This is a genomic window from Pseudomonas sp. LPB4.O, from assembly GCF_038383825.1.
GTDB classification, from domain to species: Bacteria; Pseudomonadota; Gammaproteobacteria; order Pseudomonadales; family Pseudomonadaceae; genus Aquipseudomonas; species Aquipseudomonas putida.
On record NZ_CP151298.1, the window covers coordinates 3,877,729 to 4,094,530 of the forward strand.

A 216,802-nucleotide genomic window follows, 5' to 3' on the forward strand; every position below is an offset into this window, starting at 1 on the left:
GCGCTAGGCGATCTTTTGGGGCCGGCCGTGGAGCGCATGGCCGATGTAATCGGCGTGCCCTGCGCCATGGCCGCGCAATCCGTTCTAGCCACGGCAGCTTTGGCGAGCCAGGCGCATGCCAATGTTCACCTGGACGGCCGAATCTATCCGTTGTCGCTGTACTTGCTGACAGTGGCTTGCTCGGGTGATCGCAAAAGCGCCGTGGACCATGTTGCGCTGCAGGCCGTCCGCGACTGGGAGAGACAGCAGTGGATCGCCTATGGCGAACAGCTCAAGGCGCACCGAGCTGCAATGAGCCTCACCGCGAAGTCACCGACCTCGAAAAAGTCAGCACACCTAGCGCTGGACGCCCAACCTGAACCTGTCCAACCAAGACTGCTCACTGCTGAGCCGACCATTGAGGGCCTGGTCAAAAGCCTGTGTCACGGCTTGCCCAGCATGGGGTTGTTCAGCGATGAAGGCGGCCAGTTTTTGGGCGGCAGCACCATGAGCAAGGACAACATGATCAAGGCGATCACTCACTTGTCGACGCTGTGGGACGGCAGCCCGATTGATCGGTCGCGCGCGATGACTGGAGAAAGTCTGCGTGCCTATGATCGGCGCCTCTGCATGCACTTGATGCTTCAACCCCGCCTAGCAGACCGCTTGCTGCAGGACGCTGATATCAAAGACCAGGGCATCCTGGGACGCTGCCTGATCAGTTGGCCAGAGCGTCTGGTTGGACAACGGCTGTACAAAGCCATCGACCTGACCCGTGATCCAAAGGTGCACCTGTATCAGCAGCGCATTGCCGCGCTCATGCAGAAGCCTTGGTCACGCCATAAAGACGGCGGCCTCAGCCCTGTAACCCTTGAGTTAAGCCCCCGCGCCCGTGAAGCATGGATTGCCATTCACGACACCATTGAATGCGAGTCCGGGGAATTCGGCGAGCTGGTCAACGTGCAAGCTGCTGCGGGCAAAGCCGCCGCGAACGTTCTACGCATGGCTGGCGTGATGGCGGTGGTTGAGGAGTGCGCTGTCTTGGAAGACATGCACATTCAACGCGCCTCTACGCTGATGGATTACTACCTGGCCGAGAACCAACGACTGACTGAACAGGAGCCTCTGAATAAGCTTCGCGCAGAGGCCGACTGCCTGCTGCGCTGGTTGATAAAGAAGAACTGGCCACCGTTTCGCCTCCGCGACATCACACGTAACGGCCCTCGCTTTGCCCGTAAAAGCACGCGGCACACCTTCGAGTTATTGCTGCAACTGGTTGCCTATAACTGGCTGAACAATGTTGGGGACATATTCGAGGTGCGCCATGTTCCGCCTCAATGAGGCCGTGCGCCGCTATCGAGCGCAGCATCGCTCGCCGACCGAGTTACGGAGTGTCGCCGCCACCGTCACCACTTTGTCGCCACCTGCCAAGCGAGATGCGGCGGGGGTTGTCGCCAGTGTCGCCGCTGTCGCCAGTACAACATCTGAGCCCATCGACCTCGCTCAGCTCATCGAGCAGTTGCAAGAGGAAGGGGCTCTTCTGAAACACAGTGAAAATGCCCTCTTCATCCGCCCAGCACACTGGGGGCAATTGAAGAGTATCGGCCACCACTGGAAAGCCCTGCTACTGCACCTACAAACCAACGCTCAAGGTGAAGACAATGGCCCTGGTCGGTCGACGTGACGGTCGCAACTATGGTTATGGCCGACAACTGAGCTACGCCGGTCGGCAGGCTCTGGAAGATCTGTTTGCCGGCGGCCACTTCGCCACGGTCAAAGCGCATGGCGATCGTTGGCAAGCTTTCGCACGCTGGTGCCGGTCAGAAGACGGGCCTGGCTACAATGATGCGCGTCAGATCGATCGGCAGACGCTAAATGACTACGCCGCTGATCTTCGCCAACAGATCCATCAAGGCAATCTTTGCATCGCCACAGCGCAAAATCGCCTGAGCAGCGTCAACCGAACCCTCGCTGCACTGCGCGGTGATCAGGATGTGAGAATCATCAGCCCAAGCCAGGCGTTGGGACAGCACCGCTCCAACGTGCGCACTCGAGCACCAGATGGCCAAGACCCTCAACAAGTACAGCGAGTGCTTCAAACACTTTTTGAGCAGAAATACGAGCGAGTAGCGGCCATTGTCATGCTGGCCCGCACAACGGGAATGCGTTTGCGTGAAGCGATCCTGGCGGATCTGCCACGCCTACAACGCGAAGCAGTGCACCTTGGCCACATCAATATTCAGGACGGTACCAAAGGCGGCCGCTTAGGGGCATCTGCGCCACGTTGGATCATTGCCACTGAACAAGTTAACGCGGCGCTCCAGCTGGCGCGCGATACTTCGCCGCCCCATAGCAGAAACTTGCTGGCCCGCGACGAAAGCTACGCCTCATTCCTACAACAGACCGTGCTCCCCGCCCGCGAAGCGCTGCATGAGCTCGGGCTGAAGGGGCTCCATGAAATGCGAGCAGCTTACGCCTGCGAGCGTTATGAGCAACTCACGGGCCACGCCGCACCCGTCAATGGTGGTCACTGTTATTACATTGACCACGGCCTCGATCAACAGGCGCGACAACAGATCAGCCTTGAGCTCGGACATAACCGGATTGATGTGGTCTCAGCCTACATTGGAGGTCGAGCGTGACCAAGCCCTTTGATATGGCGCTGTTCCTGAACGGCGTACTAATTGGCTCGAAAGCCACTCAGCAACGCCACCTTAGGCAAGCACGATGCATGCAAGTTGCCATCCAACAGCGATGGCAACGAGACAACCCCTGGACCTGGCGGCACAAGCATGTACGCTGGTTCTTCACCGAGTACCTAAAAAGCCATTCGGATGCCAGCTGCTACTACTATCGCCTCACAGCCTCATTGATCCTTAAACGAATGGGCACCGTCTGGATGCTCGGAGCCAAAGCCGTCAGTCGACAGTATTGAGGTGCGGCAGCTAAGCATGCGAACAGTTTGTAAAGGTTCTGCAGGCCTTGGATAGAAATTTATTCCACAGCCGCTTCACTCCGCGGCATCCTCGACCCTTATGAACGTTGCGCTAAACTCCTTGCATTGGCGATGTTGCTGTAGGCGATTCGCAAAGCTAAACGCGTCGTTCAGCTCGAAGCGCTGGAAGATGTCCAACCCCCGCCCGAGAACGATTTTCCAGCCCTTATCAGTGGTTATGTCACGATCGTGTTTAGTCCCTGTCGTGTCATACGCCCAAGTGAGTTGAATGCCCACCCCGGCACAAGCATCCACAATTTTCTGCAGGCTTTCGGTCTGGCGATCACCGTTGAACTCATCTTCAACGGTGACTACATGTACCGCCACCTCCTCACCGGAAGTTAGCTGCTTACTGATCGTTTCCATCAGCTCCATAAGGTTACGCAATTGATGGAACATCCGTAGGTACGGATCTATAACGATGATCCGCTTGGCCCCTTTTAAGTACGGTCCAAACAACTTATCGAAGGTGACGCCGCGCTGGTTCTCCTGGATTACCAGATGCTGAGGTTTTAGCTCAGGCTTTTTACTCATCGAGACAGCAGAATTAACAGGCTGAGAACAGGCCGCATCGTTATCCGCATCCGTGGAAGCGGCGTTAGCCAAATCGAATAGATCTAACTCCGAAACTTCACTCGCCACTCGTCGATGGTACTGGTTCGGGTACTCGCTCTCCTCCAAGGTGGAGATCAGCCTCTCTACGCCATCCGTCCCTTTATAGGTAAAACGCACAGCTGGGTAGGTTGCGTCGATACGCAGCAGCTGGTCTTTGACCCGTTTGCGCCCTTCGATGGCACAGCGCAACACATCTTCGACCTCCGACTCGGTCGCCTCACCATGAGGAAAGAGGATTTTCATCAAGCCGGAGAAGGTCTTGTTGATACCATCACGATCTCGTGTGGAGATATCATCTGACAACGTAAACAGACCTTTGTAGCGATCTGAGAAATCATGGCTGCGCAGTGAGCGGAGAATCTCGGCCAAGTAGTCCACTACGAAGCCGTAGCCCGTGGAGAACATTTCTCCACGGATCACATCCACTTCCCATCCAGGTATGTAGCTGTGCAAGCGGTCGAGGAAAGCCGAGTCGTGGAACTTCTCCGGCAGCGGGTCGAAAAGATCGCTGTGCTTGAGCATGTATGGCACTGTGTGATCGGTGTTGCCGACAAATACCATGCTGGCCTCGGCCCCAAGGGTTTCCACCCCCCGCGAGAACGACTTGTTGGCCATGTAGTTCTTCATGATGTCGACCAGCGCCTTGTCCACACGCTTCTGCTTGCCAGCAAATTCGTCGAAGGCCACCACATCCCAGTAGCCCACCAGGCCTAGCTTGCCCGTGCCGTTGTGGACGAACAGCTTAGGCACCGTCACCTCGCCACCAGAGATCAGAATGCCATGAGGTGAGAACTCAGAGTAGACATGTGACTTGCCGGTGCCCTTCGGCCCCAGCTCGATCAGGTTGTAGTTGCGCTCACAGAACGGAATCAGACGGATCAGTTGCAACAGCTTGTTGCGCTTGCCGAACATTTGAGGGTTGAAGCCGACGCTCTGGATCAGCAGGTTGATCCATTCATCAGTGGTGAACTGCTTGCGGGCGTCCAGGTAACCCTCGAAATCGAATCGGGAGATCTGAATCGGCTTGAGCGAGGCTAAAACCCAGGGCGAGGCCGACTTATCCTCGGTGTACTCGTACTCCAGATCAGCGATACACCACACGCCTCCGACCAAAAGCTTTTGATGCGCCTTCACCGTGCTGGAGTCGATCAGCACCTTTTTTATTCCAAGGTTGGCAAACTCAGCCTCGTAGACATCGTCCTTGTCGTTTAGGGAAACACTGATCCGGTCGATGACTTTGTGGCGGCCTTTTTCCTTGATGATCGAACGCACCAGCCCCGCTTCATTGCGATGCACATAGTGCTTGCGCAGGATTTCTTTGACCGTCTCGATACCTGTTTGAATCGTCGACTCATCATTCGTCGCGCAGTATTGGCCTAGCAGGTACTCCAGCACGTAGGACGGCACGATTGCGTTGCCCTTAACAGCTTTGACCAAATCCTTGCGAACTACGAGGCCCGCGAAATGATGGTTGATCTTGTCATCAAGCTGACTCATGACGGCTCCCGCTTAAAAGTCGAATTCACTGGTGAACGAGCGACGAATCGTATACCGAATGGCCTTATACTGGGTGAAATGCGAGGTACCTTCCACCTGCTCTTCAAGCCGTAGCTCAACCTGCTGGTTGTTTGACTCATCAGCTTTCCGGCTCAGGATGAAGCGAACCGACAGCTCACGCTCGCGCGGGTTTTCGGACGCGAAATCGAACATCAATTCATGAGAGTCGGAGATCAACTCACTGTCGAGGGTGAACAAGCCTGCACGCAACCGACGAGCTTGTTTCTTCTCGGTGACCGCCTCGGACTGATACAACACAACAGCCAATTGGCCAGTCGTGATGCTCCTGCCCCCACCTCCGATGAACTCGACTTCCACACTTCCAACATCGCTTTGGCGCTTTTTGTTGATGCGCACAACTGGGATCACCACCTCTTGCAGCGTGGCCCCGCCATGCACGAAACGGCTGCCAGAGCCTTTGAGACGCAAGCGATTGATCGACTTAGGAATCTGTACATCCAACGATCCTTGAAGTCCCAGCTGTTCAGGAGTGAAGGTCCGGAAACCTGCTTGACTACGCAGACCGCGCCCCAGGACGAAACGCCGATCGCGATAGAGCACCTCATCACCGTCCGGCACGTTGCTGAGAAAATCACTCTCATCCAACGGTCGGTGCTGATAGATGAAGCCATGATCTGCAGTAACCAATAGGTTGCTAGCATTGGCGTTGGTCAGTTTCTTAACCAGGCGGACAAGCTCAGACAGTGTCTCTTCTGCCGCAGCAAATACCCGCTCCTCGGTATCTCGTGTATCGCCAGTTTTGTCGATCAGGTTATGGTAAACGTAAACCACATCGTGATCCCGCAGCAGTGCCCGCGAATCTGCCTGGTTCATAGCCAGTAGATCCTTGGCCAATACAACAGCAGAACTCGACACCGCAGCAGCAAGTATCTTGCCCCGATTTGTCGAGCCCTGTGCACTTTGACCATCCACCAACGCATCACCACTATCATTATCAGCTAGCTGCAGTGCCTGGTTAGGTAGCAGTGCAGCCATACCCAGTTGGGTGTAGCTCGGCAACATGGAAAGCGCCGGCTCCAGTTCGGCCTCAAAGCGATCTTCACGGCGAATAAGGCTATGCAGCTCTTCACCCACCTCATACCGGAAAGCATCCGAGATCAGCACGCAGACCTTGGTCTTGCGCTCCAGGAAGGGCTTTACGCAGCGGCTGAAGAAATTCCGTTGCAGCATGATCGGAGCTGCCGTCCAGCTCGGAGCAGAGTCCACAAATTTCTGCCAACGATCATTAAGACGCACCAGATAGTTGTTGGTGTACTGGTTTTCGATCTGGGCGCTGAGTTCCTCCAGCAAGGAGGCCTGGCCAGACTTGCGTGCGTGATGGACGAATTTGCGATACAGCTGATCCAGCCGATACCAGCTCTTCGTATACTTCTCTACGCCATCGGCCAAGGAGGTCATTTCCAGCTTTGCTGCATCCTGCGTTTGCAGGAACTGCGCAGCATGATCCAGCGCCAGATAGACGTCCTCGAAATAGCTGAACCAATGGCTCTGGCGTCGCTGACGAACAGATTGCTCCACATCGGCAGCGGTCGCCGTCCGGGCTACGGTCGCACGAACCAGTTCACTAAGGATCTTGCGGTCGATCAACTCGAAGTAGTCGAGCTCCAGGAGGATCCGATAATCGAGCTTATGCAGCTTTTCACCGACCTGTAGCACCTCCGCACACTGCGCCGATAGGAGCTCAAAACTGCTTTGATGCGAACGACTGTCCTTCCAGCGTCGGAGAAAAACCAGCGACTCAGCAGACAAGCGCGACTTGTACTCAGGATCAGTGCCCATCATGAAGCAGGCCTTGAACAGCTCGATCACGAAATCATGCAGCCCCGGCTGCTCCGACACGTAGCCGTAAGCACGCTTCATCTGCTCCCAGAGGAAGCTACCCAGGCCGCTTGATTCAATAAGCTTGATGCACGTACTTTCAGCATTCGCAAGCTCAGCCAGCAGCTCCTCAACAATCACATCCAGTCTCGGCTCACCCTTTGCGCCAGCACAGACAGCGAGCATTTTGAAACGCAGCATGCTCTGCGAATCGCTCGGCTGCAGCAGCTTATGCAACTGCTCGCGCCGCTTGGCCGCAGTGAAGAAGGCTGCATGCTCTTCCAGCACCGGATAGCAGTCTGGCCCTAACTCCAGTTCGGCCAGCCAAAGGGCAAGTTGATCCGTTCGGAAAGTGTTGCCGCTGGCAAGCTGCACATCAAGTAACCAGTTATCCAGATAGGCCGGTTCAGCACCTTCGCGATAAAGCAGAAACTTCTGCTCGGGCTGCTCACGCAAGATGCGGTACTTTACACCGAACTCGTTGTTGGCCAGCTCGATTTTCTCGACACCCGGCAGTTCCAGCGATGCGAAATTCGCACGGAACTCCAGGCGGTTGTCGTACCAAAAGACAATACGCTGCTTCTCAAATAGGTTCGTCAGCGCCTGGTTAATCTTGGCATTACTCATGAACGGATCAATCCTCACCCTTGGCGTCTAACCCGACGATCTTCTTCATGGCTGCGCCTAGCCTGAGGTAGTTCTCCTTGACGCCCTTATCCAGATCCAGATCAACCTGTTCGGTGGCCAGCGGATAGAGCGTGTCGCGCTCATAGTCGTCCAGCTCCAGCAGCTGCTTCTTGACGACTTCAGCCTCCTTGATAGCTTTGGTCTTTTCACTCGGGCTCGCAGAGGTGCTTATGGCCACCTGCTGCAAATAGTCCAGACGCGAAGCGAGCTTCTTGCGGAAATCGCGCAGGTAACTAAGCACCACACTGACTGTGTCCGAGCGATAGCGGTGCAGATATACCAATGCGCTGAAGGCTCCCTTGGGGCTAGAGAACAGCCAATAAATCGGGCGCTTCTTGTAGCGCTTCACGTGGTCGGCGTAGAACTCACCCAGAAAGTAATCACGCAAGCTGTAGTTGCGCTTGCCCTTGACGTTGAGCGCTTGCTCGATGAAAGCCAGGTTGTCCTCGTAGTGCGCGTCGCCAAACGCCACGCGCAGGAACTGGCGAAAACGCAGGGTGATGTCGTCCGGGAACCAGTCGCCGTCGAGTAGCGGGATCACGTTGTCGTCATCGGCCGGGAACGTAGGCTGCAGTACTTGCGCCAGATAGTCCGCCAGAGTCTCAGCTTGGTTAGCCAGTATCAGTCCTGGCTTGTCCAGACTGTAGCGGCCGAACATGCAGCCAACGGCGTAAGACACCAGCTCGCGCATGGTGTCAGCCAGCAGCATGACTTCTAACTCCTCCTCGCTCTTCTCACCGCCGTAGCGGTAGTGCGGATTACAGGTGAGCGTGATCTCACTAAGATCAACCTCCTCATCAAGTTCATCCTGCAGACCGTAGGCGTCGATAAAGATACGGTTGTTCTCCTGCTCCAGTCTCTGCATCTCTAGCGTCATCTCGCGCCAGTAGGCACGAAGCTTCTGGTAGCTAGCCTTGAGCGTGGGCTGGCGGTGGTCGGGGTGCAGAAGAGCGAGGCCGGTGAAGTCCCATGAGACTTCGTAAGAATCCCAATCTCGGCGCGAAAGATCCGTTATCGATTCGATGGTCTTGGTGACATCAACTGACGCATTGGGAAGTGGGATTTTCCCAATATCACCAGGGTTAGCGTTCAGAGTTGGGTTAATTGCCTTGCCCAAAACTACGTGCGCCTTCGAATTCAAAAGTCCAGCATATAGGGTTGACTCCCCGTTGCAGAACATTGCGTTCGACGCGGAACTAAAGAGGAATCCTTTGGGCAGCACTCTTATAGAAAATGCACCGCTGGTGATTGACGTCCAAGAAAGGCCAGGCTTGAAGATAAAGTCTAGGTTTAAGTTGACCGCACGAATGCGTCCACTCTCGTGCTGCTCGGTCTGTAAACGATGGCCATCATTTTCCCAATTTACAACATCATCAAAATTTCCATACCACTTTCTGTATTCACCTCCATTGGCATACGGAAACCACCGAAGGCACGACTTAGCAGCTTCAGCCCTTGATTGACTGAATCCAATGCTCTGTAAAGAGACCTCATGCCAGGAGCGAACAAAAACTGCGTTGAGCCCAGTTGCCATTCCCTTACGTGTGGTGCATGCGTTAGAAATTAGGTGACCTTTTTCAAACGATCCGATAACGGCATCCGACAGCCAATAGGCAACAGGGCTTCCTGGAATCTTCTTGAAGTCCGCTGCCGAAGCCCGAAAAAAATACTTCTCCATGCCTTGCTCGTGGCTGTTGTTAGGGCTTTCACTCATTCTTTCTCTCCCGCCTGCAATACCTTACGGCCAAAGTCAATCTCAAATTTATCCGGTAGCGGCTTGAACGGTAGGCCGAAGTCTTGAAGGGTTGTCACTGCACCACTCCTTCCTGGACCGCTACTTCAGCAGGTGCCTCGCGACGCAGTGGCCACTCAGGAAAGTGCTGGTTCCAAGACTCCACGGACAGCACTAAGCAATCTGCTATATGCCTGCGCTTCCATGCTTCGAAAGACTCCTCACGGATGTCAGCCAGCAATCGGCCCTTAAATGGGCCAAGTAGCCCTTTCTGAACATCCGCCGCGAACGCGTCCAACCCGAGCAGCACCACATACTTGAATGGCTTGTGGTCTCGCTCCATCAGGTGCAAATAGAGGTAGGAGTCGCGCGCCTTGGGCGTCAGCTCCTGAGTCAGAACCGAGTTGTCAGACAGGCGCTTTAGGTAGGCGTTGCGATCATTCTCCTTACTCCGAGAGTGCGATGGGTCTTTGATCTCGACGAGCAAGATGTCCTTGTCACGTTCAATGACCAAATCGACGAACTTCATACGCACGGGCAGCTTGACGCCCTGCTTGTCCAGCTCACTCCAGCTCAAGTCATCGGGAAAGTTGAAAAGCAGCTCCGCTGTCTCCTCTGCACGGTAAGTCTGCATCAGTCGCCTCCCAATGCGCGCTTGACGTCTTCGTCGTACAGCTCTGCAAAGGTATTGCTGATGGCGCTGCGGCCAACGATGCTGTAGTCCGACTGACTTTCGTGCTGAACCTTCTCTTCGCCCTCGGTGCGATACAGGCGATGGAAAACGACATGGTCTCCCTTGCCCTTGTCCATCAGCAGGTCGAACCACTTGAGCAACACGTAGTCGTGCGTGGCGAGGATGACCTGCTGGCCGTTGCGGGCCAGCTCCAGCAGGGCCAGCACAAGATCCTTCATCAGCTTGGGGTTGAGGTTGGATTCGGGCTCGTCCCACAGCAGCGGACCGGAGGTGCCGGGATTGAGACTGCCGTTGCTAAGCAGGCGCTGAAGAATGCCGATCTTGCGGAAACCCTCGGCCGTCATTCCGCTGGACAGGCGATGTTTGCTGCCGGGCACGAACTTCCATTCCGTGCTGTCCTGGTAAATCTGCGCTTGCTGGACCTTGCTGCGTGTGGCGGCGTCCTTCTCTTCGTAGCGGCCCAGCTCGAACACGAAACGACCGTTTTCCAGCAGGTACTGACCACCGATCAAGTTGACCAGCCGGGGCACGATGCTGGCGAACTTCGGGTCGAGTTGAACCTTGGCGTTCAGGTCGTTTGCGCCTTCCTTGACTAACTGGCTGGCCAGGTCCAGGTAGCCGTCGTCAAAGATGCGCTCGATGGTGAGCAGGTCGGGCTGCTCAGCCGTTAGACCACGCACCAACGACAGCACCTCCTTGGTCGGGATGAAGATGGCAGGGGCGGCTTCGCACATGACGCCGTCGCTGACCTTGACCACCTCAGCACTACCGTTGAACTTGGCGCTGATGGACTGGCCGGAAGCAAGTGTCACGCTCAAAAGTGCATGGCCGCGTATGCCAGCACGGCGCAACTCGCCCACCTGCCCGCTGAGCGGGTGGTACAGCCGGCACAGCTTGCGAGCCAATTGCACATCGGACTGCTCAGCTCTAGCCTCTGGCGCACTTAGCGCCAGCACGGCCTTGAGCAGTTGGGTCTTACCTGTGCCGTTCTCGCCAATGACGATATTGATGCCCGGCGAGAAGGCAATGGCCAGCTCGGTGAAGGCGGTGAAGTTCTTGAGCTGCAGGTGGGTGATCATACTTATTTACCCACCGAGCGAGCTGCTTGAATGATCTCTAAGGCTCGAGGCCCTTGCTGGTCTGCTCCCCGGAAATCCGAAAGGCGCACATAGCCGCCACGAAAGTCAGGCTTGTGGGCGTTTTCAACCGTGAACGTACAAATGGGGACGGTCGCGCCATCAAAGCCAGAGTATTCGAGCTGGATGAGGGATGTGATCGTTTTTTGATCAACCAAGATTGTGCGCAGCTTTTCGTAGCTGGAGATGAACATCCACACAAATGGTGTCATGAAGCCAAGCTGCCCCCTCGGGAGCGCGAGTTCGAGATTTCGCACCACAAACGCTGAAAACAAGTCGGTCTTTACCGGCTCGTAGTTTTCCTTCAGCCATGCGCTAAGCCTGGGGTTCATGCCCTTTCCACCCATGTACGGCGGGTTGGCAACCACCACCGCATAGCGCTGGCTCAGCGCCTCGGCCATACGCAACACGCTGAGCACGCGCTCGTGAGTCTCGGCCAGGAAGAGGTTGCCGGCCATTTCTTTAGTTTCTAGCGTGGCTAGCACATCGGCCACGTTGCCGACCTTGGGCACAATCAGCGAGCCAAAGTTGTCGGCTTCGCTGAACTGCTGCAGCGTTTCGCGCAGGCCGTGGATGAACAGGTCGCGGCCCACATGACTCATGTACTCGTCCAGCTCTTCGCGGCTGAATTCCACCTTCTCCAGCACGGTGATGTTGGGCTTGACGCTTTTGTTGAAGAAGCGGCGCTGGCGGGCGCGGGCCTTCATGGTCAGCGCGAAGGCGGCCAGCTCGCCGGCACGCTCGTCGAGCTCGATGCCGTAAAGGTTGTGCGTAAGAATCTTCTCGGGGATATCGGCAGCATCGTAGCCTTCTTCTTCGTAGATGGCGTAGAGCAGATCGAAGGCGTAGGTCAGCATGTGGCCCGAGCCGCAAGCGGGGTCGCAAACCTTGATGTCTTCTGGGCCCTCGATCTTAAGGAAGTCAGTTTCCGGCTTCTCGGGCGGAATGTAGTAGGCCATCTGCTCAGCCAGCCTGGAGCCGGGTCGGTTGAGCAGCCACAGCCGGCCCAGGGAGTTGTCCACCAGGTAGCGCACGATCCAGTGCGGGGTGAATAGCTGGGTGGCTGCGGGGATGTTGTCTGGCGTGATCTTCTGGTTCTTCTTCATCCCCTCGAAGACAGCGTCCTTCTTCTCGGAGATATAGAACTGGTACAGCCAGCCGATGACTTCCACGTCTTCGCAAGCGTCCGGCGTCATGGCCTCGCGGGTGTAAGCCAGGATGGAGTTGCCCGAGAGCAGGTCGTCGGGCATCAGCAACTCGGTGTAATCGTCGATACGCTCGAACAGAAAGGGCATCGACTGGTGCCACGCGTTGCATGCAGCAACTATCAGCAGACGGTAGGCTTCGCCCTGAGCGTCGCTACTGGGTGCGCGCCCCGCCAGAAGATCCAGGATCTTCTGACGAACTTGGCTCGGCACCATCTCTTCATCGACGTGCCCCATCTTGGCTTCGGCCAGTATCTCGGGTTGGAACTGCCCCTCAACCGGAGACACAACGCCGATTCGGGTGTAGCGGTTGACGTCCATGAAGCGCAGCGCACAAAAGCGGTTGAACCAGATGTAGGCAACCCGCTCTTCCACATGCTCGCGACCGGAGCTGCTGATCAGTTTTTCCAATTCAGCCACGACCAGGGCTCGCTCGCGACGTGCAGCACTTTGCAGCGCCAGTACCACATCCAACTTGCCGCTCACCTGATCGAGCAAGATGCGGCGTGCATACTGGGCAAATTTCTTGAGTTTGCTGGTATCCATCTATCTCCCTACCGGCCGCTCAATCGAGCAGCCATCGACTTGGCCTCTCATCGTGCGGGCCAGTTGTATTTATTCAGTTTCAGATCTGCACTCGGTTGCCCGCTAGGATTTCCTTCAGCCAGGCTTCACGTTGCTTCTGCAGGTAATCATCCAACTCGGCTTCACTGGTCAACCAGGGCTTTGCGTAGCCGACTTTGATGTGACGGGACTGAACGATGCGCGGCTCTGCCACTTCCAGCGCCGGCTGTTTAGGCATGTCAGTACCTGGAGCGTCAGTCCTTCCGGTGCGGCTAGATGGCGCAGGCGGCTCAGGGGGCATCGGCTTCGGACGCGCCAGCTGATCAAGTTTGAGCAACAGCTGAGGGTATTGCTCGTCTTCGAAACGATTGCGCTGGTCACGAATGACCGCAATGAGCCTCTGCCCTTTCAGCTGCTGCTTAGCCTGTGCAAAGGGGGCTGAGAGCTGCTGTTTCTGCCCCACGTCGAGAGCCGCGTATCCATCGGCACCCTGCAGGCGCTGCTCCAATTGTTCAAGCAATTGCTCACTGGCTTTTTGTTCGCTGGCCAGTTGGTTGGCAATGGCGAGCTGAAGCGCCTCCAACTGCTGCCGAGCTTGTTGAAGGCGATTGCCTTGCCAGGGCTTTGCATCAGCGAGCACGGCTCGAATGGCATCAACTTCGGCCGAGCCGACGTAGGCAAAATTCTCTTGCTGCTCCTGCACCAGCAGACGAGCCTGATCGTAGATCTCTTTCTGCGGGCTTTTCATAAAGCGCTGCACAGGGTCGATGACCTGTTCCTTGGCATCGAGCAGTGCATCTTCTGCGCGGGAGAGATCCGTCAGGAACCAGGCAGGGCTCTTGGCGGCTATTTCCTTGAGAGTCGCCAGCACAGCGTCCAAGGCACTGAGAAAGGGATACTGCACCTTCTGACCGTGCAACTCAGCCAGATCGATTTCCAGCTCCTTGATCGCGTCTATGGTTTCACGTGCTAAAGCGCGAGCTTCATTGCTGCCGGCCGGCTGGTCAAAGAAGTCCGCGAAGAAATCCTTCAGCACGCGCACCTGGGAAGCGCTGAACTCAATCTGCGGTTCCAATATTAACGTGGCATGGGCATTGGTATTGCGCAGGCTGCGCTCCAGCAGATCCCCTTCTAAGGGATTGCTGTCCTGACGCACCTCGACCTTTCCTCGCGCGCAAAGCAAAGCAAGGTTGCAGAGAATTGCGGCGTAGTACCAGCCGTAACTCTTGCGCTCAAAGCGCTCCAGCAAGCTTTTGACTGTAGTGCGAACACCACTGCGGGCGTTGGTCTGGATAAAAGCCAATAGCTCCTGTTCGGGCTCACTAAGGCTGGTCGCATCGTTGCCAAGCAGCCCTTCCTGCCCCTGGCGCAGGTACTTGCCAGTATCAGCCTCGCTGAACGGTACATCCCGCAACATGCGCAGGTTCGGATAGGTGGTTTCGATGAGCTGGTAAAAGCCTTTCAGAATTCGTGTCTGACCATCAGTACTGGGGGCTTCGATATCAGCAGCATTGATGATCAGCTGGGCACCTGCCAGCAAGTGCTTGGCACGCTCCTGGATGTCTGCAAGGCGCTCGGTGTTCTGGAAGCTCTTGGAGTCGAGGATGCGCTTGACCGCATCCTGCTGAGTACTGCTGTTCTGACGAGTGTACGTCTCAGTGCGCTTATACATGGTCAGGTCTTGCATGAAGCGCGCATCGGCTGGCAGCACTACACGCAGCTCGTCACGCCCCATGCTTTGCATACGCTGCACGGTGAGATTGTCGAAGTTGTCGCTGAGCGGCGTTACTACATGGATAGTGAGCTCATGCTCTCGGCTGAGTGCCCGATCATCCATCTTGCGGGTGTAGGAGTAGTCCTGGCCGTTGTCGTAGCGGATCTTTCGCTGTTTGATTACTCCATCAAACAGCAGAACTTCAAGCTCCTTGAGAATGTCCGCAGACTCCACCTCAGTATTTTTAATCTCCTCCTCAATATCCTTCTCTTCGTCGGTAAGGTACTCGTAGAGATCGCCATTGCGCTGGATGTAGGTCTGCTGCTCAAGCAGGTTGAGTGCAGCTTCCAGCTTCTTACGCTGGGCGGGTACATCCTCGCCAAAACGCTCCAGCATCAATACACTGAGGTTACGCAGGGTGGCTTTGAACTCCTTGACGTATTTGACCAGAAACAGAGCCTTCAGAACGCGAACAGCATACTCGTCACCCAAGTGGTGCTCGGCGGTGTTGATCGCACTCTGGATAGCGCTTTTCAGCGCGCCACGAATGCCTTCAAACATTCGATCAAAGGTGGCCAGCTGCCCAACCGGCTGGTTATCAATGGCGATGGCCACCTCGCGAAAGACACCGAGCATGGAGCGCTCACCCACCGAGTTTGCCTTACCTTCAAAACCGTTGTGCTGAGAAATGCCACGGATGGCCGACTGGAACAACGGAAACTGGTACGGCACAAACGGGTAGCAGTAGGTGAAATGCTGCAAATCTCGGTAGTTCTGATAATGCTGGCCACCATCAGCGAACTCAAACAAGGTCTTAAAGTTGTTGAACTGCTGGTCATAGACGGTTTTCAGTAGGTCTGCACCGCGGTCGTTCTTTGTCAGCAGACGCTTCTGGATCACCTCGGCCACGTCAGCGCTGGTGAGCTTGAGGCGGTTGGCAAAGCGAGCCTGGATCCTGGTGAAGTCGTTGCTCTGCTGCTTGCTCATGTCACCGAGCACGGAGTTCATATCCTCCTGAGCGGTAACAATGATCCACGCCCTACCCTGGCACTTAGTCGCCAGGCTTTCAGCGACTGTCTGCAGGTTGGTCATCAGCTTGGTGTTTTCGGCAATGTATTGGCCTACCTCATCGACGAAGAAATTCAGGCGGAAATTGGTCGGTTGCTTATCTAGCCACGCTTTGACCTGGTTACCGAAGTCTTCAATGGAGACGCTGTACTGGGTGCGGTACTTGTCGAGAATTCCCTTGGCCAGCGTCGGGTCTTCACCGGTGATCTGTGCATAAGCCTTCGCAATGTTGCCGGACTCCAGCAGGGACTGCTCGCGACCACGATCCCAGGGCTTTTTGGCGATGATCTGATAGGCGGCTTTGAAAGCATCGAACTGCTCGCGACTGTCGAGATCTCGTTCGAACTGGGCAATGTAACCCTGCTTGCCGAAGTAGCCACACATCTCGTTGAAGACCTTGACGAAAACCGACAGCAAGGCATCGATCTGCGTCTTACTGATGATGTCGGCCTTCTGGTCGATGTTGAACAGGATGCTCTTCGATGGTATGGCAACGGCCTTCTTGAGCTGGCTTCGCAGTAGCTCATCGTCCTCATGGATCTTGGGCAGGAAAATATCCAAGGCAGAGGCGCCATCGATTCGTCGGTTTTCCAACAGTAGCGCCAACATCTTCAACAAGTGCGATTTACCCGACCCGAAGAAGCCAGATACCCACACACCGTTGGCACCGTGGTAGTCGGTGTAAGCATCAAGGAAGTGCTCCAGGCGCTTGGCGACCTCGTCAGTCAGCACATACTCGCTCAGCTCGTTGTACAGGCTGGCGTCATCATCAGCCTTGATCACCCCTTCGATAGGACGGCTGACGGGATTTAGGAAAATGCCGTTGAGTTCCATCTACTGCTTCCTCAGGCCTGAGTCTCGAAAATGTTGAATGCGCGGTAGTATTTGTCGTCATGCAGCAAGCCAAATAGCTCCAGCGAGGCCCCCTGCTCCAGCGAATACCGATACTCGCCGGGAAAGAACATCACCGTAGGCTTGCACTTGGCAGTGCTTTGCAGGTTGTTCAACACATTGTGTGAACGGATGTAGGGGAACACCTCACCAATCCCAGAGAGGAATAAAACGTCGTACTCTGCCGCCGCTAGTCGCTCACCAATAGCGGGGATCAGATACTCCTCAACTCCCAGCACGTTCTGCAGAGTCTCCAGCAGCAGTTCTTTCTCTACCTCCTGCTCAACGGCGAGAAGGTCATCCCAGAGGTTGCCCTCCTCACTACTGCCCTCCCGAGCCTTGAGCAACTCAATAGACAAGTCATACAGGTTGATCTCCAGAACCTGTATGCCTCGTCCCTGGAGACAGGGAATGCTCATGTTCGCCAGCCGTGTTACCAGCTGCCGGCGTACACGTTCCATCTCCACAGCTTCAGCAGCTTTGAATTCGCAGATGTAAAAGGGCAGATCGTTGTTCAGCCCTCTCATCTCTATAAAGCGCTGGCTGCTGATAACGCCAAGCAGATGCTCGAAGCGTGTGGCCAGCGGCTGCTGACTGATTTTCCGGCTCATTGAAGCCACCTCTGAATTTCGCTATCCGTGGCAGGAAAAACCAACAGATGCTCACGCCCCTGCTTGGCTATCAGCCGGGCTAGATACGGACTAAGCCGCGCAGACTGGATCTGGCCTTGCTCGGAGAGCAGACCAGCTTCGCGCAGCATCTGAAATACACCATGGCGCAGACGCTTTTGGGTGGAGACTGCAATCTCGTCCAGCTCCTTATGCCAAAGTGCCTTAGCGTTGTAGAAAGCCTCGTAGTCAGCAGCCATGATCTGGTGGCGTCGGTTGAGGTGGTATTCGTGTAGTACCTCAATGGCGAAATCGCGAATGAAGCCATAACGGCGACAGACCGCCGACCAGAGCAAGTAACTGCGCTCACGCCGGCTACCTTCGACCAGAACCTCCAGCTCTTCGACATCGAGCAGTACGAGTCGCCCGAACAACTCGATGCTAATGCGCTTGGCTGCACTGGCTGTACGCGCCTGCAGGAGGTTGGCACTACGCACCTCAGCACGAGTCTGCGACCAGTCGCGCAGCGATAGGTAACGCTCAGCAACCAGTGGGGCTTCCTGTAGAAATAGGCCACCTGTTGTAAACGACAGACGGTAGCGTTCGGTGCTCATGCTGGCTCTCGTGCCACATCGTCGTTCGCCCCACCCCCTTTCACCCAAGCGTCTACATCGCACCTTTGGAATTTCCACAAACGACCCACCTTGTGGGCAGGCATGCTGCGCTTGGAAATCCATGAGTAAACGGTGTCTTTGCTGACACCCAGGTGTTCTGCAATCTCATCGACGCTCAGCCAACGGTCAGTCATCGAATTCGCCCAGAAAAAAACAGCGATCTTAACCGATTTAAACTGGTTAAGCAGGCATAAGCATGAGCGAAAAGCCAAGATTCAGCACGCGACCATTAGATCGCCGACGCATCCTTCAACCTATCGACAAACCACGACCAAGCCGCTGCCCACCAGGATTGAGAAACTCGCTGCGAGTGAGACCAGGAAATCTGCACGCATGATGCAAGCTGCCTTGCGAGCGATATCGAATGGCCACACCCTAAAGTAAAATGGCTGACGAAATCCATGTTGGCTGTTCCTACAGGTAAACAGATAGGACAGGTTAAAGCGCTAGGCTCAGCCTGGTCTCACCAATTACTCCCAGCAGCCCAGATACCCGTAAAGTTTTCAGACACACGCTTCTACTTTAGGACTGTTTTCGACCTCAGCCGTCAGCAGGCGTCGAAGGACATCAATACCTACATCACCGAACAGCCGCCTGCGTGTGCGCTTGCTCGACGAATCGCTGAATTCGCGCGAGTAGGACGAAGACTGGAATATCAAGGTGCCGGTCATCTTCGCACCTGATGGACGGTTGATAGAGGCGCAGAAGGCAATCATAGAAACCGACTTCGGACTGGTGGTGAGCAACCTCCAGGAACTGCAGCCGTGGTTGATAAGGTACTGACACTTAGATCTCAGCAGCGTCAACCGAGATAAACTGCGTGACTGCGCCAACCTGCTCGACAAGCTGGTTCCGGTCGTTATTCTGCTGGTGCTGGATAACCCGGACGCAATGTGGGGTGATACCTGTTATCCCATAGCCGTTTATCTCAGTGAGCGCGCTTGAACCTAGGTCGTCCGATAGCGGGCGACCGAACCGGCCATAGGTAGGCCAGGAATACTCCTCGCAGTATTCCAATCGGTATTCCAGCTTGAAATGCAAACCTGAGTTTTCTAGATTAATCAATATGTTACTTACCTAGTTCAAATCCCCCCGGCTCATGGCAGCGGACCCTGAGCCACTGACGCATTCGGTCAAGTACCTCACTGGGGACGACAAGCGCTAATCCCGAAAGAGAATACCGAATGCGTATAGAGCACGCTTGACAGGCAAACTGGCTGCAAGGCTTGCAGTGCGCTTTTTTACTGAACAAACAAAAAAGCCACCCGAAGGTGGCTTAATCGTTTAAATAATGGTCGGGACGGAGTGATTCGAACACTCGACCCCTTGCACCCCATGCAAGTGCGCTACCGGGCTGCGCTACGCCCCGACTGGGCTTGAAGCATGTCCTCAATGTTGCTGAGGACGTTGAAGAATGTACCCTAACCCTCTGATAAATGAAAGCTTTTTCTCAAAAAAATTTCCACTCATCAGAAAAGCCCAGCTCACTTCTTCAAAACCACCAACACATCCTCCAATTCAACAATCATCTGCCGAATCAGCTGCTTGTACTGGCTGGATTCATCCTTAGCCTCATCACTGGAGAGCCGTAACCGCGCCCCGCCAATGGTGAACCCCTGGTCATAAAGCAGCGCACGAATCTGGCGGATCATCAGCACGTCCTGCCGCTGGTAATACCGCCGGTTCCCCCGCCGCTTCACAGGGTTAAGCTGGTCGAACTCCTGCTCCCAATACCGCAGCACGTGCGGTTTTACCGCACAAAGCTCACTCACTTCACCAATGGTGAAGTAGCGTTTGCCCGGTATGGGGGGCAGTTCGTCGTTATGGCTTGGTTCCAGCATAGGCCTCAACCCGGGCCTTCAACTTCTGCCCTGGACGAAAGGTGACGACGCGCCGTGCGGTGATCGGGATCTCTTCCCCTGTCTTGGGGTTGCGGCCCGGCCGCTGGCGTTTGTCGCGAAGGTCGAAGTTGCCGAAACCGGACAGCTTCACCTGCTCGTTCTCTTCAAGTGCGTGCCGAATTTCTTCGAAAAACAGCTCGACCAGCTCCTTGGCCTCACGCTTGTTAAGCCCTAGCTCCTCGTACAGCCTTTCGGCCATCTCAGCTTTCGTCAGAGCACCCATGCCGTTATTTCCTTAACGTGGTGTTCAACCTTTGTTCAAGCGAGGTGAGGATGTTTTGCAGGGTAGTGTTCACCTCATCGTCGTTAAGAGTGCGCGATGGATGCTGCCAGGTCAAGCCAACGGCAAGGCTTTTTCTATCAGGATCAATGCCTTTACCTTGGTAGACATCAAACAGCCTGAGGTCTGTGAGCCATTCGCCTGCATTGTCACGAATTAATTCAAGCACCGCGCTAGAAGCTACATCACGTCCTGCAATCAAAGCCAGGTCACGACGGGTTTCCGGGAATTTGGACAGCTCGCTGAATTTCGGCAGGCGGCCTTCGACCACGTCGCCCAGCACCAGCTCGAACAGGAACACCGGGCGGTCCAGGCCCAGGGCTTTGGCCAGCTCTGGGTGGATGGCGCCAAGGTAGCCAACCAGTTTGCCGTCGCGCTCGATGGCGGCGGTTTGGCCTGGGTGCAGGGCTGGGTGTTTGCCGGCGCTGAAGGTGAAATCGCTCAGGGCGCCGGAGTAGCCCAGCAAGGCTTCGACGTCGGCTTTGACGTCGAAGAAATCGACGCCGTCGCGGCCGTTGGCCCAGCCTTCTGGCAGGCGGCTACCGGTGATGACGCCGGCGATCATAGGCTGTTGCTGCAGGTCACCCAGTTGGCCAACGAAGCGCAGGCCGCTTTCGAACAGGCGCACGCGGTCTTGCTGGCGGTTCAGGTTGTGCTGCAGTGCCTTGACCAGGCCCGGCCACAGGGACGCACGCATGGCGGCCATGTCGCTGGAGATGGGGTTGGCCAGCAGCAGCGGCTCTACGCCCGGGCTGAACAATTCGAACAGTTTCGGGTCGATGAAGCTGTAGGTGATGGCTTCCTGGTAGCCGCGGGCAACCAGCAGGCGGCGCAGGGTTGGCAGGTCACCGCGGGTTTCCGGCTTGCCCTGTGGGGCCAGGCGGGCTTGCGGGTAGCGAACCGGCAGGTTGTTGTAGCCGTACAGGCGGGCCAGCTCTTCGATCAGGTCCACTTCCAGGCTGATGTCGAAGCGGTGGCTTGGGACGTTGACGGTCCACTGCGCTACACCTTCAGAGCCGCCACTCTTGGTGGTGGTCAGCTCCAGGGCGTTGAGCAGTTGCTCGACCTGGGCTGGGTCCATTTCCATGCCGAGCATCTGGGTGATGCGTTCAGCGCGCAGGGTGACCGGGGCCACTTGCGGCAGGTGCTGTTCGCTGACAGCTTCGACCACCGGGCCGGCTTCGCCGCCGACGATGTCCAGCAGCAGCTGGGTGGCGCGCTCGATGGCTTCGCGGGCCAGCTGCGAGTCGACGCCGCGCTCGTAGCGGTGCGAGGCATCGGTGTGCAAGCCGTAGGAGCGGGCTTTACCGGCGACGGAAATCGGCTCGAAGAAGGCGCTTTCCAGGAACAGGTCGCGGGTTTTTTCGGTGTTCACACCGCTGTGCTCGCCACCCATGACGCCGGCGATGGCCAGGGCGCGGGTGTGGTCGGCGATGACCAGGGTGTCGGCACGCAGGGCAACTTCCTGGCCGTCGAGCAAGACGAGCTTTTCGCCCTCTTCGGCCATGCGTACGCGGATGCCGCCATTGATTTCTGCCAGGTCAAAGGCGTGCATCGGCTGGCCGAGTTCGAGCATCACGTAGTTGGTGATGTCGACGGCGGCGTCGATGCTGCGCACGTCGCTGCGGCGCAGGCGTTCGACCATCCACAGTGGGGTCGGCTTGCTGAGGTCGACGTTACGGATAACGCGGCCCAGGTAGCGTGGGCAGGCCGCCGGGGCGCTGACTTCGACCGGGCGCACTTCGTCGTGGGCAGGCGCTACGGCAGGCACCACCGGGCGGGTGACCGGGGTGTCGTACAGCGCGCTGACGTCACGGGCCAGGCCGGCGATGGACAGGCAGTCACCACGGTTCGGCGTCAGGCCGATTTCGATGCTGGCGTCGTCCAGGCTCAGGTAGGTGCGAATGTTTTCGCCAACTGGGGCGTCAGCCGCCAGTTCCAGCAGGCCGTCGTTCTCTTCGCTGATTTCCAGCTCGGCCGCCGAGCACAGCATGCCGAAGGACTCGACGCCGCGCAGCTTGGCCTTTTTGATCTTGAAGTCGCCAGACAGCTCGGCACCGATCATGGCGAACGGGATCTTGATGCCTGGGCGGGCGTTAGGCGCGCCGCACACGACCTGGAAGGTTTCCTGGCCGTTGGTCACCTGGCACACGCGCAGCTTGTCGGCGTCCGGGTGCTGTTCGGTGGCGAGGATTTCGCCTACGACAATGCCGCTGAACTGGCCGGCAGCGGGGGTAACGCTGTCGACTTCGAGGCCGGCCATGGACAGGCGGGCGACCAGTTCGTCACGGGAGACTTGCGGGTTTACCCAACCGCGCAGCCACTGTTCACTGAATTTCATGCTGTTCTCCTAGAATGTGCGTCGATTGGGCCTAGCGGAATTGGGCAAGGAACCGCAGGTCGTTGTCGAAGAACAGACGCAAATCGTTGACGCCATAGCGCAGCATGGCCAGGCGCTCGGCGCCCATGCCGAAGGCGAAGCCCTGGAACTCTTCAGGGTCGATGCCGGACATGCGCAGCACGCTCGGGTGCACCATGCCGCAGCCCATCACTTCCAGCCAGCCGGTTTGCTTGCACACGCGGCAGCCGTTGCCGGAACACATCACGCACTGGATGTCGACTTCGGCGGACGGCTCGGTGAAGGGGAAGAACGATGGGCGGAAACGCACCGCCAGTTCTTTTTCGAAGAACACCCGCAGGAATTCTTCGATGGTGCCCTTGAGGTCGGCGAAGTTGATATCGCGATCGATCAGCAGGCCTTCGACCTGGTGGAACATCGGCGAGTGGGTGATATCCGAGTCGCAGCGGTATACGCGGCCCGGGCACACAATGCGGATGGGCGGCTGGGTGGACTCCATGGTCCGCACCTGCACCGGCGAGGTGTGGGTACGCAGCAGCATGTTGGCATTGAAGTAGAAGGTGTCGTGCATCGCCCGGGCCGGGTGGTGGCCGGGGATGTTGAGCGCTTCGAAGTTGTGGTAGTCGTCTTCGACCTCTGGGCCTTCGGCAATGCCGTAGCCGATGTGGGTGAAGAACTGCTCGATGCGCTCGAGTGTACGGGTGATCGGGTGCAAGCCACCGGTGGCCTGGCCGCGGCCTGGCAGGGTGACATCAATGCATTCGGCAGCCAGGCGAGCGCTGAGCTCGGCTTCTTCAAAGGCGGCCTTGCGGGCATTGAGCACAACGGTGACGCGCTCTTTGGCGTCGTTGATCAGCGCGCCGACTTTCGGCCGCTCTTCGGCTGGCAGGTTGCCCAGGGTCTTCATCACCTGGGTCAGCTCGCCCTTCTTGCCGAGATAATTAACCCGGATCTGTTCCAGGGCATTGATGTCTTCAGCGCGCTCCACGGCCTCTAGGGCTTGGGAGACCAGCGCATCCAGGTTTTCCATGTACAGACTCCAGATACGAAAATAGGGGAAGAGCTTTGAAGGCTCTTCCCCTATCGATGACGTTCAATGCCCGACGGCGCTAGCGCCGCCGGGTGATTGTCGCGGGTACTTAAGCCAGAACGGCTTTAGCTTTCTCGACAATCGCAGCAAACGCCGCTTTTTCGTTCACTGCCAGATCGGCCAGAACCTTACGGTCGATTTCGATCGAAGCCTTTTTCAGGCCAGCAATCAGACGGCTGTAGGACAGACCGTTGTTGCGGGCACCGGCGTTGATACGAGCGATCCACAGTGCGCGGAACTGACGCTTCTTCTGGCGACGGTCGCGGTAGGCGTATTGGCCTGCCTTGATGACCGCTTGCTTGGCTACGCGGAATACGCGCGAGCGTGCACCGTAGTAACCTTTAGCCAGTTTCAGAATTTTCTTGTGACGCTTACGAGCGATGACGCCACGCTTAACACGAGCCATGAGTAACTTCCTCTATCTTAACCAGAATTAACGAACGCGCAGCATGCGCTCGACTTTTGCCACGTCAGACGGGTGCAGCAAGCTGGCACCGCGCAGTTGACGCTTACGCTTGGTCGACATTTTGGTCAGGATGTGGCTCTTGAAAGCGTGCTTGTGCTTGAAGCCCGAAGCTGTCTTCAGGAAGCGCTTCGCAGCACCGCTCTTGGTTTTCATTTTTGGCATGTTGAACTCCGCATTCGAAAAAAATTACACAATAATCATCAGGCCTGCCGTGCCCGGGAGATTACTTCTTCTTTTTGGGGGCGATGACCATCATAAGCTGGCGTCCTTCCATCTTCGGATGCTGCTCAACGGTGCCGTATTCAAGCAGGTCAGCTTCAACCCGCTTCAACAGCTCCATGCCCAGCTCCTGGTGGGCCATCTCACGACCACGGAATCTCAGAGAGATCTTGGCCTTGTCCCCATCGGTAAGGAAACGTACCAGGTTGCGTAGTTTTACCTGGTAATCCCCATCCTCCGTCCCTGGACGAAACTTGATTTCTTTGATCTGGATCTGCTTCTGGTTTTTCTTGGCTTCGTTGGCCTGCTTCTTCTTCTCGAAGAGGTGCTTGCCGTAGTCCATGACCTTGCAGACCGGTGGTACCGCGTCTGCAGAGATTTCTACCAGATCCAGCTTCGCTTCATCAGCGATACGCAGCGCTTCATCAATCGAGACGATGCCAACCTGCTCGCCGTCTGCGCCAATTAACCGAACCTCGCGGGCCGAGATATTCTCGTTGATCGGGGCCTTCGGTACAGCACGCTTATCGTTTCTCATTTCACGCTTAATAGTCATTACTCCGATTCTTGGCGACCACGCCGGGAAACCGCTTGTGTCAGAAGCTCAGCGAATTGGGCGACGGGCATGGAGCCCAGGTCTGCGCCTTCGCGAGTACGCACTGCAACGGTCTGCGTTTCGACTTCGCGATCCCCTATAACCAAAAGGTACGGGACCTTGAGCAAAGTATGCTCGCGGATTTTAAAGCCGATCTTCTCATTTCTCAAGTCCGACTTGGCACGGAAACCGCTACCGTTCAGAGATTTCTCAACCTCGAGGGCGAAATCGGCCTGTTTGTCGGTGATATTCATGATCACCGCCTGGGTCGGCGCCAGCCACGCCGGGAACACGCCAGCGTAGTGCTCGATCAGCATGCCGATGAAGCGCTCGAACGAACCGAGGATGGCGCGGTGCAGCATGACCGGGCGAATACGGCTGTTGTCTTCGGCGATGTAGCTGGCGTCCAGACGCTCTGGCAGGTTCGGGTCGTACTGCAGGGTACCACACTGCCAGTTACGGCCGAGGCAGTCGCGCAGGGTAAACTCGATTTTCGGGCCGTAGAAGGCGCCCTCGCCTGGCTGGTATTCCCACTCAAGACCCGATTCGTTCAGGGCGTCGGCCAGTGCGCTTTCGGCACGGTCCCACAGCTCTTCGGAACCAACACGCTTGGCCGGACGAGTGGACAGCTTCATGGCGATGTCGCTGAAGCCGAAGTCCTTGTACACGTCCAGGGTCAGCTTGATGAAGTCGGCGGCTTCTTTCTTCACCTGTTCTTCGGTGCAGAAGATGTGCGCGTCATCCTGTACGAAGCCACGCACACGCATGATGCCGTGCAGGGCGCCGGACGGCTCGTTACGGTGGCAGGCACCGAACTCGGCCAGGCGCAGCGGCAGGTCGCGGTAGCTTTTCAGGCCCTGGTTGAACACCTGCACGTGGCACGGGCAGTTCATCGGTTTTACCGCGTAGTCACGGCTTTCCGACGAAGTGGTGAACATGTTCTCGGCGTAGTTGGACCAGTGGCCGGAACGCTCCCAGAGAATGCGGTCGACAACCTGCGGGGTCTTGATTTCCAGGTAGCCGTTGGCGCGTTGAACCTGACGCATGTACTGCTCGAGCACCTGGTACACGGTCCAGCCGTTGGCGTGCCAGAACACCATGCCCGGGGCTTCTTCCTGCAGGTGGAACAGGTCGAGCTGCTTGCCGATCTTGCGGTGGTCGCGCTTTTCGGCTTCTTCGATGCGCTGAACGTAGGCAGCCAGCTGCTTCTTGTCGGCCCAGGCAGTGCCGTACACGCGCTGCAGCTGCTCGTTCTTGGCATCACCGCGCCAGTAGGCACCGGACAGCTTGGTCAGCTTGAATGCCTTGAGGAAGCGGGTGTTCGGCACGTGCGGGCCGCGGCACATGTCGACGTATTCTTCGTGGTAGTACAGGCCCATGGCCTGCTCATCCGGCATGTCTTCGACCAGGCGCAGCTTGTAGTCTTCGCCACGGGCCTTGAACACGTCGATGACTTCGGCGCGCGGGGTCACTTTCTTGACCACGTCGTAGTCTTTCTCGATCAGCTCCATCATGCGCTTTTCGATGGCGGCCATGTCTTCAGGGGTGAAGGGGCGCTCGTAGGCGATGTCGTAATAGAAGCCTTCGTCGATAACCGGGCCGATCACCATCTTGGCGGTCGGGTACAGCTGCTTCACGGCGTGGCCGACCAGGTGGGCGCACGAGTGACGGATGATCTCCAGTCCCTCTTCATCTTTAGGGGTGATGATCTGCAGGGTGGCGTCGTGACTGATCAGGTCGCAAGCATCGACCAGTTTGCCGTCGACCTTGCCGGCGACGGTGGCCTTGGCCAGGCCGGCGCCGATGGAAGCGGCAACGTCGGCTACGGATACGGCGTGATCAAACGAACGTTGACTGCCATCGGGAAGAGTAATAGTGGGCATGGCGCCTCCTCTCCTAGTGGTGACCCCTACCAAAGGTCACGTGGGTTGGGATGAGCCAGTACAAGATCCGGCCTGCCTTCCTTCATAAGGAAGCCTGCCTCACAGTGGCAGAAGCCTTTCGGCTTGCAAGGGACGAACCAGAGTGACTGGAAAGAAAAAAGATAGCTGCAGCCGGCACAGGCGCGACCACAAGCCGAGCATGCTAGCACGCGGGTTGTACCCCAGGCAGAAATATTTGGAAATTGAACCGCAGCGGTGAACTAACGCGGAAAAATACCGCTCAGACTTTGGGAAGCAACCTACTCTTGATGAGACCTTAACCCAAGGAGTAACTGGTTATGCGAGTTCCGTCTCTTCTGGCCCTGGCGGCCGCTGGCGCCCTGCTGCTGCCCGTGGCTGCGAACGCCGGCAACTTCCCAGCCGGGAAGGAGGCCGCCTACACCGCCCAGTGCACGCAAGTGGCCGGCAGCCAGGGCGTTGACGCTGCCACCGCGAAAAAACACTGCGATTGCGGCGCACAAGCGATCAAAAAGAATTTCACCGACGCCGAGATTGCCGACCTGGACAGCAAGGATGGCGTTGACGCCAAGCTGATGCAGAAGGCCCAGACCGTGGTGCAACAGGCCTGTGCACCGAAGCGCTGAAACCTTAAAGGCGGTGGTGGCTGACCATTATTTTGCGCTGGATCAACATCCGGTGAAGGTAAAAGGCGCTACTTCCGCAGAATTAGACTATGATGTCATCTGTGCCAGACAGCTCAGGCGTCTAGGCACTTCGAAAAATTTCAAGTTTCTGGAGATTCATCCCATGTCCAATCGCCAAACCGGCACCGTCAAATGGTTCAATGATGAGAAAGGCTTCGGCTTCATCACCCCACAAGGCGGCGGCGACGACCTGTTCGTTCACTTCAAGGCCATCGAATCCGACGGCTTCAAGAGCCTGAAAGAAGGTCAGCAAGTTTCCTTCGTCGCCGAGCGCGGTCAGAAGGGCATGCAGGCTGCTCAGGTTCGTCCGGAGTAATTCGGAAGCTGTGAAAAAACCCGCCCTTGTGGCGGGTTTTTTTATGGGCGCTTACCAGGCGGTATACGCTGCTCTTTGCGGCCCTTTCGCGGCACGAGGCCGCTCCTACAGGGACCGCATGGGCCTTTGGAGCTGCATCAACCGCAGTTGACGCGGGTTACCTTGCCTTGCTCGTCCACGTTCAGGTTCAGGCGGTCGGAGCGGTATTCCAGGGTTACTACATCGTGCGGTTTGAGGATGCGTGCTGTCTGCGAGCCACTGGCCTTGCGCGCCTGCTCCAGCAGCTCGGCGCTGCCTGGTTTGCCAATGGCAAAATCGGCGCCGCTGGCTTCGCAGCGGCCATCGTTGCCAGCCGATGCGGCCGGCGCATCGCCACCAGCGTTGCCACCTGTGCTGCAACCAGCCAGGACAGCAGCCACCGCCAGGGTTGCCAGGTAAGCACGGGTACGGAACATGAAGCCTCCTAAATGGGTCCGGGAACTGTCTATTCCGACAGCTCCGCTCAGTGTTCGTTGCAAAACCGGTCAAGTCTGCCTGAACTCTAGCACCGAGGCGAAAAGCAATCGTGACCGGATTTTGCACAACCCCCTGCGTTTGCCATATGCTTAGCGCGCACGGTCACTGGCGCAAAGCCATGATTTGCTGCAAGAAGTGGAGCGCATCCCGCCTCCATCGAGCACCAGGGTCAGGTGTTCCCCCTTCGTTCCGGGCCCCCAGCGAGAGCTTTTCATGAGTACCCACAGCATCGATGCCGACATCAAGGTCAAATGGGCCGAGGGCCAGAGCGCGTACAGCCCTGGCACACCGGAAGAATTGCTGTTGATCGCCATCGACCTGTTGGTACGGGACAACGGCGCCGAGGCGGCACGCAGCTTCATCGACCAGGTGTTCGAGCGCTACGCGCCGCACGCGGCTATTCCAATCGCGCCAGACGTGCGCTGAGCAGGTCGAACAGCCCCTGGGCATCGCCCTGCTCTACCCACAGCACATTCGCCGGCTGCTTGAGTACGCCGTACCAGTCGGCAATGGTCTGGCCGAAGGTCGGGCCTTCGCGGCTGTCGATGCTCATATGGATGCGTCGGCCGCTGAACAGCTCGGGCTTCAACAGGTAGGCAATGACGCTGGCGTCATGCACCGGGCCGCCGGGCATGCCGTACAGGTCCATGTCGTGGGTGATGTAGGCATTGAGGATATCGACCACGCGCTTGCTGGCCTGATTGTTCACGGCTGCCAATTGTTTCAGGCGGGCGTCGCTGGTCAGCAGCTTGTGGGTGACGTCCAGCGGCAGGTAGATGAGTGGTACACCGCTGGCCAGCACCACTTCGGCGGCATGCGGGTCTGCGTAGAGGTTGAATTCCGCTGCCGGGGTGATGTTGCCGCCATTGAAGTGGGCGCCGCCCATCACCACCACCTCCTTGATGCCCTGGGCGATGTCCGGGCGCTGGATCAACGCCAGGGCCAGGTTGGTTTGCGGGCCAAGCATGGCGACGGTGATGCTGTGCGGTTTGGCTGCGCCGAGGGTATCGACCAGGTATTGCACGGCATTACCCTGGGCCAGGGCCGCTTTCGGCTCGTGCACCTGCACACCGGTAAGGCCTTCTTCGCCATGAACGTCGGCGGCGTAGATCGGCGCGCGCACCAGTGGGCGGCCGGCGCCGGCGTACACCGGGATGTCTTCGCGCCCCGCCCATTCGCGGGCCAGGCGGGCGTTGCGCGAGGTTTTATCCAGGCGCACGTTGCCGGCCACGGTGGTGATGGCACGGATATTGAGCTCGTCAGGCGAGGCCATGGCCAGGAACAGCGCGACCACGTCGTCGGCGCCGGGGTCGGTGTCTATGATCAAGTCGATGGGGGCCGCCTGGAGGGTGGTGGCTGTGGCCATGAAAGCGATTCCTTGTAGCAGGGGTTTGAGCATAGGGCACTCCTTGTTGCCAGAACACAGGACACAAACACACCGCAGCCCCCTGTAGGAGCGGCCTTGTGCCGCGATGGGGCGCGAAGCGGCCCCGGAAAGTTTTGCTGCGAAGCTGAAAATCTGGGGCCGCTTCGCGCCCCATCGCGACGCAAGGCCGCTCCTACAAAAAGCGCGGTGGCTGTCAGAAAGTCACGCCGGAGATGAGGGCGATGTTGCTGTAAGGCTGGCATTCACCGGTACGCACCACCGCGCGAGCACTGCGCGACAGCACCTTGAAATCTTCATGGCTCAGCCATTCGCGCTTGCCCAGCTTGCCCTTGAGTCGCTCGATCTCGACCAGCGCAGGCGGCACTACTTTCTGCATTTCTTCAGCCAGCACATGGCGTTCTACCTGCAACTCGCTCAGCACTACCCGCAACACGCTGGCGAAATCCGGCAGACCGGGGGTAATGGCCAGGTCGATCAGCTCCACGCCCGGCGGCACCGGCAGCCCGGCATCGCCGATCACCAGGATATCGCCATGCCCCATGCCGGCAATGACCCGCGACAAGGCAACGTTCAGCAAGGGGGTTTTCTTCATGGTGTCAGCTCCGCCAAGTAGGGAATGGACGGCTGGGCACCGGCACGGGTAACCGACAAGGCGGCGGCACGCTGGCCAAAGGCAATGGCCTCGCCCTCCTCCAACCCCCGTACCAGGCCGGCAGCAAAGCCACCAATGAAGGTATCGCCAGCAGCGGTGGTGTCCAGCGGTTGCACCACAAGCGCCGGATAGTGCTGATGGCCCTGCGCAGTAATCAGCAAGGCCCCTTGGGCCCCCAGGGTGATGATCACTTTACCCGCCCCCAGCTGTAGCAAGCGCTCGCCAGCACGCCGGGCACTGTCTTGGTCGGTGACTGCCACCCCGGTCAGGGCTTCGGCCTCGCTTTCGTTAGGCGTGAGGTAATCGATGCGCGCAAACCAGTCCGCCGGCAAGGGGCCGGTGGCCGGCGCCGGGTTCAGGATCACCTGTTTGCCCAGTTCATGCGCCCTCGTCAGGGTCCAGGCCACGGTATCGGCCGGCACTTCCAGCTGGCAAATGACCACCTCGGCAGCCTGTAACAAGGCATCGAAGCGCTGTACCGACTGCGGCGTCAGCAGGCCGTTGCCGCCAGGAATGATGACGATGCAGTTCTGGCTGGCAGCATCCACGGTAATCAGTGCCACACCGCTGGACACCCCTGGGCAGGTGCTGACGCCCTGGCAATCGATGCCCTCGACATACAGGGCCCGATGCAGTTGCCGGCCATAGTCATCGTCACCCACATTGCCGATCATTGCCACGCTGCCGCCGAGCCGCGCCACCGCCACCGCCTGGTTGGCGCCTTTGCCGCCCGGTACGGTGAAAAAGCTTTCGCCGGGGAGTGTTTCGCCGGCCCGGGGCAGGCGCTGGGCGCGGGCCACCAGGTCCATATTGAGGCTGCCGACCACCACAACCTTGGCATTCATGACGTTTCCTTAGCGTTAGCGGTAATCGTTGAACAAGTCCGGGCGCGGCCCGGTGGACTCACGCAGCACGATGCGCGGGGCAACAATGCGTTGCTCCGCCGCGCCTTGCCGGGGTGTTCCTATACGTGTCAGCAACAGTGAGGCGGCGCTCTCGCCCAGCTCGCGAATCGACTGGCCCACGGTGGTCAACGGCGGATACACGTAGCGGCTCAGCTCGATGTCGTCGAAGCCGATCACCGACAGCTCGCCGGGCACGCTGATATTGCGTTCGGCCGCAGCACGCAGCACGCCGAAACCGATCATGTCGTTGCCGGCAAAAATCGCCGTGGGCCGCTTGCCCTCCAGCACCTGCGCTGCTGCGGCATGCCCACCCGGGCTGGTGAAGTCGCAGTGCAGCACACGGCTGCCCAGCACCGGCACGCCGACCTCGGCCATGGCACGGCGGAAGCCGTTCAGGCGCAGCTGGGTAACCCCGGTTTCGGCGGGGCCACCAATATAGGCGACATCGCGGTGCCCAAGCTCCAGCAGATGCTGGGTGGCCAGGTAGGCGCCTTGCTCGTGGTCGATGCGCACCAGGTCGGCATCGACGCCTTCCAGTTCACGGTCGACGATAACCATCGGCGTGCGTACGCAGGCCAGGCTTTGCAGCAGGTCGCTGTCCTGGCCCACCGAGGCCACCACCAGGCCATCGATACGCTTTTCCAGCAGCACGCGCAGGTAACTGCGCTGCTTCTGTGGGTTGTCATCGGAGTTGCACAAAATCACACAGTAGCCGTTGCGCTCACAGGCGTCTTCAATGCCCCGCGCCAGCTCGGCGAAGTACGGGTTGACGCTGTTGGGCACCAGCAGGCCGATGGTGGCCGTGCTGCGCGCCTTGAGTGAGCGCGCCACCGCGCTGGGCACGTAGTCCAGCTCGATAATGGCGGCTTCAACCTTCTGCCGCACATGTTCGCTCACCGGTCGGGTCTTGTTCAGTACATGGGACACGGTCGTGTAGGAAATGCCCGCCAGTGCCGCGACGTCTTTGATGGTTGCCATATTGTCAGTTCCGCCGGGCTGCACGCCGGCTGCGGTAAGTGTCGAGCACCACGGCGATGACGATCACCGCCCCGGTGATGATGCGTTTGGTCGGCTCACTGGCGCCAATCTGAGCCAGCCCGGCGGCCAGTACGGAGATGATCAATACGCCAAAGAAGGTGCTGATGACCGAGCCACGCCCACCCATCAGGCTGGTACCGCCGATCACCACGGCGGCGATCACCTGCAGCTCCAGGCCGGAGCCGGCATTGGGGTCGGCCGCCTCCAGGCGCGATATCTGGAACAGCGCAGCCAAGCCTGCGAGCAGCCCCATCAGGGCAAATACCAGCACTTTGTACGGGCGCGGGTCGATACCTGCCAGGCGCACGGCCTCTTCGTTGGTACCAATGCCGATCAGGTAGCGGCCGAACACCGTGCGGGTCAGCACCAGATGGGCCAGTACGATCACCAGCAAGGCAATGATGAACGCTGGCGAAATACCAAAGGCAACCGGGTTGGAAAACCACGCATAGGCATCGCCGATATAGGCGGTGCGCGAGTCGGTGAACTGGTAGGCCAGGCCGCGGGCCATTTCCAGCACGCCAAGCGAGACGATGAACGACGGAATACGCCAGGCCACCGTAACGCCGCCGGTAATGCTGCCGGCCAGTGCGGCCACGGCCATGCCCAGCAGCGCCGACGGCAGCGCGTCCCAGCCCCAGCCGAGGATGGCCACACTCACGGCAGAAGCCGCCAGGGCCAGCACCGAGCCCACCGACAGGTCGATGCCGCCGATGATCAGGACAAAGGTCATGCCCACCGCCAGCACCATCAGGTCGGGGATCTGGTTGGCCAAGGTACTGAAGGTGTTGTAGGACCAGAAGTGGCTGCTGAGGAACGAGAACAACACAATCATCGCCAGCAAGGCGCCAGCCAGGCCCAGGTAGGTGCCCAGGCCAAAGTAGGTGCCACTGCGGCGCACAGGGGCGGCGCGTTGGCTATCGAGCGGGGTGGTTTTCATGCGTCCATCCTGGGGGCTGCATCGTGCAGCAGTGCGTCACGTTTCTGATAACCGGCAAAGGCTGCGGCCAGCAGCTGGTCCTGGCTCCAATGATCACGCTCGAAGGTGTCGATCAGGCGACCGGCCGACAGCACGGCGATGCGGTCGCAGATCAGCATCAGCTCGCGCAGGTCGCTGGACACCACCACCAGCGCCTTGCCCTGGCGCGCCAGTTCGGCCAGCAGGCCATAGATGTCGAACTTGGCACCCACGTCGATGCCTCGGGTGGGCTCGTCGAACAGCAGCACTTGGCAGTCGCGCTCCAGCCAGCGGCCAATCACCACCTTCTGCTGGTTGCCGCCAGACAGCTCGCCCACAACCTGGTGGGCGCCGGCACTGCGAATGCGCATGGCCTGGATCTGGCGCTCGGCCAAGGCCTGCTCTGCCTGGCCGTCAAGCACGCCAGCGCGTGACACCGCGCCCAGGTTGCCCAAGGCGATGTTGGCGCTGATCGACTGCGTCAGCAGCAGGCCCTCGCCTTTGCGGTCTTCGGTAATCAGCGCGATACCCGCCTTTACGGCCGCCTTGGGCGAGTCGATGGTGACGGTTTGTAGGGGTTGGCCGAGCGCGATGCTGCCACTGTCGGCACGGTCGGCGCCGTAGATCAGCCGCAACAGCTCGGTACGGCCGGCACCAATCAGGCCGGAAATGCCGAAGATCTCCCCTGCCCTGACCTCAAACGACACCTCGCGCACCTTGTCAGCACGGCTGAGCTTGTCGACCTTGAGCAACGGCGCGCCGATCTGCCGGCGGCCCAGGTCGATATGTTCGCCCAGCTCGCGGCCGACCATCAGGTTGACCAGTTCGGCACTGCTGTAGCGCTGGATTGGCTCGTCGCACACCAGCTTGCCGTCGCGCAGCACGACGATGCGCTGTGCAACACGCTGCAGTTCTTCCAGGCGGTGGGAAATGTAGACGATGGCCACGCCACGCTGGCGCAGGCGCTCGATCTGGGTGAACAGCAGCTCCACCTCGCGCGCGGTGAGCATCGCGGTGGGCTCATCGAAGATCAGCACATGGCAGTCGCCGATCAGGTTGCGGGCAATCTCGACCATCTGCTGATGGCCAATGCCCAGTTCGCCCACCGGGGTATCCGGGTCGATGGCATCGAGCCCGACCTGCGCCATGGCGGCGGTGGCCAGCTGGCGCAGGCGCTTGTGGCTGATCCAGCCGAAACGGCTGGGCAGGTTGTCGAGAAACAGGTTTTCCGCCACGGTCAGCGTCGGCAGCAGGTTCAGCTCCTGCATCACCATGCGCACCCCAAGGCGCTCGGCCTCGCTGCGGCTGCCGGGCGCGTAGGCTTGGCCGCGGTAGGTCATGTGCCCGGTGGTGGGCACCTCCAGGCCGCTGATGAGCTTGGACAACGTACTCTTGCCCGCGCCGTTCTCGCCGGTCAGGGCCAGCACTTCGCCGGCCCGCAGGTTCAGGCTGACCTCGCCGAGCACGGGCTGGGCGTAGGTCTTGCCCAGGCCGCTGGCGGCGAGCACCACTTCGTTGGCCGATGCAGGCATGGCCGTTTCTCCTGGCAGCGTCAGGGCTTCTTGGTGATGAGTTCGACCGGGGTCTGGATGACGTTGTCGGCATCCACATCAGGTTTCTCGCCCTTGACCATTTTCAGCGCAGCCTGGATGCCGTACACCGCCTGCTGGCTGGCGGCCTGATCGAGGGTGGCAAGCACGCGACCATCGGCAAGCATCGGCTTGATGGCGTTGATGTTGTCATAGCCCACCACTTGCACCTGGCCGGTCTTGCCGGCGGCGCGCACGGCAGATACGGCGCCCAGCGCCATGCTGTCGTTGCCGGCCAGCAAGGCTTTCAGCTCGGGGTATTCGTTGAGCATGGCGGCGGCGACGGCGTTGCCTTTGTCGATTTCCCAATTGCCGCTTTGTACCGAGACGATTTTCATCTGCGCGGCATCCATGGCGTCCTTGAAGCCGGCGGTGCGCTGCTGGGCGTTGGTGGTGGTCGGCACCCCTTCGATGATGCCCACCTGGTCGCCGGCCTTGAGCTTCTCGTTGGCCAGGTAGTCACCGACCAGGCGCGCGCCTTTGCGGTTGTCAGGGCCAACGAACGGCACGCTGATGTTTTTGCTCTTCAGCAGATCAGGGTCCAGGCGGTTGTCGATGTTGATCACCACCACGCCCTGGTCCATGGCCTTCTTCACCACCGACACCAGCGCCTTGGAATCAGCCGGGGCAATCACCAGCGCCTTGGCGCCGGCATTGATCATCTGCTCGACGATGCGAATCTGTTCGCCAGTGTCGGTCTCGTTCTTGATGCCGTTGGCGACCAGGTTGAATTCGTTGGCGTGGGTTTTCTGGTAGTCCTTGGCGCCGTCTTCCATGGTGCGGAAGAATTCGTTGGCCAGTGACTTCATCACCAGGGCGACCTTGGGCTTGTCTTCTGCGTGGGCGGCAGACAATGGCAGGGCGAGGGAAAGGGAGGAAACGACAGCGAGGGCCAGCAGACGACCGGGGAACGGCAGTTTCATGGACGATGACTCCGAATCTTGTGTTTTTTATCGGATCGCAAACGTTTGCGTTGACTAACTATGGAAACAGGACTGCTGTTTGTCAAATCCGTTTGGCTGTCGGAGGCCAAGCACTGCTGTGGCCGATTATGCAGATTTTTCCGGAAAACCGAACACCTTTTCCTATGCTTGTTCGGAATTGCGAATGGAACACTGCCCCTTGTAGGAGCGGCCTTGTGCCGTGAAGGGTCGCAAAGCGGCCCGGGCGATGCGTGCTGTAACGCCGAAATCCGGGGCCGCTGCGCGCCCCTTTCGCGACACTAGGCCGCTCCCACAAAAAGCCGTCCACGCAAGCTGGTATGAAACATGCCTGTAGCCCTGCGCGACTCAATAACTATCTCACTAGGAAGAGAGAGAACAATAACGATGAATGCCGCACTTAAAACCTTCGCCCCCAGCGCACTCGCCCTGCTGCTGATCCTGCCAACCACCGCCTCTGCCAAAGAAGCCGAAAACCAGCAGAAGCTGGCCAACGTGGTCATCCTCGCCACTGGCGGTACCATTGCCGGCGCCGGTGCCAGCGCGGCCAACAGCGCCACCTACCAGGCTGCCAAGCTGGGCATCGACAAGCTGATTGCCGGCGTGCCGGAACTGGCCGACATAGCCAACGTACGCGGCGAGCAAGTGATGCAGATCGCCTCTGAAAGCATCACCAACGAGGACTTGCTCAAGCTCGGCAAGCGGGTTGCCGAACTGGCCGAGAGCAAGGACGTCGACGGCATCGTCATTACCCACGGCACCGACACCCTCGAAGAAACCGCCTACTTCCTCAACCTGGTGGAAAAGACCGACAAGCCAATCGTGGTGGTCGGCTCGATGCGCCCGGGCACCGCCATGTCTGCCGACGGCATGCTCAACCTGTACAACGCCGTGGCCGTGGCCGGCGACAAGCAGTCGCGCGGCAAGGGCGTACTGGTGACCATGAACGACGAGATCCAGTCGGGCCGTGACGTGAGCAAGTCGGTCAACATCAAGACCGAAGCCTTCAAAAGCGCCTGGGGCCCGATGGGCATGGTGGTGGAAGGCAAATCCTACTGGTTCCGCCTGCCGGCCAAGCGCCACACGGTCAATTCCGAGTTCGACATCAAGCAGATCAGCAGCCTGCCACAGGTGGACATTGCCTATGGCTATGGCAACGTGACCGACACCGCCTACAAGGCACTGGCGCAGAACGGTGCCAAGGCGCTGATCCACGCCGGTACCGGTAACGGTTCGGTGTCGTCGCGGGTGGTGCCGGCGTTGCAGGAACTGCGCAAGAACGGCGTGCAGATCATCCGCTCGTCGCACGTCAACCAGGGTGGTTTCGTGCTGCGCAACGCCGAACAGCCGGATGACAAGAACGACTGGGTCGTGGCCCACGACCTGAACCCGCAGAAGGCGCGGATTCTGGCGATGGTCGCCATGACCAAGACCCAGGACAGCAAAGAGCTGCAGCGAATTTTCTGGGAGTACTGAGTACCTCGCAGCCATCCCCTGTAGGAGCGGCCTTGCGCCGCGAATGGGCTGCGTAGCGGCCCCAGGATTTGAGCTTCGCCGCAGAAATCGCCGGGGCTGCTGCGCAGCCCTTTCGCGGCACAAGGCCGCTCCTGCAAGACCAGAAGAACGTTATGGCGCGATGCGCTTCAGGTCATTCAACAACCCCATCAGCTGCTGTAGCTTCTCCTCACCAAACTGCGCCTGAATCTTCTGGTAGTTGGCCTCCATGCCTTCCTTCATCGAGGCAAAGCACGCCTCCCCGCCTTCGGTCAGGCTGACGAACACCCGTCGCTGGTCCTGCACGGCCTTCTGCCGCCGCACCAGCCCGTCTCGCTCCAGGCGCCCCAGTACCCCGGTCATGCTCGGCTTGAGGATGCAGGCCAGCTCCGCCAACTGGTAATTCTCCAGCTCGCCGTGCTGCTTGAGGATGCGGATTACCCGCCATTGCTGCTCGGTCAGGTCGTGCTGGTTCAACAGCGGCCTGAAAAATGCCATCGCGGCTTCTCGGGCCTGCAACAGGCTTAGCGTGAGCGAAGGTTGCGTCTTGGTCATGGTCAAACCTGTGGCTTTTTCTCAATTCACGAATTTAAGGGCATGCACGATGGAAAGTGCAATCTGTTCCACGGAAAACCCATTCAAGCCCGGCGCGCGGGCTGCGACCATCCGCTGTAAACAACAACAGCACCCGGGTGAGCCGCCATGGCCATTTCACTGCAATTCTGCCTGCCGCTGGCGGTACTCCCCGGGTGTGAGCTTGGCGTAGCGGTTGAAGAAGCGGCTGAAATAGGCCGGGTCCTTGAAGCCGAGCTGGTAACAGATTTCGTTGGCCGTGCTGCCGGAAAACAACAGCAAACGCTTGGCCTCCTGCATCAGCCGTTCCAGCACCAGGCGCTTGGATGGCAAGTCGGCGATGCGCCGGCACACATCGTTCAGCCGTGCCTCGGTCACGCCAATCTGCTGCGCGTAGCGGGCCAGCGGCCAATGCTCAAGGTAATGCGCTTCGATCAGGGCATTGAAACGGTGGAAGATCTTCAGGTCTTCATGCCGCGCCGGGGTCGATTCCAGCGAGTTGGGGCACAGCCGCAGCAGGCTGATCATGATCAGGCGGGTCAGCGACTGCAACGCCGCCTCGCGACCCGGTTGCTGCGTGGCAAACTCGTCACTCAACGCGTCCAGCCAGCCTTGCAGGCGCTGCGCCTCGGCCTTGTATTCAGCCGGCAGGTTGCCCAGCGCCACACAGGCTGGCTGCACCTGCACGCCCGCCGGCAGCAGGCTGGCATCGGCTTCGATCAATTGCCACACCAGTTGCTGGCGCACCGTCAGCACATGCCCGTCGCTGTCAGCTTCGGTGACGAACGCGTGCGCCACCGTGGGTGGCGTGAGGAAGAACATCGGCCCGGCCTCGATGTACTGCTGGTCATCCAGATACACCCGGACTGTGCCCGACTTCACGTAATGCACCTGGAAAAACCGGTCATGCCGGTGCACCGGCATGTTGCGCCCGAAAAAGCCCGCCAGGTTGCCCAGCCGGTCGTAATGCACCTCGCTGTCGCTGTAGCGCTGGTCGTAGACCTGGCCAATATTGATGTTCGGTATCGGATGCCGGTCGCTCATGGCTGCTTGCTCGCAAATCGCTTGACCCTGTTGACGATGGCCCATGGTGCCTTGCCTTGCCTTGCCGGCAGGCGCCACTGGCCACCCCTTGACCATCGTTAACATATTAACTATAACATTAACACATTAACGAAATCCGCAGGACGGCCACCGCCCTGCACTGCCAGGAGAAGAGCATGAGCCATGCCCTGCATGACGTTGCCAGCGGCACCCTGTTCGGCGTCGCGCTGAACTACCAGGGTTTGCTGCAGCAGCACCAAGCGGCGTTCGTGGAAGCACCGTACAAGCAACTGCCGGTCAAGCCGGTGTTGTTCGTCAAGACCCCGAACACCCGCAACCAGCATGAAGGCCAGGTGGTATTCCCGGCCGGCGTGCAGCGCGTGCAACCCGGCCCGGCGCTGGGAGTGGTGATTGGCAAGGACGCCAGCCGCGTCAGCGTGGCCGATGCCTTGGAGCATGTGGCGGGCTACACCATCGTCAACGAAGTGAGCCTGCCCGAAGACAGCTACTACCGCCCGGCAGTCAAGGCCAAGTGCCGTGATGGTTTTTGCCCGGTCGGCCCTGAACTGGTACCCGCCAGCCAAGTGGCCAACCCCGATGCCCTGGGCCTGCGCCTGTATGTGAACGGCGAACTGCGCCAGCACAACAACACCGCCAACTGCGTACGCACGGTGGCGCAGCTGATTGCCGAAATCAGCGAGTTCATGACCCTGCACGCCGGCGACATCCTGATCACCGGAACCCCCGAGGGCCGCGTCGATGTACAGCCAGGTGACCGCGTCGACATCGAGATCGACGGCCTGGGCAAGCTGACCAACCACATCGTCGCCGAGTGAGGAATTACCTGTGAAACACGCCCGTATCCAGTTCGACGGCCAGGCCCACGATGTCACGGTCGAAGACGATCACCTGCGCCTTGCCGACGGCCGCCTGGTCCATCAGGACCAGGTCACCTGGCTGCCACCCGCCACCGGCAGCATGTTCGCCCTGGGCCTGAACTACGCCGACCACGCCAAGGAGCTGGCCTTCGCGCCGCCCACCGAACCACTGGCCTTCATCAAGTCGCCGGGCACCTACACCGGCCACAACCAGGTCACCTGGCGCCCGGACAATGTCGAATACATGCACTACGAGTGCGAGCTGGTGGCGGTGATCGGCAAAGCGGCGAAAAACGTCAAGCGCGAGGACGCCCTGGCCTACGTTGCCGGCTACACCGTGTGTAACGACTACGCCATCCGCGACTACCTGGAAAACTACTACCGCCCCAACCTGCGGGTGAAAAACCGCGACGCCACCACCCCGGTCGGCCCATGGATCGTCGATGCGGCCGATGTGCCGGACGTCAGCAACCTGAAGCTGCGCACCTGGATCAACGGTGAGCTGAAGCAGGAAGGCACCACGGCGGACATGATCTTCGACATCCCGCACCTCATCGAATATTTCTCCAGCTTCATGACCCTGCAACCGGGCGACATGATCGCCACCGGTACGCCAGAAGGCCTGGCCGATGTGGTGCCGGGCGATGAAGTGGTGGTGGAAGTGGAAGGCGTCGGTCGCCTGGTCAACCGTATCGTCAGCGAAGCTGACTTCTTCAAGAACAACAAGGCATGAGCAGCATGATCAAGCACTGGATCAACGGCCGTGAGGTCGAGAGCAAAGACACCCTCATCAACTACAACCCGGCCACCGGCGACGCCATCTGTGAAGTCGCCAGCGGTGGCGCCGAGGAAGTGGCCCAGGCGGTGGCTGCGGCCAAGGAAGCCTTCCCCAAGTGGGCCAACACCCCGGCCAAGGAACGTGCCCGGCTGATGCGCAAGCTGGGTGAGCTGATCGAGCAGAACGTGCCGAAACTGGCCGAGCTGGAAACCCTCGACACCGGCCTGCCGATCCACCAGACCAAGAACGTGCTGATCCCGCGTGCCTCGCACAACTTCGACTTCTTCGCCGAAGTGTGCACGCGCATGGATGGCCACACCTACCCGGTCGACGACCAGATGCTCAACTACACCCTGTACCAGCCGGTGGGTGTGTGCGGCCTGGTAAGCCCATGGAACGTGCCGTTCATGACCGCCACCTGGAAGACCGCGCCATGCCTGGCGCTGGGCAACACCGCCGTGCTGAAGATGAGCGAACTGTCGCCGCTGACCGCCAACGAACTGGGCCGCCTGGCGGTTGAAGCTGGCATCCCCAACGGCGTGCTGAACGTGATCCAGGGTTACGGCGCTACTGCCGGCGATGCACTGGTCCGCCACCCCGATGTGCGCGCCATTTCCTTCACCGGCGGTACCGCCACCGGCAAGAAGATCATGCAGACGGCCGGCCTTAAAAAGTACTCGATGGAACTGGGCGGCAAGTCGCCGGTGCTGATCTTCGAGGACGCCGACCTGGAACGTGCGCTGGACGCCGCGCTGTTCACCATCTTCTCGCTGAACGGCGAACGCTGCACCGCCGGCAGCCGCATCTTCATCCAGGAAAGCGTGTACCCGCAGTTTGTCGCCGAGTTTGCGGCGCGCGCCAAGCGCCTGATCGTAGGTGACCCGACCGACCCGAAAACCCAGGTCGGTTCGATGATCACCCAGCAGCACTATGACAAGGTCACCGGGTACATCCGCATTGGCATCGAAGAAGGTGCACGCCTGGTCGCCGGGGGCCTGGAGCGCCCGGCCAACCTGCCTGCGCACCTGGCCAAAGGGCAGTTCATCCAGCCCACCGTGTTCGCCGACGTGAACAACAAGATGCGCATTGCCCAGGAAGAAATCTTCGGCCCGGTGGTGTGCCTGATCCCGTTCAAGGACGAAGCCGAGGCGCTGCAACTGGCCAACGACACCGAGTACGGCCTGGCCTCGTACATCTGGACCCAGGACATCGGCAAAGCCCATCGCCTGGCCCGCGGCATCGAGGCCGGTATGGTGTTCATCAACAGCCAGAACGTACGCGACCTGCGCCAGCCGTTCGGCGGCGTGAAAGGTTCGGGTACCGGGCGTGAAGGTGGGCAGTACAGCTTCGAGGTCTTTGCAGAGATCAAGAACGTGTGTATTTCCATGGGTAACCACCACATTCCTCGCTGGGGCATTTAACCCTCTGTGCGGTTTACACCGTCCCTGTAGGAGCGGCCTTGTGCCGCGATGGGGCGCGCAGCGGCCCCTGGATTTCAGCCTCGCCGCAGATATCGCCGGGGCCGCTGTGCGCCCCATCGCGGCACAAGGCCGCTCCTACAAGGGACCGGGTCAGCCCCAAAACAACAACAGCGTCTTATCGGAGACCCCCATGGGCAAACTCGCTCTCACTGCCAAGATTACCCATGTACCGTCCATGTACATGTCCGAACTGCCAGGCCCGCGCCAGGGCTTTCGCCAGGCGGCCATCGACGGGCATCACGAAATCAGCCGCCGTTGCCGTGAGCTGGGCGTGGACACCATCGTCGTGTTCGACACGCACTGGCTGGTCAACGCCAACTACCACGTGCTGTGCGGGCCGCATTTCGAGGGCGTGTACACCAGCAACGAGCTGCCGCACTTCATCAGCAACATGCCCTACGCATTCCCCGGTAACCCCGAGCTGGGCAAGCTGCTGGCCGAAGAGTGCAACCGCTTCAACGTCGAAACCATGGCCCACCACGCCACAACCCTCGCCCCGGAATACGGCACCCTGGTGCCCATGCGCTACATGAACCAGGACCAGCACTTCAAGGTGGTCTCGGTCTCGGCACTGTGCACCTCGCACTACCTGGCCGACAGTGCCCGCCTGGGCTGGGCCATGCGCAAGGCAGTAGAAGACCACTACGACGGCACCGTGGCGTTCCTGGCCAGCGGCTCGCTGTCGCACCGCTTCGCGCAGAACGGCCAGGCGCCGGACTTTGCCACCAAGGTGTGGAGCCCGTTCCTCGAAACCCTCGACCACCGTGTGGTGCAAATGTGGCAGGACGGCGAGTGGGAAGCGTTCTGCGGGATGCTGCCGGAGTACGCCGCCAAAGGCCACGGTGAAGGCTTCATGCACGACACGGCAATGCTGCTGGGTGCGCTGGGCTGGTCCGATTACGACGGCAAGGCCGAAGTGGTCACGCCCTACTTCGGCTCTTCCGGCACCGGCCAGATCAACGCGATCTTCCCGGTCACCCCGCAGGACGGTGGTGCCATCCCCGCTGCCCAGGCCGCCAACCCGGCCGCCGTGGTGCCCACCAGCCGCCTGTAACCCACCCGTTCGCGGCTGGTCGCCCTGGCGGGTGGCCAGCCGCCCCTCACCGAGGAGGCCCCCATGCCACACCTGGTTCTGCTTTACACCCCCGACCTGGAAACCGACGCCGACATCCCCGGCCTGTGCCGCGCCCTGGCCGACACCATGCTCGAACAGCGCGATGCCGAAGGCAAAGCCGTGTTCCCCACTGGCGGTACCCGCGTGCTGGCCTACCCCGCCGCCCATTGCGCGGTGGCCGATGGCAAAGGCGAATACGGCTTCTTGTACGCCAACCTGCGCATGGCTAGCGGCCGTAGCGCCGAGGTGCACAAAACAGTGGGCGACAGCTTGCTGGCAGTGTTGAAAGCGCGCCTGGACCCACTGCTGCAACAGCGCCCGATCGGCATCACCGTGCAGATCGACCACAGCACCGCCCAGGTCTACGACGCCAAGCACAGCACCTTGCACCCACTGTTCAACCGCTAGCGCGCCGGCTCAAACCACGCCCTCCCCGACTCATTACAGAACAAGTACAAAAACATGAGCACACTCGAACAAGCCTCGCCGCGCGAGGCAAACGCTGAACGGGCCGACAGTACCCATCGGGCAGTCACCTGGCGGCTGATGCCGCTGCTGCTGGTGTGCTACCTGTTCGCCCACCTGGACCGCATCAACATCGGCTTCGCCAAGATGCAGATGAGCCAGGACCTGCACTTGTCCGACACGGTCTATGGCCTGGGTGCCGGGCTGTTCTTCATTGCCTATGCGCTGTTCGGCGTCCCCAGCAACCTGATGCTCGACCGCGTTGGCCCACGCCGCTGGATCGCCTGCCTGATGGTGGTGTGGGGGCTGTTGTCGACCAGCATGCTGCTGATCGAAAGCAGCAGCGCGTTCTACCTGTTGCGCTTTGCCCTGGGCGCGGCCGAGGCCGGGTTCTTCCCGGGCATTCTGGTTTACCTCAACCGCTGGTACCCGGCCGGGCGCCGCGCCCAGGTCACCGCGCTGTTCGCCATTGCCGTGCCGTTGGCGGGAGTGGTCGGCGGGCCAGTGTCCGGGGCCATCCTGGCCTTCATGCACGACACGGGCGGGCTGCGTGGCTGGCAGTGGATGTTCCTGCTCGAAGGGGCGCCGGTGGTGTTGCTGGGCCTGGTGGTACTGGCCGTTTTGCCGGAGCACTTCGAGCGGGTGAGCTGGCTGAATGAGCAGCAGAAAGCCACGCTGCGCGCGCAATTCGGTGAGGAAGAACAGCGCAAGTCCGTAACCTCGTTCGGCGCCATTTTCGCCAGCCGTGCGCTGTGGCTGCTGGTGGCGGTTTATTGCGCGGTGATGCTGGCGGTGAACACCCTGGCGTTCTGGATGCCCAGCCTGATTCACAGTGCCGGTGTGGCCAGCGACGCCAGTGTCGGCCTGCTCAGCGCTGTGCCGTACGTGGCCGGCTGCGTGTTCATGCTGGCGTGCGGGCGCTCCAGCGACCGCCAACGCGAACGCCGCTGGCACCTGTGCGTACCGCTGCTGATGGCTGCCATCGGCATCGCCATTGCGGCCATTGCCCCCGAGCAGGCGCTGCCGGTAATGGCCGGCCTGGTGCTGGCCGGCATGGGCGCCAGCGCTGCGCTGCCGATGTTCTGGCAACTGCCGCCGGCGTTCCTCAACGCACGTACCCAGGCCGCCGGCATTGCCCTGATCAGCTCGCTGGGCAGCATCGCCTCGTTCTTCACGCCCTACTTCATCGGCTGGGTGCGCGACACCACCCATAGCGCCAGCCTGGCCCTGTACGTACTCGCCGTCTTCATCGCCCTGGGCGGCCTGCTGGTGCTGCGCACCCAGGCTGCCATCGTCAACCCTTGAATCAAGAGACCGCCCCCATGCTAGACAACGCTTTCATCCAGCACGCCGCCGACCGCCTCGACCAGGCCGAACGCTCCCGCGAGCAAGTGCGCCAGTTCTCGCTGGAGCAACCGGCAATCACCATCGAAGACGCCTACGCCATTCAGCGCGCCTGGGTGGCAAAAAAGATCGCCGCCGGGCGCAAGCTGGTGGGCCACAAGATCGGCCTGACCTCGCGCGCCATGCAGGTGTCGTCGAACATCACCGAGCCCGACTACGGCGCCTTGCTCGACGACATGCTGTTCGACGAAGGCAGCGACATCCCCTTCGAGCGCTTCATCGTGCCGCGGGTTGAAGTGGAGTTGGCGTTCATCCTCGGCAAGCCGCTGAAGGGCCCGAACATCACCGTGTTTGATGTGCTGGACGCCACCGAGTGGGTGATCCCGGCGCTGGAAATCATTGACGCGCGCATCCAGCAGGTGGACCCGCAAACCCAGGCCACCCGCAAGGTGTTCGACACCATCTCCGACAACGCCGCCAATGCCGGCGTGGTGATGGGCGGGCGGGCCGTGCGCCCCACCGAAATCGACCTGCGCAAGGTGCCGGCGGTGCTCTACCGCAATGGCGTGATCGAGGAATCCGGGGTCAGCGCCGCCGTGCTCAACCACCCGGCCAAAGGCGTTGCCTGGCTGGCCAACAAACTGGCGCCGTACGACGTCACCTTGCAGCCCGGCCAGATCATCCTTGGGGGTTCGTTCACCCGCCCGGTCGCCGCTCGCCCAGGTGACACCTTCCACGTCGACTACGACATGCTCGGCTCCATCGCCTGCCGCTTCGTTTAAGGACCTGCCCATGGACATGCCCATCAACCACTTCAAGCAACGCCTGCACAGCGGTGAACCGCAAATCGGCCTGTGGCTCGGCCTGGCCGATGCCTACTGCGCCGAGTTGGCGGCCAATGCCGGTTTCGACTGGCTGCTGATCGACGGCGAGCACGCGCCCAACGACCTGCGCGGCATGCTCGCCCAGTTGCAGGCGGTGGCACCCTACCCCAGCCAGGCGGTGATCCGCCCGGTGATCGGCGATACCGCGCTGATCAAGCAGGTGCTGGATATCGGCGCACAAACCTTGCTGGTGCCGATGGTGGAAACTGCCGAACAGGCGCGGCAACTGGTCAAGGCCATGCATTACCCGCCCAAGGGCATTCGCGGGGTGGGCAGCGCGCTGGCGCGGGCTTCGCGCTGGAATACCCTCCCCGGTTACCTGGACCACGCCGATGAGCAAATGTGCCTGCTGGTGCAGATCGAGAACAAGGAAGGCCTGGCCAACCTGGACGAGATCGTTGCGGTGGAAGGTGTGGATGGCGTGTTCATCGGGCCTGCGGACCTGAGTGCGGCCATGGGGCATCGCGGCAACCCCGGGCACCCGGAGGTGCAGGCGGCGATTGAAGACGCGATCGTGCGCATTGGCAAGGCGGGCAAAGCCGCCGGCATTCTCAGCGCGGACGAGAAACTGGCGCGGCGCTACATCGAGTTGGGTGCGGCGTTTGTGGCGGTGGGTGTGGATACCACGGTGCTGATGCGCGGGCTGCGCGAGCTGGCGGGGAAGTTCAAGGATACAGTGGTAGTCCCCAGTACCGGGGGTGGTGTCTACTGAGGCTTCTGGTTGGATGGCACCGGCTTTGCCGGTGCCATCCAAAGCAATGTTCAGATGTTGATAAGGGCCTTGAGCACGGTCTTGAAAGTCTCCAGCTGCTGTTCACTGAACTGCCCGAACACCTTGTCCTGCTGTTGCCGGGCAATGGTCCACAACGCCTCGGTCTCGTCCACGCCCTTCACCGATAGTCGCACTCGCCCTTCGTCATCGGCAATCAGCCCTTTGCGCTTGAGGTTGGCAACCGCTTCCTCGATCTCCCGAGCCGGCATCGCCACTTCGCGTTGCAGCTCGTTCAGGCTCAGGCCCGCATCGTTCTCCAGCACCATCAGCATGCGTGCCTCGCTGGTGCGCAGGCCGGTACACAGCTGGCGTGGCTGGTAGTCAGCCTGGTAGGCACGCAGCGCCTGGGTCATCAGGTAGTACAGGTTGTGCTGTAGGCGGCCCTGGAAGTGGCTGCTCGGTGCCTGCCCCTCTGCGCCTTGGGTCATGCGGGTATGCGGCAGCACCATTGAATAGGCGCCCTGGTGGTACAGCAGCGGCGAGCGGCCAAAGTCATCAAAGGCCACTACCTTGCCCACCAGGATCCAGTGATCGCCACCGTCCAGCTGCTGGTACTTTTCACACTCAAAGCGTGCCGCGCAATCGGCGAACAACGGCGCGCCGCCAGTGCCGGTCTCGTAGTCGATACCGGCAAAGCGATCTTCCTTCGGGCGGGCAAAGTTGTTGGACAGCTCGATCTGGTCCGCAGCCAGAATGTTCACGGCAAAGTGCGAGGCCTCTTCGAACACTTCATGGCTGGTGGAGCGCTTGTCGATGCTCCACAGGATCAGCGCCGGGTCCAGCGACACCGAGTTGAAGCTATTGGCGGTAACGCCGACCTTGCGCCCACTGGGACCGGCGGCAGTCACCACGGTCACGCCGGTGGCGAAGTTGCCCAGGGCGCGGCGGAAGGCACGTGAATCGAAGGTTTCGTTGGACATGCAAGACTCCCGGGCAGGCCTGCCAGCCTGCCCTGTTTGTTGTTGTGTTTGGAGGGGATGGGTGAAAACAGGTGGCGGCTCAGACCATCGCCGGGTCAGGCTCCAGGCCCATCAGCTCGCGGCCGAGGATTTGCGCACACACGTCGTAATCGGTGTAGGCATGGGCGCCGGTCATGTGCGAATCGCGGAACAGCCGCTGCAGTTCGTTGCTCTCGAACCAGGCGCCACCACCGGCCGCTTCCATCAGGCGGTCGACGGCCTGGATGCACATCTTCACGGCGTAGCCCTGGTTGGTACGCCAGAACGCCAGCGTGCCACGCGACGGGTATTGGTGGCGGGCGCTGTGCTCGGCAATCTCGTCCCAGCTCTTTTCCAGCAATGCCCGAGCAGCGGCCACCTGATGGGTCGACTCGGCCAGGCGCATCAGCGCCGGGGTGGCGGCGCCCACGGCAGCACCGGTGTAGGCACGCACCCGGTTACGGGTTTTCTCGCGGAACACCTCCAGCATGCGCTCGGCAACGCCCAGGCTGACCGTGGAGAAGCCGCTGGCAAAATACGGGCGATACGGGGCGTAGAAAATCTTGCTGTCGGGGTACAAACCAAAGCCCGCCGACTTGCCCTCCATCATGTCCTTGGCCTTCTGGATGCGGTGCTCGGGCACGAAGGCATCACGCACGATCAGGGTCTTGCTGCCGCTGCCGCGCATGCCCACGGCATACCAGTCATCACGGATTTCATAGTCGCTGCGTGGCAGGATGGCGAAGCAATAGTCCTGAGTGCCTTCGGCATTCTTGCGGCGGAAACCGAGAATCGCCCATTCGGCGTGGTCGCAACCGGAACTCCAGCCCATTTCGCCGCTGAACGACACGCCACCCTCAACCTCTTCGGTGCGGCCGAACGGCGCGATACTGCTGCTGGCGGTAGCATCCGGGTCGCTACCCCACACCTCCTGCTGTAGCTTGGGCGAGAACATTGCCATCTGGTGGCTGTGGGTGCACAACAGGCTCATGGCCCATGCTGTGCTGGCGCAGGCCCCCGCCAGCAAGGCGATGCACTGGGCGAACTCCGGCAGGGTGATTTCCATGCCGCCGAAGTGTTTGGGCAAGAAAGCGCGGTGCATGCCGATACTTTTCAGCAAGGCGATATTCTCTGCCGGCACACTGCGGTCCTGCTCTGCACGCATGGCATTGGCGGCAATGGTCGGCAGGACGGACTTCAGGTCTTCCAGCAGGGGGTTTGGCTTTTTCATGAGCGGTCTCTTTCTTATTGGATTCGAAGACGCGATCAGTATGTGAGCGGCGATTGGGTGGCGAAATGCACGTTACGAGGGGAACATTGCACTTTCCATGGCGCCCGGAAATTGCCTTGCGACAAGCATTGACCCGTGCATTTTCGATCACCACAATCCCACCCTCAAGACGCGCGCGGCCCGCCGCGCCCCTGACGGAGTGATGCTGTTGAAAGACCTTTCACCTTCTGCGGTGCGTGTGTGCGATGCCGCCGTCGGCCACTTCGCCGAGTACGGTTATGACGCCTCTTCGCTGAACGAAATCGCCCAGTTGGCGGGCATGCGCAAGGCATCGCTGTATGCGCACTTCGCCAACAAGGACGCCTTGTTCGTGGAGGTGTTCCAGCGTGCGCTGGTGCAGGAAACGGCCTTTGTCGAGCACGGCTTTGCGCAGGAAGCCCGCGACGGCCTGGCGGCGGGGCACTGGCTGGCCCTGCACCTGGCCGAACGTTATCGCGACTCGGCCGAACTGCGGTTCGTGTTGCGCACGGCGTTCCTGCCCCCGGCGGGCATCAAGCCGATTGTCACTTCGGGCTTTGAACAATACCTGGACGGCATACGCGAAGGGTTCAGCGTGGCCCTGCAAGCTCGCCACGGCTGGGCGCATGAGCAGCACAGCCGCCTGGCGCTGTATGCCGATGCCTACCTGGGCATCATCGACAGCCTGTATGTAGAGCTGATGTACGCAGGCCCCGACGCCTATGAGCGGCGCGCGGCAGCACTGCTAAAAGTGCTGGAAGACTCGCTGTCACTCAACCGCTGACGCCTGGCGCGTCAGGGTTTGATCTTCTTCATTTCATCCAGCAGCTGCATCAGCTGCTGCAGCTTGTCCTCGCCAAACTGGGCGAGGATCTTGTCGTAGTTGTGCGTCATCTCCTCGCTCATCGCCAGAAACGCTTGTTGGCCAGCCTCCGTCAGGCTGATGAACACCCGCCGCTGGTCTTCCGGCGACTTGCGCCGCGCCACGATGCCGTCACGCTCCAGGCGCTTGAGCACCCCGCTCATGCTGGGCTTGAGGATACAGGCCAGCTCCGCCAACTGATGGCTTTCCAGCTCGCCTTGCTGGCGCAGGATACGGATTACCCGCCATTGCTGCTCGGTCAGGTCATGGGCATTCAGCGCCGGGCGGAAGAACGCCATGGTGGCTTCGCGCGCCTGCAGCAAGGTCAGGGTCAGGGAGGGTCTTGGTGTGGTCATGCGGGCTCAAGGAGGCTGGAAATAGCAAACCGGCGAGTATGCCAGTGCACAATCATTAATACATTAATAGAATGATTTCTACCCATTTCCAGTCAGCAGGCGGCGTCATGATCACCCTCGAGAGCCCCACCTACTACTCGGCGACCAAGAAGTACAACCTGAGCTTCCCAACCCTGGAGCGCGACATCGAGGCCGATGTCGTGGTGATCGGTGGCGGTTTCTCCGGCATTAACACCGCCCTGGAGCTGGCGGAACAAGGCGTGACCAATATCGTCGTGCTCGAGGCCCGTTACCTGGGCTACGGCGGCAGCGGGCGCAACGGCGGGCAGATCATGGCGGGCATCGGCCACGACCTGGAGAAGATCCGCAGCAGCGTCGGCGATCAGGGCGTGAGGGATATTTTCGAAATCAGCGAACTGGGCGCCGGCATCATCAAGGACCGCATCGTCCGCTACGCCATCGACGCCGACTTCTGCCACGGCTATGGCTACATGGGCTTCAACCGCCGCCAGGAACAGACCCTGCGCAAATGGGAGAAGGCCTTCAAGGCGATCAATACACGCGACGAGATCCGTTTTCTCGGTGGCAGCGAAGTGCGCCAGATCATCGGCAGCAATGCCTACAGCAGCGCCCTGCTGCACATGGGCGGTGGCCATGTGCATTCCCTGAACCTACTGCTGGGCGAAGCGCAGGCACTGGTTGGCCACGGTGCGCGCATCTTCGAACACAGCCCGGCGCTGGAGGTGACCTACGGCGAGCGCATCACGGTACGCACCGGCCGCGGCTCGGTACGCGCCAGCAAGCTGCTGTGGGCATGCGACAGCTTCCTCAACAAGCTGGAGCCGCAGCTGCACGCACGCACTATAAACACCTATGCCTTCCAGATGATGACCGAGCCATTGCCGGATGAGCTGATCGAGCGCATCAGCCCGATACGCGGGGCCTACAGCGACATCCGCCCGGTGATCGACTACTACCGGGTCACCCGCGAGAACCGCCTGCTGTTTGGCGCCGCCACGCCCTTCGTCGAGCACTTCCCGCTGGACCTGAAGGCGTGGAACCGCGCCCTGATGCTGAAGATTTTCCCCTACCTGAAAGACGTGCGCATCGACCTGGCCTGGGGCGGCCCGATGGCCACCAGTGCCAACCTGTTTCCGCAGATAGGCACCCTCGACAACCGCCCCAACGCTTTCTATGTGCAGGGCTACTCCGGATTTGGCGTCACGCCCAGCCACATCATTTGCAAGATACTCGCCGAGGGTATGCAGGAGGGATCGAAGCGCTATGACCTGGTCAGCTCGGTCAAGCATGCGCGCATCTTCGGCAAGGACCATTTCCGCCCGCTGCTGCTCACTGCCGGCAAGACCGTGCACCAGCTGTCGGGCTACTTCAACGGCCGTCGCTGAGACCAGAGCCCCTCACACTCACGCCATCGCCTGCGCCCGGTAATCCTTGGGCGAGCGTTCGAACTGTTTCTTGAACGAGCGGCTGAAATGCGCCGAGTCGGTGAACCCCCACTTGTAGGCGATCGAGGTAATCGACTCGCTCCTGAAGAACGGGTTGGCCAGGTCATCCGCACTGCGCTTCAGGCGCGCCCGCTGAATGTAGCGGCACACACTGTCGCCCTCCTCCTCGAACAGCCGGTACAGGTGACGCACAGAAATGTTCAGGCGCCCGGCCAGGTTGGACGGGGTCAGCCCAGGCTGTGACAGCGACTCGTCGATCACCTGCTGCACGTAGCCGCGCAGGTTGGCACCGCTCAAGGCCCCAAGGTTGCCCAGCGCTTCGCCATGGCGCTCGAAGCCCGGCTCCAGCAGGGCAATGAAGGCGGTCTGCAGCGCGTCGCCCTGGGCACCATCACCGCTTACATTGCCGTCCTTGCACAGTTGGTCCATCAGCACATGCAGCATGCGCCCGCAGGCGTTGCTTGAGGAGATCTTGCCAAACATCGGGCCGCTGCCTTGCACGTACTTGCGTACCTGATCACGCGACAGGGCCAGCGAGACATGTTCGATCAACCCACTGGGGGTGATTTCGCAGCGCCCGACCGAATCCATCAGCAGCAGCTCACCCGGCGCCAGGCTGACCTGCATGCCACCCTGGGACACGGTGGAATGCCCAGCACGCTGGCTGACCAGGAAACAATGCTGGTCATCGTCAAGGGTCGGGTTTTCGCCCAGCCGGCGGATGTTGCCGGCATTGGTGCGCAGGTTGGCCAGCGGCAAGCCGGCACGGGAAAAGGTAGAAACCTCGCCGATGAACAGCGAGTGATTGGACGCAAGTTCCGTCTCGAAACGGCCACAGATCTGTTGCATGGCCGTGGTCCAGCGTTCCAGCCCCTGACGGTTGGATTGTTGAGTATGCATGGCTGCCCTCGACGCAGGATTTGTTGTTATGCGCACATTGTTAACATGTTATCTATGTGCGCACAACTGTCATCATTCGTCGCTAGATACAGCAAGGCGTATGCCAGTTTGCGTCAAAGGTTGGGCAGCAAAGTGTTGAACTGGGCCAGGCTGGCCATCAGGTGCGCCCGCTGTTGCGGGCTGATGGGGATGTAGCGGCGAAACGCCGGCATGCGGTTGACCACTTCGCTACCGCCCATGTGCTCCAGCGTCAGCAACCATTGGCCGTCGCGCCAGGCCAAGGTCAGGCGCTTGAAATCCAGCGGCATCAGCGCCGCCACCAGTGCGGCCTGCTGCAGCAACAGGTCGCGCAGTCGGGCAAAGCGCGCCCGGTCGCCCTTGCGGTACACACAGGCCAGGCCGGTACGGCGTAGCGCACCGGTATGGCGCAGCTCCAAGCTGACCTCGCCCCCTTGCGGAGCAGGCAACTGCAGCTGGAACTCACAGGTGACGATGTGCATCAGCAGGTGGGCCTCGACGCGTTCGTGCACCTTGGCCTGCCAGCCCTGGGCCGGGTCGTGGATCACCCCGGCAGCCACCAGGTTCTGCTGCCCCAGGTTGCGCGCCAGGCATGCCAGTGTGGCACCTGGGCGATAGCCGGAAGGCGCCCGAGACGTCAGCAAGCGTTCACGCAAATTTCTGATCATGCAGCACATGCTCCACGGCGTGGCCAGGCTCGGCAGCAAACTCTTTCTCGAGCACATCCTCGACCCGCGCCGGCTTGAACGGGTTGACCTTCTGCACGCACAGCGTCCAGAACAATGCATAGGCCGCAGTGGCGCCAAGCATGATGGCGAACGGCACATAGACATCGGCAGGGTTCATGCCCGGCGGTGTGATGAACGCCATGCCGATGAGGATACCGCTGCTGGAGAAGATCTGCGGCAACGGGAACAGCGGCGAGCGGTAGGCACGCGGCAGGTCTGGGCGGCGTATGCGCAAAATCACCACCGACAGGGTCACCAGCAGGTAGGCGGTGCTCCAGGCGCACACGGCGGCCAGCACCAGGTGCAGGATGTTGTCCGGGTTGCCGCCCAGGTACCAGGCATGCAGGCAAGGGATCAACGCCACCACCAGGATGCACAGCAGCGGCGTCTTGAAGCGCGGGTGCAGGTAGGTGAACACCTTGGGCAACGCGCCGTCGACCGCCATGCCGTAAAGAATGCGTGGCACACCGGCCATCAGCGTGTTGATGGTGGCCGCGCCGGCGAACAGAAAGCCGATACCCAGCCACACTGGGCCGATATCACCCATCACCTGCTCGGCGAAGCGCGGGATGGCCATGGGCGTGTCCAGCAGGTGCACGCCACTGGCGGCATCCAGCACCACGTTTTCCACCTGGCGCTTCATCGCCGCTCCGTAGATGAACATGCAGCTGGCCACGCCAAACAGGCCCAGCGCCATGGCCCGCGGCAGCACCCAGGCCGAGCGACGCAGTTCGGGGGCAAGCGGCGTGACGAACTCGCAGCCAACGAACATGAACATGGCCATGCCGACCAGCGAGAGGATGGTCATCAGGTCGGTGCCCACCAGCGACACGCCGAACGGGCCGTCCAGTTCCACTGCGGGAGCGGCGATCAGGCCGAGCACGCCGAACACCATCAAGGTGGTCCACATGCCGAAGGTGAGGATCACCTCCGCGCGGCTGAAGGCGCTGACGCCAAAGGCATTGAGCACCGCAAACGCCACCACGAAGCACACCCCCAGCAGCCACGAACCGCCGGCGGATTCCGCCAGGGTATTGAGGTGCTCGAAGTTCACCAGCGCCATCACCCCCGACAGGATGGTTTCGGCGGTACCGGCGAACACATGCACGATCAGGTAGGCCGATAGCGTGCCGGTAATGGCGAAGAAGCGGCCCATGCCACAGTTGATGTAGTCGTATACCGAGCCCGTGGTCGGCAGGATCGACGCAGCCTCGGCAAAGGTGGTGGACTGCGCCAGCATCATCAGTGCGGCGATGACCATGGCCACGGCGAAGGCGCTGCCGCCGATGCCAAAGCCCATGGTCGCGGTGAGGATCACCGGGCTGGCCATGATCAGCCCGACGGTGCTGGCCAGTGCGGTGGGGAAACCGACCGTGCCGCGGTTGAGGTGCTCGGTGAGCTTGTTATTGAGTGACATCGTATGCCCCGGCTTGTTTTTGTGGCGTTGAACGAGTGATTACTGTGCGCTGCCGGCGGCATGGCGTCTTGCCGATGGCTGCCGCCGGGCTTGTTGCTGCCTGCCAGCAATCAGCTCCAGAGCCTGGCGCCGCTCCTACAAAGGATCGCGCAAGGCTGACTCATCGCTTGGCAGCCACAGTCATGCACCTGTCACGCAGGCACAAGCACCGCTCTGCCCCGCTCACTAAGCTGCAAACTTTGGCCACCTGCCCCGGAGTCTGCATGAGCGACATCACCCTCCTACCTGCCGTCACGGCCTTCCTGGCCCGCGAGCATGGCGTGTTCATCCACGGCCAGCACCTCGCCAGCCAGTCGTCGTCGAACATTGCCGTGGTCAACCCGGCCAACGGCCAGACCATCGCCCACATCGCCGACGCCAACCAGGCCGATGTCGACCATGCCGTCAGCTCCTCGCGCCAAGGCTTTACCGCCTGGTCGCACACCAGCCCCGCCGCCCGCGCCGCAGTGCTGTTCAAGCTGGCCGACCTGCTGGAAGCCAACCGCGAAGAACTGGCGCAGCTGGAAACCTTGCAATCCGGCAAGCTCATCGGCATTTCCCGTGCCTTCGAAGTAGAGCAGGCCGCGCACTTCCTGCGCTACTACGCCGGCTGGGCGACCAAGATCACCGGCCAGACCATCACCCCGTCGCTGCCCTCGTTCGCCGGTGAGCGCTACAGCGCCTTCACCCTGCGCGAGCCGATTGGCGTGGTGGTGGGCATCGTGCCGTGGAACTTCGCCACCATGATCGCCATCTGGAAGCTGGCCTCGGCCCTGACAACCGGCTGCAGCATTATCCTCAAACCCAGCGAATTCACACCGCTGACGCTGCTGCGCATTGCCGAACTGGCCACCGAAGCAGGCCTGCCGGCCGGTGCACTGAACGTGCTGACCGGTGGTGGCCTGGTGGGCAAGGCACTGATCGAGCACGCAGGTACCGACAAGGTCTCGTTCACCGGTTCCGTGCCCACTGGCATCGCCGTAGGCCAGGCTGCCATGGGCGCCAAGCTGACTCGCGCGACACTGGAACTGGGCGGCAAGAACGCGGTGGCCTTCCTGCCCGACGTGGCCGTGGACAAAGCGGTCGATGGCATCATCGAGGCTGGCTTCCTGCACTCGGGGCAGATCTGCGCCGCTGGCGAGCGCTTCTACGTGCACCGCTCGCGCATCGACCCGCTACTGGACGCCTTGTCCCAGCGCCTGGGCCAACTGAAAATCGGCTCGCCACTGGACGAGGCCACCCAGTTCGGCCCCGTGGCCAACAAGCCGCACCAGCAGAAGCTGGCCGAACTGTTCGCCATCGCCCGCGCCGAAGGCAGCCAGATCATTCACGGCGGCACCTTGGGCGACGGCCCCGGCTGTTTCGTCGAACCCACGGTAATCCTCGCCCGGTCGGCCAGCGACACCCTGCTCACCCAGGAAACCTTCGGCCCGGTGGCGACCTTCCTGCCTTATGACGACGAAGACGAACTGCTGCACCTGATGAACGCTTCGCCCTACGGCCTCAGCGCCAGCCTGTGGACCAACGACCTGGGCAAGGCCATGCGCATGATCCCACAAATCCAGGCCGGCACCCTGTGGGTCAACATGCACACCCTGCTCGACCCGGCTGTACCGTTTGGGGGCATCAAAGCTTCCGGCATTGGCCGCGAGTTCGGCTCGGCCTTCATCGATGACTTCACCGAGCTCAAGTCGGTGATGATCCGCTACTGACCGCGCCTGTGGCCAAGGCGTGCAAGCGCCTTGGCAGCCACGAACAAGACCCCGCCCCACCGCACACGCCCTAATAGGCCATCGCCGCCAACCGCGATGGCCCCTCGCCAGAACCGAGGGTGCCCCCGAACAACAAAGGCCCCTGTGAAGGTCGCCGAGAACAAACGAGGGATGTGTAATGGTCAAACCGCAAACGCTGTCCACCCTGGCCCTGGCAACCTTGCTGGCCAGCCAGGCCGCGCCGGCCGTTGAGCTGTACGCCGACGATGACAGCCACCTGAACGCCGACATGCTGGCGGTATGGGGCATGTTCAACAGCCGAAAGAACTACGACGGCACCACAGGTGGTTCGACCTGGCGTGAAGGCTTTATCAAATATGGCCTCAGCGGTGACCAGGGCCTGGCCGGCAACGGCACGCTGTACGGCAGCCTGAACTGGGTGAGCTCGGCCACCTGGGGCGATGGCGATGCGGCCGGCAACACCGATGGCTCCGAACGCACCACCAAGATCGAAGACGCCTTCCTCGGCTGGCGCTCGGCCGACCTGTTCCCGGTGCTGGGCAAGGATGGGGTGGACGTTTCCGCCGGCCGCCAGACCATTCGCCTGGGCAGTGGTTTTTTGATCAACGACGACGGCCCGAACCTGGGCAACGGCGTCGCCGACGGTGCGCTGGACCGCGGCGGGGCCTACTACCTGGCCGCCCGCCACGCCTTCGACCGCACCGCAATGCTGCGCCTGGGGGGCAGCGATGGCCTGCATGGCAGCCTGCTGTGGCTGAAATCCGACAACCGCGCCCAGGCCGAAACCGAACTGGCCGCCGGCACGCTGGACTACACCCACGCCTTGGGCACCCTGGGACTGACCTGGGTTCACGGCATCGACGTCACCGACCAATGGGCCAGCGACTTCCAGAAAGCCCGCGAAGGCATGGACGTGTACAGCGTGCGCGGCGAAGGCAACGCCGGCATCGACAATGCCAGTTTCGCCTTCGAATACGCCTGGCAGGACAAGACCGACGGCCCCGAGCAAGCCTGGTACCTGCAGGCCGGCTACACCTTCGCCGACCTGCCGTGGGCACCGCAGGTTACCTACCGCTACACCCGCTACTCGGCAGGCTGGGACGCGCTGTTCAGCGGCCTGTCCAGCGGTTACGGCACCTGGTTCCAGGGTGAAGTCGCTGCCAACTACGCCGGCCCCTTCAACAGCAACACGGGCATCCACCATGTGGGCGTGAAGGCGACGCCGCTGGAAAACCTCACGGTCGGCGCGCTGTACTTCGACTTCGACACCGTGCGCACCCGCGACAGCCTCAACCTCGATGCCCGGGAGCTGGACCTGTATGTGGAATGGGCAGTCAACGAGCACCTGATCATCAGCCCGCTGGTGGGCCTGTACCAGCCGCGCAAGGACGAGAGCAACGGCGGCAACCAGGTGGGGGGAAATGGCACCAATGTGTATAGCCAGCTGACGGTAGCTGTGCCGTTCTGAAGCAACCACGCTAACAAACCTCTGTCTTGTGCTGCATGCGTATGACTTGAAGGCGATGCGGTCAATGTGGGAGCGGGCATGCCCGCTCCCACAGGAATCAGTGGCCTTGCGGAAGGGTTTGACCTTGGCCGACTCGGCGCATAACATTCACCAACCTACCGGCCGGTAGGCTGAAAATTAGCCAGAGAAAACCATGCGCGCCAATCCCTCCCCTCCCATACCCTTCAGTTTCGCCCTGGGCCTTGGCCTGATCGGCGCCCTCGGCCCATCGGCCGTCGACATGTACCTGTCGAGCCTGCCGGAAATCGCCAGCCACTATCAGGCAAGCTTCACCCGCGTACAGCTGACATTGACCTTCTTCCTGCTGGCCATGGGCGCCGGCCAGCTGATCTTCGGCCCCTTCGTCGACGCCTACGGCCGGCGCAAGCCGCTGCTGGCCGGCCTGCTGCTGTTCATCCTGTGCTCGCTGGGCGCAGCCGCAGCCCCCAGCCTCGACACCCTGATCATGCTGCGCTTTTTCCAGGGCCTGGGCAGTGCGCTGACCCTGGTGGTGATCATGAGCATGGTGCGTGATGTGAGCCAGGGCGTAGCCGCGACCAGACTGTTCGCCCTGCTGATGACCATCGAAGGCGTCGCACCGATCCTGGCACCTGCACTGGGCGGCGTGATCGACGCACATTTCGGCTGGCGTGCAGTGATGCTGGTACTCGCCGGCATGGGCGTGGCGGTGCTGGTCAACAGCCTGCTGAACCTGCCGGAAACCCTGCCGCCCAGCAAACGCGAACCCCTGCGCCTGGGCCACGCCTGCAGCACCTACCTGGCCATCCTCGCCGACCGCTGCTTCCTGCGCCCGACCCTGGCGGTGGCTGCGGTATTCTTCTTCCTGTTCGCCTACATCGGCGGTGCCACCCTGGTGTACCAGGCCCACTACGGCCTGAGCGCCCAGGCCTTCGGCCTGCTGTTTGGCGCCACCGGGGTGTCGATCCTGTTCGGCGCCATGACGGCCAGCCACCTGATCAGCCGACTGGGCCTCAATACCCTGACTCGGGGGGGCGTGCTGTGCATGGCCGGCGGTGCCTGCATCAGCCTGCTCGGTGCACTGACCGGTCTGGGGCTGCCAGGTGTGGCCGGCGGCATGGTGATAGCCCTGTTCGGCCTGGGGATAGCCGAGTCGACGCTGATGTCGCTGGTGATGGCCTCGCAAGAAAAGGCACTGGGCTCCACCGCAGCGCTGCTGGGCGCCATCCAGCTGTCGGCGTCTGCCGGCGCAGCTCCACTGGCCGCAGTGGTACTCAACCACGGCCCGACCGCATGGGCCGCGCTGCTGGCGCTGTGCACCCTGGTGGTGTGCCTGCTGACCGCCCTCAGCCTGCGCGACACCCCGGCCGGCTTCTCGCTCGCGGGCCATTGAAGCCCTGGCACTGACGGTCAACTCGGCTGGCAGGCAGACACAAGACGACCTACCAGTCGTTAGCGAAACTGGTTGCCTCGAAACCAACAACAAATCCGACGGCAGCCAGCCCTGCGAGACCCGCCATGACCCTCGATACCAGAATTGACTTCATCTACCTGTCCGAGCAGGACATGATCCGTGCCGGCGTCACCGACATGCCGGCCTGTGTCGACACCATGGAAGAAATGTTCGGCCTGCTGTACCAGGGTGACTACCGCATGGCCGGCCCGAACAGCGACTCGCACGGCGCGATGATTACCTTCCCCGAGCACTCGCCATTCCCCAACATGCCCAAGCCCACCGCCGACCGGCGCATGATGGCGATGCCGGCGTACCTCGGCGGCAACTTCCAGACCGCAGGCGCCAAGTGGTACGGCTCGAACATCGCCAACCGTGAGAAAGGCCTGCCCCGCTCGATCCTGATGTTCACCCTCAACGATGCCGACACCGGCGCGCCACTGGCGCACATGTCGGCCAACCTGCTGTCGGCCTATCGCACCGGCGCCATCCCGGGCGTCGGCGCCCGCCACTTGGCGCGCAAGGACGCCAAGGTCATCGGCCTGGCCGGCCCGGGGGTGATGGGCAAGACCACGGTCGCTGCGTTCATGGCCGTCTGCCCGCTGATCGACACCCTCAAGGTCAAGGGCCGTGGCCAGAAGAACCTGGATGCCTTCGTCGCCTGGGTGAAAACCAGCTTCCCGCAAATCACTCATGTCCAGGTGGTTGAAACCCTGGAAGAAGTGGTACGCGGTTCCGACCTGGTCAGCTACTGCAGCTCGGGCGAAGTCGGCGACCCCAGCCAGTACCCGCTGGTGCGACGCGAGTGGGTCAAGCCTGGCGCGTTCCTGGCCATGCCAGCCCCGTGCAGTATCGACGCCGGCATGGAGCAGGACGACGTGCGCAAGGTGGTGGACAACACCGGCCTCTATGAGGCCTGGTTCGAAGAGCTGCCCAAGCCTGCGCACAACCACGTGCCGCTGGTAGGTGTGCGCTTCATGGACATGATTGCCGAAGGCACGCTGGCCCCCGAGCAGGTGGAAGACATCGGCAAGATCATCAGCGGCGACGCACCGGGCCGCCTGCATGACGACGAAATCATCCTGATGTCGGTGGGCGGCATGCCCGTCGAAGACGTGGCCTGGGGCACCGTGGTGTACCGCAAGGCGCTCGAGCAAGGCATCGGCGTAAAGCTCAACCTCTGGGAAACCCCCGTTCTCAGCTGATCCCCCGCAAACGGATAACAAGGCAAAGCCCATGACACAGATCATCAAACTGAAAACCGGCTCCAAGTTCGAAGACATGGCCAGCTACTCCCGCCTGGTGGCGGTGGACAACTGGATTCACGTCTCCAACACCGCCGGGCGCAACCCTCAGACCCAAGTCATTCCAGAGGACGTCATCGAACAGACCCACCAGGTGTTCGCCAACATCGAAACCGCGCTGGCCGCAGTCGATGCCAGCCTGGCCGATGTCATCAACTCACGCGTGTTCATCCAGGACCCTGCCGATGTACCACGGGTCATGGACGTGATCGGCGAGAAGTTCCGCGGCATCGACCCGGCCACCACGGTCACCTGCCCGCCGCTGGGCTCCACCGTTTACAAGGTCGAGCTGGAGGTCACCGCCTACCGCGGTGCGGGGCAAGCGCAAGTGACCCTGATCCGCCTTGGCCAGTGAGGCCGCCGGCTGGCGCTGAACACTCCCCCTGCACGCACAACAAAGAGTAAAGCCATGTCTCCCACGATCGCCCCTGTGCAAACCAGCACCCGCCACCCCGACGCCACTACCGTGGTGATCATCGGTGGCGGCATTATCGGCCTCACCGCCGCACTGAGCCTCGCCGAACGCAACATACCGGTGGTGGTGCTGGAAAAGGGGCGTATCGCTGGCGAGCAGTCGTCGCGCAACCTGGGCTGGGTGCGCAAGACCAACCGCCACGCCCATGACATTCCCCTGGCACTGGCGGCTGATCGGCTGTGGGCCGAGATGCCCGCACGGGTTGGCAGCGACGTTGGCTATCGCCAAGCCGGCATCATGTTCATCGGCCGTAACGACACGCAGATGGGCATGCATGAAGGCTGGCTGAAAAGCGTCGAGGCGCTGGGCCTGGATTCGCGCCTGCTTAGCACCCGTGAAATCGCCCGGATGGTGCCGGGTGGTCGGGCGGATTGGGCAGGTGGCATCTTCACCCCCTCCGACGCCCGCGCCGAACCGACCCTGGCCGCCAGCGCCATCGCCCGGGCGGCGATCGCCAAAGGTGCAGTGGTAGTGGAGAACTGCGCGGTGCGCACGCTGGTCACCGCAGCCGGCCGTGTCAGCGGGGTGGTCACAGAGCAAGGCGAAATCCGCTGCGACCAGGTGTTGCTGGCCGGTGGCCTGTGGTCGCGCAAGTTCCTCGGCAACCTGGGCATCAATCTGCCGACCTTGCCGCTGACCTGTTCCGTGCTGCGCACACAGCCAATGGACGGGCCGACCGACATCGCCGTGGGCGCACCGGACTTTTCCTTCCGCAAGCACAAGGACGGCGGCTACATCATCACCCAGCGTGGCGCGCTGGACGCCTTCCTCACCCTCGATCACCTGCTGCTGGGCAAGCGTTACCTGCCCCAGCTGCGTGCCCAGCGGGACTTTTTGCGGATCAGTTTTGGCAAGTACTTCTTCAAGGACCTGGCCCTGGCCCGGCGCTGGAAGGCCACGGATGTAACCCCCTTCGAGCGTGTACGGGTACAAGACCCGCACGCCAACCCGGCACTCAACGACGAGGCCATGCGCAACCTGAAAGCGGCCTGGCCGGTGTTCGAACAGGCCCGTATCGCCAGCGCCTGGGCCGGCACGATTGACGTCACCCCCGACTCCAACCCGGTCATCGGCCCGGTGGCCAGTATCCCGGGCCTGACCCTGGCCACCGGCTTTTCCGGGCATGGCTTCGGCACCTCGCCTGCTGCTGGCCAGCTGGCGGCAGACCTGGTGGCCCAGGCCACCCCGCTGATCGACCCGTCCCCGTACTCCTTCGAGCGTTTTGCCTGACACAAGTGGGAGTGGGCAAGCCCGTGCAATACACCGCGCTGCCTGCCTGGTGAGGATGTTGCCGGCTACCTGAACTGGTACTCCAACCCCGCCCCCGCATACCACGACCGCCCAGGCGCTGCCTCGTAATAACGCCCGTTGCCGTCACCGACAATCACCGACCCCACATACTGCCGGTCAAACAGGTTGTCCAGCCGCAGCAGCTGGTGGAACGTCCAGGGCCCCACATGTTGCTCGAACCGGGTCCGCCAGTTGAATACCGCATAAGCCGGTGCGGCCCTGGCGTTGTTGCTGTCGTCCACATACACCTTGCTCCGGTACTGCCCTTCAACCCCCATGCTGATGGACGACACCGGCTTCCAGACCAGCTCACCATACAGGTTGTTCAGTGGCACACCGGGCAGGCGGTTGCCACTCTCGATGGTCTGGCTGATGTCATCGGCATAGCGGGCATCGGTGCGGGTATACACCAGGGTGGTCTGCCACTGCTCGCTCAAGTCACTTTGCAGGCTCGCCTCAAAGCCACGTCGTACAGTACGCCCTGCATTGCGATAGCTGGTTCGACCATCCGTAGCGCTGGCAACGACGATTTCGTCATCGGTATGAATCTCATACACCGCCGCATTCAGGCGCGTGCGCTCGCCAAGCCGGTACTTCACACCCATTTCGTACTGCATGCTGGTGGCGGGCTTGAGGCCGAAGTTGAAGCTTTCGGCCAAGCCCGGCGCATAGGCCATCTCGGCCTGGGTGGGGGTTTCGAAGCCTTTGCCGACGCTCACGTAACCGCGCAGGTCCGGCGTGACCGCGTACATCACCGACAGTGATGGCGTGGCCTGCTGGTACTTCTTCGAGCCGCTGGAGTCACCGTTGGCCAGGTAATGGTCGTCGACACGCATTTCCATGGTGCTGTAGCGCAGCCCCAGCTCGCTGGTCCAGTTGCCGATTTCCCAATGGGCCTGGAGGTACGGGTCCAGGCTGGTAGCGGTGTCTTTCTCGTCACGGCGCAACTCACCTTTAACGCCCAACTGGTCGCCGCTGAAATTCTGGTAGCCCCGGCGGTCGTCCTTGCTCTGGTCGTAATCGGCGCCGACGGTGAAGGTGAGATTTCCCGGTACGTCGGCAACCGGCTGGATCCAGCGCAGGGTGCCGCCGTGGAATTCACGATCAAAGTCCACAACCCCGCCGCCACGCTGGCTGTTCGAGGCCACCGTTCTGGGGATGGACAAATACTGCACCACGCTGCGCCGCCCCGCATACAGGTTGAACTGCAGCATGGCATCGCCAAAGTAGCGCTCGTAGTTCATGCCTAGCTGCTGGTGGTCGATGCTTTTGCGGGTGTTGTAGGTTTCGGCCACTGCCGCTGTGGAACGTGGGTCATGCTTGTAGGCATCCCAGGTCTGCCCCAGCGGGTCCTGCGTGTTGTTCTGCTCAAGGCTGCTGTAGATCAGCGCCATGCGCGAGTCTTCATCGGGCTTGAAATTGACCTTGGCGAAGGTCTGGTCACGGCGCGCGGCACTGTGGTCGCGATAGCCATCGGTATCCAGGCGCGAGGCATCCAGCACGAAACCTGCGGTGTCGTTGCCGCCCTCTGCCGACAGGTGGTTCTTGTTGAAGCCGTCGCTGCCAAAGGTGGTTTCGGCACCCACGCGTGCAGGCCCCTGCCCGTCGCGGGTAAACATCTGGATCACGCCACCGGCGTTGCTGCCGTACAGCGTCGCTGCCGGGCCGCGCAGCACTTCGATCCGGTCGGCCACGTCCAGGTTCAGCGTGGCGGCCTGCCCTTGCCCGTCGGGCGTACTGGCCGGTATGCCGTCACTCAGCAGCTTTATGCCGCGCACGCCAAAGGCCGAGCGAGCACCGTAACCCCGTGAAGAAATCTGCAGGTCTTGCGCGTAGTTCTGACGGTTCTGCACCACCAGCCCAGGTACTTTGCTGAGCACTTCCGACAGGTTGACGCCAAGCTGGCCATCCGTGCCGTGGGACAGGTCAACGGTATCCACCGAAAACGGCAGGTCGAATGTGCTGGTGGGCGCATAGGCGCCGGTCACCACCAACGGGTCCATGACGACTACATCGGGTGAACTGGCCTTGGCACCGCCATTGGCGCTCATGCCACCTGCAAACAGCAGGACCAGGCTTGTAGATGAAGGAAAACGAGAAAGAAATCGATACATGCGCAGCTTCCAGAAATTGCGGGCATTACACCAGACCAGCAGCGGCAGCGCGAACGCAGGATTTTTCCTGGCAAGCAGTTGCGAATTTACTTACGCTGAAATACTGTATACGCATACAGCAAAACAAGGAATTTCCTGTGTCCAGCACCGCCTCCGCCACTCCGAGCAGCTATGAACAGTTGGGTGTACGCATCCAGAAGATCATCAACAGCCCCACCGCCCAGCGCAGCCGTGCGGCGCTGATCTTTCGCCTGGAGCAGGAAAGCCCGGATGACTGGGAAACCTTGCTTGAGGAAATCGCCGAGAACGACAACGTCACCCTCGCCCACCGTGACGACGGCGGCGTGCAGGTTTTCTGGACCGTACCGAAGGAAGACTGACCGCGCATGAGAGTTTCGCTTTTCGCGGTAGCCTGCCTGTTACTGACCACTCCACTGGTGCACGCCGATGCCCCACGCACCTTTCAGGAGGCCAAGAAAGTCGCCTGGAAGCTCTATGCGCCGCAATCGACCGAATTCTATTGCGGCTGCAAATACAAGGGCAACAAGGTCGACCTGGCGTCCTGCGGCTATGCCCCGCGCAAGAATGCCCAGCGCGCGTCGCGCATCGAGTGGGAACACATCGTACCGGCCTGGCAGATCGGCCATCAGCGCCAGTGTTGGCAAAGCGGCGGGCGCAAGCAGTGCTCGCAGCATGACGAGGTGTACAAACGCGCCGAAGCCGACCTGCACAACCTGGTGCCGAGCATCGGCGAGGTCAACGGCGACCGTAGCAACTTCAGTTTCGGCTGGCTGCCAGAACAGCGCGGCCAGTATGGCAGTTGCCTGACCCAGGTCGACTTCAAGGCCAAGAAGGTGATGCCACGCCCGTCGATCCGCGGCATGATCGCCCGCACCTACTTCTATATGAGCAAGCAGTACAACCTGCGCCTGTCCAGGCAGGACCGCCAGTTGTACGAGGCCTGGAACAAGACCTACCCGCCGCAGGCATGGGAGCGGCAACGCAACCAGCAGGTAGCCTGTGTGATGGGACGAGGTAACGAGTTTGTGGGCCCGGTCAACCTCAAGGCGTGTAGTTGAGCCTCAGGCCAGCGCTTGTAAATAGGCGCTGGCTTCCCGGTAACGGGCCAGCCGCGCCAGGTCGGCGGGGCCAGGGCAAGGAATGCGGGAAAGGTCACTATTATCGGCCAGGTCGGCAAGCTTGACGGTTCGGGCCAACGGGTCGTCGCCCAGGCGTACCACGAAGTCCTGGTAAGGCTCGCCCTCACGGCGACTGAGCGCCAGCAAGGCGGCAAGGATTTTCAGCGCAAACCCCTCGCGCGCCAGGTCGGACAACGTCAGCGGGGTGTCCTCGATCACATCGTGAAGCACTGCGACAATCCGTTGCTCGGGCGTGGACACCCGCATCATCACGCGGAGCGGGTGGAGAATGTACGCCACTCCACCCTTGTCGTATTGCCCTTCATGCGCTCTGGCGGCCACGGCAATGGCCCGCTCCAGTGTAGACATGAGGCCCCTCCCCGTTCGGCATCTTCCACCCAAGCATAGCCAAACTTGTGTGAACAATGTCTAACTCACGCCTGACAAAGCTACACACACCCGGTTGGCGCGGCCTTATGAAGGCAAATGTTGTGGGAGCGGGCATGCCCGCTCCCACAGGTGCCGCGAAGGCTCCGGCCTCCCACCCACTGCTGCAGTTCTAGCGGGCTGCGCCGTGCTGGATAACCACCGAATCGGTGCCCAGCTTGGCCATCACTTCGTCCTTGCGGGCTTGCGCTTCTTCACGGCTAGGGAACGGCCCCATCAGCACCACCGGCTTGCCGTTGCGGTATTCCACCGAAGAGGGGATGCCCTTTTCGATCAGCCGTGCGGTCATGTCGCTCAGCGCGCCCATGTTGGCGCCCTGGATCACCTCCACATCCCAGCCCTCCGGGGCCGGCTGGCCAGCCAGTGCATCGGCACGGCGTTGCAGGTCGGCGCCGCCGCACACTTCGCGGATGCGCAGGTTGTTGCCGGTGTCGTCGACGATGATGTCGTACTGGCCGTCGCGCTTGATGGCCACGTAGCTGCGGTAGGCTTCGTACTGCCCGGCATCGTCCTTGCCGCGGACCTGGCCGCAGATGGTGCCCTGGGTGTCGATCCGCACGTTGCCGAACTTGGCGGTCTTGGGGTTGTGCAGGTGTTCGGCCACCTGCTTGTGCACGCCTTCCACCTCGTTCTCACAGCCCGCCAAGGCAAGCACTGCCATTACCACAGCCAGTTTGCGCACGCGTGTACCTCCAGATTCGAAGGGGCGGATTCTAGCACGAGGGCCCCGCGCAAGGACCGCGACCATACGTTACACCTTGCAACCAAGTCATCGGACGACACCATCGACGGCGGCGCTGATCGCCATTTCTTATCCCGCTGATAAAAAACTTGAGGCAGCGCAAACCGGGAATTTCGTACAAGAATCGGGGCAGTCATACGACGACGTATGTCGAATAATAATAAAGGTGAACCCATGTCCCGCTCATACATACAGGTGGATGCTTGCGTCCGCATGATCGCACCGGGCGCTTTTGGCGCTTCCTGGGCAGTTCTGCCCCAGGAGGCGCCATGAAAACCCTGGTCGATGCTTACTTCATCATCCTCAAGACGCTGGTGGTAGGTTGCCTGGTCGGCATCACCTGCCTGATTTTCACCAACGTCGTGCTGCGCTATGGCTTCAACTCGGGGTTGTTCTTCAGCGAAGAGATTTCCCGCCTGGCGTTTGTCTGGCTGGTGTTTGCTGGCGCGCAACTGATGCTGCACGAACACGGCCACATCGGCGTCGACATCGTCACCCGCCGCGTCTCGCCTGGCGTGGCCCGCTGCCTGCTGGCACTGACGCAACTGCTGATGCTCTATGTGACCTGGCTGTTTCTCCACGGCAGCTGGAAGCAGACCCTGATCAACCTGCATGTCGGCGCTCCCTCCACGGGTATTTCCATGGCGCTGTTCTACGGCGCAGGCCTGGTCTTCTGCATCCTCAGCGCACTGCTGATCTGCACCCAACTGGTCAGGAACCTCACGGGCAACCTCCCGACGCCCGCCCAGACCGAAACTTCGCTCAATGACGGAGCAGTCGAATAATGGCCCTGTCTGTTTTCGTCGGCGTCCTGATGGCCGCCATCCTGATCGGCGCCCCCATCGCCTATGCCCTGATCCTCTGCGGCGTGGCGTTGATGTGGCTGCTGGGCCTGTTCGATGGCCAGATCATCGCGCAGAACATCATCAACTCGGCGGGCAGCTTCCCGCTGCTGGCAATTCCGCTTTTCATCATCGCTGGCGAGGTAATGAACAGCGGCGGCTTGTCCAACCGCATCATCAAGCTGGCCATCACCCTGGTCGGCCACCTGCGCGGCGGGCTTGGCTACGTCACCATTTTTGCCGGCGTGCTGCTGTCGAGCCTGTCCGGTTCGGCCTTGGCCGACGCCGCCTCGCTGACCGCCCTGTTGCTGCCGATGATGGTCATCGCCGGCTACAACCGTAACCGCTCCGGGGGCCTGATCGCATCGGTGTCGGTGCTGGGTTCGATCATTCCACCCAGCATCGGTTTCGTCGTGCTGGGCGTGGCTTCGGGGCTGTCGATCACCAAGCTGTTCCTTGCCGGCATCGCCCCGGGCCTGATGATCGCCGCCGCACTGGTGGTGGCCTGGTGGCTGATGTCGCGGCGTAACAACGATGTGGAGCTGAGCCCCAAGGCCAGCGGCAAGGAGCGCCTCAAGGCCCTGGTTGACAGCTTCTGGGCGCTGATGCTGCCGGTGATCATCGTCGTCGGCCTGCGCTTTGGCGTGGTCACCCCGACCGAGGCCGGTGCGGTGGCCAGTGTCTATGCCCTGCTGGTGTCGTCGCTGATCTACCGCGAGCTCAGCCTCAAGTCGCTCAACGAACTGCTGTTGCGCGCCGGCAAGACCACCGCTGCCGTGATGTTCCTGGTAGCTGCCGCTTCGATCCCGGCCTGGATGATCACCATCGCCGATATCCCCGGGCAAATCATCGACCTGATCCAGCCAGTGATGGACAACCCGCGGCTGCTGATCGTAGTGCTGATGCTGCTGATTCTGGTGATTTCCATGGTCATGGACCTCACCCCCACCGTATTGCTGCTCGCGCCGATCCTGGTACCGGTGGTGACCGCTGCGAACATCGACCCGATCTACTTCGGCGTGCTGTTCATGATCAATTGCTCGATCGGCCTGATCACCCCGCCGGTGGGCACGGTGCTCAACGTGGTCTGCGGCATCGGTCGCATGCGTTACGAGGCACTGCTCAAAGGCACGTTCCCGTTCCTGATCGCGGAAATCATCGTGCTGTCCCTGCTGGTCATCTTCCCCGAACTGGTCACCGTTCCCGCCCAGTGGTTCGGGCATTGATCTCCCCTATAACAATAAAGGTACTGTCCATGAAGAAACTCGCCCTCATCACCGCCCTGTTGCTGTCCAGCAGCTTGAGCATGGCCGCCGACTACAATGCCCGCGTCATCAAGTTCGCCGCTACCAGCCCCAAGGGCACGCCACCGGCCATCGGCATGGAACTGTTCGCCAAGAAGGTTCAGGCGCGCAGCGAAGGCAAGATCAAGGTACGCACCTTCCCTAACGGTGTTTTGGGCGGCGACGTGCAGGTGCTGTCGTCCTTGCAGGGTGGCGTGGTGGAAATGATGACCTGGAACGCCGGGCTGATGCTCAACCACGTCACCGACTTTGGCATCCTCGACTTCCCGTTCCTGTACACCGACACCGCCAAGGTCGATGCCATGCTCGACGGCGAGGTGGGCAAGATGCTCACCGACCAGCTGCCGGCGAAAAACCTGGTTGGCCTGGCGTTCTGGGAGCTGGGCGAGCGCAACCTGACCAACAATGCGCGGCCGGTGCAAAAGCTGGAAGACATCGCCGGGCTGAAGATTCGCGCCCAGCAATCGCCGCTGTTCCTCGACGTGTGGGCGGCACTCGGTGCCAACCCGACGCCGCTTCCTTTCACCGAGGTGCACACGGCGCTGGAGACCGGCACCGTGGACGGCCAGGAAAACCCGGCGGCGCTGATCCTCGCCTCGCGCTTCAACGAGGTGCAGAAGTACCTGAGCCTGACCCGGCACAACTACAACCCGCAGATCGTGCTGATCAGCAAGACGTTCTGGGACAGCCTCAACAAGGACGAGCAGCAACTGCTGACCGAAGTTGCCCAGGAAGTGCGTCTGGAACAACGGCGCATCTCCCGGGAGGCCGACAGCAAGGCCATCGCCGACCTGCAGGGCGCGGGCATGCAAGTCAACCAGCTGCCGCCCGAAGAGGTGGCGCGCATCCAGGCCAAAATCCGCCCCGTGGTCGACAAGTACGCCGCACAGATCAATCCCGAACTGGTCAGCAAGGTCTACCAGGCCATGGGTTACCAGCCACAGTGACGCCCTCGCGCCGCGCATTGCGGCGCCTTTCAACTGCCATCAAGGAACAGCATGAAAATCTCCGTAGCCCAGATTCACCCGGTGGCCGGTAACCCGGCCCTGACCGTCGACAAGGTTGCCGCGCTGGCACGCCAGACCGCTGCACAAGGCTCGCGGCTGATCGCCTTTGCCGAATGCCTGATCACTGGCGGCGCGTTCGACAGCCGTGAAGACCTCGAGCGCGGCGCCATCAGCCTCGACGCCCTGGCGCCACTGCTGGAGGTATCGGCGCAGACCGGCATCCTGATCGTGGTCGGCTTCTACGAGCGGCACGCCAGCTCGGTGTACAACACGGCTGCGCTGATCGGCGCGCAGGGCATCATCGGCCTGCACCGCAAGCGCCACCTGCCGTTCATGATCGGCGACCGCTTCACCGACCGCCCCAGCGAATGGGCAGCGCCTGTGTTCGATACCGACATCGGCCGCATCGGCCTGGCCATCTGCTACGAAATCCGCTTCCCCGAAGTGGTACGCACCCTGGCCCTGGAAGGCGCCGACATCGTCGTACTGCCTGCTGCCTGGCCAGAACAGGCGCGCATGCTGCCGGACATTTTCAGCACCGTGCGCGCCGCTGAAAACATGGTGTACTTCGTTGCTCCCAACCGCAACGACATGGACGAGGGCATGCAGTTCATCGGCACCAGCCACATCATCGAACCGTCCGGCAAAACCCTGGTGCGCGCCGGCCTGGAAGACGGTGTGTACACCGCCGAGATCGACCTGGCCAAGGCACGCAACAAGTCGCTGATCCGTGACCCGGGCATATTCGAAGTGCACCCGTTCCGCGACCGGCTGCCCGAAACCTATCGCATCTGACCCAAGGCGGTATCGAACATGAACCAAAGCACCACACACACCTTGCTGAAGGCCCGCATGGCGCGCGGTGCCACCTTCGGCATAAACATCTACAGCACCGCCTGCATGGCCATCGAGGTGGCCGGCAACTGGGGCCTGGATTTCGTCTTCATAGACGCCGAGCACACCGCGCTGGGCGTGGACCGCCACATGGAAAAACTGCTGCTGGCCGCCAGCAGCGCTGCAATCCCCAGCCTGGTACGGGTACGGGGCACGCTGGAATGGGATATACGCAAGGCCCTGGAAATGGGCGCTGCCGGAGTGATCGTGCCGCAAGTGCACAACGCCGCGCAGATGCGCCAGATCATCCACTACAGCAAGTTCCCGCCGCTGGGACGCCGCGGTGGCGACAGCTCGGTGCGCTCGGCCGGGTTCGCCGGGCCAGGTTTCGACTGGGCGCGCTACACCCAGGCAGAAAACGACCGCAGCGTGATCGTGCCCATGGCCGAAAGCTATGAGTTTTTCGACAACATCGATGAGATTCTCGATGTGGAAGGGATCGATGCGGTGCACTTCGGGCCGGCGGACTACTCACTTTCACGCGGGTTGCCGGTCGACTACCGCCTGGGCAACCCCGAGGTGCTGCAACGCTTGCAGTTGCTGATCGAGAAATGCCATGCCCGCTCGATCAACGTGATGGTGCCGTGCTTTCCGGCCGACCGGGTCACCGCCAGGCGGTTGCTGGACATGGGCAGCGACATGCTGCTGATGGGCAGCGATCTGTCATGGCTCAACCAGGCCGGGCAACATATCGCTACAGTAAAACAGGCACTCACCTGACCGACTGACACGCCACACAACCGGCGCCTGCAGGCACCGCGCAGTTTTCGGGCTGCTACGGTGCCTGCGGGCGCGCGACTAATCCACCAGAAAGTTCTGCTTTACCAGTGTCGCCCGAATGATCGATACCAGTTCACCCAGTTGCATGTCCGGCCGTTCAGTCAAGTAGGAAAGGCAGAACTTTGCCGCAGGGATCGCCGGGTCGCACGGTAATGTCTTCAACATGTCCACCGCCAACATGTCGCGAATCAGTGGCACCGGCAATATGCCAATGGCATGCCCCGCCGATACCATCTTGGCAATAAACGCCAGCGAATTGCTGGAATGAAAAGCGTGGCTCGCCGAGCCGCTTTCCTGCAACCAACGGTCCACCACCGAATACAATGTCGACGGCGCGCTGTGGGTAACGATCGAATACTGCCGCGCCTGCTGCGGCAGAAACGGCCCGTCGGCAATCTCCAGGTGCCGCGCCGCCACCCACTGAAATGTCATCCAGCCAAGGAACACATCGGTCACATCCTCGCGTGTGGCCGGGTTGGTCAGCAGGGCGATGTCCAGTTCGTGATCGTTCAGTTTGCGGTTGAGCGCGGCGCCCACATCGATGGTGATTTCCAGGGTGATTTCCGGGAAGTGCGCCTTGATTTCGCTTATTACCGCAGTCAGCCCGACCATGGCCGAGCACTCGTCTGCACCCAGGCGCAGGCGCCGGTGTTGCTTTTGCTGGGCAGCGAACTGCTCCAGCTGCGTGCTGTTGTTCAATACCAGTTCGGCATGGCGCAGCGCCGTGTGGCCGTCGGCGGTGAGGCTCATACGCTGCTTGCTGCGGTCGAACAGCTTGACGCTCAGCAACGACTCCATTTCCTTTATGCGCGCCGACACCGCAGGTTGCGTCAGGTGAAGATGCCGTGAGGCCGCGTGCACACCGCCCAGGCGGGCGGTCCAGTAGAATGCCTCGATCTGCATCAGCGTGATACGCATGATAAAAACTGCTCCGGCTACTGCTTACGGATTTTTATTATCGACCGTTCAGGGCGCTTGTTAGGATGACCGAAACCCTTCGAAAAAGCATCCGGCATAACAACAACTCCCTATGTATATCATCGAAGCTCTACCTACCCCGGTTAACGCCCACGAACTTGAAATACTGATCAATGCCGAACCGGCAACTATCGGCCATTTCATTACCCACGGCATACCCCACCCGGAAATCAAGGCACACTTGCAGAATGTACGGGCGGTGGGCACCGCCGTAACCGTACGCATGCCCGGCAATGACGGTGGCATCCTGCACTACGCCATGGGCTGCGCACGCCCCGGCGATTTCCTCGTCGTGGACCGATGCGGCGAGCGCATCACCGCCGCGCTGGGTGGGGCCATGGCCTACGCCGCCAAGCAGGCCGGGGTAGCCGGGATCATTGTCGACGGTTATGTCACCGACCTTGGCGAACTGCGCGAGCACGGCGTACCGGTATGGTCACGCGGTGCCAGTGCCATCACCACGCGGGTGATCGGCCACGAAGGCGAGTTCTGCACTGCCATCCAGTGCGGCGGGGTCATCGTGCACCCGGGCGACGCCGTGGTGGCGGACGAGAACGGCATCGTATTCCTGCGCCCAGGCAAGGTGGTAGAACTGGCGCAACGGGCAATCGACTTCCAGCGCAACGAAAAGCACACCCTCGCCCGGCTGGCCAAGGGCGAGAAGTTTCCCGATATCGTCGGGTCGCGGTCGACCATCGAGGCGGCGACCCGCCCTCGCCAATAGCGCCAGACCGTACCCGAAGTAGCTCCTGAACAACAACAAGAGGACTACCGTGAAGCTCATCTCCCGGCTCATACCGCTGGCGCTTGGGGCGCTGATGGGCAGCCCGGCCGCACAGGCGCAGGACTACCCGCAAATCCGTTTCAACGTGATTGGTGGCGGCAGCCACAACTACACGTTCCGCGCCGTCGAACAGCCGTTCTGGACCAACACCTTGCCCACCGCATCCCACGGCAAGGTCACCGCCCAACTGCTGGGGCTGTCGGAGAGCGGCCTCAAGGGCCCGGAAATCATCCGCCTGATGCGCTTTGGCGCGGTAGACATCGGCATGGGCGTGTTCGCATTCGTCGCCGGTGACGATGCCACCTTCGAAGGCATCGACCTGCCGGGCATGGCCGCCGACATCGGCACCGCCCGCCGCATTGCCGACGCCTACAAGCCGGTGCTGGAACAGCGTATGGCCGAGCGCCATGGCATAAAGCTGCTGGCCACCGTGCCGTACACTGCGCAGGTGTTTTTCTGCCGCGCGCCCGTGCAATCGCTGGCCGACCTCAAGGGCCGGAAAATCCGCACGCGCGGGCGCAACATGGCCGAACTGGTCAAGGCCATTGGCGCTGCCCCGGTCACCCTGCCTTTTGCCGAAGTGGTGACCGCCATGCAGACCGGCGTCATCGACTGCGCCATTACCGGCATCGGCTCGGGCAACGCCGCCAAATGGTACGACGTGGCCGGGTACCTGTACGACCTGCCGGTGGACTGGTCGGTCGGCTTCTATGGCATCGGCCTCAAGCGCTGGCAACAGTTGCCGCCTGAGGTGCAGCAACTGCTGCAGGCGCAGTCGAAGGTGCTGGAAGATGCCCTGTGGCAGGAGACGGCCAGGGAAAACCGTTACGCCAAGGCATGCAATGTCGGCAGCCCCGACTGCCAGATCCACCAACCGGCGCACATGAGCGCGTCGGCACCCGACCCGCAAGAACAGCAGCGCGTGCGCCAGGCGGCGCTGGAAATCGCCAACAACTGGGGCAAGCGTTGCGGCCCCGGTTGTGTCGAGCAATGGAATGCCAGCGCAGGCCGTGCCATCGGCATGCGCCTGGCCCCATAAGCCCTTTACCTCGGAGCAGACAGTGATGAATACGGCCCATTCCGGCCTGGCGGCCATCACCGCCATCGCCAAGGCCAGCACCTGGGTAGGTGGCTTTGCCCTGCTCGGCTGCGCCCTGCTGATTGGCATCGACCTGATCTTGCGCAAGACCCTGGGCATCTCCATGGGCGGCGCCGATGAGATTGCCGGCTATGTTCTGGCAGTCACCAGCGCCTGGGCGTTTCCGGTCACCTTGCTCAAGCGCTCACACATCCGCGTCGACATCCTCTACGCTCGCCTTGGCCTGAAGCCACGGGTGGCGCTCGACCTGTTCGCCCTGGCCTGCATGGCCGTGCTGGTCAGCACCCTGGCCTTTCACGCCTGGAATGTGCTGCAGGACTCCATCGAATACCGCTCAGTGTCCAACACGCCGTTGCAAGTGCCGCAATGGATACCGCAATCCATCTGGTTTGCCGGCTACCTGTTCTTCGCCCTGACCCTGCTCAGCCTGGCGCTGGTGAGCCTGGGGCATTTATTGCGCGGGCGCTGGGGGGCGGTCAGTGCACTGATCGGTATCAACACGGTCGAGCAGGAAATCGAACAAGAGCTGCACCCCGCGGCCAACACCGCCAAGGAGCACACGCCATGCTGAGCATCACCTTGTTCCTGCTGCTGGCCCTGCTGGCGCTGAGCGTGGCCGCCGCCGTCAGTATCGGCCTGCTGGGGATGTCGCTGTCGCAGTTGTTCTCGACCCTGCCATTGAGCAATGCCATGGGCGAAATCGCCTGGAACACCAGCGCCGAGTTCCTGCTGGTGTCCATCCCTCTATACATACTGATGGGTGAACTGCTGGTGTGTTCGGGGGTGGCCGGGCGCATGTACCAGGCGGTCGAGAAATGGCTGTCCTGGCTGCCGGGCGGCCTTATGAACTCCAACATCGGCGCCAGCGCACTGCTTGCCACCACCAGTGGCTCCAGCGTGGCAACCGCCGCAACCATTTCCACCCTGGCCATTGCGGAGCAGGAACGCAAAGGCTACAACGCCCCGCTGTTCCTGGGCTCAATCGCCGCTGGCGGCACGCTGGGCATCCTGATTCCGCCATCGATCAACATGATCCTGTTCGCCCTGATCGCCAACGTGTCGGTGCCCAAGCTGTATCTGGCTGCAACCATCCCCAGCATCATCCTCAGCCTGTTGTTCGTCGCACTGATCGTGCTGGCCTGCCTGGTGCGCCCGCAATTGGGTGGGCGCAAAGAACACACCCGCTGGGCAGAACGCCTGGCCTGCATCCCCGACCTGCTGCCGCCACTGGCCATCTTCGCCCTGGTGATCGGCTCGATCTACAGCGGTTTTGCCACTGCCAGCGAGTCGGCGGCACTGGGGGTACTCAGCGCCTTGGGCTTGGGCCTGTGGCGCCGGGCTCTCACCTGGCAAAGCCTGGGCCAGGCCTTCGAAGCCACGTTGCGCACCACCGGAATGATCATCTTCATCACCTTGTCGGCGTTTTTCCTCAACTTCGTGCTGGCGTCCATCGGGCTGACCACCACCCTGGTCAACTTCGTCACCAACCTGAACCTGTCACCTACGGCCACGCTGCTGGCGATCATCGTGTTCTATATCGTGCTCGGCTGCTTCATGGACACCCTGGCGATGCTGATCACCACGGCGCCGCTGATCGTGCCGATCGTCGTCGCCCTGGGCTTTGACCCACTGTGGTTCGGGGTGGTGCTGATCGTGCTGTGCGAAATGGGCCAGATCACCCCGCCGTTCGGCATGAACCTTTTCGTGGTGCAGAGCATCCGTGGCCGCGGCAACTTCATGGACGTGGTGTATGGCGCGCTGCCGTTCTGCCTGGCTTTGCTGGTGCTGATCAGCTTGCTGATTGCCTTTCCACAACTGGCGCTGTGGCTGCCAAAGGCGTTCTAGCGGAAAATGCAAAAAGGGCGATCATTTCTGATCGCCCTTTTTGGGATTTGGTAGGCACAATTGGACTCGAACCAACGACCCCCACCATGTCAAGGTGGTGCTCTAACCAACTGAGCTATGTGCCTGTCGTGTGGTGCGCATATTAGTGATGCAATGCGTACCTGTAAAGCTTTTTTTTGAGAAAAATCAAAAACTTTCGAATATGAGCGCTGCCTGCCCATACCGCGGTTTCGATGCCCGCGAAATGGACAATGAAAAAAGGGATGACCCTTTCGGATCACCCCTTCTTCGATTTGGTAGGCACAATTGGACTCGAACCAACGACCCCCACCATGTCAAGGTGGTGCTCTAACCAACTGAGCTATGTGCCTGTCGTGTGGTGCGCATTCTACGCATTAGAAAAACCCTGTCAACACTTTTTTTCGAGCTAACCTACTGAATCTTAAACTCTTTATATAAAGAGGCGCTGGCAGGTCCGCCGTAAAGGATTTTCACCAGACGACTAGCGGGTGTTTATTATTATTGATAGCATCGGTACATTCGTTAAAAATATAAAACACGAGGTTCCTGCAGCATGGCTAACACCCCCTACCCCCAGTCCTACTACGCCGCCTCGGCCAACCCGGTGCCGCCACGTCCGGCGCTGCAGGGTGAGGTGGAAACCGATGTGTGCATCATCGGCGCCGGCTACACCGGCCTTTCCAGCGCCCTGTTCCTGCTGGAGAACGGCTTCAAGGTGAGCATCGTCGAAGCGGCCAAGGTCGGCTTCGGCGCATCGGGCCGCAACGGCGGCCAGATCGTCAACAGCTACAGCCGCGACATCGACGTCATCGAACGCACCGTCGGTCCCAAGGAAGCGCAACTGCTGGGCCATATGGCCTTCGAAGGCGGGCGCATCATTCGTGAGCGCGTGGCCAAGTACAACATCCAGTGCGACCTGAAAGACGGTGGCGTGTTCGCCGCCATCACCAGCAAGCAGATGGGCCACCTGGAATCGCAAAAGCGCCTGTGGGAACGCTTCGGTCACAACCAGCTCGAGCTGATGGACCAGAAGCGCATCCGTGAAGTGGTCGCGTGCGACAGCTATATCGGCGGCATGCTGGACATGAGCGGCGGCCACATCCACCCACTGAACCTGGCCCTGGGTGAAGCTGCTGCGGTCGAGTCACTGGGCGGCATCATCTATGAGCAAACCCCGGCAATCCGCATCGAGCGCGGTGCCAACCCGGTCGTGCACACCCCACAAGGCAAGGTGCGCGCCAAGTTCATCATCGTCGCCGGCAACGCCTACCTGGGCAACCTGGTGCCGGAACTGGCCGCCAAGTCCATGCCATGCGGCACCCAGGTGATCACCACCGAACCACTGGGCGAAGAGCTGGCGCGTACCCTGCTGCCGCAGGATTACTGCGTCGAGGACTGCAACTACCTGCTCGACTACTACCGCCTGACCAGCGACAAGCGCCTGATCTTCGGTGGTGGCGTGGTGTACGGCGCGCGTGACCCGGCCAACATCGAGGCGATCATTCGTCCGAAGATGCTCAAGGCCTTCCCGCAGCTGAAGAACGTGAAGATCGACTACGCCTGGACCGGCAACTTCCTGCTGACCCTGTCGCGCCTGCCACAGGTTGGCCGTATCGGCGACAACATCTACTACTCGCAGGGATGCTCGGGCCACGGCGTGACCTATACCCACCTGGCGGGCAAAGTGCTGGCCGAGGCCCTGCGCGGCCAGGCTGAGCGTTTCGACGCCTTCGCCGGTCTGCCGCACTACCCGTTCCCGGGTGGCCAGATGCTGCGTGTGCCGTTCAGCGCCATTGGCGCCTGGTACTACAGCCTGCGCGATCGCCTGGGCTTCTGATGTAAGCAGGCCTGGCCCTATCGCCGGCAAGCCAGCTCCCACAGGTACCGCACAGGCGTCGAACCCAGTGCGCTACCTGTGGGAGCTGGCACCGCTATTTGTTCAGGCTGCTGATAGCCTGCTTCGCCGCAATTTCCTGCCCCGCCCGCGCCAGTTCATCCGCAGCCTGTAACCACCGCTGGCGGTCCACCTGGGCCGGCAACTGCCGCGGTGGCTGCACCAGCACCGCCCAACTCCCCTGCTTCGCCCACGCCGATGCAAAGTCATCGAACGCCATCACCTGCCGCCGGTGCATGCCCGAGCGCAGCAGTACACGCTGCTTGTAGCGGTCATAGCCGATCAGCACCGCATAACGTGGCTCACCCCACCAGGCCGAACCCTCCTCGTAACGCAGCAACACCGGGTTGCCCGCCGCCACCTGGGCCAGCAGTGCGTCCAGTTGTTTGTCCAACGGGTACACCACCATGCCATAGTCCCGCGCCACGCGAGGGATGCCAGTGTCCAGCGCTTCGGCGCCCTGTGGCAGGTTCAACGGTTTGTCCAGCAGGCCCGGAGTGATGGGTGCGCCCTGTTGCGACAGCACCGCTGCCAGCGCCATGGCACCGCTGTGGTTGGCGTTGCCACGGTAGAACGGCACGCTGCTGATCTCGACCCGCTGCGGCAGGCCTTTGAGGTTGGCAGGCGGTGCGCTGGCACAGCCGGCCAAGGTGGCCGCCATCAGACAGGCGACCAACAGCCGCCGTGGGGCAGCTTTGATGGAATGTTGCTGCATGGACACTCGCTTGTTCCAACGCCAGGCAGGCAGCGCCCGGCTCTGGCCACCGATCATAGGTCCGACAGCGGCGCGGGTATAGTCCGACAGCGGCTTGGAGCGAATCGGACTCAGAGATAGACCTTTGTTCGATGGAACGTCACAGGCGAAGGGCTAGACTAAAGCAGTGTCTGGAAGGCAGCGCTGGCCAATCGAGCGCTTGCCGTAGAGATGGAGGCACAGATGAGCCTGACCATGGCAATTTTCATGCTGGTAGGCATGTGGCTAAGCGTTGCAGCCGCCATGCTGTGGGGCGTACTGCGCATCGTGCGGCGCCATTCCCACCACCACCTGCCACCGCAGGCCCCTGCCAAGCCGCAACCTGTGCGCCGGGCACGGCGGCCAGCCGGGGTGCATTAAGACTTCAGAAAACGCGAACGGGGCGCAATGCGCCCCGCCTTTTGCATCAACCTTCTTTACATCAACCTTCAGCCGCCTCACGCTTCAATCGCGCCCGGCGAGCAAAAATGTTGAGCATCTCGATCACGGTCGAGAACGCCATGGCCGCATACACATACCCCTTCGGTACATGAGCGCCAAAACCTTCGGCGATCAGCGTCATGCCGATCATGATCAGGAAGCCCAAGGCCAGCATGACCACCGTCGGGTTGTCATTGATGAAGTTGGCCAGCGGGTCGGCGGCCACCATCATGACGATGACTGCCGTGATCACGGCAATGATCATGATCGGCAAGTGCTCGGTCATGCCCACAGCAGTGATGATGCTGTCGACCGAGAAGACGATGTCCAGCAGCAGGATCTGGAAGATTGCCGCAGCAAAGCCCAGGGTAATGGTCGAACCGACCTTGGCTTCTTCCTTCGCACCGTGCGGGTCAACGCTTTCGTGGATTTCCTTGGTCGCCTTCCACAGCAGGAACAGGCCACCGGCAATCAGGATCACATCCTTCCAGGAGAAGGCGTTTCCGAACACTTCGAACACCGGGTCGGTCAGCTGTACGATCCAGGCCACCGTGCTGAGCAAGGCCAGGCGCATGACCAACGCCATGCTGATACCGATACGTCGTGCCTTGGAACGGTACTCCACGGGCAGTTTGTTGGTCAGGATGGAGATGAAGATCAGGTTGTCGATGCCCAGTACGACTTCCATGGCGACCAGCGTAGCCAGGGCAATCCAGGCGGTGGGGCTAGCGGCGAGTTCCAGCAAGTATTCCATTGTTCAAATCCTGCAGCGGCGGTTTAGGGTCAGATTTCCTGGGTGTCTTTTTTCTTGTCGGCATCCTCAGGCTTCTGCCCTTCGCCGCCTATGGCCTCGTTCAACGCCTGCTGGGCGGCCTTGTTGGTGTCGTCGATGGCCTGCTTGGCCGACTGCGCGGCCTGGTCGAGCATCTGCTGGGCGGATTTCTCGGCCTGGTCGCAGCCTGCCAGGGTAAACAGGGCCAAAGCCAGCACCAATGGGGTACCGATGGATTTGAGTTGCAGCATGGTGTCCTCGCTTGAAATATCCCGGCGGCGCATGGCGCCTGATGCGGTGCATTCTAGAGACGCGAATAGTTCAGGAAAATTCGTATTTTCATGGCGTATACTTCGGTTTTTACGAATCGGGACGACCAACGGTGCTCAATTATCGCCAGTTGCATTACTTCTGGGCCGTGGCCAAGACCGGCAGCATCACCCGTGCCAGCGAGCAGCTGAACCTCACACCGCAGACCATCAGCGGGCAAATAAGCCTGTTCGAGCAAACCTACGGCCTTGAATTGTTCCAGCGCGCCGGCCGGCAGCTGGAGCTGACCGAGACCGGCCGCCAGGCGCTGGTGTATGCAGAGCAGATGTTCCAGATCGGCGGCGAGCTGGAAGCCATGCTGCGGGCAGGCCCGCAGGAGCAGATCCTGTTCCGCGTGGGGGTGGCCGACGTGGTGCCCAAATCCATCGTCTACCGCCTGCTGGCACCGACCATGGAGCTGGATGAAGTGCTGCGCATCAACTGCCGCGAAGACAAACTTGAGCGGTTGCTGGCAGACCTGGCCATCCAGCGCCTGGACCTGGTGATTTCCGACAGCCCCATGCCCAGCAACCTGGACATCAAGGGTTATAGCCAGAAGCTGGGCGAGTGCGGGCTAAGCTTCTTCGCTACCCCGGCGTTGGCACAGCGCCTTGACGGCCCCTTCCCCGCCTGCCTGCAGGATGCGCCATTGCTGGTGCCCGGCCAGGAAACCGTAGTGCGCAGCCGCTTGCTACGGTGGCTAAGTGAGCAACAGGTGCAGCCACGCATCGTCGGCGAGTTCGATGACAGTGCCCTGATGCAGGCGTTCGGCCAGTCGGGCAGCGGCATTTTCGTTGCCCCCAGCGTGATCGCCGAAGAAGTGTGCCGCCAGTATGGCGTGACGCTGATCGGCCAGACCGAGGCCGTGCACGAGTCGTTCTATGCCATTTCGGTGGAACGCAAGGTCAAGCACCCGGGGATCGTGGCGATTACCGAGGGGGCGCGTCGGGAGTTGTTTCATTGGTGATTGCGACGGCCTGTTCGCAGGTTTACCCGCGAACAGGCCGCAACAGCCCCACAAGTACTCTATGGTAAAGTCGCGCCCTTTCCAGATTCCGAGATACCGCTGCACATGACCCCCCTTCTCCGCCTCCTCAACCGCACCAGCCTGGTGACGCAGATCGTCATCGGCCTGCTCGCCGGCATCGCCCTTGCCCTGCTCGCGCCCGCCATCGCCCGCGACATGGCCTTTCTCGGCAAGGTGTTCGTCAGCGCCCTGAAAGCCGTGGCGCCCGTACTGGTGTTCGTCCTGGTCATGGCGTCTATCGCCAACCACCGCCACGGCCAGGAAACCCACATCCGCCCGATCCTCTGGCTGTACCTGCTGGGCACCTTCGCCGCAGCGGTGGTGGCTGTAGTTGCCAGCATGCTGTTCCCGTCCAACCTGGTGCTGAGCACTGGCGAGGCAACGTTGAGCGCGCCGGGCGGCATCACCGAGGTGATGCAGAACCTGCTGCTGAGCGCGGTCGACAACCCGATCAATGCCCTGCTCAACGCCAACTTCATCGGCGTGCTGACCTGGGCAATCGGCCTGGGCGTGGCCCTGCGCCATGCTGGCGAAACCACCCGTACCGTGGTCGAGGACTTGTCCAACGGCGTGACCCTGATCGTGCGCGTGGTCATCCGCTTCGCCCCGCTGGGCATTTTTGGCCTGGTCAGCTCCACGCTTGCCCAGTCTGGCCTTGACGCACTGCTCGGCTACCTGCACCTGCTGGCTGTGCTGATCGGCTGCATGCTGTTCGTGGCGCTGGTGATGAACCCGCTGATCGTGTTCTGGAAAATCCGCCGCAACCCCTACCCACTGACCCTGCTGTGCCTGCGCGAAAGCGGCATTACCGCGTTCTTCACCCGCAGCTCGGCGGCCAACATCCCTGTCAACCTGGCACTGTCGGAGCGCCTTGGCCTGCATGAAGACACCTATTCAGTGTCGATCCCGCTGGGCGCAACCATCAACATGGCCGGCGCGGCCATCACCATCACCGTGCTGACCCTGGCTGCGGTGCATACCCTGGGTATCCCGGTGGACCTGCCAACGGCCGTGCTGCTCAGCGTGGTGGCGGCGGTGTGCGCCTGCGGTGCTTCGGGCGTGGCCGGGGGCTCGCTGCTGCTGATTCCACTGGCGTGCAGCCTGTTCGGCATCCCCAGTGAAATTGCCATGCAGGTGGTGGCGGTGGGCTTCATTATTGGTGTGTTGCAGGACTCGGCCGAGACGGCGCTGAATTCGTCGACCGATGTGCTGTTCACAGCGGCGGCTTGCCAAGCCGAAGAGCGGCGTAGCGCTTGAAGGCCAAGGGGCCGCTGTGCGGCCCCTTGCAGGCAAGCAATGATGCCAGTGATTGCTTAAGCCAGGCGCATTACCTAGGCTAGTGGCCTTTCCCCAGTAATGAGACAGGGCCATGTCAGAACACGAAACCGCAGGTGAAGGCCGCTTCAACAGCGTTGAGATCCGCATTCTCGGTTCGCTGATCGAAAAGCAGGCCACCAGCCCGGAAAGCTACCCGCTCACCCTCAATGCCCTGGTCCTGGCCTGCAACCAGAAGACCAGCCGCGAGCCGGTGATGAACCTGACCCAAGGCCAGGTCGGCCAGGCCTTGCGCGCCCTTGAAGGGCAGGACATGACCCGCCTGCAGATGGGCAGCCGTGCCGACCGCTGGGAACAAAGGGTGGATAAGGCACTGGAGCTGGTGCCAGCGCAGCTGATACTGATGGGCCTGATGTTCCTGCGTGGCCCGCAAACCCTCAACGAACTGCTTACCCGCAGCAACCGCCTGCACGACTTCGACGACACCGAGCAGATCCAGCACCAACTGGAGCGCCTGATCTCGCGCGGTCTGGCATTACACCTGCCACGCCAGGCCGGCCAGCGCGAAGACCGCTACACCCACGCCCTGGGCGACCCGGCTGAAATCGAAGTAATCCTCGCTGCACGCCAGCAGGAAGGTGGCGCGCGCAGCAGTGGCGGCAGTGTCTCGGAAGACCGCATCGAAGCCCTTGAAGCTCGCATCGCGGCGCTGGAGGCGCGCCTGGCCGAGCTGGAAGGCTGAGCCTTTACGGCTCGCGGTCGGGGAAGTTGCGGCAGCTCTTGCGTTCGGCCAGCTCCCGGTCACTGGGGCGCTGGTCGACGAACACGGTGCGGCCGTCGGCGTAGATTTCCAGGTAGCCCCAGTGCAGGTCCTGCTCTTGCTGACCGGGCTTTGGGGGGACTAACCACCAGGGTTCGCGGCTGATCAGGGTCATGAGTGTGATTCCTGAGGGGATCTGCACTAATCATAGACACCCTCGGGTTCTTCTTTTCCTGGACCGGCCCTTTCGCGGCTAAAGCCGCTCCTACAGGGATCTACACAGTGTTCAAAACTGCGCAGTACCCGTGGGAGCGGCTTTAGCCGCGAAGAGGCCGGTACAGGCTTATGCCGGAGCCGAAGTACGGATCAGGTGATCGAAGGCTGCCAGCGAAGCCTTGGCCCCTTCACCCACAGCAATCACGATCTGCTTGTACGGCACGGTAGTCACGTCACCGGCGGCAAACACGCCCGGGATGCTGGTCTGGCCCTTGGCATCGACGATGATCTCGCCACGCGGCGACAGCTCGACGGTACCCTTCAGCCAATCAGTGTTCGGCAGCAGGCCGATCTGCACGAAGATGCCTTCCAGCGCCACGTCGTGCGTTTCATCCGTAGTGCGATCCTTGTAGCGCAGGCCGGTCACTTTCTCACCATTGCCCAGCACTTCGGTGGTCAGCGCGCTGGTGATCACTTTCACGTTCGGCAGGCTGTGCAGCTTGCGTTGCAACACTGCATCGGCACGCAGCTGGCTGTCGAATTCGATCAGCGTCACCTGGGCGACGATGCCGGCGAGGTCGATGGCCGCTTCCACGCCCGAGTTGCCGCCGCCGATCACCGCCACGCGCTTGCCTTTGAACAGCGGGCCGTCACAGTGCGGGCAGTAGGCCACGCCACGGCCGCGGTATTCCTGCTCGCCCGGCACGTTCATTTCGCGCCAGCGGGCACCGGTGGCCAGAATCACAGTCTTGGCCTTGAGCGAGGCACCGCCGGCCAGGCGTACTTCATGCAGGCCGCCATCGGTGGCCGGAATCAGCGCTTCGCCGCGCTGCAGGTTCATGATGTCCACGTCGTATTGCTTGACGTGTTCTTCCAGTGCCGTGGCCAGTTTCGGCCCTTCGGTTTCCTGCACGGAGATGAAGTTTTCGATGGCCAGGGTATCGAGCACCTGGCCGCCGAAGCGCTCGGCAGCAACACCGGTGCGGATGCCTTTACGTGCGGCGTAGATGGCCGCTGCCGCGCCGGCCGGGCCACCACCAACCACCAGTACATCGAAAGCGTCCTTGGCGTTGATCTTTTCGGCCTGGCGAGCACCGGCACTGGTGTCGATCTTGCCGAGGATTTCTTCCAGGCCCATGCGGCCCTGGCCGAACACTTCGCCATTCAGGTAGATGCTTGGCACCGCCATGATCTTGCGCGATTCCACTTCGTCCTGGAACAGCGCACCGTCGATGGCCACATGGCGCACATTAGGGTTGAGCACTGCCATCAGGTTCAGCGCCTGGACCACGTCCGGGCAGTTCTGGCACGACAGCGAGAAGTAGGTTTCGAAGGTGAACTCGCCTTCCAGCGCCTGGATCTGCTCGATCACTTCGGCACTGGCCTTGGACGGGTGGCCGCCGACTTGCAGCAGCGCCAGCACCAGCGAAGTGAATTCGTGGCCCATGGGTATGCCGGCGAAGCGCAGGCTGATATCGCTACCCGGGCGGTTCAGCGAGAACGACGGGCGACGGGCATCGGTACCCTCCGCGCTGAAGGTAATGAGGTTCGACAAACCGGCAATTTCCACCAGCAGGTCGTGCAATTCGCGGGACTTCGCGCCGTCGTCGAGGGAGGCTACGATCTCGATCGGCTGGGTGACCCGCTCCAGGTAGGTTTTCAGTTGCGATTTAAGCGTGGCGTCCAACATACGGGCGATTCCTTTTTTTCAAAACTCGGATACAAAAACGCCCAGGCGATGTCGCCCGGGCGTTTGACGGGGCGGTAGGTATTTCAGCTTTAGCGGCTGCTTACCGCCCGCGTTATGGGCATGACCTTAGATCTTGCCTACCAGGTCCAGCGATGGTGCCAGAGTGGCTTCGCCTTCTTTCCACTTGGCTGGGCACACTTCGCCTGGGTGGGCGGCAACGTACTGGGCAGCCTTCACTTTACGCAGCAGTTCGGCAGCATCGCGGCCTACACCACCGTCGTTCAGTTCGACGATCTTGATCTGGCCTTCCGGGTTGATCACGAAGGTACCGCGGTCGGCCAGGCCGGCTTCTTCGATCAGCACGTCGAAGTTGCGCGAAATGACGTGGGTCGGGTCACCGATCAGCGGGTACTGGATCTTGCCGATGGTGTCCGAGGTGTCGTGCCAGGCTTTGTGGGTGAAGTGGGTGTCGGTGGACACGCCGTAGATTTCCACACCCAGTTTCTGGAACTCGGCGTAGTTGTCGGCAAGGTCACCCAGCTCGGTCGGGCAGACGAAGGTGAAGTCAGCCGGGTAGAAGAACACGACAGACCACTTGCCTTTCAGGTCGGCTTCGCTGACCTGGACGAACTCGCCCTTGTGATAGGCGGTGGCGTTGAACGGTTTGACTTGGCTGTTGATGATTGGCATGAGAGACGCTCCTTCATGGGGTTGGAATCAGTTGATGGATAGAATCCTAACTAATCATCCCGCCGAAGGCTCATTGGCAAAGCTCATGCTTGTGATTGGTTTTGGCTATAACCCGGGTTAATTAATAGAAGGGAATGGGCTGAGCAAAGGATTGCGCTGCATTCATTGGCCCCATCGCCGGCAAGCCAGCTCCCGCAGGTACAGCGCAGGCCCATGGACTTGTGCAATACCTGTGGGCGCTGGCTTGCCGGCGATGAGGCCAGTGGCATTAACGAGTGACTGTACGCATGGTCACGAACTCTTCGGCCGCCGTCGGGTGCACGCCGATGGTCTCGTCGAATTGCTGCTTGGTCGCACCGGCTTTCAAGGCAATGCCCAGGCCCTGGATGATCTCGCCAGCGTCAGGGCCAACCATGTGGCACCCCAGCACCTTGTCAGTCTCGGCATCCACCACCAATTTCATCAGGGTCTTTTCCTGAATGTCGGTCAGGGTCAGCTTCATGGCGCGGAAGCGGCTTTCGAACACCTGCACCTTGTGCCCGGCCTCCAGCGCCTGCTCCTCGGTGAGGCCAACAGTACCGATAGGCGGCTGGCTGAACACCGCCGTCGGGATGTTCTGGTAGTCCACCGGGCGGTACTGCTCCGGCTTGAACAGGCGCCGCGCCACGGCCATGCCTTCGGCCAGGGCCACCGGGGTAAGCTGCACACGGCCGATCACATCGCCAATGGCCAGGATCGAAGGCGCAGTCGTCTGGTACTGCTCGTCGACACGAATGTAACCACGCGCATCCAGCTCGACGCCGGTGTTTTCCAGGCCCAGGTTGTCCAGCATCGGGCGCCGCCCTGTGGCGTAGAACACACTGTCTGCAACCAGCTCGCGGCCGTCCTTGAGGGTGGCCTTGAGGCTGCCATCTTCAAGCTTGTCGATACGCTGGATATCGGCATTGAACTGCAGGTCGAGGCCGCGCTTTTCCAGTTCTTCCTTCAGGTGTGTGCGCACCGAGCCATCGAAGCCGCGCAGGAACAGGTCGCCACGGTACAGCAGCGTGGTGTCGGCCCCCAGGCCCTGGAAGATGCCAGCGAACTCGACGGCGATATAACCTCCACCCACTACCAGCACCCGACGAGGCAGGTCCTTGAGGTAGAAGGCTTCGTTGGAGGTGATCGCCAGTTCCTTGCCCGGGATGTCCGGGATCTGCGGCCAGCCACCGGTCGCGATGAGGATGTGCTCGGCGGTGTAGCGCTGGCCTTCCACCTCCACTTCATTGGCGCCGGTCAGGCGTGCGTGGCCTTGCAGCAGGGTGACGCCGCTGTTGACCAGCAGGTTGCGGTAGATGCCGTTGAGGCGCTCGATTTCGCGGTTCTTGTTGGCAATCAGGGTGCCCCAGTCGAAGTGCCCTTCTTCCAGGGTCCAGCCGAAACCTGCGGCTTGTTCCAGTTCGTCCGCGACATGCGCGCCGTACACCAGCAGCTTTTTCGGCACGCAGCCGACGTTGACGCAGGTCCCCCCCAGGTAGCGGCTTTCGGCCACCGCCACTTTCGCGCCAAAGCCCGCGGCAAAGCGCGCTGCGCGCACACCGCCGGACCCGGCACCAATCACGAACAGATCAAAATCGTAGGCCATGTATTCACTCTCCTAGGCAGGCGCCCAGCATAACGCCGTTGGCCGCCGCAAACAAAAAAGCCACCCCGAAGGGTGGCTCTCGTACCAGCTGGGCCAATCAGTAAGCCTTGCCAGCCTTGTAGAAGTTCTCGAAGCAGAAGTTGGTCGCCTCGATGTAGCCTTCGGCACCACCGCAGTCGAAACGCTTGCCCTTGAACTTGTAGGCAATCACGTTACCTTCGGCCGCTTGCTTCATCAGCGCGTCGGTGATCTGGATCTCGCCACCCTTGCCCGGCTCGGTCTGCTCGATCTTCTCGAAGATATCCGGGGTCAGGATGTAGCGGCCGATGATGGCCAGGTTCGACGGCGCATCTTCAGGCTTGGGCTTCTCGACCATCGAGTCGACACGGAATATACCGTCACGGATCTCTTCGCCGGCGATGACGCCATATTTGTTGGTTTCCTGCGGGTCCACTTCCTGGATCGCGACGATCGAGCAGCGGTATTGCTTGAACAGCTTGACCATCTGCGCCAGCACACCGTCACCGTCAAGGTTGACGCACAGGTCGTCCGCCAGCACCACTGCAAACGGCTCGTCGCCAATCAGCGGGCGGCCGGTGAGAATCGCGTGGCCCAGGCCTTTCATTTCGGTCTGGCGGGTGTAGGAGAACGAGCACTCGTCGAGCAGGCGACGGATACCCACCAGGTATTTTTCCTTGTCGGTGCCCTTGATCTGGTTTTCCAGCTCGTAGCTGATGTCGAAGTGGTCTTCCAGGGCGCGCTTGCCGCGACCGGTCACGATGGAGATTTCGTTCAGACCGGCGTCCAATGCTTCTTCAACGCCATACTGGATCAGTGGCTTGTTGACCACCGGCAGCATTTCCTTGGGCATGGCTTTGGTAGCGGGCAGGAAGCGAGTGCCGTAGCCGGCCGCCGGGAACAAGCATTTTTTGATCATATACGTCCTTAACAAAGGCTAGGCCTGTGGAATTCGGCGCAGTCTAATCAGGCGGCACTTACCTTACAATGCCCCTGATAGCGACCGATGCCATCATAGAGATAACCCAGTGTAGATAGTTCCGGGGGATCGTAAATATTACCGTCATACATGACGGGCGGATGACAGCTAAATCAGGGTGCCTGTACCGGCCCTTTCGCGGGTAAACCCGCTACCACAGGCACCGCATCAGGCTTGAGCTCTGCACAGATCTGTGGGAGCGGGGTCACCCGCGAAGAGGCCGGCACAGGCGCTGCATCAGCTACCGGTGCCCTGCCCGATCAGCACCCCATCTACCTTCTGACCATACAGGTTCACGCCGTCATTGGCATGGAACTTCACCCGCGTCTTCTCGATGGAGCCCTCCACCAGTCGCGGGTCCTGCGGCCGTTCATGGCGGTTGACCCACGCGGCAACGTCCCAGGCCTGCTGATCGCTGAGGCTGCCCGGCTTGCCCAGCGGCATGTTGTACTTGATGAACGACGCTGCCGTGTTGATGCGGTGCATGCCAGCGCCCCAGTTGTAGGAGTCCTTGCCCCACAGCGGCGGCATCACGTAATCACCGGCCACCTTCTGCCCTTGGCCGTTGTCGCCATGGCAAATCGCGCATTGCTCGCCGTACACCTGCTGGCCCCGCTTGAAGTCATAGCCGCCCTCGGGCTGCGGCACCTCCGGGTAACCACGCCCGGCAATCTCCACGCCAGTGGGCGCCTTGGTCGACAGCCAGTACGCATAGGTCGCCAGTGCCGTCATCTGCGGGCTATCGGCGGCAGGTGGCTTGCCGTTCATGCTGAACTGGAAGCACCCCTGGATGCGCTCTGCGTAGGTATTCACCTTGTCGTTCTTCTTGCGGTACGCGGGGTACATCGGGTACGCGCCCCACATCGGCGCGGAATGCGCCAGGCGCCCCTGGTCGAGGTGGCAGTTACTGCAATTCATGCCGTTGCCTACGGCCTCGGGCATCAGCCGGCGGGTATCGACGAACAGGGCATGGCCCTCACGCACCATCTTGCCAAAGGCATTGTCGGGCAACTCGCTTTCGGCGGGCGGCACAAACTGCGGCGCGGCCTGCACGCCGGGTACCTTCAGCTGCGACTGGTCTTCCATGGCGATCGGGGCGGCCTGGGCGCTGCTCATGGCCACCAGTAAAAAGGCTGGAATCAAGGGTTTCATGGCGTGACCTCCTGGCTGGCGGAGCGGGCGAAGAACTCGGCGACAGCCTTGATCTCGTCATCGGTCATGGCCTTGGCCACGCCGACCATCAGCTGGTTGGGGTCATTACTGCGGCTGCCGTCGCGCCAGGCATTGAGCTGCGCCACCAGGTAACTGGCAGGCTGGCCGGCCAAAGGCGGGAAGTGTTCGCCAACCCCGCCGCCGCCAGGGCCATGGCATTGCACGCAGCCCGGTATCTGCCGGTTCCAGTCGCCGTACAGGGCCATGCGGGTGGTCGGGTCATCGGCAATCTGCTGGCGCCACAGGTTGCCGGCGGGGTCTGCCGGCAAGCTGGCCAGGTAGGCACTCACCGCCTTGATTTCATCTTCGCTCAAGGCCTTGGCGAGCGGTTCCATCACCGGCTGCTTGCGGCTGCCATTGCGCCAGTCATGCAGTTGCTTGCTGAGGTAACCAGCCGGTAGCCCGGCCAAGCGCGGAAAGCCGGCGGCGGCAATGCCCTTGCCGTCGGGGCCATGGCACCCGAGGCAAGCCATGGCAGCGGGGTTTGCCCCACCCTGGGTGAAGACTTTCTGGCCATCGGCGGCATGCGCCATGGGCCAGGCCAGGATCAGCAGGCTGCCGATCACGACGCGTCTCAACGGTGTCATCACGAATCTCCCTTTCTTTTGTTATATGTTTAGGCTTAAAACATATAAGCAAAGACAGGAAGGTCCGTTGCCTCAGATCAATGCCCGGAGATGCATTGGGTGGCCGCGGTGCGCACATCGCCCAGGCGCAGGGGGAAGTTGTTCAGCCGCTCACGCAGCTTGATGCTGCTGCCGCTGCCTCGCTTGTCGATGTCCACCAGTGCCGCCGGCCCTACCCCCGAGCTGATCTTCTGCGGCACGATCAGGCGCAGGCCGTCACCACGCGGCTCTTCCACCAGCGGATCGCGCGTATCGGCCAGCTTCTGCTTGATGCAGTCGGCATATTCACGCGGGGTCTTGCCAGAAATCACATCCAGCGTTTCGTGCGATTGCTCCAGCTCCGAAACGCTGACACAACCGCCCAGCGCCGCCACAGACACCACCGCCACCATCCACTTCATTTAGAGCACCTCAGCCTTCAAGAATCCTGTTCGACCGCAGCCAGGCGGTTTTGCTCCCTGCATTGGCAGATTTATCGGGGCCTGGCCATCGAGCGCGCCAGTGTAACGGCACATCGTGGTATCTTTTGCCTTTACAGATCCAAACCTTGCGGAGCATCACATGAAATTCGTACACCAGCGCGAGCACCTCAACGAGGACGACATCGTCGTTATCGAATGCTCCCAGCGCTGCAACATCCGCCTGATGAACGACGCCAACTTCCGCAGCTTCAAGAACGGCGGCCGTCACACCTACCATGGCGGCCAGTTCGTTGACTTCCCGGCCAAAATCACGGTACCCAGCACCGGCTTCTGGAACATCACCATCGACACCGTGACCACCCGCCCGATCTCGGTAACACGCAAGCCCACCTTGAGCCACAAGATCAAGATCATCCGTCGCTCTTCGTCGAAACTCAGATAAGACTGCCATGACCCAGAACATCAAGTACGTCATCAAATACAAGCTCGACGGCGAGCGCCGCTGGGATTTCGCCGTCATGCCCGACGCGTCGCAGGAACAGGCACTCGATGCCCTGCGCAAGATCCACGGCGACGACGCCGACAAGATCAGCGACATTCAGGTGAGCAAGGCACTGTAAGGCTGCGCGCCAAGGAGAACTGCATGAGCAACTGGCCCGACCGTCGTATCCTCGATCTGCTGGGCATCGAGTTGCCTATCCTCCAGGCGCCCATGGCCGGTGCCAGCGGGTCGGCGATGGCCATCGCCGTGGCCAACGCCGGAGGGCTTGGCGCCCTGCCCTGCGCCATGCTCACAGGCGAACAAGTACGGGGCGAGATTGCAGCCTTTCGAAACGCTTGCCCGGGCCGCCCGCTGAACCTGAACTTCTTCTGCCACCAACCGCCAGCGCCCGATGCCGAGCGCGATGCCCGCTGGAAGCAGGCCCTTAAGCCTTATTACAACGAAACGGGTGCTGATTTCACGGCCCCCACGCCAGTGTCCAACCGTGCGCCGTTCGACGAACAAAGCTGCCAGCTGATCGAGCAACTGCGCCCGGAGGTGGTGAGCTTCCACTTCGGCCTGCCCAAGGCTGACCTGCTGCAACGGGTGAAGGCCAGTGGTGCCAAGGTACTGTCCAGCGCCACTACGGTAGAAGAAGCGGTTTGGCTGGAACGCAATGGCTGTGACGCGATCATCGCCATGGGGTATGAAGCCGGCGGCCATCGGGGCATGTTCCTCAGCGACGACATTACCAGCCAGATCGGCACCTTCGCCCTTGTGCCGCAGGTGGTGGACGCGGTCAGCGTGCCGGTGATTGCCGCAGGCGGTATCGGCGACCACCGTGGCCTGGTGGCGGCGCTGGCACTGGGCGCTTCGGCAGTGCAGATCGGCACGGCTTACCTGTTCTGCCCCGAGGCCAAGGTTTCGTCGGCGCATCGCCTGGCGCTGGACAGCGCGCCCGCGAGCGACACGGCGTTGACCAACCTGTTTACCGGCCGCCCGGCGCGCGGCATCAACAACCGCATCATGCGCGAGCTGGGGCCGATGAGCGACCTGGCACCGTGCTTCCCGCTGGCGGGTGGAGCATTGATGCCATTGCGGGCGATCACCGATCCGCAAGGTAACAGTGACTTCAGTAACCTGTGGTCAGGGCAGGCGTTGCGGCTGGGGCGGCACGTGCCTGCGGGGGAGCTGACCCGGGATATTGCCGAAAAGGCACTGGCCCTGGTTAATCGTTAGGCATCTTCATATACAGGCTCGGCCTCTTCGCAGCACAAGGCTGCTCCTATAGGCGCCTGTAGGAGCAGCCTTGTGCTGCGAAGAGGCCGAGCCTGCAAATGCATCACCCAGCCCCTTCCCGGCAAATGGCCTATCGCTATATAGTTCAGCACATAACGATAACCCCAAGGAGCTGTCTTCATGCGTATCCGCCTATCCCACCTGGCCGTCACCGCCTTGGCCACCCTGTTCGCCTTCAACACTGCCTGGGCCGATGAGGTTCAGGTCGCGGTCGCAGCCAACTTCACAGCCCCGATCCAGGCCATCGCAAAAGACTTTGAAAAAGACACCGGCCACAAACTGGTCGCAGCCTACGGCGCCACTGGGCAGTTCTACGCACAGATCAAGAACGGCGCACCGTTCGAAGTGTTCCTCGCCGCTGACGACAGCACCCCGAAGAAGCTTGAAGAAGAAAAGGAAATCGTCCCTGGGTCGCGCTTCACCTACGCCATCGGCACCCTGGCCCTGTGGTCGGCAAAGGAAGGCTACGTAGATGCCAAGGGTGACGTACTGAAGAAAAACGATTACAAACACCTGTCCATCGCCAACCCGAAAGCGGCACCTTACGGCCTGGCCGCCACCCAGGTGCTGGACAAGCTGAAGCTCACCGAAGCCACCACAGGCAAGATCGTCGAAGGCCAGAACATCACCCAGGCCTTCCAGTTCGTCTCCACCGGCAATGCCGAGCTGGGCTTCGTCGCCCTGTCGCAGATCTACAAGGACGGCCAGGTAACCAACGGCTCCGCCTGGATCGTGCCGTCCAACCTGCACGACCCAATCCGCCAGGACGCGGTGATCCTCAACAAAGGCAAGGACAATGCGGCCGCCAAGGCTCTGGTCGAATACCTCAAAGGCCCGAAAGCCGCTGCGGTGATCAAGTCCTACGGCTATGAACTCTGATGCCACTGGACGCCAGTGACCTGGGTGCAATCTGGCTGACCGTCAAACTGGCCAGCCTGACCACCCTGATCCTGCTGGTTATCGGCACCCCCATCGCCTGGTGGCTGGCGCGTACGCGCTCATGGCTACGCGGGCCGGTAGGCGCGGTGGTTGCTCTGCCGCTGGTATTGCCACCCACGGTGATCGGCTTTTACCTGCTGATCGCCCTCGGGCCGCACGGCTGGCTCGGCCAGGCTACCCAGGCGCTGGGCCTGGGCAGCGTGGTGTTCAGCTTCACGGGCCTGGTGATCGGTTCGACGGTGTATTCCATGCCATTCGTGGTGCAGCCGCTGCAGAATGCATTTGGCGCGATCGGCCAGCGCCCGCTGGAAGTCGCCGCCACTTTGCGCGCCAGCCCATGGGACACCTTCGTTCATGTGGTGCTGCCGCTGGCCCGCCCCGGTTTCGTCACCGCCAGCATCCTTGGCTTCGCCCATACCGTTGGCGAATTTGGCGTGGTGCTGATGATCGGTGGCAACATCCCCGACAAGACCCGCGTGGTCTCGGTGCAAATCTTCGATCACGTCGAGGCCATGGAGTATTCGCAAGCCCACTGGCTGGCCGGTGCCATGCTGGTGTTTTCCTTCCTGGTGCTGCTCCTGCTGTACGCCGGACGCCGCGGCAAAGCTGGCTGGAGCTAAAATGACCGCATCGATAGTGGCGCGCCTGAACCTGGCGCGCGACGACTTTACCCTGGACGTTGACCTGCACCTGCCCGGGCGCGGCGTCAGCGCGCTGTTCGGCCACTCGGGCTCCGGCAAGACCAGCTGCCTTCGCTGCCTGGCCGGCCTGGAACGGGCCGCCAGCGCCTACATCGAGGTTAACGGCGAAGTCTGGGAAGACACCGCCCGCGGCTACTTCCAGGCCCCGCACCTGCGGCCGGTGGGCTACGTGTTCCAGGAGGCCAGCCTGTTCCCGCACCTGTCGGTGCGCGGCAACCTCGAATTCGGCTGGCGCCGGGTGGCGGCGGCTGAACGCAAGGTGAGCCTGGACCAGGCCTGCCAGTTGCTGGGCATCGGCCACTTGCTGGAACGCCGCCCCGCGACGTTGTCTGGCGGCGAGGCGCAGCGGGTGGGCATTGCCCGTGCCCTGCTCAGCAGCCCACGCCTGCTGTTGATGGACGAGCCGCTGGCGGCCCTCGACGGGCCGCGCAAGCGTGAGATCCTGCCTTACCTTGAGCGCCTGCACGATGAACTGGACATTCCGCTGGTGTATGTCAGCCACGCCCAGGATGAAGTGGCGCGGCTGGCCGACCACCTGGTGTTGCTGGAGCAAGGCCTGGTGGTCGCCAGCGGCCCGATTGGCGAAACCCTGGCCCGCCTCGACCTGTCGCTGGCCCAGGGCGAGGACGCTGGCGTGGTGTTCGAAGGCCTGGTGGTCGGCCACGACCCGCACTACGACCTGCTCGACCTGCGCCTGCCCGGCGGCTCAGGGCCGGTGCTGCGCATCGCCCACCCGGCCCACGTGATGGGCAGCACCTTGCGCGTCAAGGTGCAGGCCCGTGACGTCAGCCTGGCGCTGGCGGCCGACAGCACATCGAGCATCCTCAACCGCCTGCCGGTACAGGTGCGCGAAAGCCGCCCGGCCGACAACCCAGCCCATGTGCTGGTCAGCCTGGATGCCGGCGGCAATGCCTTACTCGCGCGCATCACGCGCTTCTCGGCAGACCAGCTCGGCCTGCACCCGGGCCAACTGCTGTTCGCCCAGATAAAGTCGGTGGCGTTACTGGGCTGAGCATCCTGCGCGCGGGTGTTGTCCATTGATCAATGACCTGATCGAGGCCTGCCCGCCATGCTCGACTGCCCCCTGCCGCGCAGCTTGCACTACGTTGACGACAGCCAGCCGGGCCTGACCCGGCGACGCTGGCGCGACCGCTTCATTTACCTGGATGCCGATGGCCAGCGGGTGCGCGACAGCGCCACCCTTGCGCGCATAGCCGCGTTGGTGATTCCGCCTGCCTATACAGATGTGTGGATCTGCACCGACCCGCAGGGCCACTTGCAGGCAACCGGTCGCGATGCCCGTGGCCGCAAGCAGTACCGCTACCACACGCAGTGGCGCGAACTGCGCGACCAGCACAAGTACGGGCGCATGCTGGCCTTCGCTGAGGCCTTGCCAAAACTGCGCGCGCAACTGGAAACCCACCTGGCACGGCCAGGCCTGGACCGGGAAAAGGTCATGGCATTGGTCGTGAGCTTGCTGGACCACACCCTGATCCGCATAGGCAACCAGCGCTACCTGCGCGACAACCAGTCCTACGGGCTGACCACCCTGCGCAACCGCCATGTTCAGGTCAAGGGCAGCAGCATCCGTTTCCAGTTCCGCGGCAAGCGGGGTGTCGAGCACGACGTCACCCTCACCGACCGGCGCTTGGCCAACCTGCTCAAACGCTGCATGGAACTGCCTGGCCAAGCGCTGTTCCAGTACCTGGATGAAAACGGCCAGCGCCACAGCATCGGCTCCAGCGAGGTCAACCAGTTCCTGCAGGAGCTGACCGGCGCCGACTTCACTGCCAAGGACTACCGCACCTGGGCCGGCAGCAGCCTGGCCCTGAACCTGCTCAGGCCCTTGGCCTGGGAGCCCGAGACCGAGGCAAAGCGCCAGGTCGCTGCCATCGTCCGCCAGGTGGCTACACGGCTGGGCAACACGCCCGCAGTCTGCAGGCGCTGCTACATTCACCCGGCCGTACTTGAACACTATGCCCAGGGGCGACTGGGCAACTTGCCGAAGCGCCGTATGCGCAAAGGCCTGGACCCTGAAGAAGTGGCCTTGTTGCTATTTCTTCAGGCACTTGAGGAACAGGATGGCCATTAAGCCTGTCTATTCAGGCGATGATGCGAAGAAATTTCCCATTGGCCACCAAGCCCCCTATTCTTGCCATCGAGCACCTTGGCCGACAAACCGCTGGCGGTTTGTTTCGGCACCTGCAACTGAAGATACGCAACAGAATTTGTCTGTCGGGGAATTACTATCCGCCGAAAGCGTCTTTAATGAGAAGGAAGAGGGATACGCTCCCACCGCCGCGGCAACTGGCCCAGCGGTTTTTTACATCACCAAGGAGAACTACATGCTGATACTCACCCGCAAGGTTGGCGAAAGCATCGTCATCAACGATGACATCAAAGTCACCATTCTAGGCGTCAAAGGGATGCAGGTGAGGATCGGGATCGATGCACCGAAAGATGTCCAGGTCCATCGCGAAGAAATTTTCAAACGCATCCAGGCCGGTAGCCCCGCCCCGGAAAAGCACGACGACTCACACTGAGCCTACCCTCTCCAGCGTGCAAGGACGCGCTCGACCGCCAGCCTCAGGTGCCCAGTAGCTGACGCACCTTGGCGATCATCTCGTCCATGTCGAACGGCTTGTCGAATATTGCGGCGAACAGGGCCGGGCATCCTTGGCTGGCCTGCGCGCCGCTCATCAGAATGACCGGCAACTCGCACAGCGTCGGGTCTTCGCGCATGGCACGAACCAGTTCCTCACCGTTGAGCAGAGGCATCATGTAGTCGGTAATCACCAGCTCAACGCGTTTCTCCCTCAACGCCTCCAGCGCCTTGCTGCCGTTGCTCGCCTTTTCCACCAGATAGCCTTCGTCCTCCAGCGCAAAACCGAGGATATCGGCAATCAGGTATTCGTCATCGACGATCAGGATGGTGTTCATTGGCTCATCCGTCACCCGCTCCCCTGCGGTATCGGCGTACCCGAGAGCACACCGCATGCACCTTCGAATGCCCTGCGCAAGGTAATGCCCTGCGGCCCGATCAACAGCTCGTGCAAGGCAGGGTCATGGTGACTGTCACGCACCTTGAGGATCGACACCATGCGTCGCAGCTGCGAATCCAGCTCGACGAAGCGCATCAGCATCAGGTTGTCGACAATGCTCGACAGGTCCGGGGCCGGGGCACTGATTTCCGCGCCGAAGATGTCGCGCATTTCCCAGGTCAGCATCACGCTCACATCACGCGCACGCAGCTCGCCAGCGATGGCACGGAAAAACGCATTGAGCCGCGTCGGGTCGACAGCGAGGCGACTGAACGCCCCGAGGCTGTCAATCAACACGCGTTTGCTGCCATGGGCCTCGACACGCTCAAGCAGGCGCGCACCGATCTGGTCCAGCAGCCCCTCGGTAGTCGGTTGCCAGCACAACTGCAGGCTACCTTCCTGCTCCATGGCTGCAAAGTCGTAACCCAGCGATGCGGCCTTGTTGCGCAGGCGGTCGGGCGTTTCGTAAAAGCCGAAGTGCAGCCCCGGTGCCTGCTTGGTGCTGGCGCCAAGAAAGGCCAGCCCCAGTGAAGTCTTGCCGATACCCGACGGCCCGATCAACAGACTCACCGAACCCATGGCCAAGCCACCATCGAGCATCTCATCGAGGGATGGCACACCGCTGCCGATGCGCGCCGGGGTGGCGCTGCCCATCTGGCTGGGGTGGCTGAACAACGCCTCCAGGCGCGGGTAGACGTGCATGCCGCTTTCATCGATAAGGCATTCGTGGCGCCCCGACAACGCCCCACTGCCGCGAGTCTTGCGCAACTGGATATGGCGCACGGCGCGGCTGCCTACCAGTTGCTCACCCAGCTCGATCACCCCATCGACCATGGTGTGCTCCGGGCTGCCCTCGTCCAGCCGTGCGCTGGTGAGCAGCAGCACGGTGCAGCCGGCAAAGGCCGCATGCCCCTGCAGCTCGGAGACAAACTTCTTGGTATCCAGCGCGGTTTCGGCGCGCACCCGGGCATTGAGCACACCATCGACAATCAACAGGCTGGCCTGCTGCCGAGCGATTTCCTGGCGCAGCAGCCGCACCACGGCATCCAGCCCTTCCTGCTCAAGGGTGTCGAAGGCACTGACGAACTGGATCTGGTCGCCGACCAGCGTCGGGTCAAAAAAGTCCATGGTGGACAGGTACTGGAACAGCCGTTCATGCGATTCGCTCAGCAAGGTGGCCACCAGCACCCGGCCGCCCGTACGCACGTGCCCGCAGGCCAACTGATTGGCCAGGATGGTCTTGCCGGCACCCGGCGGGCCTTGAATGATGTAGGAGGCGCCGGCTACCAGGCCGCCCTTTAGCAGCGCATCGAGCCCTTCGATACCTGTCACCAACCGCCTGAGTGCCTGCGCCATGATGCTTACCTGTCGAGTGGGCTGTTGGTCTTGTCCTGATACGTTGGCAAGTAAAGCTGCATGGAAGTTCCATGGCCGAGCTCACTGGCGACACAAATGGCGCCACCGCTCTGCCTGGCAAAACCATACACCTGGCTAAGGCCCAGGCCAGTGCCCTTGCCAAACTGCTTGGTGGTGAAGAATGGCTCGAAGATGCGCGGCAATACTTCTGGTGCAATCCCTTCGCCGCTGTCTTCCACCACAAAGCGCACGAAGCTGCCTTGCAGCCCTTCCACCTCGCCCGCCAACTCGACCACCTCGGCCGTCAGGCCTATCCGGCCCTCCCCGGCGATGGCATCGCGGGCATTGAACAGCAGGTTCAGGAGCACCATCTGCAACTGCCCGGCATCCACTTCGATCAACGGCAAGCCCGCTTGCAACTGCACCTGCAGTTCAATCGAGCTGGGCAGTGCGTGCTCCAACAGGCCACGGGTGGCGGCGACAAGGTCTTGCGGTGCGACGCACGCCACATCGAGCCGGCGGTGACGGGCAAAGCTGAGCAGCTGCTGGGTCAGTTCGGTGCCCCGCTGCCCCGCATCGAGAATGTGCTGCAGCATGCGCTGGATACGCGCCGGGTCCTGGCTGGCCAGCGCCAGGCGCGCCGAGCTGATGATGATGGTCAGCATGTTGTTGAAGTCATGCGCCAGCCCCCCGGTCAATTGGCCCAAGGCTTCCAGCTTCTGCGCCTGGAACAGCTGGGCGCGCACGGCATCGAGCTGCATCGCCGACTCGCGACGGTCGGTGATGTCTCGCGTGACCTTGGCCAGGCCGATGATCTGGCCCTGGTCATCGCGGACCACGTCCAGCGCGGCCAGCGCCCAGAACTGTGTACCATCATTGCGCACCCGCCAGCCCTCATCCTGCGCCACACCCTGCTCCAGCGCCTGGCGCAGCAAGCGCTCGGGGCGGCCGTCGGCACAATCCTGGGGGGTGAAGAATAGCGAGAAATGCTGGCCGATCACTTCATCGGCGCGGTAGCCCTTGATCCGTTGCGCGCCGGCATTCCACGACACCACATGGCCGGTCGGGTCGAGCATATAGATGGCGTAATCCACCACCGACTGCACCAGCTGTTCATAGCGCTCGGCAGGTATGGCGGGGTGATCGAGACAGTCAGCTGAAACCATGAAAACTCCACTGGCACAGCAGGAGGGACGATGTGAGCTTAGCCGAGGGTAACCGCCAACGGCCCCCTCTGGCTACCAATGGTCAGCGTTCAGGCTCGACCAACGCAGGGCTGATACGGCGTGGCATGGCAACTTTCAGCAGCCACAGGCCAACCAGCATGATCCCTCCGCCGCCAGCCAGAGCCATCCACCGCTGCGGCTGTGGGTGCTCGGCATCGAAACCGAGCATCAAGAGGTAGCCACCCAGGCTGATCAGGCTGAGGTAAAGAAACGCCCCCAACACGATCACCAGCGCAAACAGCAGCCGCCACAACAGCCGTGGGCGCACGACACGCTCGCTAGCGTCGGACTGAGCCATCGCCGCATACTCTTGGATCCAATAAAGGGGTGACAGTGGCGTAATGACAGCAAGCTGTCAATTATCCAGTGGTTCGGCCCTTCATTCTGTTGATCATAGGTGCTGCAGTTGACTCAACTATAACAATGGGTTATAAAGCGCGCTTGATTGCAAAGCCCTTCTGCTTAGAAGCGAGCTGGTCGTTGCGGCCCTTTCAAGCGTGCGAGTGTGGTGGAATTGGTATACACAGCAGACTTAAAATCTGTCGGCGTGAGCCTTGCGGGTTCGAGTCCCGCCACTCGCACCAAACTTCGTTGAAAAGGCGCCCGTGCGGCGCCTTTTTGCTGCCTGCAAGCAATGTCTTGCGCAGCTGCTAGAGTGGAACTTGTCCCCGTCCACTGGAACGCCACCATGCGCTACTCCCTGTTCGATGGCCAACGCGACATCATTATCCTGATCGCCCGCGTATTGCTGATGATCCTGTTCGTCTTGTCTGGCTGGGCCAAGCTCACCGGATTTGATGGCACGGTTGGCTACATGACGTCGTTGGGCGCCCCTGCCCCCATGCTGGCGGCTGCAATTGCCGTAATCATGGAGTTTGTCGTCGCCATCCTGCTGATCCTGGGCTTCTACACACGTCCGCTGGCGTTTCTGTTTGCGCTGTTCGTGCTGGGCACGGCGCTGCTGGGCCACCCGTTCTGGAACATGGTCGACCCCGAACGCAGCGCCAACATGACCCAGTTTCTGAAAAACATGAGCATCATGGGCGGCCTGCTGTTGCTGGCCGTGAGCGGCCCAGGGCGTTTTTCGGTGGACGGGCGCTGAGTCAGTCGTCTTCGCAGTCATCGAACCAGGCTGGGTGATCACGCTCCTCGTCATCGAGGTCATCCAGCGTTTCCTCGTCTTCTTCCACTTCATCCTCGGCGCCTTGGGCATCCGCCTCGGGCTCCATGTCGTCGTAGAGAAATTCATGGTCAAGCAGGTGATCGTGCTCGGGTTCGTGCAGGTCGTCGTCGTGCATGCTGGCTCCTGGGGTGATGGCAGGCCTGTATAGGCGTATCAGGTTCCGAGGTCAATGTGTTGCTGCTTAATCCTGGGTTAACCGGCCACGCGCAGCCTGCAGTCTCTCCCTTCAAACGTCTTTTGCCCGCCTTTCATGGCGGGCTTTTTTATGGCTTTGGGAGCATGACAGCCTCATGACCTGAGCTTCACGAAATACTGACAACCGGATTGGCACACTGGCCCCGCTCCGTACGTTCTTGCAGCCCGCCGCATCATTGCCGCGGGCTTTTCTTTTTGCGACGTGTTCTTGATGCATGACCTGAAGCAGTTTTGCCCGACCCGGCAAGGGCTATGCTAACCCAGCGATAACCCAAGCTCACTCGGATAGACACGGAGGCTCTTATGAAAGCTGCTGTTGTTGCACCAGGCCGTCGCGTGGACGTGGTAGAAAAAACCCTGCGCCCCCTCGAACACGGCGAAGCGCTGCTGAAGATGCAATGCTGCGGTGTCTGCCACACCGACCTGCACGTGAAAAATGGCGATTTCGGTGACAAGACCGGCGTCGTGCTGGGCCACGAAGGCATCGGCGTGGTTCAGGAAGTCGGGCCGGGCGTTACATCGCTCAAGCCGGGCGACCGTGCCAGTGTTGCCTGGTTCTACCAGGGTTGCGGGCATTGCGAGTATTGCAACAGCGGCAACGAAACCCTGTGCCGCGAGGTGAAGAACTCCGGGTACACCGTGGATGGTGGCATGGCCGAAGCCTGCATCGTCAAGGCCGACTACTCGGTCAAAGTACCCGACGGCCTCGATTCCGCTGCCGCCAGCAGCATCACCTGCGCCGGCGTCACGACCTACAAGGCGGTGAAAATTTCCAACATCCGCCCAGGCCAATGGATTGCCATCTACGGCCTCGGCGGGCTGGGCAACCTGGCCCTGCAATATGCCAAGAACGTCTTCAACGCCAAAGTGATTGCCATCGACGTCAATGAGCAGCAACTGCGCTTCGCCAGCGAAATGGGCGCAGACTTGGTGGTCAACCCGCTCAACGAAGACACCGCAAAGGTTATCCAGGCCAAGACCGGTGGCGCCCACGCCGCCGTGGTGACTGCCGTCGCCAAAGGCGCGTTCAACTCGGCCGTCGATGCCCTGCGCGCTGGCGGGCGCCTGGTTGCGGTCGGGCTTCCGTCTGAATCCATGGACCTGAACATTCCCCGCCTGGTGCTGGATGGCATCGAAGTGGTGGGCTCGCTGGTCGGGACACGCCAGGATCTGCAGGAAGCCTTCCAGTTTGCGGCTGAAGGCAAAGTGGTGCCCAAGGTGACTTTGCGGCCAATCGAGGATATCAACCAGATCTTCGACGAGATGCTGGAAGGCAAGATCAAAGGGCGTATGGTGATCCAGTTCGAAGGTTGATTGCCTCAAAGCTGATCATTTCGCACGACCACAACGCCCGTAGATGATCCTCTACGGGCTTTTTGCCTTCTCAACAGTCAAGGAACAGACCATGAGCTTCGACTGGCACGCCGGCCCGATCACCAGAGCCACACCGCTGGACAAGCATTACCGCAACACGCAGAAGGTTCGTCAGTTTCTGCTCAGTGAATGTGGCGCGTCATTCAAGTTCGACCGTGCCTTTATGGCATGGATCAAAACCGGGGCACCCTCCACGATGGGCGAAGTCGCGGACGAATGGCAGCGAATCCATCGATGACAGCCGGCACCTGATGCCTGTAAGCCGGATTGTGCTGTAGCCGCGTCTTTGAGCATCTTGTCCAACGATTCAACCATGCTGGAATAATCCATTTCCTGACTCCATCAATGTTGGATTTGGCTTGAGTTCACCATAGCTTGAGAACGTTTCAATATTTAATGAGGGCGCCGAGACGATATTAATCGCCCTCCTGCTGATGACCATCGCCTCAGAGATGAGGTTCAAGATAAGTGCTCAAGACGCAGTGCGCGGCCTGGCATAGACTGTCGGATCCATTTGGCCACAGCGCGCTGGTGCCAGCATCGGGTTTTCACCGTCATCAAGTTGAACACGCAGCTGGTGCAGTGGCCGAGTGCTCGATCTTCTGCGACTGATCCTGATCTCAGACGCTTTCTGCTGTTTGACTTCAGATTCCCTTCAGATTCGCCGCTGATAATTCTCTCCGTCGAACCCAATCGGGGGAGTTTTATGAGCGAATCTGAATGGAGCAGCCTGCTCCCGCTTCCTGTAGGCAGTCATGCCGACCACCACGCGCGGTTGTCGCTTCATCTGGCAGGCGACTCTTCACGCGAGGATCTGGAGCACTTCATCCACCAGTGCTTTGCCACCGTGCACCAAGCGGATGTGCAGCATTACTTGCCAGAGCTGCTGGCATTGCATGACAGCCACGGACGCCTGATCGCAGCGGCCGGCATGCGATCAGCCTGCGACGGGCCTCTGTTTCTCGAGCGGTATCTGGACGCCCCTTTGGAGGTGGTTGTTTCGCAGGTCGCCGGTGTTGCCCTGGACCGTACAGGCATGGTCGAAGTGGGCAACCTGGCCTCACTCAGTGCTGGCAGCGCCCGAATCATGATCATTGCCGTGACTTGGTTGTTGGCTTCGCGTGGCCTGGAGTGGGTGGCATTCACCGGCGCGGCGACACTGATCAACAGTTTTCAACGGCTGGGCTTGATGCCTACCGTTTTGGCTGCGGCTGATCCTGAGCGCTTGCAGGGGCAGTCTAATCAGTGGGGAACGTACTACGACCAACGACCACATGTGTTCGCCGGCAACATCGGCCATGGCTTCGATGCCCTGACCCGGGCGGGGGTGTTCCAACGCCTTGGGTTTCCCAAGCGGGCCCAGGAGACCGGTCATGCCGCATGAACTGCATCTCTTTCAGGCGTTGTTGCTCCAGCATGCCCAGCAAAAACCCGATTCTGTAGCTGTTCAGGGCCTGGGCCAGTGTTTCACCTACCGGCAATTGCTTGACGAGGTCGAATTCCGTGTAGCCCGCTTGCTGACCAGGCCAGCGGGCACGTTCGTCATGGTGCTGGATAACGGGCCTGAACTGCTTTTCTGGGACTTGGCGGCTCTTTTCGCCGAGCGCACTTGTGTGATCGTACCGCCGTTCTTCAGCGCGGCTCAGTTCCGGCACTGCCTGCAGCAGAGTGGTGCCACGAGCGTGCTGTGCGAGACGCAGTGGACCGCCCAGCTCCTTGAGCAAGGGTTTACCCAAAAGCCGGCAGAAGGCTTCCTGACGCGTGATGGCGTCGTCGCGCCTGAATTGCCGGCGGGCACCGCAAAGATCACCTACACCTCCGGTAGTACCGGGAGCCCCAAGGGCGTATGCCTGGGCGCCGAGGCCATGCTGCGGGTAGCGCGGGAGCTGGAAGCTGCAAGCCGACCAACCGAGCCTCAGCAATACCTGGCGGTACTGCCACTGGGTGTATTGCTGGAGAACCTCGGCGTATATGCCGCGCTCATGGCGGGCGCCTGCGTCCAGCTCTACCCGCAGCAACAGTTGGGCATGGGCGGCGCAAGCCAGGTGGATTTCAAGCGCTTGCTCGCTGCGATTGCCCTAAGCGGTGCACAAAGTCTGATCCTCGTGCCGCAACTGCTGATGGGGCTGGTCACCGCTATCGAGCGCAGGCTCATGGGTGTTGGCCCACTGCGATTCGTGGCCGTGGGCGGCGCCCGGGTATCACCCAACCTGCTGGCTCGGGCCGATGCCGTCGGCTTGCCAGTATTCGAAGGCTATGGCTTGTCCGAATGCGCCTCGGTGGTTGCGCTGAACCGCCCGGGGGCCGTTCGCCCAGGCAGCGTCGGTAAGCCCTTGCCCCATGTGCAGGTGCACATTGCTGACGACGGCGAGGTGCTGGTGGCTGGCTCGACCTTGCTGGGTTACCTGGAAGAGGCGCCGGTGACCGGTGAGTGGTGGGCGACGGGCGACCTCGGTCACCTCGACGAAGAGGGCTACCTGTACCTTGACGGGCGCAGTAAGCACCAGTTCATCACCAGCTTCGGTCGTAACGTCAACCCGGAGTGGGTTGAGTCGGAGCTGACTCAGGGCGGCGTGATTGCACAGGCATTCGTGCATGGCGAAGCCTTGCCGCACAACCTGGCGCTGCTCTGGCCACTGGACCCCGCCGCCAGCGACGAGGCTATCGAGCAGGCCGTACGGCACTGCAACGCGCAACTGCCCGATTACGCCCATGTGCATGCCTGGCGCCGTTTGCCGGCCCCGCTAAGCCCCATTGATGAAACCCTGACTGCCAACGGCCGCCCACGGCGCGAGGCGATCCTGCAGCGTTACCAAACCCTGTTATCCGACATCGCGTTGTGAGGTTCACCATGTCATTTTTCGATGCTTTGCAAACACAAACTGCCGAGGAGCGTCAGGCGTTATTCGCAGTGCCTGTAATCCGGGACGCGTTGGCCGGCCAGGTCAGCCTGGACAGCTACGTCGCCTTCCTGACCCAGGCCTACCACCATGTCCGCCATACGGTGCCGCTGATGATGGCCTGTGGCGCGCGTTTGCCGTCGCGCCTGGAATGGCTGCGCGGTGCCGTGTGCGAATACATCGATGAGGAGTACGGCCACGAACAGTGGATCCTCAACGACATCAACGCCTGCGGCGGCGACTGGGAGGCCGTGCGTGATAGTCGGCCAGCGCTACCAATCGAGCTGATGGTCGCCTACCTCTACGACCTGATTGCACGCGGTAACCCTGTCGGGCTGTTCGGCATGGTCAACGTACTGGAAGGCACCAGCATCGCCCTGGCCACGCAGGCGGCGGCCACCATCCAGAGCACGTTGGGCTTGCCTGGCCAGGCGTTCAGCTACCTCAGCTCCCATGGTGCGCTCGACCAGGACCACATGGTGACCTACAAGCAGTTGATGGACCGCCTCGATGACGAGGGCGACCAGCAGGCTGTCATCCACGCCGCAAAGGTCGTCTACCGCTTGTACACCGAGATGTTCCAGGGCTTGCCGCGCGCCGCGCAGCACGAGGTGCGTCATGCGCTTGCCTGAATCCGTGGTGGTTCTCACCGGTGCCAGCGGGGGTATTGGACTGGAGCTTGCCGGGCAATTGTGCGCTGCCGGTGCCCAGGTGCTGGCGGTCAGCCGGCACATGGGCAAGCTGGCTGGCCTGATGAATCGGTATCCGGACCGTTTGCGTTGGCAAGAAGCTGACCTGCGCAGCCAGGCAGGGCGCGAGCAAGTGGTTGGTCGAGCCCGCGAGATGGGCAATGTCAACGTTCTGATCAACGCTGCCGGGGTGAACCGCTTCGCCTTGCTCGATCAGTTGGGCGAGCACGAGCTCGATGAGCTGCTGGACATCAATCTGAAGGCGCCGATACAACTGACACGTGGCTGCCTGCCGTTGCTGCGCACCCAGCCCAAGGCGCTGGTGGTTAATGTCGGATCCACCTATGGCTCGATCGGCTACCCCGGCTATGCCACCTACTGCGCCAGCAAATTCGCCCTGCGTGGCTTTTCGGAAGCGCTGCGGCGCGAGTTGGCCGACACCACGGTGAATGTGCTCTATGCAGCGCCCCGCGCGACCCGCACAGCGATGAATAGCAGTGCTGCGACAGCGCTCAATCAAGCGTTGAAAGTCGGCATGGACGACCCCGCGGATGTCGCTCGTGCAGTGCTTCAGGCCGTGGAGTCTGAACGCAGCGAGCTTTACCTGGGCTGGCCGGAAAAGCTCTTCGTGCGCATTAACGGCATGTTGCCGGGTGTAGTCGACCGCGCACTGCGCAAACAATTGCCTGTCATTCGCCGCTACATCGGCAGCCACTCCAAGGAGTCGATCAAATGAAGCGACTGCTCATCGCCAGCTTGCTGGCATTCGCACCCTTCACCTGGGCACTGGATCAGACCGGCACACAGCACCTGAGTGAGCTACAGCAGCGCTGGGCGCAGATCCAGTACCAGTTACCCAAGGACAAACGTGCTGACGCCTTCGAAAAGCTGGCGAGTGACGCGACGGCCTTCGTTCATCAGTATCCCGGTACCCCAGAGCCATTGATCTGGGAGGGCATCATCAACAGCAGCTGGGCGGGGGCCACCGGTGGCCTTGGCGCGCTAGGCAAGGTCAAGGCCGCGAAGGCTAGCCTGGAGCAGGCCATGAAGCTGAACCCCAACGCCCTGCAGGGTTCGGCCTATACCAGCCTGGGCACGCTGTACGATCAAGTGCCCGGTTGGCCGATTGGTTTCGGTGATGCCGAGATGGCCGACAAGATGCTGCGCAAAGCCCTGCAGATCAGCCCCGGCGGTATCGACAGCAACTATTTCTGGGCTGATCATCTGTATCGGCAAAAACGCTACCCGGAGGCTACCGCAGCCCTACACAAAGCCTTGCAAGCCCCACCGCGGCCGGGGCGTGAGCTGGCTGATCAGGGTCGTCGCGCGGATATCGATGCTTTACTCAAGGCGATCAAGGACAAACAGGACTGAACATGCGGCTTTTGCTGGTTGAGGACGATATCGCACTGGGAGAGGGGATCTGCGACGGTTTGCGCCAGGAGGGCTACACCCTCGACTGGTTGCGTGACGGTGTCAGTGGCTTGCATGCTTTGCAACACGAGATCTTCGACCTGGTGATCCTGGATCTTGGATTGCCCCGCATGGATGGCATTGAACTCCTGCGGCGGGTACGCGCCGGCGGCGACAGCCTCCCGGTGCTGATCCTCACCGCACGGGATACCCTCGATGATCGCATCACCGGCCTCGATGCCGGCGCCGACGATTACCTGGTCAAGCCGTTCGACCTCAACGAGCTGAAGGCACGCTTGCGCGCGTTGCTCAGGCGCAGCGCCGGCCGCGCCAAGGTCATGATCGAGCATGCCGGCGTCAGCCTCGACCCAGCTACCCAGCAAGTTCATTACAACGGCGTTGAAGTGGTGCTGACCCCCAAGGAATACATGCTGTTGCACGAGTTGCTGGCGCAGCCGGGCAAGGTTTTCACCCGCGAACGCCTGACCCAGCTGCTGTATGGCTGGGATGAGGAACCCGAGAGCAACACGCTGGAGGTGAACATCTACCACCTGCGCAAAAAACTGTTCAACGGGCTGATCCGTACGGTGCGCGGCATTGGCTATCTGGTCGAGGCCAAGGCATGAGCTCGCTGCGCCAACGCACCCTGTGGCGGGTGATGCTGTTGCTGCTGCTGGGGACCGGCCTGCTGGCGCTCTATAACTATCACGACAGCCGCCATGAAATTAACGAGGTTTACGACGCGCACCTGGCTCAGAACGCTCGCTTGCTGCAGGGCGTCATGAGCCTGCCGGTGCAAAGTGGCTCGCGTGAAGCGATGTACCAGGCATTCAACGAGGCATTGGCCCAGGCGGGCCACCATCGGGTAGGCCACCCCTACGAGAGCAAGCTGGCATTCCAGGTCTGGCAGGACGGCGCTGGCCTGCTGGTGCACACACCCAGTGCGCCGACCATCGACCCTCCACCGACGGTCCCCGGTTTCTACGACTTTTCCAGCGGTGGCGAGCAATGGCGCGGTTTCGTGCTGCCGGTGCCGGAACGACACTGGGTGATCTGGGTGGGCGAGCGTGACGATGTGCGCTACGACTTGATCGATCGCATCGTTCGCCACACCCTGTTCCCGTTCCTGGTCGGCAGCCTGGTGTTGGCACTGCTGGTTTGGGCTGCTATCGGCTGGGGACTGCGGCCGTTGCAGAACATGGCCAACATCATCCGTGGGCGTCACGCCGATTCGCTAGAGCCGCTGCAGTTGGTGCCTCTGCCCTCGGAGCTGGAGCCCATGCAGGCCGCCATCAACCGCTTGTTGGCGCAGATCGAGGACCTGTTGCGGCGTGAGCATCGGTTCATTGCCGATGCCGCCCACGAAATGCGCACACCCTTGGCCGTTCTCCGCCTGCACGCGCAGAACGCGCTGGAGGCCAGCAACGAGGCCGAGCGACACAAAGCGCTGGGCTTTCTGATGGGTGGGGTGGACCGGCTTACCCGGGTTGTCAATCAGTTGCTGACGCTGGCCCGTGTCGAGCCAAGGCTGGGGCAGCGAGCCAGTACTGAGATCGACCTGGCCGAAGTGGCCACCGAGACCTTGGCTGACCTGACCCCGTGGATACTGGACCGCGGCCTGGAGCCCTCGTTGGACATCGGTGAAGGCGACCATCACCTGACAATCGATGCCGGCGCCCTGGGCATCGCCCTGCAGAACCTGGTGTCGAACGCGGTGGAGCACTCACCGCCCGCTGGCCGCATCACGGTGTCACTCAGGCGCTTGGAGAATCACGTCGAGCTGGTCGTCGAGGACGAGGGGCCGGGTATCGATGAGGCCAGCCTGTCGCGCGTATTCGAGCGTTTCTACAGCCGTAACAGTCCCAATGGTGCAGGCCTTGGGCTTTCCATCGTGGCGACCATCGTTGACCGGATGGGCGGGCAGGTGCATTTGCATAATCGAGCAAGCGGCGGGCTAGCCGCCACCTTGCTGTTTCCGGTGGCTTGAATTCCCCAGCATACTCGCCGTTCGGCGTTGTAGTTGAAGCGTTACTCTACAAGCACTGAGTCATCGACGTTCAAGCGGTCTGAATTTAACCCGCCCGACCAACCCGCGAATGAGTAAGACGTCTCTCGCCACAGTGCGAAAGGCCCAACGACAACTGTATTTATATACAACCAATCTGGCATCGGGTGCCCGGTAAATTCTGAGTGATGAACAATCTGTCGGGCGAGAGGTGGGAAAATGTGCGGACGATACTCGATCTATGAGTCGATGGATCATTACCTGCGCCAGCTGTCGCTGGACCTGGTGGTGATCAATGGCTACGACCACGCGCCAATCAACCGCTTCAACGTGGCACCGTCGACACGCGTCGAAGTTATCCGCCCGGTCGACGATGGACTCAGCGTAGATCGGGTCAAGTGGGGGTGGTCGCCGTTTTGGGCGAAGGGGAAGCGGCCGGACCCGATCAATGCCCGGGCTGAAACGGTGCTAACAGGGAAATTCTTCAAAGACCTGTGGCCAGGTGGTAGAGCCCTGGCGCCGGCGAACGGCTGGTTCGAGTGGATACCAGACCCAGCGGATCCGAAGCGCAAGCAGCCGTACTACATCACAAGCGCCAACGGCGCCCCGCTCTATTTCGCTGCGCTTGCAGAAGTGCACCAGAACACCGGGCCTGACGAGCGCGATGGATTTGTGATCATCACCGCAGCAGCGGATCAGGGACTGATCGACATCCACGACAGGAAGCCCTTGGTGTTGCCCCCTGAGCTCGCGCGGGAATGGATCGACCCGACTACATCGCCGGAGCGGGCTGCGGCGATCGTGGGGCAAGGTTGCATGCCAGCTGCGGAATTCCGGTGGTATCCGGTCGGCAAGGCGGTAGGAAATGTGAGGAATGAGGGTGAGTCGTTGATTACACCGATGAACAACGAAAATCATCAGGGTCAGCTAGAGTTTTGATGAGTACAAGCACCGCGAGATAACGATCATGCTAAAACAAGAAGCAGACGACGTGATTGAGCGTATCAGGGACGATCTGAAAAGGCACGGTGTGCTGATCGGCTTTGATCCAGAGTTTACCACTGCCGAGTTCGGGTGCGACCTGGACCACTTCGTTGCTCAGGTCAGAGAGGATCCGAACAACCGTGTACTAGGTATCGCGATACATGACGAAGGCTTATGGGCCCAGCTCCAGCAGGGAACGGTGTATCGCTGTGTTGTCAGTGATTGTCGAGGGAAGCTCTTCGGTATTCCTATTACGATAGAACCGAGAACCGATGCGTCCTACACCATTCAATACAAGCTCTGAATGCTACCTGCAGATTGATAGCCATTCAGCCGTGCCCAGTGGAGGGCTGATGCGGATACGATCAGGTTTTTCAGCGCACTAAGAAAAACCCCGCAGATTTTCATCTGCGGGGCTTTCAAATGGTGGAGGTCGAGGTCGGAATCGAACCGGCCCCGTCCGGCGTACTTGGTTGGGTCATGCCCCTCGCACGTCTGGCGACTGACATCTACCCCAAATTCTTTCTTGACGGCCTCCACCACTTGGCTGGGTGTATCGAAGCAGGCCAGAGCATGAACAATGAAGGCTTTGACCTCGCTTCGTAGTGCTGCCATGTGAATGTCATCCGTCAGGACCTGTCAGGATTCAGGCCGACTTGAGCAGATGGGTATCGCCTCGTCTTGCCCAGACATCCCTGAGGCTCACAGCGTGGGCGATAGCCTGGAGGAGCTTCTGGCAAATGCGGTGGACGGGCTCGTCCTGGCGCTGTCAATCTACGTGGACCAGAAGCGAGCAATTCCACCTGCCACCGAAGCCGGCGATCACATCGTTCGGCTTTCTGGCGTAACGGTCGCAAAAATCGCACTGTGGAATGAGCTGGTCCGCTCCGGCAAGACCCGGGCTGACCTAGCCTCGATGCTTGGCATCTCCCCTACCGCAGCCGGGCGCTTGGTCGACTTCGAGCACACCTCGAAGCTCGAGAGCCTGGAAGAAGCTCTGGCCAAGTTCGGAGTTCGACTTCAGGTGATACCTACCGCGCTGCAGGCTGCTTGATCGCACACCCAAGGGGTCGGCACTCTCACCGGCCCTCTTGAGGGCCTATTCGGGCAATAAAAAACACGGCACTTGGCCGCGCTCATGAATGGGTGCGGATGACCGGCGCTGAAGCCGTGTTAGGGTGCCTGTGATCAGCAGGGGACGGGCCTTTAAACAGCGTTGCCTCCGGCCGCCCTGCCCCTCTCATACTGCACTTTCAGCGTCATCTGCATAAGCGAAAAAGCCCAGCGCTAGGCTGGGCTCGGAGGATTTAGTTGGTAGGCTGTCTACTGTGATGCCAGTAGAGGTACAGCAATCCCAGTGGCGCGACGAAGATCGCCAGGAACCAGCACATGAACATCGTCATCACTTTGATAAACAGCATCAGCAGCGCATTCACGAAGAACATGTTGCGCCCCATGATGAAGCCCACCACGCTCTCGTAAACAAATCGAGAATAGGGATAGAGCAAGGTACTCACCACCGAGATGGCTACCGTTGCGAAATCAATACCTAGTGGAGCGCGTGATTTCATGTAAATGAAAAAAGCCCCAAACAGCGCGCCGAAGAATAACTGTCGAGCGTAGTAGCTCGGAGTTAGCCCCCCAAAAGTCTTTGCCAAAAACTGTCGCATAAGATCCATCTCAAGGTTCAAGGGGCGCAAATTCTACCATTCTGGCCCCACCTCAAGTAAATCCCTAAAACGAACAAGCCCAGCTCTATGGCTGGGCTTTTTGGCGATGTTTGTCGAAGGCAAAAGATCATCAACCGGGTATGCGACCTACTCGACATCGGGCCTGGCGCCACCTTCGTACGCAATGGAGGCGATGATGGCTCTGACGATGCCCGGCCCCATGCCGGTCACCCCTGATACCCCATCCCAAACCAAACCAAACCAAACCAAATTGCCACCATGCCGCATCCGGCCACGGAGGGCGGCGCATGCATAGAACCATCGGGGGCAAATCTAAACCTCTGGAATATCGGTACTCCAAACAGCCAGTTCGTATCCATCTGGGTCGGTGAAGTGGAATCTCCGCCCTCCAGGGAAAGAGAATATTTCTCGACTGATACGGGCGCCCGCCGAAACAAGTTTACGTTGCGACTCTTCGAGATCAGTTGAATACACTATCACCAGCGGGCCTCCGGGCTGCACGGGCTCCCCGGTCGTAAAACCACCAGTAAGACGCCCATCGCTAAATTCTGTGTAGCTGGGGCCATAGTCCACAAAGCTCCAGCCGAAGGCCTCACCGTAGAAAGCCTTGCTGCGCTCAATGCTCGCTACATTGAACTCAATGTTATCGATCTTGCTGTCTCTGCTCTGGCTCATCTAAACCTCCTTGTTTGATGCACGCAATCTAACACGACGCAGTCTTGTTCACCTCTAACAGCCACAGACCAAATCAATTTTTCGGCATTCACACTGCCACCATGTCGCATCCGGCCACGGAGGGCGGCGCATGCATGGACAAAGCCATGAACATCGAGACATCGACCGTCACCAAGCTGCTGATCACCGAGGTGCACGGCCTCGATCCGATCAGTGTGTACCTCGAAGACCCGGCGCCATGGAGCCGAACCCTGACTGGGCCTACCTCTGCCGCGTCATCGCGACAGTTCAGCAGGCCCTGGGCAAAGAGCTTCCGATCGCCGCCTGACACTCCGGCGCTGCCCGCCAGCACCTCAACGCTTACCGCCGAGTGCGGGCGGCAGGGCCGTGAAGAACCAGTAGATTCCAGTTCCCAGCACCAGGGTCCAACGGCTTTGCGGGTTGAGAAACATCCCAACCACCCCAAGCGTGATCAGGGTCACGCCAGCCCACCGTCTGCGCTTCGGGTTGAACCATAGCTGGAACGCCCGAAGTCTTTCACGCAACTGCATTACCACTCTTCCTCTTTGGTAAGCGGCCAAGCATAACAACAGCAGCGCTGCACGCCAGCGCCTTCCCCACATACGAAAACGCCGCCTGATGAGGCGGCGCTGTATGACGAAGACCGGACGTTACCAGGTCTTCGGCTCTGACTTCTTGTACGAGCCACCGGTCATGCACTTCTCGACCAGGTCTTCGCGGGCCTTGTTGTCTGAAAGCGTTTTCAGGTAGTCGGGCTGACAGTGTTCGCTGGTCGGCTCGTAGGCTGCCGTGTCGACGGCGTCTTCTTTGCAGCCAGCCAAGCTCATAACGAGTGCCGCAGCGAGGATTGAGGTAAGGCATGACTTCACGGTTTGAATCCCTTGTCCTGGCTCTCATCAGGCGGAGTGATGTTCCAGAGATTCTCGCTGGCTTCCTGCTGTGCCTGCGCCTTCTTCTCTTCCTCGGACTCCCAGCACCCGCTGAGGGACAGGGCAGCAATGGCGATGATGGCTGAGCCAATGATGGTGCGTTTCATGAGGTTCCTTCCTGGAAATGGCCGGGCTTTATATCAAACCTCCCCACCCTCCGCAAAACGTGGCGCCGTGCCATCAGCCAGCGCCTTCCCCTATTCAAGGATAACGCCTCTCCGGCGAGGGCGGCTCCTTGGCGATCAGCCACTACCCAGGCTGTTGCAGCCTAGTCTTCGACAACTCGGAACTGCATCTCCACCGGACCGCCGGGTGCACGCGACTCCATCACCGAAACATGCTTTGCCCCGCAGTGCTGGCAGTAGAAGGCCTGCCTGTTCAATTCTTCATCGTGATCCAGCTCTGCTTCCGTTTCTTTCTCACAGTTCTGGCAGACGAACTTTGTAGTCATCTCCGGACCTCCTCTACCAATGTAACATTCAGCGTAGCCCGGCTTTGCCAGGCTCCGAGGTATCCCCATGCCCACAGAAAACAAACCGACCAAGCCGCTGAAGGTTGAGCGCTCGACGGTAACGAAGCTGGTGATCACCGGCGCACCTCGGCTGGACACGATCACCGTGTTCCTTGAGGACTTCGGCCCCCCTTAAAAGTCAGCCGTAACGCGCCAGGAGTACACCTGCACTCCACCCAGCTGCAACCCCTCTCCCTCTATTTCGAGGCGGCGAGAAGATCGGCGGCAGGAGCGCCCTCGGCAGCGATGCGACGAGCTTGAGCCACTCCCCTGGCAAGCATCCTCGTCATCGACTCGCCTGGCTGAGAGGTGAATGCCTCTTCGTATAAAGCCATCCCTCACCGGGCATAAATCCCCAAGAACATCTGCGTCCCACCAGGTCGGCAAAACCTCACCCGAACATCAATACGAGTGCCGTCATTCGGCAACGCTGACCTGGCCGCCTCAGTTCGGCAGTTCCAGTTCCGCGATATCAGACCGAAGGCTGCCTCTGAAATCGAAGACATAGGGCACGCCAGCAGGCTATTGGGGCACTCGAAGGAAGAGATCACCAAGCGCGTCTACCGGCGCGTTGGCGAGATCGTGAGCCCCACAAAATAAGGGGGGTTGCGGAACACATGCCAAAAGTTGCGGAACACTTCAGCTTTTCTGCGCACAAAGAAAAACCCCGCAGACGTTAATCTGCGGGGCTTTCGAATGGTGGAGGCCGAGGTCGGAATCGAACCGGCGTAGACGGATTTGCAATCCGATACAAGAATCACCGATTATTGCGGGCTGGGCGTGAAAATCAGTTCCAAAACGAAGAAGGATTTTCCCCGCTGTAACCCCCATTCTACAAGGGTCGCCCTTTTAGTTTTGGAACTGGTCCTGAGGCCCTTTCACCCTCCTTCAAGTGATGCATCTGCAGCGCTGAATCGAACCTCGGAACTCCCTCTCCACGATTAGGGTTCACCGGTATCAGACACCGGGGACTGATCTACACCGCTAACATCACCATGCAGAATTTTTTTGGAGTGTTGAGCGGTACTAAGGGGGTAATTTTATTGGGCGAAATCCCCCTCCTCACCCCCTCATTTCCTATCAGTGGTATCAAAATGGGCATCACCTGGGAGCCGCGGTTGACTGTCCGCTTTCGACCCATAGCGGCCTTTCGCGAAGGGCAGCAATCGGCCAGAAGCGGACCTTGAATGAGATTTTTCAAAGAATAAATCTGTCCCCTTTTTTCTTGCCGCGCTGCGCATCCCACCGCAACTGATCGGGATTGTGCGGGTGAACGCAGGCGGGTTCGGGTCGATCAAAGGCGCGGCGCAGATGTGGACGGCGAACGAGCTGGAGCTCACTCAGGCGTGGCTCCAGCAGGTGAACGAGTGGGTGGGGAAGGAGGTGGTGAGGGTTTACACAATCTAATGCCAAAAGCATATCACGTTAAATTTCACCACATTTTTCTTTGCATTCTAGTTCTGCTAATTGCTTGGCTTCATTGTCATTAGCGGCCGGGATGGTTAGTTCATGCTTCTTTTTATTGTTGCAAGTGCATTCGTATATGTAATCGAAATTGCCAAGAGGGCCGTTAGGCTTCTTCTTTATGAACTTTATTGTGGACATAGCAGTTCCTCTTTTTCGCTGGATTGGAGTGGCGCTAGGGTACTAAAAAGTCTTCCCAGTCATTCTTGATCTCTGATAGAAGTGATAAGCCTGGTATCATACATTTGATTATTGCATCAATGTGTTCGTCTATGCATCGTTGAAATACAGCTTTGAAGGCTGCCACCGCAGCTGCGAAGTTTCCTAGAGCTACACCCACTACAGCCCCGGATAAAGCTGCTCTAATTGCGCAGCGCTCCAGAACCTTGGCGATAAGATCGTTTACTTCGCCGGTGTTGGTTGGATATCTCATATATGCCCATAGGTTTATTCGAGATATTCTGATTTGGATTATTGGAACTTGAATCCTAATTGATATTTCGTTGCCGCAATCGTCTCGATAGAGGACAATTCGACGTTCTCGCCAGATCATTTTGAATTCCGGATATTCAAATAGAGTTGCGATTTTGTAATTGTGCTGCTTGAATACATAGGCGCATTCTAGAACCCGGGCTTCTTCCTTTGCGATATCTCCTAGTACGTCCTCTTGATTTCGCCCTGTTACGTCTTGCTCGTGGAGGGGATCCCTTTTTTTATCTGGGAATCCAGCTATCGGTTCGTATTTCAAAAATTGAGCTCTTAGCCCTTTTGTTGCAAACCAGCCCTTTGGGTTATCGCCGATTCGCTCTCCGGGATCCTTTGCGTCATGTGGGGTGGGATAAATTATTCCGTCTTGATTTCCCGTGTAGAAATCCAACGCCTTCTTGCGAATTTCGTCATATGACTTCGGATCTCCAACTTTTTCGATTGAGAATGAATAAGAGATATACAGCATCTCTTTTTTTATATTTGGGTTGTTGGTCAATATCATTTCTACATATTGTATAAGGTCTCCATGTGTTCTGAAATCATAAGAGCTGAAATGACATTCTATTTCGTTCCTTGTCTCGGCAGAGGGCGCGTTTGCCCCATATTTTATTAGTAGATTTGCCCAGATCGAGAGTTTTAGTTTTTGCTCTTGGGGTACGCTTATCTGTATTTCGGAGATAACTCTTGTGTCTGGGGCATTTCCCTCGGTGATTATGTAGTGTTCTAGGCGGGTCCAGAACATTGACAGTGGAGTTAGAATGTTGTTTTCATTCTCAATTTCATCAAATATTCCGGCAATCCTTTTGGGTGCGGCTGAAATTATGTAGCCTTGGCGTGATGGCGTGGGTTCATGATAGGTAGTCCCCTGTCCAAGATTCTCATCTTTGATGAAATCATTAACTGCTTGAGTGTTTAAGTTTGGTTGGAATTCATGGGGGATCATTGTATTGTCCTTTTCTTTGTGCCATGAAGCACGGGCAAGGTATATTCCTAATGGCCCATGGCCATTGAGTGTAGTCAAAGAGATTTGATCCTGCTGCCGAGACACCTAAAATCAGCGACGCTAGCGAAGCATGGAATGTTAGCCGGCGCATGACCGAGCATTTGAACGACATGGGATCAAGACGGCCAGGGGCCAAGCCCTTGCCGGCGCCTTGCCCCTCCGCAGTAGTTCAATGTGGTAGTGGAGAAGAGGGCCAAATTGAAAAAGGGACTGGAAAAAAGCACAGATTTATTTATCGGTCGGACTGACCGCTTCTGGCCGAAATCGGTCTGTCGTGAACGTCCGCTTTGGGTCGATAGCGGCCCTCTCACCGGTGACAGGCACCTATAGACCCAACGCTGCCCGTCAGGGAAGGCAGCAGTCCGCCAAAAGCAGACGTTTAGTCTGGTATCTCAATCAGTCATAATGCTGCTCCGGAAAGTGCGAAAATTAATGAATTCATGTTTGATCCCTACTTGAAACGATGGGAACTGACCATCGACGGTGATGCTTTCGCCTCGCTGAATGGACATCTACTGCCCGTTCGCCACCACGGCCTACCAGCCATGCTCAAAATTTCGCAAGAGCTAGAAGAGCAAGCGGGCAACCTGCTCATGGCTTGGTGGGACGGTGAAGGAGCAGCCCCCGTGCTGGCACATGACGGTGAGGCTTTACTTATGGAGCGTGCGAAGGGTTCGGTTTCCCTTGCGCACATGGTGAGCTGCGGCCAGGACGACGAGGCGACTCGTATTATCTGTGCGGTGGTCCGCCGCCTCCACATACCACGTACAAGACCGCTGCCTGCTTTAGTCCCCCTGGTTAAACGGTTCGACGCCTTATGGAGCGCAGCGGCAACGCACAGAGGTGTCTTTGAACGTTGCGCAGATACTGCCCGCCAACTTTTAGCTGCGCCCCGCGAAGTCACGGTACTGCACGGCGACATCCATCACGGAAATGTCTTGGACTTTGGCGCCAAAGGATGGCTCGCTATAGATCCTAAGGGACTGTACGGTGAGCGCGGCTTCGATTACGCGAATATTTTCTGCAATCCGGATAGCAAAACCGCTTTGGCTCCAGGTTGCTTCGAGCGTCGTTTAGGGGTTGTGGCACACGCCTCCGAAATTGATCGTCGGAGGTTGTTGCAGTGGGTGCTCGCATGGGCGGGGTTGTCAGCAGCCTGGATGCTCGAGGACGACATTGAGCCAGATGCCCCCCTTGAGGTGGCGAAGCTTGCAGCGTTGGCGCTCGGTTTATGAGTTTTACGGTATGGCGAGGCCAGAATTTTTTTCAACCGTGGGTTGCGATAGCTAAGACTACTTTTGGCCGGTTGCTGTCTTCCGCGAATGGCCGCTATGGGTCGAAAGCAGCCGGTCGCAAGAGACCGGCATCGAATCCGAAATGTGGTGGTGCACCGGTACCCAGGCCATGAAATATCCCGAGCAAACGACATCGAGCGCTACGTTCGCCGGGCCGAGATCATCGGCTTTTACCTGTTCGATGTGCGCAACTGCCAGTAATGCAGCAGTAGCGTGAGAATCAAGTCTCAGGCCGCGCCGAAAGCGGCCTGTGGGTCTTGCCTGTCTAATACAGGTCAGCCAGTTTCCGCGATTTTGGCCCAGTAAAACCGAGAAGCTCCAAGGCAGTTTTAGACAGCGTCAGCCCCCCATCCAGGCGTTCTGCCTACGACGATCCTTCCTGGCTCGTCCCCATCCCATTTACTCGAAATCTCATAACTGAACAGGCCGATGTGGTACGCCTCATCGTGCTCGAGCAGCGCCCACGCCCTTGCAGCTTCCGCCAGCTCCAGCATGTCGACCAGGTTATCGTCGCCAACCTCTCGACGACGATGGGCGGCATACGCCATCTCGCCGAGCACAGCAGCGCGCCCATCGGGATCTGTAACCAAGGCGAATCGGTCGTTCAGCTCGTCCAACCAAGCTTTCGGTACCCCATCCATCATTCTGCCCTGCACCACCAGGACTGGGCGTACAGAACGCCGTCGACTTCCTCAAGCCCGTTGATGTTGATGCCGAGCTGGGCCATCCCGTTGACCCTGGCGTCGTGCAGGCGCGGGATGATATCGGGCCCGGGCGTTGGGTTGAACACCCATGCCTGGGTCGATACCCGCCCCAGCGGCTCACTGTGGTGGTCACCGATGTGGACGTCGGCGCGCAGAGGCTGAACTTTCCTGAGCTGATCAGCTGGGATCGCCGCACCATTCACGCGGCGGCGAACGAGGAGGAAATACATGGGACACCAATACTGTATAAAGATACAGTATCGTATAGGCGAGCTCGGCCCCGGGCAATCGCCGATCAGCGGATCAGTGAAGAGGCGGTAACTCCTTGCCGCGAGCCTTTGCCACAGCGCGAAGCTGGTAGTCGGATACCGCCTGGAACAATGATTCGGCGAGCAGGCGCAGACGCTCGATCTCTTCTGCCGGCGCACCGCTATCTTGAGCTTGGTGATACTCACGCATGGCGTCGATAGCCTGCTGAATCAGAGGCTCGCCGGCCTCGACCATCCCTATGAAGGTGCGCTTGTCCACTGCCCTGCTCCGATCAGTTGATCAATAGGGTCAACCACGCTGTTGTGGCGCGATCATGAGCCATCGGAAGCCATACCGCGGCGAAATCTAACACCTGGCAGTCTAGTTACAAAGTCGACCAAGACTGCAGGACGATGTGCCCGCTAGAACGCTTTAAATGCCACGCATGCGGATCGCCCCAAGATATCCAGGCGGCGCCAATCTGCTCTCAAATCTTAGGTTTGACCGATTTAGCTTTTTCGTCTGCGAGACTCTGCTTCTGCTCAGCTTCAGCCTTGGCATCGCGAGCGGCCAGCTCATCAAACATAGATTTGGCGTCGGTGATGGTGATCGAGTAATGGGGAACCATGCCGTCCGGCTGGGTAGAAGCATTAACAGAAATAACCTTACCGCAGTTCGGGCTGAACGATTGCGGTGCACTTACCGTTACGCCTGGAATGTGATATGACCCATGTTGTAATTGGCATGGCTCTACACCCGACCCAGACCATTGCTTTCCGTCACGATCATATTGCCAGCTCATGCTGAGACCCATGAGGTTCACGCTGGGTGATGGGTTACCGAATTTTTCCGTTAACGCACCCTTGAAGGCGTCCACTCCGATACGACCGCCTTCATCAAAGCGCTGGACCCTTGCAACGAACCAAATTTTTCCGGCATCAGTTTGTAAGGCTACAAACTCATCCGAAGCACCGCCAGAATTCGTAGTGCCAGTTCCAGGCAATCTGTCACCAGTCACCGCTGTAACTCCGGCTTCCTTGCCGTTAGTCAGCATCAGTGGGGAAAGTTGGTAGTTGGGGTTGGCTTTGGAAATAGCTGCTTTTGCTTCCTCCATCGATGAGCCGATTGATACGCCGGCAATGTCATCTGCCTGGGCAGCAACGCTCGCTAAAACGGAAAAAAAGCCAGCGGCTAGCGCGCTAAACCTAATTTCCAAGCGGTTCTTGCAAAGAAGGCCCAGAAATTTTTGTGCTCCAGTTATGCGTTCCAAATTGTGTTGCATGAGATCTCATCCTGAAATCGGTCTAAAGGTCGCCAAGATAACACATCAGCCCAACCGCCTAGAATAGAGCCATTTGGATTGCGAGGGATGCTGCGTTCAAGCGGTCACGTCACGCTTCACAACCCTACCCTCCACTGATGAGCGCTGCATAAGTAGCCTCGCATGCCAGCCCCGCTATTCGACTTCGCTCAAGCGCTTCTGCGAGGCTGCCCGCCATTCGGTCAGACTCCTCAAGCAATCCCCCGAGCACCACCACGGCAGAGGTTCCTGCCTGGCGCTGCTGGGCAGCGATGGTATCGCAGGTTGCTGCTCGGCCGGCGCGCAGTCGATCGATTTCACCCCGCAGCCCGCCAGCAGCAGACTCAGCAGCAGCGGCGCGGCCTTGGGCCAGTTCCAGTTTCTGTCGTGCACTCTCACCCTCCTCGTCCGCCACGGCCTGGCGGCGCTGTTCTTCAGTTCTGGCCTGGGCGGCGGCGCGCCGGTCGCGCTCGGATACCTCAAGGCGGTAGTCGGCGAGCTCGCTACGCGCAGATGCGGTTTCGCCTCGGGCGGCAGCCGTCTCAGACTTTCCCGCTCCCACGCGAATTTCCTGGCCTCCAGCCACCAGTACCAGCGCGATCAACCACCAGCACCAAGCCGGTACCGCGCCGAGCCAGGTCATGCCAGCACCCCGCCGAGCTCCACCCAGCGCCCGAGCAGCTTGTCCAGGCGGTGCGGGTTCTGCCTGTAGGTGTTGCCGGGGAAACTTGCCCAGATGTTCGAGCACTTGGCGATAGCCTGCTGGATGCGGCCAGCCTTGATGTCGTCCAGCGCACGGCGCTCGCGAATCTGCTGCAGCGCAATGCGGTCCTGGTTCTCCGGCGTGAAGCCGCCAGCCAGGCGCAGGCTTGCACGGTAGGCATCCCAGTAACGCTCAAGCAGCTGGTACCGGCCGGCAGCGGTGCTGGTCACCGGTTTGCCGTTGATTGGGAACGTCAGCTTTTTGCGTGGATGGTCGGCATAGCCAGTGAACAGGCCGCCGCCATACAGCACGTTGTAGCCGTCGTCGCTGACCCTGACGGTAGAGGTACCCTCAGAGAAAGCGATCAGGTCCAGAAACCGGAGCACGTTCGCGCCTCCGGCCTGGGTTTCGGTGAGTCTGGCCATGTTTTCTCCAGGCACAAAAAAGCCCGCGCTTGGCGGGCTTTGTGAGGTTCGATGGTGTGTCAGTGCTGCTTGTACATCTCGAATATCTTCTGAGCGTACAGGGAATGACCATAGTCATTCGGGTGCCACATGACGCCGGCTGATGTTCCGCGGCCCTGCGTTCCCAAGATCGAAGCGATGTCAGAAACTGATCTGTAGGGGACGCGCTTGAATGCCGAGATCGAACGCATTTCGCTGTCGATCTTTACTTGATCAGCGGGGTACACCCCTTTCGACTCCAGCGCAGAGGGGTACCAAGGCCCGACAGCAACTACCTTGGGGTGACTGGACATACCCTTGGCCATGTCCAGCAAGCGGGCATAATCGAAGCGGAACTTGTAGACATCGACCTCGGCATCATCGTGCTCGCCAAGTTGGATCACCACTAAATCGGGCTTTGTGTCGGCAACATTCTTGAAGCCTTGGATTCGCTCGGCAATGCTGCCGCCACCGCCATAGGTGTGATAGCAGCGCACAACCGGCTGATCTCGATCCTGCTGAATCAAACGAGAAACAACGCCAGGAAAGTCCATCTGGTCGCTGGTAGCGGCCATACCGGACACGTGCCCCCACCCGAGGTTGCGAATAGTCTCTTCACTGAATGAGTGGCGGGTGATGCTGTCGCCGATGAACAGAATGCGATACTGCCCCGCCTCCGGTGCCGGGCATGCAAGGTGGTCATCCAGCTGTGACTTAGGCCCAGCGAAGCTGGCAAGAGTGAAAACCAGTGACGCAATAAACACAGCGGCGCGCATCATCAACTCCTTTATTCGATGCGCGCAATATACACGCGTTTCTTCCTGCTATGCCCAAGATGCGGCCATGCTAAGCAACAGTGGAAGACTGCTCTCCTGCGTCGGCTGTGGTAATCGTCACCGTAGCAGAATAACGCTTGAGGACCTGCGCAGTTCTCACAAGCGCGGCCGGCTGCTCCTCCAGCAGATTTCGCGCCGCGGCGTCTGCCTCCTGTTCAGTGACATACTCATTTTGATGGATAGGGTCAAAGTTGTTAGTGGTGTTGATGACGATAAAAGGCATGAGTTTTCTCCACACAAAAAATAACCGCCGGGCGGCGGTCGGGTTGGGATGTAGCATTGGATCACGCCGGCAATTCCGGCCAGTCGATCGTTTCGGGGAAACCGGGTTGCTCAGGTAGGCGATTGAGTGCCACGCGATAGCGCTTCCAAGCTCTAAGGGCGTTGACCTCCCCAAGGGTGGCTTCGTCGAGGTCTACCGCATCCTGTAGCGGCGCGATGGCCGTATCCGCTATAGCACGCTGCTGGGCGATCCCTGCGTTAGCCGTGGTTCTCTGTTGCTCGCTGGCAGCCTGGGCTTTTTCCTCGGCGGTCACCAACAGGCTCCAATCGATAGCGGCATATCCCTGGGCCGGAGCAGGCTGGTCCGCTTCCGGGATCGGTAGCGCGATCAGGCCATCAGCCGGCGAAACAATGTCACGTGGGAAGCAGGCCTCTTGGGTAGCATCGATTGGGATAGGCAACTGCAGGACAATCACTAAGTCGCCACTGATGCGCTCGATCGGGGCAATGATCCAAGTGCACCGGGTTGCCTCACTCGGGAGCGTGGCGCCATCGGGCATCTGCGTGAAGTCCAGGGTCAAGCCGTTGATGGTAAGGCTGTCGCCTTGCTTGTAGATCGTCAGTGCAGACGGGACTATCGGCAGCACTGGGCTGAGCTTGATGCGCATTAGAACCACCTGCCAATGGCGAAATATTGATACTGCATATCAGAGGTTGTAGCGTGGCGATATGACCAAGAATCTGCTCCTACAAGAGTCGTTGTCGCGCTCCACCACACACCGTTGTAGGCCTGCTCACCAATCGCTGATTGGTTGCCGCTAACCCCGACTGATGTCAAGGCGGAGGCAAGCACTCTAGGCGGGGCGACAAAAGCAGCCGGCATTGTTGCCCTAGCTGTGGCTTGGGAGCCCAACGCCTGTTTGGGCAAGGTGATGACTCCCCAGCAGATTTGCGTACCGTCCGCAAAACGAATGAAATCACCGTTGGAGTTCGAGCCTCTTTGGAAGAGCGCTCCTGTTGGTACTCCAGCAGCCTGGCTGACGGATCCCAGAGCGTTGGTTTTCAGATAGGCCGTTGCGATTAAACTGTACAGTTCATCGAAGTTCGCGATCGCCTTCAGCCACGCGCTTCGACGATCATCCCCACCAGCGCCGGTGGGCGCTGTCCCGAGGTTGATTGTTTGTTTTGCCATAGTAGGTCCTTAAAGCGGCTTCATTGGCCGGGAGGCAAACAGCGTTCGCCCGTTGGCTGTGAGTGGATTGATCCCCGAGGCGTTGTCGCAATACATCTGCAACAACGACCTATTGCCTGGAAGGAAACCTCCGAAGTTGGCTCGGAACGGCTGGGCCGTCTGTTCAATATTGGTTACCGAGAACAGCGCATTAGCCAACACGTAGTCCTCGTAACTACCCGTCCACGGCATCTGCTGGCTCGGCGCATAGTAGGCACCGCCTGTGATGGGATTCCCTGCCTGGATAAACTGGTTGCTGGCCGGTTGGCCGTTTAAAAGCGCCAAGTTCGCCGATGTCACAAAGGTTCGCGCTCCGGAAGCGTCCCTCACTGAAGCCCCATAGATACCCGCCGAAACAGCAGGTGTTTGGTAACTGGCGCAGAACCACTTGATATTCATCGGGTACAGCGCTACTTCACCGTGAGCCACTTGGTTGTTGTAGGCCTTGAGCCGGAATCCGGTCCAGTTCCCCGGGGCCCCTTTGATGTAAAAGTTCCCCACCATCATGTAGTTCTCGGCATTCAGAAATATCAGTGGCCGCTCATACGTGGTGATAGGGATCGGAAATGTCACATCCCCCCACTGGATCTGATTACCGCTACCAGGTCCCTGAAAGCCGATGTTGAAGCCCCCATTGGAGTGGACGGTCAGCACCTTGTTGATGGCGTCAATTTGCGTTCGAATGCCGTTGTTAGCCGCCCTGATGCCGTATGATCCGGAAGCCGCGAATGGCTCACCGCCCTGGGAGAGAATCATCACCTGCCATGTCCGCGTGCCGGGCTGCCTTAGTTGCAACTGCCCCGCGGAGTACCAAGCTTGTGGAGAGAAGGTGTTTTCACCGGCGTCAAACAGCGCATCCACCACCACAAACGACTGGGCCTGAATCTCGGGAATAGCTATGTATTGGTCGAACGCGCCATTGCCAGCGACCTGCATCATTTTCAACGAGCGCACGGAGGTGATCGTTGTGTCCAGCGTAATGGCCCCGGCCGCATCCCTCGTCCGGAGCCCATACAAATCAGCCATCAGGTAAGCCTCCCTACTGCTGTACGCTCGGTGCCATTGGCGTCGTACACGTACAGACCGCCGTTGTTGAGCAGTGTCGAGCCGTTGGCGTCCTGGCCGCGCACAGTGAACGATCCTGAAGCCAGATTGATTTCGATCAGTGGCAGCCCCTGCGAGTTGACCGCCTGGGACCGAAGCGTCATACCCACAACCAGACTCTGGATGAACGCTTGGTTGATCAATGCAGAGTTCAAGAACAGCTGGCCATCCTGGAACACGAACAAACTCGACTCTGGCCCGTTCAACCCGTTGATGATTGCCACACGGTCGGCCGACAGCAGGATCTCCCCAACCGACCCATCACTTCCTTGGATGATGCCGGTGGCCACCTTCTTACCATTGGCATTGGTCTCGGTCTTCCAGGAAGACATGGCCGACACCCTGCCATCAACACCTGCAGCCACTTCACTGACCTGCTGCACCGAAGCATTGGTCTGGCCCATCTGCGCCTGGACAGTTTCAACTTGCCGCCCAATGGCAATACCATCCTCGATCCGGGCAGACTGCTCAGTCCACACCCCCACCAGACCACCCGTGGCGCCGGCCAGACCGGTGCTGTCGCCTTCCATTTCCGGGTTTACCTGGACATACAACCCGTCCAAGCGGGTGGCGGCCGCAGTGATCGCCGTGCCCTGCTGCTTGACCGTCGTGTCCATCTGGCTGATGGCCGTTGCCTGGGCACTGTTCACGCCTTCGGCATCGGTCATGCGGTTGGTCAGGCTCAGCAGCGATTGCCCTTGGCTGGTAAGCGTCGTGCCCTGCTGCGCCACCGTGGTGCCCAGGGTGCTGATCGCTTCGCCGTTGGCCGCATCAGCTGCGGTTACCCGGCGGGCAACGATGTTGCACCACAGCGCCCTCCCTGTGCCGTCTGCCGGCTGGATCCGCGTGACAAATCGCGCCGATACAGCCGCAGCCGGCGCCGTGAGCCGCCCGCTGAACGTCTGGAATCCACCGCCCGCCGAGAAGGTAAAGGCGTTGAAGTAGCCCAGGTTGGTGTCCGTCTTGTCGAAGAACTGCACTTGGAAGTTGCCGGTCTGCCCAGCCGTCATGTAGGCGCGGTACACATCCGCCGACAAGTCGAGCTGTTCGCCTCCCGAGACGATGAAACGCCCGGTACCGCAGAAGCTGTTGGCATAGAAAGCAATAGCCTTGCCGGCGGACGGGTGGGCGGTCAGCCCTGCAATCCCCGGGTTACCCGTCCATGGGTCAACCTGGCCATCTTCGAACGTGCCGCGCAGCACCAAGTTGTCCGGCTGCTGGCTCAAGGAAGCCTTCAGCTGGGTCAGCGCGGTACCTTGGATGTTGATCGTGCTGCCCTGACTGGTGACGGTCGACTGCAGCGCCTGCAAGGCCGATGCATCTGCCTTGGAGGCCAGTTGCGTCAGCGCCGACTGTGCAGCCGCAGCCGCGTCCGTGGCCACTTTGTCGGTCACCGCCACCCACGCCGAACCGTTCCATCGTTTCGGGGTGTTGGCCGCAGCAGTCGTGTCGATCCACAGGTTCTCCGCTTGCCGATCAGCAACGGCCGGAGTGGCAGCCTGGTAAAGCACCTTGCCCTTGCTCCCCGCCAAGTCAGCAGCCGCCTGCGCCGCCTGTTGCGCGGTGGTGACGTTGCCGTTGGTGGTTTGCAGGCTGTTGCCCAAGGTTGTGACAGCCGCGCTGGTCGAGGACAAGCCGCTCTCCGCCTGCGTGACTCGCACGTCCAGTGCCTGGTTGGCCGCCGCCAGTACGCCGGTTGCACGTGCCGACGGTCCCGCCACAAATGGCGACGGGGCGTTGCTCTCGCCTACCCGCTTCTCGACCATGATCGAGTCCACCACGATCGCGGCACTCGCAGCGTTGTGGCGGTTCGGGTAGATCAGCAGGCCGACTTTGGAACTGCCCGTGATCGTGATGACAAAAGTCAGACGTTGGCGGTCGGTGGTGTAGTTCAGCGTGGCCGAGCGCGAGGTGACGCCGTCGTACAGGTTGGCCATGACCTGGCCGGCCGTGTCTCCCTTGACATACATCGACACCAGGTAGGTGCCCGCTTCCACCCGCATGTTGAATCCGGCCGCGTTGTTCGACGGCGCCAGGGTCACGTAGGCGAAGATGTTGTTCGCCTCTGTGGTCATCAGGCGCAGGCCGAACCCGGAGTCGGCTTCCGCCACAGCCACGCCAGTGCGGGCAAGCAACTGCCCGCTGAGCTCCGGCAGCGTGATCGAGGCCAGCCAGCTGTACGCGCTGTCAAGCAGGTTGGCCCCGTTCCCGGCCAGGCTGCCGATGGACGCCTGCAGCCCGGTGAGCGCATTACCCTGGCTGGTCAGCGTATTGCCCTGGCTGGTCACGGTGTTGCTCAGCGCCTGTAGCGCCGAGGCATCGGCTTTCGTGGCCACCTGCGCCAAGGCACTGGCAGCCGCCGCGGCTGCGTCCGTTGCCGCCTTGTCCGTCACGGCCACCCAGGCAGTGCCGTTCCAGCGTTTCGGAGTGTTGGCATTGCCGGTGGTGTCGATCCAAAGATTTTGCGTCAGCCGCTTGTCTGCCGCCGGTGCGGCTGTGCCATAGATCACCTCGCCCTTGGCGCCAGCCTTGTCCGACGCAGCCTGGGCAGCCTGCTGCGCTGCCGTCACGTTGCCATTGGTGGTCTGAAGACCACTGTTCAGCTGGGTGATACTCGCGCCCTGGCTGCTGAGGGTGTTGCCTTGGCTGGTGACCGTATTGCTCAGCGTCTGCAAGGCCGAAGCGTCTGCCTTACCCTGCGCAACGCTCTGCAGGTCATTGTTCAGCTGGGTCAGGGCCTGGCCTTGGCTGGTCAGGGTTGTGCCCTGCTGGGTGACCGTGCTGGTGAGGTTGCTGACCGCTTCAGCGTTGGCCGCGTCAGCCGCCGTCACCCGGCGCGCCAGGATGTTGCACCACAGCGAGCGGCCGGTACCGTCTGCCGGCTCAGTCCGGGTCACGAACCGAGCCGAGACCGCTCCCTCCGGCGCGGTGATGCGTCCCGTCTGCGTCTTGAACCCTGTGGTGGTCGCCGGCACCGTGAACGCAGTGAAGTAGCCCAAGCTGGCCCCGGCCTTGTCCTGAAACTGCATCTGCAGGCGGGTGGTCTGCCCCGCCGTCATGTAGTTCGGCCAAACATCGGCCGCCAGGTCGAACTGCTCGCCGCCCTTGGTCAGGACATTGAAGCCCACGCCGCAGAAGCTGTTGTCGTAGAACGAGATACCCTTCCCGGCCGATGGGTGCGCCGAGATATTGGTGATGCCCGGGTTGTTCGTCCAGGGCTCGACCAGACCATCCTCGAAGCTACCGCGGAGGATCAGGTTGTCAGGTTGCTGCCCGATCGAGGCCTTGAGCTGGGTGAGCGCCGCACCTTGGCTAGTCAGGGTGGTGCCCTGGCTGATTACTTCGGAGTTCAATGCCTGGAGCGCTGAAGCATCGGCCTTGTTCGCCACCTGCGCCAGCGCGCTGGCAGCCGCTGCGGCGGCGTCGGTCGCCACCTTGTCGGTGACGGCCACCCAGGCACTGCCGTTCCAGCGCTTGGGCGTATTCGCCGCCCCAGTCGTATCGATCCAGAGATTTTCCGCCTGACGGTCGGCCACCGCCGGCGCCGCCGACTGATACAGCACCTTGCCCTTGCTGCCGGCCAGACTGGCTGCGGCCTGGGCCGCCTGCTGAGCCGTGGCAACGTTGCCGTTGGTGGTCTGCAGGCTGTTGTTGAGCTCGGTGATGCTGCTGCCCTGGCTCGACAACGTGTTGCCCTGGTTGCTGACGGTCGTGCTGAGCGCCTGGAGCGCCGAAGCATCAGCCTTGCCGGCCAGCTGCGACAGTGCCGACTGTGCAGCCGCAGCGGCGTCGGTGGCCACCTTGTCCGTCACAGCCAGCCAGGCGGTACCGCTCCACCGTTTCGGGGTGTTGGCGTTGCCGGTGGTGTCGATCCACAGGTTCTGCGGGAGACGATCCGCAGCGGCCGGTGCAGTCGCCTGCACCAGCACCTTGCCTTTGCCACCCGCCAGCGTGGCCGCGTCCTGGGCGGCCTGCTGGGCGGCGGTGACGTTCTGGTTGGTAGTAGTCAGGCTGCTGCCCAGCGCGGTGACAGCCGAGGCGTTCGCCTCATCACCACTGATCCGGGCGGAACGCTCTTCCACCACCGAAGCCACCGAAGCCGACGGCGCGATCTGGCCGACAGCAATCCAGTCGATTTCGAAGACATCACCCGCACTGCCGCTGATCCACAGGTAGAACCTGGTGATCATATTGTCCGACCAGTCGCTGCCGCCATTGGTCAGCTGCGACATGTCCCACTCGAGCACCATGGTCTGCCCGACCGCCAGACCAGGGTTCGGGATGACCTTGTTGTACGCGGTCGACGAGCCGTGCCCGGCCGTGGCGTAGGAGACCTGGCCAGTCCAGCCGGTGCCCGCACGCCGGGTGATCCGGCAACGAATACGGTCGTGGTCCCGCCCTTTGATCGAGACAGCCGGAGCATTGAGGTATGCCCCAGCGCCGTCATTCGTGACGATCAAGCGGCCGTTTTCAACCGCCAGCGTGCAGCGAGTGCCAGACCAGCCCTCAGAGGTGGAGGCAAAGCCGTAGTTCAACGTCGAGTCAAACCCGCCGGATTCGGCACGCAGCGTGGCGATCTGTGAGGCCAGGGCCGAGTCAGCATTGCTCCGTGCCGTGGTCTCATTGCCGATCGCGGCGGCGTTCGACGCGGTGCTTGCCGTCACTGTAGCGATACTTTGACCCAGCGCCGAATCGGCATTGGCCCTGGTGGTGGCCTCTGCCTGAATCGCCGCGGCATTATTGCCGGCGGACGCCGTGACGGTGTCGATCTTCTGGCTGAGCGAGTCGTCTGCCGACTGACGGGCCTGCGCCTCGCTGGTGATCGCCGCGCCACGCGCTTGGGCTTCGGACAGCAAGCCCTGAGCGCGCGCCGTGGCTTCGTCGCCAATAGCCTTGGTCCGCGCCTGGGTTTCAACGGCAATGGCCTTGTTGCGCTCCACCACCTCAGCGGCGATAGCCTGGTTGCGAGCAGACGTTTCAGCCGCGATGGCCTGGCCCCGGGCTGCAGCCTCGGCCGCAATGGCTTGCCCGCGAGCAGTTACCTCTGCAGCAAGGCGCTGAGCAACAGAGCCGGCCTGGGTCGGCGGCCCCGAAATCAGCGAGATCTCCTCCCGAAGCGCAGGATACAAAGCGCCATTGCTGATCTTGTCCTTGAAATACTCCTCGTACTTGGACTGGTCGCTGCTGGACTGCCCATTTACCCCGACGCCCGCTGGATACCACGGCCCCACGTTGCCACTGCGGTCCACCAAGCGAGCCCAGTAGTAGAAGGAAACGCCCGCAGCCAGGCCATGAATCTCATGCTCGGCCTGCGGATAGGCATAGTCGCCCAGCTTAGCGGCGTCTTCACGCGAGGTCGTCGGGCTCTGCCAGATTTCCGTGCGCTGAGTATCTTCCGCGCCAGCTGGGAACGCCCAGTTCAGCCGAGTGCCATAAACCAGCGGAGTGGCCGACAGCGATGCGACTGCAGGTGGCAGTCCGACCTTCCCTTGCAGCTCGGTGAGGCTGGAGTCGCGCCAGATCGACGTGATGTCGAATGAGCTAACCGCACGCACGCGAGCCAGATAGGCACCAGCGTAGATACCCACGACATCAACAGATGCAGCACCCGTGCGCTGCACACGGACCCAGTTGCCGTTGTCCTTACGCCACTCGACGTCATAGGCCACGGCCCCCTGCACTGCAGGCCAGGCGATGGTCATGGTGTTGACCCCGATTCCCTGGTCCACGGCGTAGGTCGAGGTCAGGGTAACGCTGGCAGGTGGCAGCACGGTCGTCACAGGTATGACGCTGATCGGACGCTCATCCAGCTTCGCGCCGGTGTCGATCGCCGCAAACTTGCTCGGGTTGAACTCGAGGGCGGTGATCTCGTAGTCGCCTTCCTGGGTGCGCGTAGTCTTCAGCACCCGGAACAGCTGGACAGCCAGGTCGTGGTAATCGATTGCCCACTGCAGTTCCGGCTCGGGCTGCACGCCATACGCGGTGGTTACCGTCACCGCGCGGCCGGCGACTGACTGCACCGTGCGTGCCTGGGCGGTGCCGTTCGGCAGGTTCAAGATCAGCCGGTCGCCTGCCTTGATCGGCGTGTCACGGTCCAAGGTCACAACGCGCCCGGCAGCCGCCGAAATCCGGCCGCCGTTTGGACGGCCCGCCACCAGCTCGTCTGCGACGGGAATCACGTAGCCAGGCAGCGGAATGCGCCCTTCCATGCCGGTCTTGAAAGTGACGGTGCGGTCTTGGCTGTTACTCAGCAGCGCCCACTTGCCGCGGCGCTGAGCCTCGGACGCACGGGTGCAGCCGATGGCCGAAATCTCCACCGGACGGTCTCGGTACCGGCGCTGGAGAGCATTGTCGGTGACCGGAATGACATCGGTGTCGTAGTTGTTAGCCGGGTTGTCGTAGCTGACCAGGGCGCGGCTGTAGTGCGTATTGCGCTCGGCGCCGCCATAGACAAACTCGCCATCGATGACGTTGGCCCGGGTGAAGACGTAGTCGATGTCCTGGGCGCGCGGCATGTCCGACTGCATGAACAGCGAGCCGTGAGCCCAATACACCATGCCCCGGTAAACGGCCGACAGATCGCGCAGCAGGGTCCAGGCCTCGGCGCGGCCCTGCAGGTTCATGTCGCACAGGTAGCGCGGCTCTTGCCCGCCAATCCCGTTCGGGACCTGCTGGTCACAGTACTGGGCGATGCGGTACATCTCCCATTTGTCGACCATCCACGACTTGATGCGCTTACCCAGGCCGAAACGATCCTCGACGCACAGGCCGTAAGTCACAAAGGCCGGGTTGTTGGTCCAGGCCTGCTTGAAGGTGCCGTCCCATACGCCGGTATAGGTGCGTGCAACGGGATCGTAGTTGGTCGGCACCGGCCAGCGCTTGGCCTTGCACTTCACGGTTACCGCAGGGATGTTCTGGAACTGCTGGGCGTCAAGCTCGATGTACAGGAGCGCGGTGTTGGGGTAGCGCAGTTTCTCGTCAATGATTTCGGTGTAGCCGGCGATAGTCATAGTGTCGGCTACAGTGCCACTGTTCTGGTTCGGCGTTATCCGACGGACACGGAACATCCAGCCCGAAGTGCTGGCTGGAAGGTCGACGCTGACGGAGCGTTGATAGCCGTTGGTGGTCTTGCCGTCCACTGCGCCACGGTGAGCCTCGACATAGGCACCGCCGTCGGTAGCGATGTCGATCGCATACTCGATACGATACCCGTTGGTGTTGCCACTACTGTCCTGGCTGGCCAAGCGAGGCCAGGTGAAGCGAAGGCGTAGGCGCGAAAGCTGGGTGTTGCTCAGAGCGCGCGTGAATGGGTTGTCGCTACGCAGCTCGACGTTAACCGTGTTCTCGTTCTCGATTGCAGGAATACCCTTGATGTATTCCTGATCGATGCTACCTGTACGCCACTCCCAACTCACGCCCGGGAAGTTCACGTTGCCGCTGACATCCATGATCGGTGTGTTGTCGAGGTAAATGTCACGGTCAGTTGGCGTGCCGTCAAATTCCCCTTCCCCCACGGCTAGCAGGATGCTCGCGATGTTGGTCGACTGTAGGCTGTCCGGCGCCTCAACAGGCGTCTTCGGCTTGCTGCTGCCGCCTTTCGCGCCAGCGATGTCCAGGTGCTGTGCTGCGCCCATACTTATCTCCAAGCAATAAAAAACCGCCCGGAGGCGGCTTGTTCGTTCAGCCGTGGCTACTTCTTGTCTTCGGCACGAATCGACACAGAGATGATCGCCCCGCCCCAGCGACGTTCGCCGATGCAGATCGGAACAGGGTTGCCGCTGGCCGTGGTGTTTTTGGCGCTGCCGAAGGCGTAACTCGGTAGGTTTTCAGGGGCGGCGCTCTGGGATAGGCCCTTTGCTTGGGGGCTTAGCATCTGGATGACGCCGCCCAAGGCGAGTGATGCTCCGAGGGATTGCCCCCACCCCTGCATCCCAGGAACGAAAAACGACGCGGCGAAGATTACGGTTCCAATGATCGTCTGAAGAAGACCTCCGCGCTTGCTCCCGCCGATCACGGGAACAATGCGGATTTCTTTGGTGCCACGGCGCCCAAGGTCATCGGCGCCTACATTTTTTCGGTTGCGGAAGACGGCGAAGCGGACTCCCAGGGCATCAAGCCGTCTGATCTCCTCCACGAAGCCGGGAAGAGTAACGCGCAACGCTTTGAACGCTTCCCACCCCTCTCCACTATCCAACTGGCGGCAATGCGCACGGCCAAATTTCTGAGCCAGCGAGCCGGAAAGCTTGATCGTTGTCATCTGCGCGTAATGCGCAACCGTTGCAGCCATACTTTCCTCCGGGCAATAAAAAACCGCCCGAAGGCGGTTGATAGGTGGTGTTACATCAAAGGCACGATTTTACTGCACCCTCTATCGCGGAACGCCCGACACCTGGCATCCATGGAACCCGCTGATAGAACACAACCGAGCTACCCGTGCCCGTCTTAGAGACCTCAAGCAATTCGTCTGTCAGGTTCATCGCAGCAATGACTAGACGGTAGCCATTCTGAGTCTCTGACATGGTCGCTTCAGATCGAGCATCCTGCCATTGAGGGAATACACATAGCGCGTACTCCTTTGGCGACTTCTTGGTAACAGCTTTGGTCGTTGGAGAATTACCTTTCAGGTCGCTCGGCGACACGCACCCCGCCAGCAACGCCAGCCCTACCGCACCGATCAGAATTCGCATGTGATCCCTCCCTTGAAACCAGCGACTGTAGCAGCCGCACTGGCCAGGCATCCAGCGTGGATGGAAAGCCAGTAACGCGCCAGCATTTCGCCATAGTAGCTTTGCACCTCCAATGAACCGCCCTGGTCCATTGCCAGAAAGCCCATGGACTGGGGCATGATGACCTAGGAGACCGGATGACAGAATCCAATCAAGAGCTAGCGCAACTCAAGTCCGAGTTTGATGCTTTAAAGCATGAGCTGTTGGCGATGAAGGCAGGGAATGCCGCGGCGTTCGCTGCGATTTCCGCAGCGCTGCGGGAGATCCCGAACTACGAGCCGACGGTCATGGTGGGGATGCTTACCCACTGCCTGCAGCATGGCTGGCCGCTGCAAGGGATACCAGACAACGAAGTTACCGAGACTGCTTACAGCGCCCCTTTGCGCTTCTTGCTGAACGATCAGGCTCAGGCAAGGGACCTGCTCCGGAAAGAGCCTGATCAGTAAAGCTAAGCGCTCCTGTCCTGAAGTCGAGCTTCGTGCCCGCAACTGACTCAATTACGTATGGGGTCGACTTCACCATTTCTGCCTCCAACGTTCACTTCGCGTCCCGATGACGCAACATAAGGCGCGCCCGATCGAGCCATGGCCCGCCGAACACGATGATTTCTGATGGTCTGCCGAGCAGATGGTGGAGCATGAAGGGGCCAGCCCCGAAGACTTGGGCATGTTCCTCGGGTAGCTGCGCATTCGCGTCCAGGTAGATGCCGGCGTGGTTCGGGTGAGCGGTTCGCCCAACTGCCATGACGATCATGTCGCCGCGCTGAGGCTGAGTAACCTGGTAGAAGCCGGCGGCCTCGTAGGCCTGCTCATACAGGCTCGGGCCGTCTGCCTGCTCCCACCACCCCTCATTCCGTGCATAGGCCGGGAACTCCAGCCCCCACTCGCGTTTGTACCAATCTGCACAGACCTGCCAGCAGTCCCAGGCACCGTGCACGAACGGCCGGTTAAGCAATGGTGTGTGACCGGTTGGCGTGATAGTGCGCAGATCACCTTCAGGCCACGACAGGATGTGCCAGGGCAAGCCGGTGGCCTCACACATGGCCAGGTCACGCGGTGAGGGCCTGCTGGTGGCGTCCGGATGTGAGTGCACGATGCCAATCACATCGCCCTTGTCCTCGGCCGCCGCGTAGTCTTCTGGCGAGATACGGAACTCCTCGGGGGGATCGGTCGCGGTGTTTTCGCATGGCACGTACTGCTGGGAGCGGCCAACGGCGATGATCATCCCGCAGCACTCACGCGGGTATTCTGCCGCGGCGTGCGCTTGCACGGCGGCGAGGATGTGTTTGCGCATGGTCAGCTCCGTGCGATCAGGGAAACGGCCGGGAAGCCGCCGAATGGCAACTCGTTGCCTTGGCCAAAACGGACTGTGCAGCCTGAATCCAGGCAACCATTGCACTGGTCCTTGGCTGGGTCGTCCGTGGCGGTTCCATCGAGGTCGTAGTACGGGCCTGTGTATCCGCAGTTAGGGCCGCGGTAGCCTGCGGTCACCGCCCAGTGGCACAGCTGAGTCATCTGCCGGCCGATCGTCTCCCCGCCCACGTCGCCAGGGCTAGCCAGCTCCCAAGAAACCGTGGTCCCGTTCTCCGAGACCTTCTGATCGATATACCAGACCTCGATCGCCTCCTCGGTCGGATCAGCCTCGGGGTTGCCGCTTTGGAAATTTGCCGCGTCCAGGTAGCGCGCCATGGTGTGACGGATGGTCAGTTTGAACTCGAGCAGGTTGTCGAAGGCCAGGCACAGAGCCGTGATCCTGCCGTTGACGTTACCGACCGTCAGCGTGGGCCGCACGGCGGTGCCGTCCGAGTTCGCCTCAATACCGTCGATCTGCATGGGCCATGCGCCATACTCGTTGCCCTGCCACCAGATCGACTTGGCCGGCAGCTGATCGGCGTTCGCGCCAGCCGCTGCAAGCTCCTGAGGCGTGTGCGGTATAGCATGCCCATGAAATCGCAGCGTGTCCGCTCCGAAATCGGAGCCGTCCAGTTCGAACAGCAGGATTTCCGCGCCCGGCTCCAGCTTCTGCAGCTGAGTGATCAAGCTCATGGATGAAACGCTCTCTCAAAGGCTGCCGTCAGCACCACCACCCCACCCGGCTTGCGCTGCTGCCGAAAGGCCTTGCAGCGGTACATGCCGAGTACACCCTCGGGGTTGGTCCACAAGAACGCGGTAGCGCCCCGGTGCCGTCTAATGAAGACCAGGATGGGCGCGACCTCGTCCGCCAAGCCGCCGAACGAAAGCGACCAGCTGTCTGTTTCGGAATTCAAGCCATCGGTGGACACTTGGGCATAGTTGTCACCGAACTGTGATGTCCGAGTCCGCAGGGTGCTGTCACCGCCGGCCTCGTCGTCAGGAGTCCAGGTAAATGTTTCGATCGCCATCAGCGTCTCCCGTTGCTGTTTCGATAGCTCACGCCACCGGCGCGCCAAGAGTCGGTAATGGCTCGATCAGCTACACCCTGCATCTGCTTCTGCAAATTCTGCTGAAGCGCAGTGCTATCAAGCTCCATACCATCTGAACTGCGATCCTCCACAGTGACAGCCACGGGCGCATTCACTTGCACCACAGTCGAGCCCCCGCCGGCACCACCAATCATCTGCACGCCCAGGGATCCGTCGGAGCCGCGCGCCAGCGGCATGATCGCTTCAGGGCCAGCTTCCCCGACAACGCCGAGATCCCCTCCAGCCAGGCCAAATGGAGTTGGGGTGCTCACTATGCTGTTTGTGAAGGCGCCACCTTTGGCAAAGAATTGCACGCCACCATCCCAGCCGCCCCCCTTAGCCTGCTTCACGCCAGACCAATTGCTGAGGTAATCAGAGCCGTAGCCTGCCTGAGATGCGCCCAAGCTCGAAGAAACTGCACCCGCCGATCCTGTCGGCAGGCCATTTCCCCCGCCGCCGCCAAACCAGCTACTTGCAGCGGATACACCCAGGCCCACCAAGCCACTTAACAGCGAACTCGCGGCTTGTTGACTCGCTATCCTGGCCATATCCGAGATCACGCTAACGGCGAAGCTCTTGAAGTTGGCCTTCCCCGTCATGGCAAACTCGGCCACAGCGTCACGCGCCGTATTGAAACCGGTGGTGAGCATGTCGTCAGTTGCGCCCGCCACGTTCGCTGCGTCAGCCTGGATGTTGGCCCAAGCCCGCTTGGCGCCGTTTCGGTAGTCGCGCTGCGCCTGCAATCTAGCCTCGAAGCCGTCGACCTCCATCTGCAACTCACGCGCCTGGTAGTCGGCGAGGTCTGCCAGCCGCTGCTGGTAGGCGTCCTGACTGAGCCGGCGCGACACGTCCTCTTGCTGCTCCTCCAGTTGTCGACGCGCCTCCGCATATTTCTGCCGGACGGTGTTTAACCGGTCGGTCTCTTCACGCTGGTCATCGCCCATACCTACGCCGGCCACATCCGCATTGATTGCATCCTGACGGGTCTGCAGGACCACTTCCATCGCCTTGCGGTAGGCATCGGCACTGTTACGCCGCACCTCGGCAAGCTTCCGCTCTTCCTCGGCTCGCTTCTGCAGCACGGGATCGGCATAGGCCGTGTTGAGGTTTTTGATGCCGAGCTCCATCTCGGCGGCGGTGATTTTGCCCGCGGCTTGCGCCTTGCGCAGCCCCTGCACGCCCTCCGCCAGATCCTCCAGCCGCTTTTTCTCGGGCAACGCGCGGTCGATGATCGCGTCGAGGGCCTTGATCTCATCCTTTAGCGCCTTCGCGCGGTCCTTGCTGCCCTCGGTGGCATCCTTGTTGGCCTTCTTCTGCGACTCGATCGCGCTGGCAGCCGAAAGGATCGCCTGGCGATCTGTTTCGGTGAGGTCGGCGTTTTCCTCGATGTAGCGGTTGGCGATTCTCGTCGCGTCGCCATTATCCTGCAGGCCTGCCAGCTGCTTCTGGAGCGTTTCCAGGTAGGTCTGCCCTGTCGTGCTCATGCCGACCTTCGCGGCATTGTTCGCCTGGGTGGCCGAGGTGTTTTCTTCGGTGACCCCGGTGAGCACCCGCAGGGTTTCGGCAATCAGGCCTGAACGCTGATCGGCATCGCTGACAGCGCCAGCCTGGGTGATCCACTGCTGCAGGGTTCCGGCCGGAAGCTGAAGCCGGGCGCCGACCTCCTGCAGGATGGGCGACAACCCCTGACCAGCGGACCGTGCTTCGTTTAGGCGGTCAATCAGGCCTTGGTATTCGGCAAGCTGGCGGTTGTATTGGCCACCGGAGTCACGCGCCGGCGCAGTGACTACAGCAGACCGGATGGACTGGGCCAGGTCGCCGTATGCGTCCTTGACCTTGTCTGCAGAAGTGATCTGTTCCTGCTGCCACTTGACCAACGACGCTTCGCGCTGGTCCTTGTTGAGCTTCGCGAACTCTTCCCGCAACTGCGAGACCGGCTTTTGCATCTCTTCGAGGCTGATGCCCGCCCGATCTGCGTTATCGCGCAACAACAGGAAACTGGCCGCTGCGGTACCTGCAAGCAGGGCCAGGCCCATCGGTCCGCCCAGTACACCAAGCAAGCCGGCGCTGACAGTTCGAAGGCCACTCTGGGCAGTTGCTACCGCTACAGTAGCAGCAGCTTCTCTCTGCCGCGCCTGAGCCAGCTGGATCGACATCTGCGTCTGAACCGCAGTGCCTTGCGCTGCCGCAGCCTCGCGAGCGGCCAGGATGGTTGCGGTTTGGGCCTTGCGCTGATCGGCGATGGCCGCCTGCAAAACTGCCTCGGCCTGGGCAATACGCGCTGCACGGTCAGCCCGTGCAGCTTGGACGGCCAAGCCAGACTTGGCCACGTAGTTGGTCAGGGCCGCAGCACCGACACCGCCCATGGCCACAGCCACCAGATCCACGTTGTCCGCCAGCGCAATTAGCACGTTTGCCAAGCCTGCGACTACGCCGGTTTGCTCCTCCATACCCCCCAGGAATGTCTGAATGGCGTTGCTGATGTTCACCATCGCGTCCTGGACGCTGGTGGACATGTCGGCCGCAGCCTTGCGGTTGGCCTCCACGGTGCGCAGCAGGCCGGTATTGATATCATCGAGCGACAGCTTGCCCTGGACGCCGAGCTTTCTGATCTCCTCCGCGCTCTTGCCTGTGGCAGTGGCGATGGCAGTGACGATGGTGGGCATGGCGTCCTGAATGGACACCCAGCCATCCGCTTCAACTTTTCCGGTCTGCAATGCCTTGGAGTAGGCATCCAGTGCGGAGCCGGCCTTGTCGGCAGCGGCAGCGTTGGTCACGAGCAGGAAGCTGAAGCTGTCGGTGATATCCAGCGTCTGCTGGGTGTTGAAGCCTAGACTGCGCATTACATCTGCGGTACGGATGTACAGCTCTTGGGCCTCTGCCAGGGGCCGGTAGGTTTCCTGAGCAGTTTGCAGCAGGTGCTCCTGCACCGCCTGGTACTCACCAGCGCTGCCGGCTGCGGCCTTCATGCGGTCGGACATCTGACCGTAGGCGTCAACCTGCTGAATGATGCTGCCAATCAGGCCGGCACCTGCGACGGCGGCAAAGGCGCCACGCATCAGCCCCCCAGCCCTCTGAGCAGCAACACCGGCGGTGTCGAACGCAGAGTCAACCTGCTCCAGGTTGCGGTCGATCGACTGGGCGGTGCGTGCCACCACCTGGTCCGCGCTGGCCAGTTCGCGGCGCAGCTGTGCCGTGGTGGCCTCGATCTGGACCAGCATCCCCTGGACTTGTTGGTCGGCCATGCAAATCTCCAAGCACAAAAAACCGCACGGAGGCGGCACGCTGTCTACTGTTTGGGCCGCCCTCGCAGGAAGCTCTTCAACTTGTCCGCAACGCTTTCACGCTTCTGCGGGGACGCCGGGGCTTGCCCCTGGCCTTGGCCCTGCCCTCGTCCGGTCCAATCGAGCCGAGCATCGAGAGCGAGCATGATTTGCGGGATGGGGGTGTGCCACGCGGTGTCAGGCGGCCAGCCAAGCCAGCCGGTGGCCACGCCGAACAAGTAGTCGACGTAGCTGCCGTTCCTCACTGCGCTGTGCTGACCGCCTCGTCCTTTCCCCGGGCAGCCACGCTCGGTGGCACCGGGTTGAGCAGGACGGTGATGAACTCGGTCAGCTTGCCGGACACTTGGGCCACGCCGGTGTGAAACACTTCACCTGCGATGACGGGGTGCTGATCCGGCTTCAGGTCTGCCCCTGCGACAACAACGTCGGCACAGGCGGCGATGCTCATCAGGCGCATAGCCTCCAGCGCGCCGCGCAGCCCGCCAAAACGGGCCTCGATGCGCAGCGCCGCATCCAGCGTGGGCTTAAGGGTGTAGCTGCGCGCACCGATCACCAGTGTGACTGTGCCATGCAGGGCTTCGCTCATTGGGGTTCTCGCAACGATGGAAGGGGCTCAGCCCCTTCGGTCATGGGGCGGCCGGGCCGGCAGGGATTTCGATGATGTCGGTGTTGATCGCGAACGTCATATTGCGACGCACCACGTTATCAGCCGCGCCTGGAGCCACGGTGTTGTTCATCACCTTCACGCCGAAGTAGAAGGTGGTCGGCAGAATGGCGGGGGTTGCATCTGGATCGCCGTCGTTGAGCGTGACCTTGACGTTGTAATTGCCCTTGGAACGGTCCTTATGCGCTACCGATACGGCCTTCTGACCTGTGTCGCCGCTGTCCAGGCCTACCGTCAGGGTCATGTTCCCGGCGTCGGCGGTGCCCTTGTACTTGCGCACGCGGCCATCGCTCAAAGCAGTGAAGTTCACTGCGCTGAAGGTGTCGCCAAATTCGCCGAGATCTTCGATCTCACCCACCTGAACGTACGTGTCGGCCTTGTATTCGGTTTCGCTGTCGGCACCGGTCTTGCCGCCGATGGCAAGGCGGCAGCCGGCGGCTGTATTGAGGTTGTCGTCGGCCATGGGGGTTCCTCCAAAGGCACATTGGATAAAAGCCGCGGCGCGGCCGGTGGGTAGTTCAGTGGGTAGTGATCACGCGGACGGTGATCGAGCCCTGGTATGTGATGCCGTCGGCGTCGCGCTGGGCGTCGGACTGCTCGACCCGAACGGAAACCGCTCGGCCCACCTCCAGCGGAAGCCGGCGCTCATCGAGGGCGGCGATGACCTCGCCGTTGATGCGTTTGACCTCGGCTTGGCCCACGGCATCGGACCAGACCGACAGGTAAAGCAGGCGCGTTTCGCGCTTGCGGCCCGAGATCGGGCCGCTGTTGACCGAAACCTCTCGATCGATGGAGACGTACGGCATTTCGGCGTTCAGCGGCGCGCCGTCGTATATCGGGCAGCTGACCTCGGCCTGAAGCCTAGCGAAGATCGCCTCTTGCAGAGCCAGGGATGGATCAGCCATTGCCTACCCCCTGGCTTGCTTTGCGCAGCGTTCGGCGGACTGCTTCCTGAAGATCGGCCATCACAAACTCGCGGTTTACATCCAAAGACGGCCGCAACCATGGGTGCGCCGGCCTCGCTGGTATGTCCGGGTACTTGCCGAAGAAGTGCTGCCCATCGGACTTGTTCTTCGTGTCGCGCTGGCGTATCGAATTACGCCGCCCTTTCAGTTGCGACTTGTCGCGGTTGTTGGTGTGCACGCCGCCGATCGCGTCCCGGTCAGCTCGCTGGTACATGCTGCCGGAATGGCCCTTGGTGCCGTACTCAAGGAACCGCAGGTAAAAGAATCGGCGATTGTCTCGCTTGCCGCGTATGCCCACCTGAGCATCCAACCCGCTGGGGGTGACGTAGACACGCAGGGCTGCTGCTGCAGCGCCGGTATCCTTGGGGATCAGCTGTCGCTGGGTTGCGAGTACCCGCGCAGCTGCTTTGGCCATGGCAGGCTGCAACTCGTTATCCATCGTCTTGTGGATGTTGCGCAGCGTCCGGCGTAGCCGGATATCACCGCGAAGGCTCGACCGGCGCGCCATACCCTACTCCTTGGCCGGATCAGCCTTTGCGGGCTTCGCGGCCTTGTCGGTGACCGCTTCGGCGTACCCCCGGGCAATCAGGCCTTCGCCATAGGCCTTGTCGACCTCGAACTCTTCGCCCTTCTCCCGCTCACCGGATGCGCCCGTCAGCGGGCCTAGTGCTCGAATTTTCATGATTCACCTCATGGGTTAGGTACCGATGAGCAGAGAAGCCTCATCAAGGAGTTTTCGTTGTCCGGCAGAACGGCCTCAACCTGGTAGGTGATCCCCCGCCGTGTCAGGCGCGATCCTGTGACGATATCTGGGCGCGGCCTGCCGATGATTTCGGCGGTTACAACAGCACTCAGCTTTTCAGCAACCGCAATGACCCGACCGCTTGGGGTACGAATCTCACCCCACATTTCAGGGCGAGCAGCTGGCAGCCACGTCACTGTGGCGCCCCCGGATTTATTCCTCTCCTCGTGTCGATGAGCCACCTGCAGCCGATGACGCAGCGGACCGGCCCTCATATGCCCCACCCGATACGATGCGGCGTCAGGAGCGCCTTCGAACCTTGCGGCAGTTCGGTGGCGATGGTCCCGATCACGACGTCCTCGCGGTTGGCGTAAAGGTGGCCGAGGATCAGCAAGCAGGCAGCCTTGATCTGCTTATTGCAGACCATGGGGGACTCGCCGGCATCGTCGGCAGCGACAGCTTCGTCCAGCGCTTGCTGATCTGCGTAGAAGCGACGGTTCAGATAGTCCATAGCCTGCCCTTCTGCCGCCTCGATCAGGAGCTCCAGGTATTCGTCATCATCGTCGGGATCTCGGAGATGATGCCGGGCAATGGTCAAGCTGATGACCGACATACCCTTAGTCCTTCAGCGGTTCGAGCGATGCCAGATTCCGCTGCACCAGCTCCTCCGCATGCCGACGCGGCACCGTATATGCTGGACCGCCGCGACGACGAAGCTCACCCTCGTCCATGTACGAACGCAGCGGATAGATCTGAAGAGTCACAGGGTTGGGGTTGGCCCGATCATTTAGTGCCAACTCATCAGCGCCGGCGCCGCTATCTGCCAAGACTAAGGCAGTTAGAGCGACGGCTTCGGATGCGGCATCTGCAGCGTCCGTCGTGGAGATACCTGCACCCTTCTCGCCTGTTACACCATCCGGCCCAGTGCCAGCGGCTGCCTGCCCTTCTGCCGTCAACAGACCCGAGTCCTCCGCCGAGCCTTGAGCAGTTGCAGGGACGCCCGAATCAGCGGAGTTGCTAGCGCCTGGAGCGATCGCTGGGCCAGGCGAATGAGGCAACCCGGCAGCTTCAGACGGCCCGCTGCTGGAATCAACGGTCGATACTGAGTCCTTCGCATCAGCCGTGGAGGCTGGTGTTTCCTGTTTACGTGCCATTGGATTACTCCATTGCGGCGCCATTTCTGGCGCCGATCTGCGGGATGGTTAAGGAGTGACCAGCGGGCCAGTAACGAACGCTTCGTCGCGATAGATGGCAAAGGCCAGGCGCTCTTCAGCACGAATCGTTGCCATGTTTTTCTCGAAGTCATCACTGTTCTCGGTCGAGATCAACACTTCGATTTCCATACGGTCGAAGATCTGAGCGCCGAGCTTGAAGGCACCAACCAGGAAGTCGTTCTGGGTCATGGCCTGGGTGGAAACCACCGGACGATTCCACAGCTTCGCGTTGGTACCTTCTTGCGGTTGACCGATGATGTAGCGGCCTTCCCCGTCCTTGGTCAGCTCAATGGCCGCCCAGTCGATCGGGTTGAGCACGATGCCATCCGATGGAAACTCGGCCAGTTCGGCCTGCAGCAGTGCTAGGCGCAGGCGGTCAATGCGCTGCTCGCCCACTACAGCGACACCGGAGGGCGCAGCGTAAAGTTGAGCAACGGTCATGAAGCCCTGCAGGTTCACGCCGGTGCCGTTGCCGTAAAGCAACTGAGCTTCTTCAGCTATGGTCAGGCCGTAGCGTGCGCGACCGTCGATGTAGCTCTGCAGGGCCTTCGCATCGTCCAGCATCTGGCGGCTGGCTTTGAACAGATGGGCGATGGTCCGCACGTTCGCAGTCGCCAGGGCGAATGTCAGGTCGGAGTATGGCTTGGCCGTGGTCTCCGCCACCGTACGGGCGTTGTTGGTGAAGCCGGTTTCACGGACGTACTCGATGGAGTTCGACTCAGTTGTGCCCGGCGCGACCAAGTCGCGGACAGTCAGTCGGCGCTGCGGCGGGGCAATGATCCCCGGCAAGCGCTGAGTCTGCACCAAGTCACCGCCGGTTGCGGTGGTGATAGCTGCCCGCGGCACCGATACGCGCCGAGAGCCGCGGAAGGACGAGTTCATATCCTTCATTTCTTCGCTTTCGATCACGAGAGCGCCGACAGATTTCTGCGGCTCTTCCTGGTGGCTGCGATCCCGGCTTGCGTTCACGAGCTTTTGCTCAGCCTCACCCAGGCGCGCCTGAAGCTCCCCCTGCTTGGTCAGCAGCTCGTCGACCTTGGCGCGGGTTTCGGTATTCATTTCACCGGAGGCTTTGATTTGCTTTTCGGTCGCCTCGGCCTGGCTTTTGATCTGGTCGCCAATGCCCTTCAGGCTGGCGTTGAGTTCCTTGACTTGGGCTTCAAAGTCCATGGTCATTTTCCTTTCAGAGAATTGAGGAGGTTGGTTGCCGCGCTCAGAGAGGCGGAGAGGTCTGGCGCGACAGCTCTGGGCTTGTCGGGCGGGGCAGCGTTACGCGTACCCCCGCCGGCAGCGCGAGGCATGCCGGACTTGAAACTGGCGAACAGTTCACGACGCTCAGAACGAGGCATGCCGCCCTTGGCTAGGGCTACATCCATGGCCTTGAGTGCATTGGCTTGGGCGGCGTCTTCGGTTTCGCGCTCGGTTACCTCAGTGGACGACAACATCCCAGTGGCCAGACCAAGCTCAACTGCACGCTTGCCACGGATGTAGGTTTCGTCGTCCATCAGCTCGGCCATGTCTTCTGTCGACTGGCCGCTGGTCTCGGCATAGAGGTCTGCCATCGCGGCGTCGAACTCTTCCATGTCGTTAGCGATATCGCGCAGGTAGTTGCGATTGCCGGCGAGCCAGGTCCAGCAGTTGTGGATCATGAGGAAGGAGCTGCTGGCCACCTCACGCTTTTTGCCGGCCAGGAAGACAATCGAAGCAGCGCTAGCCGCCATGCCGAGCACCTTGGTGGTGACCTGGTGGCTGTGCTCCTGCAGGCGGTTGTAGATGGCAATGCCTTCGAACATGTCGCCGCCTGGCGAGTTGATGTAGACGGTGACATCTCGCTCGCCGATGGCTCGCAGAGCGGCATCGATTCGTTTCAGCGTGACGCCTTCGCCATACCAGTCTTCGCCGATCACTCCGTAAACAGTGATGGTGTCCGAGGTGTTCTCGACGGCCGCCTGGATCGCGGGATTCCATTTTTCGAGCGCGCGCGGGCTCATCTCGCTGCGCAGGCCGCGAGACTGGATCTTGTGCTTCATGGATTGCTCCCGTGATTTACTTTTCCGGCTGTTGGAGCCAGTTCATCAGTGCGGCCCGTGCGGCCTGGCTATCGTTTTGCTTGCCCAGCTGGTCAAGTGGCACTAGGTTGGATTGCACGGTCAGTACATCGCCACCCGGCATGCTCGGAAGGTTTTCTTTCCGCCGGCCCTCGTTTCGGGTCATGTAGCCGTTCTGCCCCATCGTGCTGAGATAGGCCGCGCGACCGGTGCTGTCCGCGCGCAGGAACGCTTCAAGTGAGTACTCTGCGTAGAACTTGATCCGATCAACAGCCGTCATGCACCACTTGTTCACGCACTGCTCGATAGGCGCCGTGAAGGACATGATGCAGTAGGTGAGAAACGCGATCTGCTGCTGTTCCAGGCCCGTGCCCCAGTTGCTGCCCTTGTCGGTCTTCATCACCATCCAAGGTGGGACGCCGAACCAGCGGCAGATTTCCTCAATGCTGTGTCCTCTCGACTCCAGCAGCTGCGCATCAGCAGGGTTGATGCCGATCATTTCCGGCTTCACACCTTGCTCGAGCACAGGGCTCTTGCCGGCATTCAACGCCCCGGAGATCGTCTTGACGTACTCGCGGAACTCGACGCGCTGGTCCCGATTCAGCGTCTTGTCTACCGAAAACGCAACCGTCGGCATCATGCCGTTCCGGAAGGTGCTGTTGGCGGCATCGTCTGCAGACATTGCAGAACCGAACACATCCGCACCGTACCGAATAGCAGAAAGGCCGACTCGGCCATCCAGGGTGAAGGCTGGGATGTGCAGCATGTCTTGCCGCAGGATCTCTCGGCGGGCTCCCTTTCGGGGCCTGAAGAAATACCTGAGCCGTCCATCGTCGTCGAACTCAAGGTCGACTCTCGACGGCATCAGGAAGTCTAGGGCGATTACACGGCCAGCAGAGCGATGGATCTCGCAGTAGGCGTTGCCCCACAACAGCATGGAGGCGACGACTGCCTGCCAGAAATGGAAGGCAGCCATGTCCTCGTTGGGGCTGTTGTGCACAACGTCGTACAGCGGGAAATCACGGGCGCTCTCTCGACTACCATCGGGCATCCGCCGGTAGATGCTCAACGGCAAGCCGGCTACCGAAGTCGAGATAATCCGAACGCATGCCCACACGGTGGACAATCGCATGGCCTTATCGACGCTGACTGACTTACCACTACTGGACTGGGCGCCGTTGAAGGCACTCCAGAAACCTCCATCCGACAGCTTGATGGTCTTGCCCAGCCATTCACTCATACTGGCTGAAGGCTTGCTGGCAGCAGCCCCCAATGCCTGGGATAGGGTTTTAATCACTGACAAGCCCTCTGCGGATGAAGCCAGCGATGCAGAAGAAGCTCAGCGATCCGGCCAGCAAAGCCCAGCCGGTACCAGCCAGCATCCAGACCCCGCTGCACGCCAAGCAGAAAGCGACCACTGCGCAGGCGATGAAAATATGAAATGCGTTCATGCGATCAGTGGATCCCGAATGCCAGCCATGAAGTTGTCCATTCCCCCTCGGCCTTCAGGATTGAGGCTGATCAGAGAAACGGCGTTGAAAGTAGCCATCAGCGGGTCGATCTTTGCTGTGCCCGAAGCCTGCTTGGTGATCAAGAACGCATTGGCCGATGGCACCCCTTTGGCGTTACCGCAAGACCAGGCCATCAACGGTTGGCCGCAGTGCAGGAGCGTGCCTTCGGCAAGCTTGCGCTCTGTCGTCTTGATTGCGCCGGTGAGCTTCCAGCCCTGGGAGATGCCGACGATCTTGTCTTCCTCGACCTCAGCATCCGCCAAGGCATCAAGAACAGAGCCAATCCCTGCAGGGTCGAGACCCACCTTATCCAGAAGACCTGTGGCATTGACCCGGGCCACAATAGCCGCGAACTGCGCTACGTCGTCACCGATTCGCTCGACGATCGTGAGGTCACCTCCTTTCTCCAGGTCTCTGAGGCGCGGCGCCTCAGATTTGCGCCGTTCAAGAACAGAAGGATGTGCCCAGGCGTGAGCCCAGTGGAACCACCTTCGGGTACCAGCCTCCCGCCCGATCACGGCTAGCCCGAGCAGGTCATCAAGACCCCCTCCATCACCACCAACATCGACCACCTCGCACCTGGTGAGGATTTCATCAAGGTTCAGCCAAGTAGCAGCTTGAGCCTCCCAAAATTCCGCCCCGACCCACGCGTCGGACATCAGAGCCAGGCCGATCTCGATGTTGAGGTGCTTGGCTAGGAACCCACGTAATTCAGCCTCACCGTCCAGCTCAGCCTGCATAAACAGGCGCTCAAGCGTAGGCCGGTCAACGGAGTAGTCGATGTTCGGATTGACCAGGTGGAAGTTCTCAGGCTTCCGCGCCTCGCCGCTCTTGATCATCTCTTGAGAGAACTCATAGATGATCGGCAGGAAGCGGTTGTCGTCGATCCGGCCATCACGCACGCCGCGTGCATAGTTGAGCTTGGAGCGGAACACACCCGCCGGCGGCTCATTCGACTGGGTCGTGAGCCAGATGATGAAGCCTTCGGGTCGCGACAGCAGACCGCCAGTCGCCTCACGGATCATGTCAGCGGCTTTCGGGTTTTTGCCGAATAGCCAAGCTTCGTCGATGAGGACACCGACGGCTTTCTTGCCGCCCACCACATCGCTATCCGCAGCCACCACCTTCAAGGTGGCACCGGTCTCGCGATGGGTGATCAACCGCAGGTGCGGCTGAACATGCAGCAACGCTTTCAGCTCGTCGTCATTGTTGACCATGTCTTTGGCCGGGATGAACGAGTTGTCGGCAATCTCCTTGGTCGGCGCCAGGATGATGAACTCAGCCGAAAGACGCCAGTTGCGGATCAGTGCGGTCAGCATGATCCCTGCAGCGATCGTAGATTTACTGTTTTTCTTCGGGATGCAGAGCATCACTTCGCGGATCAGACGCTCGCCAGTCTCGCTGTTGTAGCTGCCGAAGATGGCCCCGGCGAATGCCAAGACCCAGGGTGCGCAGGCAGCCTCAATGGTGGGGCTGCCCGGGGCATCGACGATCTTCAGCCCCTTGAACACGTCGAGGCCGGCTTCAGCTTCGTCTGGAAACAGCGGCTCGGGGATGATTGATTCGCCCGCAGCCAGGCACCTCCACCAATCCGGGCAGGCTGTTGTCCATTGCATAGGTCAGTTCTTCACTACGGAGAGAGGCGGCTTGCCCTGGGAGTACTTGCCTTTACCGACCTGCTTGGCGGCCTCGGCCTTCTGCTCTTTCTTGCCCTGGTCGGCGACCTTGCCGTGCACATAAGGCATTAACGTCTTGGCCGCTTCCAGCCGCATGCGCATGTCGGCGCCTTCTGCGTTCATCAGTTCAGTGAGGAAGGCTCGCGGGTCGTCGGTCTCGGTTAACGACAGCTCATCGGCGTGCTGCTCCTGAGGTTGTTCGGCTTTAACTTTTCGAGAGGGTTTAACCTCAGAACTGGAGGCCTGCTTTTGCTTCAAGCGGCGCCCGACTTCGGCAAGGACATCGGGGTCCTTCGCAAGCTTGGAGCCCGCTTGCGACGCGGTCTTCTCCGAATATCCTGCGGCGATCGCCGCCTCGCGATTTGTGGCACCCGACAGCAAAGCGTCAACAAACCGCCGCTTCTTGTCGGTTAAAGCCATGGTTAACTTTTCCTGAAACGGGAAAAAATGTGTACGTGGGGTCGGAGGCGGTCTAGCTAGATGAGAACCCCAAGCTTTTAACCCCCCTACCCCTTTAGCGGCACGTCACTGGCGTGCCTCTAGCCCGGCGCGCTGGGTTTTGTGGATCCGCTGACGTGTCAGCCACCCAGCCCCGACGCCTCTTCAGCCTGCTTGACGGAGTCGTGACAAGGCTTGCAGAGACTCTGCCAGTTGGTCTGATCCCAGAAGAGAACCATGTCGCCCCGGTGAGCAATGATGTGGTCGACCACCCGCGCCGCAGCCGTGCGGCCGTTCCGCTCACAGAAGACGCAGAGTGGGTTGTCATTGAGGTACTGCTCACGCGCCTTCTGCCATCGGTAGTCGTAGCCACGTTGGGAGCTGGTCATTCCGCTACGCCAACTGCCGGACGTCACCACCTTGACCCTTGAGCCTGTACTCTCCTTGATGCGAGAGCCAAGTGTCTTGAGCCTGGCCATCAGCCGTCGACCTTCCGTTCCGCCCATCGCCGGCCAAGCTGCCGAGCCTGCTCGACACCCAGTACTCCGACAAAGCCAGCGGTGGCAAACGACCAGGCAATGCTCAACCCGAACTCTTTCACGGTCAGGCCAACTACCATCACGATCAACGCGCCAAGCGTGGCCTCAATCAGCTGTCGGACTGGGCGGGTCTCCTTGCCGTCGTACTGAATGCGTAACCAGGTCAGGGCGAATGTCAGGCCCATTGCAAGGCCGTTCTCTCTCAGGGCTGTAAGTACCAGCACCCAGAAGGATGGGTCTTTATCTGGCGGCATATGGGCCATCTCGATTCCTCCCTTTGCGGGGGAGTGGAAATGAAAAAGCCCGCTTCATCAGCGGGCTCAGTGATTCAGTCTAGAAGTTGGTAGGCGCCCAGGTGCCAGGCGTGCCTGCCGCGGTACACGTCAGTTCACGGACAGAACCTGCTACCCCAGTAGGAGAGACGTTCTTGATGCGGTCTCCCCGCTTGTATGTACCAACTGTCGGAGCAACACCAGCCCCCCAGAAATCCGCAGGCTCCCAGCTGTTTTCGCTGGACAGGTTGCGCGAAGTACCTACCGATGCATACGGGGTAGTTACTCCAGCTCCCACAATGTTGCCATGAATACGGTTCAGTGCACCCGCTGCGTACAAGCCTCGGCTAGTACCGGAAACTTCTGACACAGTATTCTCTACCAACACAATTTCTTGTGCAGGTGCGGTGTTGGCAAAGATACCGTAGTTCACTGTGTTTTTAGTTACGCAACGGGAGACCCGCACCTTGCCGGTACAAGAGGAGATATTGATACCCTCACCGCCACAAGCCTCGACATTTGCGGTGATGTTGACGTCAGTGCAGCCCGTAACGTGTACACCAATACGGCCGCAGTTCTTGATTCTCGCCTGGGCGATGGTCAAGTCCTGAATGCTGATGCATGAAATTCCGTACTCGTCACTCTTGTCGGTGTAGACGGCTTTTACTGAGCAAACCTCAATGTTGCGAAGACGCACAACACCAGTGAGATTAACACCGACGTTTGCCTGGTTATCTTGGCCTTTCGAGTTGGTACAGTGCACGGACTCGATAGTCGCCATAGGAACTGACTCGGCCGGGGTAGAACCAGTCACTTCGATCACTGGAATATTGCAATCGATAGTCCGGATTTGCCCAACAGATACGGTACAACGAACTGGCCCAGTAGACGAGGGTGAAATATTGATGCCGCCTACGCAGTTTTCGAAACGCCCCTTGAGCGCAGTGAACTCCTTCAGCGAGGACTTGCCACGCAAAGGGATGCTGTAGCAATCAATTGCACGGATATCCTCAACGAAAAGGTTCTCTCCGTTACCGTAAACATCGATGCAGCCGATGCCATTCAGCGCAGTTCCCCAACTACCGTCGTAGCCCGGCCCACCGCGCCCCATGCGGCGCAGGTTTGTTCTACCGGTCAAGGTAATGGAACACTGGCCGGATGTGAGTGGATCTCGCCCGACATAGGTGCCAAGGATCGCAGTTACCGAATACTTACCCGTGCTGATTGGCTTTTCGAAGTCGGCCCAAAAGTTATGGCAGCTCAGTTGCACATAGTCAGCACACAAAATGTAATTCGGCGAATAGCCCAGCGCAGTTTGCGTGTTGGGGTCATCGCGGCCGATACCGTAGCGTGTGGCGTGGAAAAAGCAATCAACGACTGAAACCAAGGTATTGAACTGGCGAGCCAAGTCAGTACCTCGTAGGCAGAGGTAGCCGGAAGTACCGTTACGGAAAGTGCCGCCCGAAATCTTTAGCTTGGTGTCATTTTGCGGGTCTAAGGACTTAGGCATGCATTTTACAAAGAAACCTGTAGGTTCCTTCTTGATCATGGAGGCTTCGTTGCCATCGTAGGTCCATTGCCCTAAGAACTCGACATTCAGGCCTGGAGCACCCAATTCAAATACTGCAGCGCCGTTCGACCAATAGGACGTACCCTCGCCATCGAAGTTAGCCAGTCGCTGGATGACCGTGCCTACTTGGAAGTGAATGCGACAGTTGGACAGTATCTGCACAGAGCTGATGATGTATGTCTGGTTTCCAGTGAATTCAATTTCACCGCCGATACGCACAGCCTCGGCTACGGCGGGGGTCCAGTTCCAGGTACTCGGGTCAGCGATATTCGGCTTAGATGTGACGAGGTGGGCATAATCCCAAATATTAATCGCATTGCTCATGGTATGTCCTCATAGTAGCCAAGCCGAGCCCCTGCCCAGTTTGACGAATTAGAAAAGGTAATGGCGAGGTTAATTATCAATGACAATAAGCATTGATGAGTTTCGAACTACAGGACCAGACAGTCTGAGTGCCACTATGCTGCTCAGGTGCTGGCTACTTCGCGGTAGGTCACAGGCTGTAAAAGTTATTTGCCCGGACTTATCGGATAAACATCCAGCATATCTGCCTGGAACATAGGATTTGAGAGTTTGAGTTATTTTGGGGAAGTAACAGGTAAGAGATATTGCTCAGAACAATGATTTTTGGGCTTGTCAAAGTTGGTCGGTAGCAAGCGGATTACAGAAACGAAAAAGCCCAGCTCAATGGCCGGGCTTTTTAGTGCCACTCCTCAGCAACGCGCAGGAATGACAGGATGGATAAATAATCGGCCACGCGGCCATTTGCTGTCAAGCGGCATTTTCCATCGACAGGCCTTCGTGGTTCAGAATGCCTCTCGCCGCCCCCAGGGCCTCTTGGGCCATCTGCTCCAGCACGTCTTCGATGCCCTTCCTCCATCGGCGACGAGTTCGCTCAGGTCGAGCATCCGGGTCCCATCGGTTGATGTCATAGAACTGAGCCGGCAAGACGATCATATCGCTCGACCGCTTTCCGTCGGTACCCTTCATCTTCGGGATCGCCCAGGCTGTCACGGCGCTGGTGATGAACAGCTTCGGAGCATGGGAGGCAACCATGGGGATCAGGCGGCTGATCGACTGAACCTTTCGCCCCTTGTGCGTGCTGAACCTCGCCACCAGGACATCCCAGTGCCGCGGCTTCAGCTGGCTGTGCAGCCTGGCGAAAACCCAGCAGTCAGCATCCATACGGCTGATTTCGCCGCGCTCTACCGACCTACTCAAGGTTGCCATGTCGTGGCCGTCTTCGCTGCCTGGCTCGTATAGCTTCTGCCAGGCCTGCTTGCTGGTGTTGTCGATCGCTTCTGAAGCCAGGGCCGAGACGACCGCCGCGAGTACGCTGCTGTAAATCATGTCCTTCCCCCCTCAATCCCCGGTGTAGTTGCTGCCCCCGGCGCCGAGCCGGTTGCCTTCCTGATAATGCGCACCCGGGCCAGTGGCCCGAGGCTTCTTCAACTGCTCAATCTGCCGCAGCGCTGCCTGAAGCCTCATGCTGAGCTGGGTCACCAGTTCATCCAGGGCCAAGGCCTCGCCGGTTGCAGCCACTATCCAGCCCGAGGCGTTGCAGTGGTCGCATGGCAGTTCGTGAAACAAACCCTGAGGACCGCTCTCCCACGGCATACAGGGCACTTTTCCAGCTCAATCACGGCTCTCTTGAAGGCTGGGCCGTGCTTCTTGTTCAACCTCGGCGCCCTCCGCTCAGCAAGGCTCGCGAATACCCAAGAAAGGACAGCCCGACAATCAGCATCGCCAGTGCATCAATCAGCCCGGTCAAGCTCAAACCGGATTTCATCCACACAGCCAAGGCAATCAGGATCATGGCGCAGGCCCAAACGCTGAGCCTGGGCACAGAATGGCTCTTCTGCTTCATTTCGAATCCTCGCTAGTTACAAATTCGGCAAGGTCGCTGGACGCCTTGTGTTCCGCTGGCTGGGCCGAATTCTGTGAGATTCCGGTTAAGGCCTTGGTAAGGCCGTGAATGGCACCGAAGCCGATGCCGTCTAACCAGGCGTGCCACTTCTCCAGGGCTGCCCGGCGCTGCTGCATGGCCTGGGTGTTGATGTAGGTGCTGGCGATCTTGCCCAGCGTGTGGTTCAGCAGCATCTCGCCGATGTGGCCGTCGATACCGAGGTCGGTCCAAGTGGTGCGGGACACCTTGCGCAGGTCGTGGCTGGTCCACTCGCCCTGCCCCAGGCGGGTGAACACCATGCTGGCCTGGGTTTCGCTCAGCGGCAGCCGGCGGCGGTTCGGGAACAGGTACACGCCCTCGTAGCCCTGGGCTTGCTGAATCGCACGGTACCGGATCAGCAGCGCCTGTACTTGGTCGGTAAGTGGCAGGCGGTGCTCGGTGCGGGTCTTCGTGTTGGCGGCCGGAATGAACCACTCGGCTGCGGCCAGGCTGATCTCGTTCCAGCGGGCCATGCGGGTCTCGCCGATCCGGGTGCCATGGGCCAGCATCATCAGGGCCAGCATGGCGTCGCCCGGTTCCTCGTCGACGGCCTGGGCCAGCTGCTGCATCAGCTCCGGCAGTTGCACGTCACGCAGGCGGGCTGCCTTGGGCAGGATCTTGGCCTTGGTGAAGTCGTTGAAGCGCATCCCGGCCATCGGGTTGCGGTCGATCAGGCCCAGCTGCAGGGCCTGGCGGAAGGCGGTCAGCAGCAGCGCGAACATCTGCCGCAGGTAGGACAGCGACACTTCGGCCTGGCACGGCCACATCAGGTGCTTGTCCAGCGCATCGGCATTCACGCCAGCCACAGCCAAGTCATCCAGGCGCGGCTTCAGGTGCTGGGCAATGGCGGAGCGGGCGCCGGCCTTGCGCTTCACAGACAGCGAGCGGTCGCGGGCCATTCGGTCGCCGTACCAGTCAAGCAGCTGGCCGACGGTGACCATGCCCGACACCACTGGCGCGGTGGCCGGGTCGCGCAACAGGCGCTGACGGAGCGCGGGCAGCTCGGCAATCACCGCCGCCACGCTCAGCTCTGGCCAGCGGGCGACCGGCACCCACTTCTTGCCGCGCACCAAGTGCCAAGTGCCGCGCTCGCGGTTGCTCCAGAAGCGTAGGTACAGGCCCGGGTGACGCGGGTCGCGTAGGTCACGCACCGACTTGTCGGCGGCCTGCCGGCGCACCTCGGCCTCGCTCAGCTTCACCTCACGGGTCGCGCTCATGCAGCCACCGTGGCCGGCAGCAGCAGGTAGGCCCGGATGGCCTCAACAGCATCGATGCTGCCCCGGCACACGATCGCCAGGTAGCCCTGGTCGGCGAGCGCCTGCAGATAGGCGTCTTGACTGGGCGACACCGGCGCATCGAACGGCGGCATGGCCTTGAACTCGATGTACAGGCCGAAGTAGCGGCCACGTGCCATTGGCAGTACCAGGTCGGGAACGCCGGCCTTCACGCCCTGGTCTTTCAGCTTGGCGGCCACCGTCTTGACCCGGTGCCCACCGTTCGGCACGTGGTAGATCAGTTTGTAGGCTTGCGGGTAGCGCAGCTGCAGTTCTTTCATCAGCGCGGCCTGCTCCTGCCCTTCCCGGTCGACGGGCTTGGCACGGGCCGGCTTGGCCTCAAACGGGCGAAGAGCGGGAGCATTCATGCGACCAACACCCCTTCGTTCAGCAGCAGCGCCTGGGTTCGCATGACCCCCTCGGCGTGGTACCGGCGCGCGGTGTCTCGGTCTACAGCCTGGCTACGCCCGTCACAGGCGTCGTGGCAGGCGCTGCAGGACCAGGCGCCTTGCAGGTCGTGTGGTTTCTTGCCAACGCCGCAGGTGCCCGCCAGGCGGTAGTGCGCCAGGACGGTGGTCTCGGGGTTGCCGTTGCACACGCCCGGAATGCGCACCTGGCACTCCCGGCCGCGCGCGGCCTTGGTCAGCTTGGTTTGACGCATGGTCAGAACTCCTCCTTGCCACGGTGAGAGTCCCACTCGAAGGGCACCACCACCCCGCCCCCCTCGCGCAGGCGGTCGTAACACCGCTCGCCCATGGCGTGGCGCAGCTGGCCGGCCTCCAGATTGGAGATCACCACCGTGGGGCGCATCTGCTCGTAGCGCCCATTGATGATCGAAAACAGGGTGGTCAGCTCGAATTCACTCGGCTGCTCTTTGCTGACGCCAACCTCGTCGAGCACCAGCAACGACGGCTCGATCAGGCTGGACAGGATGTCGGCCTCGGACTGTTCGCTGTGGCGGTCGTAAGTGGCGCGGATGGACTGCAGGATCGCGCCCACCGTGCGGTACACGGCGGTGGCCGAGCTGTTGCGCATCAGCTCGTTGGCCATGCCGGCACCCAGGTGGGTCTTGCCAGTGCCGACCTTGCCCAGCAGCATCAGGCAACGCCCGGTGCGCTCGATTTCCTCGAAGGCCGCCACGTAGCGCGTGCAGTAGGCCAAGGCCTTACGCTGGCCCTCGTGCTCGACGCGGTAGTTGGCCAGGGTACGGTCGGCGAAGCGCTTCGGGATCAGCGCCGAACCCAGCTTGCGGGTCATGGCCTCGCGCTTCAGGCGGGTTTCCTCGGCCTGCTGCTTCGCCAATCGCTCGGCAATGGCTGCTTTCTCGCACTCAGGGCAGCGGCCAACGATTTCGCGACCCATGAGCATGGTCACGCGCTGCTCGAAGTCGCCGTGATACTCGCAGTTCGCAGGCTGGACGCGGAAACCGGCGGCGTTTCGCACGTCGGACATGGTGATCACCGATTCAGATCGCATAGGTACCGTCCTCGCGCTTGGTCAGGCCGTCGGTGTAGTCGCGGTCACTGAAACCGTGGTGGCGGCTGTTGGGGTTGAACTTGGCAGGCAGCTGGGCGCCAATGCGCTTGGTGACCCAATCCACCTCGAAGCCGCGCCAGCCGTTCTCGACGGCGAATTCCAGGGCCTGCGCTGGCTGGATACCGAACGCCTTGCATTGCTCCAGCTTGGTGTTCAGGGCGGACCAGATACGGGCAGTCACCGGGGCTTTGGCTGCCTTTCGGACAACCAGGTAGTCAGCGATCAGCGACTCATCCAGGCCGTGAGGGTTTTCAGCCAGCATGGCGGCCTTTCCGAATGGCGCTTTGCGGTCAGCTTTGGCCGGAACTGGCGCCTCATCGCTGGGGGGGCATGTATTTTCTTCCGAAGGAAGAAATACATAGGGGGTTAGATTCTTAGAATAAAGAAGGGACTCGGCGGTTTTGGTCTGTTTCGACTCTTCTCCGATTCGGACCACTTGAGCCGAATCGGCTGTTTTGGTCTGTTTCGTCTCCGTGAAGTAGACCCAGTCTTTCGGGTCGTTCACGCCGATGTCACCCCGAGCACCGCCCTCGCGAAACAACACACGACGGCGCAGCAGGCTGGAGATCGCTTTCGACACGGTGTCAGGGTGAGCGTGGATGGCTTTCGCGATGTCGGTAGCCGGGATGCGCTGGGCGCCTGCACAGAAGTTGATAGTGGCCTTGGCCACGTACAGCACAATCTTCATCTCCCGGGCTGGGAGATCGATAGCCAGCAGGCCATCCATGAGCTGGTTGTCCATCCGGGTGAACCCCCTGGACTTGTCAAGTGGGACGATGTTTGTCATGCTTAAACCCGTTCTAAAGCTGTAGAGAAAGCCGCCCTGCCAGGCGGTTTTTTTTCGTCTGCTGTATGGCTACTGGATGCCTGAACAGCTGGACGGCCCCACTACTGGCGCAAGGCCAGATAACTCACAATTCACCTCGTCAATCGGAACCTTTCACCGGGCATGCGACGGGAACGTCTTGGCGTTGAGCAACAAGCGCCCCACCTGACTCCTTCTCCAGAACGCACTGCATCGGATAAGAGAAACCGCCAGCAGCACGGCACTGCGAGACCCTGCTGCTGGACACGCCGAGAGCGTTACCGATGGCGCGGCCGGTGCGGAAATGTTTCAGGGCTTCGTCAAAGGTCATTGATGTCTCTCCGAGGTCTTCGGCGAGTTTAGAGTTCTTAACACTACAAGGCAAGTTATCTAAACACTCAAAGGTTTAGAATCCTAAATATGGAATTCAAAGACCGCGTCATCGCGCGCATGAAGGAGCTCAACCTGAGCTCAACCGACCTCAGCAAATTGTCTGGCGTGTCCAAGGCAACCGTGAGTTTCTGGATTAACGGGACGAACGGTGCTAAGGGCAAGAATCTACTCGCCTTGGCCAAAGCACTTGAGTGCTCAGCAGAATGGCTTTCTGACGGCACCGGCCAACCAACCGACGAGAACTCTCCTTCCGGAGCCGCATCCAGCACTGCCGAACTGGTAGCACAGATGCTTGCCTCCAAGGCTGGGAAGAACCTTTCGGAGAAAGCGCGCGAAGTGATGCTTGCCGCTGCTGCCGAAGCAGACAGCCCAGATCGCGGACAAGAATACCTGCCCTCTGCATATTCCAGCCTGAAGCCGACCCAAGAGGAAATTCTGATTCCTCAGTACGACGTGCGAGCGGCAATGGGCCACGGACAGGTGCCTGCCGACTACAGCGAGGCGGTACGTAACCTTGTAGTACGCGAGGAAATTTTGCGGGAGAAGGGAGTTACGTATACCTCACCTTCAGCACTGGCGATGATCACCGGTTGGGGCCAGAGCATGGAGGGGACCATCAATGACAAGGACCTGGTCATTGTTGATCGCGGCATCAGCGAGTTTATCGGTGAAGGGATTTACGTCATCACCTGGCACCAGGAACTGTACATCAAGCGGATGATGCGTTTGGATGAGGACCATTTTCGGCTGATCTCTGACAACCAGCATTACGAAAATCAGACGGCTCGCATCGATGATGTCACAGTGCACGCCAAGGTACTGCTGATCTGGAACGCGAAAAAGGCCTAGCACTCAGCCTCAAGAAGCCCGCGTAATAGCGGGCTTTTCGTACCGTCAAAACGGCGCCGCCTCCTCTAACGCTATAAATTCCTCCTGAGTTTCTGCCTGAGGATCATCGTCGGAGAAGGCCTCCCAGCGCAGCGTTACAGAAACATCCTCCTCATTGAATTCCATTTCGATCCCATCAGTCTCCTTGAGGATCCCCATCACCTCCTCCCACTCTCTGTCCCCATCAGTATCTAGCCGGTGAATGGTCACCCACCTTTGCTGTCGAGCCGTAGGATGATTGATCATCGATGACACCCGAAGACCCAGGCGCTCCACGCCTGACATAACCGATCTTTCCTGCTGCTTCTGGGGCTTTGCCATCTGATCCTCCGATAACTGTATATCCATACAGGTGCTCCACAAGACTAGCTGATCTCCTACAAAGCCGGAAGTCTTGACTTTCAATGCTCGCCGGGAGCACCCGTTCGTCCGCACTGTTTAGATTTCTAAAATTCTTCTTGACGCTTTCTGTTTAGTTTTCTAAATTTGCCTCAAGCAGTCGCGCCATGGGCTGCCGGCATACAAGCCACCGCTCTTTAAAAACCAGTAGATGAGCCACCAGGCGCCGAGTTAAGCCGGCCGTTGAGCTCTGGTGGACAGTACGCAACACAGCAAGCTTCCTCGCTCGACATGTCGGCCCGCAGGTTTGCTGAGCAATACCGATTTCACTGGCTGGCCTTGGCAACAGGGCCAGACGGGAAATCAAAAGCCCTGGAGGGCAAGACGATGGCGAAGCGGCCAACTAACCGCATCAAATACAAGATCTGGGGAGAAGACAGCTCGACTGAATTCGACGGGGGTATCGCTGAAGGACTGTATTACGGCGCCTGGAGCCTTTCTGTTGGCGATCGACAGCAGCTGATTGACAGGTTGATCGAGCAGCAGAAGAAAGCCCTGAACCAGTCACCCTGCGTTACGTCAGCCTGACGAAAACAGCCCGGTTCACCTGGTTCCCCATCACCAGGCTGCATCGGTCGTGGCGTTCGCCCTCCCCTTGGTCCGGGAGGTAGACGGCAGCGAGCGTCACGACCAATGCAGCCACCCCGCGAGAGCAAATCATGGACACGATCACCATCGGCGCATGGATCGGCCACCTCGGCCGTGGCCTGGCGCCTCGCGAATTGCAGTGCCTTCTAGAAGTTGCCCGAGGACTGACCACAAAAGAGATCGCCAGGAGCTTCGGCATCAGCGAGAGCGGTGTAGAAAAACGCCTCGGTGACGCGATGCTGAAACTGAAGGTGCGCCGCCGAACTGCACTTGTAGCTGAGGCGGCGTACCAGAAGATCATCACCCCGCTCTGCCTCGCCCTGGTCTGCCTTGTAGCAATGCATGCCGCCATCAACGACAGCGACCCAATGCGCCGCGACCGCCGGGCGCCGGAGCGCCGCACCGCCCAAGTTCGAATCGTTCGCAAGGCAGAAGCCTTGGAACTCCATGCCTGACCAACAAGGACCAACCCATGAACGCAGCCATCCGCAATAGCCGTGTGCAATACGCCCAAGTTCAGCAGCTCGCCGAAGCAGCCGCTGAAGAATTCCGTAGTAACTCCCGCTTCTTCGTCCAGCAGGGCGAAAACAAGAGCTGGGCCATCGTCGGCGCCGACGACAATCGCCTGTATGGCCTGCGCCGTCGGCATGTTGATGCGGTGAACTACGCCGAAAGCCTGGAGCGCGCGGTGAACGCAAAGTCGGTACCGGTGCTGAAGGTCAGCCCGCCTGACGACGCACGCACCCGCTGGGCGGCACTGTGGGCACTGGTGCTGATTGTCATGGCCGGAGCGTTTTCGTCATGAGCCGCGGGGTGAACAAGATCATCTTGGTCGGCACCTGCGGCCAAGACCCGGAAGTGCGCTACTTGCCCAACGGCAACGCCGTGACCAACCTGAGTCTGGCCACCAGCGAGCAGTGGACCGACAAGCGCTCGGGCGAGAGGGTCGAGCGCACCGAGTGGCACCGTGTGTCGCTGTTCGGCAAGGTCGCGGAGATCGCCGGCGAGTACCTCCGCAAGGGCTCCCAGTGCTACATCGAAGGCAAGCTGCAGACCCGCGAGTGGGAGAAGGACGGCATCAAGCGGTACGCCACAGAGGTGCACGTCGACATCAACGGCACCATGCAGCTACTGGGCGGGCGGCCGGACAACCAGGGCGGCGGCCAGCAGCAACAGCGCCAGCCTCAGCAGCAACGGCAGCAGCCTCGACAGCAGTACAGCCAGCAGCGCCAGGCGCCGCACCAGAACCAGCAGGCCGCGCCGCCCGACCAGGAAAGCTTCGACGACGACATCCCGTTCGCCCCGGTCCACCACCTGGCGGGCGCATGATCGCCACCATGTCTCAGCCTGTGCCCGCCGTGAAGTACGCGGCGGCCATGGCCAGGTCCACTGGTCAGCCTTGGGGCGTATACCGAGGAAACAAGCGTCTACTGGTGGTCATGCCGTCTGGCTCGACGAAGAAAACGCCCATTGAGGTGTGCCACCCATGAGACGCATCCAGAAGCTCACGCAGCAGCGTCGCCGCCAGCTGCACATACACATCCCGCCCAGCGGATTGAAGGAGATGCCGTATGGCGATGTCTCAACAGGCACGCGACGAGAAGCGCCGGGCAAAGGCCGAGCGCCTACAGGAAGAAGACCTGCGCTTGAAGGTTCGACCAGGGACTAAACAGGCCCTGCTTGAGCTGATGGAGTGGGCCGGGATCGAGGAACAGGGCGAGGCGATGACGCTGATGATTCATCACATCGAAGCGCTCGGGCATCACGCACTGTTCAGGCTCGCGCGCCACGAAATCGAGGGTCACCGATCTGTGGCGCGGACTGAGCCGCTGAGGCTATCGGCCAGGAAGCGAACCGGCCAGCACCTGCGGGCGATCTGCGGCTGGGCTGATGCCACGTACAGCCAGATGATCGAAGGGCTGATCCACGGCATTCACGCCCTGGGCATGCTGCACGCGGCGAAGTTTCTCACCCCGCCCCGGCATGAGATAAGCATCTCGCCACGCCTGGCCCTGGCCTTCGACCGGAAGACCATGTTGATGATTCAGCAGGATACAGGGGATGAGATCCTACCCCCGTCAGAGTGAGGCAAGAACGTCTCAGACAAAGCAAGCTACTCAACCAAGAATTATATTAGTTCTAAGCACTTCAATACCAAATTTCTTGCAAATAGACTTAATATAACTATCATCAACTGATGCCACACCAGTTGCTATATTGATCGCAAAACTACCTGACACCGGATCGCGATGCCATTCTACAATGTAACCTTTCGCAGCAAACGTGTCGCAAGCCGCATTAACTGCATCCAATTCGGCTCTCGCCACAATTTGAACCCCAGGCATCAGCCGTTTGTTTGCAGGACTCCCCAGGGAGCGATTCGAAAAATTTAATTGCTTTAATAAATCCTCGATATCATCTAAACGTTCAATCAGAATATTTTTAGCGTCGCCTTGATCAAGAGAATCTATTAAAGCACGATGTTCTCTTACCCTCGTGATAGGATTGTCGTGCCCAGGTCTATTGACTGTCGCCTTGATCGCCTCTTGCAGGCTAGGAGATAGTTCCACTACGCCGCGCATATCGTTGGTGTAAAAGATCGTACGCTCATCTGCAATATCGAAAGGTAAGCGGGTACCTACTTCGGCGATCGTAATAACAGGTTTCCCAGTAGCATGACGAACCGCGAGCTCATACATAACGTTGGGGTTTAACTCAGATAAATTACATAGCACAAGATCATCTTCCAGCAGATGCTCAATTACTTGTCTGGTAATGGATCCCGTGAGCGAAATTTTGTGAGCAACAAAAACATCATAGCCCATCCTGACTAATAGCGGCTCAAGTACAGAACTTATTAAGCCGTCTGCCGCTCTGCGCGTTGATGAGTCTGCGCCACCTATAGGGGTTACGATAAATGCTCTTTTCATCGAAACAGTTTTTTCGGTTTCAGGCTCTGCCTGCTGAACAGCGTTGCTTGTCTTTGTCATGCTCGCTCACGAGTTAGAGGGTGATCCAGCACCTCTAATACCCCATCCCAAACCAAATTGCCACCATGCCGCCACCAGCACGGAGGGCGGCGCATGCATGGAGAAAGCCATGAAAGACCAAGAACGCTCTGAACTCGCCGCGCGCGTCGCCGAAGACCTGGCCCAGCACCAATACACCCAGCTGGTGAATGAGAACGGCGTCGAGGTTTGGCGCTGCCAGCAGCCTGGAACCCGTGTCTACCACTTCGACATCTGCGTCACCGCCTACGGCATGTCTATGTTCGGCGATATCGACGGGCTTCTGTGGCATGTCGGCGCCGACTACGGCATCAACTTCCTGCGCCACCAGAGCGACGGATACCTTCACGAAAAGCTGGAAAGCACCTGTAAGCGCGAGGTGATCGACTTCGACAGCATCCGCGACACGGTCTGCAGCTGCATCGTTGGCCGAATTGACGAGGTGTTCGATGCCGACCAGATCCCGGCGTGGATGGCCGACATCCCCGACCGTGGCGCCACGCTGGAGCAGGCTGAGCAGCTGGGCGAGTGGCTGCGAGAGCAGGCCGAAGCAGACGAGCGCTTGCCATTCGACGACCTGGCCGACGTGATTGACGAGATCGAGACCTTCGCCGAAGGCCGGGATGCCGAACTGGTGCTTGCTTACGATTTCCTCCAGAGCAATGAGTCGCTGCTCGGCGGAAGCGACCTCTGGGAGACGAAGATCAGCAAGTCATGCCCGAATCTGATGGCGCGGCTGTTCTACGTTCGCCACGCAGCCAACGCAATCATGGCGATCAAAGAGCAGGCCGCCGCCGCCTGACCCTCCAAGGCTGCCCGCCAGCCTCAGTCGACTGAGCGAGCGTCAACACAAGATGCAACGCATTCGACGATCGCCGTGAAGCTACCGGTGAAGCTGTGCCGCAGCTCTCGCGGCATGTCGTAGGAAAAGTGGATCAGCCAGGAACCGTCGCCCAATAGCACAGCCTCCCGACGGTACTTAGCAACCTGATCCTCATCAATTCCGAGAACTGCTGCGACTTCCTGGTTTGTTGGCTCGCGGTCCATCGGGGATTCATCTCCGTGTGCTGGAAGACAACAAATACTCCCACTGAAACCAAATTGCCACTATCGCGTAACTGCCGCGCGAGGGCCGCACATGCGTAAGGTTCACGCCGCCAAATGACCCGCCAGCGCCTCGCATCCCCCGCTAGCGCTCCGTCAGATGAACGCCAATAGCAAAGGCCGCCATGACTAGGACTACCTCTGCCACAACGTAAGCAACGAAGAACTCATCCGAAAACATGCCTGGATCTCTGAGGGGCCGCATTGCCCTGTGCACTGCGTGAATGGCTCAGAGCCATCACCGTTCGCAAAAGTTCATTCACTACGCGGCGCTGCCCGCCAGCCCCAAACGAAAACGCCGCCTGATAAGGCGGCGCTGACTGACGAAGACCGGACGTTACCAGGTCTTCGGCTCTGACTTCTTGTACGACCCACCGGTCATGCACTTCTCGACCAGGTCTTCGCGGGCCTTGTTGTCCGGAAGCGTTTTCAGGTAGTCGGGCTGACAGTGTTCGCTAGTCGGCTCATAGGCTGCCGTGTCGACGGCGTCTTCCTTGCAGCCCGCCAGAACCACTGCAGAGAATGCGGCGGCTGAGAAGAAAACCAATGCTTTGTGGGACATAAGCTCATTCCTTTGAAGTGGTCGGGCGTTATAGCAAACCTCGACCAGCATCGCAAAGACCTCTCAGCGCTGCCCGCCAGCGCCTTCCCCTATTCAACGATCATCGCTCTGGGGGAATGGCGGTTATCAGCGACGCAGCTTTCATCTTCAGCTTTTTACGCAAATTCCACGGCATGTCGTAGGAGAAGTCCAAGAGCCAGACATTGGGTCTCGCCATCGGCGTGGCGTTCACCAGCCATAGCTCAATGTCTTTCTCAGCCACTTTCAAGACCTGCCCGATCAACTTGTTGCTGGGACGTTCGCTCATTTTGAAGCCCTCTTGGTAGAAGTCCGGCATTCATTTCTTAACCCAAACCCCACACCAACGCCACCCCGGCGAGGGCGGCGCCTGCAATGGAGATTGCCCATGAACCCCTACCAGATCACTGGGCCGGCGCAGATCGGCTTCAGTGGCGGACGCAGTTCCGGGTACATGCTGTACCACATCCTCGAAGCGCACGGCGGCCAGTTGCCCGAAGGGGTTCACGTCACCTTCCAGAACACTGGGAAGGAGCGCGACGAGACGCTCGACTTCATCCGCGAGTGCCAGCGCCACTGGAACGTGCCAATCACCTGGCTGGAGTTCGACGGTGTGTATGGCCAGGGCCTGAGCTGGAAAGTAGTCAGCCACGAGACGGCCAGCCGCAACGGTGAGCCGTTCGACCTGATGCTGCAGTACTACACCGACTATCGGCGCGAGGAAAAGGGCGAGGCGCCCATCCTGCCGAACCCGGTCAACCGGATGTGCACGGATCGGATGAAGATCAAAGCCAGCACCTGGTACATGCGAGACGTGCTGGGCCTGAACTCCTGGGATGCGATTATCGGAATCCGGGCGGACGAGCCTCGGCGCTACCACCGCATGATGGCTGCCAACGAGAAAAGCGGTAACCGGTGGGAGAACGTGACACCCATGTATCACGCCGGCGTGCTGAAGGCCGACGTGAACAGCTTCTGGGCGCGACAACTGTTCGACCTTGGCATCGACTCCGACCTGGGAAACTGCGATCTCTGCTTCCTCAAGTCACCCGAAAAGATCATCAGGGCCATTAACGAGAACCCCGACGCGGCCCGCTGGTGGATCGAGGCGGAAGAGCGCACAGGCCAGGTGTTCCGCCGCGACCGTCCCAACTACAAGGCTATGGCGTGGATGGCTGACCAGCTGGGCCGCCAGATGCCGCTAGATCTCGACTTCGCCGAAGACGAAGACCTCATCGATTGCATGTGCGGCGACTAGCCTCCAGCCCGAACACCCTCCCAGACCGCCACTTCACTGTTGATGACGGGAATTTTTACTCCGTCACGACGCCGATCTTCTAACCATTGCTGCATCGCAACAGTGTGAAGCCAGCTTGCCTTTTCCCACAGCCGAACAACCGTGCCGCTTATGCGGTAATGACCGCACTCAGGGCATGAAAGCTCTTGATAGTCCCCCAGCGACTCGCGTTGCTCAGCGTCCTGATTGCACACGAAACATTCCATAAGTCCTCCTTTTCATTGTCCGCGGCTCGACTATAGCCGCGAGGTATCCCCATGCCCACAGAAAACCGATCCAGCAACACCGGGATGGCCTCAGGCTCGGAAATCGCTACGCCTACTGATCCTCCCGGCGGTGCCCACCATCGCCCCGATCATTCGAAGCGGGAATACTGAGCAAACTATTCGTCCCATTCATTTACATATTTACGGGCATAGTCGTACTTAATAACAGAGCCCTCTATTGCCTTATACATCACCAACGGCCGGTCAATGCTGTCGTAGTGAATCAACAACGAGCTCCCCACCTGATAGTCAACCACAAACCACTTTACTCCGGACTCTTCAATATATGGTAGCGATATGCCTTGGCTAGTTCTCACCCACACACCATCGGCCTCGCCTGTTATCCTTGGAAAGACCACCAAGAACACATACAGGCATAGCATCCCACCAATTAAACGCCATTGCGTAGTGCGTATAGGCCCGGTGATTGCCGCCAGCACTACAGCCACATAAAACCCCAGAATCAGTCGCGCAACTTGAGACCACTCCTTGATCAAATCGGCCGTCGGAGTAGCTCTGGTCAAGTATCCGTAGCGATTTAACCAAATCGCTAGCAGCATATAACCTAACCCGACAGCAAGACCGACCGCGAACAACAATCGAAGTAAACGATCTGACAAACCGTATTTGCCCGCAGCAAAACCGAGCACCAAATATGGCGCAACTAGCGTAAATCCTTTCATCGACCGCATTGCGTAGGTTGACGGAGATAAAATAGCACCTCCCCATCCAACACCCACCGCATCAATGAAAGCTTTATACTCATTAAATCCATATATAAATGATAACGCGAATACACCTGCACTGAGCGCGCTTAGCTCCCCGATAACGCTCCAAGTTGACGTCTTCCCTAGCGTGCTCACTACTGACCCCCAGATCCAAATATCCGAGATATTAAATCAGTAGTGACCGCACTTCAAACACTTCATTGAACTGACCATCGAAGTCTTCATTGCAGTCAAGCACTGCTTTCAGACTGACAACTCACTGACAACTCAGGGCCGGCATTGATTGAGTTCAAATGTACTCTCCTTTCAACAGCCTACTCCGCCCCTATTCACTGCCGCGATATGGCGGCTAAGGAATCATCGTGCCCGAAGAAAAGAACATGGATCACGAACTGCTGAAGCTGGCCGCCAAGGGCGGTCGGCTGGAGGTCGAGCCCTGCACCTGCGGCGATCCGAAATGGCCGCTCCGAATCAAGGGCCAGTCTGGCGTGCGTGCACACTGGAACCCGCTCATCAACGACGGCGACGCACTGCGCTTGGCCGTGTTGATGGGGCGCGCTGACCGCTTGGGTATCCAGATCCACATCGTCGAGCCGTTCGACGGCGACACGGACGCCTACACCTGCGTGGATGCTGAGCGCTTTGGCGAGTTCGACATCTATCACGGTGACGATCCATTCCGCGCCACCCGCCGGGCGATCGTGGAAGCGGCAGCCGCAATCGGGAGCAAGTCATGACCCGCCTCGCCCTCTGCCTCCTGCTGCTGGCCACCGGCGCCAGCGCAACCGAGAACGTCATCGACGTGCAGCACGACAGCCAGCGCGGCGTCACCTGCTACCTGCTCAACGGGGTCGGCATCAGCTGCATCCCCGACAGCCAGCTGCAGGCCGGCAACCAGCGCCAGCTCTCCCCGCACGAAACACAACCCGAACCTACACCCGCACTGGCGCCTGGGCGCTGGATTGATGAGAGGTATCAGCTGTGAGCGAGAAGATGCGTGAGCAGTTCGAGGCGTGGCATCTCGACCGTTACTGCGGCGGTGTTGAGCGCCTAAGGAAGTGCGTGAATGCCGAAGATGTTTACTACTACGCCGACACCCAAACGAGATGGGTGTCCTGGAAGGCCTCCCGCGAGGCCGTGGTCATCCAAATGCCGGACATGAAGAGCGAGCAGTACTGGGAGCAGTTCGAGGATGTGGAAGGTGAGTCATTCATCTTCCCGAAGTACCTCGGCCACCTCGATGCTGCGATCAAGGCTCAGGGCCTGAAGGTACTGCCATGACCGACCTGATCGAAGTGAGGACGGCAGACCTGGTGGGCGAGGCGCTGGGTTGGGCCGTTGGCAAGGCCGAAGGGCTGAACCTTGAACTGGCCCCGCCGCAGTACGGCAACCCCTGGCGCGTGTTCGCCCGGTACCAGGGCCAGGCCATCGAGCACACCAAACGCTTCAACCCTTGGGAAGACTGGGCACTTGGTGGCCAGCTGATCGACAAGCACCACGGTAGCGCCAAACACTTCCACGGCCTGGCCGAGGACGCCTGCTACTGCGGCGGGCCAGCGGGCGCAGAGGCCTGGAGCTACGGACCTACCGCACTGGTCGCCTTCTGCCGCGGGTTCGTCCACTACAAGCTCGGCGATACCGTCCAGGTGCCGAAGGAGCTGAAGCCACAATCTGTATGACTGCACCAGTGCTGATAATCCAGGTAGCTAAGTGTGCCGTATGGGAACATATAAAGAACAGATTAACTCCTCGAGCAATTCCCTTCCTGAAGCTCGCTTCTCAGCTTCGCTTCCTCTGCAGTCGCTTCTTCTATTCCAGAACTCATTTGCTGTGCGCGGACAATGCTCTCCACCTTGATGGCGTAAGCAAATGCCTTCATACGGCAATCCTTAGGCATGTAGGTTAGGCGCATTTCCGCGTCTGAAAGTTTTCTAGATTTCTGTATCCAGTCAAAGGCGTTTTTCAGCGCTTCTTTTTTTGCAATCTCTACTCTCCCATTAATAGCAACTGCTTCATCGTTGCAGTTGAAATCGTGCCCCTCCATCTTCACGACCGTCCAAGCGTCTGCGTCATGCATCAATTCGGCTGTGGACCAACCTCCATAGCCCCCAAAGCCATTTTTTGCATTCCAGTTTACGCACGCTCGAGTGCCGTCCTTGCTTACAAAAAGCCTTTCAAACTTTGCAGAGTCGGGGTCTTTCAGATTGTTGCGCACAGCATCCTGTACTTTTGATTCTTCATTGCAGCCGTAGAGGGCCAAAGAGAAGAGCACAAATATCGCGGTTTTATTCATATTTCCCCAGATGCAATCGATGTGCAAAGTGTCATCCATATCGTCTAAGCGTATGAGATGGCATGTCGAAAAGCCATAGCAATCCACGATCTGATCTTCAGCACGCGTTGGATATGCACCACGACTTCCGGGCCCTCTCTCACCAGCGACCACTACCCCTACTACTCAAACCCGTCGACGAGTCGTCCAGAAGTGCGTCGCAGCTAGCAACACACCAGGTATAGCCATGCCCAGGCCGCTGTAGATGAATGCCGGCTGGTCAAACATCAGCCCGCCCATAACGAACCCGATGCCCGTAGGTATGAGCGTGACCGCTACGTAGCCAAACGGCTTCCCGGCTTCCTTTGCCATTTCAATGCTCCTTGTTTTGGGGGCACTATTTAAACATGCGTACCCGCCGCTGTGCGCGGGCGAGGAACCTCTATGTCTGAACGCAAAACGATGTGCATCTACCATGGCAACTGCGCTGACGGCTTCGGCGGCGCCTGGGTCGTCCGCAAGGCCTTAGGCGAGCAGGTTGAGTTCGTTGCTGGCGCGCACGGCCAGGAACCGCCTGACGTTGAAGGCAAGGACGTCATCATCGTGGACTTCAGCTACAAGTACGAAGTCATGGCCAGGATGAGCTGGAAGGCAAACAGCATCATCATCCTGGATCATCACAAGTCGGCGGCCGAGGACCTTGGCAAGTTCCCGCCCTTCCACGCCGGCGTTCGGGTCGATGGTCGGCACCCCGACGGGTCGGTCGCACTGGGCTGGGAAAGCGCCCACATCTTCATGAATTCGCAGAACTCCCCCGCTATCGCCTGCTGCTTCGACATGAACCGCAGCGGCGCCATGCTCGCCTGGAACCACTTCTTCCCCGGGCAAGAACCTCCCATGCTGCTGCGCCACATCGAGGACCGAGACCTGTGGCTATTCCAGCTGGATGGCACCCGCGAGATTCAGGCCAACCTCTTCAGCTACCCCTACGACTTCGAAGTCTGGGACACGCTCATGGCGACTGATGTGCAGTCCCTCCGCTCGGACGGCGCCGCGATTGAGCGAAAGCACCAGAAGGACGTTGCCGAACTGGTGGCCGTGACCAAGCGCCGCCTGGTCATCGGAGGTCACGATGTGCCGGTGGCCAGCCTGCCGTACACGCTCACCAGTGATGCGGGTCACCTCATGGCCCAGGGCGAACCTTTCGCCGCCTGCTACTGGGACACCCCTGATGGCCGCGTATTCAGCCTGCGCAGCACCGACGAGGGCATGGATGTGTCGGAGATCGCCAAGCAGTACGGCGGTGGTGGCCACCGCAACGCTTCAGGCTTCCGCGTGCCGTTCGGCCACGAACTGACCAAGTAACTCCCCTCTTCAACTCAAGGCCGGCGGCAATGGCTGCCGGTCGAGGATCACCTATGTCCGCAATAAACCGTTTCCACGAAGTAGCCAACGATGCCCTGGTACAGATCAGCGACCATCTGGTGCCAGGAGCCAAGCTCACCTTGGCGATCTACGTACCAGGCGAACCTGAGCAAGACATCGTCCTGATGGGCCCTGGTGTTGCTGCTGATGAGGTCGTGAACACCCTGCGCCGGCGTGCCGCCCTGAGCCTTGATGGCGACAACGCCTACAAGCGCGGGGTATGCGATGTAGCCGTAGGGGCTATGGCGGCCGGGAAACAGAACAATAACCAGCCGCCCGAAGGGCACTGGGGCCAGCGGTTCTGGGATATCGGCCGGGCCGAGGGCGCACTACAGAAAGAACTGACTCAGGCACTCCGCCTCGCCCGCAAAGAGCTGGACGCCTGCCAGCGGGTGATCCACTACGCCGGCGGATTCGACCCTGCCTACGTCAATGATGCCCAGGCGGCGCTCAAGGTCGCCGACGCGGCACTCGAGAAAATCCCCGCCTGACCACCAACCTGCCGCCACCGGCGGCGTGGAGACCATCCCATGGAAACCGAGATCCTTTCGGACGAAGAGCTGGTGGCGATCACTGGCTACAAACCCCGGGCGTGGCAGCGCCGCTGGTTGAACGAGAAAGGCTGGCATTACGTCGAGAGCCGCGGCGGCAGGCCGCTGGTCGGCCGCCAATACGCCCGCCAGAAGCTCAGCGGCGTGGTGATCGACACCGTGCCGGTCGCTGCCGTACCGCCCCCGGCGCCAGCCTGGACCCCTGATTTCTCCCGAGTAAAGTGACATGCGACCCAGAAGTACCGAGAACCGCGATCTGCCGCCGGGCATGTACCGGCGCAAGCGCACCAGGAAGAACGGAAATGTGTGGGTCGGGTACTACTACCGCGACCAGGCCGGCAAGGAAATACCTCTCGGTACCGACCTGGTACAGGCCAAGCTGAAGTGGGCCGACCTTGAAGCCAAGGCTACGCCGGCCGAACTCAAGACGATGAAGGGGATCTTCGACGAGTACGAGCGCAAGATTATCCCGGGCAAGGCCGCCAGGACCCAGAAGGACAACATCTACGAGCTCAAGCAGCTGCGAGCCGTGTTCGACTCGGCGCCAATCGACGCGATCACACCAGCCATGATCGCGCAGTACCGCGACTCAAGGTCTGCCAAGACCAGAGCGAACAGGGAAATTGCCCTGCTCTCCCACGTTTTCAACACGGCAAGGGAATGGGGGCTCACCACCCGGGACAACCCTTGCCTGGGCGTGAGGAAGAACAAGGAGAAACCGCGCGACTTCTACGCCAACGAAACGGTTTGGCAGGCGGTGTATGAGGAGGCTCCACCGGAGCTAAAGGATGCGATGGACCTGGCGTACCTGACCGGCCAGCGGCCTTCAGACGTTCTGGCCATGCGGAAGGACGATATGGAAGGGATCTACCTGCTGGTGAGCCAGGGCAAGACCGGCAAGCGATTGAGGATCGTCCTGGAAGCGAATGGCGTGAAGAACAGCTTGGGCCTGCTGCTCGATCGGATCATGCGATACACCAGCCAGCACCTTTCGCCGTTCTTCATCGTCAACGAGCACGGCAAGCGCATGAGCTGGCCGATGCTGCGGAACCGGTGGGCAGATGCCCGCGAGGCAGCCAGGGTAAAAGCCGAATTGGAAAAGAAGACAGACCTGGCCAATCGAATCGCCCAGTTCCAGTTCCGCGATATCCGACCGAAAGCCGCATCGGAGATCAACGACCTGAGCGAGGCAAGCGTTCTGCTGGGCCACTCAAAAGAGGGGATTACCGAGCGTGTTTACCGGCGCGTCGGCGCGATCGCAAAGCCCTCGAAAGGCTGAAGTTTCGGAACTCCACCCCGAAAGTTTCGGAACTCTTGCCTTTTTTCGACCCATAAAGAAAAACCCCGCAGACGTTAATCTGCGGGGCTTTCGAATGGTGGAGGCCGAGGTCGGAATCGAACCGGCGTAGACGGATTTGCAATCCGGAGCATAACCACTTTGCTACTCGGCCTCAAAGGTCGGATCTAGCTGCTTGCGCTTTGCTATCTCCTTGAAACGCTGAACCTTTTTCAAAGTTTGCTGCGTTTCGATGGGCGCCATTATGTCTTCATTCCTTTCACCTTGCAACCCCCTGAACGAAAAAAAATTTCAACGGGTTCAAGGTGTTAGCGCAGGCGGCCGAGTTTACTCCATAAGCCCACCACGGTGTTCTCCACCGTGCCGCTGGCAGCCATGCCGATTCGCTCTTGAAGGCTCTTGCGTTCGGCATAGTGCAGGTGAAACAGGTTGGCGTTGCGCGCGCGGGCGCTGAGGTACTCGTCGCTGGTTTGCAGTTCGTCCACCAACTGGCGGTTGAGTGCGGCAACGCCGAGCCAGACTTCGCCTGTGGCCACTTCATCAATATGCAGTTGTGGGCGATAGCGGGCGACAAAATCCTTGAACAGCTGGTGGGTGATGTCCAGGTCTTCCTGGAACTTCTCCCGGCCTTTGTCGGTGTTTTCGCCAAATACGGTCAGGGTGCGCTTGTACTCACCGGCGGTCAGCACTTCGAAGTCGATGTCGTGCTTCTTCAACAGGCGGTTGATGTTGGGCAACTGCGCCACAACCCCGATCGAACCCAGCACGGCGAACGGCGCACTGACGATTTTCTCGCCGATGCAGGCCATCATGTAACCACCGCTGGCGGCCACCTTGTCGATGCACACGGTCAGCGGGATGCCCGCCTGGCGAATGCGCGCCAGTTGCGATGCAGCCAGGCCGTAGCTGTGCACCAGCCCACCACCGCTTTCGAGGCGCAGCACCACTTCGTCACGCGGGGTGGCGAGGGTCAGCAGCGCGGTGATTTCGTTGCGCAGGCTTTCGGTGGCAGAGGCTTTGATGTCGCCATCGAAGTCCAGCACGAAGACCCGGCCCTTTTCCTCGGCCTTGCCTTTCTTCTGCTGTTTTTCCGCCTTGGCCTGCTGCTTGCGCAAGGCCTTGAGCTGGGCCTTGTCGAGCAGGCCGGACTCCAGGCGCTCGCGCAGGTCCTTGTAGAATTCGTTCAGGCGGGTGACCTGCAGCTGCCCACCCGGCTTGCGCCGCCCTTTGCTGCGCAACCCGGCGATGGCCGACAGCACCACGAGGATGGCGATGACCAGGGTGGCGGTTTTGGCGAGAAAGCTTGCGTACTCGGCAAGAAACTCCACGTTGACTCCTTAAATACCTGCGCCAAAGCGGCGCTTAACTGTTGCAAGCATACCGCTGCACCTGAGGCGCTGCCAGCCGGTGTAAACGCTGGCAACACCTTTCAAACAACCTTTTCAAACGCTTGTATGTTTTTTCGTTGACAGCCCGTGTGCTGCATCCTAACCTCGCAGCAACCTCCAAACAGGCCGGAACCTTTCGTGGGCAACCTCTACCTGATCCGACATGGCCAAGCCTCCTTCGGTGCCGATGACTACGACGTCCTCTCGCCCGTGGGCGTGCGCCAGAGCCAGGCCCTGGGTGAGCACCTGGCCCAACTGGGTATTCGGCTGGACCGCTGCGTGGCAGGCAACCTGCGCCGCCAGCAGGATACCGCACGCCTGGCCCTGGAGGCCTTGCATGCCAGCGGCTGCCCGGTGCCGGCTGTTGAGACCGACGCCGCGTTCAATGAGTTCGATGCCGATGGCGTCATCCGCGCCCTGTTGCCCGGGCTGCTGCCAGAAGAACCCGATGCCCTGCACATCCTGCGCAATGCTGCGCAGCACCGCAGCGAGTTCCAGCGCCTGTTCGCCTTGATGGTGCAGCGCTGGCACGCGGGCCAACATGCCGACGATGGCCTGGAAAGCTGGCAGGCGTTCACCCACCGTGTACAAGGTGGCCTCCAGCGCGTGCTGGATGCCGCCGGCAGCGGCGACAATGTCGCCATCTTCACATCGGGCGGCACCATCGCCGCCCTGCTCCACCTGGTTACCCGTATTACCCCCAGCCAGGCGTTCGCGCTGAACTGGCAGATCATCAACACGTCGCTCAGCCAGCTGAAGTTCCGCGGCCGCGACGTGGCACTGGCCTCCTTCAACAGCCAGGCCCATGTGCAGCTGTTGAGGGTACCGGAGCTTGTCACCTATCGATGAGCCCGGTTTGTTGTGTCCCTGCGGGGACGTGTAAATAACTCTATAAGGAATGCGCCATGACCTCCGTAGCTGATGCCGTCAAAAAGATGCAAGAGAAGTTCAACCCATCCGCTGCCGCCGGCCTGGACCTGGTGTTCGGCTTCAACATCACCGACGAAGGCAAGCAATACGCGCTGATCGTCAAAGACGGCACCTGCGACCTGCAGGAAGGCGAAAACCCGGACGCCAACTGCACCCTGGTGATGGACAGCGAAACCCTGAAGGGCATCGTCAGTGGCGAAACCGACGGCATGCAGGCCTTCATGGGCGGCAAGCTGCGCGTTGAAGGCGACATGATGCTGTCGATGAAACTCAGCGAGCTGTTCCCGTCCTGAGGGCTGGGTACACCGGATGATCGAAAAACCGAAGCCGTGGCGGCTTCGGTTTTTTTTTGCCCTGCATTCGGTGCAGTGATCGACCTGCAACACCCTCGCCTATATGGCACTTGGCACGCTTGTTCCAGCGCCGCCAGGCCATTAGATTAGCCAATAGTCCTTGCGATCGAGAATAAGGAAAACGCATGACGCTCACCGACCAGTCCACCCAGGTACGCCCCGGCGAAGAACTCGACGCGGCCGTCATCGACCCTTACCTCAAGGCCAAACTCCCCGGCCTGGACGGCCTGCCGAGCATAAGCCAGTTTCCCGGGGGGGCCTCCAACCTTACCTACCTGGTCAGCTACCCAGACCGGGACTTTGTGCTGCGCCGCCCGCCCTTCGGGCAAAAGGCCAAGTCGGCCCACGACATGGGCCGCGAGTTCCGCATCCTCAATCAGTTGAACAGTGGTTTCCCCTTCTGCCCCAAGGCGTATGTGCACTGCACCGACAGCAGCCTGATCGGCGGCGAGTTCTATGTCATGGAACGGGTCAAGGGCATCATCCTGCGCTCGGACATCCCCGCCGAGCTGAACCTGGACGCCAGCCGCACCGAGGCCCTGTGCAAAAGCTTTATCGAACGCCTGGTCGAGTTGCACCAGGTGGACTACAACGCCTGCGGCCTGGCCGACCTGGGCAAGCCGGAAGGCTACGTGCAGCGCCAGATCGAGGGCTGGACCAGCCGCTACGAAAAAGCCCTGACCCCGGATGCCCCGCGCTGGGAAAAGGTGACCGCCTGGCTGCACGATAAAATGCCCGCCGACCATCCGAAACCCGCCATCGTGCACAACGATTACCGCTTCGACAACGTGATCCTCGACGCCGACAACCCCATGCGCATCATCGGTGTGCTGGACTGGGAAATGGCCACCCTGGGCGACCCGCTGATGGACCTGGGCAACAGCCTGGCCTACTGGATCGAGGCCGACGACCCGGCGCCGGTGCAACTGATGCGCCGTCAGCCGAGCAACGCCCCAGGCATGCTCACCCGCCGCCAGTTCGTGGATTACTACGCCGAGCGCGCGGGCATCCCGCTGGACAACTTCGATTACTACTATTGCTATGGCCTGTTCCGCCTGGCCGGCATCGTCCAGCAGATCTACTACCGCTACTTCCACGGCCAGACCCAGGACAAGCGTTTCGCCCAGTTCATCCACATGAACCGCTTGCTGGAGCAGATGAGCTTGCAGGTCATCGCGAAGTCCAGCCTCTGAACAACGCCACGACGACGGATAACAAGGAAAACAGCATGTCCAAGACCCACCTGTTCGACCTCGACGGCAAGATTGCCTTCGTTTCCGGCGCCAGCCGCGGCATCGGCGAAGCCATCGCCCACCTGCTGGCCCAGCAAGGTGCCCATGTAATCGTTTCCAGTCGCAAGCTAGACGGTTGCCAACAGGTGGCCGAGGCAATTATCGCGGCGGGTGGCAAGGCGACGGCGGTGGCCTGCCACATCGGTGAGATGGAACAGATCCGGCAGGTGTTCGCCGGCATCCGCGAACAGTTCGGGCGCCTGGACATCCTGGTCAACAACGCCGCCACCAACCCGCAGTTCTGCAACGTGCTGGACACCGACCTGAATGCGTTCCAGAAGACCGTGGACGTGAATATTCGCGGTTACTTCTTCATGTCGGTGGAAGCCGGCAAGCTGATGCGCGAGCATGGCGGCGGCAGCATCATCAACGTGGCGTCCATCAACGGCGTGTCCCCCGGCCATTTCCAGGGTATCTATTCGGTGACCAAGGCGGCAGTCATCAACATGACCAAAGTCTTCGCCAAAGAGTGCGCCCAGTTCGGCATTCGCTGCAACGCCCTGCTGCCGGGCCTGACCGACACCAAGTTCGCCTCTGCACTGGTGAAGAACGACGCCATCCTGAACGCCGCACTGCAGCAGATCCCGCTCAAACGCGTGGCCGACCCCAAGGAAATGGCCGGCGCGGTGTTGTACCTGGCCAGCGATGCCTCCAGCTACACCACCGGCACGGCACTCAACGTCGACGGCGGCTACCTGTCCTGATCAGGCTTTGACCGCCACCAAGGTGTAACTCAGGGGCAAGCGTGCAGGCTGCTCGCGCAAGCGGTACTCACCATCGCTGCCCTTGAGCATCTGCCCCGGCAGCGCCTCCCAGGGGATGCTTTGGTGCTCGACCAGTGCCGTCAATTGCAGCCCCTGCGCCAGCAGGGCAGTCACGACTTCACCCAGGCCGTGGTTCCATTCGTGGGTTTCGGTGTGGGCAAGGCGCTGTTCGGTCTCGACGTAGGTCTGGTCGTTGTGCCACACCGTCGGCGCTTCGTGCTCGAAATACGGGTATTCGAGCTGCAGGCGGTCATGGTGGTCTTCGTTGATGGCCATCAGCATCGGGTGCCCATCGCGCAGGAACAACCGCCCGCCAGGCTTCAGCAGCGCCGCGACCGCACGCGCCCACGGCTCGATGCGGGGCAACCAGCAGAGCGCGCCAATACCGGTGTAGACCAGGTCGAACGTGCCTGCCGGCAGTACCTTGTCAGCGGCATAGACGTCGGACTCGACATACGCGATGGGCATCGCGCAACGCTCGGCCAGTGCCCGCGCCTCCACCAGCGAAGCCGCCGAATAGTCCAGGCCGCAGACCTTGGCGCCAAGGCGTGCCAGCGACAAGGTGTCGGTGCCGATGTGGCACTGCAGGTGGACGGTGTTCAGCCCGGTGATGTCGCCAAGCAAAGGCAGGTCGAAGCGCACGGTTTCGGAAAGGTGCCCGGGGCGCTGGACCAGAATATCGACTTCGTATTCCTTGGAGGCAGCGTGCAGCGGGGCGCGTTCGTCCCAACTGGTGCGGTTGAGTTGCAGTGAGCGGTCCATGGCGTCTTCCTTGAGTGGTGACGGCTCATGCTAGCCGCCACCTGCTCATCTACGACACCACTGCCTTGCTAAAAATTGTAAAGGCCGAAAAACACCCACCGAGCAAACAACTGGACTGCACTGGCCCTTACAGGCAGGTAGCCGCCGCTGCCCGGCGCTGCAGCGCCACGCCGTCATTCTTCTGCGCGTAGTAGTCGACCCGCGCCCCGCCCGCCTGGGGGTAAACATCCACAAACGCCTCCGCCTCACGGGTATAGACCGTGAACCCGCCCTGCTTGCGGGGTTCCAGGTAGCCACTGGCATCGTCGCCGAACACCTTCTCTTCCTGCCAGCTGTACTGGATGCACTGCGCCACCAGCTCCGGCGCCTTGTGCGAATCGAGCTGCGCAGCCGGCTTGCCGCCGCGGGCCGTCTCCATGGTCGCAGAAGCACAACCGACCAGTATCAGCGCTGCGGCCATCGGCAGAATCGCACGCATGTTCCATCCTCAGGGTATTGAAAAAGATGCGACTCTAGCACTGGCGGGTATCGCGAGTGAATTGTCACGCGCATGCCGCTGTCGCAGATAAGGTATACCGCCATCAGGAGCACCACATGAAGCTTCACTATCTGCTACTCGCCGCCCTGCCCTGCCTGCCCCTGGCCGTTAGCGCCGCGCCCTCCAGCGAAGAAAGCATCACCGCCCCGGAAACCCACAATCGCACGCTTGAAGTGGGCGACAAGGCCCCGGACCAGTACAAACGCGACGAGGAGGCCATCAAGGACTGGAAAGCCAAAGGCTTGCCAGCACCCGAGAAGGAAAGCCATTGGGTACGCATGGGTGGCCACTACGTGCTGGTGCAGATCACCAACGGGGTAGTGCTGGCGATTCAGCCGGCATCCTGATTCATCCCGCCTGGATCAACGCCGCCATGTGCACCGTGTTGCGCCCGGCGGCCTTGGCCTGGTACAGCGCCGCATCGGCTTGGGCCAGCAGGTTGGCGGTGCTGTCTTTGGGGCCCGGCACACCACACCACAAGCCGACGCTGAAGCGCAGTTCGATCTGGTCACCGGCAAAGCGCGCCGGGTTGCGCGCACACGCATGCCCAGGCCGACCAGGCTGATCAACGCACCGATCTGCAGCAGCAGGTGGGCCCTGCCCGGCCGCTCGGCATGGCGCCACGCCGAGTAAAGAATCATCGAGCACTGCAGCATCAATACCAGCGTCGCCAGCAGCATGCAGGCGGGGATGACGAAGATGACACGCCAGGGCACCACCTGCTCACGCACCCGGAACAGGCTGGCGGTGTAGAACGCCAGAGCCAGCGACAGCAAGCTGTTGCCCAGGCCGTAGCTGACCCACAGCGGGGCCTGGGCATAGACGGTGTAGCAGACATAAGCCAGCGCATGCATCAGCAGCCCGCAACCGGTGAGCAGCAGGTTGTCACGGCGGTTGCTGCGCCCGACCAGCAACAGGCAGAACGCCAGAATGGTTGCGACCAGTACAACGGCGGCGAACAACGTGGGGTATGGGCGATCATCGTGATTCACCGAGTGGCAGATTGCCGTCTTGGCTGCAGCTTGCCCCACAGTTTAGAGGGACATTACCCGCTCGACCATGACCGAATGGGACAGAACAACAGCCTGCAAGCACGCCGCTCATCACTGCAGCGCCATTTTTTTGCCCGCCCGGGAAACCAAATGGATCATTTCCAGTCTCAGGAAGTGTCCCGTAAACCATTGCGGATCAAGGACCTATATCGTGATGACCCGCCTTGCAAGCCTTTCGCTGATTGCTGCATTTTTGCTGACCGCAGGCTGCCACAGCCATCGCTACCATGACGACGACGATGGCTGGCGTGACCGCGACCGTGGCCATCGCCACCACCATCGGCATGACCGCGATGACGATGACAATCGTCAGTACCGCGGTGACCGCGACTACCGCTGAAGCGTCTTTACCCCCCTGACCTGCCGCCCGTTGCGCGGCAACTTAACCTGATGATTCCTTTGAGGTTCGTATCATGCGTCTGACTCTGCCTTCCCTTGCCCTCGGCCTGCTGCTGTGCCAAGGCGCTTTCGCCGGTGACGGTACTGCCGCCATTGGCGGTGGCCTGGGTGGTGTCCTGGGTAACGTTGTCGGTCAACAACTCGGCGGCAAGACCGGCGCGGCCATCGGTGCCGGCGTGGGCGGCGCAGCCGGCAGTGCGGTAGGTGCACGCAAGGGCAACCGTACCGAAGCCGCCATCGGCGGTGGCCTGGGTTCGGCTGGCGGCTCGCTGCTGGGCGGCGCGGTGGGCGGCAAGACCGGCTCCACCGTCGGTGCCGGCCTGGGCGGCGCGGCCGGTGGTGCCCTCGGCAACCACCTGGGTGACGACAACCGCGGCAGCAAGAAGCACCGCCGGCACCGTCACTGATCAGCTGACTCAAGGGCCGCATAGCGGCCCTATTTGTTGCAGCACATCAACACCCCCTTCATCACAAGCTGGCACATTGGCTGCTACTGTCTATCGTGCCCCGTGTGAAGGAACACCCCCTCCCCATGAACCAAGATCTGCTCTGGGTCCTCGGCCTGCTGGCCATCGTCGTCGTTCTGTTCATCATCAATCGCCCACGCATGGACGTGGTCGCGCTGATGGTGATTCTGGCCCTGCCGCTACTCGGCATCCTTACCGTGGAGCAGGCCCTGGCCGGCTTCAGCGACCCCAACGTGGTACTGATCGCCGCCCTGTTCGTGATCGGCGAAGGCCTGGTGCGCACCGGTATTGCCTACCGTATTGGCGAATGGATGAGCGAGCGGGCCGGCAATAGCGAGACACGCCTGCTGGTGCTGCTGATGGTGGCCGTGGCCGGGCTGGGGTCGATGATGAGTTCCACCGGCGTGGTGGCCATTTTCATCCCGGTGGTGCTAAGCATTGCCGCGCGCCTGCAGCTGTCGCCCAGCCGCCTGATGATGCCACTGGCGTTTGCCGGGCTGATCAGCGGCATGCTAAGCCTGGTGGCCACACCGCCCAACGTAGTGGTGCACAGCGAGCTGGTGCGCAATGGCGAAGCGGGCTTCAGCTTCTTCAGCTTTACTCCGTTCGGCCTGGTGGTGCTGGTGCTGGGCATCGGCTACATGCTGCTGACCCGCCACTGGCTGAACGGCGAAGTACGCAAGGACGGCCGTGTGGAAACCCGCCGCACACTGCTGGACCTGGTGCTGGACTACAAGCTCAACGGCCGTGAACGGCGCCTGCGCATACGCCCTGATTCACCGCTGATCGGCCATACCCTCGGCGAGCTGGAGTTGCGCACCCGGCACGGCGCCAACGTGATCGGCATCGAGCGCCAGCACAAGTTCACCACACGGGTGATCGGCGCCGACTCCAACACCGTACTGCACCAGGGCGACGTGCTGCTGCTTGACCTGTTCGCCAACCGCGACGACCTGCGCAGCCTGTGCCAGGCCATGCAACTGGAGCCCCTGCACTTCAAGGCAGCCTACTTCATCGATCAGTCCCAGGAGCTGGGCATGGCCGAGGTCTCGCTGCCGCCGGGCTCGCAGTTGATCGGCAAAAGCATTCTCGAACTGGCCTTCCGCACCCGCTTCGGCCTCAACGTGGTCGGCCTGCGCCGCGAACAGGCCGCTATCGAAGAGCAACTGGTGGAAGAAAAGCTGCGCCTTGGCGATACCTTGCTGGTGGTCGGCCCGTGGAAGGCCGTGCGCCAGTTGCAAAGCCAGCCCAAGGACTTTCTGGTACTGAGCCTGCCCGCCGAGATCGACCAGGTCGCGCCAGCCCGCACCCGCGCGCCACAGGCGTTGCTTAGCCTGGCGGTGATGGTCGGGCTGATGGTGAGCGGTACCGTGCCCAATGTCATCGCGGCCTTGATTGGTTGCCTGCTGATGGGCGCCGGCCGCTGCATCGACATGAACAGCGCCTATCGGGCCATTCATTGGCAAAGCCTGGTGCTGATCGTCGGCATGCTGCCGTTCGCCCAGGCACTGCAAAAAACCGGTGGTATCGACCTGGCGGTGGGCGGGCTGGTCAGCGTGCTGGGTGGCGCCGGCCCAAGTGCCATTCTCGCCTGCCTGTTCGCCGTCACGGCGGTGATTGGCCTGTTCATTTCCAACACGGCCACTGCGGTATTGATGGCGCCGGTGGCTGTCAGTACCGCCGCGCAACTGGGCATGTCACCCTACCCGTTTGCCATGACCGTGGCCCTGGCCGCATCGGCGGCATTCATGACGCCGGTGTCATCGCCGGTCAACACACTGGTGCTGGGGCCGGGGCAATACCGCTTCGCCGACTTCGTCAAAATCGGCGTGCCGTTCACCGTGCTGGTGATGGTGGTCACCGTCGTGATGGTGCCGTGGTTCTTCGGGTTGTAAAGGAAAGCAACAAGGATTAGAGGCAATTTGACATTATCTCGACCGATCGCGGCAGATTGACATCAACTGGCCTGACGAAACACACTACGGGTATTGCCCCAGGTGCTTCAAGGCGTTGTCCTGGATTTCGTTTCCGCTTGCCGGTCGAGTTCATGGTTTTTCCAGCCCAATCGCGCTTGTTGCCTTATGTCGTTCTGCTTTGCCTGACCTTTGCCCTCACCCTGGGCGGCATCCTGGCACGCCCGATCGAATCGCTGTCGCTGTTCTGGCCAGTGAACGCTGTGTTGGCCGGCGTACTGTTGCGCTACCCTCGCCTGGCCACCCTGACCGGCTTCAGCCTGGTGTGGCTGGCCATGGTCGGCGCCGACCTGTTGTGTGGCAGTGCCTGGGTGCCGGCCCTGTGGTTCAACCTGTGCAATCTTGCTGTGGTAGTAACCCTCTGGCAGCTGCTGTCGCGCTTGCCACGGCTGCACCGGCGCATGCGCACCCCGCACGGCGTACTCAGCGTGTTCGCCGCCTGTGCCGCCGCCGCCATGGTGGCGGCCAGCATGGCAGCGGTCATGGCTGCACCCTGGTTCGAGCAATCCTTGCGCGCCACCTGGCTGGCCTGGTTCAGCGAACAGTTCTCGACCAGCGTGCTGGTGCTGCCGGTGCTGTTCACCGCGCCCTCGGTACGGGCCCTGGTGCGCGGAGGTGCCCAGGCCATCCGCCTGGCGCCGCTGCTGGTGCTGCTGGTCTCGCTGGCGGTCAGCATTGCCTTTGGCGGCCCCGGTGCCATCGCCTTCCCGATTGCCGCCTTGCTGTGGTGTGCCTGGACCTACTCGCCATTCATGGTTTCGCTGCTCACACTCACCGCCGGCAGCACCTTGATTGTGGCGGTGGCGCAAAACCTCATGCACTTCAGCGTGCCGCAAAGCGAGCCTGGGGTGACCACGCTGATGTCGGCGCGCCTGGGCATTGCCATGCTGGTGCTCGGCCCGCTAGTGGTGGCCTGCGTCAGCCAGGCCAACCGCAGCCTGATGGCCCGCCTGGCGCACCAGGCCACCATCGACCACCTGACCGGCGTGCTCACCCGCAGTGCCTTCACCCGCCGCGCCAACGCGCTGCTGGACAGCCGCCAGCAGCATGCCCAGGCGCTGCCACTGACCCTGATGATGCTGGACATCGACCACTTCAAGTCGATCAACGATGCCCATGGCCACGGGGTCGGTGACCAGGTGCTGCGCCAGTTCGCCAGCACCCTGCAAGACCAGTTGCACAACGATGAACTGCTCGCGCGCCTGGGCGGCGAGGAGTTTGTCGTCATCCTCCCGGGCCTTGCCCCAGAACGTGCCAAGTTCACCGCCGAACGCCTGCGCCGCGCGGTACAGGACCTGCACGTGGTGCAGGCCGACCAGCGCCTGCAGATTACCGTGAGTATCGGCCTGGCCGGCTGCGACGCCAATATCCCGGCCCCCAGCCTGGACACGTTGCTGGCAAGCGCCGATCAGGCGCTGTACCGGGCCAAGGCCCATGGCCGCAACCGCGTCGAACAGGCAGAAGCACAGCGCCAGGTGGTGTGACTCAACCGGCCAGCAAGTCCCACGACAGCTTGGCGATCAGCACGCACAGCAGTATCAGGAACAGCCCGCGCACAAAGCCTGCGCCCTTGCGTACTGCCAGCCAGGTGCCGGTAAGGGCCCCGAGCACGTTGCACGCCGCCATGGGCAGGGCGATGGCATACAGCACGTTGCCCGAGGGCACGAAGAACACCAGCGCCGCCAGGTTGGTGGCAATGTTCACCACCTTGGCCGAGGCCGAGGCGTGCAGGAAGTCCAAGGCGAAGAAGCGGATGAACAGGAAGATCAGGAAGCTGCCGGTGCCCGGACCGAACAGGCCATCGTAAAAACCGATCGCACCACCGATCAGCACCGCCAGGCACTGCTCCTTGCGGCCGATCTTCGCGGGTTTGTGCAGCGTGCCGAAGTCTTTCTTGCAGAAGGTGTAGATGGCCATCAGCACGATCATCACCAGCACTGCCGGGCGCATCACACTGGGCGGCACCAGTGATACCGTGGCCGCGCCTGCGAACGACATGACAAAGGCGCTGAGCGCTGCCGGCACGATCAGCCCCCAGTCCAGCGTCACCTTGCGAATGAACGAGCGCGCCGCGAAGGCCGTACCACACACAGACGCCAGCTTGTTGGTGCCGAGCAACGCCGCTGGTTGCGCGGTGGGCAGCACGTTGAACAAGGCCGGGATCTGGATCAGCCCGCCGCCCCCCACTGCGGCGTCGATCAGCCCAGCGGCAAAGGCGAACACAGAAAGCACAGCAACATCCATCATGACGCGGTTCCAGGCAGAGAAGACCCCAGCAAGGCTAATCAAAGTGCTGCGCTTGTGTTGAAATGCCATATTGCAAAAACTGCAACAAGGAGCAGGCAATGGCATTGGACATGTTGCGGGAAATCCAGGCGTTCGTCAGCGTGGCACACAAGCGCAGCTTCGTGGCCGCCGCCCGCGCGCTGGGGCGCTCACCCAGCGCGGTAACCCGTGCGGTACAAACCCTTGAAGACAACGCCGGAAGCAAGCTGCTCAACCGCAACGCCAACGCCGTCACCCTCACCGAAGCCGGTGAGCGCCTGCTGCCCCATGCCGAACGCTTGCTGGATGTGCAACGTGATGCGGCCGACGAGTTGGCCGCGCTCAGTGGCAGCGCCGAGGGCTGGATACGCTTTGCCGTGCCGCAACTGCTGGGTGAGCATGTGCTGCCACAGGTGCTCGCCGAGTTCTCCCGCTGCCACCCCAAAGTCACCCTGGACGTAAGCTACTGCGACGAAACCCTCGACCCGCTGCAAGGCAAGTTCGATTTCGTGGTACGTGGGGCCTTTCCGCAATCGAGCGAGCTGATCGGCTACCCGCTGTGGGCCTACCAGCGCCACCTGTATGCCAGCCCGGCTTACCTGGCGGTGGCCGGCACACCACAGCACCCTGAAGAGCTCGAAGGGCATGCGCTGATCCTGCACACCGCCCCGCGCATTCTCAAGGCCTGGCATTTTTGCCGCGACGACCAGATTACCAGCCTGCGGCCCAGGCCGAGGCTACGCCTGGACTCCGGTGACGCGGTGTACCACAGCACCCTGGCCGGGGCAGGCATCGCCCGCCTGGCTGCCTGGGTTGGCGAAGCGCAGGTCAAGGCCGGGCGGCTAGGCCGGGTATGCCCGCAATACCGCCTGACTTCCAGCAGCGGCCAGGACCCGCAAATGCATGCCGTGTACCCTGCTGGCGAACTGCCGGCGCGGGTACGCGACCTGCTAGCGGCATTGCGCCGTGCCGGCCTGGCCTGCTAAAACAGCCCGCCGAAATGACTGTTCAATTTCTGCTCAATTTAACAGAGCCCGCCTCGGGCCTGGCTTACAGCACTTTATCCACAGACCTACCCACGTTTTTTGTGGACAGATTTCCCAACGCAAAGAACGACTTATCGCACAACCAGCAACGCCGTGTTTGCCAGCTTGACCAGCTCGATCCACTCCGCCGTGGTGATCACTCCGGCCTGTTCCAGCACCAGGGCATCGCGCAATGCCTGGTCATATCCCTGCTCATCAAGTGTGCCTTCGGCAAGAAAACGGCTACGCCACTCCAGCATGGCTGAAGTGCCTTTCTTGTATTCCATTGATGTATCGACTCCACGGCAAAAAGACCGGCCCGAATGAGCGGCGGCGGGAGACTACACGAGGCTTTTGCACTTGAGAATGACTTGCAGCTACCGCTGGTCCAGCAGTGCAAGCAGGGGGAATACTGGCCAATTGGTCAGGCATTGGGCCCGTCATTTGAAATAGACGGGCCGCGCAGGAAAAAAGCAGTTGAAGTCAGCTTGGCGGAATGGTGCCAAGAATACCAATCAGAATGGTCAGTAGCAGAAAACCACCCAGGAACAGCGCCAGCTTGCCCATTGGAACCTCTACAGTTGTGATGCGGGAATGGACATATTGTCGAGCCTGGGCTGATACGGTTACAGATTCAGGTTTGTGGAAAAAAAGCGGATCAGATGCGGCGCAGATACATTATTGCTACATGAGGTTTCAAGACGGGTTACAGGCTCCGGCTGTAACCACGCAGGGTGGCCTGCCCTTCAAAAGGCGACTGAACGCAGCTGACACGGGATGTCGAGCTCGATTGAGAGCACATGAATTGAAACGTAGTTTGTAGGACTTTTTACTGTGCGCTGTGGGAAGAATCGCGGTAGGGGTACAAACCTGTATGAAACATCAGTTTCTCCAGTTAATTCGAGCTGCTACGGTCCATTTTTCCTACAACGGCACGGAAGCCTACAGCACGAGAAAAGCATGGACCCGTTCAACACTTCGGCCCTGAAGCTACAGAAAAAATTGCTGGACCTGCGCCTTGAGTGCGACCGCCTGAGAAGTGAGGGCAAGGACATGGAAGCGGACCGCCTCGCCGGGCCGATCGCGCAAATTGAGGCGGCTATCAGGCAGTTGCCGGATAACCTCAAGCCCGTGACCCTGCAGTGACCGCTACTGCTCCCGCAAGGCATGCACCAGACTTGTAGGAGCGGCCTTGTGTCGCGACAGGGCTGCGTAGCAGCCCCGGCAATTTATGCATTTTCGCTGAAACCCTGGGGCTGCTGCGCAGCCCTGCCGCGACACAAGGCCACCCATACACAAAGCGCGCAGCACAGTCCATCGGCTTTAGAACAGCTTGACCGTGTAACTGAGGATCAAGCGGTTCTCATCGATGTCGGTGCGGTAGTTGGAGCGCGCCATCACGTTGCGCACGCGCACCCCAAACCCGGCCAGCGGCCCGCTCTGCACCACGTAGGCCAGGTCCAGGTCACGCTCGCGGTCCCGCCCTTCAAAGCCCAGCCCGGTGTCCACGTCGCGCCCTTTCACATAACGCAGGGTCGACGTCAGCCCCGGAAGCCCCAAGGCGACAAAGTTGTAGTCATGCCGCACCTGCCACGAGCGTTCGCCTGGCGCCGAGAACTCATAGGTCGGCAGCGTATTACCCATCGGGTTGGTGTTTGCACCCACCTGGATGAAGCCATCATCGCCGCCGATCTGCTGGTAGCCCACATAAAAGGTATGCCCGCCGGTCTTGGCCGAAAACAGGCTGAACAGCGCATGGTTGTCATAGTCACCGGCAATCTTGCGCCCGTCCTCCCGGGCATCGAAGTAGCCGGCATTGATCCCCAGCGTCCAGTCCCCCAGCGGCTCGGCGTGCTTGAAGCTGTAGAAGCGCTGCTGGTAGATATCCTCCAGTTGCGCCTGCCATACACCGACGCTGGTACGGTTGCCGTTGAAGGCATAATCGGCGCCAACGTAGTTGAAGCGGTCACTGGTGAAACGCGCCAGCCGCGCAGGGTTGATCGGGTCGTTGACCAGCGCGTACATTTTCTGGCTGTTGGACGAGTCGCGCAGGCTGGTGGAGCGGAACTGGCCGGCATTCAGGGTCAACCCGGCAAACTCGCGCGACTCCAACATCGCGCCCTGGTAGGTAGGCGGCAGCAGGCGCAGATCGCTGAACAACAGCACAGGCAGGTTGGGCATCAACTCGCCCACCTTCAGTTCGGTTTGCGAGACCTTGAACTTGATCGCCGCCCCCAGGCGGCTGTATTCGTCCGCCGACTTGCCGCTGTCCAGGCTGGGCAGCAACCCGGACCTGGCATGCTGCGGGCTGCTGTCGAGCTTGAAACCAAGCAGGCCCGTCACATCCACGCCGACGCCGAGCGTGCCCTGGGTGTAGCCGGAGCTTGCGTTCAGGATAAAACCCTGCGCCCATTCCTGGGTACGCGACTGGGTGCTCGCGCCCTTGATATCGGCATAATCGCGGCTGAAGAAGTAATTGCGTGCCTGCAGCGTGGCGCGGGCACCTTCGATGAAACCGGCCTCCTCTGCCGAGGCCTCGGGGCACAACGCGGCGGCGATACACCCGCCGGCCAGGCACGCAGACGAAGAAAAACGCGGTGCAGTGAAACCTTGCATGGAGCGACTCCTGGAATCGGGCAACAGCAACCCGGCGCGGCGGCCGTGTATGGCCGCCAACGTGCGGGTTGCATCGAGTGAGGGTCGGCAGGCGGGCACCCGGCCCGCCTGCCCTGCCGTTGCTTGAAGCGCTGGGCCGCTAGCGGTTGACCAGCTTCGCCGGCAAGGCGATGACCAGGAAGCAGCTGAGGATCAGGCAGCCGGCAAACACCCACAATGCGGCGTGGGAGGTACCGGTGAGGTCGGTGACCAGGCCCATCAGTGAGTTGCTCACCAGGCCTGCGATGTTGGCCACCGAGCAAGCCAGGGCAAAGCCGGTGGCGGCCGCAGTGCCTTTGAGGAAGGTCGCCGGCAGGCTGAAGAACACCGGCACCGCGCCGATGATCGCTGCCGAGGCAATGGCGAACAGCGCCACGGTCATCACCAGGTTCTGGCTGAACAACGTGCTGCTGGCCATGGCGATTGCACCAATGATGAACGGCACGATGATGTGCCAGCGGCGCTCACGGTGGCGGTCGGAGCTGGCCCCGATCATCAACATGCCGGCCAGTGCGGCCAGGCTCGGAATGGCCGTCAGCAGACCGATGTGGAAGGTATCGCTGACGCCAGCATCGCGGATGAAGGTCGGCATCCAGAAGCCCATGGCGTAGGCGCTGAGCAAAATCGAAAAGTCGATGCCCCCCAGCATCCACACTTTCAGGTTGAAAAAACCGTCGCGAAAGCTGTGCTTGCTGTCCTTGCCTTCGGCATCGTCAGCCGCCAGGTCCGCTGCCAGCTGCGCCTTGTCGTCAGCCGACAGCCACTTGGCCTGCTGGAAATGGTTAGGCAATGCCCAGAACGTGAGGATGCCCAGCAACACACTGGGGATCGCCTCCAGCAAAAACAGCCACTGCCAGCCGTGCAGGCCATGCACCTGGTCGAAATGCCCCATGATCCAGCCAGAAATCGGCCCGCCGATCACGCTCGACAAGGGCAGCCCGATCATGAACAAGGCAATGATGCGCCCGCGCCGATAGGTGGGGTACCACATGGTCAGGTAGTACAGCACGCCCGGCAGGAAGCCGGCCTCGGCAGCCCCCAGCAGAAAACGCAGGACATAGAACTGGGTGGTGGTGGAAACGAACATGGTGCAGGCCGACAGCAGGCCCCAGGTGATCATGATGCGTGCGATCCATAGCTTGGCGCCAACGCGCTGCAGGATCAGGTTGCTCGGCACTTCGAAAATGATGTAGCCGACAAAGAACAGCCCGGCACCCAGGCCATAGGCCGCTGTGCTGAACTGCAGGTCTTCGAGCATCTGCAGCTTGGCAAAGCCGACATTGATGCGGTCCAGATAAGCTGCAAGGTAGCAGAAGCACAGGAAGGGGATGAGCCTCCAGGTGATCTTGCTGTACAGCGCTTTAGTGCCATGGTCGATGTCACTGTGGACCGTGGTTGCATTCGCAATTGGCATTTCCTGTCTCCTGGCGGGCGACTTTGTGGTTGTTTTAAGGCCAGCAGTGTTCGACGCGCCGGGCACCCCGCGCACTATACGCGGCGTGCCTGGGCAGCGCCTGAAGACCCCGAGTGCTCCTGCGGGGCGACCACCCGGACAGCAGGCGGTCATGGACGGGCTTCCCGCACCGGTCCTTGATTGTTATTGGTAAGGGCTACCCGGCGTTCAGCCGGCCAGGCGCCTGAGTTGCTGCATCGCCTCCTGGCGGGTGACGACATCGCCATACTTGCTGTCGATGTCGAACAGGTTGGCTTCGTGCGGGTCGTCGTGGCGATCACCGACACATTCGCGCACCACGATGGTTCGAAACCCGTGTTGCATGGCATCCACCGCACTGGCGCGGATGCAGCCGCTGGTAGAGCAGCCAGCCAGTACCACGGTATCTACGCCTTGAGCATGCAGCAGCGGGGCCAGGCTGGTGGCGAAGAAGGCACTGGCGTACTGCTTGCTCAGCACCACCTCCCCTGCCTGTGGCGCAACGGCCTCGCAGAACGCCGCCAGCGGGTTGCCTTCGACCATGTCCTTCATCACCGGCGCCTTGCGCACCCACACGCCGCCGTCAGCAAAATGCGGCGGCTGGTAGCGGATGTTGGTATGCACCACCAGGGTACCGCAGTCGCGGGCCAGCGCCAGCAGGCCAGCGGCCTGTTCGACCGCCACCACCACGCCCGGGGCGTACAGCGGTGCACCGGGGGTGGTGTAGCCCTGCATGAAGTCGATCATCAACAGGGCTGGTTTGCGGCCAAAGCCGATGCGCTGGCCCCATACGCCCTGGTAGTTGTCACGGGCGCTTTGTGCGTCGCTCATGTCCATCTCCCGATTTCAGTAGGCGCCCGACAGCAGGGCACCGGCGCCCGGCACGACCGGCTCCAGGTCCAGCGCCTTGAGCATGGCGTAGGTAGTGGCGATAGCAGCAGTGACCACCGGCTTGCCAGTCTGCGCCTCGACCTTGGCCACTGCCGGCAGCGATTGCATCTGCACGCAGGCCGACAGCACCACCACATCGACACCCTCAAGGTCCATGCCGGCGACGATGCCTGGCAGGTTGGCCGGGTCGTGGCGGGCCACGGCGAGGTTGTCGGGGATTTCCAGCGCGCGCCAGTCCTGCACCTCAAAGCCCTCCTCCCGGATGTAGTTCACCACCAGCTCGGTCAACGGCTTCATGTATGGCGCGACGATGGCAATGCGCTTGGCCTTCATCACATGCAAGGCCTCGACCAACGCCCCGGCGCTGGTGATTACCGGTGCCAGCGCGTCGTTGTCAGCGGTGGCCTGCTGCAAGCGCTTTTCCGATTGCCGGTGATAGCCCAGGCCCATGGCCATGATCGCCACCAGGCAGGCATAGCCCAGCACATCCACCTTGGCGTCGGACAGCTCCATTGCGCAGCGGTCGGACTCGGCGTCCATGGCGGCCAGCTCTTCCTTCTTCACCTGCTTCATGCGCATGCGGCTGGAATGGAAGGTGAAGCGCTCGGGGCGGATCGCCTGGCGCGCGTTGAGCATCGCCGGGATTTCGGTTTCCATCGTGGTGTTCGAGCTCGGCACGATCTGGCCGATGCGGTATAGCTTGGTCATGTCTCGTGCTCCGTCAGACAAGGGGTTGGTCGAGGAAGTCGCCAAAAGCGGCGAAGAAGCCGTCCAGGTCATCCCATGGGATCATGTGGCCGGCGTTGTCGACATGCGCGACCTGGATATCCGGCTTGAGTTCGCATATTTCAGCGATGTCACGGGGCTCGATTACCCCACCTCGCCCGGCCACCATCAGCAATGCTGGCTGGCGCACCGCGGGCAGGTATTGGTGGATATCCACGTTGTGAAAATCATCAAACGCCCGCACGACCGCCGGCTCGTGGCAGGTGTGCAGCCATTCGGCCCGCAGCGCCAGCTGCTCGTCGCTCCAGCTGGCGCAGAATGCGCGCATGTCGTCGCCGCTCATGCCCACCGTGGCCTGGCGGATCGAATCCACATACCACGGCAGCTTGCTCGGGTAGGCACGGCGGCCTGGCCCGGACACCGGCGGGTCGACCAGCACCAGCCGCTGCAGCCCCGGTGCTTCTTGGGCAGCCGCGCGAATGGCAAAGCGCGCACCCATCGAGTGCCCGACCAGGTGGTAGCTATCCAGGCCCAGCGCTGCGGCAAAGGCCGGAATGTCCGCAGCACAGGCGTCGGTGCCGTAGTCCAGCTCGGGGCCGCTTGAAGACAAGCCGCGGCCGCGCACATCCAGCACGTAGGTGTCGAAGTACAACCCAAGGCGCTCGGCGACAAAGCCCCAGGTGATCGCCGGGCTGGTGATGCCTGGCACCAGGATCAGCGCATGGCCCTTGCCGCCATAGCGCAGGTAATGCTGGCGGATGCCATTGGCGCAGACGTTGCCGCCGGCGACGAAGGTGCTCATGCCGCCTCCCCGCTTTTCAGCGCCTGGCTGTACAGGTCATAGCCGTAGACCCAGGCCGGGTCCTCCTGGCTGTAGAGGAAGGTATTGGCGTTCGATACCGCCTGAACCCGGGACGCCCGCTCCTTGCGGTTGGCCTCGTACAGGGCGAACGCGGTACGGTGGTCGGACAGCCCGGTTTCCTGCAGGCAGCGGGTCAGCATGGCTGCATCCTCGATGGCCATGCACGCGCCCTGGGCCATGTGTGGCTTCATCGGGTGGCAGGCATCACCCAGCAACACCAGGCGGCCACGGCTCCACAGCGGCAGTGGGTTGCGGTTGCGCAGCGGCCATTTGGTGATCGATTCGGTGGCGTCGATCAGCTTCTGCACGGTGGGGTGGTAGCCCTCGAAGGCAGCGCGCATTTCCTCCTGGCTGCTGTCAACGTAGGCCCCCTGGAAGTCCCAGGCCGCGTGCGGTACGCCGGTGACGAAGTAGTACTCGTCGCGCTTGCCGGTGGTGTAGTAGACCATCATGTGGCGGTCTTCGGACCACCACTTGACGCAGGGCTCGAACACATCGGCATGCTGCGCCAGGTTTACCCCGCGGATCAGCGCACGGTGGGCGACCCAACCGCTGTACATCGGCGCTTCAGCGCCCAGCAGTTCTTCACGAATCCTGGAGTGGATGCCGTCGGCGCCGATGACGATGTCGGCCAGGGTGTGGGTGCCGTCGGCGAAGTCCAGGCGCACCTGGTCGCCTTCGTCGACGATCTTTTGCAGGCGCTTGCCGAAGTGCACGGTACCCGGCTTGATCGCCTCGATCTGCAGGGCGTGCAGGTCGCCACGGTGAATGGTGATGTAGGCCGCGCCGTACTCGCGGCGGGCAAACTCGCCCAACGGGATGCGCGCCAGGTAGTCACCGCTATTGCCATCGCGACTGAACCAGAAGTCCGGATGCGAGCCCATCAGCTCCAGCTTCTGCTCCAGCCCCATGCGGCGGAAGATCTTCATCACGTTGGGGCCGATATGGATGCCCGCCCCCAGGCGGGTGAACTCCGGCGCCTGCTCGAACACCTCGACATCGAACCCGGCCTGCTGCAGCAACGTGGCGGCGGCCGCCCCACCCAGACCCGCACCGACGATTGCGATTTTCTGCCTACCACGCATGGGTATCTCTCCTCTTGTTCTGATATGTGGCCAGCGGTTCGACCGCCTGACGATTTAGAGCGTATACGCTGCAAATGAACTTTGGATAGAGGCCCAGCAAAATATTTTTCAAACACCTGATCGAAAGCCAATACCGGCTATCTGTTACCGCAAACATTGGCGGTATGTGTGAATAGGTAACGTTTAACAGATAACTTGCGCTTGCCGTCCGGATGCGCTTTCATCTGCAAAAGTAGGGTGTACACACTATTATTTTGCACCGCAATGAAGCGCCAGGCACTGCCATGGTGCACCCCTGTCAACGCCACCCAGGAGAACCCCGATGCCGGTGAGCAATGCACAACTGACCCAGATGTTCGAGCACGTACTGAAGCTGTCCCGCGTGGACGAGACGCAGAGCGTGGCCGTACTCAAGAGCCACTACTCCGACCCGCGCACGGTCAACGCCGCGATGGAGGCCGCGCAGCGCCTGAAGGCGAAGGTGTATGCGGTAGAGCTGCCGGCGTTCAACCACCCGACCGCCATGGGCAACGACATGACTGCCTACTGCGGCGACACCGCACTGACCGGCAACCTGGCGGCGCAGCGGGCGCTGGAAGCGGCCGACCTGGTCGTCGATACCATGATGCTGCTGCACTCGCCCGAGCAGGAGCAGATCCTCAAGACCGGCACGCGCATCCTGCTGGCGGTGGAGCCACCCGAAGTGCTGGCGCGCATGCTGCCGAGCGAAGAGGACAAACGCCGGGTGCTGGCCGCTGAAACCTTGCTGAAACAGGCGTGCAGCATGCATGTGCGGTCCAAGGCCGGCAGCGACTTCCACGCCCCGCTCGGCCAGTACCCCGCCGTGACCGAGTACGGCTATGCCGACGAACCTGGGCGCTGGGACCACTGGCCCAGCGGTTTCCTGTTCACCTGGCCCAACGAGGACAGTGCCGAGGGCACACTGGTGCTGGACGTGGGCGACATCATCCTGCCGTTCAAGAACTACTGCCGCGAGCGCATCACCCTGGAGATTGAAAAAGGCTTTATCACCGGCATCCACGGCGGCTTCGAGGCCGAGTACCTGCGCGACTACATGAAGTACTTCAACGACCCCGAGGTGTACGGTATCTCACACATCGGCTGGGGCCTGCAGCCGCGCGCGCAGTGGACGGCCATGGGCTTGCACGACCGCAACGACGGCATGTGCATGGACGCCCGCGCGTTCTACGGCAACTTCCTGTTCTCCACCGGCCCGAACACCGAGGTCGGCGGCAAGCGCAAGACCCCCTGCCACCTGGACATCCCGCTGCGCAACTGCGATATCTACCTGGACGACAAGGCCGTGGTGCTGGCCGGCGACGTGGTCGCACCAGAGGAATCAAGGGCGCGATAGTGGTTATACTGGCCGGGCGCTCCGCTAATGGCGGCCGGCCAGCACCTTTCCACCCAGCCCAAGCCATCCCATGCCAAAGAAAATCACCCCCAGCAGCGCCCTGCTCGACACCACACCCTATGACGTCACCGAACAAGTCGGCCACCTGCTGCGCAAGGCTTACCAACGGCACACGGCGATCTTCCAACAGCAGGCCTGCGACCCGCAGCTTACCTCGATCCAGTTCGTTACCCTGTGTGCCCTGCGCGACCACGGTCCCAGCTCCCAGGCAGAACTGATCAAGGCCACCGCGGTGGACCAGGCAACCATCCGCGGCATCGTCGAGCGCCTGAAAACGCGCGAGCTGGTGCAGCTGTCGCCAGACCCGGGCGACCGGCGCAAGGTCATTGTCGAACTCACCGACAGCGGCGCGGCATTGCTCGACGCAATGATCCCCTGCGCCCGGCAGATCAGCGAACTGAGCATGGGCAGCCTGAATGCCGGCGAACGCGTGGCCATTTTGTACCTCCTGCGCAAGATGATCGACAGCGACGAAAACCCCGGCTGACAAGCTGACGCGCCCGGTAAACCATCTCTGGCCTGCTTCTTGCTCACTCATTTCATGTAGTGAGTACTTACTGAAAATCTCGCGTCATGTGAGTCCTTTGGTAGCGCAAGCAACCTCCAGAGATGAGCCAACAATGCAAACAACCATCTCCCTGCGGGTCAACGGCCAGCCTGTCGAAGTCAGCGCCATGCCCGACACCCCGCTGCTGCTTATCCTGCGCAACGACCTGTGCCTGAACGGCCCCAAATACGGCTGCGGCCTGGGCGAATGCGGGGCGTGCACGGTGATCATCGACGGCGTGGCCGCACGCTCCTGCGTCATCCCCCTGGCCGGCGCAGCGGGTCGCGATATCACCACCCTCGAAGGGCTGGGCAGCAAGGCTGCGCCACACCCGGTGCAACAGGCGTTCATCGACGAACAGGCAGCCCAGTGCGGCTACTGCATGAACGGCATGATCATGACCACCAAGGCCCTGCTCGACCGTATTCCCGACCCCAGCGACGAACAGATTCGCCAGGAACTGTCCGGCAACCTGTGCCGCTGCGGCACTCACGTCGAAATCCTGCGCGCCGTGCGCCGCGCCGCCGAGACCCGGAGAAAAGCATGAACCACTCACAACAGGTGCCCAGCCGCGACCAACTGCTGGCCAAGACTGGCGTGTTGCTGATCGTCGACCAGATCACCCCACCCTCGGGCCCCGTGGCCAAGGGTGTGACGCCTGTGGTCAAGGCGCGCGAGCTGGCGTTGTTCATCGCTGTCAGCGACGACGGCATGGTCTACGCCTTCAACGGCCACGTCGACCTGGGCACCGGCATCCGCACCTCGCTGGCGCAAATCGTCGCCGAAGAGCTGGACCTGCGCATGGACCAGGTGCACATGGTACTGGGCGACACCGAGCGGGCACCCAACCAGGGCGCGACCATCGCCAGCGCCACCCTGCAGATTTCCGCCGTGCCCCTGCGCAAGGCAGCCGCCACCGCACGGCGCCACCTGTTGCAGCAGGCCGCGCATCGCCTTGGCTGCACGCCCGAAGTGCTACGCATCGAAGACGGCGTGGTCATCGCCAGCGATGGCAGCACGCTGCGTTTTGCCGAACTGGTACAGGGCGAAAACCACCAGTTGCACATTGCCGAAGATGCCCCGCTCAAGGCCATCGACGACTACCGCCTGGTCGGCCGCAGCGCTGCACGGGTAGACATTCCCGGCAAGGCCACCGGCGAGTTGACCTATGTGCATGACATGCGCCTGCCCGACATGCTTCACGGCCGGGTGATCCGCCCGCCCTACGCCGGTCATGACAGCGGCGACTTCGTCGGCAACAGCCTGCTGGCGGTGGATGAATCGTCCATCGCCCATTTGCCCGGCGTGGTGGCCGTGGTCGTCATCCGCGACTTTGTTGGCGTAGTGGCCGAGCGCGAAGAGCAAGCGATCCGCGCGGCCCAGGCGCTGAAAATCAGCTGGAAGCCATTCACAGGCAAGCTGCCCGACCTCAGCGATGTCGCCCAGGCCATCCGCGACAACCCGCGGGTACAGCGCACCGTGCTGGACCAGGGCGATGTCGACGGCGGCATTGCCAATGCCACCCAGCGCCTGAGCCGCAGCTACCTGTGGCCGTACCAGCTGCACGCATCGATCGGCCCGTCGTGCGCACTGGCCGACTTCACCGATGGGCCAATCCGCGTGTGGTCCGGCACGCAGAACCCGCATCTGCTGCGCGCCGACCTGGCCTGGCTGCTGGAGTGCACAGAGGAGCGCATCGAGATCATCCGCATGGAGGCCGCCGGTTGCTACGGCCGCAACTGTGCCGATGACGTGTGCGCCGACGCGGTGCTGCTGTCGCGCGCGGTACAGCGCCCGGTGCGGGTGCAGCTGACCCGCGAGCAGGAGCATGTGTGGGAGCCCAAGGGCACCGCGCAGCTGATGGAAATCGACGGCGGCCTGAACGCCGATGGCAGCGTGGCCGCCTACGACTTCCAGACCAGCTACCCGTCCAATGGCGCACCTACCCTGGCCCTGCTGCTGACCGGTGCCGTGGAACCGGTGCCGGCCCTGTTCGAAATGGGCGACCGCACGTCGATACCGCCCTATGACTACGAACACATGCGCGTCACCATCAACGACATGACGCCACTGGTACGCGCCTCGTGGATGCGTGGCGTGTCGGCCATGCCCAACAGCTTCGCCCACGAGTCGTACATCGATGAGCTGGCCTTTGCCGCTGGCGTCGACCCGGTCGAATACCGCCTCAGGCACCTGTCCGACCCGCGCGCCATCGACCTGGTCAAGGCCACCGCCGACCGCGCCGAATGGCAGCCGCATACCCGGCCCATGCAGGCGCAGGCCGAAGGCGATGTGCTGCGCGGCAGGGGCTTTGCCTATGCACGCTACATCCACAGCAAGTTCCCCGGTTTTGGCGCGGCGTGGGCGGCATGGGTGGCCGATGTCGCGGTGGACCGGCGCACCGGTGAAGTGGCCGTCACCCGCGTGGTGATCGGCCACGATGCCGGGATGATGGTCAACCCCGAGGGCGTGCGCCACCAGATCCACGGCAACGTCATCCAGTCCACCAGCCGAGTGCTCAAGGAGCAGGTCAGCTTCGAAGAGTCGACCGTGGCCAGCAAGGAATGGGGCGGCTACCCGATCCTGACCTTCCCCGAACTGCCGGCCATCGACGTGATGATGCTGCCGCGTCAGCACGAAGCACCGATGGGCAGTGGCGAGTCGGCCTCGGTACCGAGCGCGGCGGCCATCGCCAATGCCATTTTCGACGCGACCGGCATTCGTTTTCGCGAGCTGCCCATCACGGCAGAACGGGTGCGTGCCGCCCTCGATGGCGAAGGTCAGGGCCCTGACGCGCCCGCGCCAGCGCAGCCGACCACCAAGCGTTCGAAGTGGTGGTTCGGCTCGCTGGCCGGGGTATTCGGCGCTGCACTGGGTGTACTCGCCACAGCCCTGCCCTGGCGCGCCGAAATCGCCCCGGTAACCCCACCAGGCGCCGGCAGCTGGAGCGCCGCGATGCTCGATCGTGGGCGCCAGGTGGCGGCGGCCGGTGACTGCGCCGTGTGCCATACGGTCAGCGGCGGCAAGGTCAATGCAGGCGGGCTGGCGATGGAAACACCGTTCGGCACGCTGTACAGCACCAACATCACGCCCGACCCGGAAACCGGCATCGGCCGCTGGTCGTTCGGCGCCTTCGAGCGGGCCATGCGCGAAGGCATCAGCCGCGACGGTCGGCACCTGTACCCGGCGTTTCCCTATACCTCGTTTCGCAACATCAACGACGCCGACATGCAGGCGCTGTATGCCTACCTGATGTCGCAAACTCCGGTACGCCAGCAAGCACCCGCCAACCAGATGCGCTTCCCGTTCAACCAGCGGCCACTGATGGCCGGCTGGAATGCGCTGTTTCTGCAACGCGGCGAATACCAGCCCGACCCGCAGCGCAGTGCCCAGTGGAACCGCGGCGCCTACCTGGTCGACGGCCTGGGCCACTGCACAGCCTGCCACTCGCCGCGCAACCTGCTGGGCGCGGAAAAAGGCGGCAGCAGCTACCTGGCCGGCGGCATGGTCGATGGGTGGGAAGCCCCTGCCCTGAATGCCCTGGGCAAATCATCCACGCCGTGGAGCGAAGACGAGCTTTTCAGCTACCTGAGCACCGGCTTCTCCGAAAAGCACGGTGTGGCGGCGGGCCCCATGGGCCCGGTGGTCAGCGAACTGGCCACCCTGCCAAAGAGCGACGTGCGTGCCATTGCCCACTACCTCGGTTCACTCGACGGCGAGCCACAGGCAGTGGCCGCCAAGGCCGCGCCCCAGGTGGACACGCAAGTGTCGCTGAGTAACGGCGAGCGGGTATTCAAAGGCGCATGCATGGCCTGCCACAGCGATGGTCTGGGGCCGAAGCTGTTTGGCGTCAGCCCGTCGATGGCGGTCAACAGCAACGTCCACAGCCCCCTGCCGGACAACCTATTGCGCGTGGTGTTGCACGGCATTGCCACCCCCGCAACCCGTGACCTGGGCTACATGCCCGGCTTCAAGGACAGCCTGTCGGACCGCCAGGTCGCCGACCTGGCAGCTTACCTGCGCCAGCGCTTCGCTGCGGACAAGCCCGCCTGGCAAGGGCTGGCGGCCAAGGCCGCGCAGGTGCGCGCCAACCCCGGCAGCCACTGAGCGTCAGCGGCGCAGGCCGCGCAGGGCAAGGTCGCTGATAAACACCAGCCAGTCGGCCTTGGCCTGCTTGTCGGCCAGGTCCACGGCCAGAAACGAGCTGAGGGTATGCCGGTTGGAATTATAGAAATAGCAGAGCGAGGCAATCATCAGGTAGGCGTGGGTGATGTCGATGTCGTCGCGGAACAGGCCCTTGGCCTGGCCTGCTTCAATGATCGGCCGCAGCACGCCCACCGCTTCGCCGGACAGCGCCTTGAGGTTCTGCGACTTGCGCGCGTGCTGGCCCTGGTGAAGATTTTCGGTGGCGAGGATGGTGACGAATTCAGGGTGGCGCACGTAGTAATCCCAGATGAACGCCACCAGCTCACGCAGGGCCTGTTCCGGGTCGCCGAGGTCGATGCGCAGCTTGGCTTCGGCCTGGTTGAAGCTGGCGTAGATATGCTCCAGCACGCTGATGAACAGCTTTTCCTTGCTGCCGAAGTAGTAATAGATCATCCGGTCGTTGGACTTGGCCAGCGTGGAGATCTGCTCGATACGCCCACCGGTGAAGCCTTCCTTGCTGAAGACCTTCACCGCAGCCTTGAGAATGTTGTCCCGGGTGCGGTCGGCCTGTTGGGCGCGAACACCGGTTTTGCGAGTTTGCATGTCGGTCCCTGCGGGGCTGGCCAGATACCCAACACTGCCACAGACGTTGGGCCTTTGCGCGGCTTTTCGGCTGGGCTGAGATACGTTGTGGCGTTGCAGCGTGCCGCCACCTACGGCTCGGCACCCCGTTCGCCTGGGGCAATGCTTCGCTGCGCGCGTGTCAGGCAATTGACCAGGTGCAGCCGCATGGCCGCACGGGCAGCACCGGCATCCTTGCGGGTGATCGCGGCATGCACTTGCTCGCGCTCCCGCGCCTCCAGTGCCCGCTGCTGAGCATCGCACGTCGGCATGGCCTGCCGCGCCACCGCAAACAAGGTATGCCCAAGGTGGGTCATGGTGTCGATGAAAAAGCTGTTGCCCGTGCATTGGGCTATCTGCAGGTGAAACTCGAAGTCGGTTCGCATGCAGGGCGCTGACTGCGTATCAACGGCCTCATCCAGCGCCGCCCGCAGGGCAGCCAGTTGCTCTGGGGTGGCACGCTGGGCAGCAATGGCAGCCGCCTCAACCTCAAGGCAAAGCCGCAACTCGATGATCGCCACCTCGTTGTAAGCATCGCCCATTCCAGGGCTGGTGCTCTGGAAGTCACCTGCCGGGATGGCGTCTACAACGAAGGTGCCGATACCACGGCGGGTTTCGACCAGGCCCTCGGCCTGCAACCGCGAAATGGCTTCACGCACCACGGTACGGCTTACGCCTCGCGCTTTGGTCACAGCTTCTTCGGTGGGCAATTTGCTACCCGCTGGCAATTCACCCGAGCGAATCTGCTGCGACAGGTCATGCACCAGTTGCTGGGCGAGATTCAGGCGTTTTTCCGGGGTGGCGGATGCCATTGTGTGAACCCTTGATAAGCGGAAGACCCCGGAGTATACCCGCAGCCTGGTGCCAAAACGCACTATACTGGCCGCTGTTCAGACGCGAGCACAGCAATGCCAGACCACACCGCCAGCCCCTCTCAACCGCCCCGCCGCCTGGCCGAAGCGCTGGTCGAACGCTTCGCCGAGCGCATGCGCGAAGGCACACTCAAGCGTGGCGACAAGCTGCCCACCGAAGCCACGCTAATCGCAACCGAAGGTGTCAGCCGCTCGGTGATACGCGAGGCCTTATCACGCATGCAGGCCGCGGGCCTGGTCGAGACTCGCCACGGTGTGGGCACCTTCGTGCTGGACATGCCGGCACCGGAGAGCTTCAACGTGGGGCCGGCAACCATCAGCCTGCTGTCCGATGTGCTCGACCTGCTGGAATACCGCCTGAGCCTTGAAGTGCAAGCCGCCGGCATGGCCGCCGAACGGGCCACGCCACAGGCTCTCGAAGAACTGCAGCAAGCGCTGGAGGCCCTGATGCAGGGCCCGGAAAAATCCGGCAGCACGACAAACGCCGATTTCCAGTTCCACCTGAAAATTGCCAAGGCCGCAGGCAACCAGTACCTGATCGATATCATGAAGCATCTGGGCACCAAGATGATCCCCCGCACGCGCATGAACTCTGCCTACACCGGCCAGAGCAACCGCAGCACCTACCTGGCCGGTATCAACGCCGAACATCAGCAGATCTACGATGCCATCGCCAGCCGTCAGGTTGATGCGGCGCGCGCCGCCATGTACTTGCACCTGAGCAACAGCCGTACGCGCCTGCGTGAGGCGCAACGGCTACAGGCTTTTTACAGCGAGGCCTGAAGCTAAGGCGCAGGCTCCACATCCGTGAAGGCCAGCCCTTGGCTGCCCTGTACCTGCCAAGGGTTGGCGCCCCCGGTGTGGGTGAAGCGAAGCCCGACGAACCGCGAATCTTTCAGGCCATCGATCTTGACCGGGGCCGGCCCGCTGAAACGTACACGCTCGAACACCAGCCCCTGATGCCAGGCGCCATGGCTGCTATCGCCCTTCACCTCGATGGCAGCGGTGCTGGCGTTTTCCACGCTCACGTCGCTGACCGTGATGTCACGGAACTGCCCCGCCACCGTCGAGCGCTTGTAGTCGAGCTTGGCATTCGGGTCGTTGTAATCCAGGGTGAAGATGAAGGCCTGTTTTGCGGTATTGCGAATGGCTGAATCACGGAAGGTCACGTGGCGTGCGCCACCGCCCATGAAGTTGGTGCTTTTCATGCGCAAGCCGGTATCTGTGCCGTCCGAAACGTTGTCTTCGGCGAGGATGTTCTGGATCCAGGCGCCGGTGTGGCTGCCCGCCACGATCATCCCATGGCCCTTGCGGAAGTAGTTGTTGAAGATCCAGGCATCTTCCTGCGGCTTTTGCTGGACCGCACCCGCACCGGTGCCAGCGGCGAAGTTGACGCAGTCGTCACCGGTGTCGAAGAAGTTGTTGAACACCAGCGCGCCGCGGCTGTTGGCAAACTCGATACCGTCGCCGTTGTTGGCGTCGTAGGTACGGTGCGTGGTGTTCGCCAGCACCACATTCTGCGTCTCCAGATTCATGATGCCGTGGTAGGCCGGGTTGACCACCGTGAAGCCGCCATAGAACACGTTTGTCACATTGCGCAGGGTGATCAGCGACGAGCGCATCTGGCCGTAGGCGTCCTTGACGTTCATGCCCTCGGCCACCGCCCGCTCCACCTGGGCCCTGGCCAGCACGCCATCGTGCATGTAGCGGGTGTTGTCGCTGGGCAGGTAGAAGGGCAAGGCTTGCCCGCGCTCGTCGAGCACATCCGGGTTGCGCTTCCAGCCATTGCCGTCGATCGTGCCCTTGCCAACGATGCGGATGTTCTCGAAGGCCTGATGCGCCTGCGGGTCGCGCGGCAACGCGTTGATCAGCGAGGCCGGGCGCACGGTGGTGGAATACGGGTACTGGATATAGCCTTCGCGCGGGTAGTCCTCGGCACGCTCGGAGCCCAGCAGGGTAGCGCCCTCGGCGATTTCCAGGGTCATGTCGCTCTTGAGGTAGAGTGCCCCGCTCTTGTACGTGCCGGCAGGCAGCAGCACCTTGCAGCCCTTGCTGCAAGCGTCGATGGCACGCTGGATGGCGGCCGTGTCGAGCGCTTTGCCATCGCCCTTGGCACCGTAGCGCTGCACATTGAACAGTGCCGGTACGGCCGTGGTTCGCTGCACAACCACGGGGCTGTCGGCCGACTCCTTGCCGTTGCGATCGACCGAACGCACGGTGAAGCGGTACTCGGTATCGGGCGCAAGCCCCTGGGCGGTGAAGCTGTGAATGGCGATGCGGTGGTGGAAGTTCTGCGGGTCCTGCTGGTAGAAATGGTCGATGTAAGGCTTGGCCGGTGAGACCTGATCGTTGTTGGCGTTGCTTGCACCCAGCAATCTGCCATTGGCGTACACGTGGTAGTCGACGATTTCGGCATGGCTGGCGGGCTTTTCCCAGACCAGGATGATCTGCCGGTCGTCGTAGGCCAGCGTCGGCACCTGGACCGTAGCAGGGGCCTCTACGGCCCACAGCGGCAAGCTGCTGCCCATGGCCAGGGCAGCCACGGCAGCACGCACCCGCGAAGCGGATGCAAGGTTGGCATTCGGCATGTTTTTGTCTTCCTTGTAATTGCCGGGTTCAGGCCGACATGGCCGGGGCACAATCGGCGCTGAAGTCGCGGCTGGCTTGCACCAGCATACGGGTGTAATCGTGGGTGGCCTGGTCCTGGCTCAGTGCCCGGCAGTCCAGTTGCTCGACGATCCGCCCTTGCTGCATCACCGCGACCTTGTCGCACAGGTGGCTGACCACCCCCAGGTCGTGGGTCACCATCAGGTAGGTGAGCTTCTCGCGCTGGCGCAGGTCCGCCAGCAGGTTGAGGATCTCGGCCTGCACCGAGACATCCAGCGCCGAGGTCGGCTCATCCAGCAGCAACACACGCGGCTCGAGGATCAGCGCGCGGGCAATCGCCACACGCTGGCGCTGCCCGCCCGACAACTGGTGCGGATAGCGGTAGCGGAAGCTGTCATTGAGGCCGACCTTGACCAGGATGTCGTTGATCCGGTCGTCGCGATCAGACATGCCGTGAATGGTCAGCGGCTCGCGCAAGGCGGTGTCGATGGTGTGCCGCGGGTGCAACGAGCCGTAGGGGTCCTGGAAGACCATCTGCACCTTGCGAAAGTGCTCCTTGGGCAGCTTGTGCTGCAACGCACCGCCGGCAATGCTCAGCGCCCCGCTCCAGTGCCGGTACTGGCCGGCCAGGCAGCGCAGCACGGTGGTCTTGCCGGAGCCCGACTCGCCCACCAGGCCGAACGACTCGCCGTCCTCGACGGTCAGGTCGACGTCGTGCAGCACCTGGTTGAGGGTGGCGCCAACGCCGAAGCTCAGGTTCAGCGATTGTGCTTGGATCATGGACATGTCAGTTACCTCAGCAGGTGAGCCAGAGCGGGTCGCGTTGCAGCACCGGCAAGCGCGGGCGGCGGTTGTCCATGCTCGGCAAGGCCGCCAGCAGGCCACGGGTATACGGGTGTTCGGCATACTGCAGGTCGCACGCGGCGAGCGACTCGACCACCCGCCCGGCGTACATCACCAACACCCGGTCACAGTAGTTGCGCACCAGGTTGAGGTCGTGGCTGACGAAGATCAGCCCCATCTGCTGCTCGACCACCAGCTCTTCGAGCACGTTGAGCACCTGTTGACGCACCGACACGTCGAGCGCCGAGGTTGGCTCGTCGGCGATGATCACCTCCGGGCTGGTGATGACCATCATGGCGATCATGATGCGCTGGCCCATGCCGCCGCTGACTTCATGCGGGTACAGGTTGTAGACGCGTTTCGGGTCGCGGATATGGACCTTTTCCAGCATCAGCATGACCCGCTCGCGTGCCTCGCTGCGGCTGGCCTTGTGGTGCGCCAGGTACGCCTCGGCGATCTGGTCGCCAACCTTGACCACCGGGTTGAGCGAGTACTTGGGGTCTTGCATGATCATCGAGATGCGCTGGCCACGGATCTTCTGCATGGCCTTTTCGCTGGCGCTGAGCAGGTCGACATCGCCGAACTGCAGGGCCTTGGCGGTGATCTGCGTGCTGCCGGGGTGCAGCTTGAGCAAGCTGCGCCCGACCGTCGACTTGCCCGAGCCGGACTCGCCGACGATGGCCAGTTTTTCCCGGCCAAGGGTGAACGACACATCGCGCACCGCGTGCATTTCTTTCTTGCCGTTGACGAAGCGTACGTTGAGCGCTTCGACGTTGAGTTTGAGCGACGACATAAAGCCTCCAGTTACTCGCTACGCGGGTCGAGAATGTCCCGCAGGCCATCGCCCAGCAGGTTGAACGCCAGGCTCACCAGCATGATCGCCGCACCCGGTACCGCCACCAGCCACCAACATTCGAGCATGTAGCGTCGACCGGTGGAGATCATCGCGCCCCACTCCGGCAGCGGCGCCTGTGCGCCAAGGCCGAGAAAGCCCAGCGCCGCGGCGGTGAGGATGATCCCGGCCATGTTCATGGTCAGGCGGATGATCACCGACGACAGGCACATCGGCACGATATGACGCAGGATGATGCGCGTCGACGAGGCGCCCTGCAGCTCGACCGCGACAACGAAGTCGGCCTTGCGCAGCGACAGGGTTTCAGCCCTTGCCAGCCGTGCGATCGGTGGCCACGAGGTCAGCGCGATAGCGACCACGGCATGCTCCAGGCCAGGGCCAAGGGCAGCGATGAACGCCAGTGCCAGGACCAGGCTGGGGAACGAGATGAAGATGTCGGTGATGCGCATGAACACCGTGTCGACGATGCCACCGTAGTAGCCCGACACAGTGCCGATGAACAGCCCGATCGGTCCGACGATAATCGTCACCAGGGTAATGATGTAGAGGGTGATTCGTGAGCCGTAGACCAACCGGCTGAAGATGTCGCGGCCATATTCGTCGGTGCCGAACCAGTGCGCGGCACCGGGGGCCTGCAGGGCGTTGGCGAGGTTCTGCACCACCGGGTCATGGGTGGCGATCAACGGGGCGAAGGTGGCGACCACGATCAGCAGCACGGCCACCAGCAGCCCGGCCAGGGTCATGGGGTTGCGCAACAGGTGGCGCAGCACCCGCAGGCTGCTTTTGTAAAAGGCGTCGAGGCTGGAAGCCGGCGTGGTGTCGGCCTGCGGCTTGGCGCTTGCTTGAGTAGAAGACATGTTGGCAATCATCGGCATGTTCTCGGTGTGAAATCATGGCCGCCCGGCGCGCCCGCTGGCGCCCCCGGACAGGTTCAGCGTTGCTTGTAGACGCCCAGGTAACGGGTCGCCTCGGCGTCATCGCCGGTAAAGCCCTTGACGTCCACCGCACTCACCGCGGTGTCGGTCATCTGCGAGAGCATCATGATCGGCCCGACCTGCTGGTCGTAGCGCTGCTGGGCCTGGTGGTACAGGCTCACGCGCTTGGCGGCGTCACGCTCGACGCCCGCCTGGTCGATCAGCGCATTGAGCTGTTGATCGAAGAAAGACGCGCGCCAGCCCTGGAAGTTGGGCAGGCCCGCGCTATCGCTGTTGTCCGGGTTGTAGACAAAGGTGCGCAGGCTGAAATACGGGTGCGGGTAGCGCTCGGCACCGCGCGCGACGATCATCTCGAAGTTGCGCGCGCGCATCGCGCCATACACCTGGTTGCCGGTGCCGGTGACGATGCTGGCCTTGATTCCGCCTTCGGCGAGCGTCGACTGCATGCGCGCGGCGATGTCGATGAACGGCGGCTCGGACAAGGTCCGGATGGTGGTGGTGAAGCCTTGCGGGTAGCCGGCTTCGGCCAGCAACGCCTTGGCCTTGGCGACATCCATCTTGTAGCCTGGGTCCGGCAGGCGGGCGTCGAGGCCAAGCTGCATCGGCTGCTGGTTGAGCATGCCGTAGTGCGGCATGACCTGCTCGTCGATGCCTTTGTAGTCGATCAGGTTGCGCACCGCTTCGCGGACTTTCTGGTTGGCGAATTCGGGCTGCTTCATGCTCATCGCCACGTAGTACATGGTGCCGCGCTGCAGCGGTTGCACCTGCAGCTTGGGCGAGCTCTCGATGGCCTTGATGTCTGGCGCGGCCATGCCGTAGACCAGGTCGAGGTCACCGCGCTCGAGCATCAGCCGCAGTGATTGCGACTCGGTCATGTGCCGCACCAGCACCCGCTTCATTTTTGCAGGCCCCGCCCAGTAGCCGTCGAAGCGGGTCATCACCAAGGCGTCGTTGGCGCTCCACTTGGTCAGGGTGAACGGGCCGCTGCCGGCCTCGTTGGTGACCAGCCAGGCGGCGCCCAGGTCACCGTCCTTCTCGTGCTTCAAGGCTTCCTGGCGGTCGACGATGACCGCGCTGGGCGAGGTCGCCAGCGAGTCGATCAGCAGCAGCGGGTCGGCGGGCTGCGGCAGCTCGACCACCAGGGTATGCGGGTCAGTGGCGCGGATCAGCCCCTGAATGTTGTCGACGCTGTAGCCGTAGGCCTTCCACGTGGTGGCCAGGCCGAAGTTGAGTTTCATCACCCGGTACAGCGACCAGGCCACGTCTTCGGCGGTCAGCGGGTTGCCGGAATGGAACTTGACGTCCCTGCGCAGGTGGAAGGTGACCTGCTTGCCGTCTTCGCTGATCTCCCAGCGTTCGGCCAACTGTGGCAGGTGTTTTTCCGGGTTGCCCTGGTCGCGCTTGACCAGCGTGTCATACAGGTTGGCGTTGACCCCGGAGGCATCCAGGCCCGGGGCGTTGGCCGGGTCGATGGAAAACAGGTTGACCATGCTCATGCCGACGATCAACTGGTCGGCGGGGGTCTTGGCCTGCACGGCGGCCATCGGCCCCAGTGCCAGCATCGCACCCAGCAGGCTCAGGCGCAGGATCGGAAGTACAGTTTTCATGTGGCTGTCCTTGTTTTTATAGTCATGCACTGTGTTCGCGCTGGCCGCGCGGGGCTTAACGGGTCCTTGGGTCGAACACCTTGTACAGGGCGTCGCTGATCAGGTTCAGGGCGACGAAGATCAGCCCGATCACCAGCACACAGCCCATCACCGCGTTCATGTCACCGAGCATCAGGCTGCTGGTCAGGTACTGACCGAAACCGGGCCAGGCAAACACCGTTTCGATCAGTACCGCGCCTTCGAGCAGCGAGCCGTAGGCCAAAGCGACCACCGTCAGCAGTTGCACGAGGATGTTGCGAAACGCATGGCCCCAGACCACCTGGCGGCGCGACAGGCCCTTGACCCGGGCGGTGATGATGTATTCCTGGGACAGCTGTTCGAGCATGAAGCTGCGGGTCATGCGGCTGATGTAGGCGACCGAGTTGAGGCCCAGGATCAGCCCCGGCAGGACGATGTGCCGCAGCGCGCTGGTGAAGGCTTCCCAATCGCCGGCCAGGGCCGTGTCGATCAGCAACAGGCCGGTGATGTCCGGCACCATGCCGTCGTAGGCGAGGTCGATGCGCCCTGCCCCGCCGGCCCAGCCGAGCCAGGCGTAGAACACCAGCAGGCCCATCATGCCGACCCAGAAGATCGGCGTGGAGTAACCGAACAGGGTGATCACCCGTGCCACATGGTCGCCAAGGCGGCCCTGGTTACTGGCCGCGACCACGCCCAGTGGCAAGCCGATGACGATGCCGAAAAGGATTGCCAGGGTGGCCAACTCGATGGTCGCCGGGAACACCCGCTTGATGTCGTCCAGCACCGGGTGGCCGGTCAGCAGGGCGTTGCCGAAATCACCGTGGAGCAGGTCGTTGAGGTACAGCCCGAACTGCACCCAGATCGGCTGGTCCAGGCCCATCGCCCGGTACACCTGGTCGTAGGTGGAGCTGTCGGCGTCCGGCCCGACCACGGCCAGCACCGGGTCCAGCGGCATCACCCGACCAATGAAGAAGGTCAGCGCCAACAGACCGAGCAGGGTCACCAGGACCGTGCTGGCCCGTCGGGCAGTGCCAGACACGCGCGTGCCCAGCACAGAGGCAGTCGAAACTAACATAACAGGCTCCTGAAAATGCGTTCAGCCAACACCGAGGCGTTCGGGGCGCGCACGCCCCGCTCCCGCTCATCGCGACTTGTAGACGTCTTTGTAGCGGGTGGTGGCCGCACTGTGGGTCTGGTAATCCTGAACATCGTGGTAGACCACCACGGTGTCGGTCATCTGCGACACCGGCAGGATCGCCCCGACCTGCGCGTCCAGGGTCTTCTGGATCTGCTGGTACTGGGCCAGTTGCCTGGTCTTGTCAGGCTCGACTTCGGCCTGCTCGATCAGCGCGTTCAGCTCGGGGCTGTAGAACGACGTGCGCCAGCCCTGGAAGTTGCTCAGCTTGGCTTCGTCGCGGTTGTCCGGGTTGTACACCAGGGTCCGCAGGCTCGAATGCGGATGACGCTCGGCCCCGCCACCGCCGCGGCCGACCAGGATGTCGAAGCTGCGTTCGCGCATGGCGCCGTAGATCTGGTTGCCGGTGCCGGTGACGATGGTCGCCTGGATGCCGGCCTGGGCCAGGGTCGCCTGCAGGCTGGAGGCGATGTTGATGAATGGCGGCTCGGTGAGCACGCGGATGGTGGTTTTGAAGCCATTCGGGTAACCGGCTTCGGTCAGCAGTTTTTTCGCCTCGGCGACGTTCAGGGTGTAGCCCGGATCGTCCAGCCGTGCCGGCAGGCCGACCGGCAATGGGCGCTGGTTGAGCTGGCCGTAGTGCGGCATGACGGTCTGGTTGATGCCTTGATAGTCGATCAGCGAACGCACCGCGCGGCGCACGCGGGCGTCATCGTAGGGCTTGTTCTTGACGCTCAGGGCAACGTAATAGAGGGTCCCGCGCTGCACGGTCTGGGTGCGCACCTTGTCGGACTTCTCCAGGGCTTCGATGTCGGGTGCGGACATGCCCTTGGCCAGGTCCAGGTCACCGCGCTCGACCATCAGGCGCAGCGACTGCGACTCGGTCATGTTGCGCATGACGATGCGCTTGAGCTTGGCCGGGCCACCCCAGTAACCGTCGTAGCGGCTCATCAGGATCACATCGTTGGCGCGCCAGTCATTGAGGATGAACGGGCCGCTTCCGGCGGCGTGGGTAGTCAGCCAGGCGCCGCCCATGTCGTCGCCCTTCTGGTGTTGCTGAACCACTTTGCGGTCGAGGATAAAGGCACTGGGCGAGGTCGCCAGGGTGTTGAGCACCAACATCGGGTCGGTTGGCCGCGGCAGCTCGAGGACAAAGGTGTGCTCGTCGGCGGCGCGCAGGTACTGGGCGGCGTTGCCGGCGGTGAAGCCGTAAGCCTTCCATGTCGAGGCCAGGGCCAGATTGAGCTTGAGCACGCGCTGCAACGACCAGGCGACGTCTTCGGCGGTCAGCGGGTTGCCCGACTGGAAGGTCACGCCGGGGCGCAGCGTGAAGGTCAGGGTCTTGCGGTCGTCGCTGACCTGCCAGCTTTGCGCCAGGGCCGGTACCAGCTGGTCCGGCTGCTTGACGTCCTGCACCAGCAGCATGTCGTAGAGGTTGGCATTGACCTCGGAGACATCCAGGCCGGTGGCGGCGGCCGGGTCGAGCGACAGGAGGTTGATCATGCTCATGCCGACGATCAACTGGTCGGCGGGGGTCTTGGCGAAAGCGGCAGGTACCGACGTCATCGCCAGCGATGCGGCCAGGACCCCCGCCCAGAATTTGGGGAGAACGCTCATGTGAGATAGCCTTTTTATAGTTATTGGACTCTCGGGCGGCACGCACCGAGGCGTGCCGCCATGCACGAATCAGAAACTCTGCAGCGTGTTGGTCTCGACGTAGTCGAAGTCGATCTCCTCCCCCAGTCCAGGCAGGTCGGAGAGGTGCACGAAGCCGTCTTCATCCATCGGGTCGACCAGGCGCTTGAGGTAGGCCGGTACTTCGTCATAGTTGAGGAACGGGTGCAGCAGGCCGCGCTCGTACCAGGTGCAGTTCTTGATCGCGCCGACCACCGCCAGGTTGGCCGCGCCGTTGCCGTGGATCTCGCAATCCATGCCAAACGCTTCGGCCATGTGCGCGACCTTCAGGCACGGGGCGATACCGCCGACCCCGGCAACGCCGGCACGCAGGATGTCACAGACATCGTTCTTGACCCAACTGGCGCGGCTCAGGTGTTTGCCACCGAGGCTTTCCGGGCCCAGCACGGGGATGTCCAACTGGGCGGCCAGCCACGCGTAGGACTCGGCCGAGTCTTCCATCATCGGCTCTTCGAACCAGGCGAAATTCAGCTTCTCCAGGGCACGGCCGACGGTCAGCGCTTCGGTGCGGCTGTACCAGTGATAGCCGTCGATCATCAGCGCGATGTCGGGGCCGACCGCTTCACGTACGGCGGCACAGGCCTTGATGTCCATGCTCACGCTCGGGGCGAACGACACCGGCGGCATCCAGGTGTGCAGCTTGATCGCCTTGTAGCCACGTTTGACCAGGGTCTCGGCGAAGCGGCCGTACTCTTCAGGGGTCGACAGGCCACCCGTCAGCTCGTCACCGCACATGGTCGAACCGTAAGCCGGAACCTTGTCGCGGTAGCCACCGATGAGCTTGTGCACCGGCACCTTGAGCTTGCGCCCGGCCCAGTCCCAGAGGGCCTGTTCGACCAGTGCCAGGGCGCGGTCGGTGAGCTGGCTTGCGCTGCCGCGCTGCCAGTGGGCGAGGTCGTGCCAGATCTTTTCACGGTCGAAGGCATTGGCGCCGACCAGCACCTTGCGCACGAAGCCATCCAGCACATACGGACGGATCAGCTCGGGAGCGCCGAAGGCGAAGCCTTCGTTGCCGCACTCAGTCTTGATGCGTAGCAAGGCCATCTTGGCCTGGGTCACATCGCCCGGATGGGCATGGCCGGCGCTGTCTACAGCGCGGCGCGTGGGGTAGGAAAACACCTGGACGTTTACAGCAGTAATGATCATGGACGTCTGAGCCTTCTTATTGGATTTGTGGCGGGTGAGTCACGCTCTGAGGGCAATCCTACGTCATCATACAACATTTGAAAAGCACCTCTTCAAACCGACGAAATAGTTGTGAATAGCCTGCTAAACCCCACCCTGCGACCCCCATCACAAAGCATACACAAAGCCATAACCACCGATTTAGAGCCATCCACCCATGTGATCAGACAACATTTCAATAATTCGTAGACAGCCCCACAGTCGTACGATAACTTATTTTAAAAATCACGGAGCGCTCACCACCTCACCCACCTTGCTCACACGCCTCATCACGTCCTCAACAAAAACAAAAAAAGAGATCGCATGAACAACACACTTCGCCGCCTCATCGCCGCCAGTACGCTCGGCCTGTCGTTCTACGCCTGCGCAGACTCCGCCAGCATCAACTACCGGCACACGTTCACCGAAGACGACAGCATTCACTCCGACCGGATAAAGCTGAGTTACCGCAAGGACAGCGGCCTGGGGTTTGCCGCAGAAATCAAATACAAGACTGCCGGCGACCGCGAAGACGTCGCCTACGACAACATGGTCAACAACGGCCATGAGTTCACCGTGGACTACAACTACAAGATGAGCCCCAAGTCGACCTGGACCCCCGCCTTCCAGATGGACAGCTCCAAGGACGCAACCACCTACAAGTTCGGCCTGAAGTACAACTACAAGCTCAGCGACACCTGGTACGTCGCCACGCGCGTACGCCACGACGCACGCAGCCTCGACCGCGACCAGATCGACCACAGCAAGGCGGACCGCGCCAAGGACAACCAGAACACCACCCGCCTTGAAGGCTGGCTCGGCTACACCCCCAGCGGCCCGTGGGCATTCGAATACCAGTACATCCACTTCACCACCGACTACATCCGCTACGACAACAAGAAGCGCGACTACGAGCAGAACCTGATCATCAAGTACAAGCTCAACAAACAGTGGGCGCCCTTCATGGAAGTGGGTGACATCAAGGTCAACAGCTACACGGACGATCGCCAGGCCCGTTGGCGCCTGGGTATCCAGTACAACTTCCTGTAAGGGCAACCGCCCGACCATGCCGGTGTCGTTGCACCACGGCACCCTCATGCAGTTTCAGCAAAAGGCATCCGACAATGACCACGACCAACCGCAAACCCTTCAACCGCCTGCTGCTCACCGGCGCCGCCGGCGGGCTCGGGCAAGTGCTTCGCGAAGCACTGCAAGCACACGCCAACATCGTGCGCGTCTCAGACATCAGCCCCATGGCAGCGGCTGCGGGCGAGCATGAGCAAGTCATCAACTGCGACCTGGCCGACAAGGCCGGCGTATTGGCCCTGGCCCAGGATGTGGACGCCATCGTGCACCTGGGCGGCATCTCCACCGAGCGTGCCTTCGAAGAGATTTTGCAAGCCAACATCGTCGGTACCTTCCACATCTATGAGGCCGCCCGAAAGCACGGCATCAAGCGCGTGGTGTTCGCCAGCTCGAACCATGTCACCGGCTTTTACCCTCAAGGCGAACAGGTAGATGCGCATTCGCCGCGCCGACCAGACTGCTACTACGGGCTGTCGAAGGCCTACGGCGAAGACCTGGCCACGTTCTACTTCCACCGCTACGGCATCGAAACCGTCAGCCTGCGCATCGGCTCTTCGTTCCCCGAACCACGCAATGTGCGCATGCTGTCCACCTGGCTGAGCTACGGCGACCTGGCGCATCTGGTAGAGCGCGCATTGCTTGCCGAAAACGTCGGCCATACCGTGGTGTACGGTGTCTCAGCCAACCGCGACCTCTGGTGGAGCAACCGCCACGCCGCACACCTGGACTTCAATCCGAAGGACAGTGCCGAGCGCTTCCGCACGGCCCTGGAGCAGCAGCCAAAGCCCGCTACAGATGACCCGACGGCCCACCTGCAAGGTGGCGCCTTCACCGCTGCCGGCCCTTTTGGCGACTAAACCCTGATGGAGTGCGCAATTCTTCCATGACAGCCGAACTGATTACCGATGCACGCAATGCCACAGGCGAAAGCCCGGTCTGGCACCCGCAGGAAAATGCCTTGTACTGGGTAGATATACCGGCAGGCCGCCTGCACCGCTGGCAACCAGATGGCCAGACCCGTCACTGGGCCGCAGACGAAATGCTCGGCTGCATCGTCCGTAGCCAGCAAGGCCACTGGCTTGGGGCCTTGGAGAGCGGGGTCTTCCACCTCACCCCCCAGGCTGACGGTCGCCTGATTCCCGACAAGCGCGCCAGCGTCGAACACGCGAGGCCCGGCATGCGTTTCAATGACGGGCGTTGCGACCGCCAGGGGCGCTTTTGGGCCGGTACGATGCAAACAAACATGGGCGCCGAGCCGGTGGGTGCGCTTTACCGATATGACCCGATGGCGGACGCAACGGTAAAGCCAATGCAAGCACGACTGGACAAGCTGATCGTGCCCAACGGCATGGCGTTCAGCCCGGACGGCAAAACATTGTATGTCTCCGACTCGCACCCCAGCGTTCAGCTGATCTGGGCCTTCGACTACGACATCGACAGCGGCACACCGCACAACCGCCGAATATTCGTCGACATGAACCAGCACCCCGGCCGACCGGACGGGGCTGCGGTAGATGCCGAGGGTTGCTACTGGATTTGCGCGATCGATGCCGGCCAGGTACTGCGCTTAACCCCCGAAGGGAAACTGGACCGCGCCCTGCCGCTACCGGTAAAGAAACCGACCATGTGCGCATTCGGCGGCCCGCAGCTGGATACGCTGTTCGTGACGTCGATTCGCCCACAAGGCATTGACCTGAGCGACCAGCCACTGGCCGGTGGCGTGTTCGCATTAAACCCCGGCGTAAAGGGCTTGCCGGAGCCGATTGCCCGGGGCTGAAGCCTGGGCCGGTATTGGCTGCCACCAGGGGTATGCTCAGTAAGCAGCCTTGCTGGGCATCCCCCTGCGACCTGCCCCAAGGCAAGTGACCGCAAAGGCAATCACCAACGCCCCGGTACCCAACAGGAAAATCAGCTGCTGGTTGGAGCCCTCCACCAGCATGGCGATCAGTGCCGGCGTCACCGCTGCAGCCCCCATCAACGTGATGCTGACCAGCGGCGTGAGCTTGCCGGTCGGGTCGTTGGTGGTGATCAGCGCCATGTAGTACGACAACGACAGCACCCAGCCAAAGTTGATCAGCAACAACGCGACGAACAGCTGCGTCGGCGTGCGTGTATGGCCGGTGAGCATGGCGATAGAAATGAATACCGCCACCAGCCCCACGGCGATCATCAATTGGCGATTGACCCGCGCACCCAACAGGCTAGGCAGCCCCGCACCCGGCAAACCACCCAGGGCCGACAGGCCGAACGCCCAGCCAATATCGACGCCGCTGATGCCCTGGTCTCGCGCCAACTGATCGATGAAGCCCCACACGCAATAAATGGCAATCTGCATGAACAGCATGCCCACCAACGCAGTGCGCCCTGTGCGCGCCGAACCACCCTGGGCAGGCGAGGCTTCGCCACTGGCCAGCAACGCCGCGGGGCGACGCGGCAGCACCAGGCTGGCGCCGCAGATCAGCAAGTACCACAGGCCAAACGCGCACAAGGCGGTTACCGTGCCACTCTGCGCGGCCAGCAACGGCAACGCTGCCGAAAACAGCGAGTACTCTGGCGTTTGCAGCAACAGCATCAACCCGAACGAGCGGTCCTGGTTGGGCAAGCGGCCCAGCGTGGACACCGCATACGCATACACCAGCCCCGCACAGGTGCCAGCCGCCAGGCGCACGATCAGCAGCAGGGTGTTGGTGGTGGCAAAGGCGGTCGCGATGCTCAACGCCACGCACAGTGCGCCCACTATCAGGCACAGGCTGCGCCCGCCATGGCGCTTCATCAGCACCGGGCAAAGCAAGGTGCCCAGGGTCATGCCGATCATCTCGACCGACACCACCCAGCCCTGCTGATCGAGTGACAGGCTCAGTTGCTCCGTGACCAACCCCATGAAGATGGGTTGTACGCCACAGACGATGAAGGAAGTACAGGCGATGAAAATCAGCGCGGCACGCAGCAGCTTGGAATCTTGCGTCATGGGGACCCCGACACGGCATTTGTTTTTATTGTGTGTGGCGACCTGCCCTGGAAGGCGCCGTAGCGGGCGGCTGGGCGGGTCTCGTAGGCAATCGTGGGCCGAGATCGAAGGCTTTGAAAGTTAATTATCGGCATCGACTTCAGTGGACTTTTTAATGCAGGCCGCCGCCCGTTGCCGGCATCCAGAAATGCACTGCACCCGATCCTGATAATTAATTGGAGACATACCCGCATCCCCCCTACCGTGGTACATCACCCAAGCCTCAGTAAAAAAGGCCCGATCATGAACGACCGTGAGTTCATCAACGCCATCGACGCCGATGGCCTGCCCCTGCACATTGCCGTAACCAACGGCCGCATCACCCACATCGGCCCGCAACGCGCCAGCACCCCCGCCCGTGAAACCATCGACCTTGAAGGCCTGCTGGTGCTGCCAGGCTTTGTCGATGGCCACATCCACCTGGACAAGAGCTTTGTCGGCGACCGCTGGCGACCGCACCAACCCGTGGCCAGCCTGCGCGAGCGCCTGGCCGTGGAAAAACGCGAACTGGCCAGCGCCCCGCCCATCGTCGAGCGCGCCGATGCGCTGATGCGCCAGGCCGCCTCGTTCGGCACCCTGGCCATGCGTTGCCACGTGGACGTGGACGCCACCACCGGCCTGACCAACCTGCACGCCCTGCTCGAAGCCCGGGACAAGTGGAAAGACCTTGTCGACATCGAGCTGGTGGCCTTCCCTCAGGCCGGTGTGGTGACCTGCCCCGGTACGGCTGAAATGATGGAAGCGGCCATCCGCGAAGGCGTGCAGGTGGTCGGCGGCATCGACCCCACCACACTGGATGGCGACGCCGACGCCCAGCTGGACATCGTGTTCGGTATCGCCGAGCGCCATGGCGTGAAGGTTGATATCCACCTGCACGAACCCAGCGACATCTGCATCGCTCAGCTCCAACGCATCGCCACGCGCACCCAGGCACTGGGCATGCACGGCCTGGTGGCGGTCAGCCACGCCTATGGCCTGGGTGACGTATCCGACGCTGTCGTCGACCGCACCGCCGAAGTGCTGGCCGCCGCCGGCATCTCCATCATGACCAACGCCCCCGGCGAACATGCGTTCCCACCCGTGCTGCGCCTGCGTAACGGCGGCGTGCGGGTATTTACCGGGAATGACAACATCCAGGACGCCTGGTGGCCCTACGGCAATGGCGACATGCTGCAGCGTGCGATGCTGGTCAGCTACCGCTCGGGCTTCAATACCGACGAGGAGCTGCGGGTTGCGCTGGAAATGGCGACCGAAGCCAGTGCCGGGGTGATGGGCAAGCAGGACTATGG

The 216,802-nt window shown here is 61.0% G+C and carries 236 protein-coding genes, 5 tRNA genes and 8 pseudogenes (2 of these 249 running past the window's edge); 104 read left to right on the top strand and 145 right to left on the bottom strand.

What is annotated here, in order from left to right; translation table 11 throughout:
• The 4 genes in view from MRBLPB4O_RS17410 to MRBLPB4O_RS17425 are tightly spaced (each overlapping or abutting the next) and all read left to right on the top strand, a layout consistent with a single transcriptional unit that may run on beyond the window.
• Positions 1–1,320, top strand: the 3' portion of a protein-coding gene (locus MRBLPB4O_RS17410; RefSeq protein WP_341796068.1) for a YfjI family protein. The gene continues 78 nt to the left of window position 1, outside the view; only the last 1,320 of its 1,398 coding nucleotides appear in the window; its start codon lies beyond the left edge, outside the window; its stop codon occupies positions 1,318–1,320.
• Positions 1,304–1,663, top strand: a complete 360-nt coding sequence (locus MRBLPB4O_RS17415; RefSeq protein WP_341796069.1) for a hypothetical protein — start codon at positions 1,304–1,306, stop codon at positions 1,661–1,663. The genes MRBLPB4O_RS17410 and MRBLPB4O_RS17415 overlap by 17 nt, the downstream gene beginning before the upstream one ends.
• Positions 1,641–2,621 (top strand): integrase domain-containing protein, encoded by a 981-nt coding sequence (locus MRBLPB4O_RS17420; protein ID WP_341796070.1) that lies wholly within the window; start codon positions 1,641–1,643, stop codon positions 2,619–2,621. Before MRBLPB4O_RS17415 ends, MRBLPB4O_RS17420 begins: the two co-directional genes overlap by 23 nt.
• Positions 2,618–2,914 carry a hypothetical protein gene (locus MRBLPB4O_RS17425; RefSeq protein WP_341796071.1) on the top strand — a complete coding sequence of 99 codons (297 nt, stop codon included), beginning with the start codon at positions 2,618–2,620 and terminating at the stop codon, positions 2,912–2,914. Before MRBLPB4O_RS17420 ends, MRBLPB4O_RS17425 begins: the two co-directional genes overlap by 4 nt.
• A 75-nt stretch (positions 2,915–2,989) precedes the next feature.
• Here MRBLPB4O_RS17425 and brxL read toward each other — a convergent pair whose 3' ends face one another.
• The 11 genes from brxL to MRBLPB4O_RS17480 form a co-directional block, all read right to left on the bottom strand.
• Positions 2,990–5,086 (bottom strand): BREX system Lon protease-like protein BrxL, encoded by a 2,097-nt coding sequence (brxL, locus tag MRBLPB4O_RS17430; RefSeq protein WP_341796072.1) that lies wholly within the window; start codon positions 5,084–5,086, stop codon positions 2,990–2,992.
• 12 nt (positions 5,087–5,098) lie between these two features.
• Positions 5,099–7,612 (bottom strand): BREX-1 system phosphatase PglZ type A, encoded by a 2,514-nt coding sequence (gene pglZ, locus MRBLPB4O_RS17435; protein ID WP_341796073.1) that lies wholly within the window; start codon positions 7,610–7,612, stop codon positions 5,099–5,101.
• 7 nt (positions 7,613–7,619) lie between these two features.
• Complete coding sequence (gene pglX / locus MRBLPB4O_RS17440) at positions 7,620–9,386, bottom strand: BREX-1 system adenine-specific DNA-methyltransferase PglX (RefSeq protein ID WP_341796074.1); 1,767 nt, start codon at positions 9,384–9,386, stop codon at positions 7,620–7,622.
• Between the two features lie 94 nt (positions 9,387–9,480).
• Positions 9,481–10,038: a hypothetical protein gene (locus MRBLPB4O_RS17445; protein ID WP_341796075.1), complete on the bottom strand. Its 558-nt coding sequence runs from the start codon at positions 10,036–10,038 to the stop codon at positions 9,481–9,483.
• Positions 10,038–11,177, bottom strand: a complete 1,140-nt coding sequence (locus tag MRBLPB4O_RS17450; protein WP_341796076.1) for an AAA family ATPase — start codon at positions 11,175–11,177, stop codon at positions 10,038–10,040. Before MRBLPB4O_RS17450 ends, MRBLPB4O_RS17445 begins: the two co-directional genes overlap by 1 nt.
• Before the next feature lie 2 nt (positions 11,178–11,179).
• On the bottom strand, positions 11,180–12,985 hold the full coding sequence (gene pglX, locus MRBLPB4O_RS17455; protein WP_341796077.1) for a BREX-1 system adenine-specific DNA-methyltransferase PglX: 1,806 nt from the start codon (positions 12,983–12,985) through the stop codon (positions 11,180–11,182).
• Between the two features lie 79 nt (positions 12,986–13,064).
• The gene (gene brxC / locus MRBLPB4O_RS17460; RefSeq protein ID WP_341796078.1) at positions 13,065–16,619 is read right to left on the bottom strand and encodes a BREX system P-loop protein BrxC; all 3,555 of its coding nucleotides are present in this window, start codon (positions 16,617–16,619) and stop codon (positions 13,065–13,067) included.
• 11 nt (positions 16,620–16,630) lie between these two features.
• Positions 16,631–17,287: a DUF1788 domain-containing protein gene (locus MRBLPB4O_RS17465; protein ID WP_341796079.1), complete on the bottom strand. Its 657-nt coding sequence runs from the start codon at positions 17,285–17,287 to the stop codon at positions 16,631–16,633.
• Positions 17,284–17,898, bottom strand: coding sequence for a DUF1819 family protein (locus tag MRBLPB4O_RS17470; RefSeq protein WP_341796080.1), 615 nt, complete (start codon positions 17,896–17,898; stop codon positions 17,284–17,286). Before MRBLPB4O_RS17470 ends, MRBLPB4O_RS17465 begins: the two co-directional genes overlap by 4 nt.
• Positions 17,895–18,092: a helix-turn-helix domain-containing protein gene (locus MRBLPB4O_RS17475; RefSeq protein ID WP_167070214.1), complete on the bottom strand. Its 198-nt coding sequence runs from the start codon at positions 18,090–18,092 to the stop codon at positions 17,895–17,897. The genes MRBLPB4O_RS17470 and MRBLPB4O_RS17475 overlap by 4 nt, the downstream gene beginning before the upstream one ends.
• Before the next feature lie 369 nt (positions 18,093–18,461).
• Complete coding sequence (locus MRBLPB4O_RS17480; RefSeq protein ID WP_341798943.1) at positions 18,462–18,629, bottom strand: hypothetical protein; 168 nt, start codon at positions 18,627–18,629, stop codon at positions 18,462–18,464.
• On the opposite strand from MRBLPB4O_RS17480, the pseudogene MRBLPB4O_RS17485 reads away from it, so the two are divergent.
• Positions 18,565–18,741 (top strand): annotated as a pseudogene (locus MRBLPB4O_RS17485) (WYL domain-containing protein); the annotation flags it as partial. The gene MRBLPB4O_RS17480 and the pseudogene MRBLPB4O_RS17485 overlap by 65 nt on opposite strands.
• 509 nt (positions 18,742–19,250) lie before the next feature.
• Here the strand turns inward: MRBLPB4O_RS17485 and MRBLPB4O_RS17490 are convergent.
• The 9 genes from MRBLPB4O_RS17490 to thrS form a co-directional block, all read right to left on the bottom strand.
• A tRNA-Pro gene (locus MRBLPB4O_RS17490) sits at positions 19,251–19,327 on the bottom strand.
• 115 nt (positions 19,328–19,442) lie between these two features.
• Entirely contained in the window at positions 19,443–19,799 is a 357-nt protein-coding gene (locus tag MRBLPB4O_RS17495; protein ID WP_003250681.1) for a MerR family transcriptional regulator, read from the bottom strand.
• Positions 19,780–20,082 (bottom strand): integration host factor subunit alpha, encoded by a 303-nt coding sequence (gene ihfA / locus MRBLPB4O_RS17500; RefSeq protein WP_003250679.1) that lies wholly within the window; start codon positions 20,080–20,082, stop codon positions 19,780–19,782. Before ihfA ends, MRBLPB4O_RS17495 begins: the two co-directional genes overlap by 20 nt.
• A gap of 4 nt (positions 20,083–20,086) precedes the next feature.
• Positions 20,087–22,480: a phenylalanine--tRNA ligase subunit beta gene (pheT, locus tag MRBLPB4O_RS17505; protein WP_341796081.1), complete on the bottom strand. Its 2,394-nt coding sequence runs from the start codon at positions 22,478–22,480 to the stop codon at positions 20,087–20,089.
• A gap of 31 nt (positions 22,481–22,511) precedes the next feature.
• Positions 22,512–23,528 (bottom strand): phenylalanine--tRNA ligase subunit alpha, encoded by a 1,017-nt coding sequence (pheS, locus tag MRBLPB4O_RS17510; protein ID WP_016487883.1) that lies wholly within the window; start codon positions 23,526–23,528, stop codon positions 22,512–22,514.
• Between the two features lie 109 nt (positions 23,529–23,637).
• Positions 23,638–23,994, bottom strand: a complete 357-nt coding sequence (gene rplT, locus MRBLPB4O_RS17515) for a 50S ribosomal protein L20 (protein ID WP_009394046.1) — start codon at positions 23,992–23,994, stop codon at positions 23,638–23,640.
• A gap of 27 nt (positions 23,995–24,021) precedes the next feature.
• On the bottom strand, positions 24,022–24,216 hold the full coding sequence (rpmI, locus tag MRBLPB4O_RS17520) for a 50S ribosomal protein L35 (RefSeq protein ID WP_003250667.1): 195 nt from the start codon (positions 24,214–24,216) through the stop codon (positions 24,022–24,024).
• Positions 24,217–24,277: 61 nt separating this feature from the next.
• The gene (gene infC, locus MRBLPB4O_RS17525; RefSeq protein WP_016499016.1) at positions 24,278–24,829 is read right to left on the bottom strand and encodes a translation initiation factor IF-3; all 552 of its coding nucleotides are present in this window, start codon (positions 24,827–24,829) and stop codon (positions 24,278–24,280) included.
• Positions 24,829–26,751, bottom strand: coding sequence for a threonine--tRNA ligase (thrS, locus tag MRBLPB4O_RS17530; protein WP_341796082.1), 1,923 nt, complete (start codon positions 26,749–26,751; stop codon positions 24,829–24,831). The genes infC and thrS overlap by 1 nt, the downstream gene beginning before the upstream one ends.
• A 338-nt stretch (positions 26,752–27,089) precedes the next feature.
• On the opposite strand from thrS, the gene MRBLPB4O_RS17535 reads away from it, so the two are divergent.
• Together MRBLPB4O_RS17535 and MRBLPB4O_RS17540 are read left to right on the top strand one after the other, a co-directional pair.
• Positions 27,090–27,395 (top strand): hypothetical protein, encoded by a 306-nt coding sequence (locus MRBLPB4O_RS17535; protein WP_016499014.1) that lies wholly within the window; start codon positions 27,090–27,092, stop codon positions 27,393–27,395.
• Positions 27,396–27,558: 163 nt separating this feature from the next.
• Positions 27,559–27,771 carry a cold-shock protein gene (locus MRBLPB4O_RS17540; protein WP_016499013.1) on the top strand — a complete coding sequence of 71 codons (213 nt, stop codon included), beginning with the start codon at positions 27,559–27,561 and terminating at the stop codon, positions 27,769–27,771.
• Positions 27,772–27,908: 137 nt separating this feature from the next.
• Here the strand turns inward: MRBLPB4O_RS17540 and MRBLPB4O_RS17545 are convergent, their stop codons facing one another.
• Complete coding sequence (locus tag MRBLPB4O_RS17545; RefSeq protein WP_043199732.1) at positions 27,909–28,226, bottom strand: I78 family peptidase inhibitor; 318 nt, start codon at positions 28,224–28,226, stop codon at positions 27,909–27,911.
• A 274-nt stretch (positions 28,227–28,500) separates the two neighbouring features.
• Between MRBLPB4O_RS17545 and MRBLPB4O_RS17550 the strand changes: the two genes are divergently transcribed.
• Positions 28,501–28,713: a hypothetical protein gene (locus MRBLPB4O_RS17550; RefSeq protein ID WP_016499011.1), complete on the top strand. Its 213-nt coding sequence runs from the start codon at positions 28,501–28,503 to the stop codon at positions 28,711–28,713.
• Here MRBLPB4O_RS17550 and MRBLPB4O_RS17555 read toward each other — a convergent pair.
• The 7 genes from MRBLPB4O_RS17555 to MRBLPB4O_RS17585 all read right to left on the bottom strand — a co-directional run bounded on the left by MRBLPB4O_RS17555 (position 28,685) and on the right by MRBLPB4O_RS17585 (position 35,739).
• Complete coding sequence (locus MRBLPB4O_RS17555; protein WP_341796083.1) at positions 28,685–29,686, bottom strand: nucleoside hydrolase; 1,002 nt, start codon at positions 29,684–29,686, stop codon at positions 28,685–28,687. The two genes, MRBLPB4O_RS17550 and MRBLPB4O_RS17555, sit on opposite strands and share 29 nt — an antisense overlap.
• Before the next feature lie 181 nt (positions 29,687–29,867).
• Entirely contained in the window at positions 29,868–30,266 is a 399-nt protein-coding gene (gene rbsD / locus MRBLPB4O_RS17560; RefSeq protein ID WP_341796084.1) for a D-ribose pyranase, read from the bottom strand.
• On the bottom strand, positions 30,263–31,171 hold the full coding sequence (rbsK, locus tag MRBLPB4O_RS17565; protein WP_341796085.1) for a ribokinase: 909 nt from the start codon (positions 31,169–31,171) through the stop codon (positions 30,263–30,265). The genes rbsD and rbsK overlap by 4 nt, the downstream gene beginning before the upstream one ends.
• Before the next feature lie 15 nt (positions 31,172–31,186).
• A complete protein-coding gene (locus tag MRBLPB4O_RS17570) occupies positions 31,187–32,209 on the bottom strand; it encodes a LacI family DNA-binding transcriptional regulator (protein ID WP_043199738.1) in 1,023 nt (340 codons plus the stop codon).
• Positions 32,210–32,213: 4 nt separating this feature from the next.
• Positions 32,214–33,209 carry an ABC transporter permease gene (locus MRBLPB4O_RS17575; RefSeq protein ID WP_341796086.1) on the bottom strand — a complete coding sequence of 332 codons (996 nt, stop codon included), beginning with the start codon at positions 33,207–33,209 and terminating at the stop codon, positions 32,214–32,216.
• The gene (locus MRBLPB4O_RS17580) at positions 33,206–34,759 is read right to left on the bottom strand and encodes a sugar ABC transporter ATP-binding protein (RefSeq protein WP_341796087.1); all 1,554 of its coding nucleotides are present in this window, start codon (positions 34,757–34,759) and stop codon (positions 33,206–33,208) included. The genes MRBLPB4O_RS17575 and MRBLPB4O_RS17580 overlap by 4 nt, the downstream gene beginning before the upstream one ends.
• 20 nt (positions 34,760–34,779) lie before the next feature.
• Positions 34,780–35,739, bottom strand: coding sequence for a sugar ABC transporter substrate-binding protein (locus tag MRBLPB4O_RS17585; RefSeq protein WP_341796088.1), 960 nt, complete (start codon positions 35,737–35,739; stop codon positions 34,780–34,782).
• A 405-nt stretch (positions 35,740–36,144) separates the two neighbouring features.
• Here MRBLPB4O_RS17585 and MRBLPB4O_RS17590 point away from each other — a divergent pair, with 405 nt between their 5' ends.
• Complete coding sequence (locus MRBLPB4O_RS17590; protein WP_016499003.1) at positions 36,145–37,233, top strand: asparaginase; 1,089 nt, start codon at positions 36,145–36,147, stop codon at positions 37,231–37,233.
• Positions 37,234–37,383: 150 nt separating this feature from the next.
• Here MRBLPB4O_RS17590 and hpaR (MRBLPB4O_RS17595) read toward each other — a convergent pair whose 3' ends face one another.
• Together hpaR (MRBLPB4O_RS17595) and hpaA are read right to left on the bottom strand one after the other, a co-directional pair.
• Positions 37,384–37,806, bottom strand: coding sequence for a homoprotocatechuate degradation operon regulator HpaR (gene hpaR, locus MRBLPB4O_RS17595; protein ID WP_341796089.1), 423 nt, complete (start codon positions 37,804–37,806; stop codon positions 37,384–37,386).
• Between the two features lie 156 nt (positions 37,807–37,962).
• Positions 37,963–38,868, bottom strand: coding sequence for a 4-hydroxyphenylacetate catabolism regulatory protein HpaA (gene hpaA / locus MRBLPB4O_RS17600; RefSeq protein ID WP_197899401.1), 906 nt, complete (start codon positions 38,866–38,868; stop codon positions 37,963–37,965).
• A gap of 176 nt (positions 38,869–39,044) precedes the next feature.
• Between hpaA and MRBLPB4O_RS17605 the strand changes: the two genes are divergently transcribed.
• From MRBLPB4O_RS17605 to hpaI, 8 genes are all read left to right on the top strand, one after another.
• The gene (locus tag MRBLPB4O_RS17605; protein ID WP_084967395.1) at positions 39,045–39,704 is read left to right on the top strand and encodes a fumarylacetoacetate hydrolase family protein; all 660 of its coding nucleotides are present in this window, start codon (positions 39,045–39,047) and stop codon (positions 39,702–39,704) included.
• A gap of 10 nt (positions 39,705–39,714) precedes the next feature.
• Entirely contained in the window at positions 39,715–40,479 is a 765-nt protein-coding gene (locus MRBLPB4O_RS17610; protein WP_341796090.1) for a fumarylacetoacetate hydrolase family protein, read from the top strand.
• A 5-nt stretch (positions 40,480–40,484) separates the two neighbouring features.
• The gene (gene hpaE / locus MRBLPB4O_RS17615; RefSeq protein ID WP_341798905.1) at positions 40,485–41,945 is read left to right on the top strand and encodes a 5-carboxymethyl-2-hydroxymuconate semialdehyde dehydrogenase; all 1,461 of its coding nucleotides are present in this window, start codon (positions 40,485–40,487) and stop codon (positions 41,943–41,945) included.
• 190 nt (positions 41,946–42,135) lie between these two features.
• Positions 42,136–43,059, top strand: a complete 924-nt coding sequence (hpaD, locus tag MRBLPB4O_RS17620; RefSeq protein ID WP_016498997.1) for a 3,4-dihydroxyphenylacetate 2,3-dioxygenase — start codon at positions 42,136–42,138, stop codon at positions 43,057–43,059.
• 63 nt (positions 43,060–43,122) lie between these two features.
• Positions 43,123–43,527 carry a 5-carboxymethyl-2-hydroxymuconate isomerase gene (locus MRBLPB4O_RS17625; protein ID WP_341796091.1) on the top strand — a complete coding sequence of 135 codons (405 nt, stop codon included), beginning with the start codon at positions 43,123–43,125 and terminating at the stop codon, positions 43,525–43,527.
• 54 nt (positions 43,528–43,581) lie between these two features.
• Positions 43,582–44,889 carry an MFS transporter gene (locus MRBLPB4O_RS17630; protein ID WP_341796092.1) on the top strand — a complete coding sequence of 436 codons (1,308 nt, stop codon included), beginning with the start codon at positions 43,582–43,584 and terminating at the stop codon, positions 44,887–44,889.
• Positions 44,890–44,906: 17 nt separating this feature from the next.
• Positions 44,907–45,710, top strand: a complete 804-nt coding sequence (gene hpaH, locus MRBLPB4O_RS17635; protein ID WP_049274708.1) for a 2-oxo-hept-4-ene-1,7-dioate hydratase — start codon at positions 44,907–44,909, stop codon at positions 45,708–45,710.
• A gap of 10 nt (positions 45,711–45,720) precedes the next feature.
• Positions 45,721–46,524, top strand: a complete 804-nt coding sequence (gene hpaI, locus MRBLPB4O_RS17640; protein ID WP_341796093.1) for a 4-hydroxy-2-oxoheptanedioate aldolase — start codon at positions 45,721–45,723, stop codon at positions 46,522–46,524.
• Positions 46,525–46,574: 50 nt separating this feature from the next.
• On the opposite strand, the gene MRBLPB4O_RS17645 is transcribed toward hpaI, so the two are convergent.
• Complete coding sequence (locus MRBLPB4O_RS17645) at positions 46,575–47,504, bottom strand: flavin reductase (RefSeq protein ID WP_341796094.1); 930 nt, start codon at positions 47,502–47,504, stop codon at positions 46,575–46,577.
• Between the two features lie 79 nt (positions 47,505–47,583).
• Entirely contained in the window at positions 47,584–48,753 is a 1,170-nt protein-coding gene (locus MRBLPB4O_RS17650) for a flavin-dependent monooxygenase (RefSeq protein ID WP_341796095.1), read from the bottom strand.
• 202 nt (positions 48,754–48,955) lie between these two features.
• Here MRBLPB4O_RS17650 and MRBLPB4O_RS17655 point away from each other — a divergent pair, with 202 nt between their 5' ends.
• Entirely contained in the window at positions 48,956–49,555 is a 600-nt protein-coding gene (locus MRBLPB4O_RS17655) for a TetR/AcrR family transcriptional regulator (RefSeq protein ID WP_016498990.1), read from the top strand.
• Positions 49,556–49,566: 11 nt separating this feature from the next.
• Here the strand turns inward: MRBLPB4O_RS17655 and hpaR (MRBLPB4O_RS17660) are convergent, their stop codons facing one another.
• Complete coding sequence (gene hpaR, locus MRBLPB4O_RS17660) at positions 49,567–49,989, bottom strand: homoprotocatechuate degradation operon regulator HpaR (RefSeq protein ID WP_341796096.1); 423 nt, start codon at positions 49,987–49,989, stop codon at positions 49,567–49,569.
• 107 nt (positions 49,990–50,096) lie between these two features.
• On the opposite strand from hpaR (MRBLPB4O_RS17660), the gene MRBLPB4O_RS17665 reads away from it, so the two are divergent.
• Positions 50,097–51,395 carry an FAD-binding oxidoreductase gene (locus tag MRBLPB4O_RS17665; RefSeq protein ID WP_341796097.1) on the top strand — a complete coding sequence of 433 codons (1,299 nt, stop codon included), beginning with the start codon at positions 50,097–50,099 and terminating at the stop codon, positions 51,393–51,395.
• Between the two features lie 18 nt (positions 51,396–51,413).
• Here the strand turns inward: MRBLPB4O_RS17665 and feaR are convergent, their stop codons facing one another.
• From feaR to MRBLPB4O_RS17680, 3 genes are all read right to left on the bottom strand, one after another.
• Positions 51,414–52,355 (bottom strand): transcriptional regulator FeaR, encoded by a 942-nt coding sequence (feaR, locus tag MRBLPB4O_RS17670; RefSeq protein ID WP_341796098.1) that lies wholly within the window; start codon positions 52,353–52,355, stop codon positions 51,414–51,416.
• A gap of 113 nt (positions 52,356–52,468) precedes the next feature.
• Positions 52,469–53,041 carry a DUF3156 family protein gene (locus tag MRBLPB4O_RS17675; RefSeq protein WP_341796099.1) on the bottom strand — a complete coding sequence of 191 codons (573 nt, stop codon included), beginning with the start codon at positions 53,039–53,041 and terminating at the stop codon, positions 52,469–52,471.
• Complete coding sequence (locus MRBLPB4O_RS17680; protein ID WP_341796100.1) at positions 53,022–54,518, bottom strand: APC family permease; 1,497 nt, start codon at positions 54,516–54,518, stop codon at positions 53,022–53,024. Before MRBLPB4O_RS17680 ends, MRBLPB4O_RS17675 begins: the two co-directional genes overlap by 20 nt.
• Before the next feature lie 263 nt (positions 54,519–54,781).
• On the opposite strand from MRBLPB4O_RS17680, the gene MRBLPB4O_RS17685 reads away from it, so the two are divergent.
• The 6 genes from MRBLPB4O_RS17685 to MRBLPB4O_RS17710 all read left to right on the top strand — a co-directional run bounded on the left by MRBLPB4O_RS17685 (position 54,782) and on the right by MRBLPB4O_RS17710 (position 62,238).
• Positions 54,782–56,269 (top strand): aldehyde dehydrogenase family protein, encoded by a 1,488-nt coding sequence (locus MRBLPB4O_RS17685; RefSeq protein WP_341796101.1) that lies wholly within the window; start codon positions 54,782–54,784, stop codon positions 56,267–56,269.
• Positions 56,270–56,447: 178 nt separating this feature from the next.
• Positions 56,448–57,758 (top strand): alginate export family protein, encoded by a 1,311-nt coding sequence (locus MRBLPB4O_RS17690; protein WP_341796102.1) that lies wholly within the window; start codon positions 56,448–56,450, stop codon positions 57,756–57,758.
• 193 nt (positions 57,759–57,951) lie between these two features.
• Complete coding sequence (locus MRBLPB4O_RS17695) at positions 57,952–59,169, top strand: multidrug effflux MFS transporter (protein ID WP_341796103.1); 1,218 nt, start codon at positions 57,952–57,954, stop codon at positions 59,167–59,169.
• Between the two features lie 125 nt (positions 59,170–59,294).
• Positions 59,295–60,434 (top strand): tyramine oxidase subunit B, encoded by a 1,140-nt coding sequence (locus tag MRBLPB4O_RS17700; RefSeq protein WP_341796104.1) that lies wholly within the window; start codon positions 59,295–59,297, stop codon positions 60,432–60,434.
• 31 nt (positions 60,435–60,465) lie between these two features.
• Positions 60,466–60,888 carry a RidA family protein gene (locus MRBLPB4O_RS17705; RefSeq protein WP_016498980.1) on the top strand — a complete coding sequence of 141 codons (423 nt, stop codon included), beginning with the start codon at positions 60,466–60,468 and terminating at the stop codon, positions 60,886–60,888.
• A gap of 54 nt (positions 60,889–60,942) precedes the next feature.
• Complete coding sequence (locus MRBLPB4O_RS17710; RefSeq protein WP_341796105.1) at positions 60,943–62,238, top strand: FAD-binding oxidoreductase; 1,296 nt, start codon at positions 60,943–60,945, stop codon at positions 62,236–62,238.
• Positions 62,239–62,303: 65 nt separating this feature from the next.
• Here MRBLPB4O_RS17710 and MRBLPB4O_RS17715 read toward each other — a convergent pair whose 3' ends face one another.
• On the bottom strand, positions 62,304–64,349 hold the full coding sequence (locus MRBLPB4O_RS17715; RefSeq protein ID WP_341796106.1) for a TonB-dependent receptor: 2,046 nt from the start codon (positions 64,347–64,349) through the stop codon (positions 62,304–62,306).
• 200 nt (positions 64,350–64,549) lie between these two features.
• On the opposite strand from MRBLPB4O_RS17715, the gene MRBLPB4O_RS17720 reads away from it, so the two are divergent.
• A complete protein-coding gene (locus MRBLPB4O_RS17720) occupies positions 64,550–64,792 on the top strand; it encodes a DUF1654 domain-containing protein (protein ID WP_016498977.1) in 243 nt (80 codons plus the stop codon).
• A gap of 6 nt (positions 64,793–64,798) precedes the next feature.
• On the top strand, positions 64,799–65,491 hold the full coding sequence (locus tag MRBLPB4O_RS17725) for an endonuclease I family protein (RefSeq protein ID WP_341796107.1): 693 nt from the start codon (positions 64,799–64,801) through the stop codon (positions 65,489–65,491).
• A 3-nt stretch (positions 65,492–65,494) separates the two neighbouring features.
• Here the strand turns inward: MRBLPB4O_RS17725 and MRBLPB4O_RS17730 are convergent, their stop codons facing one another.
• Together MRBLPB4O_RS17730 and MRBLPB4O_RS17735 are read right to left on the bottom strand one after the other, a co-directional pair.
• On the bottom strand, positions 65,495–65,920 hold the full coding sequence (locus tag MRBLPB4O_RS17730) for a GTP pyrophosphokinase (protein ID WP_341796108.1): 426 nt from the start codon (positions 65,918–65,920) through the stop codon (positions 65,495–65,497).
• 190 nt (positions 65,921–66,110) lie between these two features.
• The gene (locus tag MRBLPB4O_RS17735; protein ID WP_063426967.1) at positions 66,111–66,680 is read right to left on the bottom strand and encodes an SPOR domain-containing protein; all 570 of its coding nucleotides are present in this window, start codon (positions 66,678–66,680) and stop codon (positions 66,111–66,113) included.
• Between the two features lie 329 nt (positions 66,681–67,009).
• Between MRBLPB4O_RS17735 and MRBLPB4O_RS17740 the strand changes: the two genes are divergently transcribed.
• From MRBLPB4O_RS17740 to MRBLPB4O_RS17760, 5 genes are read left to right on the top strand one after another with little or no spacing between them, the layout of a single operon-like run.
• On the top strand, positions 67,010–67,525 hold the full coding sequence (locus MRBLPB4O_RS17740; protein ID WP_341796109.1) for a TRAP transporter small permease: 516 nt from the start codon (positions 67,010–67,012) through the stop codon (positions 67,523–67,525).
• A complete protein-coding gene (locus MRBLPB4O_RS17745) occupies positions 67,525–68,808 on the top strand; it encodes a TRAP transporter large permease subunit (RefSeq protein WP_341796110.1) in 1,284 nt (427 codons plus the stop codon). Before MRBLPB4O_RS17740 ends, MRBLPB4O_RS17745 begins: the two co-directional genes overlap by 1 nt.
• 29 nt (positions 68,809–68,837) lie before the next feature.
• Positions 68,838–69,833, top strand: a complete 996-nt coding sequence (locus MRBLPB4O_RS17750) for a TRAP transporter substrate-binding protein (RefSeq protein ID WP_341796111.1) — start codon at positions 68,838–68,840, stop codon at positions 69,831–69,833.
• 51 nt (positions 69,834–69,884) lie between these two features.
• Positions 69,885–70,688, top strand: a complete 804-nt coding sequence (locus MRBLPB4O_RS17755; protein ID WP_341796112.1) for a carbon-nitrogen hydrolase family protein — start codon at positions 69,885–69,887, stop codon at positions 70,686–70,688.
• An 18-nt stretch (positions 70,689–70,706) separates the two neighbouring features.
• Positions 70,707–71,507 carry an aldolase/citrate lyase family protein gene (locus MRBLPB4O_RS17760; protein WP_341796113.1) on the top strand — a complete coding sequence of 267 codons (801 nt, stop codon included), beginning with the start codon at positions 70,707–70,709 and terminating at the stop codon, positions 71,505–71,507.
• A 78-nt stretch (positions 71,508–71,585) separates the two neighbouring features.
• On the opposite strand, the gene MRBLPB4O_RS17765 is transcribed toward MRBLPB4O_RS17760, so the two are convergent.
• Entirely contained in the window at positions 71,586–72,485 is a 900-nt protein-coding gene (locus tag MRBLPB4O_RS17765; RefSeq protein WP_016487907.1) for a LysR family transcriptional regulator, read from the bottom strand.
• A 112-nt stretch (positions 72,486–72,597) separates the two neighbouring features.
• On the opposite strand from MRBLPB4O_RS17765, the gene MRBLPB4O_RS17770 reads away from it, so the two are divergent.
• From MRBLPB4O_RS17770 to MRBLPB4O_RS17785, 4 genes are read left to right on the top strand one after another with little or no spacing between them, the layout of a single operon-like run.
• Positions 72,598–73,269: an RraA family protein gene (locus MRBLPB4O_RS17770; RefSeq protein ID WP_341796114.1), complete on the top strand. Its 672-nt coding sequence runs from the start codon at positions 72,598–72,600 to the stop codon at positions 73,267–73,269.
• A 49-nt stretch (positions 73,270–73,318) separates the two neighbouring features.
• Positions 73,319–74,368, top strand: coding sequence for a TRAP transporter substrate-binding protein (locus MRBLPB4O_RS17775; protein ID WP_341796115.1), 1,050 nt, complete (start codon positions 73,319–73,321; stop codon positions 74,366–74,368).
• 25 nt (positions 74,369–74,393) lie between these two features.
• A complete protein-coding gene (locus tag MRBLPB4O_RS17780; protein ID WP_341796116.1) occupies positions 74,394–74,999 on the top strand; it encodes a TRAP transporter small permease in 606 nt (201 codons plus the stop codon).
• Entirely contained in the window at positions 74,993–76,273 is a 1,281-nt protein-coding gene (locus tag MRBLPB4O_RS17785; protein WP_341796117.1) for a TRAP transporter large permease, read from the top strand. Before MRBLPB4O_RS17780 ends, MRBLPB4O_RS17785 begins: the two co-directional genes overlap by 7 nt.
• Positions 76,274–76,321: 48 nt before the next feature.
• Here MRBLPB4O_RS17785 and MRBLPB4O_RS17790 read toward each other — a convergent pair.
• Positions 76,322–76,398, bottom strand: a tRNA-Val gene (locus MRBLPB4O_RS17790).
• A 169-nt stretch (positions 76,399–76,567) separates the two neighbouring features.
• Positions 76,568–76,644, bottom strand: a tRNA-Val gene (locus MRBLPB4O_RS17795).
• 203 nt (positions 76,645–76,847) lie between these two features.
• Between MRBLPB4O_RS17795 and MRBLPB4O_RS17800 the strand changes: the two genes are divergently transcribed.
• Positions 76,848–78,131 carry an FAD-binding oxidoreductase gene (locus MRBLPB4O_RS17800; protein ID WP_341796118.1) on the top strand — a complete coding sequence of 428 codons (1,284 nt, stop codon included), beginning with the start codon at positions 76,848–76,850 and terminating at the stop codon, positions 78,129–78,131.
• Positions 78,132–78,225: 94 nt separating this feature from the next.
• On the opposite strand, the gene MRBLPB4O_RS17805 is transcribed toward MRBLPB4O_RS17800, so the two are convergent.
• Positions 78,226–78,960: a peptidase C39 family protein gene (locus tag MRBLPB4O_RS17805; RefSeq protein ID WP_341796119.1), complete on the bottom strand. Its 735-nt coding sequence runs from the start codon at positions 78,958–78,960 to the stop codon at positions 78,226–78,228.
• 165 nt (positions 78,961–79,125) lie between these two features.
• Between MRBLPB4O_RS17805 and MRBLPB4O_RS17810 the strand changes: the two genes are divergently transcribed.
• A complete protein-coding gene (locus tag MRBLPB4O_RS17810) occupies positions 79,126–79,302 on the top strand; it encodes a hypothetical protein (RefSeq protein WP_016498971.1) in 177 nt (58 codons plus the stop codon).
• A 61-nt stretch (positions 79,303–79,363) separates the two neighbouring features.
• On the opposite strand, the gene MRBLPB4O_RS17815 is transcribed toward MRBLPB4O_RS17810, so the two are convergent.
• Positions 79,364–80,116 (bottom strand): TerC family protein, encoded by a 753-nt coding sequence (locus MRBLPB4O_RS17815; protein WP_341796120.1) that lies wholly within the window; start codon positions 80,114–80,116, stop codon positions 79,364–79,366.
• 29 nt (positions 80,117–80,145) lie between these two features.
• Positions 80,146–80,385 carry a hypothetical protein gene (locus MRBLPB4O_RS17820; RefSeq protein ID WP_019473606.1) on the bottom strand — a complete coding sequence of 80 codons (240 nt, stop codon included), beginning with the start codon at positions 80,383–80,385 and terminating at the stop codon, positions 80,146–80,148.
• A gap of 131 nt (positions 80,386–80,516) precedes the next feature.
• Between MRBLPB4O_RS17820 and nhaR the strand changes: the two genes are divergently transcribed.
• From nhaR to MRBLPB4O_RS17835, 3 genes are all read left to right on the top strand, one after another.
• On the top strand, positions 80,517–81,410 hold the full coding sequence (nhaR, locus tag MRBLPB4O_RS17825) for a transcriptional activator NhaR (protein ID WP_138736085.1): 894 nt from the start codon (positions 80,517–80,519) through the stop codon (positions 81,408–81,410).
• A gap of 105 nt (positions 81,411–81,515) precedes the next feature.
• Positions 81,516–82,727 (top strand): serine/threonine transporter SstT, encoded by a 1,212-nt coding sequence (gene sstT / locus MRBLPB4O_RS17830; RefSeq protein WP_341796121.1) that lies wholly within the window; start codon positions 81,516–81,518, stop codon positions 82,725–82,727.
• A gap of 112 nt (positions 82,728–82,839) precedes the next feature.
• Positions 82,840–83,487 carry a DUF480 domain-containing protein gene (locus MRBLPB4O_RS17835; RefSeq protein WP_197899266.1) on the top strand — a complete coding sequence of 216 codons (648 nt, stop codon included), beginning with the start codon at positions 82,840–82,842 and terminating at the stop codon, positions 83,485–83,487.
• Positions 83,488–83,491: 4 nt separating this feature from the next.
• Here MRBLPB4O_RS17835 and MRBLPB4O_RS17840 read toward each other — a convergent pair whose 3' ends face one another.
• The 8 genes from MRBLPB4O_RS17840 to MRBLPB4O_RS17875 form a co-directional block, all read right to left on the bottom strand.
• Complete coding sequence (locus MRBLPB4O_RS17840) at positions 83,492–83,680, bottom strand: hypothetical protein (RefSeq protein WP_016498965.1); 189 nt, start codon at positions 83,678–83,680, stop codon at positions 83,492–83,494.
• 168 nt (positions 83,681–83,848) lie between these two features.
• Positions 83,849–85,411, bottom strand: coding sequence for an alkyl hydroperoxide reductase subunit F (gene ahpF / locus MRBLPB4O_RS17845; RefSeq protein ID WP_341796122.1), 1,563 nt, complete (start codon positions 85,409–85,411; stop codon positions 83,849–83,851).
• A 126-nt stretch (positions 85,412–85,537) separates the two neighbouring features.
• Positions 85,538–86,101 carry an alkyl hydroperoxide reductase subunit C gene (gene ahpC / locus MRBLPB4O_RS17850; protein ID WP_004375926.1) on the bottom strand — a complete coding sequence of 188 codons (564 nt, stop codon included), beginning with the start codon at positions 86,099–86,101 and terminating at the stop codon, positions 85,538–85,540.
• 268 nt (positions 86,102–86,369) lie between these two features.
• Positions 86,370–87,725, bottom strand: coding sequence for a glutathione-disulfide reductase (gene gorA / locus MRBLPB4O_RS17855; protein WP_341796123.1), 1,356 nt, complete (start codon positions 87,723–87,725; stop codon positions 86,370–86,372).
• A gap of 97 nt (positions 87,726–87,822) precedes the next feature.
• Positions 87,823–88,662, bottom strand: coding sequence for a UTP--glucose-1-phosphate uridylyltransferase GalU (gene galU, locus MRBLPB4O_RS17860; protein WP_016487927.1), 840 nt, complete (start codon positions 88,660–88,662; stop codon positions 87,823–87,825).
• Positions 88,663–88,959: 297 nt separating this feature from the next.
• Complete coding sequence (locus MRBLPB4O_RS17865) at positions 88,960–89,874, bottom strand: c-type cytochrome (RefSeq protein ID WP_258653199.1); 915 nt, start codon at positions 89,872–89,874, stop codon at positions 88,960–88,962.
• Entirely contained in the window at positions 89,871–90,521 is a 651-nt protein-coding gene (locus MRBLPB4O_RS17870; RefSeq protein WP_197899599.1) for a c-type cytochrome, read from the bottom strand. Before MRBLPB4O_RS17870 ends, MRBLPB4O_RS17865 begins: the two co-directional genes overlap by 4 nt.
• 77 nt (positions 90,522–90,598) lie before the next feature.
• Complete coding sequence (locus MRBLPB4O_RS17875; protein ID WP_016498960.1) at positions 90,599–90,961, bottom strand: hypothetical protein; 363 nt, start codon at positions 90,959–90,961, stop codon at positions 90,599–90,601.
• 160 nt (positions 90,962–91,121) lie between these two features.
• On the opposite strand from MRBLPB4O_RS17875, the gene MRBLPB4O_RS17880 reads away from it, so the two are divergent.
• From MRBLPB4O_RS17880 to csrA, 8 genes are all read left to right on the top strand, one after another.
• Positions 91,122–91,424 (top strand): DUF1883 domain-containing protein, encoded by a 303-nt coding sequence (locus MRBLPB4O_RS17880; protein WP_016487931.1) that lies wholly within the window; start codon positions 91,122–91,124, stop codon positions 91,422–91,424.
• Between the two features lie 7 nt (positions 91,425–91,431).
• Positions 91,432–91,602, top strand: coding sequence for a hypothetical protein (locus tag MRBLPB4O_RS17885; RefSeq protein WP_095115567.1), 171 nt, complete (start codon positions 91,432–91,434; stop codon positions 91,600–91,602).
• A 23-nt stretch (positions 91,603–91,625) separates the two neighbouring features.
• Positions 91,626–92,702, top strand: coding sequence for a nitronate monooxygenase family protein (locus tag MRBLPB4O_RS17890; RefSeq protein WP_341796124.1), 1,077 nt, complete (start codon positions 91,626–91,628; stop codon positions 92,700–92,702).
• A 180-nt stretch (positions 92,703–92,882) separates the two neighbouring features.
• Complete coding sequence (modA, locus tag MRBLPB4O_RS17895; protein WP_341796125.1) at positions 92,883–93,641, top strand: molybdate ABC transporter substrate-binding protein; 759 nt, start codon at positions 92,883–92,885, stop codon at positions 93,639–93,641.
• Positions 93,641–94,321 carry a molybdate ABC transporter permease subunit gene (modB, locus tag MRBLPB4O_RS17900; RefSeq protein ID WP_016487935.1) on the top strand — a complete coding sequence of 227 codons (681 nt, stop codon included), beginning with the start codon at positions 93,641–93,643 and terminating at the stop codon, positions 94,319–94,321. The genes modA and modB overlap by 1 nt, the downstream gene beginning before the upstream one ends.
• 1 nt (position 94,322) lies before the next feature.
• Positions 94,323–95,414: a molybdenum ABC transporter ATP-binding protein gene (gene modC, locus MRBLPB4O_RS17905; RefSeq protein ID WP_341796126.1), complete on the top strand. Its 1,092-nt coding sequence runs from the start codon at positions 94,323–94,325 to the stop codon at positions 95,412–95,414.
• 57 nt (positions 95,415–95,471) lie between these two features.
• Positions 95,472–96,494 carry a DNA topoisomerase IB gene (locus MRBLPB4O_RS17910; RefSeq protein ID WP_341796127.1) on the top strand — a complete coding sequence of 341 codons (1,023 nt, stop codon included), beginning with the start codon at positions 95,472–95,474 and terminating at the stop codon, positions 96,492–96,494.
• Between the two features lie 253 nt (positions 96,495–96,747).
• Complete coding sequence (gene csrA, locus MRBLPB4O_RS17915; protein WP_004375914.1) at positions 96,748–96,945, top strand: carbon storage regulator CsrA; 198 nt, start codon at positions 96,748–96,750, stop codon at positions 96,943–96,945.
• A 43-nt stretch (positions 96,946–96,988) separates the two neighbouring features.
• Here the strand turns inward: csrA and MRBLPB4O_RS17920 are convergent, their stop codons facing one another.
• The 4 genes from MRBLPB4O_RS17920 to MRBLPB4O_RS17935 form a co-directional block, all read right to left on the bottom strand.
• Positions 96,989–97,342 (bottom strand): response regulator, encoded by a 354-nt coding sequence (locus MRBLPB4O_RS17920; RefSeq protein ID WP_016498954.1) that lies wholly within the window; start codon positions 97,340–97,342, stop codon positions 96,989–96,991.
• An 11-nt stretch (positions 97,343–97,353) separates the two neighbouring features.
• Positions 97,354–98,799 carry an ATPase domain-containing protein gene (locus MRBLPB4O_RS17925; protein WP_341796128.1) on the bottom strand — a complete coding sequence of 482 codons (1,446 nt, stop codon included), beginning with the start codon at positions 98,797–98,799 and terminating at the stop codon, positions 97,354–97,356.
• Between the two features lie 5 nt (positions 98,800–98,804).
• Positions 98,805–99,965: an ATP-binding protein gene (locus tag MRBLPB4O_RS17930; protein WP_341796129.1), complete on the bottom strand. Its 1,161-nt coding sequence runs from the start codon at positions 99,963–99,965 to the stop codon at positions 98,805–98,807.
• An 82-nt stretch (positions 99,966–100,047) separates the two neighbouring features.
• Positions 100,048–100,323, bottom strand: coding sequence for a hypothetical protein (locus MRBLPB4O_RS17935; RefSeq protein ID WP_016498951.1), 276 nt, complete (start codon positions 100,321–100,323; stop codon positions 100,048–100,050).
• Between the two features lie 201 nt (positions 100,324–100,524).
• On the opposite strand from MRBLPB4O_RS17935, the gene MRBLPB4O_RS17940 reads away from it, so the two are divergent.
• Together MRBLPB4O_RS17940 and MRBLPB4O_RS17945 are read left to right on the top strand one after the other, a co-directional pair.
• Positions 100,525–100,609 (top strand) — tRNA-Leu (locus MRBLPB4O_RS17940).
• A 104-nt stretch (positions 100,610–100,713) separates the two neighbouring features.
• Positions 100,714–101,127 (top strand): DoxX family protein, encoded by a 414-nt coding sequence (locus MRBLPB4O_RS17945; RefSeq protein WP_016498950.1) that lies wholly within the window; start codon positions 100,714–100,716, stop codon positions 101,125–101,127.
• Between the two features lies 1 nt (position 101,128).
• On the opposite strand, the gene MRBLPB4O_RS17950 is transcribed toward MRBLPB4O_RS17945, so the two are convergent.
• The gene (locus MRBLPB4O_RS17950) at positions 101,129–101,323 is read right to left on the bottom strand and encodes a hypothetical protein (protein ID WP_341796130.1); all 195 of its coding nucleotides are present in this window, start codon (positions 101,321–101,323) and stop codon (positions 101,129–101,131) included.
• A gap of 383 nt (positions 101,324–101,706) precedes the next feature.
• Between MRBLPB4O_RS17950 and adhP the strand changes: the two genes are divergently transcribed.
• From adhP to MRBLPB4O_RS18005, 11 genes are all read left to right on the top strand, one after another.
• Positions 101,707–102,717 (top strand): alcohol dehydrogenase AdhP, encoded by a 1,011-nt coding sequence (gene adhP / locus MRBLPB4O_RS17955; protein WP_084966332.1) that lies wholly within the window; start codon positions 101,707–101,709, stop codon positions 102,715–102,717.
• Positions 102,718–102,808: 91 nt separating this feature from the next.
• Positions 102,809–103,015: a DUF6434 domain-containing protein gene (locus tag MRBLPB4O_RS17960; RefSeq protein ID WP_059395924.1), complete on the top strand. Its 207-nt coding sequence runs from the start codon at positions 102,809–102,811 to the stop codon at positions 103,013–103,015.
• A 468-nt stretch (positions 103,016–103,483) separates the two neighbouring features.
• Entirely contained in the window at positions 103,484–104,161 is a 678-nt protein-coding gene (locus MRBLPB4O_RS17965; RefSeq protein ID WP_341798906.1) for a thermostable hemolysin, read from the top strand.
• On the top strand, positions 104,151–105,620 hold the full coding sequence (locus MRBLPB4O_RS17970) for an AMP-binding protein (protein ID WP_341796131.1): 1,470 nt from the start codon (positions 104,151–104,153) through the stop codon (positions 105,618–105,620). Before MRBLPB4O_RS17965 ends, MRBLPB4O_RS17970 begins: the two co-directional genes overlap by 11 nt.
• Before the next feature lie 8 nt (positions 105,621–105,628).
• Positions 105,629–106,309, top strand: coding sequence for an iron-containing redox enzyme family protein (locus MRBLPB4O_RS17975; RefSeq protein WP_341796132.1), 681 nt, complete (start codon positions 105,629–105,631; stop codon positions 106,307–106,309).
• On the top strand, positions 106,296–107,102 hold the full coding sequence (locus tag MRBLPB4O_RS17980; protein ID WP_016498943.1) for an SDR family oxidoreductase: 807 nt from the start codon (positions 106,296–106,298) through the stop codon (positions 107,100–107,102). The genes MRBLPB4O_RS17975 and MRBLPB4O_RS17980 overlap by 14 nt, the downstream gene beginning before the upstream one ends.
• A complete protein-coding gene (locus MRBLPB4O_RS17985) occupies positions 107,099–107,740 on the top strand; it encodes a hypothetical protein (protein WP_341796133.1) in 642 nt (213 codons plus the stop codon). Before MRBLPB4O_RS17980 ends, MRBLPB4O_RS17985 begins: the two co-directional genes overlap by 4 nt.
• 2 nt (positions 107,741–107,742) lie before the next feature.
• Entirely contained in the window at positions 107,743–108,405 is a 663-nt protein-coding gene (locus tag MRBLPB4O_RS17990; protein ID WP_341796134.1) for a response regulator, read from the top strand.
• Positions 108,402–109,766 carry an ATP-binding protein gene (locus MRBLPB4O_RS17995; protein WP_341796135.1) on the top strand — a complete coding sequence of 455 codons (1,365 nt, stop codon included), beginning with the start codon at positions 108,402–108,404 and terminating at the stop codon, positions 109,764–109,766. The genes MRBLPB4O_RS17990 and MRBLPB4O_RS17995 overlap by 4 nt, the downstream gene beginning before the upstream one ends.
• 237 nt (positions 109,767–110,003) lie before the next feature.
• Positions 110,004–110,723, top strand: coding sequence for an SOS response-associated peptidase family protein (locus MRBLPB4O_RS18000; RefSeq protein ID WP_341796136.1), 720 nt, complete (start codon positions 110,004–110,006; stop codon positions 110,721–110,723).
• A gap of 28 nt (positions 110,724–110,751) precedes the next feature.
• Positions 110,752–111,072 (top strand): hypothetical protein, encoded by a 321-nt coding sequence (locus MRBLPB4O_RS18005; protein WP_341796137.1) that lies wholly within the window; start codon positions 110,752–110,754, stop codon positions 111,070–111,072.
• A 152-nt stretch (positions 111,073–111,224) separates the two neighbouring features.
• On the opposite strand, the pseudogene MRBLPB4O_RS18010 reads toward MRBLPB4O_RS18005, so the two are convergent.
• Positions 111,225–111,383, bottom strand: a pseudogene (locus MRBLPB4O_RS18010) (DUF2280 domain-containing protein); the annotation flags it as partial.
• Between the two features lie 94 nt (positions 111,384–111,477).
• Here MRBLPB4O_RS18010 and MRBLPB4O_RS18015 point away from each other — a divergent pair.
• Positions 111,478–111,822, top strand: a complete 345-nt coding sequence (locus MRBLPB4O_RS18015) for a type II toxin-antitoxin system HicB family antitoxin (protein WP_341796138.1) — start codon at positions 111,478–111,480, stop codon at positions 111,820–111,822.
• Between the two features lie 253 nt (positions 111,823–112,075).
• Here the strand turns inward: MRBLPB4O_RS18015 and MRBLPB4O_RS18020 are convergent, their stop codons facing one another.
• The 6 genes from MRBLPB4O_RS18020 to MRBLPB4O_RS18045 all read right to left on the bottom strand — a co-directional run bounded on the left by MRBLPB4O_RS18020 (position 112,076) and on the right by MRBLPB4O_RS18045 (position 114,535).
• On the bottom strand, positions 112,076–112,438 hold the full coding sequence (locus MRBLPB4O_RS18020) for a hypothetical protein (protein ID WP_341796139.1): 363 nt from the start codon (positions 112,436–112,438) through the stop codon (positions 112,076–112,078).
• 333 nt (positions 112,439–112,771) lie between these two features.
• Entirely contained in the window at positions 112,772–113,134 is a 363-nt protein-coding gene (locus tag MRBLPB4O_RS18025; protein WP_341796140.1) for a VOC family protein, read from the bottom strand.
• Positions 113,135–113,487: 353 nt separating this feature from the next.
• Complete coding sequence (locus MRBLPB4O_RS18030; RefSeq protein WP_341796141.1) at positions 113,488–113,685, bottom strand: hypothetical protein; 198 nt, start codon at positions 113,683–113,685, stop codon at positions 113,488–113,490.
• Between the two features lie 120 nt (positions 113,686–113,805).
• Entirely contained in the window at positions 113,806–114,024 is a 219-nt protein-coding gene (gene trbK / locus MRBLPB4O_RS18035) for an entry exclusion lipoprotein TrbK (RefSeq protein WP_341796142.1), read from the bottom strand.
• A complete protein-coding gene (locus MRBLPB4O_RS18040) occupies positions 114,021–114,191 on the bottom strand; it encodes a hypothetical protein (protein WP_019471592.1) in 171 nt (56 codons plus the stop codon). Before MRBLPB4O_RS18040 ends, trbK (MRBLPB4O_RS18035) begins: the two co-directional genes overlap by 4 nt.
• A gap of 161 nt (positions 114,192–114,352) precedes the next feature.
• Complete coding sequence (locus tag MRBLPB4O_RS18045) at positions 114,353–114,535, bottom strand: hypothetical protein (protein ID WP_063422729.1); 183 nt, start codon at positions 114,533–114,535, stop codon at positions 114,353–114,355.
• A gap of 67 nt (positions 114,536–114,602) precedes the next feature.
• On the opposite strand from MRBLPB4O_RS18045, the gene MRBLPB4O_RS18050 reads away from it, so the two are divergent.
• Positions 114,603–114,731: a hypothetical protein gene (locus MRBLPB4O_RS18050; RefSeq protein WP_341798944.1), complete on the top strand. Its 129-nt coding sequence runs from the start codon at positions 114,603–114,605 to the stop codon at positions 114,729–114,731.
• A 61-nt stretch (positions 114,732–114,792) separates the two neighbouring features.
• On the opposite strand, the pseudogene MRBLPB4O_RS18055 reads toward MRBLPB4O_RS18050, so the two are convergent.
• Positions 114,793–115,017, bottom strand: a pseudogene (locus MRBLPB4O_RS18055) (hypothetical protein); the annotation flags it as partial.
• 1 nt (position 115,018) lies between these two features.
• Between MRBLPB4O_RS18055 and MRBLPB4O_RS18060 the strand changes: the two are divergent.
• Positions 115,019–115,195: pseudogene (locus MRBLPB4O_RS18060) on the top strand (integrase); the annotation flags it as partial.
• A gap of 624 nt (positions 115,196–115,819) precedes the next feature.
• Positions 115,820–116,002, top strand: a pseudogene (locus tag MRBLPB4O_RS18065) (Presumed portal vertex protein); the annotation flags it as partial.
• 232 nt (positions 116,003–116,234) lie between these two features.
• Here MRBLPB4O_RS18065 and MRBLPB4O_RS18070 read toward each other — a convergent pair.
• Positions 116,235–117,569 carry a hypothetical protein gene (locus tag MRBLPB4O_RS18070; protein WP_341796143.1) on the bottom strand — a complete coding sequence of 445 codons (1,335 nt, stop codon included), beginning with the start codon at positions 117,567–117,569 and terminating at the stop codon, positions 116,235–116,237.
• 422 nt (positions 117,570–117,991) lie between these two features.
• On the opposite strand from MRBLPB4O_RS18070, the gene MRBLPB4O_RS18075 reads away from it, so the two are divergent.
• The gene (locus MRBLPB4O_RS18075; protein WP_259135879.1) at positions 117,992–118,786 is read left to right on the top strand and encodes an aminoglycoside phosphotransferase family protein; all 795 of its coding nucleotides are present in this window, start codon (positions 117,992–117,994) and stop codon (positions 118,784–118,786) included.
• Positions 118,787–119,175: 389 nt separating this feature from the next.
• On the opposite strand, the gene MRBLPB4O_RS18080 is transcribed toward MRBLPB4O_RS18075, so the two are convergent.
• From MRBLPB4O_RS18080 to MRBLPB4O_RS18150, 15 genes and pseudogenes are all read right to left on the bottom strand, one after another.
• A complete protein-coding gene (locus MRBLPB4O_RS18080; RefSeq protein WP_341796144.1) occupies positions 119,176–119,490 on the bottom strand; it encodes a hypothetical protein in 315 nt (104 codons plus the stop codon).
• Positions 119,487–119,780 carry a hypothetical protein gene (locus tag MRBLPB4O_RS18085; RefSeq protein WP_027609668.1) on the bottom strand — a complete coding sequence of 98 codons (294 nt, stop codon included), beginning with the start codon at positions 119,778–119,780 and terminating at the stop codon, positions 119,487–119,489. The genes MRBLPB4O_RS18080 and MRBLPB4O_RS18085 overlap by 4 nt, the downstream gene beginning before the upstream one ends.
• Positions 119,781–119,853: 73 nt before the next feature.
• Positions 119,854–120,078 (bottom strand): hypothetical protein, encoded by a 225-nt coding sequence (locus tag MRBLPB4O_RS18090; RefSeq protein WP_341796145.1) that lies wholly within the window; start codon positions 120,076–120,078, stop codon positions 119,854–119,856.
• A gap of 208 nt (positions 120,079–120,286) precedes the next feature.
• Positions 120,287–121,081, bottom strand: coding sequence for a hypothetical protein (locus MRBLPB4O_RS18095; protein ID WP_341796146.1), 795 nt, complete (start codon positions 121,079–121,081; stop codon positions 120,287–120,289).
• A gap of 124 nt (positions 121,082–121,205) precedes the next feature.
• Positions 121,206–121,742, bottom strand: coding sequence for a DUF2514 family protein (locus MRBLPB4O_RS18100; RefSeq protein ID WP_341796147.1), 537 nt, complete (start codon positions 121,740–121,742; stop codon positions 121,206–121,208).
• Positions 121,739–122,227: a glycoside hydrolase family 104 protein gene (locus tag MRBLPB4O_RS18105; protein ID WP_341796148.1), complete on the bottom strand. Its 489-nt coding sequence runs from the start codon at positions 122,225–122,227 to the stop codon at positions 121,739–121,741. The genes MRBLPB4O_RS18100 and MRBLPB4O_RS18105 overlap by 4 nt, the downstream gene beginning before the upstream one ends.
• 59 nt (positions 122,228–122,286) lie before the next feature.
• Positions 122,287–123,021, bottom strand: a complete 735-nt coding sequence (locus MRBLPB4O_RS18110; RefSeq protein ID WP_341796149.1) for an SGNH/GDSL hydrolase family protein — start codon at positions 123,019–123,021, stop codon at positions 122,287–122,289.
• A 70-nt stretch (positions 123,022–123,091) separates the two neighbouring features.
• Positions 123,092–123,304 carry a hypothetical protein gene (locus tag MRBLPB4O_RS18115; protein WP_341796150.1) on the bottom strand — a complete coding sequence of 71 codons (213 nt, stop codon included), beginning with the start codon at positions 123,302–123,304 and terminating at the stop codon, positions 123,092–123,094.
• Between the two features lie 61 nt (positions 123,305–123,365).
• Positions 123,366–123,971, bottom strand: coding sequence for a tail fiber assembly protein (locus MRBLPB4O_RS18120; protein WP_341796151.1), 606 nt, complete (start codon positions 123,969–123,971; stop codon positions 123,366–123,368).
• Positions 123,971–124,495: a hypothetical protein gene (locus tag MRBLPB4O_RS18125; protein WP_341796152.1), complete on the bottom strand. Its 525-nt coding sequence runs from the start codon at positions 124,493–124,495 to the stop codon at positions 123,971–123,973. The genes MRBLPB4O_RS18120 and MRBLPB4O_RS18125 overlap by 1 nt, the downstream gene beginning before the upstream one ends.
• Positions 124,496–124,504: 9 nt before the next feature.
• On the bottom strand, positions 124,505–125,560 hold the full coding sequence (locus MRBLPB4O_RS18130) for a hypothetical protein (protein WP_341796153.1): 1,056 nt from the start codon (positions 125,558–125,560) through the stop codon (positions 124,505–124,507).
• Entirely contained in the window at positions 125,560–129,888 is a 4,329-nt protein-coding gene (locus MRBLPB4O_RS18135) for a DUF1983 domain-containing protein (protein WP_341798907.1), read from the bottom strand. Before MRBLPB4O_RS18135 ends, MRBLPB4O_RS18130 begins: the two co-directional genes overlap by 1 nt.
• A gap of 309 nt (positions 129,889–130,197) precedes the next feature.
• Positions 130,198–133,272, bottom strand: a pseudogene (locus MRBLPB4O_RS18140) (phage tail protein); the annotation flags it as partial.
• Between the two features lie 56 nt (positions 133,273–133,328).
• Positions 133,329–133,925 carry a tail assembly protein gene (locus tag MRBLPB4O_RS18145; protein ID WP_341796154.1) on the bottom strand — a complete coding sequence of 199 codons (597 nt, stop codon included), beginning with the start codon at positions 133,923–133,925 and terminating at the stop codon, positions 133,329–133,331.
• Positions 133,926–133,980: 55 nt separating this feature from the next.
• Complete coding sequence (locus MRBLPB4O_RS18150; protein WP_341796155.1) at positions 133,981–134,325, bottom strand: hypothetical protein; 345 nt, start codon at positions 134,323–134,325, stop codon at positions 133,981–133,983.
• A gap of 176 nt (positions 134,326–134,501) precedes the next feature.
• Between MRBLPB4O_RS18150 and MRBLPB4O_RS18155 the strand changes: the two genes are divergently transcribed.
• Complete coding sequence (locus tag MRBLPB4O_RS18155) at positions 134,502–134,810, top strand: hypothetical protein (protein ID WP_341796156.1); 309 nt, start codon at positions 134,502–134,504, stop codon at positions 134,808–134,810.
• A gap of 91 nt (positions 134,811–134,901) precedes the next feature.
• Here MRBLPB4O_RS18155 and MRBLPB4O_RS18160 read toward each other — a convergent pair whose 3' ends face one another.
• From MRBLPB4O_RS18160 to MRBLPB4O_RS18305, 30 genes and pseudogenes are all read right to left on the bottom strand, one after another.
• Positions 134,902–135,657, bottom strand: a complete 756-nt coding sequence (locus MRBLPB4O_RS18160; RefSeq protein WP_341796157.1) for a C40 family peptidase — start codon at positions 135,655–135,657, stop codon at positions 134,902–134,904.
• 2 nt (positions 135,658–135,659) lie between these two features.
• Positions 135,660–136,409: a phage minor tail protein L gene (locus MRBLPB4O_RS18165; protein ID WP_341796158.1), complete on the bottom strand. Its 750-nt coding sequence runs from the start codon at positions 136,407–136,409 to the stop codon at positions 135,660–135,662.
• On the bottom strand, positions 136,406–136,744 hold the full coding sequence (locus tag MRBLPB4O_RS18170) for a phage tail protein (RefSeq protein WP_341796159.1): 339 nt from the start codon (positions 136,742–136,744) through the stop codon (positions 136,406–136,408). The genes MRBLPB4O_RS18165 and MRBLPB4O_RS18170 overlap by 4 nt, the downstream gene beginning before the upstream one ends.
• The gene (locus MRBLPB4O_RS18175; protein ID WP_341796160.1) at positions 136,744–140,049 is read right to left on the bottom strand and encodes a phage tail tape measure protein; all 3,306 of its coding nucleotides are present in this window, start codon (positions 140,047–140,049) and stop codon (positions 136,744–136,746) included. The genes MRBLPB4O_RS18170 and MRBLPB4O_RS18175 overlap by 1 nt, the downstream gene beginning before the upstream one ends.
• Positions 140,050–140,093: 44 nt before the next feature.
• Positions 140,094–140,333: a hypothetical protein gene (locus MRBLPB4O_RS18180; protein ID WP_341796161.1), complete on the bottom strand. Its 240-nt coding sequence runs from the start codon at positions 140,331–140,333 to the stop codon at positions 140,094–140,096.
• Entirely contained in the window at positions 140,330–140,674 is a 345-nt protein-coding gene (locus MRBLPB4O_RS18185) for a hypothetical protein (protein ID WP_060709071.1), read from the bottom strand. Before MRBLPB4O_RS18185 ends, MRBLPB4O_RS18180 begins: the two co-directional genes overlap by 4 nt.
• A gap of 40 nt (positions 140,675–140,714) precedes the next feature.
• The gene (locus MRBLPB4O_RS18190) at positions 140,715–141,215 is read right to left on the bottom strand and encodes a hypothetical protein (RefSeq protein ID WP_341796162.1); all 501 of its coding nucleotides are present in this window, start codon (positions 141,213–141,215) and stop codon (positions 140,715–140,717) included.
• Positions 141,216–141,270: 55 nt separating this feature from the next.
• Positions 141,271–141,657, bottom strand: a complete 387-nt coding sequence (locus tag MRBLPB4O_RS18195; protein ID WP_341796163.1) for a DUF3168 domain-containing protein — start codon at positions 141,655–141,657, stop codon at positions 141,271–141,273.
• Positions 141,650–142,225 (bottom strand): HK97-gp10 family putative phage morphogenesis protein, encoded by a 576-nt coding sequence (locus MRBLPB4O_RS18200; RefSeq protein WP_341796164.1) that lies wholly within the window; start codon positions 142,223–142,225, stop codon positions 141,650–141,652. The genes MRBLPB4O_RS18195 and MRBLPB4O_RS18200 overlap by 8 nt, the downstream gene beginning before the upstream one ends.
• A 3-nt stretch (positions 142,226–142,228) precedes the next feature.
• Entirely contained in the window at positions 142,229–142,399 is a 171-nt protein-coding gene (locus tag MRBLPB4O_RS18205; RefSeq protein WP_020190149.1) for a hypothetical protein, read from the bottom strand.
• Between the two features lie 8 nt (positions 142,400–142,407).
• Positions 142,408–142,734 (bottom strand): head-tail adaptor protein, encoded by a 327-nt coding sequence (locus tag MRBLPB4O_RS18210; RefSeq protein WP_341796165.1) that lies wholly within the window; start codon positions 142,732–142,734, stop codon positions 142,408–142,410.
• Positions 142,731–143,072, bottom strand: a complete 342-nt coding sequence (locus MRBLPB4O_RS18215; RefSeq protein ID WP_016485708.1) for a head-tail connector protein — start codon at positions 143,070–143,072, stop codon at positions 142,731–142,733. The genes MRBLPB4O_RS18210 and MRBLPB4O_RS18215 overlap by 4 nt, the downstream gene beginning before the upstream one ends.
• Positions 143,073–143,076: 4 nt before the next feature.
• On the bottom strand, positions 143,077–143,613 hold the full coding sequence (locus MRBLPB4O_RS18220; protein ID WP_341796166.1) for a hypothetical protein: 537 nt from the start codon (positions 143,611–143,613) through the stop codon (positions 143,077–143,079).
• A 48-nt stretch (positions 143,614–143,661) separates the two neighbouring features.
• Positions 143,662–144,843, bottom strand: coding sequence for a phage major capsid protein (locus MRBLPB4O_RS18225; protein WP_341796167.1), 1,182 nt, complete (start codon positions 144,841–144,843; stop codon positions 143,662–143,664).
• A gap of 2 nt (positions 144,844–144,845) precedes the next feature.
• On the bottom strand, positions 144,846–145,703 hold the full coding sequence (locus tag MRBLPB4O_RS18230; RefSeq protein ID WP_341796168.1) for a head maturation protease, ClpP-related: 858 nt from the start codon (positions 145,701–145,703) through the stop codon (positions 144,846–144,848).
• A 16-nt stretch (positions 145,704–145,719) separates the two neighbouring features.
• Positions 145,720–147,018 (bottom strand): phage portal protein, encoded by a 1,299-nt coding sequence (locus tag MRBLPB4O_RS18235; RefSeq protein WP_341796169.1) that lies wholly within the window; start codon positions 147,016–147,018, stop codon positions 145,720–145,722.
• Positions 147,019–147,168: 150 nt separating this feature from the next.
• Positions 147,169–148,848: a terminase large subunit gene (locus MRBLPB4O_RS18240; RefSeq protein WP_341796170.1), complete on the bottom strand. Its 1,680-nt coding sequence runs from the start codon at positions 148,846–148,848 to the stop codon at positions 147,169–147,171.
• 3 nt (positions 148,849–148,851) lie between these two features.
• The gene (locus tag MRBLPB4O_RS18245; protein WP_027609640.1) at positions 148,852–149,328 is read right to left on the bottom strand and encodes a terminase small subunit; all 477 of its coding nucleotides are present in this window, start codon (positions 149,326–149,328) and stop codon (positions 148,852–148,854) included.
• Positions 149,329–149,486: 158 nt separating this feature from the next.
• On the bottom strand, positions 149,487–149,825 hold the full coding sequence (locus MRBLPB4O_RS18250; RefSeq protein ID WP_341796171.1) for an HNH endonuclease: 339 nt from the start codon (positions 149,823–149,825) through the stop codon (positions 149,487–149,489).
• Positions 149,825–150,148 (bottom strand): phage holin family protein, encoded by a 324-nt coding sequence (locus tag MRBLPB4O_RS18255; protein ID WP_341796172.1) that lies wholly within the window; start codon positions 150,146–150,148, stop codon positions 149,825–149,827. The genes MRBLPB4O_RS18250 and MRBLPB4O_RS18255 overlap by 1 nt, the downstream gene beginning before the upstream one ends.
• 70 nt (positions 150,149–150,218) lie before the next feature.
• Complete coding sequence (locus tag MRBLPB4O_RS18260) at positions 150,219–152,051, bottom strand: right-handed parallel beta-helix repeat-containing protein (RefSeq protein ID WP_341796173.1); 1,833 nt, start codon at positions 152,049–152,051, stop codon at positions 150,219–150,221.
• Between the two features lie 447 nt (positions 152,052–152,498).
• Positions 152,499–153,077, bottom strand: a complete 579-nt coding sequence (locus MRBLPB4O_RS18265) for a hypothetical protein (RefSeq protein ID WP_341796174.1) — start codon at positions 153,075–153,077, stop codon at positions 152,499–152,501.
• Between the two features lie 12 nt (positions 153,078–153,089).
• Positions 153,090–153,406: pseudogene (locus tag MRBLPB4O_RS18270) on the bottom strand (hypothetical protein).
• A complete protein-coding gene (locus tag MRBLPB4O_RS18275) occupies positions 153,403–153,594 on the bottom strand; it encodes a hypothetical protein (RefSeq protein ID WP_341796175.1) in 192 nt (63 codons plus the stop codon). The pseudogene MRBLPB4O_RS18270 and the gene MRBLPB4O_RS18275 overlap by 4 nt, the downstream one beginning before the upstream one ends.
• Positions 153,591–154,889: a site-specific integrase gene (locus tag MRBLPB4O_RS18280; RefSeq protein ID WP_341796176.1), complete on the bottom strand. Its 1,299-nt coding sequence runs from the start codon at positions 154,887–154,889 to the stop codon at positions 153,591–153,593. The genes MRBLPB4O_RS18275 and MRBLPB4O_RS18280 overlap by 4 nt, the downstream gene beginning before the upstream one ends.
• Positions 154,886–155,314 carry a VRR-NUC domain-containing protein gene (locus MRBLPB4O_RS18285; protein ID WP_341796177.1) on the bottom strand — a complete coding sequence of 143 codons (429 nt, stop codon included), beginning with the start codon at positions 155,312–155,314 and terminating at the stop codon, positions 154,886–154,888. The genes MRBLPB4O_RS18280 and MRBLPB4O_RS18285 overlap by 4 nt, the downstream gene beginning before the upstream one ends.
• The gene (locus tag MRBLPB4O_RS18290; RefSeq protein WP_197896379.1) at positions 155,311–155,607 is read right to left on the bottom strand and encodes a DUF1364 domain-containing protein; all 297 of its coding nucleotides are present in this window, start codon (positions 155,605–155,607) and stop codon (positions 155,311–155,313) included. Before MRBLPB4O_RS18290 ends, MRBLPB4O_RS18285 begins: the two co-directional genes overlap by 4 nt.
• 2 nt (positions 155,608–155,609) lie before the next feature.
• Complete coding sequence (locus tag MRBLPB4O_RS18295) at positions 155,610–156,422, bottom strand: ATP-binding protein (protein WP_145914545.1); 813 nt, start codon at positions 156,420–156,422, stop codon at positions 155,610–155,612.
• Positions 156,412–157,269 carry a replication protein gene (locus tag MRBLPB4O_RS18300; protein ID WP_341796178.1) on the bottom strand — a complete coding sequence of 286 codons (858 nt, stop codon included), beginning with the start codon at positions 157,267–157,269 and terminating at the stop codon, positions 156,412–156,414. The genes MRBLPB4O_RS18295 and MRBLPB4O_RS18300 overlap by 11 nt, the downstream gene beginning before the upstream one ends.
• 139 nt (positions 157,270–157,408) lie before the next feature.
• Positions 157,409–157,618, bottom strand: a complete 210-nt coding sequence (locus MRBLPB4O_RS18305) for a hypothetical protein (RefSeq protein WP_108191422.1) — start codon at positions 157,616–157,618, stop codon at positions 157,409–157,411.
• Positions 157,619–157,707: 89 nt separating this feature from the next.
• On the opposite strand from MRBLPB4O_RS18305, the gene MRBLPB4O_RS18310 reads away from it, so the two are divergent.
• Complete coding sequence (locus MRBLPB4O_RS18310) at positions 157,708–158,529, top strand: S24 family peptidase (protein ID WP_108191421.1); 822 nt, start codon at positions 157,708–157,710, stop codon at positions 158,527–158,529.
• A gap of 45 nt (positions 158,530–158,574) precedes the next feature.
• On the opposite strand, the gene MRBLPB4O_RS18315 is transcribed toward MRBLPB4O_RS18310, so the two are convergent.
• The gene (locus tag MRBLPB4O_RS18315) at positions 158,575–158,889 is read right to left on the bottom strand and encodes a DUF1654 domain-containing protein (RefSeq protein WP_341798908.1); all 315 of its coding nucleotides are present in this window, start codon (positions 158,887–158,889) and stop codon (positions 158,575–158,577) included.
• Between the two features lie 261 nt (positions 158,890–159,150).
• On the opposite strand from MRBLPB4O_RS18315, the gene MRBLPB4O_RS18320 reads away from it, so the two are divergent.
• The 5 genes from MRBLPB4O_RS18320 to MRBLPB4O_RS18340 all read left to right on the top strand — a co-directional run bounded on the left by MRBLPB4O_RS18320 (position 159,151) and on the right by MRBLPB4O_RS18340 (position 161,642).
• The gene (locus MRBLPB4O_RS18320) at positions 159,151–159,495 is read left to right on the top strand and encodes a hypothetical protein (RefSeq protein WP_341796179.1); all 345 of its coding nucleotides are present in this window, start codon (positions 159,151–159,153) and stop codon (positions 159,493–159,495) included.
• A gap of 131 nt (positions 159,496–159,626) precedes the next feature.
• Positions 159,627–160,010 (top strand): helix-turn-helix transcriptional regulator, encoded by a 384-nt coding sequence (locus MRBLPB4O_RS18325; RefSeq protein WP_341796180.1) that lies wholly within the window; start codon positions 159,627–159,629, stop codon positions 160,008–160,010.
• 17 nt (positions 160,011–160,027) lie between these two features.
• The gene (locus MRBLPB4O_RS18330; RefSeq protein ID WP_341796181.1) at positions 160,028–160,360 is read left to right on the top strand and encodes a hypothetical protein; all 333 of its coding nucleotides are present in this window, start codon (positions 160,028–160,030) and stop codon (positions 160,358–160,360) included.
• Entirely contained in the window at positions 160,357–160,884 is a 528-nt protein-coding gene (locus MRBLPB4O_RS18335; protein ID WP_341796182.1) for a single-stranded DNA-binding protein, read from the top strand. The genes MRBLPB4O_RS18330 and MRBLPB4O_RS18335 overlap by 4 nt, the downstream gene beginning before the upstream one ends.
• Positions 160,885–161,126: 242 nt before the next feature.
• Positions 161,127–161,642: a hypothetical protein gene (locus tag MRBLPB4O_RS18340; RefSeq protein WP_341796183.1), complete on the top strand. Its 516-nt coding sequence runs from the start codon at positions 161,127–161,129 to the stop codon at positions 161,640–161,642.
• Positions 161,643–161,672: 30 nt separating this feature from the next.
• On the opposite strand, the gene MRBLPB4O_RS18345 is transcribed toward MRBLPB4O_RS18340, so the two are convergent.
• Positions 161,673–162,545: a hypothetical protein gene (locus MRBLPB4O_RS18345; protein WP_341796184.1), complete on the bottom strand. Its 873-nt coding sequence runs from the start codon at positions 162,543–162,545 to the stop codon at positions 161,673–161,675.
• 109 nt (positions 162,546–162,654) lie between these two features.
• On the opposite strand from MRBLPB4O_RS18345, the gene MRBLPB4O_RS18350 reads away from it, so the two are divergent.
• Entirely contained in the window at positions 162,655–163,365 is a 711-nt protein-coding gene (locus tag MRBLPB4O_RS18350) for a hypothetical protein (RefSeq protein WP_341796185.1), read from the top strand.
• A gap of 23 nt (positions 163,366–163,388) precedes the next feature.
• On the opposite strand, the gene MRBLPB4O_RS18355 is transcribed toward MRBLPB4O_RS18350, so the two are convergent.
• From MRBLPB4O_RS18355 to MRBLPB4O_RS18365, 3 genes are all read right to left on the bottom strand, one after another.
• A complete protein-coding gene (locus MRBLPB4O_RS18355) occupies positions 163,389–163,610 on the bottom strand; it encodes a hypothetical protein (RefSeq protein ID WP_341796186.1) in 222 nt (73 codons plus the stop codon).
• Positions 163,611–164,004: 394 nt separating this feature from the next.
• Positions 164,005–164,229: an entry exclusion lipoprotein TrbK gene (trbK, locus tag MRBLPB4O_RS18360; protein ID WP_232894476.1), complete on the bottom strand. Its 225-nt coding sequence runs from the start codon at positions 164,227–164,229 to the stop codon at positions 164,005–164,007.
• Positions 164,230–164,329: 100 nt separating this feature from the next.
• The gene (locus tag MRBLPB4O_RS18365) at positions 164,330–164,536 is read right to left on the bottom strand and encodes a hypothetical protein (protein ID WP_341796187.1); all 207 of its coding nucleotides are present in this window, start codon (positions 164,534–164,536) and stop codon (positions 164,330–164,332) included.
• Positions 164,537–164,635: 99 nt separating this feature from the next.
• Here MRBLPB4O_RS18365 and MRBLPB4O_RS18370 point away from each other — a divergent pair, with 99 nt between their 5' ends.
• Positions 164,636–165,505, top strand: a complete 870-nt coding sequence (locus tag MRBLPB4O_RS18370) for a hypothetical protein (protein ID WP_341796188.1) — start codon at positions 164,636–164,638, stop codon at positions 165,503–165,505.
• Here the strand turns inward: MRBLPB4O_RS18370 and MRBLPB4O_RS18375 are convergent.
• On the bottom strand, positions 165,502–165,750 hold the full coding sequence (locus MRBLPB4O_RS18375; RefSeq protein WP_212623362.1) for a hypothetical protein: 249 nt from the start codon (positions 165,748–165,750) through the stop codon (positions 165,502–165,504). The genes MRBLPB4O_RS18370 and MRBLPB4O_RS18375 overlap by 4 nt on opposite strands.
• Positions 165,751–165,926: 176 nt before the next feature.
• Positions 165,927–166,673 (bottom strand): hypothetical protein, encoded by a 747-nt coding sequence (locus tag MRBLPB4O_RS18380; RefSeq protein WP_341796189.1) that lies wholly within the window; start codon positions 166,671–166,673, stop codon positions 165,927–165,929.
• Between the two features lie 227 nt (positions 166,674–166,900).
• On the opposite strand from MRBLPB4O_RS18380, the gene MRBLPB4O_RS18385 reads away from it, so the two are divergent.
• From MRBLPB4O_RS18385 to MRBLPB4O_RS18400, 4 genes are read left to right on the top strand one after another with little or no spacing between them, the layout of a single operon-like run.
• Positions 166,901–167,275 (top strand): hypothetical protein, encoded by a 375-nt coding sequence (locus tag MRBLPB4O_RS18385; RefSeq protein ID WP_341796190.1) that lies wholly within the window; start codon positions 166,901–166,903, stop codon positions 167,273–167,275.
• Positions 167,272–167,523: a hypothetical protein gene (locus MRBLPB4O_RS18390; protein WP_014591205.1), complete on the top strand. Its 252-nt coding sequence runs from the start codon at positions 167,272–167,274 to the stop codon at positions 167,521–167,523. Before MRBLPB4O_RS18385 ends, MRBLPB4O_RS18390 begins: the two co-directional genes overlap by 4 nt.
• Positions 167,520–167,819, top strand: coding sequence for a hypothetical protein (locus MRBLPB4O_RS18395; protein WP_341796191.1), 300 nt, complete (start codon positions 167,520–167,522; stop codon positions 167,817–167,819). The genes MRBLPB4O_RS18390 and MRBLPB4O_RS18395 overlap by 4 nt, the downstream gene beginning before the upstream one ends.
• Complete coding sequence (locus MRBLPB4O_RS18400) at positions 167,816–168,217, top strand: DUF2591 domain-containing protein (protein ID WP_341796192.1); 402 nt, start codon at positions 167,816–167,818, stop codon at positions 168,215–168,217. The genes MRBLPB4O_RS18395 and MRBLPB4O_RS18400 overlap by 4 nt, the downstream gene beginning before the upstream one ends.
• Before the next feature lie 62 nt (positions 168,218–168,279).
• Here the strand turns inward: MRBLPB4O_RS18400 and MRBLPB4O_RS18405 are convergent, their stop codons facing one another.
• Together MRBLPB4O_RS18405 and MRBLPB4O_RS18410 are read right to left on the bottom strand one after the other, a co-directional pair.
• Positions 168,280–168,870 carry a hypothetical protein gene (locus tag MRBLPB4O_RS18405; protein WP_341796193.1) on the bottom strand — a complete coding sequence of 197 codons (591 nt, stop codon included), beginning with the start codon at positions 168,868–168,870 and terminating at the stop codon, positions 168,280–168,282.
• A gap of 126 nt (positions 168,871–168,996) precedes the next feature.
• Positions 168,997–169,182: a hypothetical protein gene (locus MRBLPB4O_RS18410; protein WP_341796194.1), complete on the bottom strand. Its 186-nt coding sequence runs from the start codon at positions 169,180–169,182 to the stop codon at positions 168,997–168,999.
• A 72-nt stretch (positions 169,183–169,254) separates the two neighbouring features.
• Between MRBLPB4O_RS18410 and MRBLPB4O_RS18415 the strand changes: the two genes are divergently transcribed.
• Genes MRBLPB4O_RS18415 through MRBLPB4O_RS18430 form a run of 4 tightly spaced genes read left to right on the top strand, consistent with a single transcriptional unit; the run spans position 169,255 to position 172,065 of the window.
• Positions 169,255–170,175, top strand: a complete 921-nt coding sequence (locus tag MRBLPB4O_RS18415) for a phosphohydrolase (RefSeq protein WP_341796195.1) — start codon at positions 169,255–169,257, stop codon at positions 170,173–170,175.
• Positions 170,176–170,228: 53 nt separating this feature from the next.
• Entirely contained in the window at positions 170,229–170,726 is a 498-nt protein-coding gene (locus tag MRBLPB4O_RS18420) for a hypothetical protein (RefSeq protein WP_341796196.1), read from the top strand.
• A gap of 39 nt (positions 170,727–170,765) precedes the next feature.
• Positions 170,766–171,011, top strand: coding sequence for a DUF4224 domain-containing protein (locus MRBLPB4O_RS18425; RefSeq protein ID WP_341782701.1), 246 nt, complete (start codon positions 170,766–170,768; stop codon positions 171,009–171,011).
• A 1-nt stretch (position 171,012) separates the two neighbouring features.
• Complete coding sequence (locus tag MRBLPB4O_RS18430; RefSeq protein WP_341796197.1) at positions 171,013–172,065, top strand: tyrosine-type recombinase/integrase; 1,053 nt, start codon at positions 171,013–171,015, stop codon at positions 172,063–172,065.
• 98 nt (positions 172,066–172,163) lie between these two features.
• Here the strand turns inward: MRBLPB4O_RS18430 and MRBLPB4O_RS18435 are convergent.
• Together MRBLPB4O_RS18435 and sohB are read right to left on the bottom strand one after the other, a co-directional pair.
• Positions 172,164–172,237: transfer RNA gene (locus tag MRBLPB4O_RS18435), tRNA-Cys, on the bottom strand.
• Between the two features lie 154 nt (positions 172,238–172,391).
• Entirely contained in the window at positions 172,392–173,411 is a 1,020-nt protein-coding gene (sohB, locus tag MRBLPB4O_RS18440) for a protease SohB (protein WP_258653214.1), read from the bottom strand.
• Between the two features lie 198 nt (positions 173,412–173,609).
• Between sohB and MRBLPB4O_RS18445 the strand changes: the two genes are divergently transcribed.
• The 4 genes from MRBLPB4O_RS18445 to MRBLPB4O_RS18460 all read left to right on the top strand — a co-directional run bounded on the left by MRBLPB4O_RS18445 (position 173,610) and on the right by MRBLPB4O_RS18460 (position 176,750).
• Entirely contained in the window at positions 173,610–174,320 is a 711-nt protein-coding gene (locus tag MRBLPB4O_RS18445) for a histidine phosphatase family protein (protein WP_341796198.1), read from the top strand.
• 56 nt (positions 174,321–174,376) lie between these two features.
• Positions 174,377–174,694 (top strand): SCP2 sterol-binding domain-containing protein, encoded by a 318-nt coding sequence (locus MRBLPB4O_RS18450; protein ID WP_016487959.1) that lies wholly within the window; start codon positions 174,377–174,379, stop codon positions 174,692–174,694.
• 185 nt (positions 174,695–174,879) lie between these two features.
• Entirely contained in the window at positions 174,880–175,947 is a 1,068-nt protein-coding gene (locus MRBLPB4O_RS18455) for a phosphotransferase family protein (RefSeq protein WP_341796199.1), read from the top strand.
• 35 nt (positions 175,948–175,982) lie between these two features.
• Positions 175,983–176,750: an SDR family oxidoreductase gene (locus MRBLPB4O_RS18460; RefSeq protein WP_016498902.1), complete on the top strand. Its 768-nt coding sequence runs from the start codon at positions 175,983–175,985 to the stop codon at positions 176,748–176,750.
• Here the strand turns inward: MRBLPB4O_RS18460 and MRBLPB4O_RS18465 are convergent, their stop codons facing one another.
• Positions 176,751–177,572: a class I SAM-dependent methyltransferase gene (locus MRBLPB4O_RS18465; protein ID WP_341796200.1), complete on the bottom strand. Its 822-nt coding sequence runs from the start codon at positions 177,570–177,572 to the stop codon at positions 176,751–176,753.
• A 127-nt stretch (positions 177,573–177,699) separates the two neighbouring features.
• Entirely contained in the window at positions 177,700–178,050 is a 351-nt protein-coding gene (locus MRBLPB4O_RS18470) for a hypothetical protein (RefSeq protein ID WP_341796201.1), read from the bottom strand.
• A 116-nt stretch (positions 178,051–178,166) separates the two neighbouring features.
• Here MRBLPB4O_RS18470 and MRBLPB4O_RS18475 point away from each other — a divergent pair, with 116 nt between their 5' ends.
• Positions 178,167–178,457, top strand: coding sequence for an RcnB family protein (locus tag MRBLPB4O_RS18475; protein WP_341796202.1), 291 nt, complete (start codon positions 178,167–178,169; stop codon positions 178,455–178,457).
• 1 nt (position 178,458) lies between these two features.
• On the opposite strand, the pseudogene MRBLPB4O_RS18480 reads toward MRBLPB4O_RS18475, so the two are convergent.
• Positions 178,459–179,102: pseudogene (locus tag MRBLPB4O_RS18480) on the bottom strand (diguanylate cyclase).
• A gap of 214 nt (positions 179,103–179,316) precedes the next feature.
• Between MRBLPB4O_RS18480 and MRBLPB4O_RS18485 the strand changes: the two are divergent.
• The 4 genes from MRBLPB4O_RS18485 to MRBLPB4O_RS18500 all read left to right on the top strand — a co-directional run bounded on the left by MRBLPB4O_RS18485 (position 179,317) and on the right by MRBLPB4O_RS18500 (position 183,485).
• A complete protein-coding gene (locus MRBLPB4O_RS18485) occupies positions 179,317–179,502 on the top strand; it encodes a hypothetical protein (RefSeq protein ID WP_063422710.1) in 186 nt (61 codons plus the stop codon).
• Between the two features lie 73 nt (positions 179,503–179,575).
• Positions 179,576–179,968, top strand: coding sequence for a glycine zipper domain-containing protein (locus tag MRBLPB4O_RS18490; protein ID WP_016498896.1), 393 nt, complete (start codon positions 179,576–179,578; stop codon positions 179,966–179,968).
• A gap of 125 nt (positions 179,969–180,093) precedes the next feature.
• Positions 180,094–181,923 (top strand): SLC13 family permease, encoded by a 1,830-nt coding sequence (locus tag MRBLPB4O_RS18495; protein WP_341796203.1) that lies wholly within the window; start codon positions 180,094–180,096, stop codon positions 181,921–181,923.
• A 137-nt stretch (positions 181,924–182,060) separates the two neighbouring features.
• Positions 182,061–183,485: a diguanylate cyclase gene (locus MRBLPB4O_RS18500; RefSeq protein ID WP_341796204.1), complete on the top strand. Its 1,425-nt coding sequence runs from the start codon at positions 182,061–182,063 to the stop codon at positions 183,483–183,485.
• 1 nt (position 183,486) lies between these two features.
• On the opposite strand, the gene MRBLPB4O_RS18505 is transcribed toward MRBLPB4O_RS18500, so the two are convergent.
• Positions 183,487–184,248, bottom strand: coding sequence for a TSUP family transporter (locus tag MRBLPB4O_RS18505; protein WP_016498893.1), 762 nt, complete (start codon positions 184,246–184,248; stop codon positions 183,487–183,489).
• 98 nt (positions 184,249–184,346) lie between these two features.
• Between MRBLPB4O_RS18505 and MRBLPB4O_RS18510 the strand changes: the two genes are divergently transcribed.
• Positions 184,347–185,252 carry a LysR substrate-binding domain-containing protein gene (locus tag MRBLPB4O_RS18510; protein WP_341796205.1) on the top strand — a complete coding sequence of 302 codons (906 nt, stop codon included), beginning with the start codon at positions 184,347–184,349 and terminating at the stop codon, positions 185,250–185,252.
• A gap of 131 nt (positions 185,253–185,383) precedes the next feature.
• Here MRBLPB4O_RS18510 and MRBLPB4O_RS18515 read toward each other — a convergent pair whose 3' ends face one another.
• Positions 185,384–185,578, bottom strand: coding sequence for a hypothetical protein (locus MRBLPB4O_RS18515; protein ID WP_341796206.1), 195 nt, complete (start codon positions 185,576–185,578; stop codon positions 185,384–185,386).
• Between the two features lie 673 nt (positions 185,579–186,251).
• On the opposite strand from MRBLPB4O_RS18515, the gene MRBLPB4O_RS18520 reads away from it, so the two are divergent.
• Positions 186,252–186,437, top strand: a complete 186-nt coding sequence (locus MRBLPB4O_RS18520) for a hypothetical protein (protein ID WP_341796207.1) — start codon at positions 186,252–186,254, stop codon at positions 186,435–186,437.
• A 177-nt stretch (positions 186,438–186,614) separates the two neighbouring features.
• On the opposite strand, the gene MRBLPB4O_RS18525 is transcribed toward MRBLPB4O_RS18520, so the two are convergent.
• The 6 genes from MRBLPB4O_RS18525 to nicC all read right to left on the bottom strand — a co-directional run bounded on the left by MRBLPB4O_RS18525 (position 186,615) and on the right by nicC (position 192,942).
• The gene (locus tag MRBLPB4O_RS18525) at positions 186,615–187,907 is read right to left on the bottom strand and encodes an OprD family porin (protein ID WP_341796208.1); all 1,293 of its coding nucleotides are present in this window, start codon (positions 187,905–187,907) and stop codon (positions 186,615–186,617) included.
• Positions 187,908–188,046: 139 nt separating this feature from the next.
• Positions 188,047–189,360, bottom strand: a complete 1,314-nt coding sequence (locus MRBLPB4O_RS18530) for an MFS transporter (protein WP_016498888.1) — start codon at positions 189,358–189,360, stop codon at positions 188,047–188,049.
• Between the two features lie 207 nt (positions 189,361–189,567).
• Complete coding sequence (locus MRBLPB4O_RS18535) at positions 189,568–190,209, bottom strand: N-carbamoylsarcosine amidohydrolase (RefSeq protein ID WP_341796209.1); 642 nt, start codon at positions 190,207–190,209, stop codon at positions 189,568–189,570.
• 15 nt (positions 190,210–190,224) lie between these two features.
• On the bottom strand, positions 190,225–190,977 hold the full coding sequence (locus MRBLPB4O_RS18540) for an Asp/Glu racemase (protein WP_341796210.1): 753 nt from the start codon (positions 190,975–190,977) through the stop codon (positions 190,225–190,227).
• Between the two features lie 13 nt (positions 190,978–190,990).
• Entirely contained in the window at positions 190,991–191,797 is an 807-nt protein-coding gene (gene nicD / locus MRBLPB4O_RS18545) for an N-formylmaleamate deformylase (protein WP_341796211.1), read from the bottom strand.
• Positions 191,794–192,942 carry a 6-hydroxynicotinate 3-monooxygenase gene (gene nicC, locus MRBLPB4O_RS18550; protein WP_341796212.1) on the bottom strand — a complete coding sequence of 383 codons (1,149 nt, stop codon included), beginning with the start codon at positions 192,940–192,942 and terminating at the stop codon, positions 191,794–191,796. Before nicC ends, nicD begins: the two co-directional genes overlap by 4 nt.
• Positions 192,943–193,264: 322 nt before the next feature.
• Here nicC and MRBLPB4O_RS18555 point away from each other — a divergent pair, with 322 nt between their 5' ends.
• From MRBLPB4O_RS18555 to MRBLPB4O_RS18570, 4 genes are all read left to right on the top strand, one after another.
• Positions 193,265–194,317 carry a 2,5-dihydroxypyridine 5,6-dioxygenase gene (locus MRBLPB4O_RS18555; RefSeq protein ID WP_341796213.1) on the top strand — a complete coding sequence of 351 codons (1,053 nt, stop codon included), beginning with the start codon at positions 193,265–193,267 and terminating at the stop codon, positions 194,315–194,317.
• A 70-nt stretch (positions 194,318–194,387) separates the two neighbouring features.
• Complete coding sequence (locus MRBLPB4O_RS18560) at positions 194,388–194,864, top strand: MarR family transcriptional regulator (protein WP_341796214.1); 477 nt, start codon at positions 194,388–194,390, stop codon at positions 194,862–194,864.
• A 133-nt stretch (positions 194,865–194,997) separates the two neighbouring features.
• Positions 194,998–195,471, top strand: coding sequence for a (2Fe-2S)-binding protein (locus MRBLPB4O_RS18565; RefSeq protein ID WP_016498881.1), 474 nt, complete (start codon positions 194,998–195,000; stop codon positions 195,469–195,471).
• The gene (locus MRBLPB4O_RS18570; protein ID WP_341796215.1) at positions 195,468–199,031 is read left to right on the top strand and encodes a molybdopterin cofactor-binding domain-containing protein; all 3,564 of its coding nucleotides are present in this window, start codon (positions 195,468–195,470) and stop codon (positions 199,029–199,031) included. The genes MRBLPB4O_RS18565 and MRBLPB4O_RS18570 overlap by 4 nt, the downstream gene beginning before the upstream one ends.
• 3 nt (positions 199,032–199,034) lie before the next feature.
• Here the strand turns inward: MRBLPB4O_RS18570 and MRBLPB4O_RS18575 are convergent, their stop codons facing one another.
• Both MRBLPB4O_RS18575 and MRBLPB4O_RS18580 read right to left on the bottom strand, forming a co-directional pair.
• On the bottom strand, positions 199,035–199,673 hold the full coding sequence (locus MRBLPB4O_RS18575) for a TetR family transcriptional regulator (RefSeq protein ID WP_016487984.1): 639 nt from the start codon (positions 199,671–199,673) through the stop codon (positions 199,035–199,037).
• A gap of 110 nt (positions 199,674–199,783) precedes the next feature.
• Complete coding sequence (locus MRBLPB4O_RS18580) at positions 199,784–200,503, bottom strand: FadR/GntR family transcriptional regulator (protein WP_341796216.1); 720 nt, start codon at positions 200,501–200,503, stop codon at positions 199,784–199,786.
• A gap of 96 nt (positions 200,504–200,599) precedes the next feature.
• Between MRBLPB4O_RS18580 and MRBLPB4O_RS18585 the strand changes: the two genes are divergently transcribed.
• Positions 200,600–201,346: a FadR/GntR family transcriptional regulator gene (locus MRBLPB4O_RS18585; protein ID WP_341796217.1), complete on the top strand. Its 747-nt coding sequence runs from the start codon at positions 200,600–200,602 to the stop codon at positions 201,344–201,346.
• 2 nt (positions 201,347–201,348) lie between these two features.
• Here the strand turns inward: MRBLPB4O_RS18585 and MRBLPB4O_RS18590 are convergent, their stop codons facing one another.
• The 8 genes from MRBLPB4O_RS18590 to MRBLPB4O_RS18625 form a co-directional block, all read right to left on the bottom strand.
• Complete coding sequence (locus MRBLPB4O_RS18590; RefSeq protein WP_341796218.1) at positions 201,349–203,151, bottom strand: glycoside hydrolase family 28 protein; 1,803 nt, start codon at positions 203,149–203,151, stop codon at positions 201,349–201,351.
• A 28-nt stretch (positions 203,152–203,179) separates the two neighbouring features.
• Positions 203,180–203,956, bottom strand: coding sequence for an ABC transporter ATP-binding protein (locus MRBLPB4O_RS18595; protein ID WP_341796219.1), 777 nt, complete (start codon positions 203,954–203,956; stop codon positions 203,180–203,182).
• Between the two features lie 10 nt (positions 203,957–203,966).
• Positions 203,967–204,806 carry an ABC transporter ATP-binding protein gene (locus MRBLPB4O_RS18600; protein ID WP_341796220.1) on the bottom strand — a complete coding sequence of 280 codons (840 nt, stop codon included), beginning with the start codon at positions 204,804–204,806 and terminating at the stop codon, positions 203,967–203,969.
• Positions 204,807–204,817: 11 nt separating this feature from the next.
• Positions 204,818–205,723, bottom strand: a complete 906-nt coding sequence (locus MRBLPB4O_RS18605) for an ABC transporter permease (RefSeq protein WP_341796221.1) — start codon at positions 205,721–205,723, stop codon at positions 204,818–204,820.
• Positions 205,724–205,797: 74 nt separating this feature from the next.
• Positions 205,798–207,408, bottom strand: a complete 1,611-nt coding sequence (locus MRBLPB4O_RS18610; protein WP_341796222.1) for an ABC transporter substrate-binding protein — start codon at positions 207,406–207,408, stop codon at positions 205,798–205,800.
• A gap of 55 nt (positions 207,409–207,463) precedes the next feature.
• A complete protein-coding gene (locus tag MRBLPB4O_RS18615) occupies positions 207,464–208,501 on the bottom strand; it encodes an ABC transporter permease (RefSeq protein ID WP_023047279.1) in 1,038 nt (345 codons plus the stop codon).
• Positions 208,502–208,567: 66 nt separating this feature from the next.
• Positions 208,568–210,178: an ABC transporter substrate-binding protein gene (locus tag MRBLPB4O_RS18620; protein ID WP_341796223.1), complete on the bottom strand. Its 1,611-nt coding sequence runs from the start codon at positions 210,176–210,178 to the stop codon at positions 208,568–208,570.
• A gap of 69 nt (positions 210,179–210,247) precedes the next feature.
• Positions 210,248–211,402 carry a mandelate racemase family protein gene (locus tag MRBLPB4O_RS18625; RefSeq protein WP_341796224.1) on the bottom strand — a complete coding sequence of 385 codons (1,155 nt, stop codon included), beginning with the start codon at positions 211,400–211,402 and terminating at the stop codon, positions 210,248–210,250.
• A 342-nt stretch (positions 211,403–211,744) separates the two neighbouring features.
• Between MRBLPB4O_RS18625 and MRBLPB4O_RS18630 the strand changes: the two genes are divergently transcribed.
• The 3 genes from MRBLPB4O_RS18630 to MRBLPB4O_RS18640 all read left to right on the top strand — a co-directional run bounded on the left by MRBLPB4O_RS18630 (position 211,745) and on the right by MRBLPB4O_RS18640 (position 214,283).
• Positions 211,745–212,470, top strand: a complete 726-nt coding sequence (locus MRBLPB4O_RS18630) for an oligogalacturonate-specific porin KdgM family protein (protein WP_063422691.1) — start codon at positions 211,745–211,747, stop codon at positions 212,468–212,470.
• 74 nt (positions 212,471–212,544) lie between these two features.
• Entirely contained in the window at positions 212,545–213,363 is an 819-nt protein-coding gene (locus tag MRBLPB4O_RS18635) for an NAD(P)-dependent oxidoreductase (protein ID WP_341796225.1), read from the top strand.
• 26 nt (positions 213,364–213,389) lie between these two features.
• A complete protein-coding gene (locus tag MRBLPB4O_RS18640) occupies positions 213,390–214,283 on the top strand; it encodes an SMP-30/gluconolactonase/LRE family protein (protein WP_341796226.1) in 894 nt (297 codons plus the stop codon).
• A 36-nt stretch (positions 214,284–214,319) separates the two neighbouring features.
• Here MRBLPB4O_RS18640 and MRBLPB4O_RS18645 read toward each other — a convergent pair whose 3' ends face one another.
• Positions 214,320–215,474: an MFS transporter gene (locus MRBLPB4O_RS18645; RefSeq protein ID WP_341796227.1), complete on the bottom strand. Its 1,155-nt coding sequence runs from the start codon at positions 215,472–215,474 to the stop codon at positions 214,320–214,322.
• Between the two features lie 282 nt (positions 215,475–215,756).
• Between MRBLPB4O_RS18645 and MRBLPB4O_RS18650 the strand changes: the two genes are divergently transcribed.
• Positions 215,757–216,802, top strand: the 5' portion of a protein-coding gene (locus MRBLPB4O_RS18650; RefSeq protein ID WP_341796228.1) for an amidohydrolase family protein. Its footprint extends 172 nt past the window's final position; only the first 1,046 of its 1,218 coding nucleotides appear in the window; it begins with the start codon at positions 215,757–215,759; its stop codon lies beyond the right edge, outside the window.

Bases quoted from the DNA above. Each gene is read 5' to 3' on its own strand.
- MRBLPB4O_RS17415 (WP_341796069.1), top strand. From the start codon at position 1,304: ATGTTCCGCCTCAATGAGGCCGTGCGCCGCTATCGAGCGCAGCATCGC.
- MRBLPB4O_RS17420 (WP_341796070.1), top strand. From the start codon at position 1,641: ATGGCCCTGGTCGGTCGACGTGACGGTCGCAACTATGGTTATGGCCGA.
- brxL (WP_341796072.1), bottom strand. From the start codon at position 5,086: ATGAGTCAGCTTGATGACAAGATCAACCATCATTTCGCGGGCCTCGTA.
- pglZ (WP_341796073.1), bottom strand. From the start codon at position 7,612: ATGAGTAATGCCAAGATTAACCAGGCGCTGACGAACCTATTTGAGAAG.
- pglX (WP_341796074.1), bottom strand. From the start codon at position 9,386: ATGAGTGAAAGCCCTAACAACAGCCACGAGCAAGGCATGGAGAAGTAT.
- MRBLPB4O_RS17445 (WP_341796075.1), bottom strand. From the start codon at position 10,038: ATGCAGACTTACCGTGCAGAGGAGACAGCGGAGCTGCTTTTCAACTTT.
- MRBLPB4O_RS17450 (WP_341796076.1), bottom strand. From the start codon at position 11,177: ATGATCACCCACCTGCAGCTCAAGAACTTCACCGCCTTCACCGAGCTG.
- pglX (WP_341796077.1), bottom strand. From the start codon at position 12,985: ATGGATACCAGCAAACTCAAGAAATTTGCCCAGTATGCACGCCGCATC.
- brxC (WP_341796078.1), bottom strand. From the start codon at position 16,619: ATGGAACTCAACGGCATTTTCCTAAATCCCGTCAGCCGTCCTATCGAA.
- MRBLPB4O_RS17465 (WP_341796079.1), bottom strand. From the start codon at position 17,287: ATGAGCCGGAAAATCAGTCAGCAGCCGCTGGCCACACGCTTCGAGCAT.
- MRBLPB4O_RS17470 (WP_341796080.1), bottom strand. From the start codon at position 17,898: ATGAGCACCGAACGCTACCGTCTGTCGTTTACAACAGGTGGCCTATTT.
- MRBLPB4O_RS17475 (WP_167070214.1), bottom strand. From the start codon at position 18,092: ATGACTGACCGTTGGCTGAGCGTCGATGAGATTGCAGAACACCTGGGT.
- MRBLPB4O_RS17480 (WP_341798943.1), bottom strand. From the start codon at position 18,629: ATGACCGGCACCTTGATATTCCAGTCTTCGTCCTACTCGCGCGAATTC.
- MRBLPB4O_RS17495 (WP_003250681.1), bottom strand. From the start codon at position 19,799: ATGCTGGAACCAAGCCATAACGACGAACTGCCCCCCATACCGGGCAAA.
- ihfA (WP_003250679.1), bottom strand. From the start codon at position 20,082: ATGGGTGCTCTGACGAAAGCTGAGATGGCCGAAAGGCTGTACGAGGAG.
- pheT (WP_341796081.1), bottom strand. From the start codon at position 22,480: ATGAAATTCAGTGAACAGTGGCTGCGCGGTTGGGTAAACCCGCAAGTC.
- pheS (WP_016487883.1), bottom strand. From the start codon at position 23,528: ATGGAAAACCTGGATGCGCTGGTCTCCCAAGCCCTAGAGGCCGTGGAG.
- rplT (WP_009394046.1), bottom strand. From the start codon at position 23,994: ATGGCTCGTGTTAAGCGTGGCGTCATCGCTCGTAAGCGTCACAAGAAA.
- rpmI (WP_003250667.1), bottom strand. From the start codon at position 24,216: ATGCCAAAAATGAAAACCAAGAGCGGTGCTGCGAAGCGCTTCCTGAAG.
- infC (WP_016499016.1), bottom strand. From the start codon at position 24,829: ATGACTATTAAGCGTGAAATGAGAAACGATAAGCGTGCTGTACCGAAG.
- thrS (WP_341796082.1), bottom strand. From the start codon at position 26,751: ATGCCCACTATTACTCTTCCCGATGGCAGTCAACGTTCGTTTGATCAC.
- MRBLPB4O_RS17535 (WP_016499014.1), top strand. From the start codon at position 27,090: ATGCGAGTTCCGTCTCTTCTGGCCCTGGCGGCCGCTGGCGCCCTGCTG.
- MRBLPB4O_RS17540 (WP_016499013.1), top strand. From the start codon at position 27,559: ATGTCCAATCGCCAAACCGGCACCGTCAAATGGTTCAATGATGAGAAA.
- MRBLPB4O_RS17545 (WP_043199732.1), bottom strand. From the start codon at position 28,226: ATGTTCCGTACCCGTGCTTACCTGGCAACCCTGGCGGTGGCTGCTGTC.
- MRBLPB4O_RS17550 (WP_016499011.1), top strand. From the start codon at position 28,501: ATGAGTACCCACAGCATCGATGCCGACATCAAGGTCAAATGGGCCGAG.
- MRBLPB4O_RS17555 (WP_341796083.1), bottom strand. From the start codon at position 29,686: ATGCTCAAACCCCTGCTACAAGGAATCGCTTTCATGGCCACAGCCACC.
- rbsD (WP_341796084.1), bottom strand. From the start codon at position 30,266: ATGAAGAAAACCCCCTTGCTGAACGTTGCCTTGTCGCGGGTCATTGCC.
- rbsK (WP_341796085.1), bottom strand. From the start codon at position 31,171: ATGAATGCCAAGGTTGTGGTGGTCGGCAGCCTCAATATGGACCTGGTG.
- MRBLPB4O_RS17570 (WP_043199738.1), bottom strand. From the start codon at position 32,209: ATGGCAACCATCAAAGACGTCGCGGCACTGGCGGGCATTTCCTACACG.
- MRBLPB4O_RS17575 (WP_341796086.1), bottom strand. From the start codon at position 33,209: ATGAAAACCACCCCGCTCGATAGCCAACGCGCCGCCCCTGTGCGCCGC.
- MRBLPB4O_RS17580 (WP_341796087.1), bottom strand. From the start codon at position 34,759: ATGCCTGCATCGGCCAACGAAGTGGTGCTCGCCGCCAGCGGCCTGGGC.
- MRBLPB4O_RS17585 (WP_341796088.1), bottom strand. From the start codon at position 35,739: ATGAAACTGCCGTTCCCCGGTCGTCTGCTGGCCCTCGCTGTCGTTTCC.
- MRBLPB4O_RS17590 (WP_016499003.1), top strand. From the start codon at position 36,145: ATGAATGCCGCACTTAAAACCTTCGCCCCCAGCGCACTCGCCCTGCTG.
- hpaR (WP_341796089.1), bottom strand. From the start codon at position 37,806: ATGACCAAGACGCAACCTTCGCTCACGCTAAGCCTGTTGCAGGCCCGA.
- hpaA (WP_197899401.1), bottom strand. From the start codon at position 38,868: ATGAGCGACCGGCATCCGATACCGAACATCAATATTGGCCAGGTCTAC.
- MRBLPB4O_RS17605 (WP_084967395.1), top strand. From the start codon at position 39,045: ATGAGCCATGCCCTGCATGACGTTGCCAGCGGCACCCTGTTCGGCGTC.
- hpaE (WP_341798905.1), top strand. From the start codon at position 40,485: ATGATCAAGCACTGGATCAACGGCCGTGAGGTCGAGAGCAAAGACACC.
- hpaD (WP_016498997.1), top strand. From the start codon at position 42,136: ATGGGCAAACTCGCTCTCACTGCCAAGATTACCCATGTACCGTCCATG.
- MRBLPB4O_RS17625 (WP_341796091.1), top strand. From the start codon at position 43,123: ATGCCACACCTGGTTCTGCTTTACACCCCCGACCTGGAAACCGACGCC.
- MRBLPB4O_RS17630 (WP_341796092.1), top strand. From the start codon at position 43,582: ATGAGCACACTCGAACAAGCCTCGCCGCGCGAGGCAAACGCTGAACGG.
- hpaH (WP_049274708.1), top strand. From the start codon at position 44,907: ATGCTAGACAACGCTTTCATCCAGCACGCCGCCGACCGCCTCGACCAG.
- hpaI (WP_341796093.1), top strand. From the start codon at position 45,721: ATGGACATGCCCATCAACCACTTCAAGCAACGCCTGCACAGCGGTGAA.
- MRBLPB4O_RS17645 (WP_341796094.1), bottom strand. From the start codon at position 47,504: ATGTCCAACGAAACCTTCGATTCACGTGCCTTCCGCCGCGCCCTGGGC.
- MRBLPB4O_RS17650 (WP_341796095.1), bottom strand. From the start codon at position 48,753: ATGAAAAAGCCAAACCCCCTGCTGGAAGACCTGAAGTCCGTCCTGCCG.
- MRBLPB4O_RS17655 (WP_016498990.1), top strand. From the start codon at position 48,956: ATGCTGTTGAAAGACCTTTCACCTTCTGCGGTGCGTGTGTGCGATGCC.
- hpaR (WP_341796096.1), bottom strand. From the start codon at position 49,989: ATGACCACACCAAGACCCTCCCTGACCCTGACCTTGCTGCAGGCGCGC.
- MRBLPB4O_RS17665 (WP_341796097.1), top strand. From the start codon at position 50,097: ATGATCACCCTCGAGAGCCCCACCTACTACTCGGCGACCAAGAAGTAC.
- feaR (WP_341796098.1), bottom strand. From the start codon at position 52,355: ATGCATACTCAACAATCCAACCGTCAGGGGCTGGAACGCTGGACCACG.
- MRBLPB4O_RS17675 (WP_341796099.1), bottom strand. From the start codon at position 53,041: ATGATCAGAAATTTGCGTGAACGCTTGCTGACGTCTCGGGCGCCTTCC.
- MRBLPB4O_RS17680 (WP_341796100.1), bottom strand. From the start codon at position 54,518: ATGTCACTCAATAACAAGCTCACCGAGCACCTCAACCGCGGCACGGTC.
- MRBLPB4O_RS17685 (WP_341796101.1), top strand. From the start codon at position 54,782: ATGAGCGACATCACCCTCCTACCTGCCGTCACGGCCTTCCTGGCCCGC.
- MRBLPB4O_RS17690 (WP_341796102.1), top strand. From the start codon at position 56,448: ATGGTCAAACCGCAAACGCTGTCCACCCTGGCCCTGGCAACCTTGCTG.
- MRBLPB4O_RS17695 (WP_341796103.1), top strand. From the start codon at position 57,952: ATGCGCGCCAATCCCTCCCCTCCCATACCCTTCAGTTTCGCCCTGGGC.
- MRBLPB4O_RS17700 (WP_341796104.1), top strand. From the start codon at position 59,295: ATGACCCTCGATACCAGAATTGACTTCATCTACCTGTCCGAGCAGGAC.
- MRBLPB4O_RS17705 (WP_016498980.1), top strand. From the start codon at position 60,466: ATGACACAGATCATCAAACTGAAAACCGGCTCCAAGTTCGAAGACATG.
- MRBLPB4O_RS17710 (WP_341796105.1), top strand. From the start codon at position 60,943: ATGTCTCCCACGATCGCCCCTGTGCAAACCAGCACCCGCCACCCCGAC.
- MRBLPB4O_RS17715 (WP_341796106.1), bottom strand. From the start codon at position 64,349: ATGAGCGCCAATGGCGGTGCCAAGGCCAGTTCACCCGATGTAGTCGTC.
- MRBLPB4O_RS17725 (WP_341796107.1), top strand. From the start codon at position 64,799: ATGAGAGTTTCGCTTTTCGCGGTAGCCTGCCTGTTACTGACCACTCCA.
- MRBLPB4O_RS17730 (WP_341796108.1), bottom strand. From the start codon at position 65,920: ATGTCTACACTGGAGCGGGCCATTGCCGTGGCCGCCAGAGCGCATGAA.
- MRBLPB4O_RS17740 (WP_341796109.1), top strand. From the start codon at position 67,010: ATGAAAACCCTGGTCGATGCTTACTTCATCATCCTCAAGACGCTGGTG.
- MRBLPB4O_RS17745 (WP_341796110.1), top strand. From the start codon at position 67,525: ATGGCCCTGTCTGTTTTCGTCGGCGTCCTGATGGCCGCCATCCTGATC.
- MRBLPB4O_RS17750 (WP_341796111.1), top strand. From the start codon at position 68,838: ATGAAGAAACTCGCCCTCATCACCGCCCTGTTGCTGTCCAGCAGCTTG.
- MRBLPB4O_RS17755 (WP_341796112.1), top strand. From the start codon at position 69,885: ATGAAAATCTCCGTAGCCCAGATTCACCCGGTGGCCGGTAACCCGGCC.
- MRBLPB4O_RS17760 (WP_341796113.1), top strand. From the start codon at position 70,707: ATGAACCAAAGCACCACACACACCTTGCTGAAGGCCCGCATGGCGCGC.
- MRBLPB4O_RS17765 (WP_016487907.1), bottom strand. From the start codon at position 72,485: ATGCGTATCACGCTGATGCAGATCGAGGCATTCTACTGGACCGCCCGC.
- MRBLPB4O_RS17770 (WP_341796114.1), top strand. From the start codon at position 72,598: ATGTATATCATCGAAGCTCTACCTACCCCGGTTAACGCCCACGAACTT.
- MRBLPB4O_RS17780 (WP_341796116.1), top strand. From the start codon at position 74,394: ATGAATACGGCCCATTCCGGCCTGGCGGCCATCACCGCCATCGCCAAG.
- MRBLPB4O_RS17785 (WP_341796117.1), top strand. From the start codon at position 74,993: ATGCTGAGCATCACCTTGTTCCTGCTGCTGGCCCTGCTGGCGCTGAGC.
- MRBLPB4O_RS17800 (WP_341796118.1), top strand. From the start codon at position 76,848: ATGGCTAACACCCCCTACCCCCAGTCCTACTACGCCGCCTCGGCCAAC.
- MRBLPB4O_RS17805 (WP_341796119.1), bottom strand. From the start codon at position 78,960: ATGATCGGTGGCCAGAGCCGGGCGCTGCCTGCCTGGCGTTGGAACAAG.
- MRBLPB4O_RS17810 (WP_016498971.1), top strand. From the start codon at position 79,126: ATGAGCCTGACCATGGCAATTTTCATGCTGGTAGGCATGTGGCTAAGC.
- MRBLPB4O_RS17815 (WP_341796120.1), bottom strand. From the start codon at position 80,116: ATGGAATACTTGCTGGAACTCGCCGCTAGCCCCACCGCCTGGATTGCC.
- MRBLPB4O_RS17820 (WP_019473606.1), bottom strand. From the start codon at position 80,385: ATGCTGCAACTCAAATCCATCGGTACCCCATTGGTGCTGGCTTTGGCC.
- sstT (WP_341796121.1), top strand. From the start codon at position 81,516: ATGACCCCCCTTCTCCGCCTCCTCAACCGCACCAGCCTGGTGACGCAG.
- MRBLPB4O_RS17835 (WP_197899266.1), top strand. From the start codon at position 82,840: ATGTCAGAACACGAAACCGCAGGTGAAGGCCGCTTCAACAGCGTTGAG.
- MRBLPB4O_RS17840 (WP_016498965.1), bottom strand. From the start codon at position 83,680: ATGACCCTGATCAGCCGCGAACCCTGGTGGTTAGTCCCCCCAAAGCCC.
- ahpF (WP_341796122.1), bottom strand. From the start codon at position 85,411: ATGTTGGACGCCACGCTTAAATCGCAACTGAAAACCTACCTGGAGCGG.
- ahpC (WP_004375926.1), bottom strand. From the start codon at position 86,101: ATGCCAATCATCAACAGCCAAGTCAAACCGTTCAACGCCACCGCCTAT.
- gorA (WP_341796123.1), bottom strand. From the start codon at position 87,725: ATGGCCTACGATTTTGATCTGTTCGTGATTGGTGCCGGGTCCGGCGGT.
- galU (WP_016487927.1), bottom strand. From the start codon at position 88,662: ATGATCAAAAAATGCTTGTTCCCGGCGGCCGGCTACGGCACTCGCTTC.
- MRBLPB4O_RS17865 (WP_258653199.1), bottom strand. From the start codon at position 89,874: ATGAAACCCTTGATTCCAGCCTTTTTACTGGTGGCCATGAGCAGCGCC.
- MRBLPB4O_RS17870 (WP_197899599.1), bottom strand. From the start codon at position 90,521: ATGACACCGTTGAGACGCGTCGTGATCGGCAGCCTGCTGATCCTGGCC.
- MRBLPB4O_RS17875 (WP_016498960.1), bottom strand. From the start codon at position 90,961: ATGAAGTGGATGGTGGCGGTGGTGTCTGTGGCGGCGCTGGGCGGTTGT.
- MRBLPB4O_RS17880 (WP_016487931.1), top strand. From the start codon at position 91,122: ATGAAATTCGTACACCAGCGCGAGCACCTCAACGAGGACGACATCGTC.
- MRBLPB4O_RS17885 (WP_095115567.1), top strand. From the start codon at position 91,432: ATGACCCAGAACATCAAGTACGTCATCAAATACAAGCTCGACGGCGAG.
- MRBLPB4O_RS17890 (WP_341796124.1), top strand. From the start codon at position 91,626: ATGAGCAACTGGCCCGACCGTCGTATCCTCGATCTGCTGGGCATCGAG.
- modA (WP_341796125.1), top strand. From the start codon at position 92,883: ATGCGTATCCGCCTATCCCACCTGGCCGTCACCGCCTTGGCCACCCTG.
- modB (WP_016487935.1), top strand. From the start codon at position 93,641: ATGCCACTGGACGCCAGTGACCTGGGTGCAATCTGGCTGACCGTCAAA.
- modC (WP_341796126.1), top strand. From the start codon at position 94,323: ATGACCGCATCGATAGTGGCGCGCCTGAACCTGGCGCGCGACGACTTT.
- MRBLPB4O_RS17910 (WP_341796127.1), top strand. From the start codon at position 95,472: ATGCTCGACTGCCCCCTGCCGCGCAGCTTGCACTACGTTGACGACAGC.
- csrA (WP_004375914.1), top strand. From the start codon at position 96,748: ATGCTGATACTCACCCGCAAGGTTGGCGAAAGCATCGTCATCAACGAT.
- MRBLPB4O_RS17920 (WP_016498954.1), bottom strand. From the start codon at position 97,342: ATGAACACCATCCTGATCGTCGATGACGAATACCTGATTGCCGATATC.
- MRBLPB4O_RS17925 (WP_341796128.1), bottom strand. From the start codon at position 98,799: ATGGCGCAGGCACTCAGGCGGTTGGTGACAGGTATCGAAGGGCTCGAT.
- MRBLPB4O_RS17930 (WP_341796129.1), bottom strand. From the start codon at position 99,965: ATGGTTTCAGCTGACTGTCTCGATCACCCCGCCATACCTGCCGAGCGC.
- MRBLPB4O_RS17935 (WP_016498951.1), bottom strand. From the start codon at position 100,323: ATGGCTCAGTCCGACGCTAGCGAGCGTGTCGTGCGCCCACGGCTGTTG.
- MRBLPB4O_RS17945 (WP_016498950.1), top strand. From the start codon at position 100,714: ATGCGCTACTCCCTGTTCGATGGCCAACGCGACATCATTATCCTGATC.
- MRBLPB4O_RS17950 (WP_341796130.1), bottom strand. From the start codon at position 101,323: ATGCACGACGACGACCTGCACGAACCCGAGCACGATCACCTGCTTGAC.
- adhP (WP_084966332.1), top strand. From the start codon at position 101,707: ATGAAAGCTGCTGTTGTTGCACCAGGCCGTCGCGTGGACGTGGTAGAA.
- MRBLPB4O_RS17960 (WP_059395924.1), top strand. From the start codon at position 102,809: ATGAGCTTCGACTGGCACGCCGGCCCGATCACCAGAGCCACACCGCTG.
- MRBLPB4O_RS17965 (WP_341798906.1), top strand. From the start codon at position 103,484: ATGAGCGAATCTGAATGGAGCAGCCTGCTCCCGCTTCCTGTAGGCAGT.
- MRBLPB4O_RS17970 (WP_341796131.1), top strand. From the start codon at position 104,151: ATGCCGCATGAACTGCATCTCTTTCAGGCGTTGTTGCTCCAGCATGCC.
- MRBLPB4O_RS17975 (WP_341796132.1), top strand. From the start codon at position 105,629: ATGTCATTTTTCGATGCTTTGCAAACACAAACTGCCGAGGAGCGTCAG.
- MRBLPB4O_RS17980 (WP_016498943.1), top strand. From the start codon at position 106,296: ATGCGCTTGCCTGAATCCGTGGTGGTTCTCACCGGTGCCAGCGGGGGT.
- MRBLPB4O_RS17985 (WP_341796133.1), top strand. From the start codon at position 107,099: ATGAAGCGACTGCTCATCGCCAGCTTGCTGGCATTCGCACCCTTCACC.
- MRBLPB4O_RS17990 (WP_341796134.1), top strand. From the start codon at position 107,743: ATGCGGCTTTTGCTGGTTGAGGACGATATCGCACTGGGAGAGGGGATC.
- MRBLPB4O_RS17995 (WP_341796135.1), top strand. From the start codon at position 108,402: ATGAGCTCGCTGCGCCAACGCACCCTGTGGCGGGTGATGCTGTTGCTG.
- MRBLPB4O_RS18000 (WP_341796136.1), top strand. From the start codon at position 110,004: ATGTGCGGACGATACTCGATCTATGAGTCGATGGATCATTACCTGCGC.
- MRBLPB4O_RS18005 (WP_341796137.1), top strand. From the start codon at position 110,752: ATGCTAAAACAAGAAGCAGACGACGTGATTGAGCGTATCAGGGACGAT.
- MRBLPB4O_RS18020 (WP_341796139.1), bottom strand. From the start codon at position 112,438: ATGCGACAGTTTTTGGCAAAGACTTTTGGGGGGCTAACTCCGAGCTAC.
- MRBLPB4O_RS18025 (WP_341796140.1), bottom strand. From the start codon at position 113,134: ATGAGCCAGAGCAGAGACAGCAAGATCGATAACATTGAGTTCAATGTA.
- MRBLPB4O_RS18030 (WP_341796141.1), bottom strand. From the start codon at position 113,685: ATGCAGTTGCGTGAAAGACTTCGGGCGTTCCAGCTATGGTTCAACCCG.
- MRBLPB4O_RS18040 (WP_019471592.1), bottom strand. From the start codon at position 114,191: ATGAAACGCACCATCATTGGCTCAGCCATCATCGCCATTGCTGCCCTG.
- MRBLPB4O_RS18045 (WP_063422729.1), bottom strand. From the start codon at position 114,535: ATGACTACAAAGTTCGTCTGCCAGAACTGTGAGAAAGAAACGGAAGCA.
- MRBLPB4O_RS18050 (WP_341798944.1), top strand. From the start codon at position 114,603: ATGCCCACAGAAAACAAACCGACCAAGCCGCTGAAGGTTGAGCGCTCG.
- MRBLPB4O_RS18075 (WP_259135879.1), top strand. From the start codon at position 117,992: ATGTTTGATCCCTACTTGAAACGATGGGAACTGACCATCGACGGTGAT.
- MRBLPB4O_RS18080 (WP_341796144.1), bottom strand. From the start codon at position 119,490: ATGATGGATGGGGTACCGAAAGCTTGGTTGGACGAGCTGAACGACCGA.
- MRBLPB4O_RS18085 (WP_027609668.1), bottom strand. From the start codon at position 119,780: ATGTATTTCCTCCTCGTTCGCCGCCGCGTGAATGGTGCGGCGATCCCA.
- MRBLPB4O_RS18095 (WP_341796146.1), bottom strand. From the start codon at position 121,081: ATGCAACACAATTTGGAACGCATAACTGGAGCACAAAAATTTCTGGGC.
- MRBLPB4O_RS18100 (WP_341796147.1), bottom strand. From the start codon at position 121,742: ATGACCTGGCTCGGCGCGGTACCGGCTTGGTGCTGGTGGTTGATCGCG.
- MRBLPB4O_RS18105 (WP_341796148.1), bottom strand. From the start codon at position 122,227: ATGGCCAGACTCACCGAAACCCAGGCCGGAGGCGCGAACGTGCTCCGG.
- MRBLPB4O_RS18110 (WP_341796149.1), bottom strand. From the start codon at position 123,021: ATGCGCGCCGCTGTGTTTATTGCGTCACTGGTTTTCACTCTTGCCAGC.
- MRBLPB4O_RS18115 (WP_341796150.1), bottom strand. From the start codon at position 123,304: ATGCCTTTTATCGTCATCAACACCACTAACAACTTTGACCCTATCCAT.
- MRBLPB4O_RS18120 (WP_341796151.1), bottom strand. From the start codon at position 123,971: ATGCGCATCAAGCTCAGCCCAGTGCTGCCGATAGTCCCGTCTGCACTG.
- MRBLPB4O_RS18125 (WP_341796152.1), bottom strand. From the start codon at position 124,495: ATGGCAAAACAAACAATCAACCTCGGGACAGCGCCCACCGGCGCTGGT.
- MRBLPB4O_RS18130 (WP_341796153.1), bottom strand. From the start codon at position 125,560: ATGGCTGATTTGTATGGGCTCCGGACGAGGGATGCGGCCGGGGCCATT.
- MRBLPB4O_RS18135 (WP_341798907.1), bottom strand. From the start codon at position 129,888: ATGGTGCTCGAGTGGGACATGTCGCAGCTGACCAATGGCGGCAGCGAC.
- MRBLPB4O_RS18145 (WP_341796154.1), bottom strand. From the start codon at position 133,925: ATGGCTGCAACGGTTGCGCATTACGCGCAGATGACAACGATCAAGCTT.
- MRBLPB4O_RS18150 (WP_341796155.1), bottom strand. From the start codon at position 134,325: ATGCGAATTCTGATCGGTGCGGTAGGGCTGGCGTTGCTGGCGGGGTGC.
- MRBLPB4O_RS18155 (WP_341796156.1), top strand. From the start codon at position 134,502: ATGACAGAATCCAATCAAGAGCTAGCGCAACTCAAGTCCGAGTTTGAT.
- MRBLPB4O_RS18160 (WP_341796157.1), bottom strand. From the start codon at position 135,657: ATGCGCAAACACATCCTCGCCGCCGTGCAAGCGCACGCCGCGGCAGAA.
- MRBLPB4O_RS18165 (WP_341796158.1), bottom strand. From the start codon at position 136,409: ATGAGCTTGATCACTCAGCTGCAGAAGCTGGAGCCGGGCGCGGAAATC.
- MRBLPB4O_RS18170 (WP_341796159.1), bottom strand. From the start codon at position 136,744: ATGGCGATCGAAACATTTACCTGGACTCCTGACGACGAGGCCGGCGGT.
- MRBLPB4O_RS18175 (WP_341796160.1), bottom strand. From the start codon at position 140,049: ATGGCCGACCAACAAGTCCAGGGGATGCTGGTCCAGATCGAGGCCACC.
- MRBLPB4O_RS18185 (WP_060709071.1), bottom strand. From the start codon at position 140,674: ATGAGCGAAGCCCTGCATGGCACAGTCACACTGGTGATCGGTGCGCGC.
- MRBLPB4O_RS18190 (WP_341796162.1), bottom strand. From the start codon at position 141,215: ATGGCCGACGACAACCTCAATACAGCCGCCGGCTGCCGCCTTGCCATC.
- MRBLPB4O_RS18195 (WP_341796163.1), bottom strand. From the start codon at position 141,657: ATGGCTGATCCATCCCTGGCTCTGCAAGAGGCGATCTTCGCTAGGCTT.
- MRBLPB4O_RS18200 (WP_341796164.1), bottom strand. From the start codon at position 142,225: ATGGCGCGCCGGTCGAGCCTTCGCGGTGATATCCGGCTACGCCGGACG.
- MRBLPB4O_RS18205 (WP_020190149.1), bottom strand. From the start codon at position 142,399: ATGAAAATTCGAGCACTAGGCCCGCTGACGGGCGCATCCGGTGAGCGG.
- MRBLPB4O_RS18210 (WP_341796165.1), bottom strand. From the start codon at position 142,734: ATGAGGGCCGGTCCGCTGCGTCATCGGCTGCAGGTGGCTCATCGACAC.
- MRBLPB4O_RS18215 (WP_016485708.1), bottom strand. From the start codon at position 143,072: ATGTCGGTCATCAGCTTGACCATTGCCCGGCATCATCTCCGAGATCCC.
- MRBLPB4O_RS18220 (WP_341796166.1), bottom strand. From the start codon at position 143,613: ATGGCACGTAAACAGGAAACACCAGCCTCCACGGCTGATGCGAAGGAC.
- MRBLPB4O_RS18225 (WP_341796167.1), bottom strand. From the start codon at position 144,843: ATGGACTTTGAAGCCCAAGTCAAGGAACTCAACGCCAGCCTGAAGGGC.
- MRBLPB4O_RS18230 (WP_341796168.1), bottom strand. From the start codon at position 145,703: ATGAAGCACAAGATCCAGTCTCGCGGCCTGCGCAGCGAGATGAGCCCG.
- MRBLPB4O_RS18240 (WP_341796170.1), bottom strand. From the start codon at position 148,848: ATGCAATGGACAACAGCCTGCCCGGATTGGTGGAGGTGCCTGGCTGCG.
- MRBLPB4O_RS18245 (WP_027609640.1), bottom strand. From the start codon at position 149,328: ATGGCTTTAACCGACAAGAAGCGGCGGTTTGTTGACGCTTTGCTGTCG.
- MRBLPB4O_RS18250 (WP_341796171.1), bottom strand. From the start codon at position 149,825: ATGGCCAGGCTCAAGACACTTGGCTCTCGCATCAAGGAGAGTACAGGC.
- MRBLPB4O_RS18255 (WP_341796172.1), bottom strand. From the start codon at position 150,148: ATGGCCCATATGCCGCCAGATAAAGACCCATCCTTCTGGGTGCTGGTA.
- MRBLPB4O_RS18260 (WP_341796173.1), bottom strand. From the start codon at position 152,051: ATGAGCAATGCGATTAATATTTGGGATTATGCCCACCTCGTCACATCT.
- MRBLPB4O_RS18265 (WP_341796174.1), bottom strand. From the start codon at position 153,077: ATGATTTACAGCAGCGTACTCGCGGCGGTCGTCTCGGCCCTGGCTTCA.
- MRBLPB4O_RS18275 (WP_341796175.1), bottom strand. From the start codon at position 153,594: ATGAAGCAGAAGAGCCATTCTGTGCCCAGGCTCAGCGTTTGGGCCTGC.
- MRBLPB4O_RS18280 (WP_341796176.1), bottom strand. From the start codon at position 154,889: ATGAGCGCGACCCGTGAGGTGAAGCTGAGCGAGGCCGAGGTGCGCCGG.
- MRBLPB4O_RS18285 (WP_341796177.1), bottom strand. From the start codon at position 155,314: ATGAATGCTCCCGCTCTTCGCCCGTTTGAGGCCAAGCCGGCCCGTGCC.
- MRBLPB4O_RS18290 (WP_197896379.1), bottom strand. From the start codon at position 155,607: ATGCGTCAAACCAAGCTGACCAAGGCCGCGCGCGGCCGGGAGTGCCAG.
- MRBLPB4O_RS18295 (WP_145914545.1), bottom strand. From the start codon at position 156,422: ATGCGATCTGAATCGGTGATCACCATGTCCGACGTGCGAAACGCCGCC.
- MRBLPB4O_RS18300 (WP_341796178.1), bottom strand. From the start codon at position 157,269: ATGACAAACATCGTCCCACTTGACAAGTCCAGGGGGTTCACCCGGATG.
- MRBLPB4O_RS18305 (WP_108191422.1), bottom strand. From the start codon at position 157,618: ATGACCTTTGACGAAGCCCTGAAACATTTCCGCACCGGCCGCGCCATC.
- MRBLPB4O_RS18310 (WP_108191421.1), top strand. From the start codon at position 157,708: ATGGAATTCAAAGACCGCGTCATCGCGCGCATGAAGGAGCTCAACCTG.
- MRBLPB4O_RS18315 (WP_341798908.1), bottom strand. From the start codon at position 158,889: ATGGCAAAGCCCCAGAAGCAGCAGGAAAGATCGGTTATGTCAGGCGTG.
- MRBLPB4O_RS18325 (WP_341796180.1), top strand. From the start codon at position 159,627: ATGGACACGATCACCATCGGCGCATGGATCGGCCACCTCGGCCGTGGC.
- MRBLPB4O_RS18330 (WP_341796181.1), top strand. From the start codon at position 160,028: ATGAACGCAGCCATCCGCAATAGCCGTGTGCAATACGCCCAAGTTCAG.
- MRBLPB4O_RS18335 (WP_341796182.1), top strand. From the start codon at position 160,357: ATGAGCCGCGGGGTGAACAAGATCATCTTGGTCGGCACCTGCGGCCAA.
- MRBLPB4O_RS18340 (WP_341796183.1), top strand. From the start codon at position 161,127: ATGGCGATGTCTCAACAGGCACGCGACGAGAAGCGCCGGGCAAAGGCC.
- MRBLPB4O_RS18345 (WP_341796184.1), bottom strand. From the start codon at position 162,545: ATGACAAAGACAAGCAACGCTGTTCAGCAGGCAGAGCCTGAAACCGAA.
- MRBLPB4O_RS18350 (WP_341796185.1), top strand. From the start codon at position 162,655: ATGAAAGACCAAGAACGCTCTGAACTCGCCGCGCGCGTCGCCGAAGAC.
- MRBLPB4O_RS18355 (WP_341796186.1), bottom strand. From the start codon at position 163,610: ATGGACCGCGAGCCAACAAACCAGGAAGTCGCAGCAGTTCTCGGAATT.
- trbK (WP_232894476.1), bottom strand. From the start codon at position 164,229: ATGTCCCACAAAGCATTGGTTTTCTTCTCAGCCGCCGCATTCTCTGCA.
- MRBLPB4O_RS18365 (WP_341796187.1), bottom strand. From the start codon at position 164,536: ATGAGCGAACGTCCCAGCAACAAGTTGATCGGGCAGGTCTTGAAAGTG.
- MRBLPB4O_RS18370 (WP_341796188.1), top strand. From the start codon at position 164,636: ATGAACCCCTACCAGATCACTGGGCCGGCGCAGATCGGCTTCAGTGGC.
- MRBLPB4O_RS18375 (WP_212623362.1), bottom strand. From the start codon at position 165,750: ATGGAATGTTTCGTGTGCAATCAGGACGCTGAGCAACGCGAGTCGCTG.
- MRBLPB4O_RS18390 (WP_014591205.1), top strand. From the start codon at position 167,272: ATGACCCGCCTCGCCCTCTGCCTCCTGCTGCTGGCCACCGGCGCCAGC.
- MRBLPB4O_RS18400 (WP_341796192.1), top strand. From the start codon at position 167,816: ATGACCGACCTGATCGAAGTGAGGACGGCAGACCTGGTGGGCGAGGCG.
- MRBLPB4O_RS18405 (WP_341796193.1), bottom strand. From the start codon at position 168,870: ATGGATGACACTTTGCACATCGATTGCATCTGGGGAAATATGAATAAA.
- MRBLPB4O_RS18410 (WP_341796194.1), bottom strand. From the start codon at position 169,182: ATGGCAAAGGAAGCCGGGAAGCCGTTTGGCTACGTAGCGGTCACGCTC.
- MRBLPB4O_RS18415 (WP_341796195.1), top strand. From the start codon at position 169,255: ATGTCTGAACGCAAAACGATGTGCATCTACCATGGCAACTGCGCTGAC.
- MRBLPB4O_RS18420 (WP_341796196.1), top strand. From the start codon at position 170,229: ATGTCCGCAATAAACCGTTTCCACGAAGTAGCCAACGATGCCCTGGTA.
- MRBLPB4O_RS18425 (WP_341782701.1), top strand. From the start codon at position 170,766: ATGGAAACCGAGATCCTTTCGGACGAAGAGCTGGTGGCGATCACTGGC.
- MRBLPB4O_RS18430 (WP_341796197.1), top strand. From the start codon at position 171,013: ATGCGACCCAGAAGTACCGAGAACCGCGATCTGCCGCCGGGCATGTAC.
- MRBLPB4O_RS18450 (WP_016487959.1), top strand. From the start codon at position 174,377: ATGACCTCCGTAGCTGATGCCGTCAAAAAGATGCAAGAGAAGTTCAAC.
- MRBLPB4O_RS18455 (WP_341796199.1), top strand. From the start codon at position 174,880: ATGACGCTCACCGACCAGTCCACCCAGGTACGCCCCGGCGAAGAACTC.
- MRBLPB4O_RS18460 (WP_016498902.1), top strand. From the start codon at position 175,983: ATGTCCAAGACCCACCTGTTCGACCTCGACGGCAAGATTGCCTTCGTT.
- MRBLPB4O_RS18465 (WP_341796200.1), bottom strand. From the start codon at position 177,572: ATGGACCGCTCACTGCAACTCAACCGCACCAGTTGGGACGAACGCGCC.
- MRBLPB4O_RS18470 (WP_341796201.1), bottom strand. From the start codon at position 178,050: ATGCGTGCGATTCTGCCGATGGCCGCAGCGCTGATACTGGTCGGTTGT.
- MRBLPB4O_RS18475 (WP_341796202.1), top strand. From the start codon at position 178,167: ATGAAGCTTCACTATCTGCTACTCGCCGCCCTGCCCTGCCTGCCCCTG.
- MRBLPB4O_RS18485 (WP_063422710.1), top strand. From the start codon at position 179,317: ATGACCCGCCTTGCAAGCCTTTCGCTGATTGCTGCATTTTTGCTGACC.
- MRBLPB4O_RS18490 (WP_016498896.1), top strand. From the start codon at position 179,576: ATGCGTCTGACTCTGCCTTCCCTTGCCCTCGGCCTGCTGCTGTGCCAA.
- MRBLPB4O_RS18495 (WP_341796203.1), top strand. From the start codon at position 180,094: ATGAACCAAGATCTGCTCTGGGTCCTCGGCCTGCTGGCCATCGTCGTC.
- MRBLPB4O_RS18505 (WP_016498893.1), bottom strand. From the start codon at position 184,248: ATGATGGATGTTGCTGTGCTTTCTGTGTTCGCCTTTGCCGCTGGGCTG.
- MRBLPB4O_RS18510 (WP_341796205.1), top strand. From the start codon at position 184,347: ATGGCATTGGACATGTTGCGGGAAATCCAGGCGTTCGTCAGCGTGGCA.
- MRBLPB4O_RS18515 (WP_341796206.1), bottom strand. From the start codon at position 185,578: ATGGAATACAAGAAAGGCACTTCAGCCATGCTGGAGTGGCGTAGCCGT.
- MRBLPB4O_RS18520 (WP_341796207.1), top strand. From the start codon at position 186,252: ATGGACCCGTTCAACACTTCGGCCCTGAAGCTACAGAAAAAATTGCTG.
- MRBLPB4O_RS18525 (WP_341796208.1), bottom strand. From the start codon at position 187,907: ATGCAAGGTTTCACTGCACCGCGTTTTTCTTCGTCTGCGTGCCTGGCC.
- MRBLPB4O_RS18530 (WP_016498888.1), bottom strand. From the start codon at position 189,360: ATGCCAATTGCGAATGCAACCACGGTCCACAGTGACATCGACCATGGC.
- MRBLPB4O_RS18535 (WP_341796209.1), bottom strand. From the start codon at position 190,209: ATGAGCGACGCACAAAGCGCCCGTGACAACTACCAGGGCGTATGGGGC.
- MRBLPB4O_RS18540 (WP_341796210.1), bottom strand. From the start codon at position 190,977: ATGACCAAGCTATACCGCATCGGCCAGATCGTGCCGAGCTCGAACACC.
- nicD (WP_341796211.1), bottom strand. From the start codon at position 191,797: ATGAGCACCTTCGTCGCCGGCGGCAACGTCTGCGCCAATGGCATCCGC.
- nicC (WP_341796212.1), bottom strand. From the start codon at position 192,942: ATGCGTGGTAGGCAGAAAATCGCAATCGTCGGTGCGGGTCTGGGTGGG.
- MRBLPB4O_RS18555 (WP_341796213.1), top strand. From the start codon at position 193,265: ATGCCGGTGAGCAATGCACAACTGACCCAGATGTTCGAGCACGTACTG.
- MRBLPB4O_RS18560 (WP_341796214.1), top strand. From the start codon at position 194,388: ATGCCAAAGAAAATCACCCCCAGCAGCGCCCTGCTCGACACCACACCC.
- MRBLPB4O_RS18565 (WP_016498881.1), top strand. From the start codon at position 194,998: ATGCAAACAACCATCTCCCTGCGGGTCAACGGCCAGCCTGTCGAAGTC.
- MRBLPB4O_RS18570 (WP_341796215.1), top strand. From the start codon at position 195,468: ATGAACCACTCACAACAGGTGCCCAGCCGCGACCAACTGCTGGCCAAG.
- MRBLPB4O_RS18575 (WP_016487984.1), bottom strand. From the start codon at position 199,673: ATGCAAACTCGCAAAACCGGTGTTCGCGCCCAACAGGCCGACCGCACC.
- MRBLPB4O_RS18580 (WP_341796216.1), bottom strand. From the start codon at position 200,503: ATGGCATCCGCCACCCCGGAAAAACGCCTGAATCTCGCCCAGCAACTG.
- MRBLPB4O_RS18585 (WP_341796217.1), top strand. From the start codon at position 200,600: ATGCCAGACCACACCGCCAGCCCCTCTCAACCGCCCCGCCGCCTGGCC.
- MRBLPB4O_RS18590 (WP_341796218.1), bottom strand. From the start codon at position 203,151: ATGCCGAATGCCAACCTTGCATCCGCTTCGCGGGTGCGTGCTGCCGTG.
- MRBLPB4O_RS18595 (WP_341796219.1), bottom strand. From the start codon at position 203,956: ATGTCCATGATCCAAGCACAATCGCTGAACCTGAGCTTCGGCGTTGGC.
- MRBLPB4O_RS18600 (WP_341796220.1), bottom strand. From the start codon at position 204,806: ATGTCGTCGCTCAAACTCAACGTCGAAGCGCTCAACGTACGCTTCGTC.
- MRBLPB4O_RS18605 (WP_341796221.1), bottom strand. From the start codon at position 205,723: ATGTCTTCTACTCAAGCAAGCGCCAAGCCGCAGGCCGACACCACGCCG.
- MRBLPB4O_RS18610 (WP_341796222.1), bottom strand. From the start codon at position 207,408: ATGAAAACTGTACTTCCGATCCTGCGCCTGAGCCTGCTGGGTGCGATG.
- MRBLPB4O_RS18615 (WP_023047279.1), bottom strand. From the start codon at position 208,501: ATGTTAGTTTCGACTGCCTCTGTGCTGGGCACGCGCGTGTCTGGCACT.
- MRBLPB4O_RS18620 (WP_341796223.1), bottom strand. From the start codon at position 210,178: ATGAGCGTTCTCCCCAAATTCTGGGCGGGGGTCCTGGCCGCATCGCTG.
- MRBLPB4O_RS18625 (WP_341796224.1), bottom strand. From the start codon at position 211,402: ATGATCATTACTGCTGTAAACGTCCAGGTGTTTTCCTACCCCACGCGC.
- MRBLPB4O_RS18630 (WP_063422691.1), top strand. From the start codon at position 211,745: ATGAACAACACACTTCGCCGCCTCATCGCCGCCAGTACGCTCGGCCTG.
- MRBLPB4O_RS18635 (WP_341796225.1), top strand. From the start codon at position 212,545: ATGACCACGACCAACCGCAAACCCTTCAACCGCCTGCTGCTCACCGGC.
- MRBLPB4O_RS18640 (WP_341796226.1), top strand. From the start codon at position 213,390: ATGACAGCCGAACTGATTACCGATGCACGCAATGCCACAGGCGAAAGC.
- MRBLPB4O_RS18645 (WP_341796227.1), bottom strand. From the start codon at position 215,474: ATGACGCAAGATTCCAAGCTGCTGCGTGCCGCGCTGATTTTCATCGCC.